This window comes from Streptomyces sp. NBC_01433 (assembly GCF_026340105.1).
Lineage (GTDB): Bacteria > Actinomycetota > Actinomycetes > Streptomycetales > Streptomycetaceae > Streptomyces.
This window is the reverse complement of the sequence record NZ_JAPEPM010000001.1, coordinates 2,228,138-2,458,823: the sequence shown is the minus strand read 5'-3', so window position 1 is coordinate 2,458,823 and position 230,686 is coordinate 2,228,138. Positions and strand designations below refer to the sequence as shown.

General features: G+C 69.4%; 194 protein-coding genes, 7 tRNA genes, 4 pseudogenes, 3 CRISPR repeat arrays and 1 riboswitch (1 of these 209 only partly in view). Of the genes and pseudogenes, 92 read left to right on the top strand and 113 right to left on the bottom strand.

The window, feature by feature from the left end; genetic code table 11:
* From OG413_RS11105 to OG413_RS11090, 4 genes are all read right to left on the bottom strand, one after another.
* Positions 1 to 1,041, bottom strand: the 5' portion of a protein-coding gene (locus OG413_RS11105) for a non-ribosomal peptide synthetase (protein ID WP_266804705.1). The gene continues 6,150 nt to the left of window position 1, outside the view; only the first 1,041 of its 7,191 coding nucleotides appear in the window; it begins with the start codon at positions 1,039 to 1,041; the stop codon falls past the left edge of the window.
* A complete protein-coding gene (locus OG413_RS11100; protein WP_266804704.1) occupies positions 1,038 to 1,751 on the bottom strand; it encodes a DUF6875 domain-containing protein in 714 nt (237 codons plus the stop codon). The genes OG413_RS11105 and OG413_RS11100 overlap by 4 nt, the downstream gene beginning before the upstream one ends.
* On the bottom strand, positions 1,748 to 2,755 hold the full coding sequence (locus OG413_RS11095) for a TauD/TfdA family dioxygenase (RefSeq protein ID WP_266804703.1): 1,008 nt from the start codon (positions 2,753 to 2,755) through the stop codon (positions 1,748 to 1,750). Before OG413_RS11095 ends, OG413_RS11100 begins: the two co-directional genes overlap by 4 nt.
* Before the next feature lie 385 nt (positions 2,756 to 3,140).
* Positions 3,141 to 4,376, bottom strand: coding sequence for an ATP-grasp domain-containing protein (locus OG413_RS11090; protein ID WP_266804702.1), 1,236 nt, complete (start codon positions 4,374 to 4,376; stop codon positions 3,141 to 3,143).
* A 719-nt stretch (positions 4,377 to 5,095) separates the two neighbouring features.
* Here OG413_RS11090 and OG413_RS11085 point away from each other — a divergent pair.
* The 3 genes from OG413_RS11085 to OG413_RS11075 all read left to right on the top strand — a co-directional run bounded on the left by OG413_RS11085 (position 5,096) and on the right by OG413_RS11075 (position 8,549).
* Complete coding sequence (locus OG413_RS11085; protein ID WP_266804701.1) at positions 5,096 to 6,397, top strand: MFS transporter; 1,302 nt, start codon at positions 5,096 to 5,098, stop codon at positions 6,395 to 6,397.
* A gap of 192 nt (positions 6,398 to 6,589) precedes the next feature.
* Positions 6,590 to 7,858 (top strand): valine--pyruvate transaminase, encoded by a 1,269-nt coding sequence (locus OG413_RS11080; RefSeq protein ID WP_266804700.1) that lies wholly within the window; start codon positions 6,590 to 6,592, stop codon positions 7,856 to 7,858.
* A 436-nt stretch (positions 7,859 to 8,294) separates the two neighbouring features.
* On the top strand, positions 8,295 to 8,549 hold the full coding sequence (locus OG413_RS11075; RefSeq protein WP_266810065.1) for a flavin reductase family protein: 255 nt from the start codon (positions 8,295 to 8,297) through the stop codon (positions 8,547 to 8,549).
* A gap of 134 nt (positions 8,550 to 8,683) precedes the next feature.
* Here OG413_RS11075 and OG413_RS11070 read toward each other — a convergent pair.
* The 3 genes and pseudogenes from OG413_RS11070 to OG413_RS11065 all read right to left on the bottom strand — a co-directional run.
* Positions 8,684 to 9,211 (bottom strand): annotated as a pseudogene (locus OG413_RS11070) (LLM class flavin-dependent oxidoreductase); the annotation flags it as partial.
* A 14-nt stretch (positions 9,212 to 9,225) separates the two neighbouring features.
* Positions 9,226 to 9,294, bottom strand: a pseudogene (locus OG413_RS47100) (hypothetical protein); the annotation flags it as partial.
* On the bottom strand, positions 9,291 to 9,485 hold the full coding sequence (locus OG413_RS11065; protein WP_266804699.1) for an LLM class flavin-dependent oxidoreductase: 195 nt from the start codon (positions 9,483 to 9,485) through the stop codon (positions 9,291 to 9,293). The pseudogene OG413_RS47100 and the gene OG413_RS11065, both read right to left, overlap by 4 nt.
* 361 nt (positions 9,486 to 9,846) lie before the next feature.
* Here OG413_RS11065 and OG413_RS11060 point away from each other — a divergent pair, with 361 nt between their 5' ends.
* Positions 9,847 to 10,203 (top strand): hypothetical protein, encoded by a 357-nt coding sequence (locus tag OG413_RS11060; protein ID WP_266804697.1) that lies wholly within the window; start codon positions 9,847 to 9,849, stop codon positions 10,201 to 10,203.
* On the opposite strand, the gene OG413_RS11055 is transcribed toward OG413_RS11060, so the two are convergent.
* Positions 10,185 to 10,267, bottom strand: a tRNA-Leu gene (locus tag OG413_RS11055). The two genes, OG413_RS11060 and OG413_RS11055, sit on opposite strands and share 19 nt — an antisense overlap.
* Before the next feature lie 315 nt (positions 10,268 to 10,582).
* On the opposite strand from OG413_RS11055, the gene OG413_RS11050 reads away from it, so the two are divergent.
* From OG413_RS11050 to pknB, 6 genes are all read left to right on the top strand, one after another.
* Positions 10,583 to 11,464 carry a DUF3662 and FHA domain-containing protein gene (locus tag OG413_RS11050; protein WP_266804696.1) on the top strand — a complete coding sequence of 294 codons (882 nt, stop codon included), beginning with the start codon at positions 10,583 to 10,585 and terminating at the stop codon, positions 11,462 to 11,464.
* Between the two features lie 10 nt (positions 11,465 to 11,474).
* The gene (locus OG413_RS11045; protein WP_266804695.1) at positions 11,475 to 11,996 is read left to right on the top strand and encodes an FHA domain-containing protein; all 522 of its coding nucleotides are present in this window, start codon (positions 11,475 to 11,477) and stop codon (positions 11,994 to 11,996) included.
* A 129-nt stretch (positions 11,997 to 12,125) separates the two neighbouring features.
* Positions 12,126 to 13,637, top strand: a complete 1,512-nt coding sequence (locus OG413_RS11040) for a Stp1/IreP family PP2C-type Ser/Thr phosphatase (RefSeq protein WP_266810063.1) — start codon at positions 12,126 to 12,128, stop codon at positions 13,635 to 13,637.
* A gap of 23 nt (positions 13,638 to 13,660) precedes the next feature.
* On the top strand, positions 13,661 to 15,061 hold the full coding sequence (locus OG413_RS11035) for an FtsW/RodA/SpoVE family cell cycle protein (protein ID WP_266804693.1): 1,401 nt from the start codon (positions 13,661 to 13,663) through the stop codon (positions 15,059 to 15,061).
* Positions 15,058 to 16,512 (top strand): penicillin-binding protein 2, encoded by a 1,455-nt coding sequence (locus OG413_RS11030; RefSeq protein WP_266804691.1) that lies wholly within the window; start codon positions 15,058 to 15,060, stop codon positions 16,510 to 16,512. The genes OG413_RS11035 and OG413_RS11030 overlap by 4 nt, the downstream gene beginning before the upstream one ends.
* Positions 16,513 to 16,682: 170 nt before the next feature.
* Positions 16,683 to 18,659, top strand: a complete 1,977-nt coding sequence (gene pknB / locus OG413_RS11025) for a Stk1 family PASTA domain-containing Ser/Thr kinase (protein ID WP_266804689.1) — start codon at positions 16,683 to 16,685, stop codon at positions 18,657 to 18,659.
* 186 nt (positions 18,660 to 18,845) lie between these two features.
* On the opposite strand, the gene OG413_RS11020 is transcribed toward pknB, so the two are convergent.
* The 6 genes from OG413_RS11020 to OG413_RS10995 are packed head-to-tail and all read right to left on the bottom strand — an operon-like array spanning position 18,846 to position 23,444.
* Complete coding sequence (locus tag OG413_RS11020; RefSeq protein ID WP_266804687.1) at positions 18,846 to 19,574, bottom strand: class E sortase; 729 nt, start codon at positions 19,572 to 19,574, stop codon at positions 18,846 to 18,848.
* A gap of 27 nt (positions 19,575 to 19,601) precedes the next feature.
* Positions 19,602 to 21,023: a class E sortase gene (locus OG413_RS11015; RefSeq protein WP_266804685.1), complete on the bottom strand. Its 1,422-nt coding sequence runs from the start codon at positions 21,021 to 21,023 to the stop codon at positions 19,602 to 19,604.
* Positions 21,020 to 21,658, bottom strand: coding sequence for an aminodeoxychorismate/anthranilate synthase component II (locus OG413_RS11010; RefSeq protein WP_266804683.1), 639 nt, complete (start codon positions 21,656 to 21,658; stop codon positions 21,020 to 21,022). Before OG413_RS11010 ends, OG413_RS11015 begins: the two co-directional genes overlap by 4 nt.
* Positions 21,655 to 21,843, bottom strand: a complete 189-nt coding sequence (locus OG413_RS11005; protein ID WP_266804682.1) for a hypothetical protein — start codon at positions 21,841 to 21,843, stop codon at positions 21,655 to 21,657. Before OG413_RS11005 ends, OG413_RS11010 begins: the two co-directional genes overlap by 4 nt.
* A gap of 56 nt (positions 21,844 to 21,899) precedes the next feature.
* Positions 21,900 to 22,658, bottom strand: a complete 759-nt coding sequence (locus OG413_RS11000) for a class E sortase (RefSeq protein WP_266804681.1) — start codon at positions 22,656 to 22,658, stop codon at positions 21,900 to 21,902.
* Between the two features lie 18 nt (positions 22,659 to 22,676).
* Positions 22,677 to 23,444, bottom strand: coding sequence for a DUF881 domain-containing protein (locus OG413_RS10995; protein ID WP_266804679.1), 768 nt, complete (start codon positions 23,442 to 23,444; stop codon positions 22,677 to 22,679).
* 143 nt (positions 23,445 to 23,587) lie between these two features.
* Here OG413_RS10995 and crgA point away from each other — a divergent pair, with 143 nt between their 5' ends.
* Positions 23,588 to 23,842, top strand: a complete 255-nt coding sequence (gene crgA / locus OG413_RS10990; RefSeq protein ID WP_073727777.1) for a cell division protein CrgA — start codon at positions 23,588 to 23,590, stop codon at positions 23,840 to 23,842.
* Positions 23,843 to 24,091: 249 nt separating this feature from the next.
* On the opposite strand, the gene OG413_RS10985 is transcribed toward crgA, so the two are convergent.
* Both OG413_RS10985 and OG413_RS10980 read right to left on the bottom strand, forming a co-directional pair.
* Positions 24,092 to 25,000, bottom strand: coding sequence for a rhomboid family intramembrane serine protease (locus tag OG413_RS10985; RefSeq protein WP_266804677.1), 909 nt, complete (start codon positions 24,998 to 25,000; stop codon positions 24,092 to 24,094).
* Positions 25,001 to 25,118: 118 nt separating this feature from the next.
* A complete protein-coding gene (locus OG413_RS10980) occupies positions 25,119 to 25,646 on the bottom strand; it encodes a peptidylprolyl isomerase (protein ID WP_266804675.1) in 528 nt (175 codons plus the stop codon).
* Positions 25,647 to 25,970: 324 nt separating this feature from the next.
* On the opposite strand from OG413_RS10980, the gene OG413_RS10975 reads away from it, so the two are divergent.
* Positions 25,971 to 26,690 carry a DUF5324 family protein gene (locus OG413_RS10975; RefSeq protein ID WP_266804673.1) on the top strand — a complete coding sequence of 240 codons (720 nt, stop codon included), beginning with the start codon at positions 25,971 to 25,973 and terminating at the stop codon, positions 26,688 to 26,690.
* Between the two features lie 141 nt (positions 26,691 to 26,831).
* Here the strand turns inward: OG413_RS10975 and OG413_RS10970 are convergent, their stop codons facing one another.
* Together OG413_RS10970 and OG413_RS10965 are read right to left on the bottom strand one after the other, a co-directional pair.
* Positions 26,832 to 27,464, bottom strand: a complete 633-nt coding sequence (locus OG413_RS10970) for a DUF2690 domain-containing protein (protein ID WP_266804671.1) — start codon at positions 27,462 to 27,464, stop codon at positions 26,832 to 26,834.
* Positions 27,461 to 27,661, bottom strand: coding sequence for a hypothetical protein (locus OG413_RS10965; protein WP_266804670.1), 201 nt, complete (start codon positions 27,659 to 27,661; stop codon positions 27,461 to 27,463). The genes OG413_RS10970 and OG413_RS10965 overlap by 4 nt, the downstream gene beginning before the upstream one ends.
* A 532-nt stretch (positions 27,662 to 28,193) precedes the next feature.
* On the opposite strand from OG413_RS10965, the gene OG413_RS10960 reads away from it, so the two are divergent.
* Positions 28,194 to 31,049, top strand: a complete 2,856-nt coding sequence (locus OG413_RS10960) for a PDZ domain-containing protein (protein ID WP_266804668.1) — start codon at positions 28,194 to 28,196, stop codon at positions 31,047 to 31,049.
* Between the two features lie 183 nt (positions 31,050 to 31,232).
* Here OG413_RS10960 and OG413_RS10955 read toward each other — a convergent pair whose 3' ends face one another.
* On the bottom strand, positions 31,233 to 32,501 hold the full coding sequence (locus tag OG413_RS10955) for a DUF6056 family protein (RefSeq protein WP_266804667.1): 1,269 nt from the start codon (positions 32,499 to 32,501) through the stop codon (positions 31,233 to 31,235).
* A 601-nt stretch (positions 32,502 to 33,102) separates the two neighbouring features.
* Between OG413_RS10955 and OG413_RS10950 the strand changes: the two genes are divergently transcribed.
* The 3 genes from OG413_RS10950 (at position 33,103) to OG413_RS10940 (ending at position 37,707) form a co-directional block, all read left to right on the top strand.
* Positions 33,103 to 34,437: a ricin-type beta-trefoil lectin domain protein gene (locus OG413_RS10950; protein WP_266804665.1), complete on the top strand. Its 1,335-nt coding sequence runs from the start codon at positions 33,103 to 33,105 to the stop codon at positions 34,435 to 34,437.
* Positions 34,438 to 34,860: 423 nt separating this feature from the next.
* Positions 34,861 to 36,525, top strand: a complete 1,665-nt coding sequence (locus OG413_RS10945) for a pyridoxal-dependent decarboxylase (protein WP_266804664.1) — start codon at positions 34,861 to 34,863, stop codon at positions 36,523 to 36,525.
* 210 nt (positions 36,526 to 36,735) lie between these two features.
* Entirely contained in the window at positions 36,736 to 37,707 is a 972-nt protein-coding gene (locus tag OG413_RS10940) for a methylglyoxal synthase (RefSeq protein WP_266804662.1), read from the top strand.
* Between the two features lie 83 nt (positions 37,708 to 37,790).
* Here OG413_RS10940 and OG413_RS10935 read toward each other — a convergent pair.
* Positions 37,791 to 37,863, bottom strand: a tRNA-Ala gene (locus OG413_RS10935).
* Between the two features lie 179 nt (positions 37,864 to 38,042).
* Here OG413_RS10935 and OG413_RS10930 point away from each other — a divergent pair.
* A complete protein-coding gene (locus tag OG413_RS10930; RefSeq protein ID WP_266804660.1) occupies positions 38,043 to 38,591 on the top strand; it encodes a DNA-binding protein in 549 nt (182 codons plus the stop codon).
* A 154-nt stretch (positions 38,592 to 38,745) separates the two neighbouring features.
* Positions 38,746 to 40,191, top strand: coding sequence for a serine/threonine protein kinase (locus tag OG413_RS10925; protein WP_266804658.1), 1,446 nt, complete (start codon positions 38,746 to 38,748; stop codon positions 40,189 to 40,191).
* Positions 40,192 to 40,251: 60 nt separating this feature from the next.
* Here OG413_RS10925 and OG413_RS10920 read toward each other — a convergent pair whose 3' ends face one another.
* Both OG413_RS10920 and OG413_RS10915 read right to left on the bottom strand, forming a co-directional pair.
* Positions 40,252 to 41,601, bottom strand: coding sequence for a hypothetical protein (locus OG413_RS10920; protein WP_266804657.1), 1,350 nt, complete (start codon positions 41,599 to 41,601; stop codon positions 40,252 to 40,254).
* A 513-nt stretch (positions 41,602 to 42,114) separates the two neighbouring features.
* Entirely contained in the window at positions 42,115 to 42,249 is a 135-nt protein-coding gene (locus OG413_RS10915) for a DLW-39 family protein (protein ID WP_003958712.1), read from the bottom strand.
* 292 nt (positions 42,250 to 42,541) lie between these two features.
* On the opposite strand from OG413_RS10915, the gene OG413_RS10910 reads away from it, so the two are divergent.
* The gene (locus OG413_RS10910; RefSeq protein ID WP_266804656.1) at positions 42,542 to 42,901 is read left to right on the top strand and encodes a DUF6344 domain-containing protein; all 360 of its coding nucleotides are present in this window, start codon (positions 42,542 to 42,544) and stop codon (positions 42,899 to 42,901) included.
* Between the two features lie 383 nt (positions 42,902 to 43,284).
* Here the strand turns inward: OG413_RS10910 and OG413_RS10905 are convergent.
* The 9 genes from OG413_RS10905 to dnaA form a co-directional block, all read right to left on the bottom strand.
* A tRNA-Ile gene (locus OG413_RS10905) sits at positions 43,285 to 43,358 on the bottom strand.
* A 70-nt stretch (positions 43,359 to 43,428) separates the two neighbouring features.
* Positions 43,429 to 44,016, bottom strand: coding sequence for a DUF3566 domain-containing protein (locus OG413_RS10900; protein WP_266804654.1), 588 nt, complete (start codon positions 44,014 to 44,016; stop codon positions 43,429 to 43,431).
* A gap of 93 nt (positions 44,017 to 44,109) precedes the next feature.
* Positions 44,110 to 46,734, bottom strand: coding sequence for a DNA gyrase subunit A (gyrA, locus tag OG413_RS10895; protein ID WP_266804652.1), 2,625 nt, complete (start codon positions 46,732 to 46,734; stop codon positions 44,110 to 44,112).
* A gap of 46 nt (positions 46,735 to 46,780) precedes the next feature.
* Positions 46,781 to 48,850 (bottom strand): DNA topoisomerase (ATP-hydrolyzing) subunit B, encoded by a 2,070-nt coding sequence (gene gyrB, locus OG413_RS10890; RefSeq protein ID WP_266804650.1) that lies wholly within the window; start codon positions 48,848 to 48,850, stop codon positions 46,781 to 46,783.
* 483 nt (positions 48,851 to 49,333) lie between these two features.
* Positions 49,334 to 49,942: a DUF721 domain-containing protein gene (locus OG413_RS10885; protein WP_266804649.1), complete on the bottom strand. Its 609-nt coding sequence runs from the start codon at positions 49,940 to 49,942 to the stop codon at positions 49,334 to 49,336.
* On the bottom strand, positions 49,939 to 51,081 hold the full coding sequence (gene recF, locus OG413_RS10880; RefSeq protein ID WP_266804648.1) for a DNA replication/repair protein RecF: 1,143 nt from the start codon (positions 51,079 to 51,081) through the stop codon (positions 49,939 to 49,941). The genes OG413_RS10885 and recF overlap by 4 nt, the downstream gene beginning before the upstream one ends.
* A 63-nt stretch (positions 51,082 to 51,144) precedes the next feature.
* Positions 51,145 to 52,023, bottom strand: coding sequence for a phosphogluconate dehydrogenase (NAD(+)-dependent, decarboxylating) (gene gnd, locus OG413_RS10875; RefSeq protein WP_073727751.1), 879 nt, complete (start codon positions 52,021 to 52,023; stop codon positions 51,145 to 51,147).
* 148 nt (positions 52,024 to 52,171) lie between these two features.
* Positions 52,172 to 53,302: a DNA polymerase III subunit beta gene (gene dnaN / locus OG413_RS10870; protein ID WP_266804645.1), complete on the bottom strand. Its 1,131-nt coding sequence runs from the start codon at positions 53,300 to 53,302 to the stop codon at positions 52,172 to 52,174.
* A gap of 1,149 nt (positions 53,303 to 54,451) precedes the next feature.
* The gene (gene dnaA / locus OG413_RS10865) at positions 54,452 to 56,269 is read right to left on the bottom strand and encodes a chromosomal replication initiator protein DnaA (protein ID WP_266804643.1); all 1,818 of its coding nucleotides are present in this window, start codon (positions 56,267 to 56,269) and stop codon (positions 54,452 to 54,454) included.
* Positions 56,270 to 56,650: 381 nt separating this feature from the next.
* Here dnaA and rpmH point away from each other — a divergent pair, with 381 nt between their 5' ends.
* The 9 genes from rpmH (at position 56,651) to OG413_RS10820 (ending at position 63,565) form a co-directional block, all read left to right on the top strand.
* Positions 56,651 to 56,788, top strand: a complete 138-nt coding sequence (gene rpmH / locus OG413_RS10860; RefSeq protein ID WP_003967884.1) for a 50S ribosomal protein L34 — start codon at positions 56,651 to 56,653, stop codon at positions 56,786 to 56,788.
* A gap of 18 nt (positions 56,789 to 56,806) precedes the next feature.
* Positions 56,807 to 57,178, top strand: a complete 372-nt coding sequence (gene rnpA / locus OG413_RS10855; protein WP_073727745.1) for a ribonuclease P protein component — start codon at positions 56,807 to 56,809, stop codon at positions 57,176 to 57,178.
* On the top strand, positions 57,175 to 57,534 hold the full coding sequence (gene yidD / locus OG413_RS10850; protein WP_073727742.1) for a membrane protein insertion efficiency factor YidD: 360 nt from the start codon (positions 57,175 to 57,177) through the stop codon (positions 57,532 to 57,534). The genes rnpA and yidD overlap by 4 nt, the downstream gene beginning before the upstream one ends.
* 3 nt (positions 57,535 to 57,537) lie before the next feature.
* Positions 57,538 to 58,815: a membrane protein insertase YidC gene (yidC, locus tag OG413_RS10845; RefSeq protein WP_266804641.1), complete on the top strand. Its 1,278-nt coding sequence runs from the start codon at positions 57,538 to 57,540 to the stop codon at positions 58,813 to 58,815.
* 14 nt (positions 58,816 to 58,829) lie between these two features.
* The gene (locus tag OG413_RS10840) at positions 58,830 to 59,339 is read left to right on the top strand and encodes a R3H domain-containing nucleic acid-binding protein (RefSeq protein ID WP_073727738.1); all 510 of its coding nucleotides are present in this window, start codon (positions 58,830 to 58,832) and stop codon (positions 59,337 to 59,339) included.
* A 109-nt stretch (positions 59,340 to 59,448) separates the two neighbouring features.
* Positions 59,449 to 60,165 (top strand): 16S rRNA (guanine(527)-N(7))-methyltransferase RsmG, encoded by a 717-nt coding sequence (gene rsmG / locus OG413_RS10835; RefSeq protein ID WP_266804640.1) that lies wholly within the window; start codon positions 59,449 to 59,451, stop codon positions 60,163 to 60,165.
* Positions 60,166 to 60,469: 304 nt separating this feature from the next.
* A complete protein-coding gene (locus OG413_RS10830) occupies positions 60,470 to 61,546 on the top strand; it encodes a ParA family protein (RefSeq protein ID WP_323137912.1) in 1,077 nt (358 codons plus the stop codon).
* Positions 61,543 to 62,643: a ParB/RepB/Spo0J family partition protein gene (locus OG413_RS10825; protein ID WP_266804638.1), complete on the top strand. Its 1,101-nt coding sequence runs from the start codon at positions 61,543 to 61,545 to the stop codon at positions 62,641 to 62,643. Before OG413_RS10830 ends, OG413_RS10825 begins: the two co-directional genes overlap by 4 nt.
* A gap of 304 nt (positions 62,644 to 62,947) precedes the next feature.
* Positions 62,948 to 63,565: a GNAT family N-acetyltransferase gene (locus OG413_RS10820; protein WP_266804636.1), complete on the top strand. Its 618-nt coding sequence runs from the start codon at positions 62,948 to 62,950 to the stop codon at positions 63,563 to 63,565.
* A gap of 85 nt (positions 63,566 to 63,650) precedes the next feature.
* On the opposite strand, the gene trxA is transcribed toward OG413_RS10820, so the two are convergent.
* The 7 genes from trxA to OG413_RS10785 all read right to left on the bottom strand — a co-directional run bounded on the left by trxA (position 63,651) and on the right by OG413_RS10785 (position 73,393).
* Positions 63,651 to 63,983, bottom strand: coding sequence for a thioredoxin (trxA, locus tag OG413_RS10815; RefSeq protein WP_266804634.1), 333 nt, complete (start codon positions 63,981 to 63,983; stop codon positions 63,651 to 63,653).
* Between the two features lie 43 nt (positions 63,984 to 64,026).
* A complete protein-coding gene (gene trxB / locus OG413_RS10810; protein ID WP_266804632.1) occupies positions 64,027 to 64,998 on the bottom strand; it encodes a thioredoxin-disulfide reductase in 972 nt (323 codons plus the stop codon).
* Positions 64,999 to 65,113: 115 nt separating this feature from the next.
* Positions 65,114 to 66,079 carry a hypothetical protein gene (locus OG413_RS10805; protein WP_266804630.1) on the bottom strand — a complete coding sequence of 322 codons (966 nt, stop codon included), beginning with the start codon at positions 66,077 to 66,079 and terminating at the stop codon, positions 65,114 to 65,116.
* The gene (gene sigM, locus OG413_RS10800) at positions 66,076 to 66,780 is read right to left on the bottom strand and encodes an RNA polymerase sigma factor SigM (protein ID WP_266804628.1); all 705 of its coding nucleotides are present in this window, start codon (positions 66,778 to 66,780) and stop codon (positions 66,076 to 66,078) included. The genes OG413_RS10805 and sigM overlap by 4 nt, the downstream gene beginning before the upstream one ends.
* Positions 66,781 to 67,041: 261 nt before the next feature.
* The gene (locus tag OG413_RS10795; RefSeq protein ID WP_266804626.1) at positions 67,042 to 68,757 is read right to left on the bottom strand and encodes a protein kinase family protein; all 1,716 of its coding nucleotides are present in this window, start codon (positions 68,755 to 68,757) and stop codon (positions 67,042 to 67,044) included.
* 129 nt (positions 68,758 to 68,886) lie between these two features.
* Positions 68,887 to 71,046 carry a murein biosynthesis integral membrane protein MurJ gene (gene murJ / locus OG413_RS10790; RefSeq protein ID WP_266804625.1) on the bottom strand — a complete coding sequence of 720 codons (2,160 nt, stop codon included), beginning with the start codon at positions 71,044 to 71,046 and terminating at the stop codon, positions 68,887 to 68,889.
* Positions 71,047 to 71,095: 49 nt separating this feature from the next.
* Positions 71,096 to 73,393 (bottom strand): DUF6049 family protein, encoded by a 2,298-nt coding sequence (locus OG413_RS10785; RefSeq protein ID WP_266804623.1) that lies wholly within the window; start codon positions 73,391 to 73,393, stop codon positions 71,096 to 71,098.
* A gap of 182 nt (positions 73,394 to 73,575) precedes the next feature.
* Here OG413_RS10785 and OG413_RS10780 point away from each other — a divergent pair, with 182 nt between their 5' ends.
* The gene (locus tag OG413_RS10780) at positions 73,576 to 75,018 is read left to right on the top strand and encodes a CCA tRNA nucleotidyltransferase (protein ID WP_266804621.1); all 1,443 of its coding nucleotides are present in this window, start codon (positions 73,576 to 73,578) and stop codon (positions 75,016 to 75,018) included.
* 112 nt (positions 75,019 to 75,130) lie between these two features.
* Here the strand turns inward: OG413_RS10780 and OG413_RS10775 are convergent, their stop codons facing one another.
* From OG413_RS10775 to OG413_RS10760, 4 genes are all read right to left on the bottom strand, one after another.
* Positions 75,131 to 76,399: an MFS transporter gene (locus tag OG413_RS10775; RefSeq protein ID WP_266804619.1), complete on the bottom strand. Its 1,269-nt coding sequence runs from the start codon at positions 76,397 to 76,399 to the stop codon at positions 75,131 to 75,133.
* Positions 76,400 to 76,522: 123 nt separating this feature from the next.
* Positions 76,523 to 77,605: an inositol-3-phosphate synthase gene (locus tag OG413_RS10770; protein WP_266804617.1), complete on the bottom strand. Its 1,083-nt coding sequence runs from the start codon at positions 77,603 to 77,605 to the stop codon at positions 76,523 to 76,525.
* A 68-nt stretch (positions 77,606 to 77,673) separates the two neighbouring features.
* Positions 77,674 to 78,381, bottom strand: a complete 708-nt coding sequence (locus tag OG413_RS10765) for a PadR family transcriptional regulator (RefSeq protein WP_266804615.1) — start codon at positions 78,379 to 78,381, stop codon at positions 77,674 to 77,676.
* Positions 78,382 to 78,888: 507 nt separating this feature from the next.
* A complete protein-coding gene (locus OG413_RS10760; RefSeq protein ID WP_266804613.1) occupies positions 78,889 to 79,071 on the bottom strand; it encodes a hypothetical protein in 183 nt (60 codons plus the stop codon).
* 96 nt (positions 79,072 to 79,167) lie between these two features.
* Here OG413_RS10760 and OG413_RS10755 point away from each other — a divergent pair, with 96 nt between their 5' ends.
* Both OG413_RS10755 and OG413_RS10750 read left to right on the top strand, forming a co-directional pair.
* Positions 79,168 to 81,543, top strand: coding sequence for a transglycosylase domain-containing protein (locus tag OG413_RS10755; RefSeq protein WP_266804611.1), 2,376 nt, complete (start codon positions 79,168 to 79,170; stop codon positions 81,541 to 81,543).
* A gap of 194 nt (positions 81,544 to 81,737) precedes the next feature.
* Positions 81,738 to 83,252: a glycosyltransferase family 87 protein gene (locus OG413_RS10750; RefSeq protein WP_266804609.1), complete on the top strand. Its 1,515-nt coding sequence runs from the start codon at positions 81,738 to 81,740 to the stop codon at positions 83,250 to 83,252.
* A gap of 76 nt (positions 83,253 to 83,328) precedes the next feature.
* Here the strand turns inward: OG413_RS10750 and OG413_RS10745 are convergent, their stop codons facing one another.
* The 3 genes from OG413_RS10745 to OG413_RS10735 all read right to left on the bottom strand — a co-directional run bounded on the left by OG413_RS10745 (position 83,329) and on the right by OG413_RS10735 (position 86,054).
* Positions 83,329 to 84,360 carry an alanine racemase gene (locus OG413_RS10745; RefSeq protein ID WP_266804607.1) on the bottom strand — a complete coding sequence of 344 codons (1,032 nt, stop codon included), beginning with the start codon at positions 84,358 to 84,360 and terminating at the stop codon, positions 83,329 to 83,331.
* Between the two features lie 111 nt (positions 84,361 to 84,471).
* Complete coding sequence (locus OG413_RS10740) at positions 84,472 to 85,590, bottom strand: peptidoglycan bridge formation glycyltransferase FemA/FemB family protein (RefSeq protein WP_266804605.1); 1,119 nt, start codon at positions 85,588 to 85,590, stop codon at positions 84,472 to 84,474.
* A 149-nt stretch (positions 85,591 to 85,739) separates the two neighbouring features.
* A complete protein-coding gene (locus OG413_RS10735) occupies positions 85,740 to 86,054 on the bottom strand; it encodes a hypothetical protein (protein ID WP_266804603.1) in 315 nt (104 codons plus the stop codon).
* A 278-nt stretch (positions 86,055 to 86,332) separates the two neighbouring features.
* Here OG413_RS10735 and rpsF point away from each other — a divergent pair, with 278 nt between their 5' ends.
* The 4 genes from rpsF to rplI all read left to right on the top strand — a co-directional run bounded on the left by rpsF (position 86,333) and on the right by rplI (position 88,080).
* The gene (rpsF, locus tag OG413_RS10730) at positions 86,333 to 86,623 is read left to right on the top strand and encodes a 30S ribosomal protein S6 (protein WP_073727694.1); all 291 of its coding nucleotides are present in this window, start codon (positions 86,333 to 86,335) and stop codon (positions 86,621 to 86,623) included.
* A 74-nt stretch (positions 86,624 to 86,697) separates the two neighbouring features.
* Positions 86,698 to 87,336 (top strand): single-stranded DNA-binding protein, encoded by a 639-nt coding sequence (locus tag OG413_RS10725; protein WP_266804601.1) that lies wholly within the window; start codon positions 86,698 to 86,700, stop codon positions 87,334 to 87,336.
* 42 nt (positions 87,337 to 87,378) lie between these two features.
* Positions 87,379 to 87,615, top strand: a complete 237-nt coding sequence (rpsR, locus tag OG413_RS10720; protein ID WP_003967857.1) for a 30S ribosomal protein S18 — start codon at positions 87,379 to 87,381, stop codon at positions 87,613 to 87,615.
* An 18-nt stretch (positions 87,616 to 87,633) separates the two neighbouring features.
* Positions 87,634 to 88,080 (top strand): 50S ribosomal protein L9, encoded by a 447-nt coding sequence (gene rplI / locus OG413_RS10715; protein WP_073727690.1) that lies wholly within the window; start codon positions 87,634 to 87,636, stop codon positions 88,078 to 88,080.
* Between the two features lie 211 nt (positions 88,081 to 88,291).
* Here the strand turns inward: rplI and OG413_RS10710 are convergent, their stop codons facing one another.
* Positions 88,292 to 89,629, bottom strand: coding sequence for an MATE family efflux transporter (locus OG413_RS10710; protein ID WP_266804600.1), 1,338 nt, complete (start codon positions 89,627 to 89,629; stop codon positions 88,292 to 88,294).
* Between the two features lie 459 nt (positions 89,630 to 90,088).
* Between OG413_RS10710 and dnaB the strand changes: the two genes are divergently transcribed.
* The 5 genes from dnaB to OG413_RS10685 all read left to right on the top strand — a co-directional run bounded on the left by dnaB (position 90,089) and on the right by OG413_RS10685 (position 98,051).
* Positions 90,089 to 91,564 carry a replicative DNA helicase gene (gene dnaB / locus OG413_RS10705; protein WP_266804599.1) on the top strand — a complete coding sequence of 492 codons (1,476 nt, stop codon included), beginning with the start codon at positions 90,089 to 90,091 and terminating at the stop codon, positions 91,562 to 91,564.
* Positions 91,565 to 92,233: 669 nt separating this feature from the next.
* Positions 92,234 to 94,288 carry a helix-turn-helix domain-containing protein gene (locus tag OG413_RS10700; RefSeq protein WP_266810060.1) on the top strand — a complete coding sequence of 685 codons (2,055 nt, stop codon included), beginning with the start codon at positions 92,234 to 92,236 and terminating at the stop codon, positions 94,286 to 94,288.
* On the top strand, positions 94,285 to 94,491 hold the full coding sequence (locus tag OG413_RS10695) for a hypothetical protein (protein WP_266804598.1): 207 nt from the start codon (positions 94,285 to 94,287) through the stop codon (positions 94,489 to 94,491). Before OG413_RS10700 ends, OG413_RS10695 begins: the two co-directional genes overlap by 4 nt.
* Before the next feature lie 75 nt (positions 94,492 to 94,566).
* The gene (locus OG413_RS10690) at positions 94,567 to 95,403 is read left to right on the top strand and encodes an AAA family ATPase (protein ID WP_266804597.1); all 837 of its coding nucleotides are present in this window, start codon (positions 94,567 to 94,569) and stop codon (positions 95,401 to 95,403) included.
* The gene (locus OG413_RS10685) at positions 95,400 to 98,051 is read left to right on the top strand and encodes a TniQ family protein (protein ID WP_266804595.1); all 2,652 of its coding nucleotides are present in this window, start codon (positions 95,400 to 95,402) and stop codon (positions 98,049 to 98,051) included. The genes OG413_RS10690 and OG413_RS10685 overlap by 4 nt, the downstream gene beginning before the upstream one ends.
* Positions 98,052 to 98,061: 10 nt before the next feature.
* Here the strand turns inward: OG413_RS10685 and OG413_RS10680 are convergent, their stop codons facing one another.
* On the bottom strand, positions 98,062 to 98,439 hold the full coding sequence (locus tag OG413_RS10680; RefSeq protein WP_266804594.1) for a hypothetical protein: 378 nt from the start codon (positions 98,437 to 98,439) through the stop codon (positions 98,062 to 98,064).
* 100 nt (positions 98,440 to 98,539) lie between these two features.
* Between OG413_RS10680 and OG413_RS10675 the strand changes: the two genes are divergently transcribed.
* Both OG413_RS10675 and OG413_RS10670 read left to right on the top strand, forming a co-directional pair.
* A complete protein-coding gene (locus OG413_RS10675) occupies positions 98,540 to 98,842 on the top strand; it encodes a hypothetical protein (protein WP_266810059.1) in 303 nt (100 codons plus the stop codon).
* 73 nt (positions 98,843 to 98,915) lie between these two features.
* Entirely contained in the window at positions 98,916 to 99,413 is a 498-nt protein-coding gene (locus OG413_RS10670; protein WP_266804592.1) for a hypothetical protein, read from the top strand.
* 391 nt (positions 99,414 to 99,804) lie between these two features.
* Here OG413_RS10670 and OG413_RS10665 read toward each other — a convergent pair whose 3' ends face one another.
* A complete protein-coding gene (locus OG413_RS10665; RefSeq protein ID WP_266804591.1) occupies positions 99,805 to 100,416 on the bottom strand; it encodes a TetR/AcrR family transcriptional regulator in 612 nt (203 codons plus the stop codon).
* 221 nt (positions 100,417 to 100,637) lie between these two features.
* On the opposite strand from OG413_RS10665, the gene OG413_RS10660 reads away from it, so the two are divergent.
* Positions 100,638 to 101,780, top strand: a complete 1,143-nt coding sequence (locus OG413_RS10660; RefSeq protein ID WP_266804590.1) for an NAD(P)/FAD-dependent oxidoreductase — start codon at positions 100,638 to 100,640, stop codon at positions 101,778 to 101,780.
* Positions 101,781 to 101,814: 34 nt separating this feature from the next.
* Here the strand turns inward: OG413_RS10660 and OG413_RS10655 are convergent, their stop codons facing one another.
* Complete coding sequence (locus OG413_RS10655) at positions 101,815 to 102,390, bottom strand: TetR/AcrR family transcriptional regulator (protein ID WP_266804588.1); 576 nt, start codon at positions 102,388 to 102,390, stop codon at positions 101,815 to 101,817.
* A gap of 160 nt (positions 102,391 to 102,550) precedes the next feature.
* Between OG413_RS10655 and OG413_RS10650 the strand changes: the two genes are divergently transcribed.
* Positions 102,551 to 103,135 (top strand): dihydrofolate reductase family protein, encoded by a 585-nt coding sequence (locus OG413_RS10650; RefSeq protein ID WP_266804586.1) that lies wholly within the window; start codon positions 102,551 to 102,553, stop codon positions 103,133 to 103,135.
* A gap of 155 nt (positions 103,136 to 103,290) precedes the next feature.
* A complete protein-coding gene (locus OG413_RS10645) occupies positions 103,291 to 104,679 on the top strand; it encodes a serine hydrolase (RefSeq protein ID WP_266804584.1) in 1,389 nt (462 codons plus the stop codon).
* Between the two features lie 66 nt (positions 104,680 to 104,745).
* Here OG413_RS10645 and OG413_RS10640 read toward each other — a convergent pair whose 3' ends face one another.
* Positions 104,746 to 105,198, bottom strand: a complete 453-nt coding sequence (locus tag OG413_RS10640) for a GNAT family N-acetyltransferase (RefSeq protein WP_266804583.1) — start codon at positions 105,196 to 105,198, stop codon at positions 104,746 to 104,748.
* 28 nt (positions 105,199 to 105,226) lie between these two features.
* A complete protein-coding gene (locus OG413_RS10635) occupies positions 105,227 to 105,685 on the bottom strand; it encodes a MarR family winged helix-turn-helix transcriptional regulator (protein ID WP_266804582.1) in 459 nt (152 codons plus the stop codon).
* Between the two features lie 140 nt (positions 105,686 to 105,825).
* Here OG413_RS10635 and OG413_RS10630 point away from each other — a divergent pair, with 140 nt between their 5' ends.
* Positions 105,826 to 107,037, top strand: a complete 1,212-nt coding sequence (locus tag OG413_RS10630) for an MFS transporter (RefSeq protein ID WP_266804580.1) — start codon at positions 105,826 to 105,828, stop codon at positions 107,035 to 107,037.
* Positions 107,038 to 107,159: 122 nt separating this feature from the next.
* On the top strand, positions 107,160 to 107,591 hold the full coding sequence (locus tag OG413_RS10625) for a heme-binding protein (protein WP_266804578.1): 432 nt from the start codon (positions 107,160 to 107,162) through the stop codon (positions 107,589 to 107,591).
* Between the two features lie 47 nt (positions 107,592 to 107,638).
* Here the strand turns inward: OG413_RS10625 and OG413_RS10620 are convergent, their stop codons facing one another.
* The 6 genes from OG413_RS10620 to OG413_RS10595 form a co-directional block, all read right to left on the bottom strand.
* Positions 107,639 to 108,526, bottom strand: coding sequence for a GNAT family N-acetyltransferase (locus OG413_RS10620; protein ID WP_266804576.1), 888 nt, complete (start codon positions 108,524 to 108,526; stop codon positions 107,639 to 107,641).
* A gap of 5 nt (positions 108,527 to 108,531) precedes the next feature.
* Positions 108,532 to 109,059, bottom strand: coding sequence for a DUF2269 domain-containing protein (locus tag OG413_RS10615; protein ID WP_266810057.1), 528 nt, complete (start codon positions 109,057 to 109,059; stop codon positions 108,532 to 108,534).
* A 182-nt stretch (positions 109,060 to 109,241) separates the two neighbouring features.
* Positions 109,242 to 109,721, bottom strand: coding sequence for an NUDIX domain-containing protein (locus OG413_RS10610; RefSeq protein ID WP_073727664.1), 480 nt, complete (start codon positions 109,719 to 109,721; stop codon positions 109,242 to 109,244).
* A gap of 52 nt (positions 109,722 to 109,773) precedes the next feature.
* Positions 109,774 to 110,670, bottom strand: a complete 897-nt coding sequence (locus OG413_RS10605) for a LysR family transcriptional regulator (protein WP_266804574.1) — start codon at positions 110,668 to 110,670, stop codon at positions 109,774 to 109,776.
* A gap of 287 nt (positions 110,671 to 110,957) precedes the next feature.
* Entirely contained in the window at positions 110,958 to 112,088 is a 1,131-nt protein-coding gene (locus tag OG413_RS10600) for a cystathionine gamma-lyase (protein WP_266804572.1), read from the bottom strand.
* Between the two features lie 90 nt (positions 112,089 to 112,178).
* Positions 112,179 to 112,556, bottom strand: coding sequence for a phage holin family protein (locus tag OG413_RS10595; RefSeq protein ID WP_266804570.1), 378 nt, complete (start codon positions 112,554 to 112,556; stop codon positions 112,179 to 112,181).
* A gap of 68 nt (positions 112,557 to 112,624) precedes the next feature.
* On the opposite strand from OG413_RS10595, the gene OG413_RS10590 reads away from it, so the two are divergent.
* The 4 genes from OG413_RS10590 to OG413_RS10575 all read left to right on the top strand — a co-directional run bounded on the left by OG413_RS10590 (position 112,625) and on the right by OG413_RS10575 (position 114,979).
* On the top strand, positions 112,625 to 112,942 hold the full coding sequence (locus OG413_RS10590; protein ID WP_266804568.1) for a cupin domain-containing protein: 318 nt from the start codon (positions 112,625 to 112,627) through the stop codon (positions 112,940 to 112,942).
* A gap of 127 nt (positions 112,943 to 113,069) precedes the next feature.
* Positions 113,070 to 113,282 (top strand): DUF5326 family protein, encoded by a 213-nt coding sequence (locus tag OG413_RS10585; RefSeq protein WP_266810056.1) that lies wholly within the window; start codon positions 113,070 to 113,072, stop codon positions 113,280 to 113,282.
* Positions 113,283 to 113,669: 387 nt separating this feature from the next.
* Positions 113,670 to 114,440, top strand: coding sequence for a helix-turn-helix domain-containing protein (locus tag OG413_RS10580; protein WP_323137911.1), 771 nt, complete (start codon positions 113,670 to 113,672; stop codon positions 114,438 to 114,440).
* 101 nt (positions 114,441 to 114,541) lie between these two features.
* Complete coding sequence (locus OG413_RS10575) at positions 114,542 to 114,979, top strand: SsgA family sporulation/cell division regulator (protein WP_073727652.1); 438 nt, start codon at positions 114,542 to 114,544, stop codon at positions 114,977 to 114,979.
* Between the two features lie 92 nt (positions 114,980 to 115,071).
* Here the strand turns inward: OG413_RS10575 and OG413_RS10570 are convergent, their stop codons facing one another.
* Positions 115,072 to 116,403 carry a YibE/F family protein gene (locus OG413_RS10570; RefSeq protein WP_266804564.1) on the bottom strand — a complete coding sequence of 444 codons (1,332 nt, stop codon included), beginning with the start codon at positions 116,401 to 116,403 and terminating at the stop codon, positions 115,072 to 115,074.
* 71 nt (positions 116,404 to 116,474) lie between these two features.
* A riboswitch (TPP riboswitch) is annotated at positions 116,475 to 116,607 on the top strand.
* Between OG413_RS10570 and thiC the strand changes: the two genes are divergently transcribed.
* Together thiC and OG413_RS10560 are read left to right on the top strand one after the other, a co-directional pair.
* On the top strand, positions 116,600 to 118,420 hold the full coding sequence (thiC, locus tag OG413_RS10565) for a phosphomethylpyrimidine synthase ThiC (RefSeq protein WP_266804563.1): 1,821 nt from the start codon (positions 116,600 to 116,602) through the stop codon (positions 118,418 to 118,420). Its footprint overlaps the riboswitch before it by 8 nt.
* Before the next feature lie 355 nt (positions 118,421 to 118,775).
* Positions 118,776 to 119,132, top strand: coding sequence for a DUF805 domain-containing protein (locus tag OG413_RS10560; protein ID WP_266804561.1), 357 nt, complete (start codon positions 118,776 to 118,778; stop codon positions 119,130 to 119,132).
* Positions 119,133 to 119,278: 146 nt separating this feature from the next.
* Here the strand turns inward: OG413_RS10560 and OG413_RS10555 are convergent, their stop codons facing one another.
* From OG413_RS10555 to OG413_RS10545, 3 genes are all read right to left on the bottom strand, one after another.
* Positions 119,279 to 120,112 (bottom strand): hypothetical protein, encoded by an 834-nt coding sequence (locus tag OG413_RS10555; protein WP_266804560.1) that lies wholly within the window; start codon positions 120,110 to 120,112, stop codon positions 119,279 to 119,281.
* A 182-nt stretch (positions 120,113 to 120,294) separates the two neighbouring features.
* Complete coding sequence (locus OG413_RS10550) at positions 120,295 to 121,353, bottom strand: metallophosphoesterase (protein WP_323137843.1); 1,059 nt, start codon at positions 121,351 to 121,353, stop codon at positions 120,295 to 120,297.
* Between the two features lie 174 nt (positions 121,354 to 121,527).
* Positions 121,528 to 122,640 carry a LacI family DNA-binding transcriptional regulator gene (locus OG413_RS10545; protein WP_266804558.1) on the bottom strand — a complete coding sequence of 371 codons (1,113 nt, stop codon included), beginning with the start codon at positions 122,638 to 122,640 and terminating at the stop codon, positions 121,528 to 121,530.
* 358 nt (positions 122,641 to 122,998) lie between these two features.
* On the opposite strand from OG413_RS10545, the gene hisC reads away from it, so the two are divergent.
* The 5 genes from hisC (at position 122,999) to OG413_RS10520 (ending at position 132,484) form a co-directional block, all read left to right on the top strand.
* Positions 122,999 to 124,078: a histidinol-phosphate transaminase gene (gene hisC, locus OG413_RS10540; protein ID WP_266804556.1), complete on the top strand. Its 1,080-nt coding sequence runs from the start codon at positions 122,999 to 123,001 to the stop codon at positions 124,076 to 124,078.
* Positions 124,079 to 124,439: 361 nt separating this feature from the next.
* Positions 124,440 to 125,951: a cytochrome ubiquinol oxidase subunit I gene (locus OG413_RS10535; protein WP_266804554.1), complete on the top strand. Its 1,512-nt coding sequence runs from the start codon at positions 124,440 to 124,442 to the stop codon at positions 125,949 to 125,951.
* 18 nt (positions 125,952 to 125,969) lie between these two features.
* Entirely contained in the window at positions 125,970 to 126,971 is a 1,002-nt protein-coding gene (gene cydB, locus OG413_RS10530; protein ID WP_266804552.1) for a cytochrome d ubiquinol oxidase subunit II, read from the top strand.
* Between the two features lie 53 nt (positions 126,972 to 127,024).
* On the top strand, positions 127,025 to 130,729 hold the full coding sequence (gene cydD / locus OG413_RS10525) for a thiol reductant ABC exporter subunit CydD (RefSeq protein ID WP_266804550.1): 3,705 nt from the start codon (positions 127,025 to 127,027) through the stop codon (positions 130,727 to 130,729).
* A gap of 48 nt (positions 130,730 to 130,777) precedes the next feature.
* Complete coding sequence (locus OG413_RS10520) at positions 130,778 to 132,484, top strand: GAF domain-containing sensor histidine kinase (protein WP_266804549.1); 1,707 nt, start codon at positions 130,778 to 130,780, stop codon at positions 132,482 to 132,484.
* Positions 132,485 to 132,610: 126 nt separating this feature from the next.
* On the opposite strand, the gene OG413_RS10515 is transcribed toward OG413_RS10520, so the two are convergent.
* The 6 genes from OG413_RS10515 to OG413_RS10490 form a co-directional block, all read right to left on the bottom strand.
* Complete coding sequence (locus OG413_RS10515; protein WP_266804548.1) at positions 132,611 to 133,456, bottom strand: Cof-type HAD-IIB family hydrolase; 846 nt, start codon at positions 133,454 to 133,456, stop codon at positions 132,611 to 132,613.
* Between the two features lie 148 nt (positions 133,457 to 133,604).
* Positions 133,605 to 134,501, bottom strand: coding sequence for an LLM class flavin-dependent oxidoreductase (locus OG413_RS10510; RefSeq protein ID WP_266804547.1), 897 nt, complete (start codon positions 134,499 to 134,501; stop codon positions 133,605 to 133,607).
* A gap of 114 nt (positions 134,502 to 134,615) precedes the next feature.
* Positions 134,616 to 135,158, bottom strand: coding sequence for an RNA 2'-phosphotransferase (locus OG413_RS10505; RefSeq protein ID WP_266804545.1), 543 nt, complete (start codon positions 135,156 to 135,158; stop codon positions 134,616 to 134,618).
* Between the two features lie 148 nt (positions 135,159 to 135,306).
* On the bottom strand, positions 135,307 to 136,284 hold the full coding sequence (locus tag OG413_RS10500; RefSeq protein ID WP_266810050.1) for a MerR family transcriptional regulator: 978 nt from the start codon (positions 136,282 to 136,284) through the stop codon (positions 135,307 to 135,309).
* 92 nt (positions 136,285 to 136,376) lie between these two features.
* Positions 136,377 to 138,149 carry an SDR family oxidoreductase gene (locus OG413_RS10495; protein ID WP_266804544.1) on the bottom strand — a complete coding sequence of 591 codons (1,773 nt, stop codon included), beginning with the start codon at positions 138,147 to 138,149 and terminating at the stop codon, positions 136,377 to 136,379.
* Positions 138,146 to 138,997: a M24 family metallopeptidase gene (locus OG413_RS10490; protein ID WP_266804543.1), complete on the bottom strand. Its 852-nt coding sequence runs from the start codon at positions 138,995 to 138,997 to the stop codon at positions 138,146 to 138,148. The genes OG413_RS10495 and OG413_RS10490 overlap by 4 nt, the downstream gene beginning before the upstream one ends.
* 362 nt (positions 138,998 to 139,359) lie before the next feature.
* On the opposite strand from OG413_RS10490, the gene OG413_RS10485 reads away from it, so the two are divergent.
* From OG413_RS10485 to OG413_RS10465, 5 genes are all read left to right on the top strand, one after another.
* Positions 139,360 to 140,388 (top strand): ABC transporter ATP-binding protein, encoded by a 1,029-nt coding sequence (locus tag OG413_RS10485; RefSeq protein WP_266810049.1) that lies wholly within the window; start codon positions 139,360 to 139,362, stop codon positions 140,386 to 140,388.
* Positions 140,378 to 141,286: an ABC transporter permease gene (locus tag OG413_RS10480; RefSeq protein WP_266804542.1), complete on the top strand. Its 909-nt coding sequence runs from the start codon at positions 140,378 to 140,380 to the stop codon at positions 141,284 to 141,286. Before OG413_RS10485 ends, OG413_RS10480 begins: the two co-directional genes overlap by 11 nt.
* Entirely contained in the window at positions 141,283 to 142,194 is a 912-nt protein-coding gene (locus OG413_RS10475; protein ID WP_266804541.1) for an ABC transporter ATP-binding protein, read from the top strand. The genes OG413_RS10480 and OG413_RS10475 overlap by 4 nt, the downstream gene beginning before the upstream one ends.
* Before the next feature lie 30 nt (positions 142,195 to 142,224).
* Positions 142,225 to 142,944, top strand: coding sequence for an ABC transporter permease (locus OG413_RS10470; RefSeq protein WP_266804540.1), 720 nt, complete (start codon positions 142,225 to 142,227; stop codon positions 142,942 to 142,944).
* A gap of 307 nt (positions 142,945 to 143,251) precedes the next feature.
* Entirely contained in the window at positions 143,252 to 143,956 is a 705-nt protein-coding gene (locus OG413_RS10465) for a hypothetical protein (RefSeq protein ID WP_266804539.1), read from the top strand.
* 304 nt (positions 143,957 to 144,260) lie between these two features.
* On the opposite strand, the gene OG413_RS10460 is transcribed toward OG413_RS10465, so the two are convergent.
* The 9 genes from OG413_RS10460 to OG413_RS10420 all read right to left on the bottom strand — a co-directional run bounded on the left by OG413_RS10460 (position 144,261) and on the right by OG413_RS10420 (position 154,383).
* On the bottom strand, positions 144,261 to 145,073 hold the full coding sequence (locus OG413_RS10460; protein ID WP_266804538.1) for an HAD family hydrolase: 813 nt from the start codon (positions 145,071 to 145,073) through the stop codon (positions 144,261 to 144,263).
* The gene (gene serS, locus OG413_RS10455; RefSeq protein ID WP_266804537.1) at positions 145,070 to 146,347 is read right to left on the bottom strand and encodes a serine--tRNA ligase; all 1,278 of its coding nucleotides are present in this window, start codon (positions 146,345 to 146,347) and stop codon (positions 145,070 to 145,072) included. Before serS ends, OG413_RS10460 begins: the two co-directional genes overlap by 4 nt.
* Before the next feature lie 671 nt (positions 146,348 to 147,018).
* Positions 147,019 to 147,954 carry a prephenate dehydratase gene (gene pheA / locus OG413_RS10450; RefSeq protein WP_266804535.1) on the bottom strand — a complete coding sequence of 312 codons (936 nt, stop codon included), beginning with the start codon at positions 147,952 to 147,954 and terminating at the stop codon, positions 147,019 to 147,021.
* A 174-nt stretch (positions 147,955 to 148,128) separates the two neighbouring features.
* Positions 148,129 to 149,391: an iron uptake transporter deferrochelatase/peroxidase subunit gene (gene efeB / locus OG413_RS10445; RefSeq protein WP_266810047.1), complete on the bottom strand. Its 1,263-nt coding sequence runs from the start codon at positions 149,389 to 149,391 to the stop codon at positions 148,129 to 148,131.
* Between the two features lie 146 nt (positions 149,392 to 149,537).
* Positions 149,538 to 151,532: a copper resistance CopC/CopD family protein gene (locus OG413_RS10440; protein ID WP_266804533.1), complete on the bottom strand. Its 1,995-nt coding sequence runs from the start codon at positions 151,530 to 151,532 to the stop codon at positions 149,538 to 149,540.
* A 13-nt stretch (positions 151,533 to 151,545) separates the two neighbouring features.
* Positions 151,546 to 151,992, bottom strand: a complete 447-nt coding sequence (locus OG413_RS10435; protein ID WP_266804531.1) for a copper chaperone PCu(A)C — start codon at positions 151,990 to 151,992, stop codon at positions 151,546 to 151,548.
* Positions 151,989 to 152,645 (bottom strand): SCO family protein, encoded by a 657-nt coding sequence (locus tag OG413_RS10430; protein ID WP_266804529.1) that lies wholly within the window; start codon positions 152,643 to 152,645, stop codon positions 151,989 to 151,991. The genes OG413_RS10435 and OG413_RS10430 overlap by 4 nt, the downstream gene beginning before the upstream one ends.
* Before the next feature lie 41 nt (positions 152,646 to 152,686).
* Positions 152,687 to 153,427: a YcnI family protein gene (locus OG413_RS10425; protein ID WP_266804527.1), complete on the bottom strand. Its 741-nt coding sequence runs from the start codon at positions 153,425 to 153,427 to the stop codon at positions 152,687 to 152,689.
* Positions 153,428 to 153,543: 116 nt separating this feature from the next.
* Positions 153,544 to 154,383 carry a hypothetical protein gene (locus tag OG413_RS10420; RefSeq protein WP_266804525.1) on the bottom strand — a complete coding sequence of 280 codons (840 nt, stop codon included), beginning with the start codon at positions 154,381 to 154,383 and terminating at the stop codon, positions 153,544 to 153,546.
* Between the two features lie 355 nt (positions 154,384 to 154,738).
* Here OG413_RS10420 and OG413_RS10415 point away from each other — a divergent pair, with 355 nt between their 5' ends.
* Positions 154,739 to 155,209 carry an ATP-binding protein gene (locus OG413_RS10415; RefSeq protein ID WP_266804524.1) on the top strand — a complete coding sequence of 157 codons (471 nt, stop codon included), beginning with the start codon at positions 154,739 to 154,741 and terminating at the stop codon, positions 155,207 to 155,209.
* A gap of 64 nt (positions 155,210 to 155,273) precedes the next feature.
* On the opposite strand, the gene OG413_RS10410 is transcribed toward OG413_RS10415, so the two are convergent.
* Entirely contained in the window at positions 155,274 to 156,746 is a 1,473-nt protein-coding gene (locus OG413_RS10410) for an aminopeptidase P family protein (RefSeq protein WP_266804522.1), read from the bottom strand.
* 157 nt (positions 156,747 to 156,903) lie between these two features.
* Positions 156,904 to 158,391, bottom strand: a complete 1,488-nt coding sequence (locus tag OG413_RS10405; protein ID WP_266804520.1) for a PP2C family protein-serine/threonine phosphatase — start codon at positions 158,389 to 158,391, stop codon at positions 156,904 to 156,906.
* Positions 158,392 to 158,947: 556 nt separating this feature from the next.
* Here OG413_RS10405 and OG413_RS10400 point away from each other — a divergent pair.
* Entirely contained in the window at positions 158,948 to 159,619 is a 672-nt protein-coding gene (locus tag OG413_RS10400; RefSeq protein WP_266804518.1) for a bifunctional DNA primase/polymerase, read from the top strand.
* A 950-nt stretch (positions 159,620 to 160,569) separates the two neighbouring features.
* Here OG413_RS10400 and OG413_RS10395 read toward each other — a convergent pair.
* From OG413_RS10395 to OG413_RS10385, 3 genes and pseudogenes are all read right to left on the bottom strand, one after another.
* Positions 160,570 to 161,535 (bottom strand): DUF5926 family protein, encoded by a 966-nt coding sequence (locus OG413_RS10395; protein WP_266804517.1) that lies wholly within the window; start codon positions 161,533 to 161,535, stop codon positions 160,570 to 160,572.
* Positions 161,536 to 161,906: 371 nt separating this feature from the next.
* Positions 161,907 to 162,536, bottom strand: a pseudogene (locus OG413_RS10390) (ATP-binding protein).
* A gap of 53 nt (positions 162,537 to 162,589) precedes the next feature.
* Positions 162,590 to 163,417 (bottom strand): glycerophosphodiester phosphodiesterase, encoded by an 828-nt coding sequence (locus tag OG413_RS10385; RefSeq protein WP_266804515.1) that lies wholly within the window; start codon positions 163,415 to 163,417, stop codon positions 162,590 to 162,592.
* Between the two features lie 197 nt (positions 163,418 to 163,614).
* Between OG413_RS10385 and OG413_RS10380 the strand changes: the two genes are divergently transcribed.
* The 3 genes from OG413_RS10380 to OG413_RS10370 all read left to right on the top strand — a co-directional run bounded on the left by OG413_RS10380 (position 163,615) and on the right by OG413_RS10370 (position 165,645).
* Positions 163,615 to 165,117 carry a S1C family serine protease gene (locus OG413_RS10380; RefSeq protein WP_266804513.1) on the top strand — a complete coding sequence of 501 codons (1,503 nt, stop codon included), beginning with the start codon at positions 163,615 to 163,617 and terminating at the stop codon, positions 165,115 to 165,117.
* An 84-nt stretch (positions 165,118 to 165,201) separates the two neighbouring features.
* Positions 165,202 to 165,288 (top strand) — tRNA-Ser (locus tag OG413_RS10375).
* Between the two features lie 138 nt (positions 165,289 to 165,426).
* Positions 165,427 to 165,645 (top strand): hypothetical protein, encoded by a 219-nt coding sequence (locus tag OG413_RS10370; protein WP_266804511.1) that lies wholly within the window; start codon positions 165,427 to 165,429, stop codon positions 165,643 to 165,645.
* A 468-nt stretch (positions 165,646 to 166,113) separates the two neighbouring features.
* Here OG413_RS10370 and OG413_RS10365 read toward each other — a convergent pair whose 3' ends face one another.
* Positions 166,114 to 166,671 carry a GNAT family N-acetyltransferase gene (locus OG413_RS10365; protein WP_266810045.1) on the bottom strand — a complete coding sequence of 186 codons (558 nt, stop codon included), beginning with the start codon at positions 166,669 to 166,671 and terminating at the stop codon, positions 166,114 to 166,116.
* A gap of 86 nt (positions 166,672 to 166,757) precedes the next feature.
* Here OG413_RS10365 and OG413_RS10360 point away from each other — a divergent pair, with 86 nt between their 5' ends.
* The gene (locus OG413_RS10360; RefSeq protein ID WP_266810043.1) at positions 166,758 to 167,615 is read left to right on the top strand and encodes a hypothetical protein; all 858 of its coding nucleotides are present in this window, start codon (positions 166,758 to 166,760) and stop codon (positions 167,613 to 167,615) included.
* Here the strand turns inward: OG413_RS10360 and OG413_RS10355 are convergent.
* From OG413_RS10355 to OG413_RS10345, 3 genes are all read right to left on the bottom strand, one after another.
* Complete coding sequence (locus OG413_RS10355; protein WP_266804509.1) at positions 167,606 to 168,451, bottom strand: aldo/keto reductase; 846 nt, start codon at positions 168,449 to 168,451, stop codon at positions 167,606 to 167,608. The two genes, OG413_RS10360 and OG413_RS10355, sit on opposite strands and share 10 nt — an antisense overlap.
* Entirely contained in the window at positions 168,385 to 169,596 is a 1,212-nt protein-coding gene (locus tag OG413_RS10350; protein WP_266804507.1) for a cupin domain-containing protein, read from the bottom strand. Before OG413_RS10350 ends, OG413_RS10355 begins: the two co-directional genes overlap by 67 nt.
* Positions 169,597 to 169,687: 91 nt before the next feature.
* Complete coding sequence (locus tag OG413_RS10345) at positions 169,688 to 169,843, bottom strand: hypothetical protein (protein WP_157853303.1); 156 nt, start codon at positions 169,841 to 169,843, stop codon at positions 169,688 to 169,690.
* 744 nt (positions 169,844 to 170,587) lie between these two features.
* Here OG413_RS10345 and OG413_RS10340 point away from each other — a divergent pair.
* Positions 170,588 to 171,946, top strand: coding sequence for a hypothetical protein (locus tag OG413_RS10340; protein WP_266804502.1), 1,359 nt, complete (start codon positions 170,588 to 170,590; stop codon positions 171,944 to 171,946).
* On the opposite strand, the gene OG413_RS10335 is transcribed toward OG413_RS10340, so the two are convergent.
* Complete coding sequence (locus OG413_RS10335; protein WP_266804500.1) at positions 171,916 to 172,449, bottom strand: NUDIX hydrolase; 534 nt, start codon at positions 172,447 to 172,449, stop codon at positions 171,916 to 171,918. The two genes, OG413_RS10340 and OG413_RS10335, sit on opposite strands and share 31 nt — an antisense overlap.
* 234 nt (positions 172,450 to 172,683) lie before the next feature.
* On the opposite strand from OG413_RS10335, the gene OG413_RS10330 reads away from it, so the two are divergent.
* Positions 172,684 to 173,475: a hypothetical protein gene (locus OG413_RS10330; RefSeq protein WP_266804498.1), complete on the top strand. Its 792-nt coding sequence runs from the start codon at positions 172,684 to 172,686 to the stop codon at positions 173,473 to 173,475.
* A 359-nt stretch (positions 173,476 to 173,834) separates the two neighbouring features.
* Here OG413_RS10330 and OG413_RS10325 read toward each other — a convergent pair whose 3' ends face one another.
* Together OG413_RS10325 and OG413_RS10320 are read right to left on the bottom strand one after the other, a co-directional pair.
* Positions 173,835 to 174,941 carry a hypothetical protein gene (locus OG413_RS10325; RefSeq protein ID WP_266804497.1) on the bottom strand — a complete coding sequence of 369 codons (1,107 nt, stop codon included), beginning with the start codon at positions 174,939 to 174,941 and terminating at the stop codon, positions 173,835 to 173,837.
* Between the two features lie 125 nt (positions 174,942 to 175,066).
* Positions 175,067 to 175,951 (bottom strand): bifunctional DNA primase/polymerase, encoded by an 885-nt coding sequence (locus OG413_RS10320; RefSeq protein WP_266804496.1) that lies wholly within the window; start codon positions 175,949 to 175,951, stop codon positions 175,067 to 175,069.
* Positions 175,952 to 176,213: 262 nt separating this feature from the next.
* On the opposite strand from OG413_RS10320, the gene OG413_RS10315 reads away from it, so the two are divergent.
* The 8 genes from OG413_RS10315 (at position 176,214) to OG413_RS10280 (ending at position 184,618) form a co-directional block, all read left to right on the top strand.
* On the top strand, positions 176,214 to 176,525 hold the full coding sequence (locus OG413_RS10315) for a hypothetical protein (RefSeq protein ID WP_266804494.1): 312 nt from the start codon (positions 176,214 to 176,216) through the stop codon (positions 176,523 to 176,525).
* 293 nt (positions 176,526 to 176,818) lie between these two features.
* Positions 176,819 to 178,057 (top strand): acyl-CoA dehydrogenase family protein, encoded by a 1,239-nt coding sequence (locus OG413_RS10310; RefSeq protein ID WP_266810042.1) that lies wholly within the window; start codon positions 176,819 to 176,821, stop codon positions 178,055 to 178,057.
* Complete coding sequence (locus OG413_RS10305; RefSeq protein ID WP_266804492.1) at positions 178,054 to 179,112, top strand: bifunctional MaoC family dehydratase N-terminal/OB-fold nucleic acid binding domain-containing protein; 1,059 nt, start codon at positions 178,054 to 178,056, stop codon at positions 179,110 to 179,112. Before OG413_RS10310 ends, OG413_RS10305 begins: the two co-directional genes overlap by 4 nt.
* A 1-nt stretch (position 179,113) precedes the next feature.
* Entirely contained in the window at positions 179,114 to 180,289 is a 1,176-nt protein-coding gene (locus OG413_RS10300; RefSeq protein ID WP_266804490.1) for an acyl-CoA dehydrogenase family protein, read from the top strand.
* The gene (locus OG413_RS10295) at positions 180,286 to 180,837 is read left to right on the top strand and encodes a MaoC family dehydratase (RefSeq protein ID WP_266804488.1); all 552 of its coding nucleotides are present in this window, start codon (positions 180,286 to 180,288) and stop codon (positions 180,835 to 180,837) included. Before OG413_RS10300 ends, OG413_RS10295 begins: the two co-directional genes overlap by 4 nt.
* On the top strand, positions 180,834 to 182,000 hold the full coding sequence (locus tag OG413_RS10290; RefSeq protein ID WP_266804486.1) for a lipid-transfer protein: 1,167 nt from the start codon (positions 180,834 to 180,836) through the stop codon (positions 181,998 to 182,000). The genes OG413_RS10295 and OG413_RS10290 overlap by 4 nt, the downstream gene beginning before the upstream one ends.
* A gap of 217 nt (positions 182,001 to 182,217) precedes the next feature.
* Positions 182,218 to 182,772, top strand: a complete 555-nt coding sequence (locus OG413_RS10285) for a SigE family RNA polymerase sigma factor (RefSeq protein ID WP_073727570.1) — start codon at positions 182,218 to 182,220, stop codon at positions 182,770 to 182,772.
* 196 nt (positions 182,773 to 182,968) lie between these two features.
* Positions 182,969 to 184,618, top strand: coding sequence for a long-chain fatty acid--CoA ligase (locus OG413_RS10280; protein WP_266804483.1), 1,650 nt, complete (start codon positions 182,969 to 182,971; stop codon positions 184,616 to 184,618).
* A gap of 187 nt (positions 184,619 to 184,805) precedes the next feature.
* On the opposite strand, the gene OG413_RS10275 is transcribed toward OG413_RS10280, so the two are convergent.
* Together OG413_RS10275 and OG413_RS10270 are read right to left on the bottom strand one after the other, a co-directional pair.
* Positions 184,806 to 189,056, bottom strand: coding sequence for a PAS domain-containing protein (locus OG413_RS10275; protein ID WP_266804482.1), 4,251 nt, complete (start codon positions 189,054 to 189,056; stop codon positions 184,806 to 184,808).
* Between the two features lie 235 nt (positions 189,057 to 189,291).
* A complete protein-coding gene (locus OG413_RS10270; RefSeq protein ID WP_266804481.1) occupies positions 189,292 to 189,807 on the bottom strand; it encodes an SSI family serine proteinase inhibitor in 516 nt (171 codons plus the stop codon).
* A 357-nt stretch (positions 189,808 to 190,164) separates the two neighbouring features.
* On the opposite strand from OG413_RS10270, the gene OG413_RS10265 reads away from it, so the two are divergent.
* The 10 genes from OG413_RS10265 to OG413_RS10220 all read left to right on the top strand — a co-directional run bounded on the left by OG413_RS10265 (position 190,165) and on the right by OG413_RS10220 (position 201,417).
* Positions 190,165 to 190,255, top strand: a tRNA-Ser gene (locus OG413_RS10265).
* A 275-nt stretch (positions 190,256 to 190,530) separates the two neighbouring features.
* Positions 190,531 to 190,603: transfer RNA gene (locus OG413_RS10260), tRNA-Arg, on the top strand.
* Positions 190,604 to 190,680: 77 nt separating this feature from the next.
* Positions 190,681 to 191,619 (top strand): DUF2797 domain-containing protein, encoded by a 939-nt coding sequence (locus OG413_RS10255; RefSeq protein ID WP_266804479.1) that lies wholly within the window; start codon positions 190,681 to 190,683, stop codon positions 191,617 to 191,619.
* 37 nt (positions 191,620 to 191,656) lie between these two features.
* On the top strand, positions 191,657 to 192,529 hold the full coding sequence (locus OG413_RS10250; protein WP_266804477.1) for an amidohydrolase family protein: 873 nt from the start codon (positions 191,657 to 191,659) through the stop codon (positions 192,527 to 192,529).
* Positions 192,530 to 192,594: 65 nt separating this feature from the next.
* Positions 192,595 to 193,338 (top strand): response regulator transcription factor, encoded by a 744-nt coding sequence (locus OG413_RS10245; protein WP_323137842.1) that lies wholly within the window; start codon positions 192,595 to 192,597, stop codon positions 193,336 to 193,338.
* Between the two features lie 107 nt (positions 193,339 to 193,445).
* Entirely contained in the window at positions 193,446 to 195,167 is a 1,722-nt protein-coding gene (locus tag OG413_RS10240; RefSeq protein WP_266810038.1) for a cell wall metabolism sensor histidine kinase WalK, read from the top strand.
* 26 nt (positions 195,168 to 195,193) lie between these two features.
* Positions 195,194 to 196,552, top strand: coding sequence for a bifunctional glycosyltransferase family 2/GtrA family protein (locus OG413_RS10235; RefSeq protein ID WP_266804475.1), 1,359 nt, complete (start codon positions 195,194 to 195,196; stop codon positions 196,550 to 196,552).
* The gene (locus tag OG413_RS10230) at positions 196,549 to 198,744 is read left to right on the top strand and encodes a glycosyltransferase family 39 protein (RefSeq protein ID WP_266804473.1); all 2,196 of its coding nucleotides are present in this window, start codon (positions 196,549 to 196,551) and stop codon (positions 198,742 to 198,744) included. Before OG413_RS10235 ends, OG413_RS10230 begins: the two co-directional genes overlap by 4 nt.
* A gap of 220 nt (positions 198,745 to 198,964) precedes the next feature.
* Complete coding sequence (locus OG413_RS10225) at positions 198,965 to 200,548, top strand: DHA2 family efflux MFS transporter permease subunit (RefSeq protein ID WP_266804471.1); 1,584 nt, start codon at positions 198,965 to 198,967, stop codon at positions 200,546 to 200,548.
* 92 nt (positions 200,549 to 200,640) lie between these two features.
* Positions 200,641 to 201,417 carry a TetR/AcrR family transcriptional regulator gene (locus OG413_RS10220; RefSeq protein ID WP_266804469.1) on the top strand — a complete coding sequence of 259 codons (777 nt, stop codon included), beginning with the start codon at positions 200,641 to 200,643 and terminating at the stop codon, positions 201,415 to 201,417.
* A gap of 88 nt (positions 201,418 to 201,505) precedes the next feature.
* Here the strand turns inward: OG413_RS10220 and OG413_RS10215 are convergent, their stop codons facing one another.
* From OG413_RS10215 to OG413_RS10195, 5 genes are all read right to left on the bottom strand, one after another.
* The gene (locus OG413_RS10215) at positions 201,506 to 202,471 is read right to left on the bottom strand and encodes an NAD(P)-dependent oxidoreductase (RefSeq protein WP_266804467.1); all 966 of its coding nucleotides are present in this window, start codon (positions 202,469 to 202,471) and stop codon (positions 201,506 to 201,508) included.
* A gap of 7 nt (positions 202,472 to 202,478) precedes the next feature.
* Complete coding sequence (locus OG413_RS10210; RefSeq protein ID WP_266804465.1) at positions 202,479 to 202,949, bottom strand: PPOX class F420-dependent oxidoreductase; 471 nt, start codon at positions 202,947 to 202,949, stop codon at positions 202,479 to 202,481.
* 111 nt (positions 202,950 to 203,060) lie between these two features.
* Complete coding sequence (locus tag OG413_RS10205) at positions 203,061 to 203,876, bottom strand: YceI family protein (RefSeq protein WP_266804463.1); 816 nt, start codon at positions 203,874 to 203,876, stop codon at positions 203,061 to 203,063.
* Between the two features lie 274 nt (positions 203,877 to 204,150).
* Positions 204,151 to 206,664 (bottom strand): MFS transporter, encoded by a 2,514-nt coding sequence (locus tag OG413_RS10200; RefSeq protein ID WP_266804462.1) that lies wholly within the window; start codon positions 206,662 to 206,664, stop codon positions 204,151 to 204,153.
* 23 nt (positions 206,665 to 206,687) lie between these two features.
* On the bottom strand, positions 206,688 to 207,200 hold the full coding sequence (locus tag OG413_RS10195; RefSeq protein WP_073727557.1) for a MarR family winged helix-turn-helix transcriptional regulator: 513 nt from the start codon (positions 207,198 to 207,200) through the stop codon (positions 206,688 to 206,690).
* Positions 207,201 to 207,590: 390 nt separating this feature from the next.
* Here OG413_RS10195 and OG413_RS10190 point away from each other — a divergent pair, with 390 nt between their 5' ends.
* Positions 207,591 to 207,806: a hypothetical protein gene (locus OG413_RS10190; protein WP_266804460.1), complete on the top strand. Its 216-nt coding sequence runs from the start codon at positions 207,591 to 207,593 to the stop codon at positions 207,804 to 207,806.
* A 34-nt stretch (positions 207,807 to 207,840) separates the two neighbouring features.
* Here OG413_RS10190 and OG413_RS10185 read toward each other — a convergent pair whose 3' ends face one another.
* The 14 genes from OG413_RS10185 to OG413_RS10120 form a co-directional block, all read right to left on the bottom strand.
* Entirely contained in the window at positions 207,841 to 208,644 is an 804-nt protein-coding gene (locus OG413_RS10185; protein WP_266804459.1) for a hypothetical protein, read from the bottom strand.
* A gap of 57 nt (positions 208,645 to 208,701) precedes the next feature.
* Positions 208,702 to 209,568 carry an RNA polymerase sigma factor SigF gene (locus tag OG413_RS10180; protein ID WP_266804457.1) on the bottom strand — a complete coding sequence of 289 codons (867 nt, stop codon included), beginning with the start codon at positions 209,566 to 209,568 and terminating at the stop codon, positions 208,702 to 208,704.
* A 234-nt stretch (positions 209,569 to 209,802) separates the two neighbouring features.
* The gene (locus tag OG413_RS10175; RefSeq protein ID WP_073727550.1) at positions 209,803 to 210,663 is read right to left on the bottom strand and encodes an RNA polymerase sigma factor SigF; all 861 of its coding nucleotides are present in this window, start codon (positions 210,661 to 210,663) and stop codon (positions 209,803 to 209,805) included.
* Between the two features lie 187 nt (positions 210,664 to 210,850).
* Positions 210,851 to 211,144 carry a Dabb family protein gene (locus OG413_RS10170; RefSeq protein WP_266804454.1) on the bottom strand — a complete coding sequence of 98 codons (294 nt, stop codon included), beginning with the start codon at positions 211,142 to 211,144 and terminating at the stop codon, positions 210,851 to 210,853.
* Positions 211,145 to 211,153: 9 nt separating this feature from the next.
* Entirely contained in the window at positions 211,154 to 211,315 is a 162-nt protein-coding gene (locus OG413_RS10165) for a hypothetical protein (protein ID WP_266810411.1), read from the bottom strand.
* A 461-nt stretch (positions 211,316 to 211,776) separates the two neighbouring features.
* A CRISPR array of direct repeats spans positions 211,777 to 212,049; the repeat unit is 31 nt; unit sequence CGGGAACAACCCCGCACGCGCGGGGACGACG.
* 72 nt (positions 212,050 to 212,121) lie between these two features.
* Positions 212,122 to 213,003: direct repeats of the CRISPR family, unit length 29 nt; unit sequence GGGAACAACCCCGCACGTGCGGGGACGAC.
* 123 nt (positions 213,004 to 213,126) lie between these two features.
* Positions 213,127 to 213,489 (bottom strand): type I-E CRISPR-associated endoribonuclease Cas2e, encoded by a 363-nt coding sequence (gene cas2e, locus OG413_RS10160; RefSeq protein WP_266804452.1) that lies wholly within the window; start codon positions 213,487 to 213,489, stop codon positions 213,127 to 213,129.
* Positions 213,486 to 214,445 (bottom strand): type I-E CRISPR-associated endonuclease Cas1e, encoded by a 960-nt coding sequence (gene cas1e, locus OG413_RS10155; RefSeq protein WP_266804450.1) that lies wholly within the window; start codon positions 214,443 to 214,445, stop codon positions 213,486 to 213,488. Before cas1e ends, cas2e begins: the two co-directional genes overlap by 4 nt.
* On the bottom strand, positions 214,442 to 215,167 hold the full coding sequence (cas6e, locus tag OG413_RS10150) for a type I-E CRISPR-associated protein Cas6/Cse3/CasE (RefSeq protein WP_266804448.1): 726 nt from the start codon (positions 215,165 to 215,167) through the stop codon (positions 214,442 to 214,444). The genes cas1e and cas6e overlap by 4 nt, the downstream gene beginning before the upstream one ends.
* Positions 215,167 to 215,985, bottom strand: a complete 819-nt coding sequence (gene cas5e, locus OG413_RS10145; RefSeq protein WP_266804446.1) for a type I-E CRISPR-associated protein Cas5/CasD — start codon at positions 215,983 to 215,985, stop codon at positions 215,167 to 215,169. Before cas5e ends, cas6e begins: the two co-directional genes overlap by 1 nt.
* On the bottom strand, positions 215,982 to 217,226 hold the full coding sequence (gene cas7e / locus OG413_RS10140; RefSeq protein WP_266804444.1) for a type I-E CRISPR-associated protein Cas7/Cse4/CasC: 1,245 nt from the start codon (positions 217,224 to 217,226) through the stop codon (positions 215,982 to 215,984). The genes cas5e and cas7e overlap by 4 nt, the downstream gene beginning before the upstream one ends.
* Positions 217,227 to 217,335: 109 nt before the next feature.
* A complete protein-coding gene (gene casB, locus OG413_RS10135) occupies positions 217,336 to 218,109 on the bottom strand; it encodes a type I-E CRISPR-associated protein Cse2/CasB (protein WP_266804442.1) in 774 nt (257 codons plus the stop codon).
* Positions 218,110 to 218,170: 61 nt separating this feature from the next.
* Complete coding sequence (gene casA, locus OG413_RS10130; protein ID WP_266804440.1) at positions 218,171 to 222,784, bottom strand: type I-E CRISPR-associated protein Cse1/CasA; 4,614 nt, start codon at positions 222,782 to 222,784, stop codon at positions 218,171 to 218,173.
* A 546-nt stretch (positions 222,785 to 223,330) separates the two neighbouring features.
* Positions 223,331 to 224,955: a CRISPR direct-repeat array (repeat unit 29 nt; unit sequence GGGACCAACCCCGCAGGCGCGGGGACCAC).
* 281 nt (positions 224,956 to 225,236) lie between these two features.
* On the bottom strand, positions 225,237 to 225,443 hold the full coding sequence (locus OG413_RS10125; protein ID WP_266804438.1) for a DUF397 domain-containing protein: 207 nt from the start codon (positions 225,441 to 225,443) through the stop codon (positions 225,237 to 225,239).
* Entirely contained in the window at positions 225,440 to 226,360 is a 921-nt protein-coding gene (locus tag OG413_RS10120) for a helix-turn-helix transcriptional regulator (protein WP_266804436.1), read from the bottom strand. The genes OG413_RS10125 and OG413_RS10120 overlap by 4 nt, the downstream gene beginning before the upstream one ends.
* A gap of 171 nt (positions 226,361 to 226,531) precedes the next feature.
* Between OG413_RS10120 and OG413_RS10115 the strand changes: the two genes are divergently transcribed.
* Positions 226,532 to 226,969, top strand: coding sequence for an ATP-binding protein (locus OG413_RS10115; protein ID WP_323137841.1), 438 nt, complete (start codon positions 226,532 to 226,534; stop codon positions 226,967 to 226,969).
* A gap of 1,131 nt (positions 226,970 to 228,100) precedes the next feature.
* Here the strand turns inward: OG413_RS10115 and OG413_RS10110 are convergent.
* The 4 genes and pseudogenes from OG413_RS10110 to OG413_RS10095 form a co-directional block, all read right to left on the bottom strand.
* Positions 228,101 to 228,188: transfer RNA gene (locus tag OG413_RS10110), tRNA-Ser, on the bottom strand.
* A 45-nt stretch (positions 228,189 to 228,233) separates the two neighbouring features.
* Positions 228,234 to 228,662 carry a tRNA adenosine(34) deaminase TadA gene (gene tadA / locus OG413_RS10105; protein ID WP_266810034.1) on the bottom strand — a complete coding sequence of 143 codons (429 nt, stop codon included), beginning with the start codon at positions 228,660 to 228,662 and terminating at the stop codon, positions 228,234 to 228,236.
* Between the two features lie 105 nt (positions 228,663 to 228,767).
* Complete coding sequence (locus OG413_RS10100) at positions 228,768 to 229,346, bottom strand: hypothetical protein (protein WP_266810032.1); 579 nt, start codon at positions 229,344 to 229,346, stop codon at positions 228,768 to 228,770.
* Between the two features lie 220 nt (positions 229,347 to 229,566).
* Positions 229,567 to 229,764, bottom strand: a pseudogene (locus tag OG413_RS10095) (hypothetical protein); the annotation flags it as partial.
* Between the two features lie 249 nt (positions 229,765 to 230,013).
* Between OG413_RS10095 and upp the strand changes: the two are divergent.
* A complete protein-coding gene (gene upp, locus OG413_RS10090) occupies positions 230,014 to 230,649 on the top strand; it encodes a uracil phosphoribosyltransferase (protein WP_266804434.1) in 636 nt (211 codons plus the stop codon).
* Positions 230,650 to 230,686 lie beyond the last annotated feature (37 nt).

Here is a 230,686-nt window from a genome sequence, read left to right as displayed (position 1 = left end):
GTCCGCGTCGAGGAGGAGGTAGCCGGTGTTGCGTACCGGCCGGCCGATGGTCATCGGCGTCTGCTGACCTGTCGCGGCGTCGTGGACCAGGCCGTAGCTGGAGACGACGCACGCCTCGGTCGGGCCGAACTCGTTGAACAGGGAGGTGTCCGGCAACAGGCGGGCGTGCCGCTCGATCACCGCGGGGCTCCACCGCTCGCTGCCGACGCCGACGGCCTTGAGGGTGGTGGGGGGCCGGCTCGCGGAGCGATCGAGGAAGACGCTGTACAGCGACGCCGGGTAGATCAGCTGCGTGACGCGGTGCTCGTGCACCAGGTCGACGGTCCGGGCGACGTCGGTGAGGCCGGCCGAGTCGATGATCAGGGTGCCGCCGGTCAGCAGCGTCCAGAACAGGACACCGGTGGTGAGGTCGAACGCCGGCGAGTGCAGCAGCAGCACCCGGCCGGCCGCGCCGAACCGGTCGGCACGCGCCGCTGTGGAGTTCAGCAGCGCGCTGTGCGGGACCAGCACGCCCTTGGGCGCGCCGGTCGAGCCGGAGGTGTAGATCACGTACGCCGGCCGGGAAGGGTCGACCGCCGCGTCCGTGGCCGGAGCCGCCGGTTGCTGAGCGGTCAGGTCCTGGTACGCCCGTACCGGCGCGGTCGTGTGCTCGCGCAGCCGGGCGGCCCGGTCGGCGGTGGTGACGACCAGCGCCGGCCGGGCCTCGGCGAACACATCGCGCAGGAAGGCGTCCGGCGCGTCCGGGTCGAGCGGCAGGTACACAGCCCCGGCGGCGAGCACGCCCAGCACAGTGGCGACGAACTCGGGCGAGCGCTCAAGGACCACGGCCACGATGGGGGCCTGCCTCGTCGGGGCGGACAGGGTGGGGCCCGCAGCACGCACGCCGGCGGTGACGGCGTGTGCCTTCTCGGCCAGGTCCTGGTAGGTCAGCGACCCGGACGCGGTGACGACCGCGTCCGAGGTCCGGTGTGCGTGGTAGGCAGTCTCCAGAGCCGCGGCGAGCGTCGGCTCGGCAAGGGCGGCAGGGGGATGCAGGGTCACGATGACTCTCCCGATGAAAGTGCTTGACGGGCGGCACTCACCTTGGCCTCGACGCCTTCCCGCGCCGCCGAGCTGAGCCGGGTGCCGATGTGCCGCTGGTACGCCAGGAGGTAGCTGAGCCGGTCGGCCGGCGGGGTGCCGGGCTGATCGGCGAACAGCAGGTCGTGAGGAGTCATGGCACGGACGGCGAACATCGGCTCCGGGCACTGCATCACCGGGAAAGCCCGGTTGTGTACACCGCCGACGGTGCTGTCCGCGTGGAACTCCCCGAGCATCAGGCCGCGTTCGACGGCCTCGGACCGCAGCAGGCCGTGCCCGCCGTCGATGAAGCCGGCCGCCTGCTCGTCCGGCAGGCCGGGAAAGAAGCCGAGCAGAGCGGTGGTCGACCGGTGCGGCCCGGCGGCGACCTCCTCGAACAGGTCGAGCAGCAGCCGGCCCGCCTCGGCGGCGTCGGCGGGGGACGTTCCGTGCGCGGTGAGCGCGACCAGCCAAACCGTGTTGGCGCGGATGGCGGGCGCGAGCCGCGGACAGACCGCCCCGGGCCGGCCCAGGTCGGGGTGCGGCTGGGTGACGAACTCCTCCATCCAGCGCATTCCGGCCCGGTACTGTGGGTAGCGGTCGAAGGCCGCGGCGGCTTCGGTCGCCTGGGTCAGCGACCCGGGGACGACCGCAGGCGCCGCGGCCACGACCACAGTCCGGGCCGTGCTCACCGAGCTTCCTGCGCGGGCGCCTCGTCGTTGTCCGTCTTCGGCTCGACCAGCGGCACGCCCGCCAGCGCGTACGAGGTGAAGCCGTCCGGGCCGACGGGGACGTCACCGACGGTCGACGTCCGGTGCATGATGCGGACGTGACCCTCCTCGGTGAGGTGGTCGATGTCGGCGGCGGCCAGGTGCGCGGTGGACCGGTTGTCCCACACCGCGACCGATCCCGGCTCCCAGGCGAGGCGGCAGGTGTACTGCGGGCGGGTCATCTCCTCGAAGAGCAGGTCGAGGATCCGACGGCTCTCGACCGGGTTCATGCCCAGGATGCGGGCGGTACGCGACGGGTTGACGAACAGGGCCTTCTCGCCGGTCTCCGGGTGAACGCGCACCACCGGGTGCACAGCCTCACGCTCGTTCCCGATCATGTCGAGTGCCTTCTTCTCGACCGGGTTCCGCGGGTCCAGCTGCTGGGCCGGCCAGAAGGTGTGCAGGGCCTGGAGCCCGTCGATCATGTTCCGGATCGGCTCGGAGAGACCCTCGTAGGCGGCCACCAGGTTCGTCCAGTGTGTGTCACCGCCGAACGGCGGGACCTCGTCCGCGCGCAGGAACGCGATCGCCGGCGGGTTCACCACCTGCGAGGCGTCAACGTGCCAGCCGCTGATGCTGGACACCCACTTGCTGCGGAACACCGCCTCGTAGTCGGCGCCCACCAGCTTCTTGTCGAGCTGCGGGGAGATCGTCAGGATCTGCGGGAACGGGTTGAGATCGTCGGTGTCCTGGATCCGGGCGCGTACCGCGAGCGGGCCGAAGCGCTGCGCGAAGGCGACGTGCGAGGCGTGGTCGAGGTGCTGGTCGCGGAAGAACAGCGCCTTGTACGTGTGCAGGGCCTGGCGCAGTTCCCCGAGCGTGGCGTCGTCGAGTTCGGCCTTCAGGTCGATGCCGTCGATGTACGCGCCGATGTAGCCCGCGGCCGGGCGCACGTTCAGCTTGGTCGCGGTTGACGTTTGCGACATGGTTCATCCTTGTCGTTCGTGTCGCGCCCGGTGGCACGACGGACCTCAATTCCCTTTCGGGAAGGCGTGATTGCGCGCAGCGGTGGTCAGGAGGGGGCAGGCCGGCCCGGGTCCCGGGCGGCCGTCGTGCTCGGTGGCGGGCCGCTTCATCACGCGGCGCCGTACGCGCCGGGACACCCGGCCGGTGATCTGCGCCCGCACCGAGGCGCCCGGTTGCCCGGGCACGGCAGCCGGAGATCTCGTGGGGATGGCGTCCCGGTACGGGCCGGGTGCCGGGTTCGCGCGGAGCTGGGTCAGCAGGCCCGGTGGGGCTCCGGCCGGCCGTCCTTCGGTGCGCTCGGCCGCGGTACGGGGACGAAGCGGCACGTGTCCGCCGTCTGCGTCATCACTCCACCTCCGCCCAGATGTCGCGCGCGGCGGCCACGGCCGCGTTGTAGGACAGGTTCGCCGAGTCGGCAACGGTGCGGATCTGGCACAGCGCGCCGCGGTAGTCGATGGGCGGGAACACCTCTTCGCCGATCTGCGCGCCGGGCAGGACCTGGGCGACGAACGGAGCACGCACGGCCTCCTCGACGCCGTGCAGGGCGCTGAGCTTGCCCCTCACCGGCGGGTAGACCGTCATGGTGGTGGACGCCCGGCCGTTCTGTTTCAGGGACGGCAGCTCGGTGCCGAGCGCCGAGGCGGCGAGGATCTTGGGGAGCGGGCTTTCCAGGCAGTCGTTCATCATCAGCGGGATCCCGGCGCCCGGAGGCCGGATGTTGATCTCGATGATCACGATGTCGTCGTCGCCCATCACGGCGAACTCGGTGTGGAGCATGCCTTGTTCGATGTCCAGGGCGGTGACACAGGTCTCGACGGTACGCCGCATGCGGTCCCCGACCGACGTCGGCACCTGCACGGGGAAGCTGTAGGAAACCTCGCAGAAGTCGGGGTTGGGGCCGATCTGGCGGTCCGTGACCCCCAGGTGGTGACAGCGGCCTCCGGTGATCAGGGTCTCCAGGCTGTAGAGGGGGCCGCGGACGTACTCCTCGGCCAGCAGCCCGCCGCCGAAGAACGGGACGTCGGCGCTGAGTTTGGCGAAGGCAGTGACCGCCTCCTCGGCGGTCCGGACCAGCGTGACGTTGAAGCTGCCCGCCCCGCGACTGTTCTTGAGCACCACGGGGACGTCCAACTGCTCGCTGAATTCGACCAGTTGCTCCGCGCTCTCGGGGGCGCACCAGCGAAGGTTCGGGACCCCGACCTCGCTGTAGAACCGGCGCGCCGAGCGCTTGTCGCGGATAGTGCGGACCGCGTCCGGGCTGGGGTACGGGACCCCGAGCCGCTCGGCCAGCACCGCGGCGAACTCCACGCTCCGGTCCAGCAGACAGACGACGCCGGTCGGACCGCCCGCCTCGCGGATCCGGTCGACGAGTTCGGAGGGAACGTCGGCGGTCATGGTGGAGGGAACCTGGAAGACCCGCCCCCGGCGTTCGAGTTCCTCGACGACCTCGCCACAGTGCCGCGCCTTCGCGGCCTCCAGCGGCTGGTCAGTGATGTAGGCGGTGTCGATGCCGTTCTCGACCGCCCATGCCACATGGGACATTCCCGTGCCGGTCCGTATGGACTCGATGAAAAGCAGCATGGAACATCCCCCGTGTGGTTGAGCAGGATCGATTCTGCACATCTGAGTGGCCGCCACTCGGATGGGCGCCGTGACGCCTCGGCCGTAGTCGAAGCGACGCACTGCCGCGGTTGGTACGGCGCTCATCCAGCACGGCCGGTGACCAGCGCCGGTTCCGGACGAAGGCCCTGGCAGAAGCAACCCTTTAGATGAACATACGGGGGGGACCATACAGCAGCTTGTAGGATCAGAAAAGATCTTGACGTGGCTCGGGTCGACGGCATAGGGATAAGCGGAGCGGAACTTCCACTCTTGCCGGGCGCAGCATCCTCGTCGCAGCCCAACCACCGTGTCGATCAGTGAAGTTGACTGAACCGGAACCCCTTGACAGGCGACTGTGGCGCCTGTCCGGCCGGTCCGGTCGCAGGACCCGCCGGCGGCCCGGCCCCGGGTCATGGTCCGTCCTCGCCGCCCCTGGCATCCACCACGGACGGTCAGAAATACGCGGATGCGCATTCTGCGTACATGTGTACAGTTGCCCTTCCTCAGGCCGGAGTTGGTCACCGTTTGCACCATTTCTCGGGTTCGTGAACTTGCGGGCAAAGGTGAACCTGCTTCAGGACGAGGGCAATCCGAGGGGTAACTGGCGCCCTCGGTCCGAACAGTTGACGCGACGTGTGAACCGGTGGTGCCTCGATGAGAGTCCTAGCTAATGCCTCACCCGCGCTCCGGTGCACGATATGAGCGTCTCGGACAAGTTCGGCGCCCTGGCCGAGCACCGCTTCCGCCTGCTGTGGATCGGCCGCACGACGTCGGCACTCGGCGACGCGCTGATGCCGGTGACGCTGGTGTTCGCGGTCCTGTCAGCCGGTGGCAGCGCGGCCGACATCGGGCTCGTCATCGCCGCCACCATGGTTGCCCGCACCCTGCTGCTGCTGGTCGGCGGCGCCCTGGCCGACCGGCTGCCGCGGCGGTTGCTACTGGGCGGCAGTGACCTCTTCCTGTTCGTGGTGCAGGTGGCCGTCGGCGTCCTGCTGCTGACCGGCCACGGCAGCGTGACCATGCTGCTGGCCACGGCGATCTGTTACGGTGCCGCCTCGGCCATCACCAAGCCGGCCATCGCCGGTCTGGTGCCGCAGACCATCAGCAAAGCGAGACTCCAGCAGGCCAACAGCCTGATGGAGCTGTCACGCGGCGCGGTCCAGGTGGTGGGACCGGGCCTGGCCGGTGCCACGGCGGCGATCGCCTCGCCGGGCGCGGTGTACCTGCTGGACGCGGCGACCTTCCTGGTCAGCGCCGTCACCCTGGCGCTCCTCCCGCTCGCGCCGCCGGCCCGGCGCAGCGAACGTACCCACATCTTCGCGGAGATCGCCGCCGGGTGGAGCGAGGTCGTCCGCCGCCCCTGGTACTGGGTGACCCTGTGCGGCCACGCCGTCTGGAACGTCGGCTCCAGCGCATTCTTCGTCCTCGGACCGGTCATCGTCGCCCGTCAGACGGGCGGTGCCGCCAACTGGGGCCTGGTGAGCGCGTGTATGGCCGTCGGCGCCCTCATCGGTGCGGCAGTCGGCATGCGGTACCGCCCGCGCAGGCCGCTGATCACCGCGCACCTGGCGCTGCTGGCGACCGTGCCACAGCTCGCCGCGCTGACCGTACCGTCCCCGACGATCGTGATCATGGGGGCGGCGCTGGTAGGCGCGACCGGGGTGGCCCTGCTGAACATCCTGTGGGACACGGCGGTCCAGAAGCTCATCCCCGAGGATGTGCTGTCCCGCGTGTCGTCGTACGACTGGCTCATCTCCTTCACGGTGGCGCCGCTCGGATACGCGGCGGCGGGCCCGCTCGCCGAGGCGATCGGCGAAGCCCGGACGCTGGAGCTCGCGCTCGCATTCGTCGTGGCCGGTGTCGTGGCCGTGCTGCTGGTACCGCGCGTCCGGCAGCTTCGGCAGAGCGGCGAGGGCAGGTTCTACGGCTGGCCGGATCTCGACCACCGCGCACCCGACGAACACCCGTCGACCGTGGCAGCCACCGGCGAACCGCGGTGACCGTACCGGCCGCTGGCACCCGGGCCCACCGGCCGGTACGGCCCCGGCACCCGGCTCCCGGCCCTTCCTGACGCGCGGCCCAACCGGCCGGCGGTGACGCACGGCCCGCCCGGCGATCGTCACGCAAGGTCTCCCGGCCCCTCGTGACGCATGGTCATGGGGGGTACCCCACCCGATGTTGAGGAGAAAGCTATGCCGTTGTCGCTGAGCGGTACCAGGATGGCCGGACTTTCCGGTCTGCGCGGCATCATGGCGGATGTCGCCGCCAGCGCTGCCGGGGCCTCAGCCGACGAATGGCTCAACCTCAGCGTGGGCAACCCCGCCCCCATCCCCGCGGCGCGGGACATGTGGCGGGCCGCCCTGACGGAGTCGGCCGCCGAGGACTTCGACGAGGCCGGCTGCCGCTACGGCCCGTCCCGCGGCAGCCACGCCCTGGTCGAGGCCATCGCCCGCTACTTCCACCGGACGTACGGCTGGGAGCTCGGCCCCGAGAACATCGTCGTCGGCCCCGGCAGCCAGATGGTCTGCTTCGCCGCGGCCGCCCTCTTCGCCGGCCCGGGACTCCACGGCGACCGACGAATCGTGCTCCCCCTGGTGCCCGACTACACCGGCTACCAAGGGCTGTGCATGCATGAGGACGGCATCGTCGGCGTCCCCCCGCTGATCCACCGCGAGAAGGGTCACCATTTCCGCTACGCCCTCGATACCCAAACGCTGCGGCGCCGCACCGACATCGGCATGATGCTGATCTCCAGCCCGGGCAACCCCACCGGGCGCGCCCTCAGCCGTGCCGACCTGGACGAGCTGAAGGCGATCGCGGCCGAGCGTGAGGTGCCCCTGTTCGTCGACAACGCCTACGGCGCGCCCTTCCCTCGGATCGCCGAGGTGCACACCGAGCCGGTGCTGAACGACAGCATCGTCAACTGCTTCTCCGCGTCGAAGGCCGGACTACCCGGCGAACGGATCGGTTTCGCGATCGGCCACCCCACGTACATGGAGCCGCTCGCCTCGTTCATGTCCAACTCCGTCCTGCACGCGCCCCAGCTCGCCCAGCACGCCCTCGCCCGGGTGATGGCCGACGGGCGTCTGGACACCACCACCAGCACCGCTATCACGCCGTACTACCGCGAGAAGAAACGCTTCGTCGAGGAACTGCTCGGCGAGCTGCTGCCGACGGACATCGACTGGCGCATGCACTCCGGGGACGGCGGCATGTTCTGCTGGCTGTGGGTGGACCACCCGTGGTTCGACGACATCACGCTGTACCGCCGGCTCAAGGAGCGGAAGGTCTTCATCGTGCCGGGGCGGCACTTCTTCGTGGACCCGCTGCGCACCCCCGGCCTCGCCGAGCACGCGACCCGGTGCTTCCGCCTGAGCCTGAGCGCCGACGAGAAGGTGATCACCGAGGGCGTCCATCGGCTCGCCGACGTGCTGCGCGAGCTGCGGGAAGAGGCGGCCTGACCCGGGCGACCGGGCCGTCACGCCACTTCGCTTCCCACGGCTACGCGTGGCTACGCGCAAGTTTCCGAATACCTGACGTGCCCTCGCGTCCCCTCGCCTCATCACGTCACTTCGGCGAGGCCGTCGGGGCAGATCGTCCATGTGCCCATGCCCTGCGACAAGGCCCGGACGTCGCGCATGCGCCGCTTCGCCGGCGCGCGCACGACCCCGCCGCATTCGGTCCGCGGCGAGAACACCTGCGCCCGTGAGCTGTTGGCACTGTCAGCGGACAGACCTGGGAAAGAGGAGCACCCCATGACCATGTCCACCGGGACGGCGCCGGCCTCCGTAAGACCGACGGAATTCCGGGACGCCATGGCGCACCTGGCTGCTCCGGACACCGGAGGTCACGACCCTCGACGCGGCCGGACGCCGCTGGGGCTTCACCGCGAGCGCCGTGACCTCCGTTTCCATGGAGCCGCCGCCGCTGGTCGGCATCGGCCGTGAGGCCGGCTGCCACCGGGCGCTGACCGCCGCCGACGAGTTCGTGGTCAACCTCCTCGGCGAAGAACACAGCGCCACCACCCGGACCTCGGCACCCGCGACACCGACCGCTTCGCCGCCACCGGGGGCTTCGTACCGTGGCCGGGCGCCGGTCTTCCGTACCTGCCCGGCGCGACCGCCGCGTCCCGCTGTCGGCGTGCCGGTGTGATCCCGGCCGGCGACCACGGCCACGACCTCGTCCTTGTCCTTGTCCTCGTCCTCGTCCTCGTCCTCAGCGAACTCGCGGAGATCCACACAGGCACGTCCGCCGCGCCGCTCGTGTGGTCTCAGCGCGACGATCTGCTCCGGGGCCCCCACCGTCACCAAGTGCCCCTGGGACATCACCTCCGCCTCGATCAGCCGGTTGATGGTGTACTTCCTCCTCCGCGGCCGGCTGCCGGAGGCCTCGTCCCTGCTCCCGCACTCCTGGACCGTTCTCGACGGAGGCCGGAGTTCCTCCGGAACGGGCCTGGACGGGTCGAGTCGGGAGAGGTCGACGCCGCCCAGCTGCTTGGACAGCCACGCCATTCCGATGTCCATCCGGATGAGGTGGCGAAGCTCGTCCTCCATCCGCAGCGCCTCGGCCTCGGTGTCGCCGAGGAGCGGGTGGACCCCCGGAAGGACCTTCACCTGCTCGGGGCCGCGGCCCGCGGCGCGGACCCCGGCCTTCGTGTGGCTGTAGAAGTCCTGGCAGCCGGCCAGGGTCTGCTGGGCGGTGAAGACCACCTCGGCGTGAGGTACGGCGAACGACCGGCCGGTGCCCGACGAGCGTCGGCGTACACCCCGTTCGCGCGGTCCAGGACGATCGCGTCGAGCTCCCAGCTGTCCCACAGCGCGGTCACGACCTCGACGTACTCGTCCGCCCGCTCGTAGCGGTCCGAGTGCTGTGGCAGCGGCTGGCCGCCGAAGTTCACCTCGCCGTGCCCGGAGGTGACGATGTTCCACGTGGCGCGGCCCGCGCTGATGTGTGGTCGAGGGTCACGAACTGGCGGGCGGCGTCGTACGGCTCGCTGAAGGTCGTCGACACGCTGCCCACCAGGCCGATCCGGCTGGTGGGCGCGGCGAGGGCGGACAGCATCGTCATCCCCCTGTGCACCCACGACATCCGTGAAGCACCAAACGGCGCGGTCGCCGTCTCGGTCCAAGGACGACGAAGGCTGATCGTGCTGTGCCGCAACGCCTGGGCCCCCGGGTCCTCACCGAGGCCACCGCCTGGGCCTCCCTCCCCTGCCGGGCCCGCCACCTCTTCCGCCCCGCAAGCCACGCCCGGGGCACAAACACCGTCACCAGCTTCCTCGCTCCTCGCCGACGACCGTCTCTACCCCGACCAGAAGCCGCACAAGTTCCAGCTCCCATCCGCGCCATGGGCTACCGGCCCGTCCACGACTACGCCAAGAACCAGCTCGGCGTGCGAACGCAGTTCGCCGGGGTCAGAACTCATCGAGGGAAACTGGTACTGCCCCTCCGTGCCCCAGCCCCTCAAGGACGCTGCCAAGGACCTCGTCGCCAAGAAGATCGACAAGCAGACCCGGATCAACCGGATCCAGCAGCGCACCACCTGCCTCTTCATGCCCAAGCAGCGCGCCGACGCCGAAGGCCACCGCCGCATGATGTGCCCCGCAGAGGCCAACCGCGGCCAGTGCTCCCTCAAGCCCCACACCCTCGGTCGAGGCATCCACGGGCCCCTCACCGACACTCCACCCGCCCGACCGACCGGCAGAAAAAGCGAAACGGTCGACATCGTCATCACGATGCCGACCGTTTCGTCGGTGTTACAAGGACACTTTCGTCGGTGTCCCAATTGTGCGCGAGGGGGGATTTGAACCCCCACGTCCCTAAGGACACTGGCACCTGAAGCCAGCGCGTCTGCCGTTCCGCCACTCGCGCATAAGTGGTGTTTCCGGGCTCTCCCACTGTGTGGTGCGAGCGCCTGGCGACAACAGGAAGATTAGCACGCTGGACAGGGTGGATTCACATCCGTTGTTTCGCCGATCCCAGGTGGGGAAGCGGGAACGCGGAGCGGGCGCACCCACTCCTTCAGAGAGCACCCCGTGTGCGGGACACTGTCAGGAAGCCACCTCTACGATCCGTGTGAGGGGTGACACTCATCCACTGGGCAGACAAGGGGAACCAGCCGATTTCCCGACGCGTGGATACGATCAGTAAGCAGTACAGGGACGACGACACCGGAGGAGGTGCCCCATGGGAGTCATGAAGCGTTTCGAGCAGCGTCTCGAAGGTCTGGTCAATGGCACCTTCGCCAAAGTCTTCAAGTCCGAGGTGCAGCCGGTCGAGATCGCGGGTGCCCTCCAGCGCGAGTGCGACAACAACGCGACGATCTGGAACCGTGAGCGGACGGTCGTCCCGAACGACTTCATCGTCGAGCTCAGCCCGCCCGACTACGAGCGGCTCAGCCCGTACTCGGGCCAGCTCGGCGACGAGCTCTCCGGACTCGTACGCGACTACGCCAAGCAGCAGCGCTACACCTTCATGGGCCCGATCAAGGTGCATCTGGAGAAGGCCGACGACCTCGACACCGGGCTCTACCGGGTACGCAGCCGCACCCTGGCGTCGAGTTCGTCACAGCAGGACCCGCAGGGCCAGCACGGCGGCCCCGCACCCGCCCAGCCGCAGCGGCCCGGCCCCGGGCGGTCCGCCGCCCCGCAGGGCACCGGCGGCTACGGCTACCCCCCGAGCGCCGCTCCGCCGATGCCCGCGGCCCCGCCGCCCGGCGCCGGAAGGTCCCCGGGCGGCTCGACCGACCGGCGCCCGCCGACCGCGCCCGGCCCCCTGCCGGACACCCAGGTACGGCGCTGGATCGAGATCAATGGCACCCGCCATCAGATCTCCCGTCCGACGCTGGTGATGGGACGCAGTACCGAAGCCGACGTGCGGATCGACGATCCCGGCGTATCGCGCCGGCACTGTGAGATCCGGACCGGAACGCCCTCGACGATCCAGGATCTCGGGTCTACCAACGGCATCGTGGTAGACGGGCAGCACACAACCCGCGCTACGCTCCGCGACGGCTCGCGGATCGTCGTGGGTAGTACCACCATCGTTTACCGGCAAGCCGAAGGGTGAAGCGGGGGCAATGTCAGAGCTGACCCTGACGGTCATGCGGCTAGGTTTCCTGGCTGTTCTGTGGCTGTTCGTGATCGTGGCCGTCCAGGTCATCCGCAGCGACCTGTTCGGAACGCGCGTCACGCAGCGCGGCTCACGCCGCACTGCCGCCGACGCGCGCCCGCAACAGGCCCGCCAACAACAACAGCAAACGGCGCCGCCACCGCAGCGCCAGCAACCCGGGCGCCAGCGCCGCGGGGCACCCACCAAGCTCGTCGTCTCCGAGGGCACCCTCACGGGAACCACGGTCGCGCTCCAGGGCCAGACCATCACCCTGGGCCGCGCGCACGATTCGACGATCGTGCTGGATGACGACTACGCGTCCAGCAGGCATGCCAGGATCTACCCGGACCGTGACGGCCAGTGGATCGTCGAGGATCTCGGGTCCACCAACGGCACGTATCTCGACCGGACCCGACTCACCACCCCGACACCTGTTCCGCTGGGCGCGCCGATCCGTATCGGCAAGACCGTCATCGAGCTGCGGAAGTAGTACGACAATGAGCGAGCGGAGCGAGCGAGCCGCGGCGGTCCTGACGACGGACGCCGCCCGGCTCCCGACCGGAGGGTGGGCAGTGTGGCTCGAGACCGGCTGTACCCCGAGCCGACGGGCGAGGTGCGCATGAGTCTGTCCCTGCGCTTCGCCGCCGGATCGCACAAGGGCATGATCCGGGAAGGCAACGAGGACTCCGGTTACGCCGGCCCCCGCCTTCTCGCCATCGCCGACGGCATGGGCGGCCAGGCGGCCGGTGAGGTCGCCAGCTCCGAGGTGATCTCGACCCTCGTACAGCTCGATGACGACGTACCCGGTTCCGACATCCTCACCTCGCTCGGTACGGCGGTCCAGCGGGCCAACGACCAGCTGCGCATGATGGTCGAGGAGGACCCCCAGCTGGAGGGCATGGGCACCACGCTCACCGCCCTGCTCTGGACCGGGCAGCGCCTCGGCCTGGTCCACGTCGGCGACTCCCGCGCCTATCTGCTGCGCGACGGGGTACTGACGCAGATCACCCAGGACCACACCTGGGTGCAGCGGCTGGTCGACGAGGGCCGGATCACCGAGGAAGAGGCCACCACCCACCCGCAGCGCTCCTTGCTGATGCGGGCGCTGGGCAGCGGCGACCACGTCGAGCCCGACCTCTCCATCCGTGAAGTCAGGGCCGGCGACCGCTACTTGATCTGCTCCGACGGCCTCTCGGGCGTCGTCTCGCACCAGACGATGGAAGAGACCCTCGCCAGCTACCAGGGCCCGCAGGAGACCATCCAGGACCTCATCCAGCTCGCCCTGCGCGGCGGCGGCCCCGACAACATCACCTGCATCGTCGCCGACGTCCTGGACGTCGACAGCAACGACACCCTGGCCGGGCAGCTCAACGACACCCCGGTCATCGTCGGAGCCGTCGCCGAGAACCAGGCCGCCCAGCTGAACGACGACGGGGCCATGCAGACCCCCGCCGGGCGCGCGGCCGGCCTCGGCCGCCCCGTCCCGCCGCCCTCGGGCGGCTTCGGCCCCCCCGGCAGCGGGGACGCCGGCTACGGCGGAATGCCCGACGACGACTTCGACCTGTACACCGACGACGACTTCGTCAAACCCGGTGGCCGTAGGTGGCTGAAGAGGTCCCTGTACGTCGTCCTGGCACTGGCCGTCATCGGCGGCGGGCTGTACGGCGGCTACCGCTGGACCCAGACCCAGTACTACGTCGGCACGAAGAACGAGAACGTCGCGATGTTCCGCGGCATCAGCCAGGACCTCGCGTGGATCTCGCTCTCGAAGGTCGAGAAGGACCACCCCGAGATCGAGCTCAAGTACCTCCCGCCCTACCAGCGCAAGCAGGTCGAGGCGACCATCGCCGAGGGCAGCGTCGCCGACGCCCGCAAGAAGGTCGGCGAACTCGCCGCCCAGGCCTCCGCCTGCAAGAAGGACGCGCAGCGCCGCGCGGCCGAGGCGGACAGCAATGCCCGTACCGGCGAGGGGGAGGCGGGCGGCACCGCCAGCGCTCCCGCCACCAGGACTTCCACGACGTCCTCCACGTCCGCCAGCACCGCGACCAAGCCGACCGCAGCGACTCCCACTCCTGGCCCCAGCCTCTCGGAGGAAGAGAAGAAGCTGGTCCCGCAGTGCGGTAAGCAGTAAAGCCGTAGGGGGCCTTCAGCACCATGAGCGTTGTCACCAACACGACCACCATCGGCGCGATCGACGCACCGAGCCGCCGCAACACCGAGCTGATGATGGTGGTTTTCGCCGTCTTCATCTCGGTGTTCGCCTATGCCAACGTGGGCCTCGCCCTCAACGGCGAGCTGCCCTCCGGCATGCTCGGATACGGAATCGGACTCGCCCTGCTCGGCGGGGTCGCCCACCTCGCGGTCCGCAAGTTCGCGCCGTACGCGGACCCGCTGCTGCTGCCGCTGGCCACCCTGCTGAACGGGCTGGGACTTGCGCTCATCTGGCGCCTCGACCAGTCCGCACGCTTCCAGGCAGAGAGCAGCTTCGCCCCGGCGGCCTCGAAGCAGCTGCTCTTCTCGGCCGTGGGCGTGGCGCTGCTCGTGGTGGTGCTGGTGGCCCTCAAGGACCACCGCATCCTTCAGCGCTACACCTACATCTCCATGGTCGTGGCCCTGTTCCTGCTGATCCTGCCGATGTTCTTCCCCGCGGTGAACGGTGCCAAGATCTGGATCAAGATCCCTGGCGTCGGCACGATCCAGCCCGGAGAGTTCGCCAAGATCATCATTACGATCTTCTTCGCGGGCTATCTGATGGTGAAGCGCGACGCGCTGGCGCTGGCCAGCCGCCGCTTCATGGGGCTCTACCTGCCACGCGGCCGTGACCTCGGACCGATCCTGATGGTCTGGGCGTTCTCGATCCTGATCCTGGTCTTCGAGACCGACCTCGGTTCCTCGCTGCTGTTCTTCGGCATGTTCGTCGTCATGCTGTACGTCGCCACCGAGCGCACCAGCTGGATCGTCTTCGGTCTGCTGATGTCCGGGGCCGGCGCGGTCGGCGTCGCCTCGTTCGAACCGCATGTCCAGGATCGCGTCACCGCCTGGCTCGACCCGTTCGCGGGCTGGGGCAAGGTGGCCGCGAGCGAGCAGATGGCCAAGTCCCTGATGGCCTTCGGCTCCGGCGGCACCCTCGGCACCGGCCTCGGCCAGGGCAACTCCGACCTGATCGGTTTCGCCGCCAACTCCGACTTCATCCTCGCCACCGTCGGCGAGGAACTCGGGCTGGCCGGGATGATGGCGTTCCTGCTCATCTACGGTCTGATCGTCGAGCGCGGTGTCCGTACGGCGCTCGCCGCCCGCGACCCGTTCGGCAAGCTCCTCGCGATCGGTCTCTCCGGCTCGTTCGCCATCCAGGTCTTCGTCGTCGCCGGCGGCGTCATGGGCCTCATCCCGCTGACGGGTATGACCATGCCGTTCGTCGCGGCGGGCGGTTCGTCCGTGATCGCCAACTGGGCGCTGATCGGCATCCTGATCCGGATCAGCGACACCGCCCGCCGTCCCGCACCGGCCCCAGCCCCCTCACCCGACGCCGAGATGACCCAGGTGGTCCGACCGTGAACAAGCCTCTGCGCCGGATCGCGATCTTCTGCGGGCTACTCGTCCTCGCCCTGCTGATCCGGGACAACTGGCTCCAGTACGTCCGCGCCGACGAGCTGAACAGCCACAAGTACAACCGCCGCGTCCAGATAGAGCGGTACGCCCATGAGCGCGGCGACATCATCGTGGACGGCAAGTCGGTCACCGGCTCCGTCGAAACCACCGACAACGACTTCAAGTTCAAGCGGGTCTGGAAGAACGGGCCCCTGTGGGCTCCCGTCACCGGGTACTCCTCGCAGGCCTTCGAGTCCTCCCAGCTGGAGAACCTTGAGGACGGCATCCTCACGGGCAACGACGACCAGCTGTTCTTCGACCGGACGCTGTCGATGTTCACCGGCGACAAGAAGACCGGCGGCAACATCGTCACCACACTGAACGGTGCCGCGCAGAAGGCGGCCTTCAAGGGGCTCGGCGGCAAGAAGGGCGCCGTCGTAGCCCTGGACCCGCAGAGCGGCGCCATCCTGGCCCTGGCGAGCACCCCCTCGTACGACCCCTCGGTCTTCGCGGGCAACTCGCTCAAGGACTCGGACGCCCGGCAGAAGCTCCTGAAGGACAAGGACAAGCCGATGCTCAACCGGGCATTGCGCGAGACCTACCCGCCCGGTTCGACGTTCAAGGTCGTCACCGCCGCCGCGGCGCTGGAGAACGGCCTCTACGACGACATCGACGAGAAGACGAACTCCCCGCTGCCCTGGACGCTCCCGCAGTCGACCAAGCCGCTGCCGAACGAGGGCAACATCCCGTGTAAGGACGCCTCGCTCCGGGAAGCGCTCCGCTGGTCGTGCAACACCGTGTTCGGCAAGATGAGCGACGACCTCGGCAACGACAAGATGATCGAGCAGACGGACAAGTTCGGCTTCAACAAGGAAGTCTTCACTCCGGTCCGCGCCGACGCGAGCATCTACCCCAAGGACAACAGGCCGCAGAACGCCATGGCGGGAATCGGCCAGGCGTCCAACCGCACCACCCCGCTCCAGATGGCCATGGTGGCCTCCGCCATCGCCAACGACGGCAAGCTCATGCAGCCGTACATGGTCGCCGAGCGCCAGGCGCCCAACCTGGACGTCATCTACACCCACAAGAAGGAGCAGCTCAGCCAGCCGCTCTCGGGGGAGAACGCACAGAAGATCCAGCAGATGATGGAGACCGTCGTCAAGAGCGGCACGGGAACCAACGCCCGGATCAACGGCGTCACCGTCGGAGGCAAGACCGGTACCGCCCAGCACGGTCTGGACAACAGCGAGAAGCCGTACGCCTGGTTCATCTCCTACGCGAAGACCGACAACGGCTCCCCGGTCGCCGTCGCCGTCGTGGTCGAGGACGGTCAGGCCAACCGGGACGACATCTCCGGTGGCGGTCTGGCCGCCCCGATCGCGCGAGATGTGATGAAGGCGGTCATCGACAGCAAGTAGTGAGTCCCGTCACAGCGACCGCCATAACCGGACATCGGGATACCGGTCAGATATCAGCTGACGGGTGCGGGCCGATCACGTAGCGCGTGCCCGGTAGCGTATGCGCGAACAGCGCACCGCCGGACCACACACGGGTGCGGTCGGGACTGACGGAGAGGGCTGGAACAGTTATGGAAGAGCCGCGTCGCCTCGGCGGCCGGTACGAGCTGGGCTCGGTGCTCGGCCGTGGTGGCATGGCCGAGGTCTACCTCGCGCACGACACCCGGCTCGGCCGCACCGTAGCTGTGAAGACGCTCCGGGCCGATCTCGCCCGCGATCCGTCCTTCCAGGCCCGGTTCCGCCGTGAGGCCCAGTCGGCCGCCTCGCTCAACCACCCCGCGATCGTCGCTGTCTACGACACCGGCGAGGACTACGTCGACGGGGTCTCCATCCCGTACATCGTGATGGAGTACGTCGACGGGTCGACGCTCAGGGAGCTGCTGCACTCCGGTCGCAGACTGCTGCCCGAGCGCACGCTCGAAATGACGGTCGGCATCCTCCAGGCGCTGGAGTACTCGCACCGCGCCCAGATCGTCCACCGCGACATCAAGCCGGCGAACGTCATGCTGACCCGCACCGGGCAGGTCAAGGTCATGGACTTCGGCATCGCCCGCGCCATGGGTGACTCCGGCATGACGATGACCCAGACCTCGGCGGTCATCGGCACCGCCCAGTACCTCTCCCCCGAGCAGGCCAAGGGCGAGCAGGTCGACGCGCGCTCCGACCTGTACTCCACCGGCTGTCTGCTCTACGAACTGCTCGCGGTGCGGCCGCCGTTCGTCGGGGACTCACCCGTCGCCGTGGCCTACCAGCACGTGCGGGAAGAGCCCCAGCCGCCGAGCAACTTCGACCCCGAGATCACGCCCGAGATGGACGCGATCGTGCTGAAGGCCCTCACCAAGGACCCCGACTACCGCTACCAGTCCGCCGACGAGATGCGTGCCGACATCGAGGCGTGCCTCGACGGCCAGCCGGTCGCGGCAACAGCGGCGATGGGTGGGGCGGGCTACGGCGGTTACGACGCCTACGGCAACGACCAGCCCACGACCGCGCTGCGCCAGGCCGACCCGAACAGCGGCCAGACGTCCATGCTGCCGCCGGTGGGCCCGGACGACGGCTACGGCTACGACGACCGCCCGGACCGCCGCCGTCAGAAGAAGAGCAACACCTCGACGATCCTGCTGATCGTCGCGGGCGTCCTGGTGCTCATCGGCGCGATCCTGATCAGCCGCTCCGTCTTCGGCCCCACCGCCGACGACGGCAAGGTCAGCGTGCCGAACATGGTCGGCTCCACGGTCAAGGACGCGCAGACACTCGCGGACCGCGCCGATGTCGTTCTCAAGATCGGCGCCAAGGAGCCCTGCGAGACCCAGGACAAGGGCCTGATCTGCAGCCAGACACCGGAGAGCGGCGAGGTGGAGCAGAAGGGGACGGTCACGGTCGTCGTCTCCACCGGGGCGCCGAAGGTCGAGGTCCCCGACGTCATGGAGAAGTCGGAGGACGGCGCCCGCCAGGCCCTGGAGGACAAGGGCTTCACGGTCACCGTCAAGACCGTCGAGTCCGAGAAGACCGAGAACACCGTCATCGACCAGAAGCCCGACGGCGGCTCGAAGGCCGCCAAGGAGTCCGAGGTCACGATCACGATCGCCAAGAAGGCGACGCAGAACGTGCCCGGCGTGGTCGGCAGGTCCTTCGCGGACGCGGAGGGCCAGCTCAGGAACCTCGGCTTCACCAACATCTCCCGCACCGACGTCGACTCCAACGAACCGGCCGGCCAGGTCGTCGAGCAGACCCCCGCGCGGGACAGCAAGGCGGCGAAGGACGTCCAGATCTCCCTGAAGGTCTCCAAGGGGCCGGCGGAGCCCGAGAAGGTCGCCATCCCGGGCGACATCGCGGGGAAGACCTTCCAGGAGGTCAAGGCCCAGCTGGAGGGGATGGGGCTGACGGTCGAACTGGCCCCGGGCTCGTCCGACGACCCCAACGCCAAGGTGGTGACGAGCAACCCCGGGCCCAACACCCAGGTGGACAAGAACAGCAAGGTCACGCTCTTCACCGCACAGGACGAAGGCAACGGCTTCTTCGGCGGCCCTTCCGGCTTCCGGCCCTGACCCTGCCGACAGCGCAGCGAACGGCCCCGCACACTTCACCGGTGTGCGGGGCCGCTCGTTGTACGGGGGCGGTCTCTGTACGGGGGCCATTCCCCGCTGTACGGGACTTCCCGTGCCGGGCAGTTCGCTGTACGGGGCCGGGCAGGGCTCGCCGACCGGCGCCGGGCGGCTTCCGCCCGGTGGAGCTCAGCGCAGTTCCGCCGGCTTCGTACGGTCCTTGTCGACCTTCTCCGTACGCTCCAGCTCGCCCCACACGATGTAGCGGTACTTCGACGTGTAGACCGGGGTGCAGGTCGTCAGCGTGATGTAGCGGCCGGGCTTCTTCACGCCCGACTCCTTCGGCACCGGCTGGATCACCTCGACGTTGTACTTCGAGGTCTCCGGGAGCTCCTTGTAGACCTTGTAGACGTACCAGGTGTCCTTGGTCTCGAAGACGACCGCGTCGCCCGTCCGCACCTTGTCGATGTTGTGGAACTTGGCACCGTGTCCGTCCCGGTGCGCCGCCAGGGTGAAGTTGCCCTTCTCGTCCCAGGGCAGCGCCGACTTCACCGGGTCCGTGTAATAACCGGCGATGCCGTTGTTCAGGTTCTTGGTGTCGGTGCCCTTCTTGACCAGCACCTCGCCGTTCTTCATGGCAGGTACGTGCAGGAAGCCGATGCCGTCCTTGGTGTCCAGGGCACCCGGGCCGTCCGCCCAGCGGTCGCGGACCGTGTTGCCCTGCTTGTCGGCCTCACGGTCGGCGAGCACGTTCGTCCACCACAGCGAGTAGACGACAAAGAGTCCGAGCACCAGGCCCGCGGTGATCAGCAGTTCACCGAAGACGCTGACGGCCGTCGCGACGGGATGGCGGCCCCTGCTCCGCGCCGGGGGCACGGACTCGTCGGTCCGCTCTTCGTGCTCGGTCCTCGCTGCCACCGCACCCGTCCCCTGTCGTGATGATGTTCAGCCCACGAGCGCGTCGGGCTTCCCCTTGCTGCGCGGCCGTTCGTCGACCATCTTGCCCCAGACGATCAAACGGTACGTACTCGTGAATTCCGGCGTACATGTCGTCAGGGTGATGTACCGGCCCGGCCCCTTGAAGCCCGAACCGGGCGGCACCGGCCCGATCACCGAGACATTGGACGGCGAGGTCTGGGGAAGAACGCTGGTCATCTCGTACGTGTAGTACGCGTCCTGCGTCTCGACCACGATCGGATCGCCGGGGCTCAGCTTGTTGATGTAGCGGAACGGCTCCCCGTGGGTGTTCCGGTGGCCCGCCACCGAGAAGTTGCCCTGTTCGTCGGACGGCATCGCGGTCTTCAGCTTGCCCTCGCCGTAGTGGCCGATCATGCCGCGGTCGAGGACCTTCTCCTTGCTGATGCCCTCGGCGATCGGCGCGACCACGTCGAGCTTGGGGATATACATGATCGCGAAGCCATGGCCGGGCTCGAAGACACCGGGATTGCGTTCCCCGTTCGCCCAGTCGTCCTGGATCTTGTTCGTCTCCTTGCCGGCTATCTGATCGGCACGGATGTTGGTCCACCACAGCTGATAGGTGACGAACAGCAGCATCAGCACCCCCAGCGAGATGAACACCTCGCCCACGACCCGGCTGGCGACGACGGCGGGGCTGTCCTTGGCCGCACGCGCCGCGCGCCGCGCCTCCAGGCGCGTCATGGGAACAGCCGGTACGGCCGGGTCCGCGGCGCCCGCCGAGTCCGCTTCCGCGTCCGGCCGCGGTCCGGGGCGGCGCCGGCCACGCCCCTTCGCGGCCTTGCGGCGCTCGGCACGCCCTCCGGTGCGGGGTTCGGACGACAGCGGCACCGACGTCGGTTCCGGATCCTGTCCGGACTCCTGCCCCGGCGTCCGCCTCGGCTCCTGCCCGAGCCGCGGCTCACGCCCGTCCCGGTCGACCACGATCATGCGCCGGGTATCGGCTGTCCGCAGACCGACGGTCGCGTCGTCGGCCGGGGGAAGAACCGGCTCGGGCGCAGGCGCCGGGGCGGGTGCGGGAGCTGAGGCGGGTGCGGGAACCGGCACGGGAGCAGGCGCGGAGGGCTCCTGCTGGCCGTACCAGTCCCGTTGGTAGCCCTCGGGGTCGTACCACTCGGTCGGGGCTTCCTGGCCGCCCTGAGGCCCGTGGTGCGCCTGTTGCGTCTCTTGCCGCTGTGGGGCCTGGGGGGTCTGGTGGTCCGGGGGCCCCTGCTGATCCGCAGGCATGTTGTCCGCCCGGAACCACGGCGAGGCGTGCTGTCCCGGCAGTGGATCGTTCAGCGGGTCCGCGAGCTGTTCGACCGCCGCCTCGAACGCGCCGTCGGCCCCGTCCGCTCCCTGCGCGTACGGGCCCTCCTGTCCGGCTTCCGGTTCGGGGCGGAGTGGGGTCACGCGGCGGCCTTGCCCACCACCGGCGCGAGCCCGTCCGATCTCGCGACGGCTCCCTCGTCACCACACTGCTCCAGCCAGTTGGCGAGCATCAGGTGGCCGTGCTCGGTGAGCACCGACTCGGGGTGGAACTGCACGCCCTCCACCGCCAGTTCCCGGTGGCGGAGGCCCATGATGATGCCGTCCGCCGTACGGGCGGTGACCTCCAGCTCGGGGGGCAGCGTGCCCGGTTCGGCGGCGAGCGAGTGGTAGCGCGTCGCCGTGAACGGGGACGGCAGACCGGCGAACACGCCCTTGCCCTCATGGGTCACGAGAGACGTCTTCCCGTGCAGCAGCTCCGGGGCGCGGTCCACCACGCCGCCGTACGCGACCGCCATCGACTGCATCCCGAGGCAGACGCCGAAGACCGGAACCCCGGTCTCCGCGCAGTGCCGCACCATCTCGACGCAGACACCGGCGTGCTCGGGGGTGCCGGGTCCCGGCGAGAGCAGGACGCCGTCGAAGCCGTCCTGGGCGTGTGCCGTCGTCACCTCGTCGTTGCGCAGCACCTCGCACTCCGCGCCGAGCTGGTAGAGGTACTGGACGAGGTTGAAGACAAAGCTGTCGTAGTTGTCCACGACAAGGATGCGTGCGCTCACTGACCGGTCCCCGCTCCGCTGGTGCCTTCGCCGTCGACCGTCACATCACCGAACGGAAGCAGTGGCTCCGCCCACGGGAAGACGTACTGGAACAGCGCGTAGACGACGGCCAGGACCAGCACGAGCGAGATGGCACCCCGCACCCACGCGTTGCCCGGCAGATGCCGCCAGATCCAGCCGTACATGCTGACCCCTCCATTCGGTACGGCACCAGACTAAAGGGCGGGGGCCGGGCCGTGGGTCAGCTGTGGAAAGCTGCCGGTCTGCCGTCCGTCACAGGCTGGGTGGAGTCCAGATGCGCCCAGGCGATCAGCCGGTGGCTGCTGCCCCACTCGGGCTCGCAGGTGGTCAGCGTCAGATAGCGCCCCGGCCCGTCGAACCCCGACTTCCGCGGGACGGGGTCGATGACCGCGGTGTCGGAGGGCACGGTCCGGTAGGGCCTGGAAGCGATGCGGTACGTGAACCAGGTCGTCCCGTCCGTAAGCACCACGGCGTCCCCGGAACGCAGCTTCGGGAAGTCCTTGAACGGGTCGCCGTACGTCCGGCGGTGGCCGGCCACCGCGAAGTTGCCCGTGTCACCGAGGCGGGCGGTTCCGCTGTAGTGGCCGAGCCCCTTCTGCAGGGTCCTGACCTCGGTGTTCTCCAGGACGGGCCATTCCCAGCCGGTACCGAGGCGGGGGATGTACATCATCGCGAACGGCTTTCCGCCGCGGTACGCCTCCCGATCCTTCGAGGAGGGCGACGGGGGCGGGGAAGCGGGCGCCTTGTCGGGGCCGGGCGCGGGCGTGGGACCGCGGCCGGGTGCGGGGCCGGAGTCGGGTACGGGGCCGGGCACGGCACCCTGCGCCCACTGGTTCTGGAGGGTGTCGATCTGCCCCTCCGTCGCACCGGCGGCCTTCACCCCGGTCCAGAACAGCACGTAGACCACGAAGAGGACGATCAGCGTGCCGACGGTGATACAGATTTCGCTGAACGTTCTGACGATCAGTCGCACCGTCACCGGCCGGCCTCCCCGGGGCTACTCCACAGGCTGCGCGTAGTGGAGATCCACTGTGCCCGAGTAGCCGGGAAGAGTCACCGTCTTGTCCTCCTCGACTTTCCAGCCGAGCCCGTACGCCTTCACGTACAGCTGGTAGTTCTGGATCGCCGTGGAGTTGTTGAGCGCCTGCCTGAGCTTGCCCTGATCGCCCACCGCGGTGACCTTGTACGGCGGGGAGTAGACCCGGCCCTGCAGGATCAGCGTGTTGCCGACGCAGCGGACCGCGCTGGTGGAGATCAGCCGCTGGTCCATGACCTGGATGCCGCGGGCCCCGCCCTGCCACAGGGCGTTCACGACGGCCTGGAGGTCCTGCTGGTGAATGACCAGGTCATTGGGCTGGGGGTCGGGGTAGCCGGGGTTCGCGGTGGCGTCGGGGGGCGCGTCGTTCAGTGTCACGCTGACGGATTCACCGGTGATCTTCGTGGTGCCGGCCGCCTTCTCCAGGGCCTTGAGCTTGGCGTCCTCGGCCTTCGTGCTGCCGTCGTCGCGCTGGGCGAGGGCGTCGATGTCCTCGCGCACGGTCGCGGTCGACTCGTTGAGCTCTGCGTTGTTCTCGCTGCGCTCCTTGATCAGGTCGGAGAGCTTGAGCAGGGAGGAATCGCTGCGGATGTTCGTGCCCTTGGCCGTGTTGGCGCTGGTGACGAAGATCAGTCCGGCCAGGGCGAAAACAGCAGCGGTGAGCCCCCGGACCGGCCACTTGGAGGTGTACCGGGCCGGGCCGTCGGGAGAGTCGGCAGAATTGCTCAACGTACCCTTATCTCCTCAGGCGCCATGGAAGCACTACGCTAACGGACGCCCGGGGGAGGCAGCATTCCCCCTCGCGCCTCGCCCCGGCGCCAGCCAAAGAGATCCCTGCGCGGTCACGCAGCGCATCGACAGGAGAGTTCCTCGTGCCGAAGTCACGTATCCGCAAGAAGGCCGACTTCACGCCGCCGTCGGCGAAGCAGGCAACCAACATAAAGCTGACCAACCGCAGTTGGGTGGCGCCGGTGATGCTGGCCCTCTTCCTGATCGGGCTGGCCTGGATCGTGATCTTCTACGTGACCGAGGGCGATCTGCCGATCGACGCCCTGGGCAACTGGAACATCGTCGTGGGCTTCGGCTTCATCGCCGGCGGTTTCGGCGTATCGACCCAGTGGAAGTAACGCAAGCCTTGCCCTGAAGTTACCCACAGAGTTATCCACAGGTGGGGGAAAAGGTCAGACGATCTGTGGATAACTTCCGCCGATGTTGACGCCGGTGTGACTGCAGCCTCCCTCTTCGAGGGGGGCTGCAGCCCTTGTTCCTGCGGGAAAAACCCAGTTCAGCGACAACGGGAACACCTGTTCCTCTTGCCATGCACAAGATCCTGCGTCCATTGTGGACAACTTTGGGGGTGGAGGACAGAAATCCGCTCAGGTGAGCGCGGCAGTCCTGGCGAGAACGATCCCGAGGGTCGCCACCAGCACCAGCGCGCAGGTCCCGTACTGCACGGCGGTACGGCGCTCACGCGGGGCGTGCACCATGCCGATCGCGATCAGCGTGCCCGCGACCAGACCGCCGACATGCGCCTCCCAGGCGATTCCGCCCAAGGTGAAGGTGAAGACCAGGTTCAGCGCGAGCAGCACGAGGACCGGCCGCATGTCGTAGTTCATCCGGCGCATCATGACGGCGGTGGCCCCGAAGAGCCCGAAGACCGCTCCGGAGGCTCCGAGCGAGCCCTCGTTCGGAGCCGCGATCCAGTACATCAGGGCACTGCCGGCGAGCCCGGACAGCAGATAGAGCGCCAGATAGCGGCCGCGGCCGAGCGCCGCTTCCAGCGGACCGCCGAGCCACCACAGCCCCAGCATGTTGAACGCGATGTGCCACACCTCCTGGTGCAGGAACATCGACGTCACCAGCCGGTACCACTGGCCCTCGGCGACACCTTCGAGGCTGCCCGGCGGCGGGCTGGGGTCCCAGGCCCGGCCCAGCAGCATCAGATCGTCCACCAGCCAGGAACGGCCGGTGACCCAGACCGCGACGAAGACCGCGAGGTTGATGCCGAGCAGGATCTTGGTGATCAGCCTCGGGTCGGCCGCGACCCGGCCGCCCGCGAGCGTACGCGGCTGGTTGGCGGCCGGGTGGTGTCCCGTGCCGGAGCCCTGGCGTACGCAGTCCGGGCACTGGAAGCCGACGGAGGCGTTGATCATGCAATCGGTACAGATCGGGCGGTCACAGCGCGTGCAGCGGATTCCGGTCTCCCGGTCCGGGTGGCGGTAGCAGGTCGGCGCGCCACCGCTGTCCCCGGACGGGCCCTGGTCTGCCGGCGGCTGCTGATCCATCGGTCCTGGCCTGCCTCTCGGTCCTCGTCATGAGGGCGGCGCACATGCCACCGCCCTGCTCGTCCGCTATGTAACAGTACGGACGAGCAGGGCGGTTGGTTCCCGGGGGACCGGACCGTCAGCGGGTCTCGATGACGACCGACTCGATCACCACGTCCTGCACCGGACGGTCGGTGCGCGGGTTGGTCTGGGTGGCCGCGATGGCGTCCACGACCTTCTTGCCGGCCTCGTCGGAGACCTCGCCGAAGATGGTGTGCTTGCCGGTCAGCCACGCGGTGGGCGACACGGTCAGGAAGAACTGCGAACCGTTCGTCCCCGGGCCCGCGTTGGCCATGGCCAGCAGGTACGGCTTGGTGAACGCCAGGTCCGGGTGGAACTCGTCGGCGAACTTGTAGCCAGGACCGCCGGTGCCGTTGCCCAGTGGATCCCCGCCCTGGATCATGAAGCCGCTGATCACCCGGTGGAAGACGGTGCCGTCGTACAGCTTGTCCGTGGACTTCTTCCCGGTCGCGGGGTGGGTCCACTCGCGCTCACCCTTGGCGAGCTCGACGAAGTTCCTGACCGTTTTGGGCGCGTGGTTCGGCAGAAGCCGGATCTCGATGTCGCCTTGATTGGTCTTCAAGGTGGCGTAAAGCTGCTCGGCCACGATCTGCCTTCCGTAAGTCTTCACTGGCGTGGACCGATCCTCGCACGGCCCACCCCCGCCGTCGTGCTGTCACCGCGCGGCAACGGCGCCCGCTCTCGTACGCACGCCCCGCCGGGACAACCGCGGCCAGTTGCCCGCCGAAGCCACGCGGTCACCGCCGATCCGTGGCATTGTCGTCGGCACGCTCGCCTTGCACCGCATTGCCCGAAGTAGCCGTTCATGACCCGGATGCCTGTCCCGCATGCCGCGTGGGGCCCTGACAGGCATGATTTCGAATTGGGTGGAAAGGCGGAGTACCTACCCGCCACCAAGGAGGAGGATCCCGTGACCCGCATTGACCGCGTGCGCGCCGCAACCTACTCGGCGAAGGACAGCGCTCAGCACGCCGCGGAAGTGGTGGCGCCTTACGCCGACACGGCCAAGGAACAGGCCGCACATTATGCGAACGAGGCACGTGTACGGCTCGCGCCCAAGGTGACCAGGGCGACCCACCAGGCCCGTGCCCAGTACGCGTCCCATCTCGCGCCACGTATCGAACAGGCGCTGACCCATGTACCGCCCAAGGTCGACGAGGCCGCGCACCGCGCCGCGGTCCGGACCCGGCAGGCCGCCCGGAGCGCCGCCGACTACACCGTGCCCCGCGTGGAGCACGCGGTGGCCGTGGCCCAGCCTGTCGCCGAGCAGGCCACCGCGCGCAGCGCCGCGGCGCTGGCCGCCTTTCGCGGACAGGTCACGGCGAAGGAGATCCAGAAGCTGGTCAAGAAGCACGAGCGGCGGGCGAGGGCCGGCCGGCTGGCCAAGGGCCTCGCCGTGCTGGGTGTCCTGGCGGGCGGCACGTACGCCGCCTGGCGGTGGTGGGACAAGCAGGCCAATCCGGACTGGCTGGTCGAGCCGCCCGCCCCCACGGAGGTGGCCGCCGAGCGCGCACCGCTGACCTCGGTCGACGGCAGCGGCGAGCCGGTGCTCGACCCGGAGGTCCGGGCGAAGCAGGCCGACAGCGAGTCGGGCGACGCGGAAGGCACCGACCGCGACGACCGCCGCTGAACCGGGGCCGGGCGCAGGCGATCCGGCACCGCGAGCACGGCCAACGCCCAACGGCCCAACAGCCCAACGGGAAGGGGCGCCGGAGGACCTCACGGTCTACCGGCGCCCCTTCCCCACGTCTGCCCGTGGGGCCGCGACGGCTCAGGCGCGGGCATGGGCACCGGCACCGGCGCGGGTCAGGAAGCGGAAGCCGGATTCCGGCCCACCCCGGCCGTACCGCTGTCGGTGCCGTCCGCCGTACCCGCAGCCGTACCCGCCGTCGCGCCGTCCGCCGGGCCCTCGGAGGGAAGATCCGAGCTGGCCGCCCCCGACCCTCACCACATGCCCCTGCGAAACGTCCCGTACGACGTTCGCGTTGACCGCGACGGCGCTCGCCTGCGCGGTGAACCCCGGCGGGGCGGGAAGCACGGACGTGTACTTGGTGTGACCCCTCAGTACCTTGGCGGTCTGGTGCCTGGCCGGTGATGTCCGGATCTCGGCCACGTCGCCGACCTCCGCCCCGGTCAGCTTGCCCCACACGGTCCGGCACTCCGGGCTGTAGCGGATCTCCAGGCTCATCGTGCCCGCCCACTCGCTGCCCACGGTTCTCGCGTTGTCGCCACAGCCGGTGTCCTTGGGGTCGAGCCCCGCGCAGCCCTCACCCGAGCAGCTGGGCGGGGACTTCGGGTCGGGTCCGGCCGTGGGCCGGGCGGACACCCCGGACGAGCCCGGCCCGGTTCCCGCGTCGCCGTCACCGCCGCCGTCACCGATCAACGCGGTCAGGACCACCGTCACCGTCGGCCCACGACGGTGACGAGAACCGATCCGATGAGCGTCGAGGGGCCGTGGCGGCGTATCCACGCGGCCGCACGGCCGAAGGCCGAGCCACCGCCGGCACCCGTACGTCGGCCGTCCCCGCCCGGACTGCCCGCGTCCCCGGCCGGAGCGCCGGGCTCGTCGTCCGGCGAGGGGAGCCCGCTACCTTCTGTCATCTCTTTCCCTCGTCCCGACCGATGCTCAGCGCCCGGCGGCTGACCACACGGGAGACATCACGTGATGTTCCTCACTTCCCAGGAGGGATTCTTCCCCGTCTTTCCTCGTGGTTCACGCCCTCCGCCCGCAAACTTCAACCCACTCCAACTGGCGCCCGCCACAGCCCCGTTGGCGCTCCATGATGATCCGCCGCCAAACCCACACGAGCGAGCCGGTACGACTGCGCCCGCCGAGCCCCCGCCCCTCGTACAGCTGTCCGCACGGCGGATGCGACCGCACTCACCACTGGCTCACCGGATCGCCGAGCGTTGCTCCGCGTCACCCCCCGGCGGCGAGATTTCCCCCGATCGGGCTGTTTCCGTGGACGCGGACAGAGGGTGACGCCGATCCGGCCGTCGCGGCGGGTTCTGTCACCACTCTTGACGGTCATCCGATCTATTTATAACTTCCAGGCGCACACGGTCCACCAATGCGCTGGACGACCCGGATAGCTCGGATGATTCCCGTCCAGCACGACACCAGGAGTCATCTGTGCGCCCACCGCACCCCTCACCGCCGCTCTCCCCGAGAAGAACGCGGGCGGGCGCCACCGCCGCGGTCGCCGCCCTCGCGGTCGGCGGGCTCACCCTGCTGCCCACCGCCACCGCCACCGCATCCACCTCCACCTCCGTCTCCGCGACGCCCCGCGCCGTACAGCTGTATGTGTCCCCCACCGGGAACGACCGCGCCCAGGGCACGAAGGCCAGGCCCTTCCGCACCCTGGAACGCGCCCAGCAGGCCGCGCGCAAGGCCGCGAAGACAAAGCGGCACGGCCCGGTCGACGTCATCGTGCGCGGCGGTACGTACCGGCTGCGACAGACCCTGAGATTCGGGCCCGAGGACTCCGGCACCGCCGCCGCCCCGGTCCGGTACGCGGCCGCGCGCGGCGAGAAGGTCGTCCTCAGCGGGGGCCGCTCGCTCACCCCGCACTGGAGGACGTACTCCGGCAAAGTGCGGGTCGCCGACATCGGCCGCGGCCTGGACTTCGACGAGCTGTTCCTCGACGGTGCGCGCCAGACCCTCGCCCGCTACCCCAACCACGACCCGGCGACCGCGATCCTCGGCGGCTACGCCGCTGACGCCGTGTCCGCCCAGCGCGCGGCCCGCTGGAAGAACCCGACGACCGCCCTGGTGCGCGGACTGCACCAGGGCGAGTGGGGCGGCAACTCCTTCAAGGTCACCGGCCTCGGCCCGGACGGCACGCCCACGCTCTCCTGGGTCGGCGACAACAACCGCGGCAGCGGGCTGCACTCCACGTACCGCATGGTCGAGAACGTCTTCGAGGAACTGGACGCACCCGGCGAGTGGTTCTACGACAAACCCGTCGGCAAGCTCTACTTCTACGCCCCCGAAGGCACCGACCTCAGCAGGGCCAAGATCGCGACGGCCGAGCGGAACGAGCTGATCCGGGTCGAGGGGAAGAGCAGCACGGCCCCCGTACGCCACCTCTCCTTCGTCGGCTTCACCTTCACCCAGACCCACCGCACCCTCTTCAACCAGCCGTACGAGAAGCTCCAGCTGGGTGACTGGGCCATCGCCCGCGCCGGTGCGGTCCACCTGAAGAACACCGCGCGGGTGGACATCAAGGGCTCCCTCTTCGACCAGGTGGGCGGCAACGCCGTCCTCCTCGACGGCTACAACAGCGAGAACGCCGTCTCCGGCAACGAGTTCAGCCACTCCGGGGCCTCGGACGTAGCGGTCATCGGCAATCCGGACGCCGTACGCGAGCCGTCCACCTGGGACAGCATGCGCCAAACGATCAGCGACACCACCCCCGGGCCGAAGTCCGAGAACTACCCGCGTGACATCAGCGTCGACGACAACTACATGCACGACAACGGGCAGTTCGAGAAGCAGACGTCCGGCGTGCAGATCTCGATGAGCCGTCGCGTCACCGTCGCCGGGAACACCATCCACGACGGCCCGCGCGCCTGCGTCGACATCAATGACGGCACCTGGGGCGGCCATGTCATCGAGGACAACGACATCTTCAACTGCGTGAAGGAGACGTCCGACCACGGACCGGTCAACGCCTGGGGCCGCGACCGCTTCTGGCCGCTCACGGCGGACGACGCGACGAAGAAGTCGTACGCGAAGCTCGACGCGATGGAGACCACCGTCATCCGGCACAACCGGATCCGGCACTCCTCGCACTGGGACATCGACCTCGACGACGGCTCGTCCAACTATCTGGTCGAGAACAACCTGCTGCTCAACGGCGGCGTCAAGCTGCGCGAGGGCTTCCACCGGACCGTACGCAACAACGTCTTCGTCAACGGTGGCGCGCACTTCCACGTCTGGTACGCGGACAGCGGCGACACGGTCGAGAAGAACCTCTTCGTGACCGCCGACCCGTACGACCTGATCCAGGTGGACACGGCGAGGAGCAGGCCGGTCATCGACAACAACCTGTTCTGGAACAACGGGCGCCCCGTTCCTGACCTGAGCGACGCCTGGCGGGGCCAGGGCCTCGACACCCACTCGCTGATCGCCGACCCGAAGTTCACCGGGACCGACCCGTTCAGCGACCCGAAGAAGCTCGACTACACCGTTCAGGACGGCTCACCCGCTCTGGCGCTGGGATTCAGGAACATCCCGATGACGGGCTTCGGCAAGGCGGGCTCACCCACTCCGCCGCCCATCGAGTGGGCCGACGACACCCCCACCGACACGGTCGACGCCTTCCCCGAACCACTGCTCGGCGCGCAGGCGACGCGGATCTACTCCGACCGGATCAAGTCCTCCACCGGCCTCACCGACAGCGACGGGCTCTACCTCCAGACCGTCGCGCAGACGTCGGAGGCGTACCGGCAGGGGCTGCGCGGCAATGACGTGATCCGCGGGATCAACGGGGTACAGGTCACGGACCGCGACAGCTTCTGGCACGTGTACAACGGGCTCGCGCCCGGCTCGTCGGTGAAGCTGACGATCTGGCGCGGCCAGGCGTCCACCGACCTGACCGTCACCAAGCCCGCCGGCGGCGAGCAGCTCAACAACACCTCCGGCGTGGTGTACGGCGGCAGCGGCTGGGACTGGAAGAACACGTCCCGGGGCGGCGCGGGCGGCTGGGCCGACGATGTGCACGCGACGCAGACCAAGGGCGACTCCTTCGAGCTGGCCTTCAACGGCACCGCCATCGACCTCATCACCCAGGTCAACAGCGACGAGGGCCAGGTCGACCTGTATCTCGACGGCACACTCGTGGCCACGATCGACAACCACAGTGACACCCGCGTCCACCAGCGGACCGTGTTCAGCAAGGCGGGCCTCGCACCCGGCCCGCACACCCTCAAGGGCGTCATGAAGACGGGCGACTACTTCATCGTCGACAGCTTCAAGGTCTCGTAGAGGGCTCCCGCGAGCCCCACGAGCCCCGGGCGGCGAGGCAACGGGCCGTCGAGGCAGCGGGGCAGCGGGGCAGCGGGGCAGCGGGGACGAAGACGACAAGAGGCCGCCTGACCTGCGTTTGCGCAGGGCAGGCGGCCTCGTCTGGTGTGGAGCCCTGCCGTTCGAACAGGTTTCCCGGTCCGGTCAGGGCAGCCGCGGTGAGTAGTCCACGCGCTTCACGTCGTAGTAGTGGGCCACGCACGCCGTCGACCAGCTTCGCTTCCCGTTGCCGAACGGCTCCGTCATCTTTCCGATCACTGTCGGTGTGTACGGGACGACCTGCGCACCGTGTGCCACCCGGGCGCGGATCCACCGGTCCTGCCGTTCCCAGTCGTGCGCCCGCACCCGCATCTGATCCCCCAGGTGGACGAGCGGGGGTGCGAGGCCGACGCACGTGGCGGCGCACAGCACTGCCGCGGCCCAGCGCATGGCGCCGACGCGCGGCCAAAATCCCTGGAGCGCCTGTCCCAGGAGCATGCCGAGGGCGGTCAGCAGCACGACGTAGAGAAAGAGGAAGTCGTTCCGGAGCCGGGTGGAGTTCACCACGCCGGCCTGGAAGACGGGGTACGCGACGAGCGTGGCCAGATAGCCGCTGACGAGGAACGTGAGCGCTCCGGCGCACACCAGCAGAACCGGGCGGCGCGGCGAGCTCGGCGGGACACCGCCGGGGCCCCGCATCACCAGGCCGAGCAGGACGCCGGCCGCGACGGCGCCCAGGTAGTGCCACGCCGAGAAGGTGTCGATCATGATGTGCGCGAAGCTCCGGGCGGTCCCGGCCAGCGAATCCGGGGCGATCAGGGAAGTGTCCTTCGCGGCGCCGAACCGGCCCCTTCGGTACCGCGAGCCCGGAGACGTCACCAGGATCAGGGCACCGGCCACTGTTCCGGCCAGGCCGACGGCGAACCAGACCCGTAGTCGGCGGCGTTGCCGCCCGCCCGCCGTCCAGAAGGTCAGCACGAGCGCGGCGAGCAGTACCACCAGCACGACGATCGTGGTCTGTTCCGACAGCGTTCCGATACAGAGGCAGATGAGCAGGCCGATGGCCGACGCGACGGCCCTGCCGCCGCGCGACCGGGCGAGAAGGAACGGAATCACCGCCGCACAGGCGAGAACCGGGGGCAGGGTGTGCGAGACGGACGCCGCGGGCCAGTAGAACGTCTTGTACGTGTTGGGCGACCCCAGCAGGAAGACCACGGTCACCATGGCCGCCACGAGGAGGGGGACTCCGCGCGGGACCGTCAGGTTCGCCCGGCGCAGGGCCAGCGCGGTCACGGCCCAGAGAATCCCGAGCACGAACACGGCGCTGAGCGGGGCGAACCACTGGTGCCCCGTTACCCCGAATCTCCCGTAGAGCCAGACCAGCACGCCGTTCATGGCCCGCCCGTTGTCATGGACGTAGAACTTCCTGATCATCCCGGAAAATCCGTGATCACGGATGACCGGCAGGAAGCACCATTCGTCGCCACTTGGCCTTACCCAGCGCGCGTATGACACAGCCACGGCCAGGAGGCCCAACGGGAACAGACAGAGGACGGACGCCCATGGCACGCTGCGTGACCTCCGGGAGCCGGGGCCGTTCGCGCGTGTCGGCTGTTCTTCTTCTCCCACTGCGGAATCCGTCCTCGATCGGCCACCGGCGATCCGAAATCTCCTGGGACCGCCCATTTCCTTCGTGTCCGCAGTACCTCAATGGTTCGGCGACCGGGATTCCACACACGCGAACTCCATGTCCACCGCAACGCGAACGGCCGATTCCGGTGCGTTTTCCGGTGCACGTGGGTGACGGCCCGGCCCGGTGGTTGGTGGGGAGGACCCACGTTATGGACCATCGACTGCATTGTGGCGTGACGGCTGACGGCTGACGGAATGGCGCCGCGAAGACGCGGCAGCGGGTCGGGGGGCCGGGGGCCGGAGAAATCGGAGGGTCGGGATGCGTGAGGTGTCTGGTCGGCAGGAGAAGCATGCGGTCAGGAGACGTTCGGCGATATTGCGCTGGGGTGCGCCCTGCCTGGTGATGAGTCTCCTTCTCCTCTTTCCGTTCCTCGACCGGCCGGCCCGAGTGTCCGAGAACCGTGCCACCGCGCTCCTTGACGGACCCGGGGACCGGGACGCCTCCCGCGGCTGTGAACGCACGCTGGTGGGCGTGGCCCACCAGGACGACGACCTGCTGTTCATCAATCCGGAGATCCAGCAGGCCACGGGGCCGCGATGCGCTTTCAGTACGGTCTACCTGACCTCCGGGGACGCCGGCCGGGCATACGCCGGGGGCGATTACGTACAGAGCAGGGAAGAAGGCGTACGAGCGGCCTACGCGGAAATGGCGGGCGTCCCGAACCGCTGGACGCGGGACGACCTCCACGTGGGCACCCGCACCATCGCGTCATTCACCCTGAACGGAAAGACCGGCGTACGGCTCTCCTTCCTCAGGCTTCCTGACGGAATTCCCGATGGCGAAGGAACTGCGAAATACTCCCGCCAAAGCCTTCTGAAACTCTTCCGCGGAAAGATCCGGACCATTCAGCCGGTGGACGGGTCACAGAGCTACACGGAGCAGCAACTCGTCGATTCACTCACCGCACTCGCCCGGCGGGACGGAATCAAGCGAACTCTCACTCTCGACTACGACAATGCGACCTTCGGGCACACATACACGCCGGGCGCCGATCACAGCGACCACGGAGTGGCCGGAAGATATTTCCGACGCGTCGCGTTCGGTCTCCCGGGCGGCGCCCAGGACCGGGTGATGGGTTATCTCGGATACGGCATGTCCCGTCTTCCCGAAAACCTCGACCCGGTCCGGGCCCGGCAGAAGGAAGCGATTTTCCAGTCCTATCGCAGAGGTACGGGGTGCGAGTCCAGAGCGTGCCCGATGGGCCACTACATGAAGGGGAAATACCACGAGTGGGTGGGCAGGGAATACTCCCTCAAGCCCCGGACGCCGCAGCCGGGTGAGATCGTGTCGGCGATCGGTCTGGCGAATCGAGCGGGGCGGCACGAGCGCTGCCTCGGCTCGGCGAGTGGCCCGAGCGGCTCACACGCGGCCGTCGAAGTACGGACCTTCGATTGCAACGGCGGGGCCGATCAGTCCTGGCGGGTCAACGCCGGAACCATCGAGTCGAAGAGCGGCCGGAACTGCCTCACCGCCGACTCGCAGCGGATCACCGTTTCCACCTGTGACCACCGTCCTCACCAGAAATGGCGCCTGGACAAGAACGGAAGAATCGAATCCGGCGGCCGATGCCTGTTCCAGGAGGACATGGCGGCCCGAAACCCGCGACTGGTCCTGAGGCCGTGCGCTCCCCTGCGACCGGAACTGCGCTGGTACGGGACGGGCGCGCTGCCGCATTAGGCATGGCCCAGAACCGGCGCCGGCGGCGATCCCGAACCTGCCGGGACGGCCCGGACCGATCCTGCACCTGGCCCCGACTGCCTGAGCCGGACTGCCTTCGGTAGCCGCCCCGTTGCTCTCCGGCCGGTGGTCTCGTTAGGCGAACTGGGCGAACGACGAAGGGGGTTGCCCGGAGAGCCTGCCGGCCGAGCGGGCGGTGAAGGCGCACGCCTCGGGCTTCCGCGCGGCGGAGGGGGACGCGCGGGTCACCGGCGGCCGCGCCCTCTGTGCTCCTCCCTCGGCGGAGATCACCGGTGTCCTGGTGGCTCTCCCGGTCGCCCTGCCCCACAAGGTCAACGCCCGTGCCGGGGCCGCGGGCGGAACAGCAGTTCACCGCGGAGCTGAACCAGGTCCGCGGTGCAACGGTGCAGAAATGGACGGAAAATGATCTCAGAACCCTCCGAACTGTCGCGTTCGGCCTTCGTGTCGCCCACCGACTCCGTGTCGCCCACCGACAACGACTACCGGCTGGGCCGCGACGCGTACACCGACGAGCAGCGCGAGTCCGTTCTCGCCAAGCTGGAGGGATACCTCGGACAGCGGCGCGGCCGTTTCCTGGGCTATCAGAGCAATCTCGCGCTGGACGGTCACGCCTCGCTCGGCCGTTTCCTGAGCTACCACATCAACAACATCGGCGACCCGTTCGTCGACGGCCACTACAGCCTGCACTCGCGGTGGCTGGAGCGTGCCGTGCTTGAGCACTACGCCCGCCTGTGGCACGCCCGGATTCCCGAGGACCCGGCCAGGGCGCGGGACGACGACGGCTGGGGGTACGTGCTGTCCATGGGCAGCACCGAGGGCAACCTCTACGCCCTGTGGAACGCCCGCGACTACCTCGACGGCAACGCCCTGGTGCGCGACGACATCTCGGGGGACGCGAGCTGCCGTACGACGTACATCCGGGCAACGGCCCCCGAGGGCAACCCGAACGCCTACTCGCCGGTGGCGTTCTTCTCCCAGGAGACGCACTACTCGCACATCAAGGCGATGCGGGTGCTGGACATCCCGACGTTCTACGACCTGGGCGCCGCGCACTATCCCGGGCAGTGCCCGCTCGACCTGACCGGCACCGGGATGCAGACCTACAACGGCTGGCCGCTGGGCGGCGTCCCGACCACCGGCGGTGACGAGGGGCCGGGCACGGTCGACGTCGACGCCCTGGTCGCGCTGGTGGAGTTCTTCGCCGCGAAGGGCCATCCGGTCCTGGTCAACTTCAACATCGGCAGCGTCTTCAAGGGCGCCTACGACGACGTCCAGTACGCCTGCGAGCGGCTGCGGCCGGTCTTCGAGGCGCACGGCCTCATCGACCGCGCGGTTCCCTTCGACCCGGACGACCCGGAGCGGGTCAGCGTGCGCAACGGCTACTGGATCCACGTCGACGGCGCACTGGGCGGCGCCTACGCCCCCTACCTGGAGAAGGCCCACGCGGCGGGTCTCATCGACACGGCGCCACCGGTCTTCGACTTCCGGATCCCCGAGGTGTCCTCGATCGTCACCAGCGGGCACAAGTACCCCGGGGCCCCGGTTCCCACCGGGATCTTCATGTCCCGGGCCGGCTCCAAACTGCGTCCGCCGTCCGACCCGGCGGTCGTCTCCTCCCCGGACAGCACCTTCGCCGGTTCCCGCAGCGGATTCGCCTCCCTGGCCATGTGGAACCACCTCGCACAGCTCAGCGAGGAACAGCAGGTCCGGCAAGCGGCGGACGTCCTGGAACTCGCCCGCTACACCGCCGCCCGGCTCCGTGAGCTCAGCGGTCTGCTGGAGGAGCGCGACGAGCCCTGGGCGGAGGACGGCATCGAGGTGGGCAACGGGGACCACTCGCTCAGCGTGTGGTTCCAGCAGCCGCGCCGGGAACTGGTCGAGAAGTACACGCTGGCCTGCGTACCGCTCAACCTCGACGGGCGGCGCCACGACTACAGCCACGTCTACGTCATGCCGCACGTCACCCGCGACCTGGTCGACGAACTCCTCGACGACCTCGCTCGCCCCGGCGCCTTCGACCGCTCGGCCGAAACCGCCGACCGGCCGCCTCTGCCCCACCAGCGCTGACCCCACCGCCTCCGGCACGTGCACCTCGTACCGCCCCGCACCGGCACGTGCACCTCGTGCCGGTGCGGGGCGGTCCGCAGCGCCTCGGAGGGCCCTCGCCCGCGCCTCCGCGGCACTGGGGGCGCCGTCCCTCATCCGCTCCGCGGCCGACATCCGTATCGGCACACCACCCGCACGTTCCTCAACTGACCTTGGGAAAGAGGCACTTCCGTGACGACGCCCGAAGCATGGCTCCCCCGCATCACCGCGATCTTCCGCGCATACGACCTGGACGGGGACAGCCAACTCGGCCGCGAGGACCTGATCGCCTACGCCGCCCGGGTTGCCGAGAAGCTCACCGCCCCCGGTGACACACGACGCCGCTCGGCGCTCTACGACGCGTACGCGGAACTGTGGACCCAACTCGCCGCCGTCTCCGACACGGACCGCGGCGGCAGGATCAGCGAGCAGGAGTTCGTCGCCGCCACCGCACGCGGCGCCTTCGACGCCGACCCGCACTTCAGGGAGTCCACCCTGCGCGCCCTGGACTCCCTCGCCGACGCACTCGACCGGAACGGCGACGGCACCATCGACGCCGTGGAGTACGAACGCATCTTCGGCGCGACCGGCCTCGCCGGTGACACCTCCGCCCTGGCCTTCGAGACCGTCGACGCGGACGGCGACGGCCGCATCACCCGCACCGAGATGCGCGCGGCAGCCGTGCACCTCTCCCCCCTGGCCGACCCCTCCTGGCTGACCGGCGAGCCGACACCCGCCGGTGGCCCGCGCGGCATCGCCCTGGTCGCCCACGACACCCGCAAGGCAGACCTGCTGGCATGGACCGACCGCAGGTCCGCCGAGCTCAGCCGTCACCGGCTCTACGGAACCGGCACCACCGGCACCCTCATCAACCGCAGGCTCGGCCTGCCGGTCACCCCGCTGCGCAGCGGCCCCCTCGGCGGCGACCAGCAGATCGGCGCCCTCGTCACCAGCGGCGACATCAACCTGCTGATCTTCTTCTACGACCCGCTCTCCGCGCACCCCCACGGCGACGACGTACGCGCCCTCATCCGGCTCGCCGCACTCGCCAACATCCCCATCGCTCTCAACTCCGCCACCGCCGACGCCCTGATCGACAGCGCGGGCCTGCACATCCCCGAGCAGACGACCACGGAAACCCCCCACGCGTCCGTCCCGGCCTGATCCGATCCGGTTCCGCCCCACCAAATGGGCACAAAAAATGCCTTCTGACCTGCGTTTCCGCAGGTCAGAAGGCATTTAGTACGTGGAGCCTAGGAGATTCGAACTCCTGACATCTGCCTTGCAAAGGCAGCGCTCTACCAACTGAGCTAAGGCCCCGGAAAACGGCACACGCAAGTAGCGTCCAACACGTCCGTGTCACGGCTGCCGTCGCAGACCAGAGTACCGGGTGACCCCCGGAATCTCGCAAAAGGATTGGGACTCCCGGTCGGCAACCACTCTCCGTAAGATGCACGACGAGGTTCGCAGCAGCGAAGCCGCAGCGAAGGGGAGACGCCATGGACGCAGCGCAGCAAGAGGCAACGGCAAGAGCCAGGGAGCTTCAGCGCAGTTGGTACGGGGAGCCGCTCGGTGCGCTCTTCCGTCGGCTGATCGATGATCTCGGCCTGAACCAGGCCCGGCTCGCCGCGGTACTCGGGCTGTCGGCGCCCATGCTGTCCCAGCTGATGAGCGGCCAGCGGGCCAAGATCGGCAACCCCGCGGTCGTCCAGCGCGTGCAGGCCCTTCAGGAGCTGGCCAGCCAGGTGGCGGACGGCAGCGTCAGCGCGGGCGAGGCCACCGACCGGATGGAAGAGATCAAGAAGTCCCAGGGCGGCTCCGTCCTGACCAACACCGGGCAGACCACGAGCACGGGCGGAGCCCCCACCGTCCGCCGTGTGGTGCGCGAGATCCAGTCGCTGCTGAGGTCGGTCGCCGCGGCCGGGGACATCATCGATGCCGCCGACTCCCTCGCCCCGACCCACCCGGAACTGGCAGAGTTCCTCAAGGTGTACGGAGCGGGGCGCACCGCGGACGCGGTCGCGCACTACGAGGGGCACCAGAGCTGAGACAGGCCCCAGGGCCGCACGGACACCGGAGCCAGGGCTCGCCCGACGGCAGACGCCCTGGACCCGGCAGTACCCCTGTACCCCTGAGAACCGGGGTACGAGTCGGTGAGCGACACCGGAGCAGGAACCAGGAACGGGGAGCGGGCGCAGCGCAATGGGTGAGGTCTTCGCTGGTCGGTACGAACTGATCGATCCGATCGGACGTGGTGGGGTCGGCGCCGTGTGGCGGGCCTGGGACCACCGGCGCCGCCGCTACGTGGCGGCCAAGGTCCTGCAGCAGAGCGACGCGCACACGCTGCTGCGCTTCGTACGCGAGCAGGCGCTGCGCATCGAGCACCCGCATGTACTGGCCCCCGCCAGCTGGGCCGCCGACGACGACAAGGTCCTGTTCACCATGAATCTGGTCAGCGGCGGTTCGCTGGCCCATGTCATAGGCGACTACGGCCCGTTGCCGCCGCGCTTCGTCTGTCTGCTGCTGGACCAGCTGCTGTCCGGACTGTCCACGGTGCACGCCGAGGGTGTGGTGCACCGGGACATCAAGCCGGCCAACATCCTGATGGAGGCGACCGGAACGGGCCGTCCGCATCTGCGGCTCTCCGACTTCGGCATCTCGATGCGCAAGGGCGAACCGCGCCTGACCGAGACCAACTACGTGGTGGGCACGCCCGGTTACTTCGCGCCCGAGCAGATGATGGGCGCGGAGCCGGACTTCCCCGCCGACCTGTTCGCCGTCGGCCTCGTCGCGCTCTATCTGATCCAGGGTCAGAAACCCGACTCCCAGGCGCTCGTCGAGCACTTCGTCACCCACGGCACCCCAAGTGCCCCGCAAGGCATCCCGGAACCGTTGTGGCAGGTCCTGGCCGGTCTGCTGCAGCCCGACCCGCAGTCCCGCTTCCGGACCGCCACAGGGGCGCGCAAGGCCCTGACGGCGGCCGTCGAGATGCTGCCCGAACCGGGTGCGGGCGACGAGCCGGTCGAGGTCTTCGACCAGATCGGGCCGCTACCGGCCGGGTTCGGCCCCGACGGCCCCGTAGCGGGCCTCCAGGCGCCCGGACAGGCCGCGCAGGCTCCCCACGCCACCCAGCTGTCCCAGGACGCCTCTCAGGCCACACAGCCGCCCTCCACGCGGCAGCCGTACACCCAGGATCCGCACACACAGGATCCGTACGCGCGGCAGCCCGCGCAGCCGCCCGTCTCGATGTCGGAGACGGGCAGTTTCCACCTGGCGCCGCCTCCTCAGCAGCCCACGCCGCAATCCACGCCTCCGCCCGCGCAACTGCCCCACCCCGCGCGGTCGGCCACGCCTCCCACTCCGCCCCAGGCGCACGCGTCCGCCCCCTACGCCACCGGAACCCCGGACCTCTCCCAGGCCCCCACGTCCGCGGTGCCGCACGATCCGGCCGCCACCCGGGCCTACACCGCCCAGCACCCGCAGGCTCCCCACCCCGGCGCGGCGGTCTCCCCGCCGCCCGCCCCCGCGTCGCACGGCGCCCCCGCTCCCCGGACACGACCGGGACCGCCCCAAAAGGTGGCGGTCCCGGTCCTGCTGGTGGCGCTGCTCTGTTTCGCGGTCGGCATCTGGGCGCTGACCCAGAGCTGACACCGGGCTCGGCCGGGAGGGGCGGCGGCCGGCACCACGGCCACCGGGCCCCCGGACCCGCTACCGGTTCTGCGGCGGCGGACCGCCGAACGGCGGCTGCTGCCCGCCGCCGCCCGGCGGCACGGCATCGGCCGACCGCGGACGGCGCCTGGCCAGCAGCGTCCACACACCGAGCCCGAGCACCAGCACGGTGCCCGCGCCGATCCCGGCCATGGCGACCAGCCGCATCGTGTCGCTCTTCGCGGCCTGCGGGCCGCTCTGCCCGTTCCTGGCCATGTCCCTGTCCTTCTGGGTGACACCGAAGATCCCGGCGTCCCCTTCGTACGGGGAGGTCTTCGCGTCGTTCTTCACCTGCACGCTCAGGGTCAGCAGGATCGGGTCCTTGCCGTAGGACTTCGCGACCGCCGGACTGAGCGACACCGACAGGTAGTACCAGCCGGCGAAACGCATGGCGCTGACATCGGTACTGAAGTCGAACCGGTTCCCGTAGGCCACCGGAGGCAGCGGATCGAGTGCCGCCGACGCGGGCCTTCCGGAGTACGAGAGCGTCGCGTCGTCCACATGTCCCTGCGCGGGGTTGTCCAGGGACAGCGAGAGCGCGTTGCCGACGAACTCGTCCGAGTCGGTCGGGCTGTTGCTCAGCTTGGCGGTGGCGTAGATCTGCTGCCCCCAGTCCACCGGCACCTGGTAGAAGCGCGTCTGGCCCGGTGCGATGGTGTCCTTCCACTCACCGGAATCCAGGCTGGTGGCCTCGTAGTACCCACTGCCGCCGGTCCGCTTCTTCCCGGCCGCGGCGATCGGTTCGGGGGACGCCGAGGGCCAGTTCTCGGGCGCCCCGGTCGGCATCGGCCCGCCGCTCTTCAGCTTCGGCTCCAGCGCGAAGCGCAGCTCCAGGTCCCAAGGTGCGGGGCTGGAGGTCGCCTTGCTCTCCCGCTCGATCAGGACGTCGTAGGTGCCGGCCTTCTGGCACGTGGAGCTTTCCTTGTCGATGGTCCGGTACGCGTAGGCCGAGATCGGACGGGGGAATTCGGTCGACCCGAAGTCGGCGTCCTCCGAACCGCACCGGGAGTCGTCGAGATCGCGGAGGCTGACGGTGATGCCGTCCCCGTAGGCGACCGCGCCACCCGCCTTGGGCACCGCCACCGCCGAGACATAGGCGTTGGACCGGGCATCGAGCTTCACGCGGTAGTAGAGCTTCTCGCCCGGCTTGATGGTGCTCCGGTACACCGCGCCCTCGTCCAGCACCGCCGCGTCGGCGTTGGCCACGGCACCCTGGATCGTCTTCGCCCCGGGATCGAAGGTGTACGCCGGCGGGCCGGCCGCGTGCGCCTGCCCCGGCAGCGCCACCACCGCGCACATCGCCGCGACGGCCGCCAGCGTCACCCGGCCCTTTTTGCGCTGCCTCTTCACGCGCTTCCCCTCGTCGTCCGCATGACTGCCCTGCGACGGCCGCGTACGAACACGAGCACCCCGGCGACAACCACTACCAGGGCGCCCGCCCCCGCGGCGGCCGCAATGACGGTCCATCCTGCCCCGACCGCACTGCCGCTGTCTTCGGCCGCAGTCGAATTACCACTCTTGTCAGGGTTCTTGGACGTCGTGACGCCCTCGGCCGGCGGCGCCCCCACCCGTACACCGGCCCCGGCGGCCACCGCGCGGAGCCGGAGCCTTCCCGCTCTCCCGCTCCACCACCAACCAGTAACGGCCCGCTCCGTCGCCGCCGCGGCCGTCAACCCAGTCATTTTGCTCTCGCAACCTATTTATTCGCGTGAGCGAATTCAAGGGTCGGGGTGCCACGGTCCCGCAACAGCACGACCCCCGCCCCCGGCAGCGAGGAGACCATCGGCAACCATCGGGAAAGCCCCCGGACAGCACGAAGCCCCGGCCGCTCAGCGACCGGGGCTTGTAACAGACTGTGCCGTCTCACACACCCGAACCTGCGGGCACGGAGTCGGTCGCCTCCGTCCACAGATCCTGCTCGGCGCGATCCGCCTGGATCTGGCGGTACACGAGGAGCCCGCCGATGGCGGCCAGTGCGACCAGGAGAAGCTTCTTCACCGCGCGACCTCGTCTTTCCTTGACGTAGGGGACTTCTGCCGCCCGACTATACACACCGGCCGATACCGATCGGTGACCTGCCCGGAACCCCGCTGCGGCGGGCCGGAGCGATCATCCGAGCATCCTCAGGACCCCCGCGACCGCCCTCGGACGGTCCGTCAGCACCGGTTGAACCATACGAGTGGTGTTCATCTGAAGATCGGCGCAGCGGGGGCGTCGGTCCCCGAAATCGCGAGCCGGATCCACATGATCAGGAAAGTAAGCAAACCGGACCACCTGAAAGCGAGGGGCCATGAGCACCTTCAGGGTCAAGAGCATCTGGACCGCCTTCATCACCGCCTTCTTCGCGATCCTCGCGTCGCTGGGCCTCGCCTCCACCCCCGCCGCCGCGATCACGCAGCCGACGGCCACGACTCAGGAGCACACGGGTGCGACCGCGGCAACCGCGACCACCCCGTCGGTGCGATGGACCCTTCCGCGTGACAGGGCGCTGCCTCCCACGATGAAGCAGCGCATCCGCGCCGAAGCACACAACTCCTCACCGGCCACCCGGCACCTGTCCGCCGACACCACGGACGCCCTGAACGCCACGGAGACGGCCCGCACCAACCCCGCGGCCCCGGCGGGCGACTCGTCCCTGCTGCCACCCTGATCCCGCCCCGCCGCACGGCTCTCCAGCACCAGGGCCCCTGGTCCGGTTCACACCGGACGGGGGCCTTTCCCATGCCCGTACGGCAGGTACGGGCATTTCCCGAGCCCGCGCCCACCCCGTACACGAGCCGTCCGTACACGAGCCCGCCCCGTACACGAGCACCGGCTGCACGAGCGCCGGCGCTTCCCGCGCCCGCACAGGCAGCGGCACCGGGCCTCCGCCACATCCGTACGCACAGAACGTGACCTGCCGCACCCTGCCGCTCGGACACCCCGCACAAGCCCCGAGTACGCCGGCTCCGGACTCCGCCCCCGACATCGCTCCGCGCCACCCCGGAAACGCGAAGACCCCCAACCACAAGTGATTGGGGGTCTTCGTCTGCGTGGGGCTAACAGGATTTGAACCTGTGGCCTCATCCTTATCAGGGATGCGCTCTAACCAACTGAGCTATAGCCCCGCCGCGCTGTGCGCTGACTTCTGAAGATTAGCGCACGTCGGGGCCAGTCCCAAAATCGATACCCGGAGCGCTACTCGTCCTCGGCCAGAGTGAGCTCGACGCCGCCCACAAAGCCCGCCGACAAGTTGTAGATGAACGCGCCCAGCGTCGCCAGAGCGGTCGCCAGAACCACGTCGATCACCGCGATGACCGACGTGAAGATGAGGACGCGCGGCAGCGACAGGAACGACTGGAGATCGAAGCCGTTGCTCTCGTTCGAACCGGTGGCCTCGCTGATCGTGCCGCCGACGGTGTCGAAGACGCCCATCGCGTCCATCACCATCCACAGCACCGCCGACGCGACCACCGTGCAGATGCCCAGGGCGATGGAGAGCAGGAAGCTGACCTTCATCACCGACCACGGGTCGGCCTTCGCCACCCGCAGCCGCGCCTTGCGGGTACGCGGAGTGGTCCGCGCCCCCGTGCGCGGCAGGCGCATCGCCTGCGCGCCGCCCTGTGTGCCGCCCTGCTTACCCCCTTGTGTGCCGCCCGAGGGCGACGGGTACGCCTGCGGCGGGTGATACGGCCCCGCCGTCCCCGGCGCGGGCTCACGCTCGCCGGGCAACGGCCCGGTCGCGTAACCCTCGTACTGGGGCTGAGGCCCCCGAGTGTCCGTCACAGTGCCCCCTTGGGAGTCCGTGGCAGGGCCACGGGCACCGTTCGCTCCAGCTCCGGAAGCGGCCGAACCGGCGCCCGTGGCTCCACTCACGCTCTACTCCTCGTGCTCCCCGGTCGAAGGCTCCGTGCCCTCGACAGTGCCCTCGACCACGCGCTCGGCGTGGCCTTCGGCCGTGTCGCCGTCGGCTTCATCGGTCCCATCGACCTCTTCAGCCTCGCGACCGGCCTCGGCGTTGCGCGCGATACCGACGACGGCATCGCGCTTGCCCAGATTGATCAGTTGGACGCCCATGGTGTCACGGCCCGTCTCCCTGACTTCATTGACTCGCGTACGAATCACACCACCGCCGAGTGTGATGGCGAGAATCTCGTCCGTCTCCTCGACCACCAGCGCACCGACGAGCGAGCCCCGGTCCTCCACGATCTTGGCAGCCTTGATGCCCAGGCCGCCTCGACCCTGAACGCGGTACTCGTCGACAGGGGTCCGTTTCGCGTACCCACCGTCGGTAGCAGTGAACACGAAAGTACCGGGCCGGACGACATTCATCGAGAGCAGTTCGTCTCCCTCGCGGAAACTCATCCCCTTGACACCCGAAGTCGCACGGCCCATCGGGCGCAGCGCATCGTCCGTAGCGGTGAACCTGATCGATTGGGCCTTCTTGCTGATGAGCAGCAGATCGTCCTCGGCCGACACCAGCTCCGCGCCGATCAGCTCGTCGTCGCTGCCGTCCGCGGTCTCCCGCAGGTTGATCGCGATGACACCACCGGAGCGCGGCGAGTCGTAGTCCTTCAGCGCGGTCTTCTTCACCAGACCGCCCTTCGTGGCCAGGATCAGATACGGCGCGGCCTCGTAGTCGCGGATCGCCAGGATCTGGGCGATCTTCTCGTCCGGCTGGAAGGCCAGCAGGTTGGCGACGTGCTGACCGCGCGCGTCGCGGCCGGCGTCCGGCAGCTCGTACGCCTTCGCCCGGTAGACCCGGCCCTTGTTGGTGAAGAAGAGCAGCCAGTGGTGCGTCGTCGACACGAAGAAGTGGTCGACGATGTCGTCCTGCTTCAGCTTCGTGCCGCGGACACCCTTGCCACCGCGCTTCTGCGAGCGGTAGTCCTCGGTCTTGGTCCGCTTGATGTAGCCACCGTGCGTGATGGTGACGACGATGTCCTCCTCGGCGATCAGGTCCTCCATGGACATGTCGCCGTCGAAGGGCACCAGCGCGGAACGCCGGTCGTCGCCGAACTTGTCGACGATCGCCGCGAGCTCCTCGCTGACGATCTGCCGCTGCCGCTCGGGCGAGACGAGGATCGCGTTGTACTCGTTGATCTTCGCCTGGAGCTCGTCGTGCTCCGCCGTGATCTTCTGGTGCTCCAGCGCCGCCAGCCGCCGCAGCTGCATCTCCAGGATCGCGTTCGCCTGGATCTCGTCGATCTCCAGCAGGCCCATCAGGCCCTCACGCGCGATCTCCACGGTGTTGCTGCGCCGGATGAGGGCGATGACCTCGTCGATCGCGTTCAGCGCCTTGAGCAGACCGCGCAGGATGTGCGCCCGCTCCTCCGCCTTGCGCAGACGGAACTGCGTACGCCGGACGATGACCTCGATCTGGTGGGTCACCCAGTGCCTGATGAACGCGTCGATCGACAGCGTGCGCGGCACCCCGTCGACGAGCGCCAGCATGTTGGCGCCGAAGTTCGTCTGGAGGTCGGTGTGCTTGTACAGGTTGTTCAGTACGACCTTGGCGACCGCGTCCCGCTTGAGGACGACGACCAGGCGCTGACCGGTACGCGACGAGGTCTCGTCCCGGACGTCCGCGATCCCGCCGACCTTGCCGTCCTTCACCAGGTCGGCGATCTTCTGCGCGAGGTTGTCGGGGTTGGTCTGGTACGGAAGCTCCGTGACGACCAGGCACTGCCGGTTCTGGATCTCCTCGACCGCGACGACCGCGCGCATCGTGATGGAGCCACGGCCCGTGCGGTACGCCTCCTCGATGCCCTTGCGGCCCACGACGAGCGCGCCCGTCGGGAAGTCCGGGCCCTTGATCCGCTCGATCAGCGCGTCCAGGAGCTCCTCGTGCGAGGCCTCCGGGTGCTCCAGGTACCACTGCGCGCCGGAGGCGACCTCGCGCAGGTTGTGCGGCGGGATGTTGGTGGCCATGCCGACCGCGATGCCCGCGGAACCGTTGACCAGCAGGTTCGGGAAGCGCGCCGGCAGGACCGTCGGCTCCTGGTTGCGGCCGTCGTAGTTGTCCTGGAAGTCGACGGTCTCCTCGTCGATGTCCCGGACCATCTCCATGGACAGCGGCATCATCTTGCACTCGGTGTACCGCATGGCGGCGGCCGGGTCGTTGCCCGGAGAACCGAAGTTGCCGTTGGAGTCCACCAGCGGCATGCGCATCGACCAGTGCTGCGCGAGGCGCACGAGCGCGTCGTAGATCGAGGAGTCGCCGTGCGGGTGGTACGTACCCATGACGTCACCGACGACACGGGCGCACTTGTAGAAGCCCTTCTCGGGCCGGTAGCCGCCGTCGTACATGGCGTACAGCACCCGGCGGTGGACGGGCTTGAGACCGTCCCGTACGTCGGGGAGCGCCCGCGAGACGATGACGGACATCGCGTAGTCGAGGTAGGAGCGCTGCATCTCCGTCTCGAGCCCCACGGGCTCGACACGCATGCCCACACCGGTGGCGGGCTCCTCTTCGGGCGTGACAGGGGTGTTCTCGTCGGCCATTGCTGGTCAAAGTCCTTTCGAGCTGCGGCTTGCTTGTACGGCCGACTCAGATGTCGAGGAAGCGGACGTCCTTGGCATTGCGCTGGATGAACGAGCGCCGTGCCTCGACGTCCTCACCCATCAGCACCGAGAAGAGGTCGTCGGCCTGCGCCGCGTCGTCCAGGGTGACCTGGCCGAGCACCCGGTGGTCGACGTCCATCGTCGTGATGCGCAGCTCCTCGGCGTTCATCTCGCCGAGACCCTTGAAGCGCTGGATCGAGTCTTCCTTGATCCGCTTGCCGTTCTGCTTGCCGAGCGCCACGAGCGCGTCCCGCTCACGGTCCGAGTACGCGTACTCGAAGTCGTCCCGGCCCCACTTGATCTTGTAGAGCGGCGGGCGCGAGAGGTAGACGTGCCCCGCCTCCACCAGCGGCCGCATGAAGCGGAAGAGGAACGTCAGCAGCAGGGTGTTGATGTGCTGGCCGTCGACGTCGGCGTCCGCCATCAGAATGATCTTGTGATAGCGGAGCTTCTCGATGTCGAAGTCCTCGTGGACCCCGGTACCGAAGGCCGAGATCAGCGCCTGGACCTCGGTGTTCTGGAGGATCTTGTCGATCCGGGCCTTCTCGACGTTCAGGATCTTGCCGCGGATGGGCAGGATCGCCTGGTACATCGGGTTACGGCCGGACTTCGCCGAACCACCGGCGGAGTCACCCTCGACGATGAAGATCTCGCACTTGGTGGGATCGTTCGACTGGCAGTCGCTCAGCTTGCCGGGCAGCGAGGCGCTCTCCAGGAGCCCCTTGCGCCGGGTCAGGTCGCGGGCCTTGCGGGCCGCCACCCGGGCGGTCGACGCCGCGATGCCCTTGCGGATGATGTCGGCGGCCTCGTTGGGATTCCGGTCGAACCAGTCCGTCAGCTGCTCGTGGACGACCTTCTGCACGAAGGTCTTGGCCTCCGTGTTGCCCAGCTTGGTCTTCGTCTGGCCCTCGAACTGCGGCTCGCCCAGCTTCACCGAGATGATCGCCGTCAGACCCTCGCGGACGTCCTCACCCGTGAGGTTGTCGTCCTTCTCGCGCAGCAGCTTCTTGTCGCGCGCGTACCGGTTGACCAGCGAGGTCAGCGCCGCACGGAAGCCCTCCTCGTGCGTACCGCCCTCGTGCGTGTGGATCGCGTTGGCGAAGGAGTAGACCCCCTCGGTGTACTGCGTGTTCCACTGCATGGCGATCTCGGCCGAGAGAAGACGGTCCTTGTCCTCGGCCTCGATGTCGATCACCGACTGGTGAATGACGTCGCCCTTGCGGGAGTTGAGGTACTTCACGAAATCGACGATGCCGTTTTCGTAGTGGTACGTGACCGAGCGGGCGGTCTCCTCCTGGGCGGGCTCGACCGCGTCAGCGCTGTCCGCGCCCGCCGTCGCCTTCGCCGACTCCCGCTCGTCGGTGAGCTTGAGGGTGAGGCCCTTGTTGAGGAACGCCATCTCCTGGAAGCGGCGCGAGAGGGTCTCGAAGCTGTACTCGGTGGTCTCGAAGATGTCCCCGTCGGCCCAGAAGCTGACCGTCGTACCGGACTCGTCGGTGGCCTCGTGCTTGGCCAGCGGCGCGGTCGGGACGCCGAGCTTGTAGTCCTGGGTCCAGCGGTAGCCGTCCGTCTTGACCTCGACGGAGACCCGCGTGGACAGAGCGTTGACGACGGAGACGCCGACGCCGTGCAGGCCGCCGGAGACGGCGTAGCCGCCGCCGCCGAACTTGCCGCCCGCGTGCAGCACGGTCAGCACGACCTCTACGGCGGGCTTGCCTTCGGACGGCACGATGCCGACCGGAATGCCACGGCCGTTGTCGATCACGCGCACCCCGCCGTCGGCGAGGATCGTGACGTCGATGGTGTCCGCGTGGCCCGCCATCGCCTCGTCGACCGAGTTGTCGACAACCTCTTGCACGAGGTGGTGGAGACCGCGCTCACCGGTCGAGCCGATGTACATGCCAGGTCGCTTGCGGACCGCGTCCAAGCCCTCAAGGACGGTGATCGCACTGGCGTCGTACGAGGCGGTGACCTCGCCGTGCTCACCGGTTGTGGACGGGTTGTTCTCGTTGGGGTTGCCGGAATCGGCCACGAAGCGCCCTTTCTGGCACAGCACAGGCCGTTCTCCGGTCAGGCGGGAGCGGCTGCGTCGTTCGGCTTGTATCGACGACTCCCGCTTCAACAGCGGGATTAGCCATCAGTCTACCGGTAGCGCCGACATGAATGGGGGTTTGCCGGTACCTGAGTCCGCATGTGCCGCCCTGAATGAGCGGCTGACGACTCCCCATATTCAGGAAGGGGCCCCAAGGGGCTGTGACGGGCATTGAGCGCTTCCGCCTGTCAACCTCCCACTACGGTGAGGGACGCCGCAGTTCCACGACCCGGTCCGCACCACCGCACAACGGCACATCCCGGAAGGCGCGCACAGCGCCCGAAGCGGCGGCGACGGTCGGACTCACGGCACCTCAACCAGCCATAAGGCCAGGTCAGAGCGGTGATACGGCACCGGGGGCGCGAGCGGGACGTCCATGTACATGAGCGGGTACGCAGATGAGCAGTACGCGCATGTACGTGAGCGGGTACGCCGGTGACGTGCGGCTCAGCCGTACGTATCCCCTGGGCCCGTACTGCCCGGCGCCCGCAGCGGGCCGAACCGGCGCTGCGGGCCCCCCGGCCCCAGCACTTTGATCATCCGCACCGTGCCCCGGCCCAGGTCCTCGTTCAGCCGGGCCACCAGCCGCGGAGCCAGCAGCCGCAGCTGGGTCGCCCAGGCCGTCGAGTCGCACTGCACGGTCAGCACCCGTGCGTCCGGATCCTCGTCGTAACGCAGCGGCACACAATGATTGGCCAGATCTTCACCGACGATCTGCGCCCAGCGCCCCATCACCCCGCCCACCGCGGCCGGTGTCTCCCAGCCCCGCTCGGTGATCAGCCGGTTGATCGCCGACCCCAGCGGCAGCGGATCACGGCCGTCCGACCGCGCTCCCGAACGCAGCCCGCCACCGCGCCGGGCCTGCTTCTTCTGCTGCGCGGCGGCGCCCCTTGCACGGGCCTGCTCCTTGGCCGCGCGCAACGCCACCCGCGCCAGATCGACCCCGGACACGTCCGGCGGCTTCGCCGCACCGCCCGGGTCCTGGGGCGACGGCCCCGACGCACCGCCGTCCGGCGAACCGGCCGGCCCTTCGCCCCGGGGGCCCCGGGCGGTCATACCCGTTCCACCTCGCCCGCGGACACCGCATAGCGCGCCCCCGCCAGCACACCCGGCACATCGTCGCCCACCGCGGCCGTCACCAGCACCTGCTCACCCGGCGCCACCAGCTCCGCCAGCCGCTCACGGCGGCGCGCGTCCAGCTCGGCGAAGACATCGTCCAGGACGAGCACGGGCTCATTGCCCTCGGAGCGCAGCAGCTCGTACGAGGCCAGCCGCAGCGCCAGCGCGTACGACCAGGACTCGCCGTGGCTCGCGTATCCCTTCGCGGGCATTCCCCGCAGCCCCAGCACCAGATCGTCTCGATGCGGACCGACCAGCGTCACGCCGCGCTCGATCTCCTGCTTGCGGACCTCCGCGAGCGCCGCGATCAGCTGCTCGTACAGCTCCTCGCGCGTCCGCCCCGCGGCCATGTCGGCACCCACCTCGGGCCCCGCCGAGCTGCGGTACTCCAACGCCACCGGACCGCCGCCCGGCGCCACGTCCCCGTACGCCTTGTCCGCCAGGGGCCGCAGCGTCGCGATCAGGTCCAGCCGCTGTGCCAGCAGCTCGGCACCCACCCGGCCCAGATGCTGGTCCCAGACGTCGAGCGTGGACATGTCCATCGACCGGCCACCGTGCCTGCGTGCCATCGCCGCGGACTTCAGCAGTGTGTTGCGCTGCTTGAGCACCCGCTCGTAGTCGGACCGGACGGCCGCCATCCGCGGCGAGCGCGCCGTGATCAGCTCGTCGAGGAACCGCCGACGCTCACCGGGATCGCCCTTCACCAGGGCCAGATCCTCCGGAGCGAACAGCACCGTCCGTACGATGCCCAGCACATCACGGGGCCTGACCTGCGAGGACCGATTGATCCGGGCGCGGTTGGCCCGCCCCGGGTTGAGCTCCAGCTCGATGAGCTGCGAGCGCTCGCCCTGGGTGACCGCGGCCCTGATGACGGCCCGCTCCGCACCCATCCGCACCAGCGGCGCGTCGGACGAGACCCGGTGGCTGCCGAGCGTCGCGAGATAGCCGACCGCCTCGACCAGATTGGTCTTGCCCTGGCCGTTGGCCCCCACGAACGCGGTGACGCCCGGGTCGAGAGGGACCTCGACCCGGGCGTACGAGCGGAAGTCGGCCAGCGAGAGATGGGTGACATGCATCCGCGCCGACCTCCCGCTTTCCTGCTCCGCTGTGTGCTTCTCGTACTGCTTCTTGTTCTTGGCCTACTTCTTGTTCTCGACCGCGTGCCCGCCGAACTGGTTGCGCAGCGCGGCGATCATCTTCATCTGCGGGGAGTCGTCCTGACGCGAGGCGAACCGCGCGAACAGGGACGCCGTGATCGCGGGCAGCGGCACCGCGTTGTCGATGGCGGCCTCCACGGTCCAGCGGCCCTCGCCGGAGTCGGCGGCGAAGCCCCGGAGCTTGTCGAGGTGCTCGTCGTCGTCCAGCGCGTTGACCGCCAGGTCGAGCAGCCAGGAACGGATGACCGTGCCCTCCTGCCAGGAGCGGAAGACCTCGCGCACGTCGGTGACGGAGTCGACCTTCTCCAGCAGCTCCCAGCCCTCGGCGTAGGCCTGCATCATGGCGTACTCGATGCCGTTGTGAACCATCTTCGCGAAGTGGCCGGCGCCGACCTTGCCCGCGTGGACGGAGCCGAAGTCACCCTCGGGCTTGAGGGCGTCGAAGATCGGCTGGACCTTCGCGACGTTCTCGGCGTCGCCGCCGTACATCAGCGCGTAGCCGTTCTCCAGGCCCCAGACACCGCCGGAGACGCCACAGTCGACGAAGCCGATGCCCTTGATGCCCAGCTCGACCGCGTGCTTCTCGTCGTCGGTCCAGCGGGAGTTCCCGCCGTCCACGACGATGTCGCCGGGGGACAGCAGCGCCGACAGCTCGTCGACCGTGGACTGGGTCGCGGCACCGGCCGGAACCATCACCCACACGACCCGGGGGCCCTTCAGCTTGCCCACAAGCTCTTCGAGGCTCTGGACATCGGAGACGTCCGGGTTGCGGTCGTAACCGATGACGGTGTGGCCTGCGCGGCGGATGCGCTCGCGCATGTTGCCGCCCATCTTGCCGAGGCCGACGAGACCGAGCTCCATCAGAGATTCCTTAAGCGTTGTGCCGATTCGTACCCAGGGCCGAGCCTACGCCCGGCCGGGGACAGAGCGGCGGGCATGCTCTGCGCTGAGCGTGCCCGCCGGAAGCTGCCGTGAATGGACCGACTCGTGGATCAGCCGGTCGACCGGGTCAGCCGGAGAGGCGGACCGGCATGATCAGGTACTTGTACGCGTCGTCCGCTTCCGCGTCGACCGCCGGGCGGCCGCTGAGCAGGGCGGGCTTGGTGGAGGTCGTGAACGAGAGCTGGGCGACCGGGGAGTCGATCGCGCTCAGACCGTCCAGCAGGAATGTCGGGTTGAAGGCGATCGAGATGTCGTCGCCCTCCAGCACGGCGTCGACGCGCTCCACAGCCTGTGCGTCGTCGCTCGACCCGGCCTCCAGGATGAGCACACCCTGCTCGAAGCTGAGCCGCACCGGAGTGTTCCGCTCGGCGACCAGAGCCACACGCTTGACCGCCTCGACGAACGGAGCGGTCTCGATCACCGCGACCGAGTTGAACTCGGTGGGGAAGAGCGTCCGGTACTTCGGCAGGTCGCCTTCGAGCAGTCGGGTCGTCGTACGGCGGCCCGCGCCCTCGAAACCGATCAGCCCCTCGCCCGCACCCGAGCCGGACAGCGCGAGCGTGACCGTGTCGCCGCTGGTCAGCGCCTTGGCCGTGTCCAGGAGCGTCTTGGCGGGCACCAGGGCCACGGCCGAGGCGTCCGGATTCTCCGGCTTCCAGTTGAACTCGCGGACCGCGAATCGGTAGCGGTCGGTCGAGGCGAGGGTGACGGTGTCGCCCTCGATCTCGATCCGCACACCGGTCAGGACCGGCAGCGTGTCGTCGCGGCCGGCGGCGATGGCCACCTGCGCGGCGGCCGAGGCGAAGATCTCACCGGGGACGGTGCCCGTCGCGGTCGGCATCTGCGGCAGAGCCGGGTACTCCTCCACGGGAAGGGTGTGGAGGGTGAATCGCGAGGAGCCGCAGACCACGGTGGCCCGTACACCGTCTGTGGAGATCTCCACCGGCCGGTTGGGCAGGGCGCGGCAGATGTCGGCGAGCAGGCGGCCGGAGACGAGCACCGTGCCGTCCTCCTCGATCTCCGCGTCCACCGAGACCTTGGCCGAGACCTCGTAGTCGAAGCTCGAGAAGCTGAGGGCTCCGTCCTCAGCCTTCAGCAGAAGGCCCGCGAGAACGGGCGCCGGCGGACGGGCCGGGAGGCTGCGGGCCACCCAGGCCACCGCCTCCGCGAGTACATCGCGCTCCACCCGGATCTTCACCGGAACCGCCTCCTGCTGTTGCTCGCTCGCCCTGCTGGCCTTCGTCGTCTGGATGGGTCTCCCTGCCGAGGGGCTGGGGAGGACCCGGGGTCCAGTCTGACGTACGGCACCGACAGTCGTTGCTGCTCGGGGTCAAGTCGAGCCAAGAGGTCCGCGGCACTCGCCGGTCGAGTTGTACACAGGCCCCACTTCGAAGCGGATTCCTGGCTAACTCTGAGTGGTAGTAGTAGTAGGCCCTGTGGAAACCGTGGATAACGTCGTTTGCGCAGGTCAGCCACGGTTTTTTATCCACCGACCCTGTGGGCGGTACCGGTGGACAACCAGGCGTTTCTGTGGACACAGGAAAGTTCTGCACACCCGATGCACAGGAGGGGGCTACTTCTCCCCAGGCCTGTCCCCAGCTTTACCCACGTTCCCCACAGCCCAACCGACCCTCATGGTGTGACGCCTTTCACTCTCGGCGGTGAAAGTGGGTGCTGGGTTGCCGAACAGTGGACAGGGCTGTGGAGAAGCTGGGGACAACATGGCCCGGCCTGTGGGCCGACGGTGGACAACTCCGAAGACCCCCTGTGGACGAAAAGTTTGTCCACAGGCTGTGGATCATTGTTGACCACAAATCCCCAGGCACCTGACCTGGTCTGATGGAGTATCGGCAGATGCCCCTGTGGACGCAATATGGACAACTTCGCAGTCCCCAGGCTGTGGACGGCAGATTTCTCGCAGATCTGTGGAGAAGGGGCACTCGGCGGCCCGTATTCGAACAGCGGTGACGCGGCGGCGGGTTCGGACAGGGGCTTCCCGGCACGCTCCAGGCGCTCTCCCGGCCCGATCGAGGCGCGGCAGAGGGCCGTTCGAGGGCCTCTGGGCGGCTTCTGGAGGGCATCAGGAGGCATCCAGAAGGCTCACGAAGGTCGTCACGTCGGGCGTGTCGACCGTGCGCGACGCGTGCCGACTGCCGTATCGACTGCCGTACCGACAGGTTTGCCGACGGGTTCGCCGACGACGAAAAGGCGCCCGGAAGGACCGCGGAGAGTCCTTCCGGGCGCCTTTCGTACGTCTTATACGGCCCGGTGCGCCGTGTGGGGGCGGGGCGGTCCCGTCAGCAGGCGTGTGGAGCGGGCCTGCCGACGGGTCGGCCGAGGTGGCGCGTCAGCCGTTCTTGATGCGGTTGGTGAGTTCGGTGACCTGGTTGTAGATGGAGCGCCGCTCCGCCATCAGTGCCCGGATCTTCCGATCCGCGTGCATCACCGTCGTATGGTCGCGGCCGCCGAACTGCGCGCCGATCTTCGGCAGCGAGAGGTCCGTCAGCTCGCGGCACAGATACATCGCGATCTGGCGCGCCGTCACCAGGACGCGGCTGCGGGAGGATCCGCACAGGTCCTCCACCGTCAGACCGAAGTAGTCCGCGGTCGCCGCCATGATGGCCGGTGCGGTGATCTCCGGAGCCGAGTCCTCGCCGCCCGGGATCAGGTCCTTGAGCACGATCTCGGTCAGCCCGAGGTCGACCGGCTGCCGGTTGAGGCTGGCGAAGGCCGTCACCCGGATCAGCGCGCCCTCCAGCTCGCGGATGTTGCGCGAGATGCGGGAGGCGATGAACTCCAGCACCTCCGGCGGCGCGTTGAGCTGCTCCTGGACCGCCTTCTTACGGAGGATCGCGATGCGCGTCTCCAGCTCGGGGGGCTGCACATCGGTGGTGAGGCCCCACTCGAAACGGTTCCGCAGCCGGTCCTCCAGGGTCACCAGCTGCTTGGGCGGCCGGTCGGAGGACAGCACGATCTGCTTGTTGGCGTTGTGGAGCGTATTGAAGGTGTGGAAGAACTCCTCCTGCGTCGACTCCTTGCTCGCCAGGAACTGGATGTCGTCCACCAGCAGGATGTCCACGTCGCGGTAGCGCTTGCGGAACGTGTCGCCCTTGCCGTCGCGGATCGAGTTGATGAACTCGTTGGTGAACTCCTCCGAGCTCACGTACCGCACCCGGGTCCCCGGGTAGAGGCTGCGCGCGTAGTGCCCGATGGCGTGCAGCAGGTGGGTCTTGCCGAGCCCCGACTCCCCGTAGATGAAGAGGGGGTTGTACGCCTTCGCCGGCGCCTCGGCGACGGCGACGGCCGCGGCGTGCGCGAACCGGTTGGAGGCGCCGATGACGAACGTGTCGAAGAGGTACTTCGGATTCAGCCGGGCATGGGGCTCGCCGGGACCGGGCGGCGGCGCCGACTGGGCGCCCATCGGACCGGGACCGCCGCCTCCGGTGCGGCCCGGACCGGGGCCGCCCTGGCGATGCTGGGGCTGCTGCTCCTGCATGTCGTGGCGGTCGGGGCGCTGCTGCTCGTAGCCCTGGCGCTCCTGCGGCTGCGGCCGGTAGTCGTGCTGCGGCTGCTGGGGCCGTCCGGTGCCGTACGGCTCGCGCCACTGGTCGGAGGGCTGCTCGCGGTCCTGATATCCGCCGTGCCGGGGCTGCTGCCAGGAGAGGTCCTCCTGGGTACGGGGCCAGGCGCCGGGCTCGGGGCGCTGCTGCTGGTAGTCGGGGTAGGCCGGGCGGGCGGTCGGCATGCCGTCGTCCGAGGGCCGGTGCCCGTAGCCGTCGTACCCGTCGTTGTGCGGAGAGTCGTCGTGCGGCTGCCCTTGGTAACGGTGGACCTGCTGGCCCTGGTGGGACTGCTGGTGCATCGGGGGCGCCGGCGGGGTGGGCGGTTCACCGGCGGAGTCGTCGACGGTGATCGCGATCCGGATGGGACGGCCGCACTCACGGGTCAGCGTCTCGCTGATGAGCGGCGCGAGCCGGCCTTCCAGGACGCGCTTGCCCCATTCGTTCGGGACGGCCAGCAGTGCGGTGTCGGCGACGAGTGCCAGCGGCTGGCAGCGCTCGATCCACTGCTTGTCCTTCGGCTCGATGCCCTGCTGGCCCTCCCCGAGGAGTTGTTCCAGCACTCGTGGCCACACTGCGGCAAGATCGGCAGGTACGTCAGCCACAGGGCACGCTCTCTCGCAGGTCCCACGAATGTGTGGTTCTCGGGACGGGATGGGTCGGGTCGGGTGAGGCCCGGCAGGCGGGAAGGAAAAGAACCGGAGTTCAGCCAAGGTAGTCAGGCCGACCCGCGTGGTTCAAGTTGTTGTCCACAGGCTGTGCATAGCGGTGGCCCGTGCGGAGCCGGTTTGACCGGATGGCGTAGCCGCGCGTACCGTGACCAGGTCGAGTTGTCGATGGCTGCTGCCGCCTGCCTCCGATGGGCAAAGATCACGATCTGTGATTGTGAAGCGGTGCACTAAGGCGTTTACGCGAGTTCCTCGTGGGCGCACGGTGACAGCCAGGCGATGTCCCGCCAACACACGAATCATTTCTGGAGCCCCCGAGTGAGCAAGCGCACCTTCCAGCCGAACAACCGTCGTCGCGCCAAGACCCATGGCTTCCGGCTGCGTATGCGTACCCGTGCCGGCCGTGCGATTCTCGCGAACCGCCGTGGCAAGGGCCGCAGCAGCCTGTCCGCCTGATCGTTTACAGGTCATGACGTGCTGCCTACCGAGAATCGGCTGAGGCGGCGCGAGGACTTCGCGACCGCGGTACGACGAGGACGTCGAGCCGGACGTCCGCTACTCGTCGTCCATCTATGCAGCGGTGCAACGGACCCGCACGTGACTGGGGAGACTGTTCCCCCGCCGCGTGCGGGTTTCGTTGTCAGCAAAGCTGTGGGTGGAGCGGTCGTACGCACAGCGGTGAAGCGAAGGCTTCGTCATCTGGTCCGCGAACGGCTGGCTCAGCTGCCCCCCGGTAGCCTGGTCGTCGTACGAGCGCTGCCCGGATCGGGCGACGCCGACCATGCACAGCTGGCCCGAGACCTGGACGCCGCCCTGCAGCGGCTCCTGGGAGGGGGCGCGCGATGAAGTACCCGTTGCTGGCTCTCATCAAGCTGTATCAGTGGACGATCAGCCCACTCCTCGGGCCTGTCTGCCGTTACTACCCGTCGTGTTCCCACTATGGATATACGGCGATCGACCGACACGGTGCGATCAAGGGAACAGCGCTGACCGCATGGCGCATCCTGCGATGCAATCCGTGGTCACCCGGCGGTGTGGATCATGTCCCGCCACGCAAGCGTCCGCGCTGGCACGAGTTGCTGCGCAACGCTCTGCGCGGCGGCAAGGGCGGGGACTCCGCCGCTGATGTGCCGCCCGGGGGGTCGGTCTCCGAACCCCTGAGCCCGGCCACAGAGACCTCGTCCAAAGCTCAAGGAGCCTGATTAGTGGACACGATTGCCAGTCTGTTCAGCTTTATCACCACACCTGTCTCATGGGTCATCGTCCAGTTCCACAAGCTGTACGGAGCGATGTTCGGTGATGACACGGGCTGGGCCTGGGGCCTGTCCATCGTGTCCCTGGTGGTGCTGATCCGGATCTGTCTGATCCCGCTTTTCGTGAAGCAGATCAAGTCGACCCGGAACATGCAGGTGCTCCAGCCGAAGATGAAGGCGATCCAGGAGCGCTACAAGAACGACAAACAGCGTCAGTCCGAAGAGATGATGAAGCTGTACAAGGAGACGGGTACCAACCCGCTCTCCTCGTGCCTTCCCATCCTGGCGCAGTCCCCGTTCTTCTTCGCCCTGTATCACGTGCTCTCGGCGATCGCCTCGGGCAAGAAGATCGGCGCGATCGACCAGTCGCTGCTCGACAGCGCGCGTCAGGCCCACATCTTCGGTGCCCCGCTGGCCGCGAAGTTCACGGACAGCGCTGACAAGGTCGCCTCTCTGCAGGCTTCGCTGACCGACGTCCGCGTCGTCACCGCGATCATGATCGTGATGATGTCCGCGTCGCAGTTCTTCACGCAGCGCCAGCTGATGACGAAGAACGTCGACCTGACGGTGAAGACCCCGTACATGCAGCAGCAGAAGATGCTGATGTACATCTTCCCGGTCATCTTCGCCGTGATGGGTATCAACTTCCCCGTCGGTGTCCTCGTCTACTGGCTGACCACCAACGTCTGGACCATGGGTCAGCAGATGTACGTGATCAACCAGAACCCGACGCCGGGCAGCAAGGCGCAGGACCAGTACCTGGGACGTCTGCTGAAGAGCGTGACCTCTCATGGCGAGGTACGCGGGCGGACCAGGCGCAACATGATCAAGCGGATCGTCGCCAAGGGCCCGGACCGCAACGACATCGAGCGCAAGTTCATCACCGGTCTGGCCAAGCTGGGTCTCGCGGCCCAGGAGGACGGCACGGTGGCCAAGAGCGATACGGCCGTGGCCGAGGCCGAGGGCGGCGGTGCGCAGAAGCGGCACCAGCCCAAGCGGCAGACCAAGGCGAAGCGGCAGACCGGGGCCACCACGGCCGGTGGTGCCAAGGATTCCGATACGGCCGATTCGGCCGAGCCGGGCTCCAAGACCTCGCTGGAGAAGAGCGACGCCTCGCAGGACGACGACAAGCCGAAGGCGGCGGGCAAGCCCGCGTCCGGCTCCTCACGCCAAGCCAAGTCCGGACAGCGCAAGGGCCCGCAGCGGCCCAAGCACCCGTCCAAGAAGTAAGAAGGAGTCCATCCGTGACGGAAGGCACCACCTCCACGGCCGCTGAGGGCAGCGACACTCTGACCCGCCTCGAGCAGGAAGGGGAGATCGCAGCCGACTACCTCGAGGGCCTGCTCGACATCGCCGACCTCGACGGCGACATCGACATGGACGTCGAGGCGGACCGGGCCGCGGTCTCGATCATCAGCGACTCGGCACGTGAACTGCAGAAGCTCGTGGGGCGCGACGGCGAGGTGCTGGAGGCGCTTCAGGAGCTGACGCGGCTGGCCGTCCACCGGGAGACCGGAGACCGCAGCCGTCTGATGCTCGACATCGGTGGCTTCCGGGCCAAGAAGCGCGAAATCCTCGCCGCGCTGGGTGCCAAGGCCGCGGACGAGGTGAAGACCTCGGGCGAGCCGATGAAGCTGGACCCGATGACGCCGTTCGAGCGCAAGGTCGTGCACGACGCGGTCGCGGCAGCCGGTCTGCGCAGCGAGTCCGAGGGCGAGGAGCCGCAGCGCTTCGTCGTCGTTCTCCCGGCCTGACCGGATCCTTGTACTGTCGGCCCCGTCTGTTCGCAGGCGGGGCCGATCTTTGTCAGCCTGATAGTCAGCCACCCACAGTGCGTTAGTGCGGTACGGAAGGACGGTCCCCGTGACGGAGGCAGCAGAGCTCCCCCAGGCACCTGAAGAGGCGCAGGCGGTATTCGGAGAGGTCTTCCCGGAAGCCGTCCGGTACGCGGAGCTCCTTGCGGATGCCGGGGTCAAGCGCGGTCTGATCGGGCCGCGTGAGGTGCCGCGGCTCTGGGAGCGTCACCTGCTGAACTGCGCGGTGCTCTCCGAGGTGGTCCCTGAGGGGGTCACGGTGTGCGATGTGGGCTCGGGGGCCGGCCTCCCCGGTATCCCGCTGGCTCTGGTGCGCCCGGATCTGAAGATCACCCTGCTGGAGCCGCTGCTGCGACGGACGAACTTCCTCCAGGAAGTCGTCGAGCTGCTGGGACTGGACCATGTGACGGTCGTCCGTGGCCGCGCGGAGGAAGTTCTCGGGACCCTGGCGCCCGTTCATGTGGTGACGGCTCGCGCGGTGGCCCCGCTGGACCGGCTGGCGGGCTGGGGTGTGCCCCTGCTGCGCCCCTACGGAGAAATGCTGGCGCTGAAGGGCGACACCGCGGCGGAGGAGATCCAGGGCGCTCGTGCCGCCCTGAGCAAGCTCGGAGTGGTCGAGACCGAGGTGCTGCACGTCGGTGAGGGTGTGGTCGATCCGACGTCCACGGTGGTGCGTGTGGTGGTCGGGGAGAGCCCCGGTGGTGTGAGGTTCGCCGCAAAGAGGGCCAAGGCCGCGCGGGTGGGACGTACGCGTCGGCGTCGCTGAATCCGACGGATGGGACGGGGCGGCGGGGCGCGACCGCCCTTTACGTACCGATTCGTTCTATTTATCAGTATTGCTCCGGTAATGAGGTCGTACGTACCTCGTGCGGAGTGTCGTGGCCTGGTAATAGCGATGCGGGGGCATCGTGTTTCACGTGAAACGTCGCTCTCTGCTGCACGGAATCATCAGCCGCGGTCGCGCGGCTGCCACGCCGCGCGACCGCAAGCCCGTTAGGGCTACCGAGTTGTCCACAGGCGCGGATTCATCCACAGAACAGCGGGCCTCGCTGGTTCACGACCCCGAAAGCATGGCAGGCTCTGTTCATTGCGAGCCTGAAGTCGAGGAGAGTGAATCCTTGCGGTCCGACGCCAACATCGCGGGACCGATGACCGATCCGGTCCCCGGTCCCCGAACCGAGTCCGCGGGGGAGGGTGTTTCACGTGAAACACCGCCGCCGCTGGACGACACACCCATCGGTCGTGCGGCCCAGCTGGCGGTTGAGGCCCTGGGCCGCGCCGGCGAGGGGCTGCCCCGCCCTGACCAGACCCGCGTCATGGTGGTGGCCAACCAGAAGGGCGGGGTCGGCAAGACGACCTCGACGGTCAACCTTGCCGCGTCGCTGGCGCTGCACGGCGCGCGTGTTCTGGTGGTCGACCTCGACCCGCAGGGCAACGCCTCCACGGCTCTGGGAATCGACCACCATGCCGAGGTTCCCTCCATCTATGACGTCCTGGTGGAGAGCCGGCCGCTCTCCGAGGTGGTTCAGCCGGTCCCGGACGTCGAAGGTCTCTTCTGCGCCCCCGCCACCATCGATCTCGCCGGTGCGGAGATCGAATTGGTGTCGCTGGTGGCGCGGGAGAGCCGGCTTCAGCGGGCCATCCAGGCGTATGAGCAGCCGTTGGACTACATCCTCATCGACTGCCCGCCCTCACTCGGTCTGCTGACGGTCAACGCCATGGTTGCCGGAGCCGAGGTGCTGATTCCCATCCAGTGCGAGTACTACGCGCTGGAGGGACTGGGGCAGCTGCTGAGGAACGTCGACCTGGTCCGGGGACATCTGAACCCGGATCTGCATGTGTCGACGATCCTGCTGACGATGTACGACGGCAGGACCAGGCTCGCCTCGCAGGTCGCCGAGGAGGTGCGTACCCACTTCGGCAAGGAAGTGCTGCGGACGAGCATTCCGCGATCGGTGCGTATCTCGGAGGCCCCGAGCTATGGGCAGACCGTGCTGACCTACGACCCGGGATCCAGCGGTTCGTTGTCGTATCTTGAGGCAGCACGTGAGATTGCCCTGAGGGGCGTCGGGGTGCACTACGAGGCCCAGCATGCCCACACGGGTAGTCAGAACAGCCAGCAAAGCATCTCGGAGGGCATCCAGTGAGTGAGCGTCGTAGAGGGTTGGGGCGTGGGCTCGGTGCGCTGATCCCCGCGGCTCCGCAGGAGAAGCAGGTACCGTCTCCCGGGGGCGGCTCGACGTCGCCCGGGACGATTCCGGTGTTGACGGCCGAGCGTGGAGTGGCCGCCGCGAAGGTGACCACTCTCCCGCAGGCTTCGGTGGTGCCGGAGCCGAGTGCCCCGGAGGCTGAGCGGGAGACGGTCGCTGACACGACGGCTTCCGCCGGGGCGTACTTCGCCGAGATCCTCATCGGATCGATTACGCCGAACCCCCGACAGCCCCGTGAAGTGTTCGATGAGGACGCTCTTGCCGAGCTGGTCACCTCCATCAAGGAGGTCGGTCTCCTCCAGCCCGTCGTCGTGCGGAAGGTGGGTCCGGACCGCTACGAGCTCATCATGGGTGAGCGTCGTTGGAGGGCCTGCCGCGAAGCGGGTCTGGAGCGGATTCCGACCATTGTCCGGGCGACGGACGACGAGAAGCTGCTCCTGGACGCTCTCCTTGAGAACCTTCACCGGGCTCAGCTGAACCCGTTGGAAGAGGCGGCCGCGTACGACCAGCTGCTCAAGGACTTCAAGTGCACCCACGATCAGCTGGCCGACCGGATCGGGCGGTCCCGTCCGCAGGTGTCCAACACCCTGCGCCTGCTGCGGCTCTCGCCGCCCGTGCAGCGAAGGGTCGCGGCGGGAGTGCTTTCGGCCGGTCATGCTCGGGCGCTGCTGTCCGTCGATGACTCCGAGGAGCAGGACCGGCTGGCTCATCGCATCGTGGCCGAAGGGCTCTCGGTACGCGCGGTCGAGGAGATCGTGACGCTCATGGGGTCGAGTCCCACGAGCTCGCCGAAGTCGAAGGGGCCGCGGGCCGGCGGGCGGGTGTCGCCCGCGCTGAGCGACCTGGCCTCCAGGCTCTCCGACAGGTTCGAGACGAGGGTGAAGGTCGACCTCGGCCAGAAGAAGGGCAAGATCGTCGTCGAGTTCGCTTCGATGGAGGATCTGGACCGGATTCTCGGCAGCCTCGCACCGGGCGAGGGACGTGTGCTGGAGCGGGGACTCGCCGAGGGCTCGGAAGAGGACGCTGACGGCTGAGGTCCGAAGGACCCGTGTGGGGCGGGCTGCGTTCCGGTGAATGCCGGAACACAGCCCGCCCTTTGCTCTCTCTCGGTTTCCGCATCAACTCTGGGTGGATACGATGCGTTCTGGTATGGCGCATCCACCTGGATCCACCTCGGAGGAGGGCGGAGACCGTGCGAGCAGTGAGCCGCAGCCGACTGGTGACCGTCGGGTTGGGCCTGGGGGCCGTCGGAGGTTTCGTCGGCAGTCTGTTCCGCGAACGGAGTGCGCTGACAGCCGCACGCGATGCGGCGGGCGAAGGAAGTGAGGAATCGCCTTCATGGGGCGTCGACTCGTACCGCTCACACTGGACAACCTTCCGGATCTCCCCAAGCGGTGCCGATCGTGCGTCTTCTGGGAACTTGATCCGGTCAGCGGGGAAGCTGCGGTAAAGGCGGGCAGACCCGAGCTGGAAAAGGAAGCCTGGATCTCCGCGGTGCTGCTGGAGTGGGGTTCCTGCGGTCGGGTCGTTCATGTCGATGATGTGCCGGTCGGCTACGTGCTCTATGCGCCGCCCGCGTATGTCCCGCGGGCGACCGCGTTTCCTACCAGCCCCGTCTCCCCCGATGCCGTTCAGCTCATCACGGGGTGGATCACGCCGGGATATCAGGGGCAGGGACTGGGGCGCGTCATGGTGCAGACGGTGGCCAAGGACCTGTTGCAGCGGGGATTCAAGGCGATTGAGGCGTTCGGGGACGCCCGGTGGAAGGAGCCTGCCTGTGTACTCCCGGCGGACCATCTGCTTGCGGTCGGATTCAAGACGGTGCGACCGCATCCGAGGTACCCGCGGCTGAGGTTGGAGCTGCGTACGACGCTCTCCTGGAAGGAGGACGTCGAACTCGCTCTGGACCGGCTGCTGGGAGCCGTACAGAAGGAGCCGGTGCTGCGTCCGCTCTGAGCGGGGGCCGCCTCTGAGACGTGAAACGGGCCCACCCCTTCAAGGAGTGGGCCCGTTTCACGTGAAACATCGTGCCGGGTGGTACTTACTGGCCGATGAAACCTTCGAGGTCACGGAGGATCGCGGCCTTCGGCTTGGCACCGACGATCGTCTTGGCGACCTCGCCGCCCTGGTAGACGTTGAGCGTCGGGATGGACATCACGCCGTACTTGGCGGCGGTGGCCGGGTTCTCGTCGATGTTGAGCTTGACGATCTCGATCTGGTCGCCGTGCTCGGCGGCGATGGCCTCCAGCGAGGGGGCGATCTGGCGGCAGGGGCCGCACCAGGCCGCCCAGAAGTCCACCAGTACGGGCTTCTCGCTCTTCAGGACCACTTCGTCGAAAGTGGCGTCAGTAACGTGCTTCAGGTCGCCGGCCACGGCGGCCTCCTTAGTTTCTCGTAGTGGGGTGAGATGAGGCAGATCAGACTGCCGGGGTCTTCTCCGGCTCGGCGAGCTGGCCGTCGGCGAGCGCGGCGAGGAAGCGCTCGGCGTCCAGAGCTGCGGAACAGCCGGTGCCGGCAGCAGTGATGGCCTGTCGGTAGGTGTGGTCGACAACGTCTCCGGCGCCGAATACACCCGTCAGGTTGGTACGCGTCGAGGGGGCTTCGACATTGAGGTATCCCTCGTCGTCGAGGTCGAGCTGGCCCTTGAAGAGCTCGGTGCGCGGGTCGTGACCGACGGCGATGAACAGGCCGGTCACGGGGAGCTCCGAGGTCTCGCCCGTCTTGGTGTTGCGCAGGGTCAGACCGGAGAGCTTCTGCTCACCGTGGACCGCGGCGACCTCGCTGTCCCACGCGAACTTGATCTTCGGGTCGGCGAAGGCACGGTCCTGCATGGCCTTGGAGGCGCGCAGGGAGTCACGGCGGTGGACGATCGTGACGGACTTGGCGAACCGGGAGAGGAAGGTCGCCTCTTCCATGGCGGTGTCGCCGCCGCCGACCACGGCGATGTCGTGGTCCTTGAAGAAGAAGCCGTCGCAGGTGGCGCACCAGGAGACACCACGTCCGGAGAGGGCGTCCTCGTTCGGCAGGCCGAGCTTGCGGTGCTGGGAGCCGGTGGTCACGATGACGGCCTTCGCACGGTGCACCGTGCCCGCGGTGTCGGTGACGGTCTTGATGTCGCCGGTGAGGTCCACGGAGACGACATCGTCGGGGATGAGCTCCGCGCCGAAGCGCTCGGCCTGCGCGCGCATGTTGTCCATGAGCTCGGGGCCCATGATGCCGTCCTGGAAGCCGGGGAAGTTCTCCACGTCGGTGGTGTTCATCAGCGCACCGCCGGCGGTGACGGCGCCCTCGAAGACCAGCGGCTTCAGCGATGCCCGCGCGGTGTAGAGGGCCGCCGTGTAACCGGCCGGTCCCGAGCCGATGATGATCACATTACGGACGTCGCTCACGGGTTACTTCCTCGTCTCTGCAGACTGCCTACTGCCTACTGGGGCCGGTTCAACGACTCTCACCCCACCCAACGGATCCTACGGGGGATGCATTCCCGACGTGCCGGGGCCGTCGTCAGGGGCGGTTGTAGGAGTGGGTGAGCAGCAGCCGCCCCTTGGCCTTGGGCGTGGCGTCGACGCAGGTGGCGTCGACGACGTAGGCCTGAACGCGGGTGGTGTCGGTGGCGTGGGGCAGGACGACGAGGAAGGCGTCCGTTCCCTGGTAGTGGCCCTCGGCGAGGGCCAGAGCCGGGGTGTTCCGGCCGGTGGCCTGCTGAACGCACGGGGGCACTGTCACGACAGGTGTACGCAGCGGCCTCCTGGGTGCGGAGGAGTCGGAAGCGCCGACTTCGTTGGTGGATTTGGTGCCGGCCTCCGGCTGCTGCTTCTGGCCGCTGGGACTCTCCGAGGCCGCTGTGCTGCTCAGAAGGCCCTGCACCCTGCCTTCGAGCGTGTCCTCCGAGAAGCTCTGTGCGCTGCTCTCTGCCCTGCCGGCGCCGCTGTCCGCCTGGGTGCTTGTCGTATCCCGCGACGGCTGGAGCTGCTGGAGGAGGAGGGCGCTCATGGTGATCACCGCAGCGCCGACCGCCGTACCGATGATCACTGCGCGTCGACGGCGGCGAGAGGGGTTGCGGCCCGGCCCTGTGGCGGCTCGTGGGCGGCCTGCGGGGCGGTCGGCGCGGGAGAGATCGGTGCGCTGGTCCGGGAGGTCGGTCGCCTGAGGGGCGGGGTCCTCGGTGGACGACGATGTTTCACGTGAAACATCGGCTGGGCTGCCGGGGACGGTGGAGTCGAGAAGGGCTTCTGCCGCCAGAGCGGCGTCGATGCGTCCGGCGATGTCTTCGGGCATCGGCTGAGGGCCCGGGAGCGTGCCGAGCAGCCCGCGGATCTCCTCCAACGAGGTGCGGACGTCACCGCAGAGCGAGCAGCTGTCGACATGGCTGCGGACTTCCGCCGTGCGGGATGGGGAGAGAAGCCCTTCGGTGAGGTCGGAGATCTCCGAGACGTCCGGGTGCTGAGCGGTGTCTGCCGTGGATGTCATGTGCGCCCACCTCCTCCCTTCACAGCAGCAGGATCACTTGTTCCTGCGTCCTTTGGTCCCGATGCTGGTGGGACGGATGTCCCGGGCGTCCGGTTCCTTCCCACGGTGAGGCCGCCACTATCCCCGTTGTCACCGCGCAGATGGGTGACGAGGGGAACCAGTCTCGCCCGGCCGCGTGCGCAGCGGCTTTTCACGGTGCCGGTCGGCACGTCGAGAATGCGAGCGGCCTCCGCGACGGGATAGCCCTGCATATCGACCAGGACGAGGGCGGCGCGCTGTTCGGCGGGCAGGGTGGCCAGGGCCGCCAGAAGCTGGCGGTGCAGATCTTGGCGTTCCGCGGGAGCCTCGGCGGACTCGTGCGGCTCCAGGAGCTGATCCAGCCGCTCGGCGTCGTCGACCGGCGCCGTTTTGCGGGAGGCAGCCTTGCGAGCGCGGTCGAGGCAGGCGTTGACGGTGATGCGGTGCAGCCAGGTCGTCACGGCGGACTGGCCTCGGAAGGTGTGGGCGGCCCGAAAGGCCGACACCAGGGCGTCCTGGACGGCGTCAGCCGCTTCCTCCCGGTCCCCGAGGGTGCGCAGCGCCACGGCCCACAGCCGGTCGCGGTGGCGGCGTACGAGCTCACCGAAGGCGTCCGGTTCGCCTGCGACGTGCTGGGCGAGCAGTTCCGCGTCGCTGAGCGGAGCTGACGGATCGAAGGCCACCGTCCCCCCTTTCTTGGCCAGATCGTATGCGGGTGTGCCCAACGTGAAGAAGGCTGCCGTCATGCGCCTTGTCGCCGCAACCCTTGCCGCGGCCGACGTTCAGGCTGGTTCGGTGGCTAGGCGAACGGTGGCTGCGACCGCGTCGTGGACGTACCCGGAAACTCTGGAGTCAAGCTGAAGAGGGGCGTCTTCATCAAGGCCGATGGGGCTGATGGGCGCAAACTCCGGGTGGCGAGGGGTTTCCCTCCCCACCCGGAGCTGTCAGCCCATGACGGAGATCTCCGAGATCCCACCGCGGAACCGGTCGGGTGATCCGTCCGTCGGGAGCTCGGTGATGCGGACCAGAACGTAGCGGGTCCGCACGGGCTCGGTCAGCTTCCCGCTCAATGTGACCCCCGCCGTCGTCTGCTCCACGAGCCGCTGGGGAAAGTCCGTGAGGGCCGACGGTGCGGATGCGTCCGGTGCGGCCGCCCGTACCTCGGCGCCCTGCCCACCGCGGTACATGGCGACTTCGATGCCGGTGACGTCCTGGACACTGCCCAGGTCGACGATGACGCCACTGCCCTGCTTGCGGTTGGTGAGGTTCCCGAAGTTGGCGTACCCCCGGTACTGCGGGGTGATCCACGAGGTGCCGGGCCGGCCGTCGATGGTCTTGGGCACATCCTCCTGCTGTATCCCGGACCCGCTGGGCATGAACTCCGTCGCTCCGGCGATGCGGAGCGGCTTGGCCGGGATGGGCTTCTCGTCGCCCTCGTCCTTCGTCGTCTGCGTGGTGCCGGGGTCCGAGGAGTCGTTGCGGCGGTCGAGGAGCGTTTCGGCGAGCTGCCAGCTGCCGAGCCCCAGAGCCGCGATGAGCAGTGCGGACACGGCCCACTTGAGGGCCTTGCCGGTGCGGCTCTGGAGCGGGGGCGGCGGGGAGGCCATCACGGGCTGGGTCGCCGAGACAGGGCGGGCCGACGGGCGTCCGTAGGTGCCCTGCTGGTAGGTGGTGCGCTGGTACTCGGGCGGTGCCGTGAAGGTGGGCTCGGGCGGCAGGATGCGCGGCATGGCCGCGACGGCCTTGGCCAGCTCGTCAGGAGTGGTGCACGGCGGTTCCTGGCGTGAGGCCGTGGCACCGTCGTTGGCCAGCGCGCGCATGGCGAGCTCGGAGAGACCGCGGTGGATGCCGGCCCGTACCTGGTCCGGAGCGATCAGGCCCATGCCCTTGGGCAGCCCGGAGAGCCCGTAGGCGTCGTCCTCGTACGGCCAGCGCTGGGTCAGCGCGGCGTACAGGAGGGCGCCGATCGCTTCGGTGTCCGCGCGCAGCGGGCGCTCGGCGGTGATGCCGCGCAGGGCGGCGTTCACGGCGAGGCCGCGGATGCGGTACTGCCCGGTCGAGCTGCGCAGGACGGCACCGGGCGTGAGCCTGAGGTGGGCCAGGCCCTCACGGTGGGCGGCCGCCATGGCCTGGGAGACCTGGCTGACGAGCTGGTAGGCATCGTGGGCGTCCATCGGCCCGGCTGCCAGCAGAGCGGTGAGCTCGGTGGCGTCCGGAAGCCATTCGTGGACGACGTAGACGAGGTCGTCCTCCTCGACCGCGTCCAGGACCTGCACGAAGCGCGGGTCGCCGAGCAGGGCGGACGAGCGTGCCGCCGCCAGCACGGAGCGGGCGCGCGGATGGTCGGCGGGGAGCAGGTGAACGCCCACCGCGCGGCGCAGTTTCTCGTCGACAGCGCGCCAGCTGCTGAATCCGTCCAGACGGGTGACGCACTCTTCGAGCCGGTAGCGTCCGGCAAGTTTGTGACCGCTGTGCAGATCGGGCGTCGCCGGGACGGCATCGGAGGGCTCCCGCTCACCGTCCGCGCCCGTGGGGCCTTCGCCCGTTGTGTCCTTGGCTTCCGCCGTACCGTCGGTCGTGGCCTCGTCCGCCTTGGCGGTCAGCGGCTCGTCGCCGCTGTTGTCGGCCACGTCGACGGCAGCCGTGCTACGTTCCGCCACCGTCGTTCCTGCCTCCCCATCCGTTGCGCGATGCCAGCCAGCTCTGCACAGTCACGCCAATTGTGCCCACACTCCGGTGCTATGCACGACACGCGGACTCCGGCGATGGTTGTGCGGACGGACGCATATTCAGCGTCCGAGCCGTCCCCGGACCATACCCACCAGGCCGTTGACCTCTTCGATGCGCATCTTCTTCGCGGCTACGAAGAAGATGCTCAGGAGGACGATGCCGCCGCAGATCAGCGCGGCGAGTGAACCGAGGGCCCCCTCGCCGAGAACCTCAAGAAGCACGAAGCCCACGCCGCCGCCGACGACCGCCGCGGGGAGCGCCGCCAGGCAGAGCCGGGCGTAGGTGCGCACGACCTTGGCACCGTCCAGGTCACCGCCCAGCCGGTTGCGCAGTCGGCGCCAGGCGATACCGACACCGACCGCGTAGGCCAGCCCGTACGAGGCGGCCATGCCGACGACCGCCCACCGGGCGGGAAGCACGACGTAGCAGAGCGCGGAGGCCGCGGCGTTGACCGCGGCGACGATGACCGTGTTGTAGAAGGGGGTGCGGGTGTCCTCGTAGGCGTAGAACCCACGCAGCACGACGTACTGCACGGAATACGGGATGAGGCCGAGGGCGAAGGCCATCAGGATGAAGCCCATGGACCGTGCGGCCTCGGTGCCGCTGGAGGCGTACAGCAGGGTGCACATCGGCAGCCCGAGAGCGAGGAACGTGAAGGCGACCGGCACGATGGCGACCGCGGAGTTGCGCAGGCCCTGCGAGATGTCGTCGCGGACCGCGCCGGGGTCGTTGTCGTGGGCGGCGCGCGAGATGCGGGGCAGCAGCGCGGCCATGACGGAGACGGTGATGATGGCCTGCGGCATGCCCCAGATCAGCTGGGCGTTGGAGTAGGCGAGGAAGCCCGTGCCGTCCTTGCCGGCGAGCTTGCCCGCCGACGTGGCGAGCTGGGTGACGACCAGCACACCCGCCTGGTTGGCCAGGACGAACAGGACGGTCCACTTGGCCAGCTTGATCGTCTTGCCGAGGCCGTGGCCCTTCCAGTCGAAGCGCGGGCGGAAGCGGAAGCCTGCCTCGCGCAGATAGGGGATCATCGCGAGGGCCTGGACGACCAGCCCGAGCAGAGTGCCGATGCCCAGCAGCCGGATGCCCTCCGGCGGGATGGTCGCCACTCCCATCCGGGATTCGGCGGAGGTGCCGTAGACCCAGATGAACAGGCCGAACGTGAAGATCATGACGATGTTGTTGAGGACCGGGGTCCACATCATCGCGCCGAACTTTCCGCGGGCGTTGAGGATCTGCCCCATCACCACGTGCACGCCCATGAAGAAGATGGTCGGCAGGCAGTACCGGGCGAAGGTGACGGCCACACTGTCGGCCGCCGCGTCGTTCGCGATCGTGCTCGACATGAGATGGATCAGCAGCGGCGCGGCGAAGACCGCGGCGGCGACGATCAGGCCGAGCGCGACCATCACCAGTGTCAGCAGCCGGTTGGCGTAGGCCTCGCCGCCGTCCTCGTCGTCCTTCATGGAGCGGACGAGCTGGGGTACGAAGACCGAGTTGAGGCCGCCGCCCACGGTGAGGATGTAGATCATCGTCGGCAGGGTGTACGCGATGGTGAAACTGTCACCGAGCAGCGCGGCACCCAGCGCGGCGGTGATCACCAGGCTGCGGACGAATCCGGTGAGCCGGGAGACGAGGGTGCCGGCCGCCATCAGCGCGCTGGACTTCAGCAGACCGGAGGCGCGGCCGCCGGACTTCGGCGGTACCGGCGCCGGAGCCGCTTCCGGCTCGGGCGGCCCCGGTGGCCTCCCGGTTCCCTCCTGGTCGCGGAAGAGATGGGCGAACGCGTCCGGCTCCTCGTGGTTGTCGGACGCCTGGGTGACGAGGGCGTCCACGCCGACGAACTGGGTGGTCGCCGCGTTGTCGCCGTACGGCAGATGGCGGGAGGGGCCCGCGGGCTCGGGCGGCGGGGTCTGCGCCCAGAGACGTGGGTCGGGGGCGTACGGAGTCGCGGGCGGCTGCTGGTAGAGCGGCTGCGGCTCCTGGTACGTGCCGGGGGGCGGCGGCGGGTGCGAGGCGCGGTCGTAGAGCGCCTCGTTCACCGGGTCCTGGGCGGCGAGATCCTGCGCCCGGTAGGGGTCGTGCTCGTAGGCGTGCTGGAGGTACGGGTCGGGTGGCACCGGGCCGTCCTGGCCGGCACCCGGGGGTACCGGGGGCCCGCCGGTAGATCCTGCTCCGCCCGCGCCTTGGCCGCGGTCACCGTCGTACGGCGCGTTCATCGAAACCCCACCTCATCGTCCCCGGCCGACCGGCCACGACAGACATCGCTCAACGGTCCACTTTCTCACCAGTTCCCGACGGTGCCCCGCTTTCCGGACCGGTGTCCGAGGCCGGGTCACTCGGCTGCTCGGGTTCGCCGCCGTTGTCGTCCGCCGTGCCGCCCGCGACGGTGCGCTTGCGGTGGCTGTACATCCTGACGCCCGCGAGCACCAGCAGCAGCAGCCCGCCGGCGATCACCAGCAGCACGGTGGGGGTCACTTCGGAGACCTTCACCGTGAACGTCATCTCTTCGCCGTACGGGGTTCCGTCCTCGGTGAAGAGACGCGCCGTGACGTGCGCCTGACCGTTGGCGCTGGTCGCCGCGTCGAATTTCACGGACTGGCTGTGCCCGCCCGCGATCCTGACCGGCAGCTCGGCCACGGCCCCGTCGTCGTTGAACTTGAGCCGGATGTTGTCCGACGTCAGCCGGAGCACCAGATGGTCGACGCCCTGTACCAGCTTGTTCTGCACCGTCACCGGGATCGTCGCGCTGCGGCCGGACAGGGTGACGTCCGACTTCGCGATGAGCTGGACCTCGTTGGTGAGGCTCTGAAGATACGTGCGTACCGAGTCACGGTACTGCTGTGCTTCCAGCGGCCTGCCGCGCCACGACGTCGACATCGAGCGGTTGATCGCGTTGCCGAAGGGGGTCACGACCCGCTCGGGCTGCGTGAGGATGACCCGGAAGCTGTTGAGCGAGTCCTGGGTGGTCCGGATGTCCTGGAACGCCTGGGTGGGCAGTTCCTGGTTGCGGAGCTTCTTCGGGTACGCGGAGGTCCTGGGCACCTTGGTGGTGGCCTTCGCGTCGGGCTTCACCTCGGCCGCCGCCACCAGGTCGAGAGGCTGCGTCCAGTGGCCCTGGCCGAGCGCCTGCAGGGCGCGGGCCATCGTCTGGGCCTGGGCGACCGTGGGGATCCGCTGCGGCGCCACGACGACGCTGCGCGCGTTGTCCGGGGCCTGCTCGGTCAGCGCCAGCGTCTGGGCGAGGAACTTCTGGATGGCGAGGGTCGAGGCGCCGGCCTTCGACATGTCGCCATCGAACGCGGTGGAGAGCCGGGCGTCGGCGACGACCGCGGTGGTGCCGCCGCCGATCGGACGGGCCGCGGTCGGCGTGTACGGCAGGTTGTTGGTCTCCTGGAGGCTGTCGCTGCGGGCAATGATCTTGTGAGCCCCCGCAGAGGTGGCGATGTCGACGATCGACGGGTCGACGGCACCGTTCACGGGCCAGGCGAAGTCCGTGGACGGCTTCACGTGCAGGACGGTCTCCACCGTCGACGCGGCCACCTCGGAGGCGGTCTGCAGATGGCTCAGGGTGCCGGAGACGTTCTTGCCGCGGTGGGCGATGGATGCCAGGTCGGGGTCGGCGAACGGCAGTGCGATCACCTTGCCGTCCTCCACCGCCGCTTCCAGCGAGGTGAGCCACTGCTTGGCGACGGCCTGGTTCCTCCCCGCGACCGTGGTGCCACCGACCCTGACCTGATAGTTGCCCGTCATCGCGTCGACACCGGCCAGAAGGTCCGGGTCGATGACCCAGGTCACCGGCAGCTGACGTCCCAGCGAGACCAGCTGTTCGAGCCGCCCCCCCGGGGCCAGCTCCATGGCGAGGTCGTCGTTCGCGAAGACCGGCGTCTGCTGTTCGTCCGAGCCCGTCTCCGCCGTCACATGCGGGGACGTGATCAGCGGCCACAGGAACGTCAGCTTGGTCTTGCTGTCGGTGTCCTCGGGCTGCCAGGGAAGGAAGGAGCGCTGGATGCCGAGCACCTGCTCGTATGCGGAACCCGGGGCCCGGCCCGACAGCGAGACACCGAGCTGGTAGACGCCCTCGTCGTCCAGGCCCAGCTTGTCGACGGGAACGGCGAGTGTGAAGTCCTGGCTGATTCCGCTGCGCAGCTTGGGGACCTTCAGCGTGTACTTGCCGCCGACCTCGACCGGATCGGCTCCGGGGATGTAACCGGTGCGCTTGGCCGCATCGTCGATCTCGCCCCTGCTGGAGAGCCGCGGTCCCACCCGCAGATCGACCTCGGCGTCGTTGATCGTCGCCTTGCCCTTGTTGGTGAGGGTGCCGGAGACGGTCAGCGTGTCCCCCTCCACCGGTGCGCTCGGGGAGAGCGTGTTCAGGGAGACAGCGACCGTACGGGAGCCGGTCGGAGCCTTGCCCGGCTCTGCGGCCTGAGCCGTCGGACCGGCCAGGAGAGCGGGCAGCAGCCCGGCCAGCAACGGAGCCCCGACGATCACGGAGACGGTGCGCCTCAGCCACCGGCGGGCAGGAGCGGGACTGATCCCCTGGAAGTCTGCCGCCTCGGCCACGCGCCTACCCGTCCCTCGTCGTCGTCAACTGCTGTCGATCGTTGTCGGTTCTGCGTCCACGCATGGTAACGATGTGCGCCGGGGCTAAGTGCTGGGGTCCGAGCCACATGATCGGGAGAGTCTTACAGGGTCCCGGTAAACGATGACGCCCGGGCCGGTCCATGCACGTAACCTTTTCTGTTGTGCCGAACGCCAACGAAGACAACGCCAGTGCCCTGAGTCAGGTGCAGCACCGCGCAGTGAGTGAGCTGCTGCGGGTGTCCCCGGTCGCAGACGACCTCGCCCGCCGATTCGAGGAGGCCGGATTCAGCCTCGCCCTGGTGGGCGGCTCGGTCCGCGACGCGCTGCTCGGCAGGCTCGGGAACGACCTGGACTTCACGACCGACGCCCGCCCCGAGGACGTTCTCAGGATCGTGCGTCCGTGGGCCGACTCGGTGTGGGAGGTCGGGATCGCCTTCGGCACCGTCGGCTGCCAGAAGGACGGCTACCAGATCGAGGTCACGACCTACCGGTCGGAGGCGTACGACAGGACCTCACGCAAGCCGGAGGTCTCCTACGGCGACTCCATCGAGGAAGACCTCGTGCGCCGCGACTTCACGGTCAACGCCATGGCCGTCGCTCTGCCGGAGAAGGAGTTCATCGACCCGCACGGCGGCCTCGGGGACCTCTCGGAGCGAGTGCTGCGTACACCGGGCACGCCCGAGGAGTCCTTCTCCGACGATCCGCTGCGCATGCTGCGGGCTGCCCGGTTCGCCGCACAGCTGGACTTCGAGGTCGCCCCCGACGTGGTGACGGCCATGACGGAGATGGCCGGACGCATCGAGATCGTCTCGGCCGAGCGGGTCCGTGAGGAACTCAACAAGCTGCTTCTCTCCGCACACCCCCGCAAGGGGCTGGGGCTGCTGGTCGACACGGGTCTGGCCGACCGGGTGCTGCCGGAGCTTCCCGCACTGCGGCTCGAAAGTGACGAGCATCACCGTCACAAGGACGTCTACGAGCACTCCCTGACCGTCCTGGAGCAGGCCATCGACCTGGAGGAGGACGGTCCCGACCTCGTCCTCCGGCTCGCGGCGCTGCTCCATGACATCGGCAAGCCGAGGACGCGTCGCTTCGAGAACGACGGCCGGGTCTCCTTCCACCACCATGAAGTGGTGGGCGCCAAGATGACCAAGAAACGGATGACTGAACTCAAGTACTCCAATGACATGGTCAAGGACGTCTCGCAGCTGGTGGAACTGCATCTGCGCTTCCACGGCTACGGCGACGGGGAATGGACCGACTCGGCGGTGCGCAGGTATGTGCGCGATGCGGGGCCGCTGCTGGACCGGCTCCACAAGCTGACCCGGTCGGACTGCACGACACGGAACAAGCGCAAGGCGAACGCTCTCTCGCGGACCTATGACGGGTTGGAGGAGCGCATCGCCCTGCTGCAGGAGCAGGAAGAGCTGGACTCCATCCGCCCGGATCTGGACGGCAACGAGATCATGCGGGTGCTGGATGTCGGTCCCGGGCCGGTGATCGGCAAGGCGTACGCGTTCCTGCTGGAGCTGCGCCTGGAGAATGGACCCATGGAGCACGATGCGGCGGTAGCGGCGCTCAAGGAGTGGTGGGCCGCGCAGAACTGAGTGCGCCGTCGGTGATGTTTCACGTGAAACATCACCGACCGCGCAGGCCGAGGGGCGTTGTTTCACGTGAAACAACGCCCCTCGTGCACGCTACGACTCGCCCTCGTGCACGCTACGACTCCCCGTTCGTGCGTCTCCATCGGAACATCGCCACCGCGACGGCCGCGTAGAGCACAGCCACTCCCGCCACCACGGTGACCGACTTTCCGTCCTGGGGGAGCAGCAGTGCCGATACGGCCGCAGCGCCCACGAACGCGACGTTGAACAGCACGTCATAGAGCGAGAAGACCCTGCCGCGGAAGGAGTCGTCCGCCCCGGTCTGCACCACCGTGTCCGTCGCGATCTTCGCGCCCTGCGTCACGACTCCGAGAACGAACGCGGCGATCATCGTCGGCACCAGGGCGAACGACAGTCCCAGCGCGGGTTCCAGGACGGCCGCCGTCGCGGCGCACACCACCATCCAGCCGTACCGGCCGACGTGCCCCACCGCCCACGGGGTCAGTACGGCGGCGACGAAGAAGCCCGCACCGGAGATCCCCACGGCCAGGCCCAGCAGGGCGAGGCCTTCGGACTCGTTGTCCGACCAGGCGTAGCGGCACAGCATCAGCACCATCACGGTCAGGGCGCCGTAGCAGAAGCGGAGCACGGTCATGGCGGCCAGTGCGCGGGCCGCGTCCTTGCGTTCGGCCAGATGGCGCAGTCCGGCGACGAGCCCGCGGGCCGTGACGGCCAGCGCCGCCCGTAGCCGCAGGGGGCTTCCGTCGGGTTCCGGCCCCAGGAGCCCCCGGGGCAGGCCCAATGAAGCCACCGCGGACAGGAGGTAGAGCAGCGCGCCCAGCAGGACCACCGCGGCATCGGACTCGTCGGCCAGCAGGCGTACGACGAAGGCGAGCCCGCCGCCCGCGGTGGCCGCGAGTGTACCGGCGGTCGGGGAGAGGGAGTTGGCCATGACGAGGCGGTCGTCGTCGACCACGCGTGGCAGGGCCGCGGAGAGTCCGGCCAGTACGAAGCGGTTGACCGCGGTGACGCAGAGGGCCGAGGCGTAGAAGAGCCAGTCGGGCACCGAGCCGAGGATCAGCAGAGCCGTGCAGGAGGCGAGGGCCGCCCGCAACAGGTTGCCGTACAGGAAGACCTGACGGCGCGGCCAGCGGTCCAGCAGTACGCCGGCGAACGGGCCGATCAGTGAGTACGGGAGAAGGAGCACCGCCATCGCCGAGGCGATGGCGCCGGCCGAGGCCTGTTTCTCCGGGGAGAAGACGACGTGCGCGGCGAGGGCGACCTGATAGACGCCGTCCGCCGACTGGGAGAGGAGTCGCACGGCGAGGAGACGACGGAAGTTCCGAAGGCGCAGGAGTATGCGCAGATCACGCGCGACAGACATGTGAGCAAGCGTCACATACGTCGGGGGCCCCTGGGCGGATTGCCCGGGGACCCCCGACGTGAGGCAGGAGGAGGAGCGTCGCCGCTCATCGCCCTGGTGAGGCTGTCAGCCGTGCGGGCCGGTTCAGCGCTCGATCTCGCCGCTGATGAACTTCTCGACGTTCTCGCGGGCCTCGTCGTCGAAGTACTGGACCGGCGGGGACTTCATGAAGTACGAGGACGCGGAGAGGATCGGGCCACCGATGCCGCGGTCCTTGGCGATCTTCGCCGCACGCACGGCGTCGATGATGACACCGGCGGAGTTCGGGGAGTCCCACACCTCAAGCTTGTACTCAAGGTTCAGCGGAACGTCACCGAAGGCACGGCCCTCAAGGCGCACGTAAGCCCACTTGCGGTCGTCCAGCCAGGCCACGTAGTCCGAGGGACCGATGTGGACGTTGTCCGCACCGAGCTCACGGTCACGGATCTGCGAGGTGACGGCCTGCGTCTTGGAGATCTTCTTGGACTCAAGGCGCTCACGCTCAAGCATGTTCTTGAAGTCCATGTTGCCGCCGACGTTCAGCTGCATCGTGCGGTCCAGGACGACGCCCCGGTCCTCGAAGAGCTTCGCCATCACGCGGTGCGTGATCGTGGCGCCGACCTGGGACTTGATGTCGTCGCCGACGATCGGGACACCGGCCTCGGTGAACTTGTCCGCCCACTCCTTGGTACCGGCGATGAAGACCGGGAGAGCGTTGACGAACGCGACCTTGGCGTCGATGGCGCACTGCGCGTAGAACTTCGCAGCGACCTCGGAACCGACCGGCAGGTAGCAGACGAGGACGTCGACCTGCTTGTCCTTGAGGATCTGGACGATGTCGACCGGCGCCTCGACGGACTCCTCGATCGTCTCGCGGTAGTACTTGCCGAGACCGTCGTGGGTGTGACCGCGCTGGACGGTCACGCCCGTGTTCGGCACGTCGGCGATCTTGATCGTGTTGTTCTCGCTGGCGCCGATGGCGTCCGCGAGATCGAGGCCGACCTTCTTCGCGTCAACGTCGAAGGCGGCGACGAACTCGACGTCGCTGACGTGGTACTCGCCGAACTGGACGTGCATCAGACCGGGCACCTTGCCGGCCGGATCTGCGTCCTTGTAGAACTCGACGCCCTGCACCAGCGAGGCGGCGCAGTTGCCCACGCCTACGATGGCTACGCGAACCGAACCCATTCCGGTTGCTCCCTGTGTGTTCTCGGTATTCCCGATGAAGGATGAAGTCCTGCGGATCTGCGGGGACTTCACTTGGCGGTGTCGTCGGACGGATCCGGCGGGGTGTTACCCCGGTGCCGGGGCAGGCCGCCCGTCTCTCCAGATGTGTCCTGCTGAGCGGAGCCCTCGGGCGAGGATCGTCGCTGATCCCGTCCCGACCGCTCGCTCTCGATGAGCTCGTTCAGCCAGCGCACTTCGCGCTCCACGGACTCCATGCCGTGTCGCTGCAGCTCAAGCGTGTAGTCGTCGAGCCGTTCACGGGTACGGGCGAGGGAGGCTCGCATCTTCTCCAGACGCTCCTCCAGCCTGCTGCGCCGGCCTTCCAGTACGCGCATCCGCACTTCGCGTTCCGTCTGTCCGAAGAAGGCGAAGCGCGCCGCGAAGTGCTCGTCCTCCCAGGAGTCCGGCCCGGTGTGCGAGAGGAGCTCCTCGAAGTGCTCCTTACCTTCCGCCGTCAACCGGTAGACGATCTTGGCGCGGCGCCCTGCGAGTGAAGAGGCGGGTGCCGCCGTCCGGCCGGTGGCCGGCTGAAGGTCCGCCGGCGCACTTCCCGGCTCCTCGATCAACCAGCCGTTGGCGACCAGCGTCTTGAGGCAGGGATAGAGGGTGCCGTAACTGAAGGCGCGGAAGATCCCCAGCGAAGTGTTGAGGCGTTTGCGCAGCTCGTACCCGTGCATCGGGGACTCGCGGAGCAGACCGAGGACGGCGAATTCGAGGATGCCGGAGCGTCTGCTCACCTTCGCCTCCTCCTTCTCCGAGTGCTCCCGTGGAGCTCGTACGTCGAACTTATGCCGTGCTGATGTATCGACTCGATACATCAGCACGATAGATCGGTATGCACGGTTCGACAAGGGGAGCCTTCGTGAACGGCGTCACATCGCTAATTCTTAGGAAGCGACTTGCGTTATTTGGGGTGAACTTCGGCCCTAGGCGGGTTTTGGCCGTGCGTAGTCTGTGCGGCATGCAGATCACCGGGAACCGAGTGGCGCCGCCGGGCGTCAGTCATCGCGGACTGCCGGATGCGCTGCGGGTGAGCCTTCCGCAGGGCTTGTCCGTAATTCGGGGGGACCGGATCTCAACTGCCGCTTCCAGGCGCTCTCGCCTGCCCGAGGAGTAGTCGTTCCATGAGCGAGCACCGTCGCAAATCGCCTCAGCCGGAAGGCAGCGGGCGTGCCGCGGCCAGACGGGCTGCCCAGCAGTCAACAGGACGCCGCGCAGCGCCGTCACGCAGAGCAACAAACGAGTCACCTTCCGATTCGCACGGCGAGGAGCGCCCTTACGGCGGCCGCGCCGAGGCCCGTCGTGCCGCTCAGCGCGGCGGACGGCGGCGAGGAGCCGAAGAGGCGGGTTCCGCCGGCCATGGAGCCGGTGGGAGCGGCGCGGGCGGCGGGGGAGGCCGACGGCGCGGTGGTGGCGGCGGCGGGCACGACGGCCCGCGCGGCCGGGGGCGTGGTGACAGCCGCCCAGGCAAGAAGCGCTTCATCGACTATCCGCGTCGCGGGAAGTACGGCTTCCGCCGCTGGGTGCCGTCGTGGAGGCTGGTCTCCGGCGTCTGTCTGAGCTTCCTCGGACTGCTGATGGGCGCGGCCGGGGTCGCGTACGCGATGGTCGTCCCCCCGGAGGTCAACAAATCGGCCAAGGCGCAGAACAACGTCTATTACTGGGCCAACGGTGAGCAGATGGTGGCGACCGGAGGCGAGGTCAACCGTCAGGTGATCAGCTACGAACAGATCCCCGTGGCGATGCGGAACGCCGTCATCTCGGCCGAGAACAAGACGTTCGAGGACGACCGGGGCATCGACCCGATGGGCATCGCCCGCGCCCTGTTCAACATGGCCAAGGGCGGTGAGACCCAGGGCGGTTCGACCATCACACAGCAGTACGTGAAGAACTCGATGCTCAGCCAGGAACAGACGCTCAGCCGCAAGTTCAAGGAACTGTTCATCACGCTCAAGGTCGGCACCAACGGCGACAAGCGCGACGTCATGGCGGGCTATCTGAACGTCTCCTACTACGGGCGCGGCGCGTCGGGCCTCCAGGCCGCGGCCCGCACGTACTACGGCAAGGACGCTTCCAAGCTCAACCCGAGCGAGTGCGCGTTCCTGGCGACGCTGCTCAAGGGCGCGAGCTACTACGACCCCGCCGGTGCTCCCGACGTCGACAAGGAGAAGGCCTCCGCGGCGAAGAACAGGGAGCGGGCGGAGGCGCGCTGGAAGTGGATCCTTGACGAGGAGGTCAAGGACGGCAGGATGACGCAGGCCGAACGCGACACGTACAAGAAGTTCCCGATGCCGCTCAAGCCGAAGAAGAACGCCCAACTGGGTGGCCAGGTCGGTTACCTGGTGGACCTCGCCAAGAAGTACTTCATCAACAACAGCAGCCCGAAGGTCGACGCCGAGGCCCTCGAACTGGGCGGCTACGAGATCCACACCACGTTCGAGAAGGACAAGGTCGACGCCCTCAGCGCCGCGGTGGAGAAGGTCTACAAGGCGAAGATCAACCCGGAGAAGCGCCCCAAGACCGACACCCATGTGCAGTTCGGCGGCGCGTCGGTGGACGCGAAGACCGGTGCCATGCTCGCCACGTACGGCGGTCAGGACGCCACCCAGCACTACACCAACAACGCCGACCCGACCGGCGCGCAGGTCGGGTCGACCTTCAAGCCGTTCGTCCTGGCCGCCGCGATGGAGTACGGCAAGCGCGATCCGGCGCTGGGGGCCGACCAGGGCGAGTCGTCGCGCACCCCGGTGTCCCCGAAGAGCGTCTACAACGGTGACGACCGGCTGGAGATCAAGCAGTACAACGGCGAGGTCTGGCAGGACGAGAAGAACAACAAGTGGCTCCAGACCAACGACGGCAACCACGACTACGGCGACATCGACCTGCGGTACGCCATGCAGGAGTCCGCGAACTCCCCCTACGTCCAGCTCGGTATGGATGTCGGGACGGACAAGGTGAAGGACGTCGCCCTCGCCGCCGGTCTGCGTGACGACGAGTACATGGCGAACTCGACCGTGCCGTCGTACTCCATCGGTACGTCCTCGCCCAGCGCCATCCGGATGGCCGGCGCCTATTCCACCTTCGCCACCAGCGGCCAGCAGAACGAGCCGTTCTCGGTGAACGAGGTGAGGTACAAGGGCAACGTCATCTACCGGCACGAGAAGAAGCCCAAGCGTGCCTTCGAGCCCGCCATCGCGGACAACGTCACGGACGTGCTGAAGAACGTCGTCGAGAACGGTACGGGCAAGCCCGCACGGCTTCCCGGACGCGACGTGGCGGGCAAGACGGGTACGACGGACGGCAACAAGTCGGCCTGGTTCGTCGGATACACCCCGCAGATCTCGACCGCCATCAGCATGTTCCGGCTGGACGACGACGAGAACAGCAAGAACCGCGAGTTCCTGAAGATGTTCGGTACGGGTGGCGAGGAGAAGATCCACGGTGCCTCGTTCCCCGCGTCGATCTGGCACGACTACATGGCCGAAGCGATGAACAAGAAGAAGGTCGTGCGCTTCCCGGAGCCGCAGCCCCTGGGCGAGACGCTGTACGGAGGCGGCGCGGCCAGCCCGACCCCGACGCCCAGCCCGACCCCCTCGGAGACCGCCACCAGCGAGCCGCCGCCGACGCCGTCGCCCGACCCCACCACGGCGTCACCCACACCGTCGAACACCTGCAAGCCGCTCGACTGGGAGTGCAACAACGCCAACGGCGGTGCCAATGGTGGCGCTAATGGTGGCGCCAACGGTGGTGCGAACGGCGGTGGGGACACCACCGGAACGAGCCAGGGCGCTGACGGGGGATCGAATGAGGGAGGCGCCAACTCCGGTGCGGCCGAGGGCGCGACGGATGGCGCCAATGGAGCGAACGGAAACGGGGAGCTATGGGGCGGCGGAGGCTGACCGCCCCATAGGCCGCCCCGTCGGACCGCCCCGGCGAACCGCCGACGGACCGGAGCCGATCCGACGAGGACTGCTCCTACGAGGGCCGCTCCTACGAGGCCGCTCCTACGAGGGCCGCCGCACCACCCGGTGCGGCGGCCCTTTCCGCGTCCCCCGGCCCGTGAAACATCCCTCCCACAGTCCCGTACGGCAGGATGTGCGGCATGCCAAGCGCAGAAGACACGAGCGTGCACCAGGAGCGGCCCGTCGTACGGCCCACGCGGCAGGACGAGGTCGCCGCGGCCGGCAGCGAGCTGATCGGCGGGCGGGTGGGCCGCTGGGCGCGCCTCGGCGACGGCCCCCTGACGCCCGTGCGGGTCATCGCTCTGGTGGCGATCGGGATGTTCGCACTCGGCATGGTGCAGAAGATCCCCTGCTACGAGTGGGCCTGGTTCAGAGGTGCCACCTCGCAGTACACCCACGCCTGCTACTCCGACATCCCGCATCTCTTCGCCGGGCGCGGTTTCGCCGACGGCCTCACGCCGTACTTCGACCGGCTCACCGGCGATATGCAGTTCCTCGAATACCCGGTTCTGACCGGGGTGTTCATGCAGGTCGCCGCCTGGCTGACGCTGACGCCGGACAGCGACCCCATCCAGCAGCGCGAGCAGATGTACTGGATGGTCAACGCGGGCATGCTGATGATCTGCGCCGTGGTCATCGCGGTGTGCACCTCCCGTACGCACCGGCGGCGCCCCTGGGACGGGCTGCTGGTCGCCCTCGCCCCCGCCCTCGCGCTCACCGCCACGATCAACTGGGACCTGCTGGCCGTCGCCCTGACGGCCGCGGCGATGCTCATGTGGTCCCGGGGCCGGGCGCTCGCCTTCGGCATCCTCATCGGCCTCGCGACGGCCGCCAAGCTCTACCCCGTCCTGCTGCTCGGACCGCTGCTCATGCTGTGCTGGCGGGCGGGCAAATGGCGGGAGTTCTCGGTGGCGGCACTGGGCGCGGCGGGGGCCTGGCTGGTGGTCAATCTCCCGGTGATGGTGTTCGCCCCCGAGGGGTGGAAGAAGTTCTACACCTTCAGCCAGGAACGGTCGATCGACTTCGGTTCGTTCTGGCTGATCATCACGCAGCGCACGGGGAAGGCCATCGAGGTCGACACCGTCAACACGGCTTCGGTGCTGTTGATGGTCGTGTTCTGCGCGGGGATCGCCGGGCTGGCGCTGATGGCCCCGCGAAGGCCCCGGTTCGCCCAGCTCGCGTTCCTGGTGGTGGCCGCCTTCATCCTGACGAACAAGGTCTACTCACCGCAGTACGTGCTCTGGCTGATCCCGCTGGCCGCGCTGGCCAGGCCGCGCTGGCGGGACTTCCTCATCTGGCAGGCCTGCGAGGTCATGTACTTCATGGGGATCTGGCTGTACCTCGCGTACACGACCAGCGGCGACAAGCACCAGGGGCTGCCGGAGGAGGGCTACCAGGTCGCGATCGCCCTGCACCTGCTGGGAACGCTGTACCTCTGCGCCGTGGTCGTACGGGACATCCTGCTGCCCGAGCGGGACGGAGTGCGGACCGACGGCTCGGACGATCCGTCGGGCGGAGTCCTCGACAAGGCACCGGACGCGTTCGTCCTGGGGCCCGTGGTGCATCCGTCCCGGCACACGGCACCCGCGGTCGAGGGACCGCGGGTGGAGTGGGGCACGGCGCACGGCCGGGCCGCCGCGGACTGACCTGCGGCCGCGGACTGGCCTGGGGCCGCCGACTGACCTGCGGCCGGGTCGCCCGGCCGCAGGGGTACGGGACGGCTCAGCGGTCCACGAGACGGTCGAACTGGGTCGTCGTGTGGCGCAGATGGGCCACCAGCTCGTCGCCCACCTTCGGCTCCTGCGCATCCGAGGGCACGAACAGGATCGACACCTGCATGTGCGGCGGTTCGGCGAACCAGCGCTGCTTGCCCGCCCAGACGAACGGCGAGAGATTGCGGTTGACCGTCGCCAGTCCGGCGCGTGCGACGCCCTTGGCCCGCGGCATCACACCGTGCAGGGCCTTCGGAGCCTCCAGGCCGACGCCGTGGGACGTACCGCCGGCGACGACCACCAGCCAGCCGTCCGAGGCGGCCTTCTGCTGGCGGTAGCCGAACCGGTCGCCCTTGGCGACCGCCGTGACATCCAGGACGGCGCCCCGGTACTCCGTCGCGTCGTGGTCGCCGAGCCAGAGCCGGGTGCCGATGCGGGCGCGGAAGCGGGTCTGCGGGAACTGCTGCTGGAGGCGGGCCAGTTCCTCGGCGCGCAGATGGCTGACGAACATGGTGTGCAGCGGCAGCCTGGCCGCGCGCAGCCGGTCCATCCAGCCGATGACCTCCTCGACCGCGTCGGAGCCGTCGGTGCGGTCCAGCGGCAGGTGGAGGGCGAAGCCTTCGAGCCGTACGTCCTCGATGGCGGCGTGCAGCTGCCCCAGCTCCTCCCCCTTCACGCCGTGGCGCTTCATCGAGCTCATGCACTCGATGACCACCCGTGCGCCCACCAGGGCGTGCACACCGTCGACGGAGGAGACGGACCTGATGACGCGGTCGGGCAGCGGGACCGGCTCCTCGCCCCGCCGGAAGGGGGTCAGGACGAGCAGGTCGCCGCTGAACCAGTCCTTGATCCGGGCTGCCTCGTAGGTGGTCCCGACAGCGAGCGTGTCGGAACCGAAACGGATCGCCTCGTCGGCGAGCCGCTCGTGGCCGAAGCCGTAACCGTTGCCCTTGCAGACCGGTACGAGTCCGGGGAACTGGTCGATCACGGACTTCTGGTGCGCCCGCCAGCGCGCGGTGTCGACGTAGAGGGAGAGCGCCATGGCCGGCCCGGAACCTTTCTGGTGGCTGCGGTGGAGTCAGAGGTTTGCGGTGCTTGGTGGAGTGTCCATTGAAGCGAGTGGCACCGGTTTCGTCACCGATGCCACCGGAGGTCAGCGGCGCGACATGTAGATGTCGAGCGCCTTGTGCAGCAGCTTGTTGAGCGGGAAGTCCCACTCGCCGACGTACTCGACGGCCTCGCCGCCCGTGCCGACCTTGAACTGGATCAGGCCGAAGAGGTGGTCGGTCTCGTCGAGCGAGTCGCTGATGCCGCGCAGGTCGTAGACGGTCGCGCCCATCGCGTACGAGTCGCGCAGCATCCGCCACTGCATCGCGTTCGAGGGCCTGACCTCGCGCCCGATGTTGTCGGACGCGCCGTAGGAGTACCAGACATGGCCCCCGACGACGAGCATCGTCGCCGCGGAGAGGTTCACGCCGTTGTGCCGCGCGAAGTAGAGGCGCATGCGGTTGGGGTCCTCGGAGTTGAGCACCGTCCACATCCGCTGGAAGTACGAGAGCGGGCGCGGCCGGAAGTGGTCGCGCACGGCCGTGATCTCGTACAGCCGCTGCCACTCGGCCAGGTCCTCGTAGCCGCCCTGGACGACCTCGACACCGGCCTTGTCGGCCTTCTTGATATTGCGCCGCCAGAGCTGGTTGAAGCCCTTGAGAACGTCCTCCAGAGAACGGTTCGCCAGCGGCACCTGGAAGACATAGCGAGGCTGTACGTCACCGAAGCCGGCGCCGCCGTCCTCCGCCTGCTGCCAGCCCATCTTCCGCAGCCGGTCCGACACCTCGAAGGCGCGGGGCTCGATGTGGGTGGCCTCGACGTCGCGCAGACGCTTCACGTCGGGGTCCTGGATACCGGACTTGATGGCCGCCGAGTCCCAGCGCCGGATGACCACGGGCGGGCCCATCTTCACCGAGAAGGCGCCCTGCTGCTTGAGGTGGGCGAGCATCGGCTGGAGCCAGTCGTCCAGGTTGGGGGCGTACCAGTTGATGACCGGGCCCTCGGGGAGGTACGCGAGGTAGCGCTTGATCTTGGGCAGCTGGCGGTACAGGACGAGGCCGGCGCCCACCATCTCGCCGTTCTTGTCGAACCAGCCCAGATTCTCCGAGCGCCATTCGGTCTTCACATCAGCCCACGCCGGGACCTGGCAGTGACTGGCCGAGGACAGATTCTGGATGTACGCCAGATGCTGCTCTCGACTGATGGTCCTCAGGGTCAGACTCATGCGGGGGGCTCCTCGGCAGGTGTGTCCCCATCGGTCAGGGGCTCCGGCTCTCGCGCCGAAGCCTACTGTGACCGAGGAGCGCCCGGTCTGGCCCCGCCCGACCGGGACCGGCCCTTCGCGGCCGGTGCCCGGTCGGGCGCGGCCGGTACTCAGCCGATCAGGCCTCCGAAGAGGCCGCCATGGGCCATTCCGAGGAAGAACCCGACGGCGGACGCGCCGAGGCCCAGGATCAGCGCGAACCTCTCGCGGGTGGTCACCGAGACGTACTGCCCGTAGGCGCCCGTGAGAATGCCGATCAGCCCGGCCCACGAACTGATCAGGTGCAGGTTGTGGAACATCGCCGTCACGAAGGCGAGAGCGCCGAGCACCAGGGTCACTGCCACCAGAGTGTCCTGGAGCGGATGAGCCTTGCCGTCCGTGGCGAAGAGAGAGACGGATGAGCGGGGTCGAATTGCCTGTGCCATGGAGTACCTCCTGGCCGGAAGGCGGCGCACTGTAGCGCCGCTCACACCCGATGTGTACAGATTGCGTCCTTCAGGCACCGGATTTCAACCCGAAGCCGGTCTACAGGTACTCTGTACGGTCTGCACCGGTGTCTGCCCAGGCCAGCACTGCGAGTCCCTCTTCACCGAGCGAATTGTCAGTGGCGGCTGTTTTACTCGGAGACACTGTTGCTTACGCATCACGACCCTCCTGCCACGGAACGACCGTGGCCGCTGAGTCCAAAGGAGGTGGGTTCCACATGCGTCACTACGAAGTGATGGTCATCCTCGACCCCGATCTCGAGGAGCGAGCAGTCTCCCCGCTGATCGAGAACTTCCTCTCCGTTGTCCGTGAGGGCAACGGAAAGGTTGAGAAGGTCGACACCTGGGGCCGTCGTCGGCTCGCTTACGAGATCAAGAAGAAGCCCGAGGGCATCTACTCGGTCATCGATCTGCAGGCCGAGCCTGCGATCGTCAAGGAGCTCGACCGCCAGATGAACCTGAACGAGTCGGTCCTCCGGACCAAGGTCCTCCGTCCCGAGACCCACTGAGCTTCTAGCTCAGTGGTCATCGGGTTCGAGTAGCAGCAAGCAGCCAGAAGCAATCCCCGCCGAGAGGTTCACCCATGGCAGGCGAGACCGTCATCACGGTCGTCGGCAATCTCGTCGACGACCCCGAGCTGCGCTTCACCCCGTCCGGTGCGGCGGTCGCGAAGTTCCGTGTCGCGTCCACTCCCCGCATCTTCGACCGGCAGACCAATGAGTGGAAGGACGGCGAAGGCCTGTTCCTCACCTGCTCGGTCTGGCGTCAGGCGGCGGAGAACGTCGCGGAGTCGCTCCAGCGAGGCATGCGCGTCGTCGTGCAGGGCCGGCTGAAGCAGCGGTCCTACGAGGACCGTGAGGGCGTCAAGCGCACGGTCTACGAGCTGGACGTCGAGGAAGTCGGCCCCAGCCTCAAGAGCGCCACGGCCAAGGTCACCAAGACCACCGGTCGCGGTGGCCAGGGCGGTCAGGGTGGATACGGCGGTGGCGGCGGCCAGCAGGGCGGCGGCAACTGGGGCGGCGGTCCCGGTGGCGGCGGCCAGCAGGGCGGCGGCGGTGCTCCCGCCGACGACCCGTGGGCGTCCGGCGCGCCGGCAGGCGGCCAGCAGGGCGGGGGCCAGCAGGGCGGCGGAGGCGGCTGGGGCGGAAGCTCCGGCGGTTCCGGCAGCTCCGGTGGCTCCAGCGGTTCCGGCGGCGGCTACTCGGACGAGCCGCCCTTCTAGGGCAGCTCGTACCCCACTTCTTGATCACACAGGAGAAACACCATGGCGAAGCCGCCTGTGCGCAAGCCTAAGAAGAAGGTCTGCGCATTCTGCAAGGACAAGACCCAGTACGTGGACTACAAGGACACGAACATGCTGCGGAAGTTCATTTCCGACCGTGGCAAGATCCGTGCCCGCCGCGTCACCGGCAACTGCACGCAGCACCAGCGTGACGTCGCCACGGCAGTCAAGAACAGCCGTGAGATGGCGCTGCTGCCCTACACGTCCACCGCGCGATAAGGGAAGGGTGACAAGAGCATGAAGATCATCCTCACCCACGAGGTCTCTGGCCTCGGTGCCGCCGGCGACGTCGTCGACGTCAAGGACGGGTACGCCCGTAACTACCTGGTTCCGCGTGGCTTTGCCATCCGCTGGACCAAGGGCGGCGAGAAGGACGTGGCGCAGATCCGCCGCGCCCGCAAGATCCACGAGATCTCGACGATCGAGCAGGCCAACGAGATCAAGACCAAGCTCGAGGCCGTGAAGGTCCGTCTGGCTGTTCGCTCCGGCGACGCCGGCCGTCTCTTCGGCTCCGTCACCCCGGCCGACGTCGCCTCGGCGATCAAGGCTGCCGGTGGCCCCGACGTCGACAAGCGTCGCGTCGAGCTCGGCTCGCCGATCAAGACGCTCGGCGGACACCAGGTGTCCGTGCGTCTGCACCCCGAGGTCGCAGCGAAGCTCGGCATCGAGGTCGTTGCTGCCTAAGGGCAGAGCTCAGCAGAGCTAGGTGAAGGGCCGCACCCCATGGGGTGCGGCCCTTCGTCGTTTCACGTGAAACGACAGCTTGTTTCACGTGAAACGGCTGCGGTTGCGGTTGCCGGGGCCGGGGCGAGAGCGGGCCGGGGCGGGAGCGGCGTCGGGGCGGGAGCGCGGGGGCGGGTACCGCGCCGGGTGATCGGCTCGCGGAGGCGCGGGGTCAGCGTGTGGCGCCGGTGACGATCCAGCGGCCCGACCGGGTGCGCAGCCAGAGGGTCACCAGCCGCACCACCATCATCAGAGTCATCGCCCACCAGAGTGCGGTGAGGCCGCCGCCGAAGGCCGGGACGAGCAGAGCGACCGGAGCGAAGACGGCCAGGGTGACCAGCATGGCCCAGGCGAGATAGCGCCCGTCCCCCGCTCCCATCAGCACGCCGTCCAGGACGAAGACCACTCCGGCGATGGGCTGGGAGACCGCCACCACCAGAAGCGCGGGGAGCAGCGTGTCCTTGACGGACGGGTCGCCGGTGAAGAGCGGGATGAACAGGGGACGGGCGAGCACGATCAGTACGCCGAGCACCACTCCGCACCCGATCCCCCACTCGACCATGCGGCGGCATGCCTCGCGTGCGCCCTTGGCGTCGTTCGCCCCGAGGTAGCGGCCGATGATGGCCTGTCCCGCGATGGCGATCGCGTCGAGGGCGAAGGCCGTGAGACTCCAGAGCGAGAGGATGATCTGGTGCGCGGCGATATCGGTGTCACCGAGGCGGGCGGCGACGGCGGTGGCGATCATCAGGACGGCGCGCAGCGACAGCGTACGGACCAGCAGGGGGACACCGGCCTGGGCGCTGGCTCTTATCCCCGCGGCGTCGGGGCGCAGGGAGGCTCCGTGCCGGCGCGCACCTCGTACCACCACGATCAGATAGGCGGCCGCCATGCCGACCTGGGCGATCACGGTGCCCCAGGCGGATCCGGCGATGCCGAGGCCGGCGCCGTAGACGAGGATCGCGTTGAGTACGCCGTTGGCGGCGAATCCGCCGATGGCGACGTAGAGCGGGGTGCGGGTGTCCTGGAGACCACGCAGGACACCGGTCGCGGCGAGCACGACGAGCATGGCCGGGATGCCGAGGCTGGAGATCCGCAGATACGTGGTGGCGTACGGGGCCGCGGTGTCGGATGCGCCGAAGACCTCGACCAGCCACGGGGCCGAGGGGAGGGTCAGCGCGATCACGACCGCGCCGAGCAGCAGCGCGAGCCAGATGCCGTCCATGCCCTGACGGATGGCGGACGGCAGGTCTCCGGCCCCGACCCGGCGCGCGACGGCGGCCGTGGTGGCGTACGCGAGGAAGACGAATACGCTCACCGCGGTCATCAGCAGTGCGGCGGCGACTCCGAGACCCGCCAGCTGAGGGGTGCCGAGATGGCCGACGATGGCGCTGTCGACCATCACGAAAAGAGGCTCGGCGACGAGCGCGCCGAAGGCGGGCACAGCGAGTGCGATGATCTCGCGGTCGTGCCTTCTGCGGCTGGACGGAGGGGTCGCGGGGGCCTGGGACATGGGGGCCAATCTAATCTTCCACAGGTAAGAGATGCAATGGCCTTGCAGTCCTTACTTAGGTCACGGTTGCGCGCTCAGGTGTGCGCCGTTTGCAGCGATCTTGAATTGCGGAGAAAAGTTTTTCTCCCCCACAGTCGGTGGATGGGGAACGTGCAGGTCAGGGCCTTGATGGTCAAGTGGCTATGAGTTTGTCCACAGTGCTGTCCCCCGGTCCGTGCACAGGTTCGGCGGGGTTCTCCACAGCATCTGGTCCGTCGTCCACATGCCCTGTGGATAACCAGATTGGCTGACGGTGCGGAGCGGCCTACCGTGGTCCGGCGCCCGCACTCCGTTCCGGCCTCGGAATCCCGCGGAACTCGACGCGCCGGAAGCGGAGTCGGGCGGCCTGTTTGTCGGTGCCGTGCCGTAAGAAAGAGTGGCATGGCTAGGTCCGCGAAGCGGACGGGAGGAGGTGGCCCGGTGAGCATTTCCGAGCCTTTGGACGACCCCTGGGCCGACACCGGTCCCAGTGACCGTCTGCCCGTTTCCCGTCAGCGCCGCGGAGACCGCAAGGGGCGTGACGACCGGCACGACCGGGGCTCGGAGGACAACTGGGACGGCGGCTCTCCCGGCTTCGAACGGGTGCCTCCGCAGGATCTCGACGCCGAGCAGTCGGTACTCGGCGGCATGCTGCTGTCGAAGGACGCCATCGCCGACGTCGTGGAGATCATCAAGGGCCACGACTTCTACCGTCCGGCCCACGAGACCGTCTACACGGCGATCCTCGACCTCTACGCCAAGGGCGAGCCGGCCGACCCGATCACGGTCGCCGCCGAACTGGTCAAGCGCGGTGAGATCACCAAGGTCGGCGGAGCGCCGTATCTGCACACCCTGGTCCAGTCGGTGCCGACCGCGGCCAACGCCTCGTACTACGCGGAGATCGTCCACGAGCGGGCCGTGCTCCGGCGGCTCGTCGAGGCCGGTACGAAGATCACGCAGATGGGATACGCGGCCGACGGGGACGTCGACGAGATCGTCAACTCCGCGCAGGCCGAGATCTACGCCGTCACCGAGCAGCGCACCAGCGAGGACTATCTGCCCCTCGGCGACATCATGGAGGGCGCTCTCGACGAGATCGAGGCGATCGGTTCGCGCAGCGGTGAGATGACCGGTGTGCCGACCGGCTTCACCGACCTGGACGCCCTGACGAACGGGCTGCACCCCGGCCAGATGATCGTCATCGCGGCGCGTCCCGCCATGGGTAAGTCCACGCTGGCCCTGGACTTCGCACGAGCCTGTTCGATCAAGAGCAACCTGCCGAGCGTGATCTTCTCGCTCGAAATGGGGCGCAACGAGATCGCGATGCGTCTGCTGTCCGCGGAGGCGCGGGTTGCCCTGCACCACATGCGCTCCGGCACGATGACCGACGAGGACTGGACACGGCTCGCGCGCCGCATGCCGGATGTCTCGGCCGCCCCGCTCTACATCGACGATTCGCCGAACCTCTCGATGATGGAGATCCGGGCGAAGTGCCGTCGCCTCAAGCAGCGCAACGACCTGAAGCTCGTGGTCATCGACTACCTGCAGCTGATGCAGTCCGGCGGCTCGAAACGCGCCGAGAGCCGACAGCAGGAGGTCTCGGACATGTCCCGAAACCTCAAGCTGCTGGCCAAGGAGCTGGAGCTCCCCGTCATCGCCCTGTCGCAGCTGAACCGTGGACCCGAGCAGCGTACGGACAAGAAGCCCATGGTCTCCGACCTGCGTGAGTCCGGATCCATCGAGCAGGACGCGGACATGGTGATCCTGCTGCACCGGGAGGACGCGTACGAGAAGGAGTCACCGCGCGCGGGCGAGGCGGACCTGATCGTGGCCAAGCACCGTAACGGCCCGACGGCCACCATCACCGTGGCCTTCCAGGGCCACTACTCCCGTTTCGTGGACATGGCCCAGACCTGATTCCGGCCTGTAGGGTCTCAAAATTCGCGGCACAATCTCAGGCTCGATGGCACATCGGTGGCACTTATGCCGCCTTCGTGAGACTCGCTGGTCGCAGCGTTCACCCTTTTGGGTGAGGGGATTCTGGGTCGCTCCGCCCATCGTTGTTCCGCTGACACCCTTGGCTGAGCGGGTCATCGTCCGCGGGGCAGGGGTGTGCGATGGGCAGTGTCACTGTGACGGTGAGTATCCGTCAGCAGCGTGGTGTTCTCATGGAGGGCCAAGACTGGAGTACGGCGTCTGTCGAACTTCTGCAGTCGGCTCGTCCGGGCGGACGTTTCGCTGGTGCAAGGGGCAGCAGCACTACTCGGGTACCTATTGGTCGTCGACGGTGCGCGACCACGTGATCTATGAGTCTCGCCTCGAACTATCGCGCTTGCTCTTTGCCGACTTCGATCCGTCGGTGCGCGGCCCATCGTGGCCCAGCCCTTCCTGCTGAAGGCGGAGCTGGAGGGGAAGGTGCGCCAGCACATCCCGGACTACCTCCTGCTCACCGGGCAGGCGCCGGTGGTTGTCGACGTCAAGCCGTTGCGTCGGTTGTCCAAGCCGGAGGTGGCGTTCACCTTCGACTGGACCCGGGAAGTGGTGGAATCGCGCGGATGGAACGGTGAGACCGTCGAGGTGGTGGAGATGGCTGCGACCACTGCGGGCAACGAAGTGGTCTTGAAGGACGGTCAAGGGCGGCTTCTGCGGCTGTCGCTCAAGGAGTTGCTGTTCTCCGACCGTGCTGCGATCAGCCCTGACGGTCCGGGGCCGTCGGCGGACGACGAGGGCGAGATCGCCTCTGTGGTTCTTGGGCAGCTTGACGCCGTGGAGAAGCAGAAGGTTCTGGAAAGAGCGGAGCACGTCCGTGAGGTGCTGACGGGTTATCGGTCCGGCAGTTCCGAACTCGCACGCGATGAGGAACCTCGTTCCGAGTACTCGCCGGAGAAGCCGTTGGAAGGCAGATACGCGGCGAAGACCGCTGAACTCGGTGTGGGTCTCAGGACCTTGAAACGGTGGGTCGCAGAGTTCCGGGAGCACGGGGAAGCTGGACTTGCTCCCCGGAAGGGACCGACGCGGAAGTCGCAGATCGCGGTCGATGAACGGTGGGTGGAGACCGCGGTGGAGGTGATGGTCGAGCATGCCGACCAGTCGCGGCCATCGCGGACGGTGGTGATCGAGCGGACTCGGGCTCGGGTGATCGCGCGGTTCGGCGAGGGGGTGGTGCCGCAGCCGAGTCGGGCGACGGCGTTTCGGTTGCTGGAGGAGCTGGAGCGACGGCATCCGCTGTTCCGGCTGAGTACGAAGCGGAACCGGGATATCGCTGGTCGGCCGGAGGGTCCGTACGGGAAGCTGCGGCCGACGCGGCCGGGTGAGTATCTGCTGATGGACTCCACGCGCCTGGACGTTTTCGCGTTCGACCCGTTGACGCTGAAGTGGGTTCAGGCCGAGTTGAGTGTCGGGATGGACTGGTACTCCCGCTGCATTACGGGGATCCGGCTGACGCCGGTCTCGACGAAGGCGGTGGATGTCAGCGCGGTGCTGTTCCAGTCGTTTCGGCCGCGGCCGGCGGGGCGGGACTGGCCGCGGCACGCGGTTTGGCCCGAGCACGGCATTCCCCGCACCGTCCTGGTCGATGTCGAAGGCGCTACCGGACCGAGGCTGGCCTCGCCTCCTCTGGTCCCCGAGACGCTGGTCGTCGACCACGGCAAGGTCTACGTCTCGGAGCATCTGACCAGCGTCTGCCGACGGATGGGCATCTCCATCCAGCCGGCCCGGCTGCGGACGGGCCGCGACAAGGGGCCGGTCGAGCGCTACTTCCGGACCCTGAGGGAGGGGCTGCTGCAGGTGCTGCCCGGCTACAAGGGGCCCGACATCCACTCGCGGGGCGAGAGCCCGGAGGACGACGCGTTCTTCTTCCTCGACGAGCTTGAGGCGATCATCCGGGAGTGGACCGCGACGGTCTATCACTGCCGGCCGCACTCCAGCCTGGTCGATCCGGGCCTGCCGGGTCTGCGGATGTCCCCGGCGAAGATGTTCGAGCACGGCATGGCGCGGGCGGGCTACATTGAAGCACCCCGAGACCGGGACCTGGCCTTTGAGTTCCTGCAGACGAACTGGCGCACGGTCCAGCACTACGGGGTCGAGATCGGACGCCGCCGTTACAGCGGCCCTGGCCTGCCCGAGCCGGGCGTCCGCAGCCCCTACGACAGTCCGGTCAAGAACGGCTGGCCTTTCCAGGTGGATCCCGACGACATCACCCGGATCTACTTCCGTGATCCGGCTACTCGGGCCTGGCACACGCTGGTCTGGGAGCATGCTCCGTCGGCCGAAATGCCACTGAGCGAGGACGCGTTGGCGTTCGCCCGGCAGCTGGCGGCCTCGAAGTATCGGTTTCCCGACGACCGGCTTGCCGTCGCTGACTTGTTGGAGCGGTGGAATCTCGGCCTGGGCACCACGATCGCCGAGCGGCGCATGGCCCTGCGGCTCTCACGTGAGCAGGCCGCCATCGAACTTCCGGAGAGTGAGGCGGAAGCGGTCGTCTCGCTTCCGTCTGTACGCAAGGCCCTCGGCCAGGACGAACGGACCGCGGAACTGCGGGAGCCCGACGCGGTGACGGAGGCCGGGGATGACGACGAGGCTGATCTGGAGGACCTCGCCAGGGAGGACGACTTCTACGCCGATGCCCTGGAGGACGTGTGAACGACGGCAGCGTTCCGCATCCAGGCAGCCTCGCATTGTCGCGGAAGGAGGATTTCAAGGCGTTCGCCGAGAGCCCTCGCCGCACCCGGCCCGACCTGCTGACCCGAAAACAGCTGAAGTCCCTGCCCACACAGGCGCGGGCGGACTACGACCGTCAGCGCCGGCAGTGGCACGCGAACATCGGCCCGGTCAAGACGCCGTAACTGACAGAGCTCCATGAAGACCTATGGGACATCGTCGACAGCAACGAGCAGGATGGCGACAAGGCCAAAGGGGCGGTGGCCGTCGACGCGTTCCCGGGGCTGGGCAAGACGACCTCGGTGCTGGCCTTCGCCCGGGACTTCCACCAGCGAGAGATCGAGGAGTCGGGCGCCTTCACCAGCCAGGGGCACGAGCGGATCCCGGTCTGCCGGGTCGGGCTGACCGGGAACACCGGAATGAAGGATCTCAACCGGGCCATGCTGGAGTTCTTCGGCCACCCCGGACAGATGCGAGGGACCACCGCCCAGTTCGGACGGCGGGTGCTGGACTGCGTGCTGTCCTGCGATGTCCGGCTGGTGGTTCTGGATGATTTGCACTTTTTGAAATGGGGACAGAAGAGCGGCATCGAGGTGAGCAACCACCTGAAGTGGATCGCCAACGAGTTCCCGGTGACATTGCTGATGGTGGGGGTCGAGCTCGCGAAGAAAGGCCTGTTCGGCGAAGGCACGAACGGGCGCGACACCGCTCTGGCCCAGACCGGCCGCCGCACCACCCGCCTCGGACTGCGACCGTTCACCATCGATACGGAGGCCGGTCGTCGGGAATGGCGGCAGATGCTGCTGGCCCTCGAACAGCGCGTCGTGCTCACCGGCAAGCAACCCGGCATGCTCGCGGACGACCTGTCGGACTACCTCTTCGCCCGCAGCACCGGACACATCGGCTCGCTGATGACGCTGATCAACCGCAGCTGCCAGCGGGCGGTCCGCACCGGCGCCGAACGTCTTGACCAGGAGCTCATGGACCGGGTGAAGAACGACGAGGCATCCGAGGCTGCCCGCCTCGAACTTCAGGCCGCATTGGAGAGGAAACGGCTGACCAGCCGCCCGCGGCCCCGGAGCCGACGACCCGCATGAGAACGCCGGTCCGCACCCTGTCGATCCGGCTGCCTCCACTGCCCGGCGAGGCCCTGGACTCATGGCTGGAGGCCACGGCCAGACGGATGGACACCGCACTCGGTGATGTCCTGCTGCACTTCGGCTTCCCGGTCCGACACCGGGCCGGAAACCAGTTCAAGGGCATCCCGGCAGACTGGACGATCGTCCTCGACGAACAGCAGACGAATACCGTCGCGCACGCCACCGGGACGTCCCCTGAGACGGTCGCTGCCCTGACCCTGGCGCACTACGACGGACGGGCCCTCCACATGAATGCCGGAGGCCGGGCCGTGTCACGGCACGTCCTATGGGGCCGCGGAGGGGGATCCCGGTTCTGCCCGGAGTGCCTTCTTGCCACTGGTGGGCGATGGCAATTGTCCTGGAGGCTCGGTTTCTCCTTCGCCTGCACCCGGCACCGCAGACTGCTGGCGGACTGCTGCCCGCACTGCGGGAGGGTGCTGCGGCAGCGGCCCCGTTCCGGTCGGTCGGTCCCGCAGTCCGAATTCTGCGGCAATCCACCGACCCGCCCCACTCGCTCGTTTTCGGCTGGCTGCGGCACCGATCTGACCCGCGCTTCGACGCTTCTCCTGTCTCCTGGTCATCCGGTTCTCATGGCACAAGACCGAGTGATGGAGATCATCGACGGGTCACTGGCTGCCTTCGGCCCCTACCAAACCTCTCCCCAGCCGGCATCGGCGGTGCTGGCGGACATCCGGGCCCTGGGCATCCGCGTCCTGAGCGATCTGCCCGCGACCGTCCTACGAGAACAGATCCCGGCTGACATCGCAGAAGCTCACCTCAGCACCGATGCGGTCTCCCCGCACACCGGACAGGCCATGGAACGTCCGGGGTTCATGGCCCCGCCCCGAGCCGCGGACACGGCCGTCGCGGTCACCATGGCCCTGAGCATCCTGGAGCAACCAGGAATCCACCCGGCCGGCGAGGCCCTGCGGAGCCTGCTGGAAGCAGTACGCGAGGAACTCACACAGATCTCGGCGACCAGCATCGACAGCTGGGGCAGGGGTATCAGCCCGGTGCTGCAGTCCGTGCACCTGGCGGCCCTCGCCCCTTCCTTCCGCCCCAGCGAATACGTCCGCTACCGCATCACGACCGAGACCCCCCGCCGGCCGACCAGGACCACTCGGGACATCGAGCAGCGAGCCAGGACGATCCCCACGATGTTCTGGCCGCCCTGGATGATCCGCCTCGCACCACCTGAAGGAATCCATGCGCGGGCTCTGGCCCCCGTTCTGGCCGCCCTGCTGCTGATTCCCGACAGTCGCGCATCCCTGGACCAGGCTGCCGCGCTGATCGGCGACGTCATCGACGGCACTGAGGTGTCACGCCTTCTCCAGGAACTCGACGACCTTCCGCAATGGCCGGACATGGTCACTGCCCTGGACCGGCTCGCGGACTACCTCGATGCCAACAGCATCCCCATCGATTACGGTCGGCGCCGACTTCTGGACTACACCGGCCTGCTTCCTCATGACCGCTGGCTGGAGATCTGCAGCCGCACCGGAACACCACCGGGAACTGGACGGCGCGAACGCATCGCACGCAGTCAGCTCTTCCAACGTCTCAGCGGCCTGCCTGCCGAGTCTGTCCCCGACGAACTGGGCGGGCTCGACAGCGCAGAGTTCCGGGCAACGTCCTTGTGGTTCACCGCGCTTCAGACCCCCGAACTTGCGCAGGCTCTCCAGCAGGAAGCCCTCAACTTCCTGGCCTCGCACCACATTCATGACGAGCCCGTGATCTGGCAGCCTCCCACCACCTTGCTGGCAGGGCTCTCCCTTCCCGGCCCCGACCCGGCGCACGTCGACCTACCCCGCCTGCACCAGCTCGTCCGAGAACGTCAGCACCCCGTTCAACACGCCGCTCAGGTTCTGGGCACGACCGTCGAGGCCATCCGACATGTCCTCGACGAACATCCAGCCCCTGCACCCCCGCTGACGAAGAGCACCGCCAGGGCCACCGGCCGCATCCGGCAGCAGGCCCGGCAAGCCCTTCCGGCAGAGCGCTTCACCCGGCTCTACCTCGACGAGTACCGGTCCCTCCAGCAGATCGCCACCCTCACCGGTTTCTCCCGCAGAGTGCTGACCGATCTCGCCAAGGAGTACGGCATCTCGCTCCGAGGGCCCCAGGACCACAAGCGCCGCGGCACCATCGAACGGGTCTGGCTCATCGAGCAATACATCCACCGCCGCCGGACTCTGCCAGACCTCGCCCGCGAAACCGGCATGAGCCCCGCGAACATGGCCCGCTGGGCCCACACCCACAACATCCCGCTGCGATCACGCGGAGGAGCCAGCCACAGCCAGGCACTTCGCGCTGCCGACCAGGCTCATCGAGCGCCGCGTCTCCTCCGGCCAGCACTAGTCGGTCAGGGTGCCAGTGAACGCTTGAGCCGGTTCGCGGCTGCATCCGCCTTTCCCAGCCTCGGCGCGGCGGCAAGCGGCCTCGGTCTCAATACCTTCACCCTCGTCGCGCAGATCAACCGGATCGAACGAGAGCTCGGCGGACCGCTGCTGGTCAGAGCCGAACGAGGCCGGCCCATGACGCTGACCCCCTTGGGGAGGAGGGTGCTCAGAGCTATTCGCACGTCTCAAGATGGTGCAGGGTCATGAAATCCGGAGTTCACTCCAGGCCGGAAAGGCGATGAAAGGCTCCGTCGAACTCTCCCGACGCAAGCAGTTCGGCGATCACGCCCACCATGCCTTGGATGCCAGGGTCCCGAACGATCAGCCCGTCCGAGCACCAGAAGCTCCGGCCCCCTGCCGCTTCTCCGGTCCCTTCCCACTTCCTCATCAGCCGGTCCACCTCGGCGAGGGTGAAGATCGTCGCACTCCAGCGAGAGCCACCGGGGAGGTGAACCTCGACATCCACATTGCAGACCTCATCGAGTACCTCGTCAGGGCTCGGGAGGAACAGCGCTTCGAACCCTTCGGCGCGGACACGGTAATAGGGGCCGTCCCATCCGGCGCCGGTCTGCAGTTCGCTCGTCGTCGTGGTCACAGCAGGAGCATCCCAGCAGTCCAGATGACGATCCACAGGAATTGGACATCGCAGCGGCTGGCGCGCAGACCGCCGCCATCATGGGCTCGTGAAGACATGGATGCGCTGCTACTGGGACGAGGAAGACACCTGGTTCTACTTCGAGGTCGACGCCGAAGGCTGGGTGATCCGGCAGGTCGAACTCGAAGGGCCCGAGCTGACCCCGATCGCGGCTGCCTCCCTCGCCGAGTGGCAGCGGGCCTATGACGCAGGCCGACTCGATGAGTACGACAGCAGGTTCGGGATCACAGCTGAACTGCCCATCTCAGAGTGGGAGGGGCACGATCCGGAGCTGCTGACTTCGGAGGAGTTCGAGGAGCATTGGAGAGCCGCACGCCGGCAGATCGCGGCCCGGCCTCGCTGACCCCTTGGCCCTGCGGGTGGCCCCGCCTGGGGCTGGTGAACGGCAGGACTCAGCGGCGTGGGACGATCGCGCGATGTTGAGGAGCATTGAGGTCACCGCGGAGCTCGTCGGCCTCAGCCGTGGCGACGGGTTTCATAATGTGCACTGGCAGGGCAGGCTCGCCGTGAACTTGGACTGTTTCATCTGCGAGCGGACCGATCGCACGACCTTCCTCGAACGCGCTGAGGAACGGGCCGTCTGTTCGTCCGACGATCAGCACGGAAAGCACTTCACCGCAGCCCGAATCGCGGCGTTTGATTCCACGATCGAGGACGAGCGGTTGAGGTTGAGAGCGATCATCGATTTCTGGTGGACTCCTTTTAGGGACTCCAAGCACGACCGCCCGTCGATAGCCTTGACGCGGGCGCCGTGGGTGCGACTTCATCTGGGCTCATACTGCGGCGAACACGGTGAGTCCGGCGAAACGTCGATCCAGAGCAACATGGTTCGCCCTGTTGGCTTGGGTTGCCGTCACTGTGACGCCATGATGGCCACCAGCGTCGAGGCCCCCACGGTCCGTCTCTTGCACTGACTTGGACCAGTACGGTTCGAGGCCGCGATTCGCTGAGGCGAGTGCGCCAACTGGCGTCGTTGCTCGCTCGACGCCCCTCCTGGCACCTTCGGCAGACTTCCGAAGACCCTGGACGCGGCCTCGACGAAGGACATCGCCAGCCGCATCGAGCAAGCCGTGACTCAGCGCGAGTGGTCAGACGGATGGGTCCTGAGGAAATGCCGCGAAGCTGAGACTCCTGCACGCGGGCCGGCGCTGAGACAGCCCAGGGGCCGCTGGTCAGAGCACTGCCTTATGACACGCGCGGCGAGATCCTACAGCCGGTGTTCCGGCTGGTGCTCCGGCCGGTGGGGGACTGCGGAGGGCTGCTGCGCGGTGGGAGTGCTCGACTCCTCACGCATCGTGGCGGTGATCAGTTCTGGCCGGTGCCGTGCTGGGCCGGGGTGTCCCATCCGCGTTCGAGGAGATCGAAGGCGACGTCGACGGCTTGTGCGGGATCCGCGGCCTCGTGGGCGAGGGCGGAGGTCTCCAGGGCGAAGCGGGCCAGGGCGGCGCTGCGCGGGTCGTCGGGCGGGGCGCCGGTGTCGTGGGCGATGGCGTGGGCGAGGGCGTCCTGGTGGCGCATCCACATGCGGTGGGCGTAGTCGCTGAGGGCGGGGGTGTTGGTCACCAGGTTCCGGAAGTCGGTGTAGCCGACGTCGGGGGCGGAGTCGGAGCCGGCGGCACGGACCCGGACGCGTTTGACGTGCGCGCACAGGGCCTGGGGGATGGTCGTGCCGGGGGTGCGGTCGTGAACGGCGGTGACGAGCCCGGCCTCCTGCTCGGCCTCTTCGTCGAAGACGAGGGCCTCCTTGCTCGGGAAGTGCTTGAGGAGCGTGGTGGTGGACACGTCGGCCGCCTCGGCGATGTCGTGCAGAGTCACCGCGTCATAGCCGTGTTCGATGAAAAGGCGCAGCGCGGCGTCGGCGAGCGCCTGGCGGGTGGCGGCCTTCTTGCGTTCACGCCGCCCCATGGGAGTCGTCATTCCTGCACCATACACAAAATTGTCTGATCTAAAAAGTTGCATCGTTGCACTTTTTGGGTGGTCGTGCTTTTGTGGAACTGGAGGAGCCGGAGGAGCCGGAGGGCTCGCCGGGATCGCGTCCGGCCTGTCGGCACCGGCCGGACGTCCTCGACTCTTCCGATTCCTTTCACAGGGGTGGTCGGTGATGTCCGCCGCCACTCCCGCAGCGCATGGAGACGAACATGAACTACACCCCTGCCCGCATCGCCGTCATCGGCGCCGGACCCGGCGGCCTGATCTGCGCCCGCATCCTCCAGTGTCACGGCATCGACGTCACCGTCCACGACCTCGACGCCTCCGCGACCGCCCGTGACCAGGGCGGCACCCTCGACATGCACCCGGACACCGGCCAGTACGCCCTGCGTGCCGCCGGCCTGTGGGACGACTTCACCCCGCTGGCCCGCCCCGAGGGCGAACAGTGGCGCCTGGTCGGACGCGACGGGCAGACCCTGTTCGACGCGACCCCGCCCCAGGGCGGCCGGGGCAGGCCCGAGATCGACCGGGGGCAGCTGCGCGACCTCCTCCTCGGCTCCCTCGCCCCCGGCACCGTCCGGTGGGGCCACCAACTGGACCGCACCGAACCGCTCGGCGACGGGCGCCACCGTCTGCACTTCACCCGCGGTGTCAGCAGCGACGCCGACCTGATCATCGGAGCGGACGGTGCCTGGTCGCGCGTACGCCGCGTCCTGTCCGACGCCGTCCCCGCCTACACCGGCGTCACCTTCGTCGAAACCGGCCTGTACGACCCCGACATACGCCACCCCGCGCTGGCCGCCCTCACCGGCGACGGCACGATGATGGCTCTCGACGACAACCTCGGCATCGTCGCCCAGCGCAACAGCGGCGGCCACATCCGCATTTACGTCGGCATGCGCACCCCGGAGGACTGGTACCGGCAGGCGGGCGTCGATCTGGCCGACCCCCACGCCGTCCGCGCCGCCCTCCTGGCACGCTTCGCCGACTGGAGCCCCGCCCTGTGCGGCTTCATCACCGACACCGACACCGGCTACACCAACCGCCCCTTGTTCGCCCTGCCCGTCCCTCACACCTGGGACCACACACCTGGCGTCACCCTGCTGGGCGACGCCGCCCACCTGATGTCCCCGTTCTCGGGCATGGGCGCCAACCTTGCCATGCGCGACGGCGCCGACCTCGCCCAGGCCCTCATCGGCCACGACTCCCTCGACGACGCCGTCACCGCCTACGAGAAGATCCTCCTGCCTCGCTCCATCGAGGCGGCCGGGGACGCCGCTGAAGGCATCGATGGAGCTTTCGCCCCCGACAGCGCCGAACAGACCCTCGCCCACATGGCCGCCCACCACTGACATACCGCTCCCGCGGCGGCCGGCCCGGCGCGTCCTACCTCGCGGGCACGATGCGCGTGACGACCGTCTCCACCAACTGGTCGAGCGTGGTGTCGGCGAGCATGTCGGGCAGCGTGAAGTGCTCCAGGAGTACGCCGGTCATGGCCAGGTAGAGGACGAGGAACACATCGTTGTCGCCCGGGAGTTCCGCGTTCCGGTGGAAGTCGGAGCTCTCGTCGAATGCCGCGCGCACCGTACGGGTCAGCTGTTCCCGCAGGGCGGGTCGGCGGGTGGCCTCCAGACGGAGCTCCAGCATGGCCAGGTAGCCGGTGCGGTCCTCGGCCATGCGCTGGACCAGCCAGCGCATGAGGTCGGCGACCAGTTCGCGGGAGGGCGCCGGGCGCATCGCCCGCTCGACCTTGGCCGGGTCGGGAGCCATGCGGCTGTTGATGCGGGCGCCCGCCTGCATGAACAGGTCGTCGCGATTGCTGAAGTAGTTGGACGACGTGCCCACCGGCACGCCCGCCCGTGCGTCCACGGCACGGAAAGTGAGCCCGCGGGCCCCTTCGTGCGCCAGTACTTCGATCGCCGCGTCCGTGAGCGCCGTTCTGCGCTCGGGGTTCTTCGCCATGGTCCCCTCTTCTGTCCGATCGCCTCTCCGGAAAAGAGACTTGCGTAACCACTACATGTGAAGCACTATAAGTGAAGTGGTCGCGTACGAGGGCACCATGTCGCCGCTGCCACCGTGAACAGGACATTTCGGCCTGCGCCGAACGGGGAACGGGGAACACATGCGAAAGCTCACGTACTTCATCGCCTGCTCGATCGACGGGTTCATCGGGGATCCCCAGGGTGATGCGACAACGATGTACCCCTTCGTGAGCGAGGAGTTCCTCGGATTCCTCACATCGGGGTATCCGGAGACGATCGCGGTCCAGGGCCGCGAGTCGTGCGGACTCCAGGACGCGAAGTCTCAGCGCTTCGACACCGTGATCCAGGGGCGGTCCAGCTACCAGCTGGCGCTCGACTCCGGGATCACCAGCCCGTACGGCCACCTGCGGGAGGTCGTGGCGTCCCGGACGCTCAAGGAGTCACCGGACGCGAATGTGGAGCTCATCTCCGAGGACCTGGTCGCCAGGGTCAGGGAACTCAAGGCCGAGGACAGTGAGCTGGACATCTGGCTCTGCGGTGGCTCACAGCTGGCGGGGGAGCTGCTGGGCGAGATCGACGAGCTCGTGATCAAGACGTATCCCCTGGTGTACGGGAGTGGGATGCCGATGTTCGGGTCCGGCTTCGCGGTCACCGAGTTCGAGCTGAGGGACGTTCGTACTTTCGAGAACGGGGTGCTGGTCAGGACGTACAGCCGCAAGCGCTGAGTTTCCTCGCCCCGCTGCTTGTCCCCTTCCTGGCCCTTGCCCGTCTCCTTCCAGCCGACGTTTCCGTCCCCGTGCCCGCCGCCCTCGTGGCGAGTCCCTTCCGCGTCTCGCGAAAAAGGCTCGCCACGAGCCGGGGCGCCGGGTAGTTGTTGACCATGACCTCCTCCAGTGAAGAACTGCTCCCCAGCACTCGGCGCGCCCTGTTGCACCGCACCGCCACCGCGCAGGTGGAAGGGCGTGCGCCCTCACTCGTGGCAGCGGTCCAGCGGCAGGGACAGCCGGTCTGGAGCGGCGCGCGCACCTGTGTCGAGGGGCATGCCCCGGATGCCGATACGCAGTTCCGGATCGGCTCGATCACCAAGACGTTCACCGCCGTACTGGTACTGAGGCTGCGCGACGAGGGCCTGATCCATCTGGACGACCAACTGGAGAAGCACCTGCCCGGTACCGGTGTGGGCAGCGTGACGGTCTTCCAGCTCCTCGGGCACAGTGCGGGCCTGGGGGCCGAGACGCCTGCTCCCTGGTGGGAGAGGACACCGGGCACCGCCCGTCCCGAGCTCGCCGATGTCCTCGGTGAGCAGCCGCACATGCACCCGGTCGGCCACCGCCACCACTACTCCAACCCGGGCTACACCTTGCTCGGTTCCCTGATCGAGGCGGTACGCGGAGCATCGTGGGAGGAGGTGCTGCGCCGCGAGATCCTGGAGCCGCTGGGTATGCACCGTACGACGGTCCGGCCGGAGGCGCCGCACGCGGGCGGCTGGGCCGTGCACCCCTGGGCGGATGTCATGCTGCCCGAACCGGCGGAGGATCTCGGCCTGATGGCGCCGGCCGGTCAGCTCTGGTCGACCGCGGCCGATCTCCTCCGGTTCTCCGCCTTCCTCGCCGAGGGGGATGAGCGGGTCCTGCGGGCCGCCTCCGTGCGGGAGATGCGTGAACCGTCGGCGCCGTCCGAGTCCGGTGACTGGTACGGCAATTACGGTCTCGGCCTCCAGGTCATCCGGCAGGGCGAGCGCACTCTTGTCGGGCACACGGGGTCGCTGCCGGGCTTCCTCGCCTCCCTGTGGTTCAGCGTGAAGGACGACGTCGCCGCGGTTGTGCTCACCAACACGACGTCCGGGCTGCTCGTCGGTGTGGTGGCCGCCGACCTCGTACGGATCGTCGCCGAGGCGGAGCCGCGCATCCCGGAGCCGTGGCGCCCGCTGCCCGAGGCGGAGGCCGACGCCGAGTTGGTGGCTCTGACCGGTCCTTGGTACTGGGGCACCCACGCATTCGCGCTGAAGCTGGTCGCGGAACGGGGCCTGGAGCTGCAGCCGCTGCGTACCCGCGGTCGCGGTGCGGCCTTCCGCGCGGAGCCGGACGGGACCTGGACGGGCCTCAGCGGCTACTACGCGGGGGAGACCCTGCGCGTCGTGCGCGCCGAGGACGGGACGGTGGACCACCTCGACCTGGGGTCGTTCGTCTTCACCCGTCAGCCGTACGACGCGGGGGCGGCCGTTCCCGGCGGTGTGGACGAGGGCGGCTGGCGCGGGCTCGGCAGCTGAACGTCCGGGGGTGCGTGTTTCACGTGAAACACGCACCCTCACCGGTGCCGGTGCCCGTTCGCTCAGTCAGAGCGCCAGCTTGAAGCCCACATGGCTGGCCGTGAACCCGAGCCGCTCGTAGAAGCGACGTGCGTCGGTACGGGTGACATCCGATGTCAGTTGTACCAACTGGCAGTCCTGGCGCCGGGATTCGTCCACGGCCCACTGGATCAGCTGGGTGCCGAGACCGCCGCCGCGCTCGTCGCCATGGATGCGGACGCCCTCGATGATCGAGCGCGTGGCTCCGCGCCGGGACAGCCCGGGGACCACGGTCAGCTGCAGGGTCCCGACGACGCGGTCCTCGCGCACGGCGACGACAAGATGCTGGTTCGGGTCCTCGGCCAGCCGCTGGAACGCGGCCCGGTACGGAGTCAGGTCGTCGGGCGACTCGCGCTGTGCGCCCAGCGGGTCGTCGGCGAGCATGGCCACGACCGCCGCGAGGTCGGCGATAACGGCGGGACGTATCTCAAGATCACTCATGATCGGCAGAATACGCAGCTCGTGAGCACTACACGGGGACCTTCAGCGCTTCGACCGTCCTGACGAGCGGGGCGAGCTCGGGATTCTCGGCGGCCTCGTCCAGGGCGGCGCGCAGCGCGGTGTCATTGGTCGGCCGGGCCTCATCGAGCAGGGCGAGACCGGCGTCGGTGACGTCGGTGTAGATACCGCGGCGGTCCGTGTCGCAGAGGTACCGGGTCAGCAGACCGCGGTCCTCCAGGCGGGTGACCAGCCGGGTGGTGGCGCTCTGGCTCAGAACGACGGCTTCGGCGACCTGCTTCATCTGGAGATGTCCGCCCGGTCCGTTGTGCTGTCGGCTCAGGACTCCCAGCAGTGAGTACTCGCGCACGCTGAGGCCGTGACCGGTCTGCAGCGCCCGTTCGATGTGCCCCTCGATTTTTCCGTGAAGCAGGGAGAGGGCGCACCAGCCCTGGGAGAGGGCGGTCAGTGCGGGGTCGGTCGCGGTCATGGATCTCTCCTCCGTGCGGGAGCTGCGTGTCTCCAGGATAGGGGACGTCTGCAATAGCCCGCGCTTGCAATTAACAAGCGCCTGCAATTATTGTGGACGCTTGTTAGGTGCAGACGCAATCTTCAGGGAAGGTGAAACCCATGCCGCTCGCGCTCCTCGCCCTCGCCATTGGGGCATTCGGTATCGGAACCACCGAGTTCGTGATCATGGGGTTGCTCCCTGAGGTTGCCGCGGACTTCCAGGTGTCGATCCCGACCGCAGGCTTCCTGGTCACCGGTTACGCACTCGGTGTCGTGCTCGGTGCTCCGCTGATGACGATGCTGGGCACCCGGATCACCCGAAAACGCATGCTGATGCTCCTGATGGGGCTGTTCATCGTGGGCAACGTGGTGTCTGCCGTCGCCCCCGTCTTCGGCGTCATGCTCGCAGGACGAGTGATCGCCTCGCTCGCCCACGGAGCCTTCTTCGGCATCGGATCGGTCGTCGCGGCCGATCTGGTCGCCCCGCAGAAGAAGGCCGGGGCCATCGCCATGATGTTCACCGGGCTCACCGTCGCCAATGTGGTCGGTGTACCGCTCGGCACCTTCATCGGACAGACCGCCGGCTGGCGGACCACGTTCTTCATCGTCGCCGGACTCGGCGTGGTCGGTCTTCTCGGTGTGGCGAAGCTCGTACCGGACCAGCCCAGGGCCGAAGGCGTACGCATCCGGCACGAACTGGCCGCGTTCCGCAACGTACAGGTCCTGCTCGCGATGGCGATGACCGTCCTGGGCTTCGGCGGGGTCTTCGCCGCGATCACCTACATCACGCCGATGATGACCGGGGTCGCCGGATACTCCACGTCCTCCGTCACCTGGCTGCTGGTTCTCTTCGGGCTCGGCATGGTCGGTGGCAATCTGATCGGCGGGAAGTTCGCCGACCGCCATCTGATGCCCCTGCTGTACGTGTCGCTCGGCGCGCTCTCCGTGGTTCTGGCCCTGTTCACCGTGACCGCCCACAACAAGATCGCCGCAGCCGTCACCATCATGCTGATCGGCGCCCTGGGCTTCGCGACCGTGCCGCCGCTGCAGAAGCGGGTTCTCGACCAGGCGGCGGGCGCGCCCACCCTCGCCTCCGCCGTCAACATCGGAGCCTTCAACCTCGGCAACGCCCTGTCCGCCTGGCTCGGCGGACTCGTGATCGCCGCGGGCCTCGGCTACACCGCACCCAACTGGGTCGGCGCCGCCCTTGCCGCTTCCGCCCTGGTGCTTGCCGTCGTCTCCAGCACCCTGGAGCGCCGTACCGCCGTCCGCGGCCGGATCGTCGCCGCGCACACCCCCGAACCGGCGGCCGTTCCTGCGGCCCGTCGCTGAACTCCCGCCCCACCGGCGGGCGCGGCCTAATCCCTCACCGGGCGACCGCGCCCGGCACGTCACACACCGCGCACACCCATGTATCAAGCACCACGCACCATGTACCGACAGGAGCAGTTCCCATGAGCACCACCACCCCCACCACCGTCGTTGCCCCGCTGACCATCCAGGACGCCGAGGCGCTGGTCGAGGCGGCCCGTACCGCCGCCGAGGCCGCCGGTGTCACCGTCGCCGTCAGCGTTCTCGACGCGGGCGGTCATCCGCTGGCCTTCCGGCGCGACGACCGGGCCGTACTCATCGCGGGCGAGACCAGCACCCGCAAGGCGTACACGGCGCTTCAGCTGAACGCTCCCACCGCGGACCTTGTCGACGCGGTCCAGCCCGGCGGGCTCTTCCACACGCTGCCGACCGCGCTCGACCGGCCGCTGCTCTTCATCGCGGGCGGCGTTCCCGTCCGCTGTGACGGCCGACTGGTCGGCGCCATCGGTGTCGGCGGAGGCGCACCCGAGCAGGACCACGGGTTCGCGTCCGCCGCCGCGGACGCACTTGCCTGACAGCCGCGGACGCGCTCGTCCGGCAGCTGTTCCTCGGCGGCGCTCCGTCAGCCAGTCGCGACGGTCAGCGGGGCGAAGCGGCGGGTCCAGTCGCCCGGCAGGCCGGGGTTCCCGTACGTCATCACAGCCGTACGGGAGCCCTGCTCCAGGCCGTGTTCCTCGAACCAGCCGAGCAGTTCCTCGTGGCGTGCGTCGACATCCGCCCGCAAGGGGCGGTCCGTCGTCGCGGCGAGCGAGCTGACGAGCGCCTTGGCCGTGGCCGTGTCCCGCGCGATCAACGGGCCGAGCGCATGGGCGTTTCCACTGGGCCAGAGCGCCGCGTAGCCGATGAGCTCGCCATCGGCTTCCGCGACCCGGAGCCGGTCGGAGAATGCCGGAAGCCGGGCGATGATGTGTGTCCGGTCGGTACCGAAGACCGCGAGGTCCAGCCGGACCATTGCCTGGAGGTCGTCCGCCGTGGCCGCGCGGGTGGCCACGGCCGCCGGGACCGTGGCAGCACCGCTCGCCCCGCCGTCCGGCCGGAAATAGCCGCTGACGCGGTCCGCCCGGCCCACGACGTCGAAACCGAGCTGTTCGTAGAGCGGCTGCCCCTGGACTGTCGCGTACAGCGAGAGCGGCGTGCTCCCGGCGGCCTCGATCACGTACCGCATCAGGCTCCGTGCGACTCCCTGCCGGGCGTAGCGCCCGGCTACGAGCAACATGCCGATGGCGGAGAGCCGAGGCCCGTACGAGGTCACCACGCAGGCTCCCACCAGGCCCTTGCCGTCGGGGGCGTCGATGCCGTACCCCGTACCGGCGGAGAGCAGCAGGCTCCATCGGTGCTCGTCGCGTGGCCAGCCGCGGTCCTCGCAGAGATCGGCGCAGGCGACCAGGTCGTCCCGGGTGAGACGTCGGATGGGCAGTTCGGCGAGCGGCCGGGGCAGTGGGCGGTGCATGAAGGTCAGGCTGTCCGATGCGGTGATCGCTCGTCCACCGTTTTAGCGGAACTGGCCGAGACCCGCGGGCGCCGGCCGCGCCGGGTCGGCCCCCAGGGCTTGAGCACCGAGACGGCTGTGATGAAGAGGTAGGTGGCCGTGGCCACCGAAGGCGCGATGATCAGATCGATGTCCACGACCCCGCTGGCGGCCGCCTCGTCGATCCCGGGGCGCAGCGAGAAGATCGACAGTCCTGCCGTGATCAGGGTCAGCCAGAACTTCGTCCAGACCCAGCGATGGCGCGCGAGCCCCCAGGGGGTGCCGAGGGCCAGCACCAGGCCGCTGAGGAGCGCGAGGAGGGCCACCGGGATCACCAGCCGGTCCCCGAAGATCTTCATGGCGCGGGTGGCCGCCTGAGCGGTGGTGGCATCCCCTGTGACGAACGCCGCGACGCCGAGAGTCAGCAGACCGACGGTGAGTCCGAGCCAGCTCACGGAGACGGCGACATGGGCGACGAGGAGACCCCGGCGGACGGGGCGCTTGAGTGGTTTCACGTGAAACACGGTGCCGAGCGAGGAGGGATCGGTCGTCTGCCGACGGGAGTATCCGCCCGTACTGAACTCGGCGTACGAACGCGGCCCGCGGGCTCGGGCGCAGAGAGCGCTGCTCATGCGGCCATGGGGCAGCAGAGCGCATCGGCTGGGGGCTCCGATGCCCGTAGCTCCCGCCCGCTGCCTCAGCCCAGGTCCGGCGCGTGCATGGCCCGTACGCCCTCGATGTTGCCGTCCAGATAGTGCCGCAGCGACAGCGGTACGAGATGGACCGCGGCGATCCCGACCCTGCTGAAGGGCACCCGGACGATCTCGTACTCCCCGCAGGGCTCATCGATCTCGGGGCCGTGGCGGCGTGACGGGTCCATCGACTCCAGTCGGCAGACGAAGAAGTGCTGAACCTTCACGCCGGTCACCCCGCCGTCCGCGATGTGCTCGACGGTGTCGACGAAACAGGGCACCACATCGACGACCTTGGCACCGAGCTCTTCGTCGACCTCGCGGTGCAGGGCGTCCACGACGGTGGCGTCCTCCGGTTCGACCCCGCCGCCGGGCGTGAGCCAGTACGGATCCACCCCCGGTTTGGTGCGTTTGATGAGGACAAGGTCCTCGCCGTCGAGCAGGATGGCGCGTGCGGTGCGCTTGACCACAGGACGTTCGGTCATGGCAAGAGCGTGGCCCGGGAAACGGGTTCTGAAACGCCCGCCGCCCGTCGGGTCACCAGGCGACAGCGGCGCGCACCAGCCATTCGTGCGCTCGCGCAAGGTGCGGCAGGGCGAGCGTGCCGGTCCGTACGGCCAGGAAGTACGTCCGCAGCGGCGGCACCGGAGGGTCGAGCAGGGCCACGACCTCGCCCCGCTCCAGCGCCCGCTCACAGAGGTAGCGCGGCAGGACGGCGAGCCCGGCACCCGCCACCGCGCACTCCAGGACCGCCCGCAGGTCCGGAGCGACGACGGTGGCGGACGCGGCGGGCCGGCTGTCGAAGACGGCGGCCCAGTAGCGGGAGACGAGCGGCAGGCTCTCGTGCACCTCGACCACCGGCAGTTGCTCCAGCACCACAGGGCCCTTGTGCCGCAGTGTTCCGGGCCCCAGCCGCCCGGCCCAGCGGGGCGCTGCCACCAGCACGTGTTCCTCGTCGCAGAGCGTTGTCGAGGCGAGCAGCCCGCCGCGCGGCCGGGCCGTGGTGATGGCCAGGTCATGATGTCCGGCTGCCAGCCCCTCCAGCGTCTCCTCGGCGTTCGGGACGAAAGAACTGCGCAGTGCGAGGCCCTGGGAGACCAGTGGGGCCAGAGCGGGCAGCGCACGTACGGACGTGAACTCCGGCGGACCGGCCAGATGCAGCGTCCGTACGCCCGACTCCTCGTCGAGCCCGGCCTCGGCGATCTCGACCAGCGCGTCCAGATGGGGGGCCGCCCGGTGGGCGAGTTCGTCGCCGATGCTGGTCGGGGTGACTCCACGGGCTCTGCGCAGGAAGAGAGGACGGCCCAGTTGCCGTTCCAGGGTACGGATCTGCGAGGTGACGGCGGGCTGGGACAGCCCGAGGAGGGCGGCGGCCCGCGTGAAGGAACCCGCCCGGTGCACGGTGACGAACGTGCGCAGCAGAGTCAGGTCCATGCCCCGCCCCCTCCCGGCCGCGCGCTGCCTCGGACCTGGACAGCGATAGATATGTCGATAGGTCGCTGCCGCTACTGTGATTGGACACTGACGCAGAGTCAACTAGCCTTGTCCAGGCGGTGCTTCATGCGGAGAGTGGGCGGAGAGCGCATGGAGAACCGGGGCGGTCCGAGCCACGAGGGGGGAGGCTCGGACCGCCAGGCCCCGCCATGACGTACGTCGCAGATCCGAGCCCCGGCGCCGCCCAGGCATGGTGCCGGGCCAAGCGGAACCTCTGCGCGCACGGCCTAGCTGTATTGACCCGCCTCGTCCAGGGCTCGCTCCACATCGGCCAGCAGGTCCTCCGGGTCCTCCGCGCCGACCGAGAAGCGGATGAAGCCTTCCGGTACGGCGTCGCCGCCCCATCGGCCCCGGCGCTCGGCGGTGGAGCGTACGCCGCCGAAGCTCGTCGCGTCGTCGACCAGCCGCAGCCCGGCCAGGAAGCGCTCGGCGGTCTCCCGGTCGGCCAGCACGAACGACACCACGGAACCGAAGCGCCGCATCTGACGTACGGCGTTGGGGTACGAGGGGTCGGTGGGCAGCCCCGGATACCGCAGCCCGGTCACCTCCGCGCGCCGGCCCAGCGCCTCGGCGAGCGCCAGCGCGGTCGCGCACTGACGGTCGATCCGCAGGTGCAGCGTCGCCAGGGAGCGGTGGGCGAGCCACGCCTCCATGGGGCCCGGAATCGCTCCGACGACCTTGCGCCAGCGCCGTACGCCTGCCGACAGCTCAGGGTCGCGGCAGGTCACATGGCCGAGCAGGATGTCGCCGTGTCCGGTCATGCCCTTGGTGTCGCTGGCCACCGAGAAGTCGGCGCCCAGTTCCAGCGGGCGCTGGCCGATCGGGGTGGCCAGGGTGTTGTCGACGGCGACCAGCACGCCCGCCTCGTGCGCGGCGGCGACGAGCCGGCGTACGTCGCAGACATCGAGGCCCGGGTTGGACGGGGTCTCGATCCACAGCAGCTTGGCGCCTTCCAGGACGGCGAGCTGAGCATCGCCCCCCGTGGGCGCGGTCCGCACCTCGACGCCATAGGCCTCCAGTTGCTCGCGGACCAGCGGCAGCGCCTGATAGCCGTCGTCCGGCAGCACCACGGTGTCACCCGTGCGTGCCTGGGACAGCAGCACGGCCGAGATCGCGGCCATGCCGGAGGCGAAGACGGTGGTCTCGACCTCCTCCCCCGGCGCCTCCAGCTCGCCGATGGCCCGCTCCAGATGGGTCCATGTCGGGTTGGAGTCCCGGCCGTAGGTGTAGGGGCCGACGGGTGCGCCGGAGAGATGGAAGTGCGCGGCGAAAACCGGACCGGGCAGGGTGGGTTCGTACTGCTCCGGTTCGGGAAGCCCCGCCCGCACCGCCCGTGTTCCGTCACCCATGGTGCTCATGCTGCTTCCTCGCTTCTCTCCCCGGCGTACCACCGGTCCGCACCCGCACTGTTTCAGGCGGCCCCGGAGCCGGCTTCAGGACCCCGGAGGTCAGTCCTCATCGGGCAGGACGACGTTGAGTGCCCAGGACACGACAGAGATGATCAGGCCACCGAGTACGGCGGTCCAGAACCCGTCGACATGGAAGCTGAGATCGAACAGACCGGCCAGCCATGAGGTCAGCATCAGCATCAGGGCATTGACCACCAGGGTGATCAGTCCGAGCGTGAGGATGAACAGCGGGAAGGTGAGCAGCTTCACCACTGGCTTCACCAGGAAGTTCACCAGGCCGAAGAGCAGGGCCACCACGATCAGGGTGAGGGCTTTGCGGCCGGTACTGCCCCCGTCGAGCGTGATGTCCTGGACCAGCCAGATGGCCACGGCCAGCGCACCCGCGTTGGCGATCGTCTTGACTAGGAAATTCTTCATGTGTCTGATCGTGGCAGACATGATCGGTGGCCGACACCGGCACTACGGGTACGAGGGGCGGACGGGCCGTGAAGGCATTCAGACTGGACGAGCTGGAGGCGGAGCGGGCCGCCAACGACGGCGCGTATCTGCAGTTCGTGCGGGAACGGAACATGTCCGTCGGCCTGTACGCCCTGGACGCCGGTGAACTCGATCCGCAGCAGCCGCACCAGCAGGACGAGGTGTACTTCGTCGTCAGCGGCCGGGCGGCGATCACGGTCGGCATGGAGACGACGCCGGTCGGCAGGGGAAGCGTCGTGTACGTACCGGCGGGAGTGGCCCACAAGTTCCACCACATCACCGAGGACCTCCGGGTGATGGTGGTCTTCTCCCCGCCCGAGAGCTGAGGGCCGGACCCCGGGTTCCCTAGGGGTCGGATCAGGGGAGTTCAAGGGCTCCGGGGCCCCCGCCGGCCACTCCCGCGCCTCTAGCATCGAAGCAGGAACTCACAGAGACGAGGTACAGGCGATGGCCGTGCGGGAGATATTCGCGGGGATGCCCTGGTGGGTGAAGTGGGTCGCGGTGCCCGTCATCGCGATCGTCGTGTTCGGCGGCCTGATCGCCAGCGTGGTCGGGTTCGTCGTCGCCCTTCTCTTCAAGGTGCTGATCTTCGTCGTCCTGGTGGGCGGTGTCGTCTTCCTCGTCCGGAAGTTCATGTCGTCGTCCTCCTCGCGAGACGACTGGTAGAGCACACCGGTCCCCGCGAGGCGGCTGGCAGCGGCGACCGGTCCGCGCCGGGCGACTGGTGGAGGAGACCGGTGAAGACGACCGGTGGAGGACGCGCATCCGTAAAGAAGGACGCCGGTCGGCAGCGGGTGCGACGTCAGCCCACTGACCACGCACAGTTACGACGATTAGCCCAGCTGAGCTAAGTCCCCCAGGAAACCCCACCCCGAACGGGCCATACGGATACAGTGGGGCACCGCTGCCGCCCTCTGGGACGTAACCGTCCGTCACCACCCTGACCGGTGGTTTGTGCGTCCGTCCGGTCTCCGCACCCCAGGATCGCGGCAGGCCCGTGGGGGCGGCCCCCACGGGAGGGCTGACCGCCCGTCACCATGCCTGGGGGTGACCTTGACCACGGCAACGAATGCCGCTGTCCCGACGCTGATCGGCTCGGTGCAGCGGGCGCTGAGGCTGCTGGAGGCTGTGGGTGCCCATCGGGACGGAGCGCCGGCGAAGCAGCTGGCGCGGGAGGCGGGCCTTCCGCTCCCGACCGCGTACCACCTGCTGCGCACCCTGACCCATGAGGGCTACCTCCGCCGGGAGAACGGCGTCTTCGTCTTCGGAGCAGCCGCCGAGAAACTGACCGGTCTGCCAGCAGTGCAGAAACGTCGAGGCACCGTCAGCGACTCGCTGACGCAGCTGCGCGACGCCATCGGTGCGCCGGTGTACTGCGCCGTCTACCGCGAGGGTGAGATCGAACTCATCGCGGTCGCGGACAGCCCCGCCGCCCCCGCGGTGGACGAGTGGGCCGCGTTCCGGGAGACCGGGCACGCGCATGCGATCGGCCAGTGTCTGTTGGCCCAGCTCGACGAGAAGGCCCGCGAGGACCATCTGGACCGCCATCCGGTCCAACCTCTGACCCGTTACTCAGTGCGAGATCGGCAGTCGCTTCTTGAGCGGTTCAGGTCGATGGAGCGTGCGAAACCTGTCATTGAGCGACAGGAGTACGCACTGGGTACGGTCTGTGCCGCCATCCCGATCACCGCAGGTAGCACGATCGCCGCAGTGGCCATTTCTATACCCCTTGACCAGGAAGATCGGTTGCTCCCCGCAGTCGAACAACTACGTGGCGAAGTGGCGAGCCTCTTGCGTTCGTTCGTGTTCTCTATCAGTATCTGAAAAATCACTCCTTGTGATCTGCTATCGCGTGCACCACGATGGCGTCAATAGGGCCATGGGGGATCATTCCTGGCCAGTTTCATCTACTGCGGGGTTGAACGATGCGTGAGTCGGTTCAAGCAGAGGTCATGATGAGCTTCCTCGTCTCCGAGGAGCTCTCGTTCCGAATTCCGGTGGAGCTCCGGTACGAGGTCAGCGATCCGTATGCGATCCGGATGACCTTCCACCTGCCCGGCGATGCCCCTGTGACCTGGGCATTCGGCCGCGAGCTGCTTCTGGACGGTCTCAATAGCCCCAGTGGCGACGGCGATGTGCACATCGGGCCGACCGAGCCCGAAGGACTGAGCGATGTGCACATCCGGCTTCAGGTCGGCGCGGATCGCGCGCTGTTCCGGGCCGGCACGGCGCCTCTCGTCGCGTTCCTCGACCGGACGGACAAGCTGGTGCCGCTGGGTCAGGAGCACACGCTGGGTGACTTTGACGGAAACCTTGAAGAGGCACTCGGCCGGATCCTCGCCGAGGAGCAGAACGCCGGCTGAAGAGAGAAGCACGGCGCCTGCTGAAGAGGCGAGGCGTCGGCTGTAGAGCAACAGAGTGTCGGCCGAACGGGTTGTCTGCCGGTCGTTCGCGGTTATGCCTTGCGACGACGGCCCCTCCCGGTCCGTACGGGTGCAGGAGCTCCGGCTTCCGCGCCGAGCCCTGTGCGGTCCGCGGAGACGACCAGAGCGGCGAGCACCGTGGTCACCGGAACCGAGGCGACCAGTCCGATCGAACCGACCAGCGTACGGACGATCTCCACAGCCACCAGTTCGCTGTTGGCCACCGTTCCCACGCTGCTCTGGGCGATCGAGAAGAGCAGCAGCAGCGGCAGCGCCGCGCCCGCGTAGGCGAGCACCAGGGTGTTGACGACCGAGGCGATGTGATCCCGTCCGATTCTGATACCTGCCCGGTACAGCCCCCGCCAACCCATCGTCGGGTTCGCCTGATGGAGTTCCCAGACCGCCGAGGTCTGGGTGACGGTCACATCGTCGAGCACTCCGAGCGAGCCGATGATGACGCCGGCCAGCAGCAGGCCGCTCATGTCGATGTCCGGGTACAGCCCGTGGATGAGACCGGTGTTGTCGTCGGTGTTGCCGCTCAGGCTCGCCCAGCCGATGAAGAGCGAGCCGAGCAGCCCGATCAGCAGCAGTGAGATCAGTGTGCCGATGACCGCGACGGACGTACGGGCCGTCAGCCCGTGGCACAGGTAGAGGGCGACCAGCATGATGGCGCTGGCCCCGATCACCGCGACGACCAGGGGATTCGAGCCCTCAAGGATCGCCGGCAGGATGAAGAGGGTCAACAGGGCGAACGACACGGCGAGCGCCACCAGTGCCATCACTCCGCGCAGCCTGCCCACGACGACGACCGCGAGGGCGAAGATCCCGGCCAGCAGAGCCATCGGGACCGTGCGGTCCACATCGGTGACCGAGTACTGGAGGTCGTGGGGGGCGTCGGGCGCGTACGCCACGACCACGCCCTGTCCCTTCCGCAGTTGCCGGGGCGCGTCGGGCTGGACGACCTCGACGAACGTGCGGCCCTTGTCCTTTCCCGTGATCACCTCGATCGTGGCCTTCTCGCACAGCCCGGACTGTTCGTTGACCGCCTCGCGCCCGGACGGCGTGGAGGTGTCACCGGTCGCCGGCACCTGGGCGGCGTTGACGTCCTTGCAGTCGACCTTGTCGACCCGGACCACCTTGCCCTGCTGAGTCTGCCGGTCGAAGCCCACGCCCGTGCGCTCGTGTGCCGGGGCGCCGCCGGGCCAGAAGGCCAGCAGACCGACGACGACCGCGGCGGCGAAGGGGATCAGCACGGCCGCGATCACCTTGCGCAGATGCTTCGAGACGGGCGCGGCGGGGCCGTGACTGTGCGAGTGGCCGTGGGCGTGGTCCTGGGGTGCGGGGTCGCTTTGGGGGGATGTCACGGGGCGATCATCGCAAGAACGGGAGGGGCCCTCTGGTCAGCTCGCCAGAAAGGACGCTAGCGTGGTGGCACCTTTGCACACGCGGGAGCTCGGAGCACCGGGCTGAGAGGGCGCTGACCTCCGTACTCCGTACGGGACATGCTGCGTCGACCGCCGAACCTGTTACCGGGTAATGCCGGCGTAGGGAGTAGGTCTCATGACCACATCGGACGCACGCACGCCTGCCTCGAAGCAGAATGACCGCGATGCGCGGAATGCGCAGCAGGGTCAGGACGCACCGAACGACGAGGCCGGGAAGTCCATCGGCTGGCACAAGGGATACGTCCAGGGCTCGCGCCCGGACCTCCGGGTGCCGGTCCGTCAGGTGCACCTCACCAACGGCGACGACGTGACGCTGTACGACACGTCGGGGCCGTACACCGATCCCTCCATCGACACCGATGTCCGCCGCGGGCTCGCACCGCTGCGGGAGAACTGGATCATCGCCCGCGGCGACACCGAGGAGTACGCGGGCCGTCCGGGCCGCCCCGAGGACGACGGGCTCAAGCACACCTCGCCGCGCGGCGGGCTGCGCAACCTCGACGCCGTCTTCCCCGGCCGCCCGCGCCAGCCGCGCCGCAGCCGGGACGGGCGCCCCGTCACCCAGCTCGCGTACGCCCGACGGGGCGAGATCACGCCCGAGATGGAGTACGTCGCGATCCGCGAGAACGTCGGGCCCGAGGTCGTGCGCGAGGAGATCGCCGCAGGCCGGGCCGTGCTGCCCGCGAACGTCAACCACCCGGAGATCGAGCCGATGATCATCGGCAAGCGGTTCCTGGTGAAGGTCAACGCCAACATCGGCAACTCCGCGGTCACCTCCTCCATCGAGGAGGAGGTGGACAAGATGACCTGGGCGACCAAATGGGGTGCCGATACGGTCATGGACCTCTCCACCGGGCGCAACATTCACACCACCCGTGAGTGGGTACTTCGCAACTCCCCGGTGCCGATCGGCACCGTTCCCCTCTATCAGGCCCTCGAAAAGGTCGACGGCAGGGCGGAGGAGCTGACCTGGGAGATCTACAAGGACACGGTCATCGAGCAGGCCGAGCAGGGCGTCGACTACATGACGGTGCACGCCGGTGTGCGCCTGCCGTACGTGCCGCTGACGGCCCGTCGCAAGACCGGCATCGTCTCCCGCGGCGGTTCGATCATGGCCGCCTGGTGCCTCGCGCACCACAAGGAGTCGTTCCTGTACGACCACTTCGAGGAACTCTGCGAGATCCTGGCGACGTACGACGTGACGTACTCGCTGGGCGACGGTCTGCGCCCCGGGTCGATCGCCGACGCCAACGACGAGGCGCAGTTCGCCGAACTGCGCACGCTGGGCGAGCTGAACACGATCGCCAAGCGGTTCGGCGTCCAGACGATGATCGAGGGACCGGGCCATGTCCCGATGCACAAGATCAAGGAGAACATCGACCTCCAGCAGGAGATCTGCGAGGAGGCGCCGTTCTACACGCTCGGCCCGCTGACCACCGATGTCGCTCCGGCGTACGACCACATCACCTCCGGCATCGGCGCGGCGATGATCGCCTGGTGGGGGACGGCGATGCTCTGTTACGTCACGCCCAAGGAGCACCTGGGGCTGCCCAACCGGGACGACGTGAAGACCGGCGTGATCACCTACAAGATCGCGGCCCATGCGGCGGACCTCGCCAAGGGGCACCCGGGAGCGCAGGACTGGGACGACGCGCTGTCGGACGCGCGGTTCGAGTTCCGCTGGGAGGACCAGTTCAATCTGGCTCTGGACCCGGTCACGGCACGGGAGTTCCACGACGAGACGCTGCCTGCCGAACCGGCGAAGACGGCGCATTTCTGTTCGATGTGCGGGCCGAAATTCTGCTCGATGAAGATCTCCCAGGACATCCGGCGTGAGCACGGCGGGTCGCGGGCGGAGATCGAGACGGGCATGGCGGAGAAGTCGAAGGAGTTCGCGGCCTCGGGCAACCGGGTCTATCTGCCGATCGCGGACTGACCGGAGCCCCGGTCTCCGTCCTACGGGAGGGGGCCGGGGCATGCGGAATTCCGCGATGCCAGGAGGGACTTGGCGGTGTCGCCCCGGGAGCCTCTGCGCCCGGGGCGACGCCGTATCCCGGCACCGGAGATCCCAACAACTGTCCGTAACAGGCTGTTTCGGCCACACAAGGCCCATTTGCCGTGTATTCCGTAGTGGTTGAGCGACGGTATGGACACGGTAGAGCTGCAGCTGGATGTACGTTTCGCCCCCGGCCCGCCTGCGCTTGACCGCGTCCTTATCTGTGCCTTACTTTCCGGCATGCCTGGCTGAAAAATGTGAGCCCTCGCACGGGGGGCCCGGGGAGGGAATCACCATGAACTGGTACCTGGACGTACTCAAGAACTACGCAGGCTTCAGCGGTCGCGCACGCCGCAAGGAGTACTGGATGTTCGTGCTCTTCAACTTCATCGCTGCCGTGATCCTGATGGTCATCGGCGGGGTGATAGGCACGCAGATCCCGTACTACATCTACCTCGTCGCGGTCATCGTGCCCTCGATCGCGGTCGTCGTGCGCCGGCTGCACGACACCGGCCGTTCGGGCTGGTGGATCCTGATCTCGCTCATCCCGCTGGTCGGCGGCATCATCCTGCTGGTCTTCCTGGCCACCGAGGGCAAGTACGAGTCGAACGAGTACGGTGCCAACCCGAAGCTGGCTCCGCAGGGCGTCTGATTCACCGCTCCGGTCCCGTTACGGGCCGGAGCACCGCACGGGCCGGGTGCAGCGTGAGCTGCCCCGGCCTTTGCCGTGTCCGCGCGGGCGTGCGCGGGGTGGGCACAGGCGGGGCGGGCACAGGTGGCCTGATGCGCGCGTGGCCGTCAGTCCGGCTGGTGTTCGGGGCCGCCGAAGTCCGGGCTCGTGAAGTCGGGGCTGGTGAAGGTCGGCCGCGGGCCCGCCGAGGGGCCGTCCTCCGGGCCGGAGAAGTCCGGCCTGCTGTAGCCGATCTTCGGGATGCGGTTGGGGGAGGGGTGCGGGGTCCGCGCGGCGGGACCGGCGGTCGGATCGGCCAGGGCGTCCCGCAGGAACGGCAGGATGCCGCGCTCCAGCAGGGCATGGCGCCAAGCCTCCCTGGCCCGCGCGACCTCTTCCGGGAGCTCCTGCTCCTCGTTCTCGGCGGACAGCGAGGACGCACCGTTGCGGAGCGCGGTGGTCAGCAGCCCCGTGGCGGCGACGAGGCTGGCCACCGCGGCGAAGGCCCCGAAGAACCACCCGGCCGTGACCATGGTGCCGGCGAAGGCGAGCGACGGGCTGACGGCCTTCAGTACGTAGCCGACCAGCAGGAAGATCAGGGCGGCCGTCCCCGCCAGGACCGGTGCCAGGACCGTGACGGCCGCGCCTATGCCGCCCGTCCGGTCCGTCCCGCCCAGCGGTCTACCGAGGTCCGGTTCCTGATCCTCGTCCTGGTCCGCCGCACCCGTGGGCGTACGCAGCTCGCCGCGGGCGCGCACGTAGTGCTCGTACTCCGTGGCGGCGGCCGCGGTGATCAGGTCCGTGGCGTTCAGCGCCATGGTGCGCAGCTGTTCCGTGTTGAGATGGTCTCCGACGCCGTCCAGATCCGGGCGTTCGTGAGCATGACGCAGTGCGTCACCGAGGATCCGCTCGTACTCGGGGCGGTCCTCGGCCAGCAGGTGCGGAGCGCTATTCATATGCATCCCCCGATGCTCCGTAGGGCCTGATGACCCGCGTTGGCCGGGCGATCGGGCGGAAACGGAGGAGAGCCTGCTACTGATACGCCGATGGTAGAGCGCTCACGGCACGGGGTGACAGGGGCTTTCCGTAATTGGGCCCGGTGATCGGCGGGGTCAGGTCGTGGATGCGTCTTCCCCGACAGCCCTCAGTCATGCAGGGGGAGTTGGACGACCAACAGCTTTCCGGCCATGGTCACTCCGCCGTCCATGGCGATGGCGAGCCCGTCCGCGTACACATGCGGACCGTTCACCACGGGCCCCGCACCGTTCTCGCCGTCCTCCGAACCGACTTCGCCGAGCAGATACGGAATGGGGCTGTGACCATGGACGACGCGCTGTCCGCCGTAGGTCGCCATCAGCTCGCGCGCCGCCTGCGAGCCGCCCTCGTCGCGGAAGGCGAACCGCTTGGTGAGCTTGCGGAAGAGGTCCCAGCACTCATCGGCGTCGTTACGCGTGAGAATGGCGTGCACCGTGTCGTTGACGTCCTCGATGGTGGACCCGTAGTCGAGGTACGCCGTCGTGTCGGAGTGCATCAGCAGGTGCCCGTCCTCCTCGACGACCGCGTCGAGCCGGGACATCCACTGGAGGTGGACGTCCTGGAGCCGCTCCATGTCCGTCTTCTGGCCGCCGTTGAGCAGCCAGGCGGCCTGGAAGGTGGCGGTGCCGGCTCCGGAGTTGACCGGAGTGTCGGCGAACCGCTTGGCGCCGATCAGCAACAGCTCGTGGTTTCCCATGAGGGCCTTGCAGTAGCCACCCGCGGCCGCCGCCTCGGCGGAGAGGCGCATGACGAGGTCGATGACGCCGATGCCGTCCGGGCCGCGGTCCGTGAAGTCGCCGAGGAACCACAGCCGGGCGTTGCCCGCGGTCCAGTTGCCGTCGGCGTCGACGAGGCCCTGTTCGGCGAGGGCGGCCAGCAGCTCGTCCAGATAGCCGTGGACGTCACCCACGACGTACAGCGGGCCGCGCTCCGTACCGGGAACGGCCTGCGGGTCCGGGGCGGTCCGCACCTGGACCGTGTCGCCGCGATTGATGACGGGAAGGTCGCGTTCGGTGGGCGTGTAGCCCGCCGGCGGCTCGTCGCCGGGCATGGCGTTGCCCGGGTGCGGTGGGTGCCGAGGCACGGGCGTCTGCGCATACGGCGGTACGCGGAAGTCGCGCAACGTCGCCGTCCGCACCACGGGTTCCTGACCGGCCCCCTGAGTCATCGACCCCTCCACCACCGTCGCGCCGCCGTACACCTGACGGGCCGTGCCTGGTAGAGGTGGTCCGCGGTGTCGTGCGCCCATCATAGGAATGCGGATCGTGCTGTGTGACGCACCAGGGGTGGTGAATCCGGGCGCACGCACGGTTCACCGGCCAATTGGTCCGGAATAATACGATCAGTCCCCGCTCGGGGATCGTGGCGGGCTGACGGTGGTGCGGGGCGGACGCCGTTGCGAGGAGGTCCGGACGATGAGCTCCGTCGGTATCACCTGCTCCACCGGACCGTCGTGTTCGACGCCCTCGATGGCGTCGATGAGGAGCTGGACGACGGCTGTGCCGATGCGGTGCGGCTTGAGCGAGAGCGTCGTGATGGGCGGCTCGGTGCTCGCGTACACGGTGGACTCGCTGCAGCAGACCAGCAGCAGGTCCTCAGGGACCCGCAGGCCGTAGCGGCGGGCGGCCGCCAGCAGATCGGTCCCGTTGGGGTCGAAGAGCCCGTAGACGGCGTCGGGGCGGTCCGGGCGGGCGAGGAGGCGGTCGGCGGCGACCGCGCCCGCGCAGGGGTCGTGGGCCGGGTAGGACTCGTAGACCGGGTCCTGGCCCACCCGCTCGCACCAGTGGAGATACGCGGTGGTCGACAGCCGGGTGTACGTGTCGGTGGTGGTGCCGGTCAGCAGGCCGATACGGCGCGCCCCGGCGGCGGCGAGGTGGTCGAGGAGGTCGAGCACGGCGGCCCGGTGGTCGTTGTCGACCCAGGCGGTGACCGGAAGCGTCCCGGCCGGGCGGCCGTCCGAGACGACAGGCAGGCCCTGGCGTACGAGTTCGGTGACGACCGGGTCCTGGTCGGAGGGGTCGATGACGACGGTGCCGTCGAGAGCGACGTTCGACCAGACGTCGTGGCGGGAGGTGGCGGGGAGGATGACGAGGGCGTATCCGCGGTCGAGGGCCGCGGAGGTCGCGGCTCTGGCCATCTCCGCGAAGTACGCGAATTCGGTGAAGGTGAAAGGTTCATTCCCGTAGGTGGTCACGGTCAGGCCGATCAGGCCGGACCTGCCGGTACGGAGGGTTCGGGCCGCGGCGGACGGGCGGTAGCCCAGGCGCTCTGCGACCTCGCGGACATGGCGGCGGGTGGCGTCCGGGAGCCTGCCCTTGCCGTTGAGCGCGTCGGAGACGGTCGTGATCGAGACTCCGGCCGCGGCGGCCACGTCACGGATACCCGCCCGTCCCGGCCGGCCGTTGCGCCGGGGGGTCTCCGTCCGGCTCACCTGGTGCTTCCCTGCTGCTGTCATGGCGAGCCGATAGTAGGGCTCGGAGGGGTGGTCAGGCCGGTCGCATATGCACACGTTGACAGGCACGTTTCTGCATGGTCACTATCGACCAAACGCCTTGAAAGCAAAGGGGGTTGGTCGCCTGAGCCTCAGTGTGTCATGTGTCGAACGGCGTGGGCCTACTAAATGTTCGATGTTTCGAAGAGGTCTCAACTCACCACTTCGGGGGACGCGCGCCACGGAGTGAGCCACCGGCGTGCGTCGGGACAGAGAAACGCTCCCCCCTGAAACGATTCCTCGCTCCCGCCATTCGCAGCAGGGCCCAATCCTCATAAGGTGAGCAGTATTGATGCGTGCGGATGACCTAGGAGGACCTGCGGTGAGCGAGACGAGCCCCAAGCTGCGTGCCGAGCTGGACGGTGTGCCTGCCTATGTGCCGGGCAAGCCGGCCGCCGCCGATGGACCGGTCGCCTTCAAGCTGTCCTCCAACGAGAACCCGTATCCGCCGCTGCCCGGAGTGCTGGAGTCCACGCTGGCCGCCGCCGCGGACTTCAACCGGTACCCGGACATGGCGTGTACCGCTCTGATGAACGAGCTGGCCGACCGCTTCGGTGTGCCCCTCGCGCACCTGGCCACCGGCACCGGATCGGTCGGCGTGGCCCAGCAGCTGCTCCAGGCCACCTCGGGCCCCGGCGACGAGGTCATCTATGCCTGGCGTTCCTTCGAGGCGTACCCGATCATCACCCAGGTCAGCGGGGCGACCTCGGTGAAGGTGCCGCTGACCGACGGCGAGGTGCACGATCTCGACGCGATGGCGGACGCGATCACCGACCGGACCCGGATGATCTTCGTCTGCAACCCGAACAACCCGACCGGCACCGCCGTGCGCAGGGCCGAGCTGGAGCGGTTCCTGGACCGGGTGCCGGGCGATGTCCTGGTGGTGCTCGACGAGGCGTACCGGGAGTTCGTCCGTGACGTCGAGGTGCCGGACGGCATCGAGATCTACCGGGACCGGCCCAACGTGGCGGTGCTGAGGACCTTCTCCAAGGCGTACGGCCTGGCAGGGCTGCGGGTCGGGTTCGCGGTGGCCCATGAGCCGGTGGCCGCCGCGCTGCGGAAGACGGCCGTCCCCTTCGGCGTCAGCCAGCTCGCGCAGGACGCGGCGGTCGCGTCGCTCCGGGCCGAGGACGAACTGCTGGGGCGGGTCGGCTTCCTGGTCGGCGAGCGGGCCCGTGTCTACGAGGGGCTCGTGGGGCAGGGGTGGACCGTTCCGGAGTCCCAGGCCAACTTCGTCTGGCTGCGGCTCGGTGACCGTACCGGCGACTTCGCCGCCGTCTGCGAGAAGGCCGGTGTGGTGGTGCGCCCGTTCGCGGGTGAGGGCGTGCGGGTCTCGGTCGGGGAGGGCGAGGCGAACGACCTGTTCCTGAAGGTGGCGGAGGAGTACCGCGCACGGCTGTAGGCGACAGCGTTGAGCGGCGATCGGCTGCGGCCGGTCGCAGGCAGTCGCGGTGGCCGGCCGTTACCGGCCGCGGCAGTACGTCCGCCGGTGGCCCCGGACCCCGACCTATGGGGTCCGGGGCCACCGCGCTGTCCGGAGTCCGGGGCCACCATGCCGCCCAGGGGCGTTCCCGGTGGATTGCGGGTGAGATCGTGCCGAAAGCCCGAAGAGGGGTACCCCGCACGAAGGTCCCGAAAGTCTGTGCGCCATAATGCTTGTGAATGTGAACGCGTTCACAAGCGTGTCATGGTTCGTCCCGTGATCGACGGGATTAACAGGGCAAGCTGCCGCTGTGACCACGGCGACCTAAGGAGAAGACGACGTGGACCTAGCTCTGGCGCCGGAGACCCTGGCGCGATGGCAGTTCGGTATTACCACCGTCTACCACTTCCTCTTCGTCCCCCTGACGATCTCGCTCGCCGCGCTCACCGCCGGCCTGCAGACCGCCTGGGTCCGGACGAGCAACGAGAAGTACCTCAGGGCCACCAAGTTCTGGGGCAAGCTCTTCCTGATCAACATCGCCATGGGTGTGGTCACCGGCATCGTCCAGGAGTTCCAGTTCGGAATGAACTGGTCCGACTACTCGCGGTTCGTCGGCGACGTCTTCGGTGCACCGCTCGCCTTCGAGGCACTGATCGCGTTCTTCTTCGAGTCCACCTTCATCGGGCTGTGGATCTTCGGCTGGGACAAGCTGCCGAAGAAGATCCACCTCGCCTGCATCTGGATGGTCTCGATCGGCACCATCCTCTCCGCGTACTTCATCCTGGCGGCCAACTCCTGGATGCAGCACCCGGTCGGCTACCGGATCAACGAGGAACGCGGCCGCGCCGAGCTCACCGACTTCTGGCACGTGCTCACGCAGAACACCGCGCTCACCCAGTTCTTCCACACCATCACGGCGGCCTTCCTCGTCGGCGGCGCCTTCATGGTCGGCATCGCCGCCTTCCACCTGGCGCGCAAGAAGCACATCCCGGTGATGCGGACCTCGCTGCGGGTGGGCCTGGTCACGGTCGTGATCGCCGGACTGCTCACCGCGGTCAGCGGCGACCTGCTGGGCAAGGTGATGTTCAAGCAGCAGCCGATGAAGATGGCGGCGGCCGAGGCGCTGTGGGACGGGCAGAACTCGGCGCCCTTCTCGATCTTCGCGTACGGGGATGTCAGCAAGGGCCACAACTCCGTGGAGATCTCGATCCCGGGGATACTGTCCTTCCTCGCGGACGACGACTTCAACTCGTACGTCCCCGGCATCAACGACATCAACAAGGCCGAGCAGGAGAAGTACGGGCCCGGCGACTACCGGCCGAACATTCCCGTCGCCTTCTGGAGCTTCCGCTGGATGATCGGCTTCGGGATGGCGTCCTTCGCCCTCGGCATCCTGGGGCTGTGGCTGACCCGGAAGAAGTTCATGCTGCCACCGGGGATGCGTACCGGTGAGGACGAAGTGCCGCATCTGGTCCTGTTCAAGAACAAGGCGCTGAGCCCGAAGCTCACCAAGCTCTACTGGATCGTCGCGCTCTGGACCCTGCTCTTCCCGCTGATCGCCAACTCCTGGGGCTGGATCTTCACCGAGATGGGGCGGCAGCCCTGGGTCGTCTACGGCGTGTTCCAGACCCGTGACGCGGTCTCCCCCGGCGTCTCGCAGGGCGAGGTCTTGACCTCGATGATCATCTTCACCCTGCTCTACGCGGTGCTCGCCGTGATCGAGGTCAAGCTGCTCGTGAAGTACGTCAAGGCCGGACCGCCGGAACTCACGGAGGCCGACCTCAACCCGCCCACCAAGATCGGCGGTCATGACGAAGAAGACGCCGACCGGCCGATGGCCTTCTCCTACTGAGAGCAGAGGAGCTGAGAGATGGAACTCCACGACGTCTGGTTCGTGCTCATCGCCGTCCTCTGGACCGGCTACTTCTTCCTGGAGGGATTCGACTTCGGCATCGGAGTCCTCACCAAACTGCTGGCCCGTAACCGCAAGGAGCGGCGGGTCCTGATCAATACGATCGGGCCCGTCTGGGACGGCAACGAGGTCTGGCTGCTCTCCGCGGGAGGTGCGACCTTCGCCGCCTTCCCGGAGTGGTACGCCACGCTGTTCTCCGGCTTCTATCTGCCGCTGCTGATCATCCTGCTCTGCCTGATCGTGCGGGGTGTCGCCTTCGAGTACCGCGCCAAGCGGCCCGAGGAGAAGTGGCAGACCAACTGGGAGCACGCGATCTTCTGGACCTCGCTGATCCCCGCACTGCTGTGGGGAGTGGCGTTCGGGAACATCGTGCGCGGCGTGAAGATCGACGCCGACATGGAGTACGTCGGCAACTTCTGGGACCTGCTCAACCCGTACTCCATCCTCGGCGGACTGGTCACGCTCTTCCTGTTCACCTTCCACGGCTCGGTGTTCGCCGCGCTCAAGACGGTCGGGGACATCCGGCAGCGGGCACGCAAGCTCGCTCTGAAGCTGGGCCTGGTCACCGCGGTGCTCGCGCTGGGCTTCCTGGCCTGGACCCAGGCCGACAACGGCGACGGCTGGAGCCTGCTCGCGATGATCATCGCCGTGGTGGCGCTGGTCGGTGCGATCGGCGCCATCGCGGTGGGGCGTGAGGGCTGGTCGTTCGCGCTCTCGGGAGTGACGATCACGGCGGCGGTCGCCATGCTCTTCCTGACGCTCTTCCCGAACGTCATGCCGTCCTCGCTCAACGACGCCTGGAACCTCACGGTCACCAACGCCTCGTCCACCCCGTACACCTTGAAGATCATGACCTGGTGTGCCGGGATCGCGACGCCCGTGGTGCTGATGTACCAGGGGTGGACGTACTGGGTGTTCCGCAAGCGCATCGGTACGCAGCACATCGCCGACGCGCACTGACGTCCGCGCGTGTACGTGTCGACGCGCACTGAGCCCTCTGGGAGATGTTTCACGTGAAACCGATCGACCCGCGCCTGCTCCGGTACGCCAGGGCCACCCGCTTCTTCCTGGCGGCCGTGGTGGCGCTTGGACTGGTCGGTGCGACGCTGGTCATCGCCCAGGCCATGCTCATCGCCGAGGTGGTGGTGGGCGGGTTCGAGGACCGTATGACGGTCTCCGAACTCCGCACACCGCTGCTTCTGCTCGTCGCGGTCGCGCTGGGCCGGGCGCTCGTCGCCTGGCTCACCGAACTGGCCGCGTACCGGGCGAGCGCGGCGGTCAAGTCCGAACTGCGCGGCCGGCTCCTGGAGCGGGCCACACGGCTCGGGCCGGACTGGCTGAGCGGTGAGCGCACCGGCTCCCTGGTGGCGCTGGCCACCCGGGGGGTCGACGCCCTCGACGACTACTTCGCGCGCTATCTGCCGCAGCTCGGGCTCGCGGTGGTGGTGCCGGTGGCGGTCCTGGCCAGGATCGTCACCGAGGACTGGGTGTCGGCCGCGATCATCGTGGTCACGCTTCCGCTCATTCCGCTCTTCATGATCCTGATCGGCTGGGCCACCCAGTCCCGCATGGACCGTCAGTGGCAGCTGCTGTCCCGGCTCTCCGGGCACTTCCTGGACGTGGTCGCCGGGCTGCCGACCCTGAAGGTCTTCGGACGGGCCAAGGCCCAGGCCGAATCGATCCGCACGATCACCTCGCAGTACCGCCGGGCCACCATGCGGACGCTGCGGATCGCGTTCCTGTCCTCCTTCGCCCTGGAGCTGCTGGCGACGCTGTCGGTGGCGCTCGTTGCCGTCACCATCGGGATGCGGCTGGTGCACGGCGAACTCGACCTCTACACCGGGCTGGTGGTCCTGATCCTCGCGCCCGAGGCATATCTGCCGATCCGGCAGGTGGGGGCGCAGTACCACGCGGCGGCGGAGGGACTCTCGGCCGCCGAGGAGATCTTCTCGGTCCTGGAGGCCGAGCCGCCGGCCGCCGGCACCCGGGCCGTCCCCGCGTCGCTGCGGCTGGAGCTGGAGGATGTGACGGTCCGGCACGGTGGCCGCGGCGAACCGTCGCTCGACGCCGCGTCGCTGGTCGTGGAGCCGGGGGAGACCGTCGCACTGGTCGGTCCCAGCGGCGTCGGCAAGTCCACCCTCCTCAATGTGGTGCTGGGCTTCGCGGTGCCCGACGAGGGGCGGGTACGGGTCGATGGCACCGACCTCGCCGACCTCTCCCCCGAGCGCTGGCGCGAACGGATCGCCTGGGTGCCGCAGCGCCCGCACCTCTTCGCGGGCACGATCGCCGAGAACGTACGTCTGGCCAGGCCGGACGCCGACGACGAGGCCGTGGCGGCGGCACTGCGGGACGCCGGGGCGTACGACTTCGTCACGGAGCTGCCCGAAGGGGCCCGGACACCGCTGGGCGAGGACGGTGCCGGGCTCTCGGCCGGTCAGCGCCAGCGTCTCGCCCTCGCGCGGGCGTTCCTCGCCGACCGGCCACTGCTGCTGCTCGACGAACCGACCGCGAACCTGGACAGCGAGACGGAGGCGGGCATCGTCGAGGCGGTCGGGCGGCTGGCGGCCGGGCGGACCGTGCTGCTGGTCGTGCACCGTCCGGCACTGCTGGCGGTCGCCGACCGCGTGGTGACGCTGGAGCCGAGGGAGCACACCGAGCGGGCCGCCACGGCCGCCGACGGGGAGCGGGACGCTTCGGTACCGCCGTCGCAGCGCCCGGCCGGTGCGGGTGCGGAACCGTTCGCCGCCGGTGATCCGGTGGACCTTCCCGAGCCCGCGCCGCTGCGCGAGACCGCGCCCCGGTCCGGGGGGCGGGTGCTCGCCCGGGTCCGGGAGGCCGCCGGTGCGCAGCGCGGACAGCTGGCGCTCGCCCTGTTGCTGGGCAGCCTCGCCGTGGGCTCGGCCGTCGGGCTCATGGCCGTCTCCGGATGGCTGATCTCCCGCGCCTCCGAGCAGCCCCCGGTGCTCTATCTGATGGTCGCCGTCACCGCGACCCGCGCCTTCGGCATCGGCCGGGCCGTCTTCCGCTACGCCGAGCGCCTCGTCTCCCACGACGCGGTGCTCAGGATGCTCGCCGAGCTGCGCGTGGCCGTGTACCGCGGGCTTGAGCGCATCGCGCCCGCGGGTCTGCGCACGACGCGCCGCGGCGACCTGCTGTCCCGGCTCGTCGCCGATGTGGACGCGCTGCAGGACTACTGGCTGCGCTGGCTGCTGCCCGCGGGGACCGCGGTCGTCGTCGGAACGGCGGCCGCCGGATTCACCGCCTGGCTGCTCCCGGAGGCGGGCGCGGTGCTCGCCGTCGGACTGCTGCTCGCCGGGGTCGGCGTACCGCTGATCAGCGGCGCCTGTGCCCGGCACGCGGAGCGTCAACTCGCGCCCGCCCGTGCCGCGCTGGCCACCCGTGTCACCGATCTGCTGGGCGGAACGGCGGAACTGACCGTCGCCGGGGCGCTGCCCGCCCGTCACGCCCGGGTACGCGAGGCCGACGGCCTCCTCACCCGGATCGCCTCCCGGGCGGCGACCGCGACCGCGCTGGGCGGCGGACTCTTCGCCCTGATCTGCGGGCTCACCGTGGTGGCCGCCGCCCTCGTCGCCGTACCCGCGGTGTACGGCGGACGGCTGGAGGGCCTGGAGCTCGCGGTCGTGGTGCTCATCCCGCTCGCCGCCTTCGAGGCCGTGGCCGGACTGCCCCTCGCCGTGCAGTACCGCCAACGCGTCAGGCGGAGCGCGGAGCGGGTCTACGAGGTGCTGGACGCCCCCGTACCGGTACGGGAACCCGAAAGTCCGGCCGAGGCGCCCGCTTCGCCCTTCCCGCTGGAGGTACGGGGGCTGACGGCCCGGTACGCGGGGTCGGGGCGGGACGCCCTGGAGTCCGTCGACCTGACGCTGGTGCCCGGCCGGCGCGTCGCTGTCGTCGGGCTCTCCGGTGCGGGCAAGACGACGCTGGCCCAGGTTCTGCTCCGCTTCCTGGACGCCCGGGAGGGCACGTACCGGATCGGCGGAGTCGACGCCCGCGCCCTGGACGGGGACACGGTTCGCGCGTTCGTCGGGCTGTGCGCCCAGGACGCCCATGTCTTCGACAGCTCCATCCGCGAGAACCTGCGCCTGGCCCGTACCGGGGCGACCGACGCCGAGCTGCGCGACGCCCTGGCCGGGGCGCGGCTGCTGGACTGGGCCGAAGGGCTGCCGGACGGGCTGGACACCCTGGTGGGCGAACACGGAGCGCGGCTCTCGGGCGGTCAGCGCCAGCGGCTCGCGCTGGCCCGTGCGCTGCTCGCCGACTTCCCCGTCCTGGTCCTCGACGAGCCCGCGGAACACCTCGACCTGGCAACGGCGGACGCCCTGACCGCGGACCTGCTGGCGGCGACCCGGGGACGTACGACCGTGCTGATCACCCACCGCATCGAAGGGCTGGACGCCGTCGACGAGGTGCTGGTGATGGACACGGGCCGGGTGGTGCAGCGCGGCCCGTACGCCGCGCTCGTGGCGCAGGAGGGGCCGCTGCGCCGGATGCTGGAGCGCGAGCGGGAGACGGTGCGCGAGAGCGTCGGGGAGCCCGCACGGAAGTTCGTACGGGAGTCTGCACGGAAGTCCGCACGGAAGTCCGCGCCCGCGTTGGAGGTGCCTGCGGCGGAGACGGCCGAGGAGGAGACGGCCGCGGAGGAGACAGCCGCGGAGAAGGCGTCCATGACGGAGGCGTCCGTTCGGGCAGGGGCCTGAGGGGAGTTCCGACTTTCGTTGCCAATCGGTACTAATTAGGCTCGGTGCATGCCAGAGCAGGACCCGAAGGACTCACTCGAAGCCGCGACGCGGGCCACCCGCAGTCTGCAGGGCCTCTCCACCGAGCTCACCGCCCGTGTCCCGCAACTGCTGGAGGCGATGCGTTCCGTCGGCACGGGCCTGGAACTGCACTCCACCCTCGACCGCATCTGTGAGACCGCGGCCGAACTCGCCCACGCCCGCTACGCCGCCATCGGCGTCGTGGACGAAGCGGGCGAAGGACTCTCCGACTTCGTCACCTTCGGGGTTCCGGACGAGGTGGCCCGGGAGATCGGGCGCCGGCCCGACGGGCACAGAGGTCTTCTGGGCGCGCTGATCCACGACCCCGTCCCCGTCCGGCTGGCCGATCTGACGGCCGATCCCCGGGCCGCCGGATTCCCGCCCGGCCATCCCCGGATGCGGACCTTTCTCGGCGTACCCATCCGCGTACAGGGAGAGATCTTCGGCAACCTCTATCTGACCGAGAAGCACGACGGGGCCGAGTTCAGCGACTACGACCTGCACATGGTGCGGGTGCTCGCCACGGAGGCGGGGATCGCGATCGGCAACGCCCGCCTCTACGAAGCGGCGCGGCAGCGCGAGCGGTGGATCGACGGCTCCGTGGCCGTGACCACCGCGCTGCTCTCCGGCGGCGACGCCGACGACGCCCTGGCCGTCGTCGCCGAACAGGCCCGCCACCTCGCCGACTCCGCCGCCGGAATCGTGCTGCTGCCCGCCGAGGAGGGCGGCCTGGAGATCGTCGCCGTCTCCGCCGACGACCCTTCCGCGGCGCTCGGCGTGATCATTCCGGCGGAGAGCACGGTGGTGGCGGCACTGCTCGACGGGGACGCGGTGTTCATGGACGACTCGGCCACCGACTCCCGCATGATCACCAAGCTGGCCGGCCGGTTCGGCCCCAGCATGATGCTGCCGCTGCACAGCGGGGGCCGGGTGCTCGGCGCGCTGGCCACCCCACGGGCCCGGGGCGGGCGTCCCTTCACGGAGACGGAACGGACGCTGGCCACCCAGTTCGCCTCGCAGGCGGCGCTCGCGCTGATGATGGCCGAGGCGCAGCGGGACCGGGAGCGGCTCGCGGTCTACGAGGACCGCGACCGGATCGCCCGCGACCTCCACGACCTCGTCATCCAACGGCTGTTCGCCACCGGGATGATGCTGGAGAGCGCGCAGCGCCGGTCGGAGGTCCCCGAGGTGCAGACCGGCGTCGGCCGGGCGGTCGACGAACTGGACGTGACCATCCAGGAGATCCGTACCGCCATCTTCGCGCTCCAGCAGGAACCGGCCGAGGCCCCGTCGGGGCTGCGCACCCGTGTGCTGCGCGAGATCAACATGGCGGCCGTCCCGCTGGGCTTCAAGCCGTCGCACCGCTTTCTCGGCCCCGTCGATTCACTCGTCGGTGAACTCACCGGGAAGAACCTCATCGCCGCCCTGCGCGAGGCGCTGTCCAACGCCTTCCGGCACGCGAACGCCTCCCTCATCGACGTGGTCGTCGACGCGACGGCCACCCTGCCGGACGGGCGCGACGCGGTACGCCTCTCGGTCGCCGACGACGGGGTGGGCATCCCCCAGGACGGGCGCCGCAGCGGACTGCGCAACCTGGCCCGCCGTGCCGAGTCCCTGGGCGGGGCGAGCTGGTTCGGCCCGGGAATCGGGGAGGACGGCGGCGGTACGACGGTGGTGTGGGAGGCCCCGCTCTGACGGCCGGGCGGAGCGGGCCGCCTGGCCGTACGACGTCTCGGGGTCCCGGGAGTCGCGGTGGCCGGGGGCGACACCCAGTACGCGCATCCGGCGGGCGTCACCGTGCTCCGCCGGACCGCACCGTGGTCAGCGGGTGGCGAGGATCCGCTCGATGACGACCGCGACGCCGTCCTCGTTGTTGGTGAGCGTCGTACCCGACGCGGCGGCCACGGCCGCAGGGTGGGCGTTGCCCATCGCGAACGAGGCACCGGCCCAGCTGAGCATCTCCACGTCGTTGGGCATGTCGCCGAAGGCCACGACCTCGGCGGGGGAGATGCCGCGCCGCGCGCAGCAGTCCGCGAGTGTGCTGGCCTTGGAGACTCCGAGCCCACTGATCTCCAGGAGCGCGGAAGGGCTGGAGCGGGTGAAGGAGGCGCGGTCCCCGGCGGCCGTACGGGCCAGCGCGAGGAAGTCGTCCGGGGCGAGCTCGGTGTGGTGGGCGAGGACCTTCAGCACGGGGGCACCGGCGCCCGGAGCGTCCTCGTGGAGCAGCTTCTCGGCGACGGCCACCGTGGCACCCGGGTCCAGGTGGAACGGCGGGTAGGCCGGTTCGTAGTTGATGCCGGTGGTCAGCTCGATGGCGAAGGAGGTGCCGGGGGCGCTCTCGCGCAGCGTGTGGATGACATGGAGGGCGGCGTCGCGCTCCAGGGGGTGGACCGTGAGCAGCTCGCCGTCGGCACGCAGGTCGGCGACCACCGCACCGTTCGCGCAGATCGCCAGGCCGTGGCTGTGGACATGGTCGCTCACCACATCCATCCAGCGGGCGGGCCGGCCGGTGACGAAGAAGACGTCGATCCCGGCCTCCTCGGCGGCGGCGAGGGCGGCGATGGTGCGGTCGGACACGGTCTTGTCGTCGCGCAGCAGCGTGCCGTCCAGGTCGGTGGCGATCAGCCGGGTCAGGGCAGGCAGAGGCGAGTCGGTAGCTGAGGTCACCGCTTCATTCTCGCGTACGAGGGTGCACGGGCGTGCGCAGGGGCGCACATCTGAGGATGCGCGCCCCTGAGCTGCGGAACATCCCTCTGGCATATGCCTGAGTGCCGCTGTGCTGATCAGCCGAGCTGGACCGGCTCCGCTGTGCTGATCAGCCGAGCTGGGCCAGCCCGTCGGTGGCGATCCGCTCGAAGACCTTCTCGTCCGCCGCGAAGTCCGACCCCTGGATCGGCCAGTGGAGCACGATCTCGGTGAAGCCGAGCGCGAAGTGGGTTCCGGCGAAGTCGACGAACGCGTCGAACGACTCCAGTGGGCGGTCCGGGGTGAAACCGGTGAGCAGGACCTTGTCCAGTTCCGCCACGTCCCGGCCGACACTCTCGCAGGCCGCGCCGAGCTTCGTGAACTGGCCGCGGATGGCTGCCACGGACTCCTCGGGCGTCCCGGTCTCGAACACCTTGGCATCTCCGGTGGTCACCCACGCCTGGCCGTACCGCGCGGCGAGCTTCAGCCCGCGCGGGCCGGTGGCGGCGACCGCGAACGGCAGCCGGGGGCGCTGTACGCAGCCCGGAATGTTCCGGGCCTCGTTCGCCGCGTACAACTCGCCCTCGTACGTCACCGAGGGCTCGCGCAGCAGCTTGTCGAGGAGCGGTACGAACTCGCCGAAGTGGTCCGCCCGTTCGCGCGGAGTCCACGGTTCCTCGTCGCTCCGGCGCAGGGTCGTGGCGTCGAATCCATCGCCACCGGCGCCGATTCCCAGCGTGACCCGTCCACCGGAGACGTCGTCCAGGGTGATGAGGTCCTTGGCGAGCGTCACCGGATGGCGGAAGTTGGGCGAGGTGACGAGGGTGCCGAGCCGCAGCCGCTCGGTGGCGGCGGCCGCCGCGGTCAGGGTCGGAATCGCACCGAACCACGGACCGTCACGGAAGGTCCGCCAGGACAGGTGGTCGTAGGTGTAGGCGGCGTGGAACCCCAGTTCCTCGGCGCGCTGCCAGACCTTTCGGCCTTCGGTCCAGCGGTGGATGGGCAGAATGACAGTGCTCAGACGCATGGCCCCGACGATACGGCGGACGTCGTTGTATGTGGCGGGGATCCCCGACAGGTGTTGCCGCTGGTCCGTCCCCGGCGAGAGGCTGGAGACGAGCCCGGCCGGTACCTTCCCGCGTCAGCCCGGCAGGCGCAGGAACTGCGGCGGCACGGCATCCGCGAGCCAGACTCCGTTGGCGCTGACCCGGAACGTGTGACCCGCGCGGTGCATCGCTCCCGCGTCCACGGAGAGGACGACGGGCCGGCCGCGGCGGGCGCCGACACGGGTCGCCGTCTCACGGTCGGACGACAGATGCACATGGTGGCGGTCCATGGGCCGCAGACCTTCGCTGCGGATCGTGTCCAGCACCCGGGCGACGGTGCCGTGGTAGAGGTACGCGGGCGGCTCGGCAGGCGGCAGGTCGAGGTCCACGGCGACGGTGTGGCCCTGATTGGCGCGGATCCGGTCCCCGTCCACCGTGAAGCGCCGCTTGTCGTTGACGGCGACGACGTGGTCGAGTTCGGCACGGGTGACGACGAAGCCGTTGCGGGCCGTCGCCCGCAGCAGTTCATCGACGGCCACCCAGCCGTTGGCGTCGAGGGTGATCCCGATGCGCTCGGGCCGGTGCCGGAGATGCTTCGAGAGGTACTTGGACACCTTCACGGTGCGGTGTTCGTCCATCACGTCAGAGTGCCCGTGACGCACATCCCGGTGCATCCGGATTTCATGGGAAGTTCGCGGCAGTAATGTCCGTCCCCAGGTTTGATCCACAGCCAACTCGGGTTATCCACAGGCAATTTGATGATTCTGTGGACAAGTGAGCTTCGATTTAGCCCATTTGGTCAACTTCCTCAGCTTTTATGTGAGATGAGGCAAGTGCATCCAATGTCCTGGCCTGCACCTCGCGTTCGGCGGCAGCCGTGATGAACGCCGCCACGTTGTCCCGGCCAACAAGACTCTGGACGGCCTCCATTGTCGTGGCGGGCAGGAGCACCGGGCGGGGCTGCCCGTTGATGAGCGACTCGTCCGTCCCGAGGTGGTGGTGCAGGTGCCGGGTGGCGAAGGTCCGCATCGCACGGGCCAGTTCGGCGTCCACCGTCTGCTGAGCGAGCGGTCGGAGCCGTCGCACCATGGAGGCCGCCTCCGCCGCGTCGGAGTCCGTCGGGGGGTGGTGGCCCAGATAGCGGGCGAAGACATGCTCGGTGGTGAACTCCAGAAAACGTGACGCTATGTGCTCGACCTGGCCGCGAAGTTCCCTCAGATGACCGGAGATTGCGGGCAGTGGTACCCCGGCGGCATGCAACTCGACGGCCACGGCGAGCTCCTGGGGGCTCGGCACGAGAAATTCGTCGTCCCGGCCCGGGACGCGTTCCAGTACTCCGAGCTCCACCGCCTCCGCGACCGCTTCGTCGTCCTGAGAGCCGCCGAACCTGACATCGAGTTCGGCCCGGGTGATCCGGTCGGCCTCCTCGTCGGTCCACGGCCCGTGCACCTCGGCGACCAGACCGAGCACTCCGCCGAGACCGCGCCCCGCGTCCCATGCCTCCAGCAGCTCCTTGATGCTGGCCAGGGTGTAGCCGCGGTCCAGGAGGTCGGCGATCTGCCGCAGCCGGGCCAGATGTGTCTCGCGGTACACATTGGCCCGCCCGCGCCGCTCCGGTGTGGGCAGCAGCCCGCGGTCCTGGTAGGCGCGGATCGTGCGGACGGTGGCCCCGCTCGCATGCGCCAGATCCTCGATCCGGTACTCGACGCCGACCCGGCCCTCCGCGGCTGTCCGTGTGCCCGGCTCGGTCCGGCTGCCCGCAATCGTCCGCGCGCCCGGTTCCGTCCGGCCGCCCGCAGCCGTCCGGGCAGCCGGTTGTGCCCGGCCCTCCGTCGGCGAGGACGTGCTCGGCCCGCTCACAGCGGCGGCTTCAGCCGGGCGATCCCGCGCAGCACCCCGGGACTGATCCTGGACAGCAGCCGGGCACCCCGGGCCTCCGGTGTCACCGGTACCACCGCCTGGTTGCGCACCACGGCCTTGAGGATGGCGTCGGCGACCTTCTCCGGCGGGTAGTTGCGGAGCCCGTACAGTCGGCTGGTCCGCTGCTGCAGGCGCTTCTCCTCCACCGCGTCGGCCCCCGCGAAGTGCGTGGTCGCGGTGATGTTGGTGTTGACGATGCCGGGGCATATCGCGCTGACCCCGATCGAGCGCTCCGCCAGCTCGGCCCGCAGACATTCGCTCAGCATCAGCACGGCCGCCTTGGACGTGCTGTAGGCGGGCAGTGCCCTGGAGGGCTGGTAGGCCGCCGCGGAGGCCGTGTTCACGATGTGGCCGCCCTGTCCGCGGTCGGCCATCTGCTTGCCGAAGACGCGGCAGCCGTGGATGACCCCCCACAGATTGACGTCCAGGACGTTCTTCCAGTCCTCGCTGGTGGTCTCCAGGAAGGAGCCTGACAGCCCGATCCCGGCATTGTTCACCAGGACGTCGACGATTCCGTACTCCGTGGCGACCTTCTCCGCGAGCTTCTCCATCGCCTGTTCGTCGCTCACGTCGACGGCCTCGCCCCAGGCGGCCGGGGCGCCGATGAGCCGGGCCATCTCCGCGGTCCGGGCGGCCCCTTCGGCGTCACGGTCCACGGCCACCACCCTGGCCCCCGCCTCGGCGAAGGCGAAGGCGGTGGCCCGGCCGATGCCGCCCGCCGCGCCCGTGATCAGGACGAGCTGTCCGCCGAACCGGTCGGCGTACGCCCCCTTCGCCACCGTGTCCTGCACCGGCATGCCCTCCCGGCGGGCCGTCTCGTTCGCCGCGACGAACTCACTGATCCAGGACGCCAGCTGGTCCGGCCTGGTACGCGGTACCCAGTGCTTGGCCGGCAGGGAGCGGCGTACCAACTGGGGAACCCAGTGGTCCAGTTGGTCGTAGAGCTTCTCCGAGAGGAAGATGTCGCCGGTCGGAGTGATGAGCTGGACCGGTACGTGGGCGTAGGCGTCGGCGCGCGGCCTGCGCAGCCGGGAGCGCACATTGTCGCGGTAGAGCCAGGCGCCGTGTGCCGCGTCGTCGGGCAGGGAGTCCGTCGGATAGTCGCCCGCGGGCACCTTCTCCATCCGCTCCAGGATCCGGGGCCACCGCTTGCCCAGCGGCCCGCGCCAGGCGAGCTCCGGCAGGACCGGCGTATGCAGCATGTACACGTACCAGGACTTGGCTCCCTGGCCGAGGAGCTGGCCGACGCGCCGGGGGGTCGGGTGGGTCATCCGCTGCTTTATCCAGTGCCCGAAGTGGTCCAGGGATGGGCCGGACATCGAGGTGAAGGAGGCGATCCGGCCCTCCGTGCGCGTGACCGTGGCGAACTCCCAGGACTGGACCGAACCCCAGTCGTGGCCCACCACATGCACCGGCCGGTCCGGGCTGACCGCGTCCGCGACCGCCAGGAAGTCGTCCGTGAGCTTCTCCAGCGTGAAGCCGCCCCGCAGCGGCTTCGGCGCCGTCGACCTGCCGTGCCCCCGCACGTCGTAGAGCACGACGTGCCATTGCTCGGCCAGCCGCACCGCGACGTCCGACCAGACTTCCTTGCTGTCCGGGTAGCCGTGCACCAGCACCACGGTCGGCTGCTTCTCGTCGCCCAACTCGGTCACGCACAGCTCGATTCCGCCGGTGCGGACCCAGCGCTCGCGCGCTCCTGACAGATTCACGCCGCCACCTTCTCCTCGGCCCAGCGCCGCACGTGCGGCAGATCGTCGTCCAGCCAGAAGGCGCTCTCCTCGGGATCCCGGGAGTCCGTGACGACCAGGATCTCCTCGAACTTGGCGCCCGTACCCCGGAATCCGAGGTGGGGTTCCACCGCCCACAGTCCGGGCCGCGGTGGATGGTCGGAGAAGCTGTACGGACTCCACAGCGGGGACCAGCCGTCCCGGTGTCCGTGCAGCGCGTCGCTCAGCAGGCCCTTGAGCGACTGGGTTCCGAATCCGAAGACATGGGGGGACCAACGGCGTTCATCGACGCGGTCCACCTTGTGGGCGATGACGCCGAAGGGGTAGGCGCGGTGCCGGTTCGCATAGCCCTGTCTGATCATGAGGCGTTCCACGTCCTCGTAGATCGCGCGCAGCGAACGGCGTTCGCGCACCTCGCGCAGGATCAGGTCGCGATGGGCTTCCAGATCGGCCAGCAGCTTGTCGTGCAGGGGGCTCAGACCGAGACAGCCGGAATATCCGATGTCCGCCGTGAATCCCTTGTACACCGGGGCCATGTCGAGAATGAACGGCATTCCCGGCTCCAGCTTCCGGTTGGTGGGGAAGAACTGCAGCGGCACCTTGAAGCCGACGAACGCCGTGCGGTCCCCGAACCAGGCGAAGGGGAGATGGAACCAGTCCCGCACACCCCGCTCGCGCAGCCACTCGCGCTGCATCCGCGCCGCCTCGCGCTCCGTCACGCCCGGCCTGAGCTGGCCCGCGACTGCCTCCGCGCAGTCGTAGGCGAGGCGCTGCACCTCTCTGAACCCCTGTAGCTCCAGGGCTGTTCCGTCCTTCACCGCCGAGGTCATGCCGTGCCACCGTCCGTTCCCTGCCGTGTGCGGTACGTGCCCGTAACGTGACACTGATGAATGTGACAATGTCCAGCGGCTACGTCAAGGGGCGTGCGTCGACCTGTGGATAACCCCCGGCCGCCCAGTTCTCGGCACCGGCACAGGTTCGGCTCTCGGGCCGGGCACAGGTTCGGCTCTCGGGCCGGGCACAGGTTCGGATCTCGCCCCCGGCACAGGTTCGGGTCCGGGCCTGGCGCGGGTTCGTGCCTCCTCCCTCGTGGGGTCCCCCTACGGGTCCGTACGTCTGGAGTCTGAGGCGGAACCAGCCGCCAGGGCTGACGACCTCTGTGGCGCGCACCACTACCTTCGAAGACGTGACTGTGATCGCGACCGAAAGCCTGAGCAAGCGGTTCCCCCGGGTGACCGCGCTTGACCGGCTCTCCTTGGACATCGGACCCGGTGTGACCGGCCTGGTGGGTTCCAACGGAGCCGGCAAGTCCACACTGATCAAGATCCTGCTGGGTCTCTCCCCCGCCACCGAGGGCCGGGCCGCAGTGCTCGGGCTCGACGTCGCGACCAGCGGCGCCGCCATCCGGGAACGGGTGGGCTACATGCCCGAGCACGACTGCCTGCCGCCGGATGTCTCGGCGACCGAGTTCGTCGTGCACATGGCCCGGATGTCCGGGCTGCCGCCGACCGCGGCGCGCGAGCGTACCGCCGACACGCTGCGCCATGTGGGCCTGTACGAAGAGCGCTACCGCCCCATCGGCGGCTACTCGACCGGTATGAAGCAGCGCGTGAAGCTGGCCCAGGCACTGGTCCACGACCCGAAGCTGGTCCTCCTCGACGAGCCGACCAACGGCCTGGACCCGGTCGGCCGCGACGAGATGCTCGGCCTGATCCGCCGGATCCACACCGACTTCGGCATCTCCGTGCTGGTCACCTCGCACCTCCTGGGCGAGCTGGAACGCACCTGCGACCATGTCGTCGTCATCGACGGCGGCGCCCTGCTGAGGTCCAGCTCCACCAGCGACTTCACCCAGACCACCACCACCCTCGCGGTCGAGGTGACAGACAGCGACACCCACCCCGACGGCACGGACGCCCTGCGCCGGGCCCTCGCCGCGGCCGGGGTCGCGCTCATCGGCCACGACGGTCTGGAGGCCGAAGGACTGCCCGGCGCGGGCCACATCCTGCTGGTCGAGGCGACCGGCGAGGAGACGTACGACATCGTCCGCGACAGCGTCGCCGGGCTCGGACTCGGCCTCGTACGGATGGAGCAGCGGCGCCACCACATCGCCGAGGTGTTCCGTACCGAACAGGCTCCCGCAGCACGGACCGCGGCGCAGACCGCCTCCGTGGCCGCCGGGGTCGGACAGCAGAAGGGGAACGGTCGCGATGAGCACTGAGACCGGGGCCGTGACCGGGAGCGACACCTCCCGGATCCACAACATCGGGTACCGCACGTACGACGGCCCGCGTCTGGGCCGCGCCTACGCGCGGCGCTCGCTCTACTCGCAGACCCTTCGGGGCTCCTTCGGACTGGGCCGTTCCGCCAAGTCCAAGGTGCTGCCGATGCTGCTGTTCGGTGTGATGGCCCTCGTCGCGGCGATCCTCGTGGCGATCTCCATGGCCGCTCCGGACGCGACGAAGCTGGTGGTCAAGTACACGGCGTACGCGATCTATCTGCAGGCGGTCATCGGCCTCTTCATCGCCGCGCAGGCGCCACAGGCGGTCTCCAGGGACCTCCGCTTCAAGAGCGTGCCCCTGTACTTCTCACGGCCGATCGAACGGGTCGACTACGTCGTCGCCAAGTTCGCGGCCATGGCATCGGCGCTGTTCGTGCTCACCGGGACGCCGCTGCTCATCCTGTACGTGGGCTCCCTGCTCGCGAAGTTCGACTTCGCCGATCAGACCAAGTGGTTCGGCCAGGGGCTGGTGTCGGTGGCGCTGTTGTCGGTCCTGTTCGCCGGTCTCGGCCTGGTGATGGCAGCGCTGACCCCGCGCCGCGGGTTCGGGGTCGCCGCCGTGATCGCCGTGCTGACCATCTCCTACGGTGCGGTGTCCACGGTCCAGGCCATCGCCTGGGACACGGGGTCCACCGGAGCCGTTCAGTGGCTGGGCCTCTTCTCGCCGATCACGCTGATCGACGGCGTCCAGACCGCGTTCCTCGGCGCCACCTCCTCCTTCCCCTCCGGGGAAGGCCCGGGGGCGGGCACCGGGGTGGTCTATCTGATCGTTGTTCTCGCGCTCGTCGCCGGCTCGTACGCCGTACTGATGCGCCGTTACCGGAGGGTCGGGCTGTGACCACCATCGAGATCGACCACACCTCGCGCTGGTTCGGCAATGTGGTCGCCGTCAACGACGTGAGCATGACGGTGGGGCCGGGCGTCACCGGGCTGCTCGGGCCCAACGGCGCCGGAAAGTCCACGCTGATCAACATGATGGCCGGGTTCCTCGCCCCGTCGACGGGCACGGTCACGCTCGACGGCCGGCCGATCTGGCGCAACGAGGCGGTCTACAAGCAGATCGGCATCGTCCCGGAGCGGGAGGGCATGTACGACTTCCTGACCGGCCAGGAGTTCGTCGTCGCCAACGCCGAACTCCAGGGCCTGGGTGCCGCGGAGGCGCAGCGGGCGCTGGCGACGGTCCAGATGGAGTACGCGCAGGACCGCAAGATCTCGACGTACAGCAAGGGCATGCGTCAGCGCGTGAAGATGGCGTCCGCGCTGGTCCACGAGCCGTCCGTGCTCCTGTTGGACGAGCCGTTCAACGGCATGGACCCGCGTCAGCGGATGCAGTTGATGGAGCTGTTGCGACAGATGGGGGCGGAGGGGCGCACGGTCCTGTTCTCCTCCCACATCCTCGAAGAGGTCGAGCAGCTCGCCTCGCACATCGAGGTGATCGTGGCGGGGCGGCATGCCGCGTCCGGTGACTTCCGGAAGATCCGCCGCCTGATGACGGACCGGCCGCACCGCTATCTCGTACGGTCCAGCGACGACCGGGCGCTCGCGGCCGCACTCATCGCCGACCCGTCCACGGCGGGGATCGAGGTCGACCTGAGCGAAAAGGCGCTGCGGATCCAGGCCGTCGACTTCGGGCGCTTCACCGAACTGCTGCCCAGGGTGGCACGTGAACAGGGCATCCGGCTGCTGACCGTTTCGCCGTCCGACGAGTCCCTCGAATCGGTCTTTTCCTATCTCGTAGCGGCCTGAGTAGTGGCCTGAAAGGAGCTGTGAAGCGTCATGTACGACCCCACAGTCGCCCGGCTCACCTACCGGGCCCTGCTCGGCCGGCGCCGGGCCGCCATCCTGTTCGTCCTGCCCGCGCTGCTGGTGGCGCTCGCCGTGGCCGTCCGGGCCTTCGCCGGGGCCGATGACCAGGTCGCCTCGAACGTGCTGGGCGGCTTCGCCATCGCCACGATGGTGCCGCTGATCGGCGTGATCGCGGGTACCGGGGCCATCGGTCCCGAGATCGACGACGGATCGATCGTCTATCTGCTGGCCAAGCCGGTGAAACGGCCGACGATCATCTTCACGAAGCTGATCGTGGCCATCGCCGTGACGATGGTGTTCTCCGCCCTGCCGACCCTCGTCGCCGGTCTGATCCTGAACGGCAACGGACAGCAGATCGCCGTGGCCTACACGATCGCGGCGCTGGTCGCCTCGATCGCGTACAGCGCGCTGTTCCTGCTGCTGGGCACGATCAGCCGCCACGCGGTGGTCCTCGGCCTGGTGTACGCCCTGGTGTGGGAGGCCCTGTTCGGCAGCCTGGTGCCCGGGGCGCGGACCCTCAGCGTGCAGCAGTGGTCCCTCGCGATCGCCGAGAAGGTCGGCCGGGACGGCGCGATCACATCCGATGTGGGCATGCCGCTCGCGACGGTGCTGCTGGTCGGTGTCACGGTGGCCGCCACCTGGTACGCGGGTCAGAAGCTGCGCACCCTGAAGCTGGCCGGCGAGGAGTGAGCGTCTTCCTTTAGGACCTTCCCGGCCTGCTTCAGGGGCCGGACAACCCCCGTCCGATGGACGGGGGTTGTCCTATGAGCAGACCGTTGTACGCGTAACTGTGCGGTTATCGGTTCGTTGTGCAGGGTGCGTGGGGGCAACTGGATTCTGTGGCGTCGTAGCTTTCGTGAAATCGGGGAGTGCCGGCACCGGTGAGGCATCGTCCACCGGGCCGGTCATCGAGTGAGTGGCAACCGTGAGCGTCCTCCACCCCTGAAGCCCGGGGACTGGGCCGTCCATCGTCGTTCCCGCGTACGAAAGGCATCCCATGCCCACGGAACTCGCCCTGCTCGAATCGCGCGCGCTGCGCGTCGAGCGGATGGGGCGCGTCGACATTCTCGACAAGGTCAAGAGCCTTGTCATGCTCCCGGACGGAATTCACGTTCGCACAGAGGATGTGGCCCGGTACTTCGAAGTATCCACAGCCTCGGTCAGGAGGCTTACGGACCGGCATCAGCAAGAGCTCGCAGAGAACGGGATGCGTCTGCTGCGCGGCTCTGAGCTGCGCTCCTTCCATAGCGACATGGTGTCGCTATGGAACGGGGAGCAAGGGGAGCAGGGGGAAAGTTATCCACAGGCTGCTACTCAGCTGCGGCTCTACACCCGTCGGACCGTGCTCAACGTCGCCATGCTTCTTCGCGACAGCGACATCGCCCGCTGCGTCCGTACGTACCTTCTCGACGCGGAGGAGGACCTGCGGTCGAGGTACGACTCGCTCGACCGGCGCGTCACGCGCATCGAGAGCTGCCTCGCCGGAGTCGGCAGCGCGCTCCAGGAGCTCGGCCCGGTGCTGTGCCGGATGTCGGAGCGGTTCGACAGCCTCGACCGGAAGCTGGACGTGACGCATCAGGTGGTCGGCGCCATCAGCGTGCGGCTGTCGGACGTCTCGCAGGACATCTCCCGTATCGACGCGCGCATGGACGATTTCGTCCACCAGTTGAAGGATCTGCGCCGCCGTAACAGGCGCCGCTGACCGTCGGTTCGCACGACCGGCCGGCCCGGCTTCTCCGCGACGTCGGACGCAACGCCGGGCACCGTGTCATGGCCGGTCTGCTCGATGTTCCTTCACGACTGCCCGCGGCTCTCCAGGTCGCGGGCAGTCCGGTGAGGAAAACCGGTGGACCGGAATCCGCCGCGGGGCACAGTCGTAGGACACACGTACGCCACAGGATCGGAGCGGACCCGCCAGGAGCCCCCGGTCGTGGACACCTCCGCTACGAACAGCCCCAGCTACGAACGCCTCCGCCACGAACAGCCCCAGCCACGAACAGCCCAAGCTACGAGCGGGAAGTCCTCAGCAGCTCCTCCAGCACCACCGCGATGCCGTCGTGCTCGTTCGACGCCGTGACCTCGTGGGCCACGGCCTTCAGATCGTCGTGGGCGTTGGCCATCGCCACGCCGTGCCGCGCCCAGCCGAACATCGGGATGTCGTTCGGCATGTCGCCGAAGGCCAGCGCGTCCGAGGCCTTCACGCCCAGCCGTCGGGCGGCCAGCGAAAGACCGGTCGCCTTGCTCAGCCCCAGCGGCAGGATCTCCACGACCCCGGGACCCGCCATGACCACGTTCACCAGACTGCCGACGGCCTGCCGGGCACTTCTCGCCAGGGTGTCGTCGTCGAGCTCCGGATGCTGGATGTAGATCTTGTTGAGCGGGGCGGACCACATCTCGGCCGCATCGTCCACGAAGACGGCCGGGAGCGGGCCCTCCTGGACCCGGTACCCGGGGCCGACCAGTACCTCGCCGTCGAGCCCGTCCCGGCTCGCGGCCAGTGCCACCGGGCCGACGCCCGCCTCGATCTTGGACAGCGCGAGCCCGGCGAGCTGCCGGTCCAGGGTCAGGGAGGTCAGGAGCTTGTGCTCGCCCGCGTGGTAGACCTGCGCGCCCTGGCCGCAGACCGCGAGGCCCTCGTAGCCCAGGTCGTCCAGGATGTGCCGCGTCCACGGGACCGCGCGGCCGGTGACGACGATGTGTGCGGCGCCGGCCGCTGTGGCAGCGGCCAGCGCCTCACGGGTGCGCTCGGAGACCGTGTGGTCGTCACGCAGCAGCGTGCCGTCCAGATCGGTCGCGACGAGCTTGTAGGGGAAACTCACTTGGAGACCGGCTCCAGAACCTCGCGCCCGCCCAGGTACGGGCGGAGCACCTCGGGCACCCGTACCGAACCGTCGGCCAGCTGGTGGTTCTCCAGGATCGCCACGATCGTGCGCGGTACGGCGCAGAGCGTGCCGTTGAGCGTGGACAGCGGCTGGACCTTCTTCCCCTCCCGCATCCGGACGGAGAGGCGGCGCGCCTGGAAGCCGTCGCAGTTCGACGCGGAGGTCAGTTCGCGGTACTTGCCCTGGGCCGGGATCCAGGCCTCGCAGTCGAACTTGCGGGAGGCCGAGGACCCGAGGTCACCGGTGGCGACATCGATCACCTGGAAGGGCAGTCCGAGACCGGTGAGCCACTGCTTCTCCCAGTCCAGGAGCCTGCGGTGCTCGGCCTCGGCGTCCGCCGGGTCGACGTACGAGAACATCTCGACCTTGTCGAACTGGTGGACGCGGAAGATGCCGCGGGTGTCCTTGCCGTACGTACCGGCCTCGCGGCGGAAGCACGGGGAGAAGCCCGCGTACCGCAGGGGCAGCTTGTCGGCGTCGATGATCTCGTCCATGTGGTACGCGGCGAGCGGTACCTCGGAGGTGCCGACCAGGTAGTAGTCGTCCTTCTCCAGGTGGTACACGTTCTCGGCGGCCTGGCCGAGGAATCCGGTGCCCTCCATGGCGCGCGGACGGACCAGCGCCGGAGTCAGCATCGGGATGAAGCCCGCCTCGGTCGCCTGGGCGATCGCCGCGTTGACGAGGGCGAGCTCCAGCAGTGCGCCGACACCCGTGAGGTAGTAGAAACGGGAACCGGAGACCTTGGCGCCGCGCTCCATGTCGATGGCGCCGAGCTTCTCGCCCAGCTCCAGGTGGTCCTTGGGCTCGAAGCCCTCGGCTCCGAAGTCGCGAATGGTGCCGTGCGTCTCCAGGACGACGAAGTCCTCCTCGCCGCCGACCGGCACGTCCTCGTGGACGATGTTGCCGAGCTGGAGCAGCAGCCGCTTGGCGTCGGCGTCGGCCTCGTCCTGGGCGGCGTCGGCCGCCTTCACGTCGGCCTTGAGCTGATCGGCCTTCTTCAGCAGCTCGGCGCGTTCTTCGGGGGAGGCCTTGGGGATCAGCTTGCCGAGCGACTTCTGCTCGGAGCGGAGTTCGTCGAAGCGGACGCCGGACGACCTGCGCAGCTCGTCGGCGGAGAGCAGGGCGTCGACGAGCGCGACGTCCTCTCCACGGGCGCGCTGGGAGGCGCGAACACGGTCGGGGTCCTCACGGAGCAGGCGAAGGTCAATCACCCCTCCAGGCTACCGGTGCGGGGTTCTGGCACTCGAACCGATATTGCCGCGCGTGTCACTTTGCCCGAATTGCCGGAATTGATAATCCTGTGAGGAATCGCCGGGTGTTCGTTTGGTGTTCGGCGGGCGGAGGTGTCAATAAAGGGTGTTCTATTCCCCTGAACAGGGCAGAAGGGGCGTCCGGTCTTGACGCACCGGCCTTCCGTGGGAAGGGAGTTGAGGGGTGGTGTTCCCGATGTTGTCCACAGGGGTGTGCGAGTTGGATTAGTTATCCACAGGCTGTGAAGAAGTTCTGTGGATGCCGGAAGGGGGCGTTCCGGAAACTGGATGAAGGCTCATGGATTCCCTCCCAAACCCACCCCAGACACTCATTCGGGTGGGAATTGCTCGCCCCAAAGAGTTGATCAAGAGAATTGGGGCGACATCGGGGCGCCCGGGCGGTCTGCGCTTCCGGGGAAGGGTCTGGAGCCGCTGGGGCGATTTGTCGACGATGTCGCATTGGAGTGTCGACTTGTCCCCAGGTCGAGAGGCTGCCCTGTGGATAACTCTGTGGGTACATGAAAATCGGCAAGTCGGACCGGCGTGCAACGTGCGGGGAGGCCAGGTGGCCCGGTGCCCACGCCCCTCCCGCTGAGCTCAGAGCCGGCCGGTGCCTCCTGCCCCCGCCGAGTTCAGACTCGGCCGTCCTGGCTGCGCGCCAGCCAGTCGGAGGCGTCCGTGAACTCACGGTCCGAGGTCCCCGCCCGCAGCGGGCGCACCTCTTCCGGTGTCACCCCGGCCCGCGGATACGAGCCGAGGAACCGCACGCTCGGACAGATCCGCTTCAGTCCCATCAGCGCCTCCCCGACCCGCCGGTCCGCGATGTGCCCCTCGGCGTCCACGGCGAAGCAGTAGTTCCCGATGCCCTCCCCGGTCGGACGCGACTGGATGAGCATCAGGTTGACCCCGCGTACGGCGAACTCCTGGAGCAGTTCGAGCAGCGCACCCGGGTGGTCGTGGCCCAGCCAGATCACGACGGACGTCTTGTCCGCACCCGTCGGTGCGGAGGGCCGGGCCGGGCGCCCCACCAGGACGAAGCGCGTCTGGGCGTTCTCCGCGTCGTGGATCTCCGTCACGAGGGGTTCCAGGCCGTAGGTCGCCGCCGCGAACTCGCCCGCGAAGGCCGCGTCGTACCGCCCCTCCTGGACCAGCCGTGCCCCGTCCGCGTTGGAGGCGGCCGATTCCCATGCCGCCTGCGGGAGGTGGGCCGCCATCCAGTTGCGTACCTGCGGCTGAGCGGCCGGGTGCGCGGTGACCGTCTTGATGTCCGTCAGTTTGGTCCCGGGGCGCACCAGCAGCGCGAACGTGATGGAGAGCAGTACCTCGCGGTAGATCATCAGCGGTTCGCCGGTGGTCAGCTCGTCGAGCGTCGCGGTGATGCCGCCCTCGACGGAATTCTCGATCGGTACGAGCGCTGCCGCCGCTTCTCCGTTGCGCACCGCGTCCAGGGCCGCGGGTACGGAGACCATCGGGACGAGTTCCCGGGTGGCGGCCTCCGGGAGCGTACGGAGGGCGACCTCGGTGAAGGTGCCTTCTGGGCCGAGATAGGCGTAGCGCGTGGCTGACATACGGTCACCCTAATGCGCTGTACGACGGGTGCCGTGCTGTCTCAGGATGCGACCGGGCCGGTGCCCCGCCCGCCCGGCTGACGCCCCCGCCCGTGCCTCCACGACCGGCCGGGCCCGCCCCGCTCCCCGGAACGCGTCCCCCGGCAACGGCCCGCGCCCGCTCCGGCCCGTGCGTCAGGACTCCAGGAGCCGCTGTCCCACGTACTCACCCTTCGCGGCGCCGCCCGGCACCGCGAAGAGGCCGCTCGCCTCGTGCCGCAGGAACGGTGAGAGCGCGTCGCCGCGGTCGAGCTTGCGCTGCACCGGGACGAAGCCCTTGTACGGATCCGCCTGCCAGCAGATGAAGAGCAGCCCGGCGTCCGGGGTGCCGTCCGCCGAGATGCCGTCGTGGTACGAGAAGGGGCGTCGCAGCATGGCCGCGCCGCCGTTCTTCTCCGGGGAGGAGATCCGGGCGTGGGCGTTGTCGGGGATCACGAGCCGGCCGTCGGGACCGGCCTTGTCGAGGTCCATCGCGGTGGTCTCGGTGCCGCCGCTGAGCGGGGCCCCGTCCGCCTTGCGCCGCCCTATGACCCGCTCCTGCCGGTCCACCGAGAGCTTCTCCCAGTCGTCCAGCAGCATCCTGACGCGTCGTACGACGGCGTAGGAACCGCCGGCCAGCCAGTCCTGCGAAGCATCCGACGCGGACGGTACGAAGATCCGCTCGTCGAAGTCGTCGTCGGCCTGCTTCGGATTGCCGGTGCCGTCGATCTGGCCCATCAGATTGCGCGCGGTCATCGGACGCTCCGTGGCACCGGGAGTGCGGTTGAAGCCGTTCATCTGCCAGCGCACCCCGGCCGCTCCCGCCGCCTCCTTCTGGATGGCACGCAGCGCGTGGAAGGCGACCAGCGCGTCGTCGGCGCCGATCTGCACCCACAGGTCGCCGTTGGACCGCTTGGCGTCGAGCTGGTCGGAGGAGAACGGCGGCAACGGGTCGAGCCCGGCGGGACGGCGACCGGTCAGGCCGGTGCGGTCGAAGAAGGTCCGGCCGAAGCCGAAGGTGATCGTCAGGGAGGAGGGCCCGGCGTCCAGCGCGATCCCGGTGTCGTGGCCGGGCCCGTCCGCACCACCGCCCGTGGCCGGGCGCCCCGCCATCAGTTCTCCCGCCACGGCCGACCAGCGGCGCATCAGGGCGGCGGCTTCCGTGCGTCCCGCGCCCGGCGCGAGGTCGAAGGCGATCAGATGGCCGCGGGCCTGAAGCGGAGTGGTGATTCCCGGTTGATGTTTCCCGTGAAACATCGCCTCGGTGGACCCGATGGCCGTCAGGGCGGTCGGCTCGTCGGGCCGGGTCGCGGCGTACCCGGTGGCGCCACCCGCGGCGCCGAGCACCAGACCGGCGGCCCCGGCGGCCCCGGCCGCTCCCGCGCCGCCGAGCAGCCGCCGCCGTGAGACGCCACCGATGCCGGCGCCACCGCGCTCGCGCTCAAGGTCACCGGCACCACTGAGGTCGCGCTCGCGCTCAAGGTCACCGGCACCGGCGCGGGAACCCGCGCCCGCTTCTCCCGTCGAGGTGCCCTTCGTACGCTTCGTGCTCTTGCTCACCGTGCTCAGCCGATCTCTACGTTCTTGTCGATGGTGGCCTGGTCGATGTCCGACGTACGCACCGTCACGGCGACCTTCCAGTCACCCGCGATCGGGATCTGGACGCCGCTCGCCGTCCAGTGCCCCTCTGTGAGCCGGTCGGGGGCGACCGGCAGCGGGCCGATGTCCTTGGACTCCAGGGTGAGGGCGAGCTTCACCTCGGGGACATCCATCGGCTTCCCGTCACTGCCGTCGATCCAGATATGCAGCTCGTTGGCGCCGGTGCGTCCGGGATCGAGTTCGATCCGGACGGTCCCCTTGCCGTTCCGGGCGCCGGTGTCGAAGGGCATGCTCAGTTCGGCGGGGCCCCCGGACACCGGTGCGCTCGCCGCCGTTGTGCCGCGAGCGGCCTCCTCCTCGGTGCGCGCCGGCTCGGTGGACGTCAGGACCGTCGCCACCGCGAGCAGCACCACGGCGACGGCCGCCTCGGCCAGGACCGAGCGGCGCAGCCCGGAACGCTCGGGGTCGGCGTCGCGGACCCGCTTCTTCTTCGTGGCGGTCAGCACGGCCTGCTGCCGGGCGAGTTGGGCGGCGCGCTCGGGAGCGACCTTCACCTCGGACTCCCGCGCACCCGCAGCCTCCAACTCGGACTCCTCCGGACCCGCCTCCTCCTGCGCAGAAGTCGCCTCCCCGGAGATCTCCCCCTCCCCGGAGATCTCCCCCTGCTCGGAGGTCTCCGCCTCGGTCTGCGACGCGCCGTCCGTCAGCCGGCCGGTCCACCGCCGGGAGATCCAGGCCAGCCCGATGAGTACCGCGAGCAGTCCCACCTTGATGAGCAGCAGCTGTCCGTACCGGGTGCCGGTCAGCGCCGACCAGGAGCCGACCTGGCGCCAGGACTGGTAGATGCCGGTCGCCGTGAGGACCAGGACGCTGCCGAACGCGACCCGCGAGAAGCGCCGTACCGCCGCGCTCCCGATGTCCGGCGTCCGGTACAGGGCGACGAGGAGCGCCGCGAGCCCGCCGAGCCAGGTGGCGACGGCCAGCAGGTGCAGGACGTCCATCGGCATGGCGAGGCCCGCCTGGATGCCGGTCGACGCGTGCTCGGAGAGCGCCCAGGTACCGGCGATGCCCGCGGCGATGACCGCTCCGCCCGTCGCGAGCCCGAAGGTGAGGTCCTTCTTCACCTTCTCGTCCTCGCGCTTCGCGTACGTCCCGAACAGAACGGCGATGAACAGCGCGCCGGCACCGAGCAGGAGCAGCCGGGAGACGAGCGCGGCTCCGGGCTTGGTGTCCAGGACGGTCTGCAGGCCGGCGAGGTCGAAGGCGTCACCGAGCTTGCCGCTGCCGGTGTACGGGCTCCGCAGCAGCAGCATCGCGAGGGTGGCCGCGGTGAGGGTGATCCAGCCGCGTACGACGAGACGTTGCAGCGGGCGGGCGGCCGCGCCGCGCTGCCAGCAGCCGAGGACGAACACGGAGCCGCCGACGAGCAGGACGAACCCGGCGTACGCGGCGTAGCGCGCGATGCCGTAGAGGGTGCCGACGAGACCGCCGCCCGCTCCGCCGGAGGGCAGGGCGACCGTGGTCTCGGACGGGGCGCCGATGGAGAACGTGAAGGCGCCGGAGACGGGGTGGCTGTCGGCGGAGACGGCCTGCCAGGCCACCGTGTAGGTGCCGTCGGGCAGACCGGCGTGCAGCTTGACGCCGTAGCGCACGGTGCCGCCGCTGTTCAGATCGCGCGGCGCGCCGGTGTCGGCCCGCTTGCCGCTGGGGTCGAGGACCCGGATCGAGTCGTCGCCCATGGCGATCGACTCGGAGAAGGTGAGGGTGACTTCCTTGGGGGCCGATGCCACCACCGCCCCGTCCTGCGGGTCGCTCCCGGTGAGGGCGGCGTGCGCGGACGCGGGGCTCGCGCCTGCCAGCACCAGGCCGAACAGCAGGCTGATCAGCGTGGCGAGGAGCGCGGCCGCGGCGAGCGGCCGTCGTATCGGGGACGGCCCGAAGCGCGGGGCGGTGGCGGTCATGGGTGTCAGTCCCTCACTGCTTCTTCGGGTTGTGGGTGGTCTCCTTCACGGGAAGGTCGACCTTTATGGGGTCGGCCTTCTCGAAGTGCAGCTCCATGGAGACCTTCTCGCCCTGCTTGGGCTTCTGCTTGAGCTTCATGAACATGATGTGGTTGCCACCGCGTTCAAGATCGAGCTCGCCGCCTGCGGGGACTTCGAAGGACGTGACCTCGCGCATCGTCTGGTTCTTCGTCTCGTGGATCGTGACGTCGTCCGAGAGCGGGCTGGTCACCGAGGTGAGCCGGTCGGCCGTGCCGCCGCTGTTCTCCACGACGAGGAACGCGGCCGCCATGTCGCTGACGGGCTGCGGCATGAACGCGCCGACGACCTTCAGCTCCGGCTTGCGGTCCGAGGAGCACCCCGCCAGCGTCAGCCCGGTGGTGAGGGCCAGAACGCAGGCGAGGGTCGTGCGGCGGTTCACGGGGTCTCCCCCTTGAGGATCTTGGGGAGGTCCTTGGCGTACTCCTCGGACGTGGTGTCCTCGCCGTAGAGCATGTAACCGCGGTCGGTCTTCGGGGAGAAGGCGATGACCTGGGCGCCGTGCATCGAGACGACGGTGCCGTCCTTCTCCTTCTTCGGCGCGTCGATGCCGATGCCGATCTGCCGTGCTCCCGCCTGGATGGTCGGGAAGTCGCCGGTGAGTCCGGTGAAGGACGGGTCCTGCGCCGTGAGCCACTTGCCGAGGGAGGACGGGGTGTCCCGCTCGGGGTCGGTGGTGACGAAGACGACCTGGAGCTTGTCCCGGTCGGCCTTGGGCAGCGCCCGCTTGGCGAGCGAGATGTTGCTCATGGTCAGCGGGCAGACGTCGGGGCAGTTGGTGTAGCCGAAGTAGATGAGCGTCGGCTTGCCCTTGGTCTCCTCGCGGAGGTCGTACTTCTTGCCATGGGTGTCGGTGAGTACGAGGTTGGGCTTGGTGAACGGCTGGTCGAGCACGGTCGCGGCCTGGGTCATGGGCTGGGTGCTGACGTCGGAGACGGGCTTCTTCGCCGAGTCGTCACCACTGCCGCAGGCCGACAGGGTCAGTGCGACCGCGGCGGCGAACGCCGCGGTCAGCACCATCTTCTTGCTGCGCATGGGAGTTTCCTGAGTGTGGTGCGGGTGGTGGAACGGGTCGGTCAGGCGTTACGGCGGCGGCCTGCGAGGACGCCGAAGGCGACGCCCGCGATGCCGATGACGATGCCGATGATGCCCAGGGTGCGGGCGGTGCCGTCGCTGGAGGACGCGGCGGTCGCGTTCTTGTCCTTGGACGACGCGGTCGTGTCGCTCGCCTTGTCCGTGCCGGCGTCCTTGCCGGCCGCGGCGCCGCCGTGGCCGTCGGACGCCGCCGCGGTCAGCTTGAGGACCGGGGCCGGGCTCTCGGGCTCGGGCGCGCCTTCCTTGGGCTCCTCGATCCAGCGGACGACTTCCTTGTCGTCGTACGTCTGGAGGGCCTTGAAGACGAGCTGGTCGGCGTCCTCGGGGAGCTGGCCGACCGAGAGCGGGAACTGCTGGAAGTAGCCGGGCTTGATCTCGCTGCCGTCCGCGGTCCAGGTCACCTTGGAGACGGCCTCGTTGATCTTCTTGCCGTGTACGTCGAGCGGCTTGGCCAGCTTGCTCTTGGTGATGTCGATCTTCCAGCCGGGCACTGCCTGCGGGGTCACGGACGACAGCGGGTGGTCCGTCGGGAAGTTCACCTCGACCTTGACCGTCGAGGCGTCGTCGCGCTCGTTGGGGACCTTGAAGTTGATGGTGGCGTAACCGCCCTTGGCGGCTTCGCCCTGCGGCTGCACGCCGACGTGTGCGGCGGCGGGACCGGCGAGCAGCAGGACGGTGGACGCGGCGACGCCGCCCGCGATGGCGATGCGTGAAACGTTCATGGCAGGGATCACTCCACAGGGCTACGAGGAAACGGTGGTCCGGCGCGCGGGTGCGCGACGGCAGCACGACACCCGTCCGCGAAGAAGCGGTGGAACGGCGAAGCGGAGGTGTCGTGTCAGGCTGCGAGTGCGTACGCGGCGGGAGGCCCGCGCCTGGTCACCATGTGCTGCAGAGGGTCCCCGGTGGCGGGCGCCGGGACATCTTCGGCCGTGCGGAGTGTGAGCGGCCCGGACGTGAGCTGTCCGGGCAGGCCCGCACGCAGGGCGCGTACGAGAGAGAGTGCGGCCCGCAGGGCACGCAGCCGGGCCGCGGCCGCCAGTTCCTGGGCGCCGTGCGCCGAGAGCGTGGCCAGCCGGAAGAGGGCGATCTCGCCGCGCCGCAGCAGCCAGCCGGTGGCGAGTGCGGCCAGCAGGTGCCCCAGGCACATGGGCAGGTTCGGCAGCAGGTCCATCACCGACCCGTACGCCCCGGCCGTACCCGTGGCGCCGGGTGCCGCTCCGGCGGTGGCCGCTCCGGCCGACGCGAGGTGGTCGTGCCCCTGCGAGACGGCCTCCGGGTCGATCCCCGCGGTGGTGACGATGCGGTGGGCCTCGGCGGCGTTCAGCTGGGACGGTCCCATGCCGCACACGAGCCCGGCGGCGAACCGGATGAGGGAGTGGTCGCCGGTCGTGTTCGCGGCGCCCGTGCCATGGCCGCCGGCCGCGAAGAGCGCGTGCAGGGCGAGCTGGCCGCCTGCCAGGACGCCCGCGATCGAGGGCATTGACCGTTCGCGCCCGGCGAGCGACGCGGCGACCACGAAGATCGCGGCGAAGCCGACGAGCAGCGTCCAGAGGGGCACCGCGGCACCGGCGGCGAACGCGTGTCCCGCCGCGGACAGCACGACACAGACCGCGGCGAACACCGCGGCCCTCATGAGCCGCAGACCGGCTCCGGCACGTGCGTCAGGCGTGGACATGGCCGGGACATCATCGCACTGTGCCCCCGGTCCCCGTACGGCAGGTCCGGAAGATCTACTTCCGTCCCCAAGAGGGCTTGTTGCACCTGTTCGCGGAAGTCGCGCGGCCGGTCGGCCGACGCCGCCGCCGCGCCCGTCACATGCGGCACTGTGCGCCCATCCCACGCACCACCGCGCGCCCATCCCACGCACCACCGCGCGGCCGTCACACGCACCACCGCGCGGCCGGACATACACCGCTGTGCGGAATATTCGCATCCGCCGAATGAGGGCTCTCACAGCCGTTCTGTGCTTACGAAGCGCCCTGTGCGGCAATACGTATCGGTATGTCGAGCCGCAGCCAGGAGGCTGGAGCATGAGCATGTGGTGGTCACTCCATTTGCGGCGCGAAGCTGCGAGCGTCCCGCTCGCCCGTCGTTTTCTGCTCGGCACCATGGAAACGGCCGGGGTTGATCCGGACATCTCCTACGACCTGTCGGTCGCGCTCAGCGAAGCCTGTGCGAACGCCGTGGAACACGGCGGCGGCCGGGAGGACTCCGGGTACGAGCAGCCCCGTACGGACTCCGGGCAGTACCGGGTCACGGCGTATCTGGACGGCGAGAAATGCCGTATCGAAGTCGCCGACTCGGGGCCGGGCTTTCCCGTCCGGCGCGTGCTTCGCCCTGCCGCACACCCCTTGCCCACCGCCGAGAGCGGCCGTGGCCTGGGTCTCATCGAACAGCTCGCCGACCATGTCCACTTCGGCAACCGTCCGGGCCGGGGCGCGGTCGTGAGCTTCGACAAGGTCCTCAAATGGCGGGAGGGCGCGCTGCTCATGGTGTCCTGAGCGGCGCGCCCTCCGTTTACCGGTCCGGGCGGGGTCCGGGCTGGTGAGGTCCGGGCGGGTGGGGTCAGCTCTTCAGCTGAGCCATCCACGCCTCGATGTCGTCGGCCCGGCGCGGCAGCTTGTCGGACAGGTTCCGGTTGCCGTCCTCCGTGACGAGGATGTCGTCCTCGATCCGGACGCCGATGCCGCGGTATTCCTCGGGCACCGTCAGGTCGTCGGCCTGGAAGTACAGTCCGGGCTCCACGGTCAGGCAGACGCCCGGCTCCAGGGTGCCGTTGACGTACGAATCGGTGCGCGCGGCGGCGCAGTCGTGGACGTCCATACCGAGCATGTGGCCGGTTCCGTGCAGGGTCCAGCGGCGCTGGAGGCCCAGCTCCAGGACCTTGTCCACGGACAGATCGCCGAGCAGACCCCACTCGACGAGCCTCTCGGCGAGCACGCGCTGCGAGGCGTCGTGGAAGTCGCGGAAGTCGGCACCCGGCCTGACGGCCGCGATGCCCGCTTCCTGGGCCTCGTACACGGCGTCGTAGATCTTGCGCTGGAGCGGCGTGAAGGTGCCGTTGATCGGCAGGGTCCGCGTCACATCGGCGGTGTAGAGGTCATTGGTCTCCACACCGGCGTCCAGGAGCAGCAGTTCGCCCGCGCGGACGGCGCCGTCGTTGCGGACCCAGTGCAGCGTGGTGGCGTTCGGGCCCGCGGCGCAGATCGAGCCGTAGCCGATGTCGTTGCCCTCGATACGGGCGCGCAGGAAGAAGGTGCCCTCGATGTAACGCTCGCTGGTCGCCTCGGCCTTGTCGAGGATCCTGACGACGTCCTCGAAGCCGCGTGCCGTGGCGTCGCAGGCCTTCTGGAGTTCGGAGACCTCGAAGGCGTCCTTCACCAGACGGGCCTCGGAGAGGTAGACGCGCAGTTCCTCGTCGCGCTCTGCGGTGACCTTGTCGGTCAGGGCGGCCTCGATGCCCGCGTCGTGGCCCCGGACGTTGCGGACCGGGCCGGTGGCCCCGGTCAGCGCGGCCGCCACCTCGCGGACGTCCTTCGCCGGGATGCCCAGCAGCTGCTCGGCCTCGGGCAGGGAGTGGCGGCGGCCCACCCACAGCTCGCCCTGGCCGTCGAGCCAGAACTCGCCGTTCTCGCGGTCGGAGCGCGGCAGGAGGTAGACCGTCGCGTCGTGGCCCGTCGCGCCCGCCGGTTCCAGGACGAGCACGCCGTCGTGCGTCTGGTCGCCGGTGAGGTACGCGTACTCGGTGGAGGCGCGGAAGGCGTACTCGGTGTCGTTGGAGCGGGTCCGGATGTTGCCCGCGGGAATGACCAGGCGCTCGCCGGGGAAGCGCGCGGAGAGTGCGGCGCGGCGGGCGGCGGTGTGCGCGGCCTGGGCGATCGGTTCGAGGCCGTGCAGCTCGGTGTCGGCCCAGCCCGACTTCATGCTTTCGGCAAGCTCGTCGGAGACGCCCGGATACAGGCCGTTCTTCCGCTGCTTGATCGGCTCTGCTTCTTCGGTCTCCGGCTCCGGGTTCTCCGGGGTGAGCTCCTCAGACACGATTTGTCTCTCCTTGATACGACACTGGACCGCCTCCATCGTACGGGTGTACGGAAGGGGGCCCAGGGCAGAAGGACCTGTTACACCTCCGACGCCCGCGGAGGGGGCGGCGTTGGGGTGAGCGGCGCGGACTCCGGGCTGTCGCCGGCCGTCGCCGTCACTCGAAGTACGCGGCCAGCACCACCACGTCCTCGGTGCTGTCGCTCCGGTCGAGACCGTCGGGCAGCATCGTCCTCAGGACGTGGTCGGCGACGGCGGAGGGGTCGTGGCGGGCGGCCCTGGGCACCCCGGCGGCCGCGGAGTGCAGCCGGGCGAAGGCCCGGTCCATCGCGTCGCCGGTGCGGCGCAGCAGCCCGTCCGTGTAGAACAGCACGGTCTCGCCGGGTCCGGGGGTGAACTCCACGCTCGGCGCCTCCCAGCAGGCGAGCATGCCCAGCGGAGCGGACAGCGTCGTCTCCACGAACTCGGTGCGCCGGTCGCCGGTGATCAGGGGCGGTGAGTGCCCCGCCCCGGACAGCACGATCTTGCGGGCCGCGGGTTCGCAGTAGGCGAAGAGCGCGGTCGCGGTTCTGGCCGGTTCGGTCAGCCGGAGCAGCAGTTCGAGATCGGAGAGTACGGCGACGGGGTCCTCGCCCTCCATCACGGCGTACGCCCGCAGACTGGCCCGGAGCCTGCCCATGGCGGCCAGGGCGCCCGGTCCCGACCCGCCGGCCGAGCCGACGGCGAGGCCGAGCGCGTTGTCCGGCAGCGGCAGGGCGTCGTACCAGTCGCCGCCGCCCTTGGCCGCGACGAGGCGGCGTGCGGCCAGCCGGACGCCGGGGACGCGGGGCAGCCGGGTGGGCAGCAGCTCCTCGGCGAGGATCGCGACCTCGGTCCTGGCCCGTTCCAGTTCGAGCATCCGGGCCAGGTGCTCGGAGGCGTAACGGCTGTACAGGCCGACGAGGTGGCGCTGGCGCTCCAGGGGTTCGGCGGGTTCGTCGTACAGCCAGACGGCCGCGCCGAGCCGGCCGGCCGCCTCGGTGGCGAGCGGCAGCGCGTAACTGGCGGCGTAGCCGAGCCGGGCGGCCACCTCACGGTGGCGGGGGTCGAGGCCCTTGTCGCCGAGCAGATCGCGGTGGGTGAGCGGACCTTCGGCGTCCGGAAGTCCGTCGAGGATCCGGCCGTAGGAGGTGACGCTGCGCGGCACGGTCTCGATGCTGCCGAGATCGGCGTGGGCGAGCCCGAGACCGATGGTGGTGGACGGTCCGCCACCGTCCGCGGGCTCCAGCACGAGAAGTCCGCGACGGGCGCCGACGAGGGCGGCTCCGGCCCGCAGCAGCTCGTGCAGGGCGTCGTCGAGGGTGTGGGTTCCGGCCAGGCGCTCGGTGAGCTCGTGGAGAGTGGTGAGATCCGAGACCCAGCTCGCCAGACGGTCCTGGATGAAGGCTCCGGGGGCGGCCGCCACTTCCGTCAGAGGTGCGGCAGTGTGCGTTGAAACCGGAACTGTGGGATCGATTCCAGCCACTTTCGGCAGGTGTAGGGAGCTCATGGCAGCCAGCTTTCCGACTGGTGCGATTCGTCGAATAGCATCGCAAACCCCCAAGTCATTCTGCGCCGCTATCAATGCATCCACATGTACACGCACAAGTAAGCTGATGTCCAGCATTGTCCCCACGGGAATCGTGGTGTCCAAGTGATTCTTAACTTGGCCAAAAAATGCACCCTATGGCAGCTATTTGCGGTCGACTGGTCGTGCTCGACAGAGGGTGCCCTCGGGACGAAGTGCCAGGGGGAGCGTCATTCCGGGCATGCTGGGTACGTAATCGATGATGAGCAGGGGCAGTTGTGATCAGCCCCGGAACCTGGCAGCGGGCCCGGACGTCCTTATCCGTGACGGTTACACCTCCGCCCCCGAGTGGCGGGGTTTGCACCAGGGACGGCTCGCGTGAGGCGCGTGCCACCCTCGCCATGATGTGGCCGGCCTCGATCCGGCTCGGCCGGTTCGACTCCGCCAGGCCGGTTCGACTTCGCTCAGTTCGACTCTGCTCGGTTCCACTCAAATCGGCTCCACTCTGCTCGGCTCGGCTCACGCTCGGTACCGACGGCTTGCCCGTACCGCAGAACTGTTGAGCATGTACGCACAGCGAAGAGACGCACACGTGCGGTAACGCCCACGTGGTGCGATGTGGACCTCGGCGTTCAACGGAAAGGAACGAGCGCTCATGCGCGAGATCCTCGGAAGGCGACGCAGGCTCCGGCGCAAGGGAGGCCCTGCCCAGCTCGACGCGGCGCTGACCTGTGCCACGGCATGGCAGTGGCCCGTGCTGCCCGGAGTCGGCTCTGCGGCGGCCGGTCCGCGCGGCGATCGCGGCTGCGCCTGCCCCGACCCCGAGTGCGCCGTACCCGGCGCGCACCCCTTCGATCCCGGACTCCTGGCGGCCACCACCGACGAGCGCATGGTGCGCTGGTGGTGGGCCAACCGCCCCACCGCTCCCGTCCTGCTCGCCACCGGAGGCCATGCGCCCTGCGCGGTGAGCCTGCCCGCCGTGGCCGGCGCGAGCGCGCTGACCGCCCTCGACCGCCTGGGCCTGCGCCTGGGGCCGGTGGTGGCGACGCCGACGCGGTGGTCGCTGCTGGTGGCCCCGTACACCCTGGAACGGCTCGGAGAGCTGCTGCACGCCAAGGACTGGGTGCCCAGTTCGCTGCGGTTCCACGGCGAGGGCGGCTATCTCCTCCTGCCGCCGTCCGAGGCGGGTGCGGGACAGGCGCACTGGGAACGGGTTCCGGGCCCCGGGACCGCGGCACCCTGGCTGCCGGATGTGGAGGCGGTCCTGGACGCACTGGTCGAGGCGAGCACCGGCGCACCTGACGGCGGCAGCAGACTCGCGTACTGAAACGGATCCGGGCGGCGCACTCGTACGGGTGTGAGCCGCCCGAGATCCGCGGTGAATCGGTGCTCGGCGTCCCGGCGCGGAGTATTCCGCCGATATCTTCGGCTCACCGTCAGGAATTCCCGGGCGGTCACCAGGCGCGGCCCCCGCGAATCTCCGCATGATCGGGTCCCACGGCTCCGGCGGTCGTCGCCGGACGACTTCCACCGGGCGCTTCTACGAGCGCTTCCGCGGGCCCTTCCGCAGGCCCTTCCGCAGGGATGCCGGGCGGTCCGGAACCGGTATCGGAAGCCGCGGAATCCCCTGCCTCAGTGGCAAAATCTGCTGGCGGCAGGCTTTCTGACGACCCTTCCGGTGACCTTTCCGGCGTACCCTCCGATGCCTCTTCTGCGGGAGTGCCGAATAGGAGTTCCGGCCCCGGACCATTGTCCGAATTCGAACGGTCCGGCGCCAAGGACGGCATCGGTGCGACCGGGGGGGCATCGCCGCGACGCGGCTGTTCCCCACCTGGACGGGTGACGTGCGACGTGGGCGAGGGGCGCGCGGGACGTGGACGCGTACGCACTGCCGCGCAGCACGATGGGCGCGCGGGGCCGAGGGCGAGGCGGCGTTGCTGCTGCTGCGCTTTGGGTCGAATCGACCGTCCCACGCATCGGATTGATGGGGGAGAGGCGGCGTTCCGGCGGCCCGGGGGCGGGGCCGAACGGCCGGTCCCGGCTCTGCGACGGGGCGCCGCGTACGAGGGCGCCGTACACGCGACGTATCCGGAACGCACCCGGAAATGAGGACGCCCGATCGCTGGCGACGGGGGATGCACCAGCGACCGGGCTTTTAGAACGGTAACAAGAGATCTCCCGTTCGCAAATTCGATCTCGCCTATTCGGACAGTGATTTACCTGTGGGTACGGGGAGTTGTGACGCGAGTCACCAGATGCCCACAGGTGTCGTCACTGTCAGCTGAGCGTCACTTGGCGGTTGGTGAGCCCGCCCCGCGCCCGGCGTTCCTCGGCGGTGAGGGGGGCGTCCGACGCGAGTGCCCCGGCCAGGCGCTCGGCGAACTCGACCGCGGGCTTCTCGCACGCCTCTGCGCCCATCGAGCTCGGCAGGTCCCAGACCGGGACCATCAGCCCGTGCGCCCGGAACGACCCGACCAGCCTGGTTCCTTCGCCGAGCGAGGAGGTGCCCGCGGCGTGCAGCCGGGCGAGGGCGTCGAGAAGCTGCTCCTCGGGGTGCGGCATGACCCAGCGCAGGTGGTTCTTCTCCGGGGTCTCGCACCAGTACGCGGCATCGACGCCGGAGAGCAGGGTGGTGGGGATCGCGGCGGCGTTGGCGCGCTCCAGGGAGGCGGACACCTCGGGGGTGGCGTTCTCCGCGTCGGGAACCCAGAACTCGAATCCGGAGTGGACGACCGGTTCGAACGCGGCGTCCGGGTCGAGCAGATCCTGGAGCCGCGGACCGTCGGCCGGCACCCGGCGGGCGGCGACCGGCGAACCCGGCTCGGTCTCCAGCGCCCGCTGAAGGGTGTCCGCGAGGTCCCGGCTGAGGTCCCCGGAGGAGGTGTCGTTCTGCAGGGCGAGCAGGACGGTGCCGTCGTCGCGGCGCAGGGCGGGCCAGGCCATCGGCAGGACGGTCGCGAGCGTCACGGACGGCACGCCCTCGGGCAGCCCGCCCTTCAGCGTCAGTTCGGCGGTGGCGGCGGGCACCAGCTCGCGCAGGGACACCCAGTCGCACTCACCGGCCAGGCCCTCGAAGGGGCGGTGGACGAGCTCGGTCACGGCGTGGGCGGCGGCGCGTCCGTGACACGCCTTGTAACGGCGGCCCGAGCCGCACGGGCAGGGCTCACGGGCCCCGACCACCGGGATCTCACCGTCCTTGAGCTGCTGCTTCCCGGCCTTGGTCTGAGGGCGCTTCTTGGCCATGGTGGGCATTCTCCCGTTTGCGACAGTGCGGTCTCGGCGCGAGCCTAGCCGCACGCGCCGACCCCCAGGGGCACACCCGCCTGTACGGCTGCCGCGACGACGCTGGAATCACTGCTGGAAGACCTGCCGGGAAGACCGGCTGCGAAGACCTGCCGCGACGACGCCGGAAGCACCGCCGCGACGACCGCGCCGGAACGAGCGGTGCAACAACCGCGGCGCGACAACCGCGGGCAACAACGGCGGCGCAACGACCCCGCCGCAACGGCCGCGCCGCGACGACCCCGCCGTAACGACCCCGCCGCGACAACCGCGGCGCACGACGGCGGCGCAACGACCCCGCCGTAACGGCCGTTGGGATTGCCCGGCCAGGTTCAGCTCGCGTCGTCGAAGGCGTCCGCGAAGTCCAGGCCGTCGAATCCGGCCAGCCCCCCGAGCCCGCTGAGCCGGTGCTGCTTGGCGGAGACCTTGGAGGAAACCTTGGCGGAGACCAGGGCCCAGACGGTGACCTCGCCCGAGGAGTCGTCCCGTACGCCCCATTCCTGGGCAAGGGCGCTGATGATGTTGAGCCCCCGGCCGCCCCGTGCCGTCACCGAAGGGGTGGCCGGGATCGGCCGAGTCGGTCCGCCCCCGTCCGTGACCTCGACGGTCAGCCCGCCCTTTCTGTCCACACGCCACGCGGCACGGATGTCGCCGTCACCGACGTCCGCCTGCCGCCCCAGCGGTCTGCCGTGCCGATACGCATTGCTGAGAAGTTCGGAAAGGATCAGAACCGCGTCGTCGACGACCGAATCGGATACCCCGTTGCCGCGCAACTGCTCGCGCATCCGATGTCTCGCCTGTCCCACGCCGGCAGGGCCATGGGGAACGGCCATGCTCGACGACGTGGGCACTTCTTGTGCCACCACAAACGCCACCCCCGAGACCTCCTTTGCCCCACGCCACGGATTGGATGCCCCGAGGGACCGGACCGGAAACCGGCCAAAGCATTACCGGTGACGCACTCGTAACGATCGGGCACGCAACGAGTGCGCTGGCGCACTCCCTATAACTGATCTTAAAGGCGGCCCAGTTGGGACAGGACCTGTTTCGGGCGATTTGTAATGATTGCCTCCACGCCGAGGCGCGCGCAGAGCTCGACATCCGCCGGTTCGTTCACCGTCCAGACGTGTACCCGGTGTCCCGCGCGGTGGAGCCGTTCGATGTAGCCGGGGTGACTGCGTACGATCCGCATCCCCGGTCCGGCGATCCGCGCCCCGGCGGGCAGTCGTCCGTCGCGCAGCCGCGGGGAGACGAACTGCATCAGATAGACGGTGGGCAGGGTGGGCGAGGCGGCCTGCACGCGGTGCAGCGAGCGTGCGGAGAAGCTCATGATGCGTACCGGCGAAGGGCCTTCGGCCGGAGGCGCGTCCAGGCCGAAGCGCTTGAGCAGCTGGAGGAGCCGTTCCTCGACCTGCCCGGCCCAGCGGGTGGGGTGCTTGGTCTCGATGGCCAGCTGCAGGGGCCGCCCGGCCGCCCGTGTCTCGGTGACCAGCTCCAGGAGGCGTTCGAGGGTGAGTACGGAGGTGAGCTCGCCCGGCACCGGATCCCAGTCCGGTGACTCCTCGCGGTCCTTCCAGGAACCGAAGTCGAGAGCGGCGAGGTCGGCGAGCTCCAGGGCGGAGACGGCGCCGCGGCCGTTGGACGTGCGGTTCACCCGGCGGTCGTGCACGCAGACGAGCTCTCCGTCCGCGGTGAGCCGGACATCGCACTCCAGGGCGTCGGCGCCGTCCTCGATCGCTTTCCGGTACGCGGCCAGGGTGTGCTCGGGGGCATCGTCGGAGGCCCCGCGGTGGGCGATGACCTGGATGGGCGTGTGCGGGGTGTGCTGCCGTGCGTGGGTCACCGAGCCATGGTGTCACCGTGACACGGCGGGTGCGCGCACGTTGTCATGGAGGACGGTTTTGTCTGATGTAAAGATTGGTGTGCGGATGCACAGGTCCTGCTTACAGTGGCCTGACGTGCTGTGGGAAAAGCTGACCGCAGACACGTGCACAGCGGATCTCTTGCCGAATGCCGAGTGGAACCGAGGAGTAAAGAGCTGTGAGCACCGAGAACGAGGGCAACGAGGGCGCCGCGGTTCCGGCCGTACCGTCCGTTCCGTCCGCACCTCCAGTGCCGGCCGCCGCTCCCGAGAACACCCCTGACGGAGTCACGCCCCCGACGGCGGCCGCCTCCGTTCCGGATTCCGGCGCGGACGCCACCACCTACCAGGAGCAGTCGCGGCCCCAGTCGCAGCCGACGTCACCCCCGTCGCCCGGCCACCAGCCGTACCCCGCCCCGCAGCCCCTGGCCCCGCAGCCCCCGGCCGCGGCGGGCGCCTGGCCGCCTCCCCCGCCCGCCGTCCCGTCGTACGCCGGTGGTGGCGGCGGTGGCCCGGTGTGGGGTGCCCCGGTTCCTCCGTCGCCGGACGCGCCGCGCAAGCCCCGGGCGAACGGTCTGATCGCGGCCGTGGCCGTGGCGGCGCTCGTCGCGGGGGGCATCGGCGGCGCCCTCGGTTTCTGGGCGGCCGACCGCAACGGCGACGGCTCCTCCAACGGCTCGACGACCGTCGCGGCCTCCGACACCCCGAAGGACCTCAGGCGCGCGGCCGGCACCGTGGCCGGAGTCGCGGCGAAGGCACTGCCCAGCGTGGTCACCATCGACGCCCAGGGCGGCGACGGCGAGGGCGGTACGGGCACGGGCTTCGTCTACGACAAGGAGGGCCACATCCTCACCAACAACCACGTGGTGGCCTCCGCGGCGGACAGCGGCCAGCTGACGGCGACGTTCTCCAACGGCAAGAAGTACGACGCCGAGGTGGTCGGCCGGGCACAGGGCTACGACGTCGCCGTGCTGAAGCTGAAGAAGCCGCCGTCGGGTCTCGCGCCGCTGGCCCTCGGCAACTCGGAGAGTGTCGCGGTGGGCGATTCGACCATCGCGATCGGTGCCCCGTTCGGCCTGTCCAACACGGTGACCACGGGCATCATCAGCGCGAAGAACCGCCCGGTGGCCTCCGGCGACGGCTCCAGCAACAAGAACTCCTACATGAGCGCCCTGCAGACCGACGCCTCGATCAACCCGGGCAACTCCGGCGGCCCGTTGCTCGACGCGGGCGGTGCGGTCATCGGGATCAACTCGGCGATCCAGTCGACCAGCGGCGGCAGCGCCGGGCAGTCCCAGGCGGGCTCCATCGGCCTCGGCTTCGCCATCCCGATCAACCAGGCGAAGAACGTCGCCGAGCAGCTGATCAGGACCGGTCAGCCGGTCTACCCGGTGATCGGCGCGACGGTCACGATGGAGGAGAAGACCGGCGGCGCGGCGATCTCGGCCGCGGGCGCGAGCGGCACCGCCGCGGTCACCCCGGACGGCCCTGCGGCCAAGGCCGGTCTCAAGGCGGGCGATGTGATCACGAAGTTCAACGACACCGTGGTCGACAGCGGCCCGACCCTGATCGGCGAGATCTGGACCCGTAAGCCGGGCGACAAGGTCACGCTCACCTACAAGCGCGACGGCAGGACCGCAACGGCCGAAGTCACCCTGGGCGAGCGCAAGGGCGACAGCTGACCGGCTAGGCTGTCCCACGCGTCGAACCGGCCGTGGGGCCGGGCGAACCGTCGGGTCTCGGGGCTCGACGGGGCGATGACGCGGGGTGGGTTGCCCGAGCGGCCTAAGGGAACGGTCTTGAAAACCGTCGTCGCAGCGATGTGACCGTGGGTTCAAATCCCACACCCACCGCAGGTAGCGCGATGAGATCGGCCCCTGACCAGCCAACTTGGTCGGGGGTCGTTCTCGTGTGGTCGCACCGCGATTGCCCGCAGTTCCCCGTAGCTTCCCGCTCGATCGGGCACGTGAGGGGCACGGTAGCCTCGCGGCATGAACGCACAGCCACGGATCGGCTCCGTCTGGGCTCGACGCGTCCCGGATTACCCGCAGCACGACCGCGACTTTCGTGTGACTGGGGTGTTCACCAAGGGGGATGTTACTTACGTCGAGGTTGAGGATCTCGAAGGCGGCTCGCTGAGTAGGGGACTGCTTGGGTACATGCTCGACTACGCGAAGCCCGTGACTGGCGACGACAGTACGGCGTACTGATCCTCAGCCTGCACCTCGTCGAGCCTCCCCTAACCCACCACTCAGCCCAGCTCCCATCCCGTCCGCCTCCGACCCACACACCGTGGAGCGGTCGCGGTTCAGGGCGTCAAGGTGGAGCGCGCCACTGTACGAACGACCTTGACGCCCTGGGCCGTGACTGCTCGGCTTTGCCTGGGTCGGAGGTGGTCGGGATGGGAGCCCACGACGCTCGCCACGTTCCGGCCTGCACTCGCGAACGGCGCCCCCACCATCCCGGAGTCTTCGCGCCCCCGCCGGAGGCATCGTCTTGAAGCCGCGGGCTTGGTTCTCGGCTCATGCCCCACGGGCCTACACAGCGGGCGCGCGTCGGCGGCGGCAGCGCCGAGCGGGCCGGAGGCAGGAGCGCGGGCGCAGCCAGAGCCGGGAAGCGCGCCCGGCGGAGCGGAGCGCAGTCGGGTGCCTTGATGAGGTAGAGAAACCTGTAACAGCTCAGCCTGCAAAGGGCTGTGGGCTCGGCGTCTGGTCCTCGAATCCGTGCTTGGCTGCTTGGGCGGGCCGTTGGGCGAGCCAGCCTGAGACGCGTGGCCCGCCGTTGATGGCGCCGCCTTCCCGAACGGTCCGAACGTACTCGAAGCCGTGCCGGAGGTAGTAGCGCTGAAGTGCAGTGTTGTTCGTCCAGGCGTCCAGGCGGAGCCACTTTGCTGACGCTTGATAAGCGCGGTCTCCTGCCCACTCCAGGAGTCTTCCTCCGAGGTCCTCACCGGCGTAGTCGCGAGACACCGTCAGCTTGTTGACGAAGATGGACGCTTCCCTCAACTCCTCAGGCGACCACAACCCCTCTTCTGCCTCCGATGTAAGGGTGATGGTCCCAGCAGTTCGGTTCCCGTCGCGAAGCATGAACACGGTCCCGGCCTCGATGGTCGCCAAGAGACGATCTGCGGGATACGGACGGCTCCACTGATCGCTGCCCAGCTTGCTAATCCAAGATGCGGCTTCAATCCGGAATGTCAGGAGCTGGTCCAGGTCGTCAGAGGTGGCGCTGGTGATTCTCGGTGACGTGTTCCACGTTGACGGACGGATCGTGTTGGCAGCCCTCTTCCTGCTACGGTCATCCGCTCGCCGAGGAGGTCATGATGAACGGATCCCTGCCCGTTGCTGCCCAGGTGGATCTACGTCGCCAGCCGGTTGAAGACGTGTTGGAGCGAGTGGAAAAGGCTCTACACGTGCGGTTGGTTCGGGAGGTCTTGGTGCGCAAGCGCCGTTCCTTGGGGGGCCGTACGGATCGGGGCACGTGGGTGCGTATCGAGCGGCGGGGATTCGAGCGGATCGGCCCGCAGGGCTGGAACGGGACCGAGGCTGCTGCCGTGCTGCAAGGTGTCGCGATGCCCGAGTGGTACCAGGGTGTGGCGTGGCGCGAGCCGGGCGAGCCGGTGATGTGGCGCGCGGATGAGCTGGAGCTGCTTCCGTCGCCGTCTGTTGGCAAGGGCGCCCTGGTGCTCGAAGACCCGGGCTTGCCGGACAACTGGTGGGAGGCGTTGAACGCTTCGTTGGACGCGCTTGCCTCACAGCAGACGCCGCGGATCGCGACGCCGGACACGGTGACGATCACGCAGGAACAGGTGACCCAGACCCTCGGGGCAGTCTTCCCCGGGGTGGCCGATACGCGGATCGAGCGGTGGGCGCCGGCTCATGCGGATCTGACCTGGGCCAACGTGATGGGACCGGAGTTCTCCCTCATCGACTGGGAGGACTGGGGCATGGCGCCCTGGGGCCTGGACGCCGCAACGCTGTGGGGCAACGCGCTTGCCGTCCCGGGTCTCGCGGACCGTGTCCACCGGGAGCGGCGTACGGACTTGGAGAGCCGGGACGGCAAGCTGATGTCGCTGTTCTTCCTGTCGAAGATCGTCGGCCCTTATGCCTACGAAGAGGATCCACTGCTGGCGTCGGCCCGGAGGGAAGCCGAGCGCCTGGTGGCGGAGCTTCAGCTCTGACGGTGTCCGTCGAGGGCCCGCAGGTACTGACTGACGGCGGCGGTGTCCACCTCCGTGCCCAGGGCCTGGAGCAACTGGGCCAGGTGCCTGGGGTCGTCGGTGCCGACCGCCATCGCGGAGGTGGTGGGCAGGTGGAACGCGGTCCGGAACGCCGCCTGTATGCGGGACAGATCGCCGTGACTCGGTCGCAGGAACGGCCGGGGGTCGAATTCTTCCCACGCTTTTCGGTGGCCGCCGCCGAAGGGACTCATGCCCCAGGTTTTGCCCGGCTGCCAGGCCGTGCGCAAGACGGTTGTGGCGTCGAGTAAGTCGATGCCTACGAGGAGCCCGGCCCGGACCATCAGGACGTCCGGAGACGGCAGGTCGTCCACCCGGACCATGCCGAGTGATCGGGTATCCCAGGAAGCCACACCCCAGGCGCCGCACAGACCGTCGCGGGCGGCGTCGGCCAGAGCGGTGCAGGCGCTGCCGAGGAGGGCGTGGCCATCGGCCGGGGACAGGGCCGCGAGGCTCCGTTCGGGGTTGTGGAGGAGCACGGTGTCAGGTTCCCTGCCGAGTTCCCGGGCCGCTCGCTCGACGGCCAACCGCAGCCGGACCGGATCAAGGGAGTGCTCCGCACCTCCAGCGCTCGGGAAGAAGCCCACCTTCGTGGAGAGGGCGAACTTCGGCAGCAGATCGGCCGCCGTCTCGGCCAGCACTGTGTGCGAGCGAAAGCCGAGGTAGGGAGCCGCAGTGTCCAGGGCGGTGACGCCGAGGTCGAGGGCGGCCGTCAGGATGCCGCGTTGGTGACGAGACCGGTGTAGGCCGAGGACAAGGCGGGGGTCAGCTCCGTGCACAGTTCCTCCTTTACCAGGATCTCGGCGAGCTGTTCCACGTCCAGGCCGGTCTTCTCGGCGGCGTCGGCGATGTCGACGGGGTGGCCGCTCAGCAGCAGGGCGAGAGCGGGGTACGCCTTGCCGGCGAACGTGAGCTTCTTGCCTGCGGCGAGTACGTCCACGGTGTCGTGGTGCTGTTCGATCACGGGCTCGAAGTCGGTGACGCACACGACGGCCGCGGGCTTGCCGAACAGGCCGGTGGCCGGGACGTGCCGGGCGGCCAGACGTTCCCGCTCGCGGGCGGCGAAAAAGTCCTGCGGGGTCAGCTTCGTAGCCATCTCGGAGACGGCGTCGGCCAGGAGCTGCTGCTGTCCCTCCCACTGGCCGGGGGAGTTCCAGCGGTCCAGGTCGTACCGGAACAGGTCCTGCGTGCGGGCCTGGTCGGCTAGCCAGGACAGCCAGTTCACGCCGACACGCTTCACGATGCCGAAGGTGGCGTGCAGGCTGTAGCCGTCGCCCTGGTCGTCTCGGGTGGCCTGGTGCCAGAAGCCGCGCGGGATGTGCATCACGTCGCCAGGCTCCATGACGCCCTGCCACACGATTTCCTCGCTGGGCTCGGAGTTGGGGGCAGAGTCGCGGTACATCGGAACCCTGCGCGAGGTACCGCGGACTTCCCAGCTCTTGCGGCCGGCGAGCTGGACGATCACGGTGTCGTGGTCGTCCCAGTGCAGCTTGAAGCCGCTGGCGTCCTGGGTGGTCAGGTAGGCGTTCACCTGCACCAGCTCGCGGGCCCACCACTGGAGCGCACGGCAGGTGGCCTCCATGGCCGGGTCGAAGAAGTCGACCTCGTCCAGGACCATGGTGCAGCCCTCGTGCATCAGCCCGCCGACGCGGCGCATGTCGGCCATGGGGATGGCCTGCCCCCGCCGGGTGACGGAGGGCTGAATGTAGCGGCCGGGGTGCAGTTCGGCTCCGTCCTGGAAGATGCGGAACTGGGGTGTGGTGACGCTGCGGCGCATCACCAGGTCCAGCAGTTTCTTGGGGTTGAGCAGGCGATCGAGCAGATCAAGGTCCTCGATCGTTCCCCGGGCGAAACCGGCTCCGAGTGCACCGGGCCCGTCCCAGCCGAGGGCCTTCTCCAGTGCGGTGACGAAGTGGTGGTCCATGTGTTCCTCCGGTCGGCGTCATGGCGAGTGAAGGCCGGGGGCCCGCCGTGGATGACGGGCCCCCGGGTGGTGCTGTGGCGTACTGGTGGGGCTACTCCTGCGGGAGGTTCAGGCCGTCGCGGTTCTCGCCGTCGTCGCCCGCGGAGGTGCCGGTGGAGTCGGACTCCGCCGCTGCAGCGGTGAAGCGGTCCTGGACCTTGATCAGGCTCTCGACGCCGATCAGCAGGTCTTCCTTCTGCGCTGCCATGTGTGTCTCCATTTCCTGGAAGTCCAGGGCCGACGGATGCCGGCCCAGCCCCGATGGGGCGTGCCTCGCCAGTCCTTTGTTCCCGGGCCGGTGAGGAGACGGGGGTGGCGCGAGGCCACGGATCGTGCGAAGGCGGGATTCGTGCCGGAAGCCGGTTGCCGGTCAGCGGCCGGGATCACCAGCGATGGCCAGGGTGACCACCAGGACGGTGACGACGGCGGCGTAGAGGAGCACGGCGAGCTGTTGGCGCCAGCCCCGCGGAGCTCGACCACGTACCCGGGAATCCCGTTCTAAAGGAGCTCTCAACGTCGGAAGGCGGCCACTACGCCGACCCCGGCGCGATGGATGCCGGCTGAAGGGCACGGACCGACGACGAGGTACCGCCGCAGCGGGGGCATTCGCACGGGGGGTAGCGGCCGGGGTTGGAGAGGATGTCGAACGGGTCGCCTTCCAGGACCCGCGAGCGCGGCGACCATGTCCGGCCCGAGTCCCGCGATACCCGGATGTTCATCAGGACGCGGGGCTCTATGCCCAGGTCAGGGGTTGCCCCGAGTGCCGTTCGCTCTGTGTCAGGAGTGCCCGCCGAATCGTTCAAGGCGGTCGTCCTCGGTCGCTTCGCCATGTCCAGAAGGATCGCGATCAGGACGACGAGCCAGAAAGGCCCAGCGGATTACCCAACTTGGGTAACATCACGATCGGTTGAGACTTTGAAGCGATCCGTAGTCTTCCTCCGGAGCGTGCCCGATGCCCGAGACGCGTCGTACGAAGGAACTACCAGTAAGTCTGCTCACCGAGCCCGAGATGATCGACGCGTGCCGCGTGCGCGACTTTGCGAGGGTCTTTCGCCTGGTCAAGACTCGGGCCGGCATCTACCCGTCGATGATCGCGCGGCAGTGCGAGCTGACGCCGAGCCGAGTGGGTGAGGTGATCGCGGGTCAGCGACAACTTCTCCACATGGAAGTGATCGAGCGGATCGCCGATGGATTGCGTATCCCGGGGCACATGCTCGGGCTTGCCCGCCGCACGTGGGAGACGCCGGCTGTCTTGGCCGTGGCCGAGCGGGAACGGCCGGAGTTCGGTCACGTGCCCGTTGAGCCGAAGCTCCTCAGCGCCCTACCTGGCGTGGAGGTGGACAGCATCCTGGCCCTGGCCGCCGGGACCAACCCGAGCCCATCCACATTGCACGCTCTGCGTTCTTCGATCGAGGACTACTGGCGTCGCGACGACGAGCACGGGGGCGAGACGCTTCGACCCGCTGTCGTCGGCCAGCTGCGATATGTCGAAGGGTTACTGAAGGACCAGCGGCCCGCGCCGATCCAGCACGGCCTGTACGGCATCGCGGCAGAGCTGGCGCGGCTGACCGGGTGGACGTACTTCGATGCCCGGCAGTACCACCAGGCTCGCGCGTACTTCTCGGAGGCTCTGCAACTGGCCAGGGAGATTGACGACCATCCCTTCATGGCCAACGTCCTGGCCTGCATGAGCCTGCAAGCGACCTACCAGGATAAGCCAGCGGATGCGCTTGCACTGGTGTCCGCCGCCCAAGACCAGGCCCGGGCAGCCATCGGCACGACGCCGAGAGTCCGGGCCATGCTGGCCATGCGTGAGGCGTTCGCCCATGCGACCTTGGGTGACCGGACAGCGACCCACACCGCGATTTCGGAGGCGCAAAGTCAGTACGGCCGGATCAAGGCGGACGACCCGGATCCGGCATGGGTGACGTACTTCGATGAGCCGAAGCTCATCGTGGATACGGGCATCGCACACGGCCGTCTCGGCGAGGCGGCGATTGCCGAACCGTTGATCGCGGATGCACTGGAGCGGGAGGACCCCGCGAACCAGCGGGGCCGGGCGTTCCATGCCTTCTGGCTCGCTCGTACTCAGCTCCAACGCGGCAAGCTTGACCAGGCGTGCCACACGGCGATCGAGGCACTGGAGCCCGCCGCAGCCGTGTCGTCTGAGCGGGTGACCGGGCACCTTCGCGAGTTCTACGAGCAGCTTGCGCCGTATCGCGAGGTGCCGGCCGCGGTTGCTTTCGAGGTACGTCTACGAGCGATGCTTCCCCCACAGGGTCAGCGAACCCCTTCGTTCATCAGGACGTAGAGAAGGCCGACCAGGGAGCCGCTGCTGACGATCTCGCGGCGGTCGATCATGCCCCGGATGTTCGCCAGTGGGATCCACTCGATCCGGTCTGACTCGTTCTTCTCGGTCGGTGGCCCGTCGTACATGGCGCCGTCGGCGCGGAACAGGTGGTGTTGGGAGTCGGTGATGCCGTTCGCCGGTTCGGCGTAAATCAGCGGCTTCATCGGGCCGGGACGCCAGCCGGTCTCTTCGCGGACCTCACGGGCGGCAGCCTCGCCAGGGGTCTCGTCCGCCTCCACCAGACCCATGGGCAGTTCCCAGGCCCACGCGTCCGTGATGAAGCGGTGGCGCCACATCATCAGGACCTCTTGGCGGTCGTTGATTACGGCGGCCACGGCCAAGTGGCGGAGTTTGACGACGTGATGTTCCCATCGGTGCCCGTCCGGCGTCTCGACGTCGGTGAGCCACAGGTTCACCCAGTTGTTCTCATAGATCGGACGTTCCCCGTGGATCTTCCACTGCATCGCTGCGGCCCCTCTCGATCGGCCTCCAGCATCGCAGAACCCGGGCTAACTAGGGCTAACTAAGGCTAGGTTCAGTGGGGATTAATGTCATGCCGACGAGAATCTGAGTGCTGAGTCGTTGAGAGGAACCTTCGGCGCTTCCCAGCCAGTAAGACTGACCGTCAGTCCCCAGATGTGAGACATGATGTTGCCCGCCGAGACGGATCCGTCAGGGGGGTGGCAATGGAGCCGCAAGTGGTCACGCCAGAGGAAGTCGAGACCGCAGAGACCGCGACGGCACTGGCGCAGGCGCCAGAGAAGCCGGGGAACCTCACGAGGCTGAAGCTCAGTCCGTTGGGGAACCGTCCCTACAAGTGCCCTGAGGTCATACCTGCCTGGTGGAAGCTGCGCAGCACGCACAGCAGCGTGTCTGGGCTGTTCGACACGCTGCACCTAGTCCGACGTGAGCGGTCGCAGCAGAACAAGGCCGAAACTAGGGGACGCCTCCACTCTGATGCGCAGGACCTGCTGCGTGCCGCCATTGTGTTCACCTCGGCTGGTGTGGACGCCTCGGTGCAAGCCCTCATAGAGCACGCTGTCCCAGAGCTGATCACGCGCCCAGGCACGCCGAGGGACAAGTACGAGACGTTCGTGGAGGAACAGGCGAGAGCGCCGAAGGTCGAAGACAGCTTCCTAGCCGCGCTGAAGTCGCAGGATCCGCGGCCGGAACTGCTCAGCCTCTACGTGCAGAGCAAGACCAAGGCCAGCTTTCAGGGCAGTGGTGATCTTCGGACCCGTGCCGCATCCTCGCTCGGGATTACAAACCAGCAGGTACCCAAGGGACGCTTCACCTCGCTGGATGTCTTCTTCACGGCAAGGAACGACGTGGCGCACCGACTGGACATGGATGACGTCACCAGAGCTGATGCCGCACCTCCCAGGAAGCCTCGCGTTCAGGAAGAAGTGCGCTCGATGTGCGACGAAGCGCTTCTCCTCGTCCGTGACCTGATCAAGGAGACCGCGGTGAATCTGGCTGCCTGCCGCTGAGAGCCGTGGGCCTGCGGGCGAGCAAGCATGGGTGACCTCCCGAGATCCCCAGCCGCTGCCGGTGAGATTGCGAGGAACCTGGGCCAATGGACCAGGTGTGGACCGCCGGAGGCCGGGGAATGTGCAGGTCATCCACGAGGTAGACGCCTCCAGCAGCACCCTCTTGAAAACCTTCGTCGCGGCGATGTGACCGTGGGTTCAAATCCCACACCCACCGCCATGAATACGGCCCCTGACCGGGTAAATCGGTCAGGGGCCGTTTCGGCACGCGGTGGGGTTCGTTCGGCACGATCGGCCGAGTTCAAGAGGACCAACGGCCATAAGAACGGACGTTGGTCCGGTTCGGGCGGGGCGAGGAGTTATGGCTGCCGCGGGGCGGTGGAAGGTGTCGGCCGGAGGGCGCCCAGGACCTGGGGCATCGTCTTCTTGCGGGTGATGATCAGTACCGGTACGCCGCCGTCCTCGCACTCCAGGACCCAGCAGTGGTGGTCGGGGCGGCCGGGGTCCGTCAGATAGGGCGGCCGGACGCGGACCGGGGTCAGGGTGGACGGGACCTCTCGGCGGAAGGCGGCGCCGGTCGGGTCGGGGGTCGACGCCAGCAGAGCCGGGCCGGCCACCAGGTAGCCGCCATCGCCCGCGTACGGGATGTCGCCCAGGACCGTACCCAGGAAGCAGTGTTCCGTGGTGGGCACGGACGGCGTCACCGCGATGGTGTCGTCGTTGTCGTCGCTCCTTCGTCGCCGGAGGAGCAGGGCGGCCACCCAGCAGGCGGCCAGGACCACGGGGACGGACAGGCCGACGAGCCGGAACGCCGACCCGGCGCTGTCGGTCAGCCACGGCGCCGCAGCCGCGAGCGCGGTGAGGCAGAGCGCTCCCGCGACGGTGAGATTGACCTGCCAGGAGAAGGCTCTGACCGAGGCCCGCGAGCGTCGGGCCGCCACGTACATGCCCGACGTGAGGAGCAGCCCGTAGAAGCCGAGGCCCAGGCCGAAGGCGAGGGGCATCCGGTAGTCGTCGCGCGGGTCCGCGTTCGTGTACCGGCGTGTGGACTCGAAGTCGACGTACCGGATCCGGTCGCGCCAGTACGTGACGTCGACGCGCGTTCCCGGCCGGGTGACCGGGTGTTCGTCCGGGCTGCCCGCGAGGCGGGTGCGGGTGGATGTTCCGTCCGCCTCGGTGACGTACAGCCAGTACTGGGCCGTCTTCCGGCCCTGCTCCACTTTCTCGGCCCGGTCGATCCGCGCCTCGACGGTCCGCAGGCAGTCGTCGCCCCGGGCGCCCGGAACGCTGTCGTCCGAGGCGCACCCGACCGCCGACCTGAAGGCGCGTTCCTCGTCGAGTGCCCCGCGCATGGGCACCAGCAGCAGCCACGCCGCCACCAGTACGCACAAGGAGCCGAACACCGAGGCGGCGAGCGTCGCCGTGCGGTTCCTCCGGGTGGGCGGGTCGGTCTTCGCGAGAGTCACCCGGGCATTGTCCGGCGGTGACGGCCGAGCGGGACCGGGTGAGGGCGGGCACCTGTGCGGTGCCGCTCGCTGCCGGGAACCGGCAATGCGGACATGCTGCTCGGCCCGGTCGGCGGGCCGTGCGCTCAGCCGTGTCCGGGGCGGCCCGAGGTGAGGCGGGCGGCGGAGGCGATGGCGGCGCGGGCCTCGTGCTCGGTGAGGCCGGTGCGGACGGCGGCGTCGGTGAGGGCGTCGGCGAGTTCGTCGCCGAAGCCGTGTTCGTACGCGCGGCAGGCCGCCCAGAACAGGCGCGTGTTGCGCTGGCCCTCGTGCGCCGCGAGGACGAACTGGATCAGGCCCTGGCCCTGGCGCCCGCGCGAGGGGTGGCCCGAGGGGCGGGGAGGGTGCGTGGGGGGTGTGAGGAGGCGCAGGAGGGTGCGGGGGCAGGGCGCGGGGACGAGACCGGCCGTGCCGGGGGCGAAGCGGTACATGCCGTGGGTGGTGACGGAGCCGGGGCCCACCAGATATCCGCCGGCACCACGGATGTCGATGCCGGCGGCGAGGCGGCCGGCCGAGTTCGGTACGGAGACATCGGCGGGTCCGGTCAGCCAGAGGTGGCGGCCGCCGCTCGGGGTGAGCACCGTGACGGTCGGCGGGATCGTGAACAGGTGCTGGAAGGCCAGCTGCTGGAGTGCGGCCACGGAGTCGTTGCCGCCGGTGGTGTCGATGTCGAGATCGACACCGACGAGCCGGTGCGGGGCACGCCCGCAGGCGATGCCGTAGCCGGTGGCTCTGGGTGCGGCGGCGAAGAGAGCGCGCACGGCAGCGGGGTCGGTGGTGGCGTCGTGGACGCCGTGACCGGGCAGGCCGCAGGCGCCCCGGCAGTGGACCGGCGGGCTCTCGCCGCGGTGGGGGGAGCGCAGCGCGGGGAGCTTGGTGGCGGACAGGGGGAAGACGGGGAGCCCGCGCTCGGCGGCGGAGAGCGCATGGGCCAGGGCCAGGGTGGCGGTCTGCCGGTCGATGGTGGCCATGGATCTATTTTCGTACGAGTGTTCGAAGAAAGGAAGGGGGTGGGTGGGTGGTGTGGGTGGGGAGCTGACCCTTGGGGGGCGGGTAAAAGGTCTATCGGTTGTTCCTCACGCTTGCGGGGGAATCGGCGAGGCGCCGGGATTCCCCCAGGATCCGGTGGGCAACTTTGGTCTCGCGACGTCGTGACCACCACCGGGTCGGTCGGCCAACTGCCCCGGAATCAGCCGTATATATGCCGCATCTTCGGTTCCTGGAGGAATTGTCATGGCAAGCACCCGTACCGTTCGTGTCCTCGCCGCTGTTGCCGCGCTGCCCCTCGCGGCCGCCCTCTTCGGTGGAGTGGCAGTGGCCGACAACGGCTCGTTCGCGAACGACGGATCGAACGCGGCCGTGGCGACGGTCGGCGGCAGCGGTGTCGGCGGCAACAATGGCGGCAACTCGTCCACGTCGCAGCAGCAGGCTGTCGGCGCCGGCGCGTCGAACCAGGGCAATTCGGCCCAGGTCGACGGGCCCGCCATCACGCCGATCAATCAGTCCAATACGAACCTCGCGGTGAATTTCACCCCCTTCTGGTGAGCCGGCTGCCGGGGCCCCCTGGGGGGTGGGTCCCGGTCGGCTGAACAACGGCCCGCGGGGCGGCACTTCGGTGTCGTCGCGCGGGCCGTTGCGTGTGATGCCGCGGGGTGTGGGGGGCGGTCGCGGGCCGGGTCGTGGCGCGCCGGTGGGTGCCGGTGCGGGGTGGTCGGTACGCGTGCGGCGCGGCGGTACGCGTACGGGTCGTGGCCCCGGGCTTGACAGGGTGAGTGAATCTGACGGACAGTCAGGAAACTGTCAGAGCCTTGATCCGTACGCCCGGGAGGCCCGCCACCGTGCACCTCGCCCCGACGGAGCGCCAGCAGCGGCTGCGCGCCGAACTCCGCACGTACTTCCGCGATGTGATGCCCGGGACGAAAGTCCGGGAGGGTGCCGAGCAGCGCCGTCTGCTGCGCCGCATCGGCGCCGACGGCATGCTCGGTCTCGGCTGGCCCGTCGAGTACGGCGGACAGGGCCGGGGACCCGACGAACAGTTCGTGTTCTTCGACGAGGCGTACCGGGCCGGCGCCCCCGTCTCCATGGTCACGCTCAACACCGTGGGGCCGACCCTGATGAAGCACGGGACCGAGGAGCAGAAGGCGTACTTCCTGCCCCGGATCCTCAGCGGCGACCTGGTCTTCGCGATCGGCTACAGCGAGCCGGAAGCCGGTACGGACCTGGCCGCCCTGCGGACGAAAGCGGTGCGGGACGGCGACGACTGGGTGATCGACGGCCAGAAGATCTTCACCAGCAACGCCCAGCAGGCCGACTGGATCTGGCTCGCCTGCCGTACGGATCCGGCGGCGCACAAGCACCGCGGCATCTCGATCGTCCTGGTGCCGACGAGCGCCCCGGGCTTCTCCTGGACGCCCATCGAGACGGTGGGCGGGCTGACCACGACGGCCACGTACTACGACGGCATCCGGGTCCCCGCCACGAACCTCGTCGGTGCCGAGAACGGCGGCTGGGGGCTGATCACCGACCAGCTGAACCACGAGCGCGTGGCACTGGCCGCGATCGGGATGCAGGCCGAGGACTTCTACGAGGCGGCGCTCGCGCACGCCCGGACCCCTGATCCGGTGACGGGCCGGCGGCCGGCCGACGAGCCGTGGGTGCGGTCCCGGCTGGCCGAGGCGTATGCCCGGCTGGCGGTGACGCGCCTGCTCAACTGGCGTCTGGTGGGGTCCGTGGGGGCGGGGTCGGTGGCTCCTGGCGAGGCGAGTGGCGTGAAGTTCGTGGGGACCGAGAGTGCTGTCGAGGTGTACCGGATCTGCCAGGAAATCCTGGGCGAGGCCGCGCTGATCCGCAGTGGCTCGCTCGGCTCCCTCGGCTCCCTCGGAGACGGGGGCGGGGGCGGGGACGGGGACCGAGCAGGGGCCGGTGACGGGGCCGGTACCGGGGAGGGCGTCGGTGACGGAGAGCTGGAGCGGATGAACCGGGCGGCGCAGATCAACACCTTCGGGGGCGGGGTGAGCGAGGTGCAGCGCGAGATCGTCGCGACGATGCGGCTCGGCATGAAGAGGGGCAGGCGATGACGGGCGGCCCGGCGGAGCCGGTGAGCGCGACGGCCGCGACGGACGAGCTGTACGGGCGGCTGAAGGCGTACGAGGGGTGCTCCGCGGCCACGGCGGGCGTCGGCAAGGACCTGGTCAACGAGGCGATGATCCGGCACTGGTGCGAGGCGATGGGGGACACCGGGCCCGCGTACCGGGGGCCCGGCGCGATCGCCCCGCCGACGATGCTTCAGGCGTGGACGATGGGCGGACTTTCGGGGCACTCGGACCGCTCACCGGCGTACGAGGAACTGTTCGACCTGCTCGACGGCGCCGGGTACACCTCGGTGGTCGCGACCGACTGCGAGCAGGAGTATCTGCGGCCGCTCCGCCCCGGCGACCGGATCACCTTCGACGCGGTCGTCGAGTCTGTGTCGCCGCGCAAGACCACCAAGCTGGGGACGGGCTACTTCGTCACGACCCGGATGGATGTCCGCGCGGGTGGGGAGCCCGCCGGGACGCACCGCTTCCGGATCCTCAAGTACACGCCCGCGACGAAGCGGCAGGGCGGTGCGGGGAAGCAGGGTGGCGCGGGCGAGCGGAGTGGCGCGGGGACGGGTGCGGCGGCGGCTCTGCGGCCCCGGCCCGTGATCAACCGCGACAACGCCGGATTCTGGGCGGGCGTCGCCGAACACAAGCTGCTGATCCAGCGGTGCGGCGACTGCCGGACGCTGCGTTTTCCCTGGCTGCCCGGGTGCAACGCGTGCGGCGGTCAGGACTGGGACACCGTCGAGGCGAGCGGCGAGGGCACCGTCTTCAGCCATGTCGTGATGCACCACCCGCCGTTCCCCGCCTTCAGCGCCTCCGGCGAGGGCGGGCCGTACGCCGTGGGGCTGATCGAACTGGCCGAGGGCGTACGCATGGTCAGCAATGTGATCGGTGTGCCGTACGACAAGGTCCGCTCGGGCCTGCCGGTGCGGCTGGAGTTCCTGCGTACGGACCCCGGTCTGGAACTGCCGGTCTTCCGCGGGGATCCGGGGGACCTGCGGGACCTGGGGGAGAGCGTCCGGGAGAACTTCCGAGAGAGCGAGGGGTGACATGGACTTCACGCCCACGGAGGAGCAGTCCGCCGCGCAAGGGCTCGCCGCGCGGATCTTCGGTGATCTGTCGACGCCCGAGCGGCTGGCGGCGGCCGGGACCGGGACGGACACGGAGCTGTGGAAGGAGCTGTGCGCGGCGGGGCTGCCCGCAGCCGTCGAGGACATCGGGCTGCTCGGCCTTGTGCTGCTCCTGGAGGAACAGGGCCGGACCACGGCGCAGGTGCCGTTCGCGGCCACCTGCGTCTATGGCGTGCTGGCGGTCGCCGAGCACGGCACGGTGGAGCAGCGGGAGCGGCTGTTGCCCGCCCTGTACGACGGTACGGCCGTGGCGACCGGGGCCTTCCCGGCGCGGAGCGGCGTGCGGTCGGCCGGTGGCGGTGGCGGTGGCAGTGGCAGTGGCAGTGGTGGCGGTGGCGGTGGTGTCAGTGGGGGAAGTGCGAGGGCGGGGCTCAGTGGGGTGGTGCCCTACGTGCCGTGGCTGAGGGACGCGACCCACGTGCTGGTGGCCGATGCCGACCAGCGCCTGTGGATCGTACGGACCGGCGATCCGGGGGTGACGGTGCTCCCGGTGGACACCACGGCCCCGTGGTCCGCGGCACGGCTGGTCCTCGACGGCGCGCCCGGCGAACGGCTGGGCGGGGCGGGCGGGGTCGATGAGGGGGCGCGCACGGGAATGGGTGCGAGTACGAGTACGGGAGCGAGCGCGGGCGCGTACGCGTCGGTGCTGGCCGCCGGTCGTACGGCGTTCGCCGGTCTGCAGGCCGGGGTGTGCGCCGGTTCGCTGGCGCGGGCGGTCGAGCACACCGTGACGCGCGAGCAGTTCGGCCGGCCGCTCTCCACCAACCAGGCGGTCCTGCTGCGCGCCGCCGACGCGCACATGGACGTCGAGGCGATCCGGGTGACGGCCTACGAGGCGGCGTGGCGCAGGGACCGCCAACTGGCTTACACGGCACAGGCATTGACTGCGGCCTGGTGGGCCTCGGAGGCCGGGAAGCGCGTCGTGCACGCCGGGCAGCATCTGCACGGAGGAACCGGCGCGGACCTCGATCACCCGGTCCACCGGCACTTCCTCTGGGGTCGGCAGCTCGACGCGTATCTGGGCTGCGGCAGCGAAGTGCTTCAGGAATTGGGGTTGTTGCTGACGAGCACCGCCGGGGAGAGGGAGGCGTCGTGAAGCGGGAGGACGGGTGCGGTACGAGGGTGGGCGACGCGTTGGCGCCCCTGGAGATTCCGGTGACCCGGACCCTGATCGTCGCGGGGGCGGTGGCCTCCCGGGACTACCAGGATGTGCACCATGACGCCGAGCTGGCCCGGGAGAAGGGCTCGCCGGACATCTTCATGAACATCCTGACGACCAATGGCCTCGTCGGCCGTTACATCACCGATCACTTCGGTCCCTCCGCGGTGCTCCGCGGGGTCGCGATCCGCCTCGGCGCGCCCAACTACCCTGGCGACACGATGGTGTTGACCGGGACCGTCACCGCGCTCACCCCCGGCCCCGTGCTTGTCGCCGAGGTGGCGGTCGTCGGTACGAACGGCCTGGGCCGCCACGTCGCCGGAACGGTCACCGTCGCTCTGCCCGCCGTCTCCGAAGCTCCCGTCACCACCGGTCCCGTCTCCGGAGCTCCCGTCACCACCGGTCCCGTCTCCGAGGCTCTTCTCGCCACCGGTCCCGTCACCGGAGCTTCCGTACCCGACGCCCGGCCGGAAGTGACGGGATGAGCGTGCGGAGGGCGGATTCGCTGGGCGGGAAGGCCGCGATCGTCGGCATCGGGGCGACCGAGTTCTCCAAGGACTCCGGGCGCAGTGAGCTCACCTTGGCCGTCGAGGCCGTGCGGGCCGCGCTCGACGATGCGGGCCTGACGCCCTCCGACGTCGACGGTCTCGTCACCTTCACCATGGACACCAGTCCCGAGATCACCGTCGCCCAGGCGGCCGGCATCGGTGAGCTGTCGTTCTTCTCCCGCATCCACTACGGCGGCGGCGCGGCCTGCGCCACCGTCCAGCAGGCGGCCCTCGCCGTGGCGAGCGGGGTGGCCGACGTCGTCGTCTGCTACCGCGCCTTCAACGAGCGCTCCGGGCGCAGATTCGGCTCCGGCGTGCAGCGGCGCGAGCCCACCGCCGAGGGTGCGGCGCTCGGCTGGAACCTCCCCTTCGGGCTGCTCACCCCCGCCTCCTGGGTGGCGATGGCGGCCCAGCGCTATCTGCATACGTACGGGCTGACGCCGGACGTCTTCGGTCATGTCGCGGTCACCGACCGGCGCCATGCCGCGCGGAATCCGGCCGCCTACTTCTACGGGAAGCCGATCACGCTCGCCGACCACGCCGCCTCGCGCTGGATCGTGGAGCCGCTGCGGCTGCTGGACTGCTGCCAGGAGACGGACGGCGGTCAGGCGATCGTCGTGACCAGCACCGAACGCGCCCGGGACCTGCCCGGGACGCCCGCGGTGATCGTCGCCGCGGCCCAGGGCGCGGGGCGGGCCCAGGAGCAGATGACCAGCTTCTACCGGGACGGGCTGACCGGGCTGCCGGAGATGGGAGTGGTCGCCCGGCAGCTCTGGCGGACCTCCGGGCTGTCTCCCGCCGACATCGACGTGGGCATCCTCTACGACCACTTCACCCCGTTCGTCCTGATGCAGCTGGAGGAGTTCGGCTTCTGCGGGCCGGGCGAGGCCGCCGGTTTCGTGGCGGGCGACGAACTGCCGCTGAACACCCACGGGGGCCAGCTGGGCGAGGCTTATCTGCACGGGATGAACGGCATCGCGGAGGCGGTCCGGCAGATCCGCTCCACCTCGGTCAACCAGGTCGCCGGTGCGGCCAGGACACTGGTCACCGCGGGCACCGGCGTACCCACCTCGGGGCTGATCCTGGGCAGGGAGGACTGAGTGCCTCCGGTTTCCCGCCCCGGACGCGTAACGCCGGGTCCACCCGCGGCCGGGTCGACTCGGCCCCGCGTACGACTCGGGGGTGGACCCTGACGGGCGGTGGCGGCCCCTCCACCTACAGGAGGTGTAATCCGCCCCGCCCCTACAACCTGAGGCGGACCCGGCTTCGGGACCTGGGGCCGATCCCCCGGGCGGTGCCCGCTCCTAGCGTGGAGACATGACCACGCCAGTCTGCACGGGCGCCTCCAGGGCAGCCGCTGCCGCCTCCGGACACCCGCCCTACGCGTCGTTCTCGTCGTACGTACGGGCGCGGGGCCCCGTACTGCTGCGAACGGCCCGCTCGCTCACCGCGAACCCCTGCGACGCGGAGGATCTGCTGCAGACCGCGCTCACCAAGACGTATGTCGCGTGGGAGCGGATAGAGGACCACCGGGCGCTCGACGGCTATGTCCGCCGGGCCCTGCTGAACACCCGTACCTCGCAGTGGCGCAAGCGCAAGGTCGACGAGTTCGCCTGCGACGAGCTGCCCGAACAGGAGGGCGTCCCGGCGCCGGATCCCGCCGAGCAGCAGTCGCTGCACGACGCGATGTGGCGCGCCGTGCTGAAGCTCCCGGACCGGCAGCGGGCGATGGTCGTCCTGCGCTACTACGAGGACCTCAGCGAGGCCCAGACGGCCGAGGTGCTCGGAGTGTCCATCGGAACGGTCAAGAGCGCCGTGTCCCGGGCGCTCGGCAAGCTCCGTGAGGACCCGGAGCTGACGCCGGTCCGCTGACGCCGGTCCGTTGATCGGTCCGGTGCGGTGCGGTGCGGTGCGGTGCGGTGGGCGAGGCGGGGGTCCGAACCGTCCCCACCGCCCGATTCCGCCGACCGACACCGATTCGTACGCCCGGAAGTAGTGACATACCAATTGGTATGTGAGCAGAATCAGCGGAACCTTACTGCCGCGTAGCGCCCACCGGGAGGACGCCGTGCTGAGCACCATGCAGGACGTACCGCTGACTGTCACCCGCATCCTGACCCATGGGATGACCATCCACGGGAAGTCGCAGGTCACGACCTGGACCGGCGAACCCGAGCCGCGACGACGCACCTTCGCCGAGGTCGGCGCCCGTGCCACGCAGCTGGCCAACGCCCTGCGCGACGAGCTGGGAGTCGACGGCGACCAGCGGGTGGCAACCCTCATGTGGAACAACTCGGATCACGTGGAGGCGTATCTCGCCATCCCCTCCATGGGCGCCGTGCTGCACACCCTCAACCTTCGGCTGCCCGCCGAACAGCTGGTCTGGATCGTCAAGCACGCCGACGACAAGGTGGTGATCGTCAACGGTTCGCTGCTGCCGCTCCTCGTGCCGCTGCTGCCCCACCTGCCGTCCATCGAGCACGTGATCGTCTCGGGCCCCGGCGACCGCTCGGGCCTCGCCGGTGTCACGCCGCGCGTGCACGAGTACGAGGAACTGATCGCGGGCCGCCCCACCACGTACGACTGGCCGGAGCTGGACGAACGCCAGGCCGCCGCCATGTGCTACACCTCCGGCACCACCGGTGACCCCAAGGGCGTCGTCTACTCCCACCGCTCCATCTACCTGCACTCCATGCAGGTCAACATGGCCGAGTCGATGGGGCTGACGGACAAGGACACCACTCTCGTGGTGGTCCCGCAGTTTCATGTGAATGCCTGGGGCCTGCCGCACGCCACCTTCATGACCGGCGTCAACATGCTCATGCCGGATCGTTTCCTCCAGCCCGGCCCGCTCGCCGACATGATCGAGCGGGAGCGGCCGACCCATGCCGCCGCGGTCCCCACCATCTGGCAGGGCCTCCTCGCCGAGGTCACCGCCCACCCGCGCGACCTCACCTCGATGGCCAACGTCACCATCGGCGGCGCCGCCTGTCCGCCCTCTCTGATGGAGGCGTACGACAAGCTCGGCGTCCGGCTCTGCCACGCCTGGGGCATGACGGAGACCTCGCCGCTGGGCACCATGGCCAACCCGCCCGCCGGGCTCAGCGACGAGGAGGAGTGGCCCTACCGCATCACCCAGGGCCGCTTCCCGGCCGGGGTCGAGGCGCGCCTGGTCGGTCCCGGTGGCGAGCACCTGCCGTGGGACGGCGAGTCGGCCGGTGAGCTGGAGGTCCGCGGCGCCTGGATCGCCGGGGCGTACTACGGCGGTGCGGACGGCGTACATCTGCGCCCCGAGGACAAGTTCAGCGTGGACGGCTGGCTGAAGACCGGAGATGTCGGCGTGATCAGCGCCGACGGCTTCCTCACCCTCACCGACCGGGCCAAGGACGTCATCAAGTCCGGCGGCGAGTGGATCTCCAGTGTCGAACTGGAGAACGCGCTCATGGGGCATCCGGATGTCGCCGAGGCCGCCGTCGTCGCCGTCCCGGACGAGAAGTGGGGCGAGCGCCCGCTGGCGACCGTCGTCCTCAAGGAAGGTGCCAGTGCCGGGTACGAGGTGCTGAAGGCGTTCCTCGCGGAGTCCGGCATCGCCAAGTGGCAGCTGCCGGAGCGCTGGACGATCATCCCGGTGGTGCCGAAGACGAGCGTCGGCAAGTTCGACAAGAAGGTGATCCGCAAGCAGTACGCGGACGGCGAGCTGGACGTCACGCGGCTCTGACGCGACCGGCGGCGCGAGACAGCCCACCGCGGCAGCTGACCGCGACCGGCGACGCGCGCCCGTCGGCGTACGCGACGAGGGCGGTACGGAGTAGCTCCTTTCCGTACCGCCCTCGTGCGTACCGTGACGCGTGCTCCCGTCCTCGCCGCCGCTCCGGGTGAGGACCTCAGTTGGCGCGAGGAGCCCCTCAGTTGGTGCCTATCTTCGCCAGCAGGTCGACGATGCGGGACTGCACCTCGTCGCTGGTGGAGCGTTCCGCCAGGAAGAGAACGGTTTCGCCGGAGCTGAGCCTCGGCAGTTCCGCCCGGTCCATTCCGGCCGAGGTGTAGACGACCAGCGGGGTGCGGTTCAGCTGGCCGTTGGCGCGCAGCCAGTCGATGATCCCGGCGCGCCGGCGGCGTACCTGCATCAGGTCCATCACCACCAGGTTCGGCCGCATCCGGGTGGCGAGGTCGACCGCCTCGCTGTCGGCGGCGGCCCGTCCGACCTGCATCCCGCGCCGCTCCAGCGTCTCGGTGAGGGCCAGCGCGATCTCCTCGTGCTCCTCGATCAGGAGCACCCGCGGGGGGTGCTGCTCGCTGTCGCGCGGGGCGAGAGCCTTGAGGAGTACGGCGGGATCGGCGCCGTACGCCGCTTCTCTGGTCGCCTGCCCCAGACCCGCTGTCACCAGCACCGGAACCTCGGCGGCCACGGCCGCCTGGCGCAGCGACTGCAAGGCCGTACGGGTGATGGGCCCGGTCAGCGGGTCGACGAAGAGCGCGGCGGGGAACGCCGCGATCTGGGCGTCGACCTCCTCGCGGGAGTTCACGATCACCGGACGGTAGCCGCGGTCGCTGAGCGCCTGCTGGGTGGAGACGTCGGGCGCGGGCCAGACGAGCAGCCGACGCGGGTTGTCCAGCGGCTCGGGGGGCAGCTCGTCGTCGACCGGCCGCGGCTGCGGGCGGTTGGCGACCTCGACCGCGCCACCGGGGCCGTCCAGCGGCTCCGGGCCCTCGGCGCCCTCGTCGGGGGCACCTATCGCGTACGCGCGCCCCTCGGCGGCGTGCGGCGGCAGCAACTGGCCGGAGCCCGGACCCGTGCCACCGGCTGCCGTGCCTCCGGGCGGGGTGTCGCCGTGCGGGATGTCGCCGCGCTGGGCGGCGCCCGGCTGGGCACCGGCGGTCGGGCCGCCGGTGGCCTGTGCCGCGCCGGTTTGTGCCGAGCCGGTCGGCGCCGCGCCGGTCTGTGCCGCGCCGGTCTGGGGGGCCGGACGCTCGCCCTCCGGCGGGGCGGCGAGCTTACGGCGCCGTCCGGCACCGCCGAGGCTCTGGTTCTGCTGGTGCGCGAGGTGCTGCGCGAAGGGCACACCCTGCCCGAGCGTCCGCACGCTGAACGCCCGCCCCTGTGTCGAGTCCGACGACCCGGACATCGGAGCCTCGGCGGGCAACGGCTGCCTGCGCGCGTCCGCCGCGGGGCCGCCCGCCCCGCCGTCGGCCGGGTGAGGTGCGGCGGCGTTGCCCGTGGTGCCGGTGGTGTGCGTGGTGCGGTCGAGGCCGGCCCAGGACACATCGTCCGGCCCGTCGTCCGGCGTATCGTCCGGTGCTCCGGTGGGAGCCGCCGCGTGCGGTGCCGCGGACCGGTCCGACCGGTCCTCCGGTCCGTCGACGTCGTCGTGCACCGTCAGTGCGGCCAGGCCCTGCCCGGACGTGCCGCCCCGCGCCCAGTCGGGCTGAGCGGGGTGCGCCTGCGGCGGAGTGTGGTCGGCACCCGGCGCGGTACGTACGGCGTCATGGCGCTCCTGCCGCTCCCGGACCTCCTGACCCGACTGACCTCCGTGGCCCGCCTGACCGGCCTGACCCGATTGACCCGCCTGGCCCTCCTGGTACGGGGTGCCCTGTCCACCGCCGACGGGCGGTACGGGCGGCACGGGCGCGATCCGGTCGGCGTCGGCGGGCGGAAGGGCGAACGCGGTGCGCGGCCCCGTCGCCTCGGCCGCCGCGGAACGCTCCTGCGCCGCCGACAGTGCCCGCCGGGCCCGCCGCCCACCGGGCTGCACGGCACCGGCACCAGCACCGGCACCGGCATCGACGGGCGCGTCGGCGTCGGCGCTGCCGGACGCGAGAGCCGGAAGCGCGGGCCGGTCCTCCCCGTCGCGACGCGCGCGACGCCCGGAAGGCGATACCGGAAGCTGCGCCTCGGACGGCACACCCTGCGGCGGTACGGTCTGCCCGCGCTGCGGGCGTCCGCCGCCGCCCTGGGCACCCTCCGCCGCCGTGACGACCGAGCCTTCGGAGGGCGCGGCGGGATCGGACGGCGGCGCGGACGCCCCCGCGGGCAACGCCAGAGCCCGCCCCTGCTGCTGTCCCTGCTGCTGTGCCTGCTGTGGTGCCTGTTCGTGCGCCTGCCCGGCCGGACCCGTGGGAGAGGCCACCGACCCGGTCTCCGCCGGGCTGGGCCGTCCGCGCCTGCGCCCGGAGCCCTCGCCCTGCTGGGCCGGGATCAGTTCCTGGGCCTGCTGCTGCTCGTCCGGCGCGGCGGGCCCGCGACGGGCCCTGCGACGCCCCGTCGGTTCGGCGGCCGCGGTCTCCTCGTCCCGAGCCGCGCCCACCGGGCTCTCCAGGAAGGCATCGGTCGAGGACCGGCGGGCCCGGCGCCGCCCGCCGCTCGTGGCCTCCGGAACAGCGGCGTCAGGAAAAGCGGCGTCCGGAAGAGCGGCATCAGGAACAGCGGCGTCCGGAACAGCGGTCTCCGTACCGGCCCCCTCCGCCCCGAACTCCTCGTGCGCCACCGCCGGAGGCGCCACGGTCCCCGAGCCCGCGCCGAGCGGCACTTCGAGGACGTACGCGCTGCCGCTCATGCCCGGCACCTCGTGCGTCTGGAGCACGCCGCCGTGCGCCCGTACGATCCCGCGCACGATCGGCTCGTGCACCGGGTCGCCGCCGGAGAACGGACCGCGCACCTCGATACGTACGACGTCACCGCGCTGCGCGGCGGCCACGACCACGGTCGAGTCGACATAGCCGCCGCCCGGAAACAGCCGGGCCTTGCCGGTCGAGTCGACGCCCGCCACGTCCGCGACGAGATGGGCGAGCGCCGTCGCCAGCCGCCTCGCGTCCACCTCGGCCTCGATCGGCGGGGCGTGCACCGCGAACTGCGCGCGTCCGGGCCCGATCAGCTCGACCGCACCGTCGACCCCCGCCGCCACGACCGCGTCGAGCAGGACGGGCGCCTTGGCGAGACCCTCCGTACCCGCGTCGAGACGCTGGTAGCCCAGCACGTTGTCGACGAGCGTCGTCATCCGGGCGTAACCGGCGGCCAGGTGATGGAGGATCTGATTCGCCTCGGGCCAGAGCTGGCCCGCCGGGTCGGCGGCGAGCGTGGACAGCTCGCCGCGCAGCTCCTCCAGCGGTCCGCGCAGCGATTCGCCGAGGACGGCCGTGAGCTGGATGTGCCGGGCGTTCAGCGCGGCGATGTGCTCGGCCTGCTCCTCCAGCTCGGACGCGTACCGCTCGGTCCGGTCGGCCAGTTCGGTGGCGTGCCGTTCGGTCAGCGCGGCGACCTCGGCGGTGTGCCGTTCGGTCAGCGCGGTGATCTCGGCGGTGTGGCTCGCGGTCAGTTCGGTGACGGACGCCGTGTGCTGCTCGGTGAGTTCCTGGTGCGGCCTGCGGTCGGTGAACGTCATCACGGCGCCGACGAGCTGGTCCCCGTCGCGTACCGGCGCGGTCGTCAGGTCCACCGGCACCTGCGCACCGCTCTTGGACCAGAGCACCTGGCCGCGCACCCGGTGCTTGCGCCCGGACTTGAGGGTGTCGGCGAGCGGCGACTCCTCGTACGGGAACGGCTCGCCCTCCGCACGCGAGTGCAGGATCAGCGGGTGCAGCTCCTGACCGCCCAGATCGCTCGCCCGGAAGCCGAGGATCTGCGCGGCGGCGGGGTTGACCAGGACGACCCGGCCGTCGTTGTCCGTGCCCACGACGCCTTCGGACGCGGCCCGCAGGATCATCTCGGTCTGGCGCTGCGAACGGGCCAGCTCGGCCTCGGTGTCGACGGTGCCCGACAGATCACGTACGACGAGCATCAGCAGCTCGTCGCCGGTGTAGCTCGCGTGGATGTCGTTGTATTCGGCCTGTCCGCTGTCCAGGCTCGCGCTGGTGACCTCGACGGGATACTCGTTGCCGTCGGTACGCCGCGCGGTCATCCGCGTCGGCTTGGTCCTGCCCTGCTCGTCCGCAGCCTCCGGTCGGCGCATCGACCCCGGGATCAGCTTGGAGTCGAACTCCGGAAGCAGATCGAGCAGTCCGCGCCCGACGAGCGCGGTGCCCGGGGTCTCGAACATTTCGAGGGCGATGGTGTTGGCGTTGACGACCGTGCCGTTGCAATTGACGAGCAGGAGCCCGTCCGGGAGGGCGTCGAGTATGGCTGCGAGGCGAGCAGTGCCTCGGGATGGCCTGCTGCTCACGACGACGCTTCCTCCCTGATTACCGCACCTTGCCGACAGCGGGCCCCATCTTGCCCCTCGGGCCGCAGGCTGTCACTGGAGGAGTCTAAAGGCTGGGGAGGGCCGAGGGGCGGCGGATGAGGGGGAGCTCTCACCAAGGTTCTGTGCACGCCGTGTACGCGCCAGGTCGGTGACGTGACCGCCCGCACACCCTGTGACGTGCGCGAACACAGGGCGGCGGGCCCGGTACGGGCGGCTACTTGACCGTCGGCAGCACCGGAACGAGGTTGTTCCAGCGCGAGATCTCGCAGCCGTTCGCCCGGCTCAGCGAGGTGTCGACCCGCTGTCCCTGCCAGGTTCCGACGATGCGCGCGCCGGCGGGTCCGCCGTCCATCTGGGTGCACATCGCGTCCTGGGGCGTCGGCGCGAACAGCTCCTCGCCCGCCTCCGCCGCCTTTGCCAGCCGGTCGCAGGCCCCCTGCCGCTGCGGGTGGCTGCCCCCGGTCGGCCCGCACTCCAGCTCGAACGTTCCGTCGGCCGCCCGGTCGCCGGACGACGAGACCGTCACCGTCAGCCGGGTCGGCTCCGCGTTCGCCGGGTGCTGCCCGCCGCCCAGCCCCTGGAACAGCGGGAGGTCCTGGAACTGGAACGCGGGCAGCGGCGGGATCGGCATGGACAGCGGCCCCGCGGCCGTCGCGGCGGGAGCTGCGGCGGACAGCGCGGCGAGGGAGGCGAGGGAAACGGCGGCGGTTCGGGTGAGACGGCGCAGCATGCGGGGCTCCTGTGCTCTGACACGACGGGCTCGGTGGAGGGCGGCGGACAGCGGACGGCGACCAACGGGCCGTCACCCCGTCACCCCGCCTCCTCTAACGCTCCGGACGCCCCGACGTTGCGCCCCTTGCGCCCGACGGCGTCGCGCTCCGGCGTTGCACGACGGCGGGCGACGGCTTCGGGCAACGGCATCTGGCGGCGACGGCGGGCAACGTCGGGCAACGGCTTCGGGTGATGCACGGGAGAAGATGCTTTGCCCTGGCGCCCGCATGCCTAGTACCGTGGGCGGCGATTGGTGACAGCGCGCTCGTATGTGTCATCATCTGCACGCACCACTCGCGTCCGCGCGGGGTGTGCTGGAGGCGTCGCCTAGTCCGGTCTATGGCGCCGCACTGCTAATGCGGTTTGGGTCTTAAAGCCCATCGAGGGTTCAAATCCCTCCGCCTCCGCTCGAACACCGAAGCCCCGTGCCACTGGCACGGGGCTTCGGTCGTCTCCGGCTCCGGACGCCTCACTGGCGGGTCGGTACCGGGTCGGCATCGGGTCGGCGCGGGTTCGGCGCAAGGGGAGAGCGCCGGGGCGGGCGGGAGGATGGCCGAGATGCGCCTCAGAACGGTGTTTTCGCAGGTCAGAGGCAGTATGGCTAATGGATTTCGCGTCACGGCGCAGGTCATGTAATGTTGTTCCCGCAACGCCGACCAGGCAGAAAAGCCCGGAACGCCAAGCACTCGTAGCTTAACGGATAGAGCATCTGACTACGGATCAGAAGGTTGCAGGTTCGAATCCTGCCGAGTGCACAGCAGGCCAGAGGCCCCCAGGAGAAATCCTGGGGGCCTCTCGCGTTGTGATCCGCGAAGGGCAGGGATGTCGGCTCATGGGGTGGTGGTGCACCGGGCTGCGGTGGCCGGGCGAGGTGCCCGAGCTGGGGTGGCGCAAGGGTGCGGCCCGCCGGGTGAGTGTGCTCTCGTACGGGGCCGACCTCGGGTTCCGGGCCGTGGGGGAGCGGCACTGTGTGGGGGCTCGGGGGAACGTGTGTCCGGTGGGGGCCGTGGTGCCCGCGCGGAGTACCGGGGCGCGGTGCGCGGAGTGTGCGCGGCTGGACCGGGCGCATTCGGTGGCCGCCGACACGATCGCCGATGACCCGCGTACGTACCGCGTCTATCTCGCCTGGTTCGGGCCCGGAATGGTCAAGGTCGGGATCACCGGGGAGGGGCGCGGGGCGGCGCGGCTGCGGGAGCAGGGGGCCGTGGTGTTCAGCTGGCTGGGGCGTGGGCCGCTGATGGCGGCGCGGCGGACGGAGGAGGTGCTGCGGGCCGCGCTCGGGGTGCCGGACCGGATTCCGTACGCGAGGAAGCGGGCCGTGCGCGGGACGCTGCCGGGTGCCGGGGAGCGGGGCGACGAGGTGGCGGAGCTGTACCGGCGGGCCGTCGCGCTGGAAGGGGGCGGCTGGCCGGAGTCGTTGGAGCGGCTGCCCTTCGAGGCGGTCGATCACGTGGAGGTGTTCGGGCTGGAGGGTGCGCCCGAGGCGGTCAGGGCCGTGAGCGCGCTGGCGGACGGCGGTGTCGTCGCGGGGCGGCTCCTCGCGGCGGCCGGGCCCGATCTGCATCTGGCGACGACCGGGCCGGGCGGCGGCGGGGTGGTGGTGCTGGACACCCGGCTGATGAGCGGGTGGGAGCTGTCGGGTGCCGGAGCCGGGTCCGACAGCAGCGCTGGAGTCGGAGGCGTGCGCGGGGGCGGGGGCGGGGGCGGGGGCGGGGTGAGTGTGCCCACCATCGACATTGGGGGTGGCGGCGTGCAGGGTGGGTTGTTCTGAGGGCGGGTCGGCCCTGGGAACAGGCGAGGGAGCGCACGTGGGGCAGGAACGGGACGATGTCGTGCGGTTCTGGGAGCGGCTGGGGCTGCCCGGGATCATCGATGTCCATACGCACTTCATGCCGGAGCGGGTCCTGCGCAAGGTGTGGGCGTACTTCGACTCCGCCGGGCCGCTGACCGGCATGGAGTGGCCGATCACCTACCGGCACGACGAGGACGAACGGCTCGCCCTGCTGCGTTCGTTCGGGGTGCTCCGGTTCACCTCGATGCTCTATCCGCACAAGGCGGGGATGGCCCGCTGGCTGAACGGCTGGGCCAAGGACTTCGCCGGGCGGGTGCCCGACTGTCTGCACACCGCCACCTTCTTTCCGGAGGAGGGCGTCGAGCGGTATGTGAAGGAGGCCGTCGAGGACGGGGCGCGGGTCTTCAAGTCGCACCTCCAGGTCGGCGCGTACGACCCGAACGACCCGCTCCTGGAGCCCGTCTGGGGGCTGCTGGCGGAGGCCGGTGTTCCGGTGGTGATGCACTGCGGGTCCGGGCCCGCCCCGGGCGCGTACACCGGGCCCGAGCCGATCGGCAGGCTGCTGTCGCGGCATCCCCGGCTGCCGCTCGTGGTGGCGCACATGGGGATGCCGGAGTACGCCGAGTTCCTGGCGCTGGCCGGGGCGTACCCGCGGGTACGCCTCGACACGACGATGGCGTTCACGGACTTCACCGAGGGGTTCACCCCCTTCCCGGTGGCGGAACGGGGACGGCTCGCGGATCTCGGGGACCGCATCCTGCTGGGAACCGACTTCCCGAACATTCCCTACCCGTACGTCCATCAACTGCACGCACTGGAGCGGCTGGAGCTGGGCGACGCGTGGTTGCGGGGCGTGTGCCACGGGAACGCGAGCGCACTGTTCGGCTGAGGTTTCTCAGGGAATTCACAGGAATGGGTCAGGCGGCTCTCAGGCGGGCCTCACAGGGTGGAGGCATGACGACGACCTCGCCCCAGGGGCGTACCGAGATGCTCAGGCCGGACCGCAACCCCGTGCGCGTCCTCATCGTGGACGACGAGGCGCCGCTCGCCGAGCTGCTCTCCATGGCCCTGCGGTACGAGGGCTGGGACGTGCGCAGCGCCGGTGACGGTGCCGGAGCCGTACGGGCCGCCCGTGATTTCCGCCCCGACGCGGTGGTTCTCGACGTGATGCTGCCCGACATGGACGGGCTCTCCGTGCTCGGCCGGCTGCGGCGGGAGTACTCCGACGTCCCGGTCCTCTTCCTGACCGCGCGGGACGCCGTGGAGGACCGGATCGCGGGGCTCACCGCGGGCGGCGACGACTATGTGACCAAGCCGTTCAGCCTGGAGGAGGTCGTGGCGCGGCTGCGCGGGCTGATCCGGAGGTCGGTCACGGCGGCAGCGGCGGTACGCAGTGAGTCGACGCTCGTCGTCGGCGACCTGGTGCTGGACGAGGACAGCCACGAGGTGAGCCGGGGAGACGACTCGATCCACCTCACGGCCACCGAGTTCGAGCTGCTGCGCTTCCTGATGCGCAATCCGCGCCGGGTGCTCAGCAAGGCCCAGATCCTGGACCGGGTGTGGAACTACGACTTCGGCGGCCAGGCCAATGTGGTCGAGCTCTACATCTCGTATCTGCGCAAGAAGATCGACGCGGGACGGACGCCGATGATTCACACCCGGCGTGGGGCGGGGTATCTGATCAAGCCCGGCGAGTAGTGCCGGTGCGCAGCCCTGTGAACGGACCTGTGAGAAGCGCTGTGAGTGGACCGGCGCGGGCGGGTGGCCCGGCGCGGGCGGGTGGCCCGACGGGGAAGCCGCCGAGGCTGCGGAAGTCGCGGAAGCCGTGGACCCTGCGTACCCGGCTCGTCGTGTCCGCCGTCTCTCTCATCGCCGTCGTCGCCGCCGTGATCGGCTCGGTCACCGCCATCGCCTTCCACAGCTACATGTACGGCAAGCTCGACGATCAGCTGCACTCCATCGCCGTACGCGCCGAGCGGCCGCCCGGTGCCTCGCCGCTTCTCCAGGGGCTCCAGAGCGCCGGTCCGCTGGGCTTCATCGGCGGGGGCGGTCAGCCCTTCGGCACGCTCGGGGCCGTCGTCGTCGACGGGACCGTCACCGAGTCGAAGGTGATCGAGGACTCCGGGAAACGGGCCCAGGCGAGTGCCGTGCCGCTGACCGGGGCCCAGGAGGGCGCGCTGGAGAACGTGCTGGCGGACGGGCTGGAGACCGGGCCCGCAGCGGGGCCGGCGGGCGGACCGGACGACGCCGGTTCCGATGCGGGCGCGAAGGCGCGGGGCGTCGATCTGCCCGGCCTCGGCGGCTACCGGGTGGAGGTCGTCGCCACCTCCGACGGGGACACCGTCCTCGTCGGCATCCCCAGCGACGAGGTGAGCAGCGCCCTCACCACCCTGATCCTCGTCGAAGTCTGCGTCACCGCGGCCGGACTCATCGCCGCCGGGATCGCGGGCGCCGCCATGGTCCCAGTGGCCCTGCGACCGCTGCGCCGGGTCGCCACCACCGCGACCCGGGTCTCCGAACTCCCCCTGCACAGCGGTGAAGTGGCCTTGCTCGAACGCGTTCCGGACGCCGAGGCCGACCCCCGCACCGAGGTCGGGCAGGTGGGCGCCGCGCTCAACCGGATGCTGGGACACGTCGGTTCGGCGCTGGCGGCACGGCAGGAGAGCGAGACGCGGGTACGGCAGTTCGTCGCCGACGCCAGCCATGAGCTGCGCACCCCGCTGGCCTCGATCCGAGGGTACGCCGAACTGACCCGGCGCGGCCGGGAGGACGCCGGCCCCGACACCCGCCACGCACTGGGCCGGATCGAGTCCGAGGCGCAGCGGATGACGGGGATGGTGGAGGATCTGCTGCTGCTGGCACGGCTCGATGCCGGACGGCCGCTCAGTTACGAGAGCACTGATCTGCTGCCGCTCGTGGTCGACGCGGTGAGCGACGCGCGCGTCGCGGGCGCGGCGGGTGGCGGGCCGGGGGCCGGACCGGGCGGCGGACAGGGCCACGGACCGGGCGGCGGGCCCGGAGCCGTACATCACTGGCGGTTGGAGCTGCCGGATGCCCCCACGACCGTACGGGCCGATCCGACCCGCATCCAGCAGGTGCTGGTCAACCTCCTGGCGAACGCCCGTACGCACACCCCGCCCGGGACCACCGTCACCGTCCGGGTGCGGGCGGCGTCCGCCGACGTGCCCCGGGTGACGCTGGAGGTCCAGGACGACGGGCCCGGCATCCCCGCCGACCTGCTGCCGCATGTCTTCGAACGGTTCGCGCGCGGCGACGCCTCGCGCTCACGCGGTGCGGGGTCCACCGGGCTGGGGCTCGCCATCGTGCAGGCCGTCGTCGCCGCGCACGGCGGCCGGGTGGAGGTGCGCTCGGATCCCGGACGCACGGTCTTCGCCGTCCAGCTGCCCGCCGACCCGGCCGCTACGGACTCCGGCACGGATCCCCGCACAGGGCTCGGCGCGGCCTCCGGTACCGGGCTCGGCGCGGGCGACTCACAGGGTGGACACAGGCTCAGCACACCGGTGTGACAGCGCGGTTGGCGAATGTCGATGACATGCGAACCGACAGCCTCCGGAGCAGCGGCAGCGGCCATAGCGGCAGCGGCGACAGCAGTGGCAGCAGCGGCAATGGCAGCGGCAGTGGCAGTGGCAGTGGCGACAGCCTGCCGGCCAGGGAACACCTCCTGGCCGGCGAGGCCGATGCGGCCGGTGTCCCCGTGCTCGACATCGTGGTTCCCGTCTACAACGAGGAGAAGGACCTCGAACCGTGCGTACTGCGCCTGCACGACCATCTGGCCCGCACCTTCCCGTACCCCTTCCGCATCACCGTCGCGGACAACGCGAGCACCGACCGCACGCCCCGGGTGGCGGCCGCGCTCGCGGCGGCCATCCCGGAGGTGCGCTCGTACCGGCTGGAGGAAAAGGGGCGCGGCCGGGCGCTGCGTACCGTGTGGTCGCACTCCGACTCCCCGGTCCTCGCCTACATGGACGTCGACCTCTCGACCGACCTCAACGCACTGCTCCCGCTGGTCGCCCCCCTGATCTCCGGCCACTCCGACCTGGCCATCGGGTCGCGGCTGGCGCGCAGTTCGCGGGTGGTGCGCGGGTCGAAGCGTGAGTTCATCTCGCGGGCCTACAACCTCATCCTGCGCTCGTCGCTGGCCGCACGGTTCAGCGACGCCCAGTGCGGATTCAAGGCGATACGGCGCGAGGTCGCCCAGCGGCTGCTGCCGATGGTCGAGGACACCGGGTGGTTCTTCGACACCGAGATGCTGGTGCTCGCCGAACGTGCCGGGCTGCGCATCCACGAGGTACCGGTCGACTGGGTCGACGACCCCGACTCGACCGTCCACATCGTGCGGACGGCGACCGAGGACCTGAAAGGCGTGTGGCGGGTGGGGCGGGCGCTGGCCGTCGGCGCACTGCCGCTGGACCGGCTGGCCCGGCCCTTCGGCGACGACCCGCGCGACCGCGCCCTGCCCGGGGTGCCGGGCGGGCTGGCCCGCCAACTGGTCGGGTTCTGCGTCGTGGGGGCCCTCTCCACCCTCTTCTATCTGGCCCTGTACTCGCTGTTCCGGATGGGCTTCGGGCCGCAGTTCGCCAACGGCGGCGCGCTGCTGGTGTCGGCCGTCGCCAATACGGCGGCCAACCGGAGGCTCACCTTCGGCGTACGTGGCAGGGGCGGCGCCGTACGCCATCAGGCGCAGGGGCTCGTCGTCTTCGCCATCGGCCTCGCCCTGACCAGCGGCTCGCTCGCCGCGCTGGGGGCGGCGTCCGGCTCGCCCTCGCACGGCACGGAACTCGCCGCCCTGATCGCGGCCAACCTCGCGGCGACGGTGCTGCGCTTCCTGCTCTTCCGCGCCTGGGTCTTCCCGGACCGGCGCACCGAACACGAACTGGGGAACGTCCGATGACCACCCTGTACCCCGACCATGTCCCCGCCCCGCCACCGGGCGTCCCCGCCGCGCACGGGCGCACCAGGGAGGCGTTCGCACGCCGCACCCTGCGGGGCAGGCCGGACGACCCCCGCTGGGCACGGCCCGCCTTCCTCGGACTGCTGCTCGTCGTCGCGCTGGCGTACCTGTGGAATCTCAGCGCATCCGGTTACGCCAACTCCTTCTACTCCGCCGCCGTGCAGGCCGGCAGCCAGAGCTGGAAGGCGTTCTTCTTCGGCTCGCTGGACGCCGCCGACGCCATCACCGTCGACAAGCCCCCGGCGACCCTCTGGCCGATGGCCCTGTCCGTGCGGCTCTTCGGGCTCGGCTCCTGGGCGATCCTCGTCCCCCAGGTGCTGATGGGCGTCGCCACGGCCGCCGTGCTGTACGCCGCCGTGCGCCGTCGCTTCAGTGCTGCCGCCGGGCTGATCGCCATGGCGGTCCTCGCGCTGACGCCGGTCGCCGCGCTGATGTTCCGCTTCAACAACCCGGACGCGCTGCTCGCGCTCCTGATGACCGTCACCGTCTACTGCGTCCTGCGGGCGATGGAGAACGGGCGCACGAAGTGGCTGGTCTTGGCGGGGGCCGCGGTCGGGTTCGCGTTCCTGACGAAGACCTTGCAGGCGTTCCTGATCCTTCCGCCGCTGGCCGTGCTGTACGCGGTGTTCGCACCCGGTTCCGTACGCAGGAGGCTCGGCCAACTCGCCCTGTCCGCACTCACGATGGTGGTCGCGGGCGGCTGGTGGGTGGCGATCGTCGAGCTGATGCCCGCGTCCTCGCGGCCGTACATCGGCGGCTCCCAGAACAACTCGTTCCTGGAACTCACCTTCGGCTACAACGGACTCGGCCGGATCAACGGCGAGGAGACCGGCAGCGTCGGAGGCGGAGGCGGTGGTGGCCGGGGCGGCGGCTGGGGTGAGACCGGCATCGGCCGGATGTTCAACTCCGAGATCGGCAGCCAGATCTCGTGGCTGCTGCCCGCCGCGCTGGTCCTGCTCGCCGCGGGTGTCTGGCTGACCTGGAAGGCGGAGCGGACGGACACGGCCCGCGCGGCCTTCCTCGCCTGGGGCGGTTCGCTGCTGATGACCGCGGTCGTCTTCAGCTTCATGGCCGGGATCTTCCACCAGTACTACACGGTGGCCCTCGCGCCCTACATCGCGGCGCTCGTCGGCATGGGCGCCACGGTCCTGTGGGAGGAACGGACCAGGTGGTGGGCGGGCGGCGTGCTCGCCGTGACCGTCGCCGTCACGGTGATCTGGTCGTACGTCCTGCTGGGGCGCACCCCGGACTACCTGCCGTGGCTGCGCTGGGCCGTCCTGATCGGCGGTCTGGTGGCCTCGGCCGGCCTGCTGCTCACCGGCCGGACGGGTCGCAGGTTCGCGCTCGCCGCGGTGGGGCTGGGCTTCGTCGCGTCGCTGGCGGGGCCGACGGCGTACACGATCAGCACGTTGGACACCGGACACCAGGGGTCGATCGTGACGGCGGGCCCGGCGGCGGCGAGCGGCAGGGGCGGTCCGGGGGGCGGCGGCCGGGGCGGTCCCGGCGGCGGTGGTGACGGCGGCGGAATGCGCGGCGGGATGCAGCCTCCGGGGCAGGGGACCCAGCAGGGCAATCAGCAGGGCAACCAGCAGGGCGGCGGTATGGGACAGCCGCCGACCGGCGGTCAGCAGGGCCAGGGCCAGGGCCAGGGCAACAATCGGCAGGGCGGAATGCCCGGCACCGCTCCCGGCCCCACGGGCGAAGGCCGTACGGGCGGCGGCATGGGCATGGGCGGGGGCGGCATGGGCGGACTGCTCAACGGCTCGTCCGTCGGTACGGAGGCCAAGAAGCTCCTGGAGAAGAACGCCGGAGACTACACCTGGTCCGCCGCGGCCATCGGCTCGCAGAACGCCGCGAGCTACCAGCTCGCCACCGGTGACCCGGTGATGGCGATCGGCGGCTTCAACGGCAGCGACCCGTCCCCGACGCTCGCCCAGTTCAAGAAGTACGTGGCCGACGGCAGGATCCACTACTTCATCTCGGGCGGCGGTGGCGGAGGCATGGGCGGCGGCGGTATGGGCGGCAGCGCCGGTACGTCCTCGCAGATCTCCTCGTGGGTGACGGAGAACTTCACGGAAGTCACCGTCGGCAGCTCCACCTTCTACGACCTGACCCAGCCCGCCACCACCTGACCCGAGCACAAGGCACACCCCACCCCACCCCCTGACCGGGGCCGGAACATCCGGCCCCGGTCAGGCGCCTTTCGCCGCCCCGCCCCGCCCCGCCCCGCCCGCCCGCGCCCCGCCCCGCTCGCGCGAAATCGAGTTGTACGGCGTACAGGACGTCCCATACGGTGTACAGCGACATCTCCCGTACACCGTACAAGTCGCGCTGGAGCGCAAGGAGCCCCGTATGACGGCAACCGTCGCCGAGCAAAAAGACCTCGCCCCCCGGGGCCACCCGCAGCGCTGGCTGATACTCGGCGTCATCTGCCTCGCCCAGCTCACCGTGCTGCTCGACAACACCGTCCTGAACGTCGCGATCCCCTCCCTGACCACGGAGCTGGACGCCTCCACCGCCGATGTGCAGTGGATGATCAACGCCTACTCGCTCGTCCAGTCGGGGCTGCTGCTCACCGCGGGCAGCTCGGCCGACCGCTACGGGCGCAAGAAGATGCTGGTCGCCGGGCTCGCCCTGTTCGGCGTCGGTTCGCTGGCGGCCGGGCTCTCGCAGACCTCCGGCCAGCTCATCGCGGCCCGTGCCGGGATGGGCATAGGCGGCGCGCTGCTGATCACCACCACCCTCGCCGTCATCGTCCAGATCTTCGACGACAGCGAGCGCGTGAAGGCGATCGGCCTCTGGGCGACCGTCAACTCCCTCGGCTTCGCCGTCGGCCCGCTCCTCGGCGGATTCATGCTCGACCACTACTGGTGGGGCGCGATCTTCCTGGTGAACATCCCGATCGCGGTGATCGGTCTGGTCGCCGTCGTCCGTCTCGTACCGGAGTCCAAGAATCCGCAGGGCGACCGACCCGACCTGCTCGGCGCGCTGCTCTCCACCATCGGGATGACCGCGGTCGTGTACGCGATCATCTCCGGGCCGGAACACGGCTGGACCTCCGGCCAGGTACTGCTGACCGCGTTCGTCGGGGTCGCCGTCCTCGCCGGGTTCGTCCTGTGGGAGCTGCGCATCCCGAACCCGATGCTGGACATGCACTTCTTCCGGAACCAGAAGTTCGTCGGTGCGATCGGGGGCGCGATCCTGGTCGCCTTCGGGATGAGCGGATCGCTCTTCCTGCTCACCCAGCACCTGCAGTTCGTGCTCGGTTACGGGCCGCTGGAAGCCGGTCTGCGTACGGCTCCGCTCGCCCTCACCGTGGTCGCCCTCAACCTCACCGGCGTGGGCGCGCGGCTCGTTCCCAGGCTGGGGACGCCGCTCACCATCGCCAGCGGGATGACCTGCCTGGCGGCCGGCCTCGCGGCGATCGCCCTGCTCGGCAGCCATGACTACGCGGGCATGCTGCTCGGCCTGGTCGTGATGGGGGCGGGCATCTCGTTCGCCATGCCCGCGATGGCCAACGCCATCATGAGCGCCATCCCGCCGGAGAAGGCGGGCGTGGGCGCCGGGATCAACGGCACTCTCGGCGAGTTCGGCAACGGGCTCGGGGTCGCGGTGCTCGGCGCCGTGCTCAACTCCCGGTTCGCCGCCCTCGTGCCCGCCGCGGTCGGTGCCGCCTCGCTGCCCGCCGCACTCGCCGCCGCGGACAGCGAGTCGGAAGCGCAGGGCATCAAGGACGCGTTCGCCTCCGGTCTGGAGACCAGTCAGCTGGTCGGCGCCGTCGCGGTCCTGATCGGCGGTCTGATCGCCGCGGTGCTGCTGCGACGGGCGGAACGCGCCGAAGCAGCGGGCACGGGCACGGATTCCGGTTCCGCTTCCGGTACCGGCACTGACCGGGCGGGCTCCGCTCCGGCAGACTCGACCGGGTCGGCGGCATAGCATCGGACAGGACGCACGTACCGGATGTTCACCTTCCCGTACGTGCGTCCGCCACCGGCTCGTTTCCGCCGGCAAGACGAGGAGAGTGCGCCATGGTGTCTGCGGCAGACCGTGCGAAGAACCCCGCGCGAACCAGTGTGTGGCTGGATCAACGGGTCTCCGCACGCGCCCGCAGGACCGACTCCCCGGAGGGCCTGGACCGGGACAAGATCACCGCGGCGACCGTCCGGCTGCTGGACGCCGAGGGCCTCGCCAAGTTCTCCATGCGCAGGCTCGCCGCCGAGCTGGACGTCACCGCGATGTCCCTCTACTGGTACGTCGACGCCAAGGACGACCTGCTGGAACTTGCCATGGACTCGGTCTACGCCGAGATCGGGCCCCCGCGCGAGTCCGCCGACTGGCGCGACCGGCTGCGCGAGCTCGCCCGCAGTTACCGCGAGCTGCTCGTCCGCCATGTCTGGGTGTCGCCGCTGGCCGGTCACTTCCTCAACATCGGCCCGCACTCCATGCTGTTCTCGTACGCCGTCCAGGACGTCATCCGGGCCACCGGACTCCCCCTGAAGCACCAGATGGGCGCGCTCGCCGCCGTCTTCCAGTTCGTCTACGGATTCGGCACCATCGAGGGCCACTTGCTGGAGCGGAGCAAGGGGGTGGGGCTCAGCCAGGACGATTATTTCCGGCAGTCGGTGGCCGCGGTCCGGAGCCGGCCCGAGCTCAAGGAGATCGTCGACTCCTCGCAGGACCTGATGGACGCCCGCGGCGGCGGGACGGTCGAGGAGATGCGCGAGCGGGACTACGTCTTCGCGCTGGATCTGCTGGTCGCGGGCATCGAGGCGATGTGCGCCCGCGAGGATGCCACGGCTCCGTGACGGGTGGGGCGGGCAGGTCCTCGTCACGCGAGGGGCGGGCAGGTCTCCCGGCGCCCCGCCCCCGTAACGCCCGGGTCGCAGGCGGCTCTCAGTACCCCCGGCCCACGTCCACGGCGAGGCCGGGTACGCGGCCCGCGTGCAGGTCGCTCCAGCACGCCCCGAAGTCCGCCGCCACGTCCTCGGGGGCGGTGATCCCCGCGGAGTGCGAGGTGATCACCGTACGGGGCAGCTGCCAGCACCGGTCCCCGGGAGCGGCCGGCTCCTCGGGCAGGACGTCGAGTACCGCCCGCCGCACCGAACCGTCCCGCAGCGCGGTCTCCAGCGCCCCCGGGTCCACCGTCGCGCCCCGGCCCACATTGACGAACGTGGCCCCCCGGACGGCCGCGAACCGGTCCGCCCCGAAGAACCCCTCCGTCGCACCGGTCAACGGCAGGGCGGACACCACCCACCGCGCGGTGGCGAGCGCTTCGATGTCCTCACCGGTCCCGATCACCCGGTCGAAACCCGGCGGCGGCACGGCACGCGCGGTGCGGGCCACGCCCACCGTCCTGATCCCGCACCCGCGCAGCAGACCGGCGACGGCCGCCCCGATGCGGCCGGTTCCGTAGACGAGGGCCGTCTGCCCGGCGACCAGCTCGGACGGGATACGACGCCACTCGGCCCGCGCGTGCTGGGCGGCGAACTCGGGCACGGACTGGCACTCGGCGAGCACCCAGGCCAGCACGTACTGGGCGATCCGCTCGCCCATCCGGCCGACGGTCCGGGTCAGCAGCGCTCCGGCGGGCCAGGGACCGGAGGCGAGCAGCGCGTCCGTCCCGGCGTTGACGCTGTGGAACCACACCGGACGGCCGGTGGTGCGCCAGGCGTCCGGGAGCGTGGCTCCCACGCAGACGTACGGGAGGCCGTACGGCGGGGCGCTGCCCATCGGCTCGGCGCGACGGCCGGTGATCCGCTCCAACGCGTGGACCAGGGAGGCGTCGAGGTCCGGCGCGACAAGGAGCCGGGCCCGCGCGAGCAGGTCCGGCCCCGGTATACCGCTGGGAGAGCGAGGCACGGGCCGGTCAGTTCTCGGGGGCCAGGCGGGCCGGGAAGCCGCCGGTGGCGATCGGGCTCCAGCGCTCCGGAGTGATCCGGATGATCGACTTCCCCTGCTTCACCATCGCCGCCCGGTACTCGTCCCAGTCCGGGTGCTCCCCGGAGATGTTCCGGAAGTACTCCACGAGCGGCTCGACCGAATCCGGCGAGTCGACCACCTCGGCCGAGCCGTCGATCTGCACCCACGGCCCGTTCCAGTCGTCCGACAGGACGATCACGCTGACCCGCTCGTCCCGCTTCGCGTTACGGGTCTTGGCCCGTTCGGGGTAGGTCGACATGACGATCCGGCCCGCGTCGTCGACGCCGCAGGTCAGCGGGGAGCCCTGGGGGCGGCCGTCGGACCGGGTGGTCAGGAGGACCGCCCGGTGCCGGGGCCGTACGAAAGCCAGCAACTCGTCGAGCTCCACGGCGGTGTTGGTCGCGATGTTGGATGCCATACGGCCAACCCTACGGCGGCACCAGGACCCTACGAAGGCAGCGAACCGCGCCACGGCACCGCGAACCGCCCCACGACATCAGCGAACCGCCGTGCGACACCGGCGAACCGCCTACGAAGGCAACGCGTCGCCCTGCACGGCCTGGATGTCCAGTTCCACGCGCAGGGTCGTGCCGATCGCCGAGATGCCCGCCTGGATCACCTGGTTGTAGTTCATGGCGAAGTCGTCGCGGCGCAGCTCCGCCGTGGCGTGGAAGGCCGCGCGGATGCCGCCCCACGGGTCGGGGCCGGTGCCCAGGTAGCTGAGGTCCAGGTCGACCGGGCGGGCGACGCCGTGCATCGACAGCTCGCCGTGCACCGTCCAGCGGTCGGGTCCGGCCGGGGTCAGCCCGCTGGAGCGGTACGTGATCTCGGGGAACCGTTCCACGTCCAGGAAGTCGGGCGAGCGCAGGTGCTTGTCCCGCATGCCGTTGCCGGTGTCGATGCTGGTGGCGCCGATGACCGCGTCGACGCGGGACCTGGCGATGTCCTCGGCGATCTCGATGCGGCCGCCGAACTCGGTGAACCGGCCGTGCACGCTGGAGATGCCCAGGTGCTGGGCGACCGCGGCCACCGAGGAGTGCGCCGGGTCCAGGGACCAGGCGCCGGGCGGCGGAAGTTCCACGCCGCCCTGCCGGGCCAGCACGATCTGCCCGGCCGAGATCAGGCCACTGGCCGTGACGAGCGCGGTGGAGGCGGCGGGGGCGTACCCGACCGCCGTGACGATCACCGTGTACGCGCCGGCGGGCAGCGAGCCGTCGGCACGGACGGCCCCGTTCTCGTCGGCGTCGGCCCGCAGCACCTGGGTGCCGGTCATGTCGGTGACCGTCACGACCGCGTGCTGGACCGCCCAGCCGTCCCGCGTCCGTACCTGTGCGCGAAGTGCCATCCCGTTTTCTCTCCTTGCATCTTGACCCGGTGGGTCAATGAGTCGGGCCCCGGGGCGGGGGCGACAGGCCGTCCCCTGCCTGCCGTCCCCGCCGCCGGGGCCCATTTCCGCCGGCCGGGACAGCCTCTCCGCTGGGAGTGCCGTACCGCCAGGGGTCTTGTCACCCGTGTACCGGTGAGATACCCGGGATACCGGTGTCACGAGGGATACCGGTGGTGCGCGGGATGCCGGTGATACCGGCTACCCGTGCACTCGTCCTACCCGTGCACTCGTCTCACTCGCCGGGGTGGGCGAGCTCGATGTCGTGACCGTCGACGCCGTGACCGGCCACGGTCAGGGAGCCGGCCACCGGCGGGTAGCCGGTCGCGATGACCGAGTACTCGCCCGCGTCCAGGTCGGTGAAGGCGTACGCCCCGTCCTGGCCGGTCGTCGCGTTGGCGACCACGTTGCCCGCCGCGTCGATCAGCGTGACCCGTGCGTCGGGCAGCGGGGCCCGCGCGGCACCGGCCCGTACGAGACCCTGGACCAGCGCACCGGCCCGGAGGGCGGCGTCGATCCGGGTGACACCCTGGCCGCCGATCTCCACCGGCAGGGCGAGCGGGCGGAAGCCCGCGGCGTTGACCGCGACGGTCACCGCACCGGGGATCAGCTCGCCGAAGGCGAACTCGCCCGTCTCACCGGACTTGCCGGTGGCCAGGACGTCGCCGCGTACATCGGTCACGATGACCATGGCGCCCTCGACCGGCGTACCGGCCTCGGCAGCCCTGACGGTTCCGGCCAGGCCGCTCGTACCGGCCAGCAGGATGTCGAAGGCCAGCGGCTCCTCGCCGACGACCACGGTGGTCGCCTGCGGCTGGAACCCGTCGGCGGACGCGATCAGGACGTACGAACCGGAGCCCGGCGCGTCCAGGGTGTAGCCGCCGTCGGACCGGGCGACGGAGCGCCCCAGCTGCCGGCCGCCCAGCGAGATCAGCGTGACGGCGGCGCGGGCGACGGGTGCGCCCTCGGCGCCGCGCACCACACCGTGCACCGGAGTGCCCCGCACGGTGGCCGCGGGGGTTTCGAGCGTGTCGACCGAGGTGATCCCGGCGGCGCCCTCGGCGACCGGTGCGGCAGCGCCGACCGCGAGCGCGGCGGGCACCGCGGCCTCGACAGGAGCCTGCGAGGGGACCTGGGCGGGGACCGCGGCCTTGGCCGGGTCGTCGTTGGCGGCGTTCGTCTTCAGCGCGACCTCCTTGATGAAGATCGTCACGATGAAGGCGACGAGCGCGGCCGGAGCGGCGTACAGGAAGACATCGCCGACGCCGTGACCGTAGGCGGCCTCGACGACCGTACGGAACGGGCCGGGCAGCTTGTCCAGGTCGGGGATGCCCCCGCCGCCGGTGCCGCCGTGGCCCATGGCCGCGCCTTCGGGACCAAGGTCCGCGAGGCCGTCCTTGACGTAGTGGGCGACGCGGTTCGCCATGACGGCGCCGAGCGCCGAGACGCCGATCGCGCCGCCGAGCGAACGGAAGAAGGTGACGACGGAACTGGCCGAGCCGAGGTCGCTGGGGGCGACCTGGTTCTGCGTGGCGAGGACCAGGTTCTGCATCATCATGCCGATGCCGAGACCCATCACGAACATGTAGATCGCGATGTGCCAGTACGCGGTGTCGTACCGGATGGTGCCGAGCATCCCGAGACCGGCGGTGACCAGGAAGCCACCGCTGACCAGCCAGGCCTTCCAGCGGCCGGTCTTGGTGATGACCTGGCCCGAGACGGTCGAGGAGAGGAACAGACCCGCGATCATCGGGATCGTCATGACGCCGGACATCGTCGGCGACTTGCCGCGCGCCAGCTGGAAGTACTGGCTGAAGAAGACGGTGCCCGCGAACATCGCGATACCGACGAACAGCGAGGCCACCGAGGCCAGCGTGATGGTCCGGTTGCGGAAGAGGCGCAGCGGGATGATCGGCTCGCTGGCCTTGGACTCGATGAGCAGGAAGAGCCCGACGAGCACGACGGTGCCGCCGAGCATCGTGTAGGTCTGCCAGGAGATCCAGTCGTACTTGTCGCCCGCGAAGGTCACCCAGAGCAGCAGCAGCGAGACGGCGGCGCTGATGAAGAACGCGCCCGACCAGTCGACCTTGACCTCGCGCTTGACGACCGGGAGCTTCAGGGTCTTCTGGAGCACCACCAGGGCGATCATCGCGAACGGCACACCCACGTAGAAGCACCAGCGCCAGCCCATCCAGCTGGTGTCGGTGATGACACCGCCGAGGAGCGGACCGCCGACGGTGGCGACGGCGAAGACCGCGCCGAGGTAGCCGCTGTAGCGCCCGCGCTCACGCGGGGCGATCATCGCGGCCATCACGATCTGGGCGAGGGCGGAGAGACCGCCGACGCCGACGCCCTGGACGACACGGCAGGCGATGAGCATGCCGCTGCTGGTCGACAGACCGGCGACGACCGAGCCCGCGACATAGATGACCAGCGATATCTGGACCAGCAGCTTCTTGCTGAACAGGTCGGAGAGCTTGCCCCACAGGGGGGTGGTGGCGGTCATGGCCAGCAGCGAGGCCGTGACGACCCAGGTGTACGCGCTCTGGCCGCCGCCGAGGTCGGAGATGATTTCCGGCAGGGCGTTGGAAACGACCGTCGACGACAGAATCGCGACGAACATGCCGAGCAGCAGCCCGGTCAGCGCTTCCATGATCTGCCGGTGGGTCATCGGCGTGCCGTCGGCGGCGTCGGCGCCACCGTGCTTGGCGTGGCCGCCCCGCACACCGGTTGGTGTGGTCGTAGCCATGGAGTTCCTTGTCTTTGCTTCTGTTACACAGGTGTACGGGTGTAGGCGTCGTCGGAGTGCCGGGTGCGGCAGTCGCCGGTGTGTGTCCCGGGGGCACATCCGCCGGAGCCGCGACAGGCGAAGCTGTCGCGCAGCCGGGACAACAGCGAGTTGAGCTGCCCGACTTCGTCGTCGGACCAGTCCTGAAGGTTGTGGGCGAACATCTCGGTGGTCCGCCGCGTCAGCTCGTCGAGCTGGTCGTTGCCGGCGGGGGTCAGCCGCAGGATGCGGGACCGCTTGTCCGCTGGATCCGAAGACCGTTCGATCCAGCCGTGCTCTGCCACATGGGCGACATGACGGCTGGTCACCGACATGTCCACGGCCAGCAGCTCGGCGAGTCTGCTGATCCGCATCTCACCGTGCTGAGCCAGGAGCGCCAGCACGGCGGCGGAGCCACCGGGACACTCGGAGGGGAGGGCGCGGGCGAGTCCGCGCTTGACGGCCCCGATGGCGCTGAGCTGCCGGGCCAGTTCTTCGTACTGACTCCGCTCGGCCACGGGACCCCCAGACAGACTCGCCGACATCTTGTTGCTTAGGGCAACCATAGATTCGTTGGTTGCCGCAGGCAAACGAAAAGGGGCTTGCAGAAGTAAAGGAAGGCAAAAGCCTCCGTAGGGTCCCGGTCAAGCGCGCAGCGTGTGCGGTGGTCCCTCGTAACAGGGGTGTCATGCGTCACGTCCGGCACGGCTTTCCGTCACGTCCGGCACGGCATTCCGTCGCATCCGGCACCGCTTTCCGTGGCGTCCCGCCCTGCTTTCCGTGGCGTCCGGGCCTCGCGTTCACCGGCGTTCGGCCCTCGCGTTCACCCGCGCGGCCCGCGCGGGACCACGCTCCCTGCGGGCCCCGGGGGTTGGGCCGTACGCCCGAGTTCGCTAGGGTCCTGCCCCATGGCACACAACCCCCACGCCCCTCAGCAGGGCCCCGAGGGCAATCAGGACCCGGCGGGCAGCACGCAGATGTTCCGCGCCTTTGTCGACGAGGGCGAGCCGCAGCGCCGGCAGCAGCCGGCGGCGACCTCGTCCGGGCCGAGGACCGGGGTGATCGCGGCGGTCGTCGCGGTCGTTGTTGTCCTCGGCGCGGTCGCCTGGCTCGCGCTCAGCTGACATTCCGCCGCCCCCGCCCCCGCGTCGGTGGGGGTCACTTCCATACGGCGGTGACGTCCTGGGTCTCGACACGCATCCCCAGGGGGACCCGCCAGGCGTCCACACAGACGGTGTACGTCTTCTTCCGCACCGCTCCCGCGTCGATCGGCGCGGGCAGCGGCTGCGTCGATTCGAGCGTCGCCCAGTCGACTCCCAGCGCACCGATGATGTGCGTGGCGAAGGTGACGGTGCCCGAGCGCACCGCTGAGCCGCCGGTATTGCGGAACTCCATGCTCACCTTCTCGCACCAGCGCTTGTCGGCGGCGGCCCGCTCGGGGCCGCTGAGCTGAAGGGCGGCCGGGGCGGGCGGAGCGGTGGTGCCGGGAGTGCTGGGAGTACCGGGGGAGCTGGGCTTCGCGGGGCTCGGTGGGGTCGTCGGGGCGCCGGTTCCGTGGCCGCTCCCGCTCCCGTGGCCGGTCCCGGAAGACGGCTCGGGGCCGGGTGTTCCGGGCGCCCCGGATGAGCCCGGGGGTGTGCCCGCGTTCTCCGTATCGCGCAGGTCCGCAGGACGGCCGGAATCACCCGCGCCGCCCTTCGCGGCACTCGGTCCGCCGCTTCCGCTTCCCGCCCCGCTGCCGCCCTTGTCCAGCGGGACCAGCGTCACCGTGCCCGAGGGGCCCGCCGCGCCCGTGGGTGCCCTCCCGGGGCCCGCGGCGGCGGCTCCCACGGCCGCGTAGCCGTCGCCGCCGCCCGAGCCGCCCGCGCAGGAGACCAGGGCGCCGCCCAGACACAGCACGGCCGCCGAGGCGGCGATCACGGTGCCCCGGCGGCCGGTCGAGCCGAATGTCTGACGTCGCATCGCGCCAGTGTGGCTGACGGTCCGTCAATTCGGAACCCTTGTGCGCGTGGCACCGGGTCAGTCGGCGATGAGCCCTTCCCTGAGCTGGGCGAGGGTGCGGGTGAGCAGGCGCGAGACGTGCATCTGGGAGATGCCGACCTCCTCGCCGATCTGCGACTGGGTCATGTTGGCGAAGAAGCGCAGCATGATGATCTGGCGTTCGCGCGGGGCGAGTTTGGCCAGCAGCGGCTTCAGGGACTCGCGGTACTCGACGCCCTCCAGCGCGGCGTCCTCGTACCCCAGGCGATCGGCGAGCGAGCCCTCGCCGCCGTCGTCCTCGGGCGAGGGGGAGTCCAGCGAGGAGGCGGTGTACGCGTTGCCGACGGCCAGGCCGTCGACCACGTCCTCCTCGGAGACCCCGAGCGCCTTGGCCAGCTCCGGCACGGTCGGCGAGCGGTCGAGCCTCTGCGCGAGCTCGTCGCTGGTCTTGGTGAGCGCGAGCCGCAGCTCCTGGAGGCGCCGGGGCACCCGTACCGACCAGGAGGTGTCGCGGAAGAACCGTTTGATCTCCCCGACGACGGTGGGCATCGCGAACGTCGGGAACTCCACGCCCCGTTCGCAGTCGAACCGGTCGATCGCCTTGATCAGGCCGATGGTGCCGACCTGGACGATGTCCTCCATCGGCTCGTTGCGGCTGCGGAAGCGCGCCGCGGCGTAGCGGACCAGCGGGAGGTTGAGCTCGATGAGTGTGTCCCGTACGTAGGCACGCTCCGGGCTGTCCGTTCCCCCGGGGCCCGGAGCGGGGCCGAGCGCGGCGAGCCGCAGGAACAGGGAGCGGGACAGAGTACGGGTGTCGATGGCTTCCGACGAGCTGGTGAGCACGGCGGGTGCCGGCACGCTCTTCGTGAGCGTGAGCACCTTCGAGCTGCCCTGTTCTGCGGACATGCCACCCCCTTGAGGTCGCGGACGGTCGCGGTGACCGCGACCATCGGAGGAACGCAGCCTCCACCTGAATACCGGAGGCGGGGCTGCGGCAAACGCGGTTCCAGCAGAATGTCACATGTCGGCAACACGCTGTAGTGACATGTCGACAAGTCAGCGCCAAGTCTGCGCAGGAAACAGGGGGTGTGAGGCTTTTACACCGCCAGAAGTGCTCTTTGTGTGGTCTACCCGTTCTGACTACGCCTCGATCCTATTTGCGGATCTCAGTCGGGCGAAGCTTCTGGCCAGGAGCCTTGACACATGCATCTGCGAGACGCCCAGTTCTGCGCTGATCTGAGACTGGGTCAAGTTGCTGTAGTAGCGCAGCAGAAGGATCCGCTGCTCGCGCTCGGGGAGCTGGACGAGCAGGTGCCGTACGAGGTCGCGGTGCTCGACCCCGGCGAGCGCGGGGTCCTCGTAGCCGAGCCGGTCGAGGAGTCCGGGCAGCCCGTCACCCTCCTGGGCGGCCTCCAGCGAGGTCGCGTGGTACGAGCGCCCCGCCTCGATGCAGGCCAGCACCTCGTCCTCGGAGATCTTCAGCCGTTCGGCGATCTCGCCGGTGGTGGGAGAGCGCCCGTGAGCGGTCGTCAGATCCTCGGTGGCGCCGGTGACCTGAACCCAGAGCTCGTGCAGCCGGCGGGGTACGTGGACGGTCCTCACATTGTCCCGGAAGTAACGTTTGATCTCGCCGACCACGGTGGGCATCGCGAACGTCGGGAACTGGACGCCGCGTTCCGGATCGAACCGGTCGATGGCGTTGATCAGTCCGATGGTGCCGACCTGGACGACGTCCTCCATCGGCTCGTTGCGGCTCCGGAACCGCGCGGCGGCGTACCGCACGAGCGGAAGGTTCGCCTCGATCAGGGCGGCCCGCACCCTGCGGTGCTCGGGAGTGCCCGGCTCCAGGTCCTTGAGCTGCCCGAAGAGCACCTGCGTGAGCGCCCTGGTGTCCGCGCCGCGGGTCCTGGCGGGCGGGGCGGTGGGGTCGGGCGTCTCGGTCTGGATGTCCTCGGTCTGGACGTTCTGGGGAGGCACTTGAGGCGCTGTACTGGCCGGCACTGTGACGCCACCCCTTTGCGGTCAACTGCGGTCAACTCATCCGTCAAAAGCGGTCATAGCATCACAAGACATGTCCACTGTGTGCAAGCACCGCATATGGTCGTGTTGAGGGCAGTTTTGTTTTTAAACGCCAAAAACCCCTCACCTGAGCGGCGAGGGGCCTGCGGAACCGAGGGCCGGGATGCTGTCAGAAGGGGTAGTCGGCGATCACCCAGGTGGCGAATTCACGCCACTGACCGGCTGCGGCCTGGTGGGCCGGGTGCTCGATGTAGCGCTTCAGGGTGTCCTCGTCGGCGACCGCCGAATTGATCGCGAAGTCATACGCGATCGGCCGATCGGTGATGTTCCAGGCGCACTCCCAGAACTCCAGCTCCGGAATCACCCCACCGAGCTCCCGGAAGGCCTGCTCCCCGGCAACCACCCGCGGATCGTCCCGCTCGACGCCGTCGTTCAGCTTGAACAGGACCAGGTGGCGGATCATCGGATACTCCTACTTCACCAGCTCGGACATGAAGTCGCCGACGCCCTGGGCGGCGCTGGAAACGCCTTCGAACCCTACCTGGACGAGATCAGCGGCCCTGCTCGGGGACGTGATGATCGTGTACAGCACGAAGACCACCACTATGTAGAGCGCGATCTTCTTCGCTTGCACCACAGCCCCTGCCTCCCCTTCGGTCGCGTGTGCGGTCGCGCGATTCTATCCGCACACCTGGCCGTATCCAGTGGCTGTTTCCGATCACTGATGCGCTCTTTAAGGACCTATGGCCCGGCCACCGGGGTCTTTTGCCCGCAGGGCCGGCTTCTACGGAGGGGCAGGATGGATGACGAGCCCAGCGGATCTGGCAGGAATCCGAGGGGCTGGAACAGGACCTATCTGTGGGGTCCACGCCGCAAGACTTCCCCCTGACTGCGGCGGGGACCAGTAGGCCCTGTTCTCACCGGGGGAAGCGGCTTGTCCCCCCGATGCCGCTTCCCCCGACCTAACTTTCCGATACCCCCCGATGAACCGCGCTCCGGACTCGACGCCTATGCATGGGCGCGACGAGTCGGGGCGCGGTGTTTTGCGTGCGGGGCGCCGCTTACCTTGAAATCACCTGGCCGACCGGCGGAGGTGGCGGTGGCCCCGCGTGGGCGGGGATGACACGCGGGCGAGATTGGCCGCGTTGCCGGTCCGGGGGACAGCCCCGCGTGTGCGGGGACGACAAACCTACGGTTTCCATTAGCTGCCCACGAACGGGAACAACCCCGCACGCGCGGGGACGACGTGCTCCCGGCGCCGGTGCAGGCAGCGCCGCCGGGAACAACCCCGCACGCGCGGGGACGACGGTCCATCGACACGGGGACGGGCGACGACCGCAGGAACAACCCCGCACGCGCGGGGACGACCCGCCGAACGGCACCAGCTGCTGCCACTCGCGGGGACGACTACGAGCACCGTCGCACCGTTCTGGAAGGGCTGGGAACAACCCCGCACGCGCGGGGACGACACGGCGGGACGCCTGGGAAAGCAGAGAGCAGTGGGAACAACCCCGCACGCGCGGGGACGACTCTCGTCCGTCTCGGGCTTGTCGAGACGGACGGGGAACAACCCCGCACGCGCGGGGACGACTACCTCATGAGGACGTACGCTTCCGTCACCGAGGGAACAACCCCGCACGTGCGGGGACGACTCCCTTCCTGTGCCACCGCCGTTCCGGCCGCCGGGAACAACCCCGCACGTGCGGGGACGACCCCGCGGTGGTCGTACCGGCTGCGGCGGCTGCGGGAACAACCCCGCACGTGCGGGGACGACCGTCCACAACGAGGTACACCCTTCCAAGGACCGGGAACAACCCCGCACGTGCGGGGACGACCCTCTTCACCCGTGGAGAGCGGCGAAGAGCCGGGGAACAACCCCGCACGTGCGGGGACGACGGTGCGGCCAGACAAGGACGTCATCCCGCTCTGGGAACAACCCCGCACGTGCGGGGACGACGGACCGCGCTGCTCCATGGGCTGTCCGCAGCAGGGAACAACCCCGCACGTGCGGGGACGACCATGACGGCGGCGCCCGTTACGGTTCGCGGCGGGGAACAACCCCGCACGTGCGGGGACGACTGGGCACGCTCCATCGTGCCGCCGAAAAATGCGGGAACAACCCCGCACGTGCGGGGACGACCGCCTGGGCCTCATCACGGACGAACGCGACCGGGAACAACCCCGCACGTGCGGGGACGACGCCCGGGGCGCCCCCGTTCTTCCACCCCGCCCGGGAACAACCCCGCACGTGCGGGGACGACCTCGGCAGCCGGGAGGACGTCGAGCGGTTCAGGGGAACAACCCCGCACGTGCGGGGACGACAGTTGCTGACCTGGGGGTTTATTCGGGCAGGAGCCTGTTTTTGCTTACTTCTTTGGATTCCGACATAACGGGCTTTTCATCCTTCTTTGAGGAAGTGCGGACGTCTTCTCTCCCCGACGCCCCCTACCGCCCTCCGTACTTCCTCCGCTTGGCGGCCTTGCTCCAGCCCTGGCGGGGAACGTCGGCCGGTCCCTTCGGGGGGTGTGGTGCGGTGGGGTTCGGGCGGTGGATCAGGGTGAGGCCCTCGTGGTCCGTCGGGTGCCACGCGTGGTCGTGGGTTTCGAACGCGTAGCCCTGCTCGGTGTTCGTCTGGTACGCCAGCAGCGCGCGGCCCTGGCCCGCGTACTGGCGGACCTCGTTCCACAGGACTTCGCGGATGCGGGTCGAAGGGGCGCCCAGGAAGACTCCGGGCGAGATCTCCAGCAGCCAGCGGGTGAGGAAACCCCGCAGGCCGACCGGGCAGTTGGTGAGGACGATGACGGTCACCAGAGGGGCTCGTCACCGTGATTGCGGCCGCTTTCGACGTGGAGGTCGCCGTCGGACTGGAGTGTGACCCGGTCCTGTGACGCGTCCCCCGTCTCGCTCGTGTCGCGCTTGCCGTCGTAGCCGAGCAGATCCTTGATGTCCCGGACGCAACGGTCGAGGAGGCCCGTCTGATTGATGCGGTCCCTGAGCATCCGGCGGGTTCGCGCCGCGACGTCGTCCACCCCCTCGACCGCCGCGTCGAAGGCGGCGGGGATGGCGATCTCCGTCTTGTAGAAGTCGGCGACGTCCATGACGAACGAGCGCTCGTGTCCGGAGTGGACGAAGCCCAGGCCAGGAGAGCAGCCGAGGGCCGCGACGACCGAGTGGGAGACCCCGTACATGCACTGAGCCGCCGCGGTGACGGCCTGATTGGGGGCGTCGCCCGCCGAGAAGTCGTCGCGGTGGTACTCACGTCGGTGCCACGGGACGCCCGTGCGTAACGACTCCCGCCGGTAGCAGTCCTTCAGGCGCCGTCCCTCCATTCCGAGGAGATCCTGCCGCGTTCGGCCCGCCGTGTCCTCGCCCGGAAACCGCAGGCGGTACATGGCACGCGCCACGTCCAGCCGGGTACGACGGTTCGCCCAGGTCGTGGCCTGCGCCTCGATCAGGCCCGAGGAACGCGTCAGGGCCCGCCCGCCCGCGTAGTACCGCACCCCGTGCTCACCGACCCACGCCACGCCCGCGCCGCTGTCGCCGAGGAGGGCCATCGCCTGGTGGGTGACGCGGGTTCCCGGGCCGAGCAGGAGGGTGCCGATCGTGGCGGACGGGATGTGCGTGACGCCGTCCGCGTCCTCCGCCGTGATCGCGTTGGAGTCCCGGTGCACGGTGCACCGCTCCAGGTAGACGAACGAGAGCCGGTCCCCGACCCGCGTGAGTTCCCGGGGCGTGGAGGCGCCACGGCGGCTGACGGTGCTCATGACTCCCCCCGTACCGGAGCCAGCGTCATCAGACCGCAGCCGTACGCCTTGGCCTTGCCCAGGCCGTGGGTGAGCGTACGGCGGAAGAGCTCCGGGTCGGTGACGCGCAGGCGGCCGTCGAACGTGACCTTGGTGATCTGTACGTCTTTGCTGCTCGGCTTGGCCGGGGGCCGGTGGAACTGGAGGGGAATGCGGTCGCGGACGATCAGCTCGTACTCGTCGCCCTGCTCCAGGAGCCGGCGCTCCACCGGCTTCCGGACGATCTCGAAGCCCGACTTCTCCTGCCGTCGGAGAAGCCATTGCATCTGGTGCTGTGTGGTCCGGTGTGCGGCGCGCTTCGTCCCCTCGCCCTCCTTGAGGTACTGGTGACGGATGTTGTGCACGGGGTTCGCCGTGAGCCTGAACCCCCAGGTGTCGCCCACATCGAGCGCCGTGAGGAACTGCTCGTACGCGAACGACGTCCAGCCGGGCTCGTCCGAGGCGGGCCAGCCCGCCTGCTCGACCAGGTGGGTCAGATCGGGGCGGGTGGGGCTGACGACGTACAGCAGCGTCTCGGAGGCTCCGTCGCGGTCCACCCGCCACAGCACCCGGGGGCCCGATCCGTCGCGGGTGGGGGGTGTGGGGAAGGACATGTTCACCGCCCCGTGCAGGCGATGCGGCGAGCCGAGCAGCTGTCGGGCGTCTGAGCGGCCGGTGTTCACTCGGAAGCGGGTGAGGTACATCAGTCGGTCCTCGGTGTGACAGGCGGTGTGACAGGCAGTGTGACGGGTGGAGTGGCAGGCGGTGTGGCAGGCGGTGTGGCAGTGCCGGGTGGAGCGGCAGGTGGTGCGACGGGTGCCAGTGGCGCGAGCGGAGCGGTCGGTTCGTGGCGTGGCGGTGCGGCGGGCCGAGGGACGGATCTGCTGCGAACGCCCCGCGGCCCGTACCGCCGATGGCGCGGGTCGAAGCTCAGGGGCAGGTCGCGCAGCGTGATGTCCGGTTCCCGGCCGGGCGGGCAGTCCATCAGCAGGCCGAGCTCCTCCTCGGACGGGCGGGACGTGGCCGCGAGGCGGTCCTTGTACCAGTCCGACGCCTCCCATTCCGCTTCGCGCAGGGCCTGTTCGAGGTCCGACGCAAACGGCTCCCCGATTGCGATCGGCTGCGAGGGCGGACAGGAACGCCGCCCGAGATAGGGCAGGAACACGGGCTCCAGCAACGCCTCGTACAGCCGCTGCACCAGCGCCGCCTCACCGCTCACGCCCGCCACGAACACCGCGTCCGCGAGGTAGAAGCGCTCCGACAACGGCATGGCCTTGTCCGTGTCGCCGTGGTGCGCCGTCTGGAAGTCACGGAGCCGCGTGCCCGGCTGATCGATCCGGACGCCGAACTCCAGCGCCGCCAGATCGGCGAGGTCGGCGTCCCGTCGGCGCCCCTGGGCTGCGGCGAGGAGGCCGATGACCCCGCTCTTCGTCGGTGCGTTCTCGGTCGTGCGGCGCGTGAAGCGGGCCGCGGACCCCCAGGACTGGAGGGGACCCGCGAGCCGCAGCAGCAGCACGCTCATGCCCCGGACTCCGACGCGAGGGCCGGGGCCTCACCCTGCCTGGCGGCAGGGAGCACCGGCGTCAGCCGGGCCTCCACGGCGTCGCCCACGGCCGTCAGCAGCTCGGTCAGGTTCACCTCGGACCCGAGCGCCGCCAGGGCGCCGGTCTCCTCGCCGACCCGGAGCACCCAGCCCTGCCCGCTGTCGGCCAGCCCGTAACTGTCCTCAAGCGTCGGTACGAAGGTGGCGAGCCGTTCGCAGCTTTCCTGAAGGAAGCCACCGGCCTCGCCCATGATGACGGGCTTCTCGAAGGCCGCGACGTAACTGACCGGCCGCCGGGAGCGGACCTTGACGATCACCGCGGTCGGCAGGGTCTGGTTGGCGAAGGTGTTGATCTTCCCGGTCGGGAGGGAGGTGATGAAGCCTTCGAGGAACGCCGTGACCGCCCGCCGGGTGGGCTCCACCGGCCGGGCCGCGTCATGCCCGGCACCCAGATTCTCCTGGAGCCGGTCGACGTCGACCGCCGCGTACCGGTAGAGGGTTGCCGAGTTGAAGTCGATGGACCCGATCATTCCGGCGCCGGTCTCGGCATCGGTGTTCTTGTCGTCCACCGCCGTGTAGTAGTCCGACTCGACCTCCACCGCGTGCACGCTCAACGCGTGCGCGACCTGGGCCGCGGCGTCCACGTTCAGATCGGTCGAGTCCGCGACCATCCGGCCGAACAGCGCGATGTCCACCGAGTGTTCGGTACGGGCGAGCTGCTTGGCCCGCGCCTTGTTCTCCTTGACCGAGAGGAACTCCTTGAGCGCCTTGACGTCACCGCCCTTGCCGCCCTCGACCGCGATCGCGGCGAGAGCGTCGAACTGCCGGTCGCTCAGGAACATCAGATAGGTGGACTCGGCGGCGGGGTCGTCCACGTCCTTCTTGTTCTTGCGATGGGGTACGACGGGCTTCGAACCGGTCGCCGCGAAGATCGTCTCCCCGGCCAGGTCCTGTGCGGCGGCAGGCGTCAGCGTCGGGTCGAGCACCAGGATGCGGTCGGCCAGGACTCCCACGACCTTCTTCGTCCGGACGCCGAGTTCGGAGGAGTCGAGCAGCTCGGTGAACGCCTTGCGGGTGGCCCGCTTCCACGCCTGGCTGGACACCCTGGAGCGTCGCACGCCTCCGTACGTCGCCGACTTCGGTGTCCCCGTGTCGTCGCGGTTCAGATTGCTCGGCGGGACGGTCTGAAGGATGTGGATGTCGAGAATCGTCCTGGTCACGCGTACTCAATTCCTCTTCGTAGAAGGTGTTCCGGATGGCGGGCAGGTCCGGGCCGAGGCCGGCGGACGGGCAGGGGACAAGGTGGTGTCTGGCTGACGCGACGTCACGTCACTCCCCTGCGGCGTAGCCGCCGTACTCCTCGGACGAGCTCAGCGACGGGTCGATCGCGTCGCCACCGTCCGTGGCACCGCCCTTGCCGCGCTTGGTGCGGGGAGGGGCGGCCAGATGGAACTCGCGTCCCCATTCGCGCTGCACGGCCGCCCGGTCGGGCCGGTACTGCCACCGGTGGAGCTGGCCGGCCAGACGTCCGTAGTCGAGCGGAACCTGGGCGGTGCGCAGGAGCAGCACGATCTCCCTGAGCCGTACGGCGACGGACTCGATCGACTCGGCGGTGCCGACCCGGACCAGGCGTGTGCGCAGGGGCGAGCCCTCCTCCTCGGCGCCCGAGTCGCCCCTCGACTCCGTCTTCAGCCGGATCAACGCGCGGACCGCCCCGCCCAGAGACCGCCTTTTGACGTGCATGCCGTGTTCGCGTCCCGACTGCTGATGCAGCGCCCACAGGGTCGAGGCGAGGAAGACCGCGTGCTCGGCGTCCGTGCGGCGGGGGAAGTCCCGCCGGCCGGCCAGCAGGCCGGACAGTTCCTCCAAGCTGCCGATGCCCCAGAGGTCCTGGACCTGGTGCGCCCGCTTGCCCGCCCCGCGCCGCAGCCGGGCCAGCTCCGCCACGGCCGCCGGGTTGTCCTTGAGGTACAGAGGCTGAACTCGCGCGATGTAGGTGTCCGTCGCCTGCATGACCAGGGCGTGCACCGAAGGCGGTTCGGCCCGGCCGCCGCTTGAGGGGGCGGGGCCGTCGGTGGCTGCGCCGGTCGTCGTCGTGGTCATACCGTTCCGTCCAAGGGGGCTTCGTCGGGCTGGGAGGCCAGGCCATGGCCTCTCGTCTGGATCAGGCCTGGGGCGCGGGTGAGTCCGGTGAGTCCGGCGAGTCCGGTGGTGGCTTCGGCAGCACCTTGTTGATCCGGGTCCGGAACCACAGGTCCGCCCGCGAGCTGTCGACCCAGCGCTTCCCGACCTGGGGCAGCTCGACCACCCGGCCCTCCGCCGCGGCCCGCCCCGCCGAGTCGAGCAGCTCACGGCCGAGGTTCAGCACGACGCGGCGTGCGGTGGCCTGCCACGCGGCCCGCGCCGCATCCGGATCCTCGGCCTCGCCGAGGCCCGCCAGCCATCCCCGGTACGGTCCGTCCAGCGCCCCGAACCCCAGATCGCGGGCCGTGTCCGTGGGCGGCCCCGGCTCCGAACCGGCCGCACGCGCCAGATTCCCGGCCAGGTGCCCCAGAGCCGCCACGGCCCGCTCGGCGTCCGCCACCGCGGCGACCGCGGCCGCGCCGTACAGCGGGCGGTCCTGGTGGAGCAGCACGACCGGCAGGGTGACGCCGTCGTCGACCACCTCGTCCACCACGGACTGCTGGGTCCCGTACACCGCGCCGATGAGCCGCGTACGGATCAGCGACTGCTTCGGCAGGACGTCCTCATTGGTCAGCAGGGACAGCCACTTCACCACCCCGGAGGGCAGGCTGTGGTCGGTCCCTCTGCCCGTCGTGTCGCTGTCCGACTTCTGCGCGCGCAGCAGGCTCGCCAGACCGCGCCAGGCGGCCCGGTTCGGATCGTGCTGGCGCGGCAGGTAGATCAGCGGGCGGCCCAGTTTCTTCTCCTGCGCCTGGCTGCGCCGCCAGCCCGTCATGGGCTCCGCCTTCCACCGGTTGGCGGGGGCGAGCGGGTCGCCGTAGCCGAGGACGACTCCTGTGACGTCGTCGCCCTCGGTGTGGAGGAGCAGTCGCCGGGACTGCCAGGTGTAGAGATCACGGGGGCCCGCGGGCCGGGGTACGGACGGGTCGGCCTCCAGCACACCCGCGCCGGGCGGTGTCTCGCGGCGCCAGACGGGCAGATCAGCCTTCCGGTCCGACGTCAGGATGCCCTCGTCCGTCGGAATCAGGTTCAGCAGGAGCGTCTCGCGCAGCGTGGCGCCTTCCGCGAAGACGCCGCCGAGACCGCCCGCCCATCCCACGCCCTGCGGGTACACCTTCCCGCCCTTGACCCGGGCGTCGCCCTCCATCCCGGACTTGATCCCGGACGAGTCGTACGCGTGCGTGTGGACCAGCCAGCGAGCCGCTTCGGCGAGGCCCAGCCGGTCCACACCCGGCCGGCGCATCGAGAAGAACGCCTCTCCGTTCGGTACGTCGGCGACGATCCGGTTCAGCGAGGCGACCTCGTTCTTCGCCGTGTGCAATCCGGCGACCTGGAAGAACGGGCGCTCGGCGTGGAGCAGGTCGAAGCGGTCCCGGTGCCGGTCGAGGTATCCGGCGACGACACCGAAGGGGTCCTTCGCCGCTCTCAGCTCCTCCCAGTCCTCCAACTCGGCCGGGGCACCGGTCGATCCGCCCCGCGCCTCGTCCAGCGCGTCGTACAGAATCGCCAACAGCAGCCGCAGCAGGGCCAGTTCTTGAGTGGGGAGATCGCCCACCAGCCGCCGCACCTTGTCCGCCTGGGCGAAGACGTCCAGGAGTGACAGTTCGACGGTGGTTCCGTCCTCGCGCTGGACGGGCAGCCAGGGCCGGGAGACGAGATCGAAGGAGGGCGCCATAGGGCCGGGCCTCTTTGCGTGGGGCGCGCCGACGGGGGCGGTGCGAAGTCCGTCGGCCGGGCTGTAGTGGAGTTCGAAGCCTGCCAGGCGGGTCCGGCACTCCTCGTCGAGGACGAGCAGTAGTTCGCCCGCCAGCCAGGGGCATTCCTTCACCTGCCAGGCCGGTACGACCCACCGCTCAAGCTCCGCGATGGTCCTGTCGATGGCACCCGGATGGGTGAGCGGCCGGGGGAGCGTCAGCGCGCTCGCGGCGACCGCCTCGGCGGCCTGCCGGGTGGGAGGCGCGTGTTCCGGGAGGGACAGCCCGCCGCGTCCTGCGTCGAGCCAGCCCACGGTGGTGAGCCCGCCGTCCTTGTGCCGCTGGACGACCAGTACTTCCAGGGTCTCCTCGCTGTCGCGCACCTGGGCCCGACCGCTACGGCTGTCGTCGGCGTCACCGGCGTTGGCGTCCAGCCAGCCGAAGACGGGCCGCCCGGCTCTCCGTACCGGCCCGAGCCGGAACACGTCGGCGCGCTCCCGCTTGTCGGCGAGCCGGGTCTCGTACGCACGCCGGGCGTCGGCCAGCGCGGGCCCCCACCGGTCCGGGCCGACGGGCCGTTCGTCGTAGGCGGCCTGGACCAGCGGGCTGATGTGGTCGGGCAGCACCACCGGGGCGCCGTCGAGATGCGGCCCGAGCACGGCCAGCGCCCGGAGCAGGGTGTGCGGCCCCTGGTAGACGGCGAGCGAACCGCGCACGGGCTCCGGCGGGTCGGCGCTCCAGTCCGCCACGCCGGTCACCAGGCAACGGGCCCGTACGAGCAGGGGCGGTCGCGTACGCGGATGGCGGTGCAGCCGCCCCATGCGCTGGAGCATCAGGTCCACGGGTGCCAGATCGGTGACCAGGAGATCGAAGTCGATGTCCAGCGACTGTTCGACCACCTGGCTGGCCACGACGATGTGCGGCCCGGCGGGCCGGTCGCCGCCGGGGCCGAACCGCTCGCGCAGGTCGGTGTCCTTGCGCGCCCGGTCGGCCGCCAGGAACCGTGAGTGGGCCACGGTCACGGCATCCGCGCCGAAGTGATCCCGCAGGTGCTCGGCCGCCTCCAGCACGCGGTCGACGGTGTTGCGTACGACCAGGGCGCACCCGCCGTCCCGGAGTTCGTCGGCCAGCCGCCGCACCAACCGCGAGGGATCGTCATCGAGCCGTTCGAGCGCCACTTCGGTACGGCGGCCCGAGGCGGGTTCGGGCCGCGCGGTGATTACGTCCCCTCCGGGCGCGGCGGCGGTGATCAGGGGGTAGGCGTCGTCGGGCAGGTTCAGGGCGTCGGCGAGTGCGCCCGTCTCCTCACCGGCGTACGCGGCGGCCAGCTCCCTGCGCCGCTTGGCCGGAAGCGTGGCGGAGAGCATGACCACGGGAACCCGGTAGGCCGCCAGCCACTCCAGTACGCGGTCGAGGTAGGCGCTCATGTACGCGTCGTAGGCGTGCACTTCGTCGATGATGACGACCTTGCCCGCGACGGCCAGGTGCCGCAGCGCCAGGTGCCGGCTCTTGAGCCCGGCGAAGAGGACCTGGTCGATGGTGCCCACGGCGAACGAGGCGAGCAGCGCCTTCTTCCGGCCGCGCAGCCACTGGTGGGCGTGGAGCCCGGAGGGGTGGGACGGGTCGGCCGCCCCGGCGCGGGAGACCGTGTCGTCCGGGCTGTCCAGCTCGACGGCCGCGATCGTACGGTGACCGGCCTTCGTCATCCCGGACCAGACCTCGTTGAGGGCGGACTTGGCGTGGGCGAGCACCACGGACCGGGGCCCGTCCGCCGGGAGCCGCGCCAGCCAGCTCAGCAGCCTGGGGAACATCGCGTCCCCGGTCGCCCGCGTCGGCAGCGCCACGAGGACGCCCCCGGCCCCGGACCGGGCCGCCAGGATCTCCGCCGCCGCGAAGGCCGCCTCGGTCTTGCCCTCGCCCATGGGCGCCTCGATGATCAGCAACCCGGCGGGGGCCATCTGCCGGGCCACGCGTACGGCTTCCTCCTGTACGGGCCTGACCGCGGCGCCGTCCGGAAGTTCGAACCTCTCCCGGAACAACTCGGCCGCTGTGAAGGCTGGTTGTTCCGCCGCCCACGGTCCGGGCAGATCGAGCCCCGCCCAGGCGGCTTCGAGCCGCCGGGCCTCGCCCACTTCCCCGAGCGGTGACCAGGAGGACGGATCGTACGGAAACAGCTCGGAGGCGCTGGCGATCCAGTCCGAGACGATCACGATGGCGGTGAGCACCACCTGCACCGGCTGGGGAAGCCGTACGGACTGCCAGTCCGCGAGCCGCTCCGTGACCCCGGCCCGCCGCGCGCACGCGTCCATGAGCTCGTACTGCACCGAGCGCCAGGTGTCCTCGCTGTCACCTCTGGTGCGCAACAGCCGTGGATGAAGGCCGAGATCATGAATCTGCTGATGATCCGGCGGCGTCCCGTGATGCCCGCCCGCCACGACGGCGAACTGCCCGGAAGCGCGCCCGCTCCACCCGAACCGCTCGGCCAGCCACTCCTGGAGAAGCAACTGCCCGGCCAGCCCGTGCGGGGCCATCCTGCGGTCCACGCCGAACTGCTTCTGATACGGCAGGTCGAGCCCGGCCCGCCGCATCCGATCGGCGAGCCCGTCCACCTGGCAGGCGAAGGCGGGCGTGGCCTTGCCGATGTCATGGACACAGGCCAGATAGACGGCGACCTGCCGGGCATCGGCGGCGCCGCCCGGAAACACGTCCGCGACGAGCGCTTTCACGTTGGCAGGCACCCATGCGTCCCACAGCCTCCCGGCAACGGCGGCACTGTCCGCCATATGCCGCCACAACGGCAGCCACTCCTCGGTCTTCCGATCGTGCTTGCCCCAGGCGGTACGGGATGCTGCGGACAACTCGTTGTACGCGGTGGGACATTCGGGAAAATCGCTGGACATGGGGCCATTCGATAGCGCGTGGTGCGGGGTGAGGCGGGCTATTCGAAAATGGGTGAGAACTGACCGAAGGTGACTGTTTGATGCTCAAGGTCTTTGGTTATGGACGCTGGGTGGCTTCTTGGTTGCGAAGCCTGTTCGGTCGGCTGCCTGCTACTCGTGGGGCTGATGGGTGGGGTGTGGTGCTGAGGGGTGTGGGCGCTTGACGTCGTACCTCATCGCCCGGCACCGAGGGGGCTCCGTCCGCCTGGAACGGGCCCTGTAGGCGCGGAGCGCCGCGACGATCCCGATCTCCGGGACGTGGGGGACGCGGGGGTGGTAGGCGTGGAGCGGCCGGCCCGTGCCGGCGGGGACCACGGCCGATGAGAGCGAGCACAAGACGCGGCGCTGCGTACGCGAGGCTCGCGACGCTCGACCGTGCGGTGCGGTGCGGTGGCGGCTGGAGGGCCAACCCCGTGTGTACGGGGACCACGCCCCGGACGCTCGGGGCGCAACCCCGCTTGTGTGCTGGGGTGACCCGGTCCGGAGCCAGGGCCTGGGCGAGTCGGGAGGACCACCCCCGCTTCTGCGGGGACCAACTGATGTTCACCGGAAAGCTGTTCCCGTACCAGGGGTCAACCCCGCTGCGCGGGGACCACCGCGACGGGCCCCCGCGAGGGCCAGGGCTCCGCCGGACCAGCCCCGCAGGCGCGGGGACCACCTGCCTCCCCTGGACCGGTACTTCCTGCGCTCGGGACCAACCCCGCAGGCGCGGGGACCACGACGGGCGTCTGTGCTGCGTCGCTCAGTGAGCGGGACCAACCCCGCAGGCGCGGGGACCACGACTGACGGGCAAGGACGTCGTCGTCACACAGGGGACCAGCCCCGCAGGCGCGGGGACCACCGCGGGCAATCGCAAGCGCCGGCGGACTTCATGGGACCAACCCCGCAGGCGCGGGGACCACCGGGTGTACCGGGCGAGAATGCGCGTTGCGAAGGGACCAACCCCGCAGGCGCGGGGACCACCCCGACCGGGCGAACTGCGGGCTACAGGGCGCGGGACCAACCCCGCAGGCGCGGGGACCACGTCTGGGGGAAGACGGATGCCGAAGTCATCGCGGGACCAACCCCGCAGGCGCGGGGACCACTCGGGCCATGCTGCCAAGGTGAGGCGCAAGACGGGACCAACCCCGCAGGCGCGGGGACCACGTCTGGGGGAAGACGGATGCCGAAGTCATCGCGGGACCAACCCCGCAGGCGCGGGGACCACTCGGGCCATGCTGCCAAGGTGAGGCGCAAGACGGGACCAACCCCGCAGGCGCGGGGACCACCGCGCCGTCAGCCACGCCGTGATGCCCGTGCTGGGACCAACCCCGCAGGCGCGGGGACCACCCAGCCCGGATGCCCGGACGACGTCCAGGAGGTGCCCAATGGGGACCAACCCCGCAGGCGCGGGGACCACGCGCAGGGTCAAGCTCATCCCCTTCGACGCCACGGGACCAACCCCGCAGGCGCGGGGACCACCGCTGGCTCTACCACCTGGCCAAGCCGACCGAGGGACCAACCCCGCAGGCGCGGGGACCACGCGGTCACCTGCAACACGTCCCGCCGCAACGTGGGACCAACCCCGCAGGCGCGGGGACCACACCGGCACCGTCGTCGCCTGGCCGTTCGAGAAGGGACCAACCCCGCAGGCGCGGGGACCACAGCGGCTCGTAGTACCGCAGGATGGCCGCACAGGGACCAACCCCGCAGGCGCGGGGACCACGGAGAAGCACCAGCAACTCACCAGCCGACCCGGGGACCAACCCCGCAGGCGCGGGGACCACCCTCTACCTGACGGTTGGTCGGGGCCCCCACCGGGACCAACCCCGCAGGCGCGGGGACCACCCTCTACCTGACGGTTGGTCGGGGCCCCCACCGGGACCAACCCCGCAGGCGCGGGGACCACCCCATCGAGCTACTGATGCGCCAGAACTCGGTGGGACCAACCCCGCAGGCGCGGGGACCACGTCGCATCCAGAGGACAAGCAGCACCCGTCTCGGGACCAACCCCGCAGGCGCGGGGACCACTCCATCGGGATCAGCCGCGCCCGGCGGGCCCGGGGACCAACCCCGCAGGCGCGGGGACCACTCCGGGACGACCAACGTCGTATCGAGGACATTGGGACCAACCCCGCAGGCGCGGGGACCACAGTTGCTGACCTGCGTGTTTAGGTGGGCCGGGGCCTGTTTTTACCTACTTTGCGAAACTCCGACATAGGGAACTTTTCGCCACACTTCAGCGGTTCCTTGACGTGTGTCGTACCTGCGGTTCTCATGTGCCTCTGTGGCCCGCTATTCGTTGAGCTAGCCGTAGCTACCGTAGCCACCGGACGCGGCCTCCGTCGCGGGTCGCTCTTCGACGTCAACGTACGTGCCAGATCGCGAACGGCGCAGGCGCACCGCAGGAGCGGCCGCCGCGCGTCGCGGCGAATCACAGGCGCCCGGTTGCGACCGCCCCTACCATCGCCGTGAGCGCCTCATTACTGAAGAGCAGGGCGGGGCCGGCCGGGTACTTGCTGTCGCGGATGGCGACAGCCGACGGGCTGACGGTGCCGCACTCGACGCAATCGGACTGAGCGTGTGAGGCGCTGGACTTCCACCAGGTCACGGCCAGAGTTGAAGAATCGGCGATAGTCATGGTTTTTGGTCCCTTGCGTGTGTGATCAGGTCAAGTGACTGCTCGACCGAGAGCGCGGCGGCGGTCAACGACTCGTGCGCGTCGGCATACGTGCTGACCTGCGTCGCGTCTTCGACATAGAGGGCGCTGGTCAGCTGTTCAAGGTGCACCACACTCAGCTCTGCAAGCTCCCCGAATCCGAGGATGGAAAAGCTGCCGGTCTGCCCGACGGTGAGCGGCGCGGTGATCGGCAGCACTTGAACATCGACGTTGGGCATAGATGCGAAGTGCACGAGACGTGACAGTTGGTCATACATCACCGAAGCGTCGGGGAGCCGGGTGCGGAGAGCGGCCTCACCGATGATTGCGCGTAGACGCAGCGGCTCGCTGCGAGACAGCACCGACTGCCGGGCAAGCCTGACCTCGACCAATGCTTGTACGCGGTCGGTGATCGCCTTCGACATTGCGGTACTTGCGATTGCGGCATGCGCGTACTGAGGGGTCTGCAGCAGTCCTGGGATGGAAGCGAGTTGCCATGTGCGGATCGTGCTTGCCTCCGCTTCGAGGCTGATCAAGTCCTCGTACACCGGTGACAGAACAGACCGGTACGACTGCCACCATCCACGCTGCGAACCTTCACGCGTGAGGCGAATCATGTCGCGGCGGACGTCTGCGTCGGAGACTCCGTAAAGGTCGAGCAGTACCTCGACATCGCTGGCCGACGCTGCATTTCGCGCCGTCTCGATACGCGAGAGCTTTGCAGGCGAGATCCGACCGCTGGTGCTCTCCGCAGCTTCTTCCTGCTTGAGCCCGAGCTTTTCCCGAATCGAACGCAAGGTTCGGCCAAGCTGCCGCCGTCTGACTGTCGGTGCCGACACGTACCCTCCCGCCTCTTTCTGGCCGCGTTCAGTCTGCCGCGCTTCCCGCCGTGCTGTCACCTTCGAACACCTCTTCCTTCCGGCCGTTCTCTCGGTGTGGTGCAGATTTGCACATTCGAGTGAATGACTTGCAGGGCTCTCTGTCGAGCGTCACTCTAGGTGCAAGAGTTGCAGTCGTGCCGATACAGAGCGATGCGCGTCTGGTCGGCCCATACGCGAGGGGTCCGCACGATGGCCATGCATTCGCGAGCGTTACCGCCGACCCACCCCTGTGGCCCGCCTGTCGTGCCGCCGCAGGCGATCTATTCCGCTGAGCCTGAGTCCGTGCGGGCTGCTCGGCGTTACGTGAGAGAGGCGGCTGCCTGTCAGGAGCCGTCCGTCACTGAGGACGCGCTCGGCACCCTCGAACTTGTCGCGAGCGAGCTGGTGACCAATGCGGTGCGGTACGGAACGGAGCCGGGCGACTCGCTGATGGTGAAGGTGGAAGCCCAGTCGGGAAGTTGCCGCATCGAGGTGCACGACACCTGCCGCAGGAAGCCGCGCAGCAGGCCGGCATCGGACGAACGGGTCCGTGGCAGGGGGATGCATCTGGTCGAGGCACTGGCAGTGCGGTGGGGTGTGGACGACCGCCCGTTCGGCAAGATCGTCTGGGCGGTGGTCGTGTGGTGAGCGAATCGTGGCAGCCAGTGGGCGATGACGTGGTGCTGTATCGGGCTCTGCTCGACCACGCGGTGCTCTGTCAGGCGTGCTGGCGGTGCGGCGAGTGCCTCCACCTGATCCGCCTGCGAGAACTGGCACATGCTGCCGCAGGTGTTCGAGCCTCACGGCTGGGCGCCATGCCTGACCGGTCCGAGGCCACGCTCGTGGACCCGGAGAGCGCGTCGTGCCGAAGCGTGAAGATCATGGATGCCTCGGATGCGCACGGTCTGTGCTTTCGAGCGGAATGCACGTGTGACTGGCATCAGGGATCGCCTTGGCCAAGCTGACGGGGATGAGTGCTCCTGGGGTGAGGAACACTCTGGGAGCGCTCCGTCTTCATCCCACCGCTGCATGATGCGGTGGGCCGTGTGGTGCTGACAGTCCCATGCGCCGGGGACCGTGCCTTGGGTGCGCGGCTGGTGATGGCAGTTCAGGGCCTACCCGCTGGCACGCGGCATTACCTCGGTTCTTTACGGCGTAAAAGTCCGGCCGGACCAACGCCTCGGGCGCGCGGAGAGCCGCTAGGAGCGCCGAGGACAGACGGAGCGTGCGGGGAGCAGGCGATATCGCCTTTTCTGGTGTGGCGGGGATGAACTGACCCCGTATTTGCGGGGATCACACCTCCGTGTCCCGGTCGGACTGCACCACGGCGAGATCAACCCCGCAGGCCCGGGGACCATCACTCGGCCGGGTCCTTGTCAGATTTGGACCGGGGACCAACCCCGCAGGCGCGGGGATCACAACTGGTCACGGACCTTGACCGGAATGGCGTCAGGACCAACCCCGCATGCGCGGGGATCACGTCCGGCCGGGCACGCTGTCGGGTCGAAAACCGGGACCAACCCCGCATGCGCGGGGATCACAGTTGCTGACCTGTGTGTTTAAGCGGGCAGGACCCTGTTTTTACTTACTTTGCGAAACTCGGGCATTGGGGACTTCCTGCCTGGCAGTGGTGCCTCGGTGCGCGTTGCCGTTGCGGTTCTCATGTGCCTCTTTGGGCCGCCGTATATGGAGGTAACCGTAGTCACCGACCCGCTCGTCCGCCGGGAGACGCGCGAACGCCCCCCTGATCTACGTTTCCGCAGTTCAGGAGGGCGTCGATGGCGGTAGCGGAGGGATTTGAACCCTCGGTGAGTTTCCCCACACTCGCTTTCGAGGCGAGCTCCTTCGGCCGCTCGGACACGCTACCGAGAGAGAGCTTAGACCATCCTGGGCCGTGGTTCGAAATCCAATCTCAGAGCGCGCGGAAGAAGGCCGTCAGCTGGGCCGCGCACTCCTCCTCCAGGACGCCGGGGATGACCTCCGGGCGGTGGTTGAGGCGGCGGTCGCGTACGACGTCCCAGAGGGAGCCGGCCGCGCCCGCCTTCTCGTCGCGGGCTCCGTAGACGACCCGGGCCACGCGGGACTGGACCAGGGCGCCCGCACACATGGTGCAGGGCTCCAGGGTGACCACCAGGGTGCAGTCGGTCAGGCGCCACTCGCCCAGTGCTGAGGCCGCTCGGCGCAGGGCCAGGATCTCCGCGTGCGCGGTCGGGTCGCCGGTGGCCTCGCGCTCGTTGTGGGCGAGCGCGAGCGGCGTCCCGTCCGGGCCGAGTACGACGGCGCCGACCGGCACATCGCCGGACGACGCCGCCTGCGCCGCCTCGGCCAGGGCGCGGCGCATCGGGTCCCGCCACGGATCCCGTACGGGGTCCCGTACGGGGTCCCGTACGGAAGCGGCGGCGGGTGTGGTTGAAGGTTTCGGCGGTCGGGCGGTCACCCGCGGACCCTAACGGACGGTCTCCAGGACCTCGGCCGCTCCCAGCGCGTCCGCGATCTCCACCAGTGCGTCGTTCCGCAACGTCAGCAGCTCCTTCTCGGACATCCCGAGGTCGGCGAGGACCCCGAACTCTCCGATCGGCCCCGCCGGTACGGCGTCGGGGTCGTCGTCCGGGTCGATGGGGTCGATGGATTCGGCTGCGGGAGCGGACCGCCCGCTCCCGATGGCCACGCTCGGCTCGTCGTCCTCCGTACCGTCGAGGTCGACAAGCTCCTCCAGCGCGGCGATCTCGTCCTCGGCCCCCGGTTCGCGGCCGAGCAGTTCGTCGGTGAGCAGGATCTCCCCGTACGAGGAGCGGGCGGCGGCGGACGCGTTCGAGACATAGATACGCGGGTCCTCCTCACCGTCCACCCGGACGACGCCGAACCAGGCGTCCTCCTGCTCGATGAAGACCAGGACCGTGTCCTCGTCCACCGAGGCTTCCCGGGCCAGATCCATCAGATCGGACAGGGTCTCCACATCGTCCAGCTCCGTGTCGCTCGCTTCCCACCCGTCTTCGGTGCGCGCGAGCAGTGCGGCGAAGTACACCGTGACTCTCCCACTGGTCATAGGTGAATCGGTCCGGCGGGAGGGCAGACGGTGAATCCGGCTGCTCTGTGCCCCGCCCAATCGGCATCGTGGCAGAAACAAGCGCCTCGCGAGACCTCTTCCGGCGTTGCGTCGGCCATCAGTTCCAGGAGTGCCTGCTCGGCGGTGGTTCTGACGTGGGTGTTCCGGCGCGGCGACCGCCACCCGTTCGCCGTGGCCGTCACCAACGGAACGTGCGCATCCGCATCTGTTGGCGCATACGGGCCGCGCGGGCCCTGCGCGGCTGGACCCGGTCGCGCAGCTGCTTGGCCTCATGGAGCTCGCGGAGGAAGTGGGCGCGTCGTCTGCGCCGGGCCGCGTCACTCTCCTGCGCGTCCCGCACGTCCGGTGCCGCGTCCCGCGCCTCGCGCGCGTCGCGGGCCCGGGGTGTCCCGGACGCTTCCGGTACGTCGTGTGCCCGGGGTGTCCCGGATGTCTCCGGTACGTCGCCTGACCGAGGTGTCCCGGACGTCTCCGGAACCTCGTCCCGGGGACGCTCCCGATTCCTCTGCTCCCCGTCCTGCATCGACACACCACCCCAACGCCGGGTCCGTATGTCCCCACCTTCCCCCCGAACAGGTGGTTGATGCCAGCGCAGACTGCCGAGAGGCGCGGTTACTGTTGACGCATGCGGATCCACGTCGTCGACCACCCGTTGGTGGCGCACAAACTCACCACGCTGCGCGACAAGCGCACCGACTCCCCGACCTTCCGGCGGCTCGCCGACGAGCTGGTCACCCTCCTCGCCTACGAGGCCACCAGGGATGTGCGCACCGAGCAGGTCGACATCGAGACCCCGGTGACGCGGACGACGGGTGTGAAGCTGTCGTACCCGCGGCCCCTGGTCGTGCCGATCCTGCGCGCCGGTCTCGGCATGCTGGACGGCATGGTGCGGCTGCTGCCGACCGCCGAGGTGGGCTTCCTGGGCATGATCCGCAACGAGGAGACGCTCCAGGCGGAGACGTACGCGACCCGGATGCCGGAGGACCTCTCCGGCCGCCAGGTCTATGTCCTGGACCCGATGCTGGCGACCGGCGGAACCCTGGTCGCGGCGATCAGGGAACTGATCAAGCGCGGTGCGGACGATGTCACCGCGGTCGTGCTCCTCGCGGCGCCCGAGGGCGTCGAGGTGATGGAGCGCGAGCTGGCGGGCACCCCGGTCACCGTGGTCACCGCCTCGGTCGACGAGCGGCTCAACGAGCACGGCTACATCGTGCCGGGGCTGGGAGACGCGGGCGACCGCATGTACGGCACGGCGGGCTAGAGCCCGCTCGGCTGCGGCACGGCGGGCTCGTTTTTCG

What these genes read in the sequence shown, in the direction of transcription:
- OG413_RS11095 (WP_266804703.1), bottom strand. Translation starts at nt 2,755, where the DNA reads ATGTCGCAAACGTCAACCGCGACCAAGCTGAACGTGCGCCCGGCCGCG.
- OG413_RS11090 (WP_266804702.1), bottom strand. Translation starts at nt 4,376, where the DNA reads ATGCTGCTTTTCATCGAGTCCATACGGACCGGCACGGGAATGTCCCAT.
- OG413_RS11085 (WP_266804701.1), top strand. Translation starts at nt 5,096, where the DNA reads ATGAGCGTCTCGGACAAGTTCGGCGCCCTGGCCGAGCACCGCTTCCGC.
- OG413_RS11080 (WP_266804700.1), top strand. Translation starts at nt 6,590, where the DNA reads ATGCCGTTGTCGCTGAGCGGTACCAGGATGGCCGGACTTTCCGGTCTG.
- OG413_RS11065 (WP_266804699.1), bottom strand. Translation starts at nt 9,485, where the DNA reads ATGTCGTGGGTGCACAGGGGGATGACGATGCTGTCCGCCCTCGCCGCG.
- OG413_RS11050 (WP_266804696.1), top strand. Translation starts at nt 10,583, where the DNA reads ATGGGAGTCATGAAGCGTTTCGAGCAGCGTCTCGAAGGTCTGGTCAAT.
- OG413_RS11045 (WP_266804695.1), top strand. Translation starts at nt 11,475, where the DNA reads ATGTCAGAGCTGACCCTGACGGTCATGCGGCTAGGTTTCCTGGCTGTT.
- OG413_RS11040 (WP_266810063.1), top strand. Translation starts at nt 12,126, where the DNA reads ATGAGTCTGTCCCTGCGCTTCGCCGCCGGATCGCACAAGGGCATGATC.
- OG413_RS11035 (WP_266804693.1), top strand. Translation starts at nt 13,661, where the DNA reads ATGAGCGTTGTCACCAACACGACCACCATCGGCGCGATCGACGCACCG.
- pknB (WP_266804689.1), top strand. Translation starts at nt 16,683, where the DNA reads ATGGAAGAGCCGCGTCGCCTCGGCGGCCGGTACGAGCTGGGCTCGGTG.
- OG413_RS11005 (WP_266804682.1), bottom strand. Translation starts at nt 21,843, where the DNA reads ATGTACGGCTGGATCTGGCGGCATCTGCCGGGCAACGCGTGGGTGCGG.
- OG413_RS10985 (WP_266804677.1), bottom strand. Translation starts at nt 25,000, where the DNA reads ATGGATCAGCAGCCGCCGGCAGACCAGGGCCCGTCCGGGGACAGCGGT.
- OG413_RS10965 (WP_266804670.1), bottom strand. Translation starts at nt 27,661, where the DNA reads ATGACAGAAGGTAGCGGGCTCCCCTCGCCGGACGACGAGCCCGGCGCT.
- OG413_RS10955 (WP_266804667.1), bottom strand. Translation starts at nt 32,501, where the DNA reads ATGATCAGGAAGTTCTACGTCCATGACAACGGGCGGGCCATGAACGGC.
- OG413_RS10950 (WP_266804665.1), top strand. Translation starts at nt 33,103, where the DNA reads ATGAGTCTCCTTCTCCTCTTTCCGTTCCTCGACCGGCCGGCCCGAGTG.
- OG413_RS10945 (WP_266804664.1), top strand. Translation starts at nt 34,861, where the DNA reads ATGATCTCAGAACCCTCCGAACTGTCGCGTTCGGCCTTCGTGTCGCCC.
- OG413_RS10930 (WP_266804660.1), top strand. Translation starts at nt 38,043, where the DNA reads ATGGACGCAGCGCAGCAAGAGGCAACGGCAAGAGCCAGGGAGCTTCAG.
- OG413_RS10925 (WP_266804658.1), top strand. Translation starts at nt 38,746, where the DNA reads ATGGGTGAGGTCTTCGCTGGTCGGTACGAACTGATCGATCCGATCGGA.
- OG413_RS10910 (WP_266804656.1), top strand. Translation starts at nt 42,542, where the DNA reads ATGAGCACCTTCAGGGTCAAGAGCATCTGGACCGCCTTCATCACCGCC.
- gyrA (WP_266804652.1), bottom strand. Translation starts at nt 46,734, where the DNA reads ATGGCCGACGAGAACACCCCTGTCACGCCCGAAGAGGAGCCCGCCACC.
- OG413_RS10885 (WP_266804649.1), bottom strand. Translation starts at nt 49,942, where the DNA reads ATGACCGCCCGGGGCCCCCGGGGCGAAGGGCCGGCCGGTTCGCCGGAC.
- recF (WP_266804648.1), bottom strand. Translation starts at nt 51,081, where the DNA reads ATGCATGTCACCCATCTCTCGCTGGCCGACTTCCGCTCGTACGCCCGG.
- gnd (WP_073727751.1), bottom strand. Translation starts at nt 52,023, where the DNA reads ATGGAGCTCGGTCTCGTCGGCCTCGGCAAGATGGGCGGCAACATGCGC.
- yidD (WP_073727742.1), top strand. Translation starts at nt 57,175, where the DNA reads ATGAAGTACCCGTTGCTGGCTCTCATCAAGCTGTATCAGTGGACGATC.
- OG413_RS10830 (WP_323137912.1), top strand. Translation starts at nt 60,470, where the DNA reads ATGGCAGGCTCTGTTCATTGCGAGCCTGAAGTCGAGGAGAGTGAATCC.
- OG413_RS10820 (WP_266804636.1), top strand. Translation starts at nt 62,948, where the DNA reads ATGGGGCGTCGACTCGTACCGCTCACACTGGACAACCTTCCGGATCTC.
- OG413_RS10805 (WP_266804630.1), bottom strand. Translation starts at nt 66,079, where the DNA reads ATGACATCCACGGCAGACACCGCTCAGCACCCGGACGTCTCGGAGATC.
- murJ (WP_266804625.1), bottom strand. Translation starts at nt 71,046, where the DNA reads ATGAACGCGCCGTACGACGGTGACCGCGGCCAAGGCGCGGGCGGAGCA.
- OG413_RS10775 (WP_266804619.1), bottom strand. Translation starts at nt 76,399, where the DNA reads ATGTCTGTCGCGCGTGATCTGCGCATACTCCTGCGCCTTCGGAACTTC.
- OG413_RS10770 (WP_266804617.1), bottom strand. Translation starts at nt 77,605, where the DNA reads ATGGGTTCGGTTCGCGTAGCCATCGTAGGCGTGGGCAACTGCGCCGCC.
- OG413_RS10750 (WP_266804609.1), top strand. Translation starts at nt 81,738, where the DNA reads ATGTGCGGCATGCCAAGCGCAGAAGACACGAGCGTGCACCAGGAGCGG.
- OG413_RS10745 (WP_266804607.1), bottom strand. Translation starts at nt 84,360, where the DNA reads ATGGCGCTCTCCCTCTACGTCGACACCGCGCGCTGGCGGGCGCACCAG.
- OG413_RS10740 (WP_266804605.1), bottom strand. Translation starts at nt 85,590, where the DNA reads ATGAGTCTGACCCTGAGGACCATCAGTCGAGAGCAGCATCTGGCGTAC.
- OG413_RS10735 (WP_266804603.1), bottom strand. Translation starts at nt 86,054, where the DNA reads ATGGCACAGGCAATTCGACCCCGCTCATCCGTCTCTCTCTTCGCCACG.
- rpsF (WP_073727694.1), top strand. Translation starts at nt 86,333, where the DNA reads ATGCGTCACTACGAAGTGATGGTCATCCTCGACCCCGATCTCGAGGAG.
- OG413_RS10725 (WP_266804601.1), top strand. Translation starts at nt 86,698, where the DNA reads ATGGCAGGCGAGACCGTCATCACGGTCGTCGGCAATCTCGTCGACGAC.
- rpsR (WP_003967857.1), top strand. Translation starts at nt 87,379, where the DNA reads ATGGCGAAGCCGCCTGTGCGCAAGCCTAAGAAGAAGGTCTGCGCATTC.
- rplI (WP_073727690.1), top strand. Translation starts at nt 87,634, where the DNA reads ATGAAGATCATCCTCACCCACGAGGTCTCTGGCCTCGGTGCCGCCGGC.
- OG413_RS10710 (WP_266804600.1), bottom strand. Translation starts at nt 89,629, where the DNA reads ATGTCCCAGGCCCCCGCGACCCCTCCGTCCAGCCGCAGAAGGCACGAC.
- OG413_RS10700 (WP_266810060.1), top strand. Translation starts at nt 92,234, where the DNA reads ATGGCTGCGACCACTGCGGGCAACGAAGTGGTCTTGAAGGACGGTCAA.
- OG413_RS10685 (WP_266804595.1), top strand. Translation starts at nt 95,400, where the DNA reads ATGAGAACGCCGGTCCGCACCCTGTCGATCCGGCTGCCTCCACTGCCC.
- OG413_RS10675 (WP_266810059.1), top strand. Translation starts at nt 98,540, where the DNA reads ATGCGCTGCTACTGGGACGAGGAAGACACCTGGTTCTACTTCGAGGTC.
- OG413_RS10670 (WP_266804592.1), top strand. Translation starts at nt 98,916, where the DNA reads ATGTTGAGGAGCATTGAGGTCACCGCGGAGCTCGTCGGCCTCAGCCGT.
- OG413_RS10665 (WP_266804591.1), bottom strand. Translation starts at nt 100,416, where the DNA reads ATGACGACTCCCATGGGGCGGCGTGAACGCAAGAAGGCCGCCACCCGC.
- OG413_RS10660 (WP_266804590.1), top strand. Translation starts at nt 100,638, where the DNA reads ATGAACTACACCCCTGCCCGCATCGCCGTCATCGGCGCCGGACCCGGC.
- OG413_RS10655 (WP_266804588.1), bottom strand. Translation starts at nt 102,390, where the DNA reads ATGGCGAAGAACCCCGAGCGCAGAACGGCGCTCACGGACGCGGCGATC.
- OG413_RS10650 (WP_266804586.1), top strand. Translation starts at nt 102,551, where the DNA reads ATGCGAAAGCTCACGTACTTCATCGCCTGCTCGATCGACGGGTTCATC.
- OG413_RS10645 (WP_266804584.1), top strand. Translation starts at nt 103,291, where the DNA reads ATGACCTCCTCCAGTGAAGAACTGCTCCCCAGCACTCGGCGCGCCCTG.
- OG413_RS10640 (WP_266804583.1), bottom strand. Translation starts at nt 105,198, where the DNA reads ATGAGTGATCTTGAGATACGTCCCGCCGTTATCGCCGACCTCGCGGCG.
- OG413_RS10635 (WP_266804582.1), bottom strand. Translation starts at nt 105,685, where the DNA reads ATGACCGCGACCGACCCCGCACTGACCGCCCTCTCCCAGGGCTGGTGC.
- OG413_RS10630 (WP_266804580.1), top strand. Translation starts at nt 105,826, where the DNA reads ATGCCGCTCGCGCTCCTCGCCCTCGCCATTGGGGCATTCGGTATCGGA.
- OG413_RS10625 (WP_266804578.1), top strand. Translation starts at nt 107,160, where the DNA reads ATGAGCACCACCACCCCCACCACCGTCGTTGCCCCGCTGACCATCCAG.
- OG413_RS10620 (WP_266804576.1), bottom strand. Translation starts at nt 108,526, where the DNA reads ATGCACCGCCCACTGCCCCGGCCGCTCGCCGAACTGCCCATCCGACGT.
- OG413_RS10610 (WP_073727664.1), bottom strand. Translation starts at nt 109,721, where the DNA reads ATGACCGAACGTCCTGTGGTCAAGCGCACCGCACGCGCCATCCTGCTC.
- OG413_RS10605 (WP_266804574.1), bottom strand. Translation starts at nt 110,670, where the DNA reads ATGGACCTGACTCTGCTGCGCACGTTCGTCACCGTGCACCGGGCGGGT.
- OG413_RS10600 (WP_266804572.1), bottom strand. Translation starts at nt 112,088, where the DNA reads ATGAGCACCATGGGTGACGGAACACGGGCGGTGCGGGCGGGGCTTCCC.
- OG413_RS10595 (WP_266804570.1), bottom strand. Translation starts at nt 112,556, where the DNA reads ATGAAGAATTTCCTAGTCAAGACGATCGCCAACGCGGGTGCGCTGGCC.
- OG413_RS10575 (WP_073727652.1), top strand. Translation starts at nt 114,542, where the DNA reads ATGCGTGAGTCGGTTCAAGCAGAGGTCATGATGAGCTTCCTCGTCTCC.
- thiC (WP_266804563.1), top strand. Translation starts at nt 116,600, where the DNA reads ATGACCACATCGGACGCACGCACGCCTGCCTCGAAGCAGAATGACCGC.
- OG413_RS10560 (WP_266804561.1), top strand. Translation starts at nt 118,776, where the DNA reads ATGAACTGGTACCTGGACGTACTCAAGAACTACGCAGGCTTCAGCGGT.
- OG413_RS10555 (WP_266804560.1), bottom strand. Translation starts at nt 120,112, where the DNA reads ATGCATATGAATAGCGCTCCGCACCTGCTGGCCGAGGACCGCCCCGAG.
- OG413_RS10550 (WP_323137843.1), bottom strand. Translation starts at nt 121,353, where the DNA reads ATGACTCAGGGGGCCGGTCAGGAACCCGTGGTGCGGACGGCGACGTTG.
- OG413_RS10545 (WP_266804558.1), bottom strand. Translation starts at nt 122,640, where the DNA reads ATGACAGCAGCAGGGAAGCACCAGGTGAGCCGGACGGAGACCCCCCGG.
- cydB (WP_266804552.1), top strand. Translation starts at nt 125,970, where the DNA reads ATGGAACTCCACGACGTCTGGTTCGTGCTCATCGCCGTCCTCTGGACC.
- OG413_RS10520 (WP_266804549.1), top strand. Translation starts at nt 130,778, where the DNA reads ATGCCAGAGCAGGACCCGAAGGACTCACTCGAAGCCGCGACGCGGGCC.
- OG413_RS10510 (WP_266804547.1), bottom strand. Translation starts at nt 134,501, where the DNA reads ATGCGTCTGAGCACTGTCATTCTGCCCATCCACCGCTGGACCGAAGGC.
- OG413_RS10505 (WP_266804545.1), bottom strand. Translation starts at nt 135,158, where the DNA reads ATGGACGAACACCGCACCGTGAAGGTGTCCAAGTACCTCTCGAAGCAT.
- OG413_RS10490 (WP_266804543.1), bottom strand. Translation starts at nt 138,997, where the DNA reads ATGACCTCGGCGGTGAAGGACGGAACAGCCCTGGAGCTACAGGGGTTC.
- OG413_RS10480 (WP_266804542.1), top strand. Translation starts at nt 140,378, where the DNA reads ATGAGCACTGAGACCGGGGCCGTGACCGGGAGCGACACCTCCCGGATC.
- OG413_RS10470 (WP_266804540.1), top strand. Translation starts at nt 142,225, where the DNA reads ATGTACGACCCCACAGTCGCCCGGCTCACCTACCGGGCCCTGCTCGGC.
- OG413_RS10465 (WP_266804539.1), top strand. Translation starts at nt 143,252, where the DNA reads ATGCCCACGGAACTCGCCCTGCTCGAATCGCGCGCGCTGCGCGTCGAG.
- pheA (WP_266804535.1), bottom strand. Translation starts at nt 147,954, where the DNA reads ATGTCAGCCACGCGCTACGCCTATCTCGGCCCAGAAGGCACCTTCACC.
- OG413_RS10440 (WP_266804533.1), bottom strand. Translation starts at nt 151,532, where the DNA reads ATGACCGCCACCGCCCCGCGCTTCGGGCCGTCCCCGATACGACGGCCG.
- OG413_RS10430 (WP_266804529.1), bottom strand. Translation starts at nt 152,645, where the DNA reads ATGCGCAGCAAGAAGATGGTGCTGACCGCGGCGTTCGCCGCCGCGGTC.
- OG413_RS10425 (WP_266804527.1), bottom strand. Translation starts at nt 153,427, where the DNA reads ATGAACGTTTCACGCATCGCCATCGCGGGCGGCGTCGCCGCGTCCACC.
- OG413_RS10420 (WP_266804525.1), bottom strand. Translation starts at nt 154,383, where the DNA reads ATGTCCACGCCTGACGCACGTGCCGGAGCCGGTCTGCGGCTCATGAGG.
- OG413_RS10415 (WP_266804524.1), top strand. Translation starts at nt 154,739, where the DNA reads ATGAGCATGTGGTGGTCACTCCATTTGCGGCGCGAAGCTGCGAGCGTC.
- OG413_RS10405 (WP_266804520.1), bottom strand. Translation starts at nt 158,391, where the DNA reads ATGCTGGACATCAGCTTACTTGTGCGTGTACATGTGGATGCATTGATA.
- OG413_RS10400 (WP_266804518.1), top strand. Translation starts at nt 158,948, where the DNA reads ATGCGCGAGATCCTCGGAAGGCGACGCAGGCTCCGGCGCAAGGGAGGC.
- OG413_RS10395 (WP_266804517.1), bottom strand. Translation starts at nt 161,535, where the DNA reads ATGGCCAAGAAGCGCCCTCAGACCAAGGCCGGGAAGCAGCAGCTCAAG.
- OG413_RS10370 (WP_266804511.1), top strand. Translation starts at nt 165,427, where the DNA reads ATGAACGCACAGCCACGGATCGGCTCCGTCTGGGCTCGACGCGTCCCG.
- OG413_RS10360 (WP_266810043.1), top strand. Translation starts at nt 166,758, where the DNA reads ATGAACGGATCCCTGCCCGTTGCTGCCCAGGTGGATCTACGTCGCCAG.
- OG413_RS10350 (WP_266804507.1), bottom strand. Translation starts at nt 169,596, where the DNA reads ATGGACCACCACTTCGTCACCGCACTGGAGAAGGCCCTCGGCTGGGAC.
- OG413_RS10345 (WP_157853303.1), bottom strand. Translation starts at nt 169,843, where the DNA reads ATGGCAGCGCAGAAGGAAGACCTGCTGATCGGCGTCGAGAGCCTGATC.
- OG413_RS10340 (WP_266804502.1), top strand. Translation starts at nt 170,588, where the DNA reads ATGCCCGAGACGCGTCGTACGAAGGAACTACCAGTAAGTCTGCTCACC.
- OG413_RS10335 (WP_266804500.1), bottom strand. Translation starts at nt 172,449, where the DNA reads ATGCAGTGGAAGATCCACGGGGAACGTCCGATCTATGAGAACAACTGG.
- OG413_RS10320 (WP_266804496.1), bottom strand. Translation starts at nt 175,951, where the DNA reads ATGGCCACCATCGACCGGCAGACCGCCACCCTGGCCCTGGCCCATGCG.
- OG413_RS10315 (WP_266804494.1), top strand. Translation starts at nt 176,214, where the DNA reads ATGGCAAGCACCCGTACCGTTCGTGTCCTCGCCGCTGTTGCCGCGCTG.
- OG413_RS10305 (WP_266804492.1), top strand. Translation starts at nt 178,054, where the DNA reads ATGACGGGCGGCCCGGCGGAGCCGGTGAGCGCGACGGCCGCGACGGAC.
- OG413_RS10300 (WP_266804490.1), top strand. Translation starts at nt 179,114, where the DNA reads ATGGACTTCACGCCCACGGAGGAGCAGTCCGCCGCGCAAGGGCTCGCC.
- OG413_RS10290 (WP_266804486.1), top strand. Translation starts at nt 180,834, where the DNA reads ATGAGCGTGCGGAGGGCGGATTCGCTGGGCGGGAAGGCCGCGATCGTC.
- OG413_RS10285 (WP_073727570.1), top strand. Translation starts at nt 182,218, where the DNA reads ATGACCACGCCAGTCTGCACGGGCGCCTCCAGGGCAGCCGCTGCCGCC.
- OG413_RS10270 (WP_266804481.1), bottom strand. Translation starts at nt 189,807, where the DNA reads ATGCTGCGCCGTCTCACCCGAACCGCCGCCGTTTCCCTCGCCTCCCTC.
- OG413_RS10255 (WP_266804479.1), top strand. Translation starts at nt 190,681, where the DNA reads ATGGGGTGGTGGTGCACCGGGCTGCGGTGGCCGGGCGAGGTGCCCGAG.
- OG413_RS10245 (WP_323137842.1), top strand. Translation starts at nt 192,595, where the DNA reads ATGACGACGACCTCGCCCCAGGGGCGTACCGAGATGCTCAGGCCGGAC.
- OG413_RS10235 (WP_266804475.1), top strand. Translation starts at nt 195,194, where the DNA reads ATGCGAACCGACAGCCTCCGGAGCAGCGGCAGCGGCCATAGCGGCAGC.
- OG413_RS10230 (WP_266804473.1), top strand. Translation starts at nt 196,549, where the DNA reads ATGACCACCCTGTACCCCGACCATGTCCCCGCCCCGCCACCGGGCGTC.
- OG413_RS10225 (WP_266804471.1), top strand. Translation starts at nt 198,965, where the DNA reads ATGACGGCAACCGTCGCCGAGCAAAAAGACCTCGCCCCCCGGGGCCAC.
- OG413_RS10220 (WP_266804469.1), top strand. Translation starts at nt 200,641, where the DNA reads ATGGTGTCTGCGGCAGACCGTGCGAAGAACCCCGCGCGAACCAGTGTG.
- OG413_RS10210 (WP_266804465.1), bottom strand. Translation starts at nt 202,949, where the DNA reads ATGGCATCCAACATCGCGACCAACACCGCCGTGGAGCTCGACGAGTTG.
- OG413_RS10205 (WP_266804463.1), bottom strand. Translation starts at nt 203,876, where the DNA reads ATGGCACTTCGCGCACAGGTACGGACGCGGGACGGCTGGGCGGTCCAG.
- OG413_RS10200 (WP_266804462.1), bottom strand. Translation starts at nt 206,664, where the DNA reads ATGGCTACGACCACACCAACCGGTGTGCGGGGCGGCCACGCCAAGCAC.
- OG413_RS10190 (WP_266804460.1), top strand. Translation starts at nt 207,591, where the DNA reads ATGGCACACAACCCCCACGCCCCTCAGCAGGGCCCCGAGGGCAATCAG.
- OG413_RS10185 (WP_266804459.1), bottom strand. Translation starts at nt 208,644, where the DNA reads ATGCGACGTCAGACATTCGGCTCGACCGGCCGCCGGGGCACCGTGATC.
- OG413_RS10180 (WP_266804457.1), bottom strand. Translation starts at nt 209,568, where the DNA reads ATGTCCGCAGAACAGGGCAGCTCGAAGGTGCTCACGCTCACGAAGAGC.
- OG413_RS10170 (WP_266804454.1), bottom strand. Translation starts at nt 211,144, where the DNA reads ATGATCCGCCACCTGGTCCTGTTCAAGCTGAACGACGGCGTCGAGCGG.
- cas1e (WP_266804450.1), bottom strand. Translation starts at nt 214,445, where the DNA reads ATGAGCACCGTCAGCCGCCGTGGCGCCTCCACGCCCCGGGAACTCACG.
- cas6e (WP_266804448.1), bottom strand. Translation starts at nt 215,167, where the DNA reads ATGTACCTCACCCGCTTCCGAGTGAACACCGGCCGCTCAGACGCCCGA.
- cas5e (WP_266804446.1), bottom strand. Translation starts at nt 215,985, where the DNA reads ATGAGCGTGCTGCTGCTGCGGCTCGCGGGTCCCCTCCAGTCCTGGGGG.
- casB (WP_266804442.1), bottom strand. Translation starts at nt 218,109, where the DNA reads ATGACCACGACGACGACCGGCGCAGCCACCGACGGCCCCGCCCCCTCA.
- casA (WP_266804440.1), bottom strand. Translation starts at nt 222,784, where the DNA reads ATGTCCAGCGATTTTCCCGAATGTCCCACCGCGTACAACGAGTTGTCC.
- OG413_RS10125 (WP_266804438.1), bottom strand. Translation starts at nt 225,443, where the DNA reads ATGACTATCGCCGATTCTTCAACTCTGGCCGTGACCTGGTGGAAGTCC.
- OG413_RS10115 (WP_323137841.1), top strand. Translation starts at nt 226,532, where the DNA reads ATGGCCATGCATTCGCGAGCGTTACCGCCGACCCACCCCTGTGGCCCG.
- tadA (WP_266810034.1), bottom strand. Translation starts at nt 228,662, where the DNA reads ATGCGCCGCGCCCTGGCCGAGGCGGCGCAGGCGGCGTCGTCCGGCGAT.
- upp (WP_266804434.1), top strand. Translation starts at nt 230,014, where the DNA reads ATGCGGATCCACGTCGTCGACCACCCGTTGGTGGCGCACAAACTCACC.